Annotated in this window: 224 protein-coding genes, 2 tRNA genes, 7 pseudogenes and 2 riboswitches (2 of these 235 cut by a window edge); of the genes and pseudogenes, 99 read left to right on the top strand and 134 right to left on the bottom strand. The window is 71.6% G+C overall.

All coding sequences use genetic code 11. The features are described from left to right. Window positions 1-607, bottom strand: the 5' portion of a protein-coding gene (ssd, locus tag DEJ46_RS21580) for a septum site-determining protein Ssd (protein ID WP_150268785.1). 491 nt of this gene lie to the left of the window's left edge; only the first 607 of its 1098 coding nucleotides appear in the window; it begins with the start codon at window positions 605-607; the stop codon falls past the left edge of the window. Window positions 608-1118: 511 nt separating this feature from the next. Here ssd and DEJ46_RS21575 point away from each other — a divergent pair. Continuing rightward, a complete protein-coding gene (locus tag DEJ46_RS21575) occupies window positions 1119-1982 on the top strand; it encodes an HAD family hydrolase (RefSeq protein WP_150268783.1) in 864 nt (287 codons plus the stop codon). 342 nt (window positions 1983-2324) lie between these two features. On the opposite strand, the gene DEJ46_RS21570 is transcribed toward DEJ46_RS21575, so the two are convergent. Next, on the bottom strand, window positions 2325-3194 hold the full coding sequence (locus tag DEJ46_RS21570; RefSeq protein ID WP_150268781.1) for an oxidoreductase: 870 nt from the start codon (window positions 3192-3194) through the stop codon (window positions 2325-2327). A gap of 102 nt (window positions 3195-3296) precedes the next feature. On the opposite strand from DEJ46_RS21570, the gene DEJ46_RS21565 reads away from it, so the two are divergent. Further along, on the top strand, window positions 3297-4283 hold the full coding sequence (locus DEJ46_RS21565) for an ATP-binding protein (protein WP_150268779.1): 987 nt from the start codon (window positions 3297-3299) through the stop codon (window positions 4281-4283). Window positions 4284-4457: 174 nt separating this feature from the next. Here the strand turns inward: DEJ46_RS21565 and DEJ46_RS21560 are convergent, their stop codons facing one another. After that, entirely contained in the window at window positions 4458-5834 is a 1377-nt protein-coding gene (locus DEJ46_RS21560; protein ID WP_223834888.1) for a hypothetical protein, read from the bottom strand. A gap of 325 nt (window positions 5835-6159) precedes the next feature. On the opposite strand from DEJ46_RS21560, the gene DEJ46_RS21555 reads away from it, so the two are divergent. From DEJ46_RS21555 to DEJ46_RS40020, 6 genes are all read left to right on the top strand, one after another. Beyond that, the gene (locus DEJ46_RS21555) at window positions 6160-8601 is read left to right on the top strand and encodes a bifunctional SulP family inorganic anion transporter/carbonic anhydrase (RefSeq protein WP_150268778.1); all 2442 of its coding nucleotides are present in this window, start codon (window positions 6160-6162) and stop codon (window positions 8599-8601) included. A 193-nt stretch (window positions 8602-8794) separates the two neighbouring features. Beyond that, the gene (gene acs / locus DEJ46_RS21550; RefSeq protein WP_150268777.1) at window positions 8795-10750 is read left to right on the top strand and encodes an acetate--CoA ligase; all 1956 of its coding nucleotides are present in this window, start codon (window positions 8795-8797) and stop codon (window positions 10748-10750) included. 247 nt (window positions 10751-10997) lie between these two features. Beyond that, window positions 10998-12389: a Na+/H+ antiporter NhaA gene (gene nhaA, locus DEJ46_RS21545; RefSeq protein ID WP_150268776.1), complete on the top strand. Its 1392-nt coding sequence runs from the start codon at window positions 10998-11000 to the stop codon at window positions 12387-12389. An 89-nt stretch (window positions 12390-12478) separates the two neighbouring features. Then, entirely contained in the window at window positions 12479-12964 is a 486-nt protein-coding gene (locus DEJ46_RS21540; RefSeq protein WP_150268775.1) for a phage holin family protein, read from the top strand. Continuing rightward, the gene (locus DEJ46_RS21535) at window positions 12961-13896 is read left to right on the top strand and encodes an alpha/beta fold hydrolase (RefSeq protein ID WP_150268773.1); all 936 of its coding nucleotides are present in this window, start codon (window positions 12961-12963) and stop codon (window positions 13894-13896) included. The genes DEJ46_RS21540 and DEJ46_RS21535 overlap by 4 nt, the downstream gene beginning before the upstream one ends. A gap of 135 nt (window positions 13897-14031) precedes the next feature. After that, window positions 14032-14226: a hypothetical protein gene (locus tag DEJ46_RS40020; protein WP_150268771.1), complete on the top strand. Its 195-nt coding sequence runs from the start codon at window positions 14032-14034 to the stop codon at window positions 14224-14226. A 47-nt stretch (window positions 14227-14273) separates the two neighbouring features. Here the strand turns inward: DEJ46_RS40020 and DEJ46_RS21525 are convergent, their stop codons facing one another. From DEJ46_RS21525 to nth, 3 genes are all read right to left on the bottom strand, one after another. Next, window positions 14274-15473, bottom strand: a complete 1200-nt coding sequence (locus DEJ46_RS21525; RefSeq protein ID WP_150268770.1) for a MarP family serine protease — start codon at window positions 15471-15473, stop codon at window positions 14274-14276. Window positions 15474-15519: 46 nt separating this feature from the next. Further along, window positions 15520-16263, bottom strand: a complete 744-nt coding sequence (locus DEJ46_RS21520; RefSeq protein WP_150268768.1) for an NUDIX hydrolase — start codon at window positions 16261-16263, stop codon at window positions 15520-15522. 94 nt (window positions 16264-16357) lie between these two features. Next, the gene (nth, locus tag DEJ46_RS21515; RefSeq protein ID WP_411757772.1) at window positions 16358-17218 is read right to left on the bottom strand and encodes an endonuclease III; all 861 of its coding nucleotides are present in this window, start codon (window positions 17216-17218) and stop codon (window positions 16358-16360) included. A 282-nt stretch (window positions 17219-17500) separates the two neighbouring features. On the opposite strand from nth, the gene DEJ46_RS21510 reads away from it, so the two are divergent. Further along, entirely contained in the window at window positions 17501-18175 is a 675-nt protein-coding gene (locus DEJ46_RS21510) for a Crp/Fnr family transcriptional regulator (RefSeq protein ID WP_015034542.1), read from the top strand. Between the two features lie 69 nt (window positions 18176-18244). On the opposite strand, the gene DEJ46_RS21505 is transcribed toward DEJ46_RS21510, so the two are convergent. From DEJ46_RS21505 to DEJ46_RS21485, 5 genes are all read right to left on the bottom strand, one after another. Next, the gene (locus tag DEJ46_RS21505; protein WP_150268765.1) at window positions 18245-19129 is read right to left on the bottom strand and encodes a prohibitin family protein; all 885 of its coding nucleotides are present in this window, start codon (window positions 19127-19129) and stop codon (window positions 18245-18247) included. Between the two features lie 171 nt (window positions 19130-19300). Further along, window positions 19301-20131, bottom strand: coding sequence for an MBL fold metallo-hydrolase (locus tag DEJ46_RS21500; protein WP_150268763.1), 831 nt, complete (start codon window positions 20129-20131; stop codon window positions 19301-19303). After that, complete coding sequence (locus tag DEJ46_RS21495) at window positions 20128-21006, bottom strand: NUDIX hydrolase (protein ID WP_150268761.1); 879 nt, start codon at window positions 21004-21006, stop codon at window positions 20128-20130. The genes DEJ46_RS21500 and DEJ46_RS21495 overlap by 4 nt, the downstream gene beginning before the upstream one ends. Window positions 21007-21145: 139 nt before the next feature. Beyond that, window positions 21146-21616, bottom strand: coding sequence for a RidA family protein (locus DEJ46_RS21490; RefSeq protein WP_150268759.1), 471 nt, complete (start codon window positions 21614-21616; stop codon window positions 21146-21148). Beyond that, on the bottom strand, window positions 21613-21771 hold the full coding sequence (locus tag DEJ46_RS21485) for a DUF4177 domain-containing protein (protein WP_015034547.1): 159 nt from the start codon (window positions 21769-21771) through the stop codon (window positions 21613-21615). The genes DEJ46_RS21490 and DEJ46_RS21485 overlap by 4 nt, the downstream gene beginning before the upstream one ends. 73 nt (window positions 21772-21844) lie before the next feature. Between DEJ46_RS21485 and DEJ46_RS21480 the strand changes: the two genes are divergently transcribed. Both DEJ46_RS21480 and DEJ46_RS21475 read left to right on the top strand, forming a co-directional pair. Beyond that, window positions 21845-22807: an ArsA family ATPase gene (locus DEJ46_RS21480; RefSeq protein ID WP_190622794.1), complete on the top strand. Its 963-nt coding sequence runs from the start codon at window positions 21845-21847 to the stop codon at window positions 22805-22807. Between the two features lie 125 nt (window positions 22808-22932). Beyond that, window positions 22933-24246 carry an ArsA family ATPase gene (locus DEJ46_RS21475; protein WP_150274633.1) on the top strand — a complete coding sequence of 438 codons (1314 nt, stop codon included), beginning with the start codon at window positions 22933-22935 and terminating at the stop codon, window positions 24244-24246. Window positions 24247-24282: 36 nt separating this feature from the next. Here DEJ46_RS21475 and DEJ46_RS21470 read toward each other — a convergent pair whose 3' ends face one another. After that, window positions 24283-24627: a WhiB family transcriptional regulator gene (locus tag DEJ46_RS21470; RefSeq protein WP_015034550.1), complete on the bottom strand. Its 345-nt coding sequence runs from the start codon at window positions 24625-24627 to the stop codon at window positions 24283-24285. A 417-nt stretch (window positions 24628-25044) separates the two neighbouring features. On the opposite strand from DEJ46_RS21470, the gene DEJ46_RS21465 reads away from it, so the two are divergent. Continuing rightward, window positions 25045-27288 (top strand): transglycosylase domain-containing protein, encoded by a 2244-nt coding sequence (locus DEJ46_RS21465; RefSeq protein ID WP_150268756.1) that lies wholly within the window; start codon window positions 25045-25047, stop codon window positions 27286-27288. A 77-nt stretch (window positions 27289-27365) separates the two neighbouring features. Here the strand turns inward: DEJ46_RS21465 and DEJ46_RS21460 are convergent, their stop codons facing one another. Continuing rightward, window positions 27366-27830 (bottom strand): GatB/YqeY domain-containing protein, encoded by a 465-nt coding sequence (locus tag DEJ46_RS21460; protein WP_150268754.1) that lies wholly within the window; start codon window positions 27828-27830, stop codon window positions 27366-27368. Between the two features lie 74 nt (window positions 27831-27904). Here DEJ46_RS21460 and DEJ46_RS21455 point away from each other — a divergent pair, with 74 nt between their 5' ends. The 7 genes and pseudogenes from DEJ46_RS21455 to DEJ46_RS21425 all read left to right on the top strand — a co-directional run bounded on the left by DEJ46_RS21455 (window position 27905) and on the right by DEJ46_RS21425 (window position 33094). After that, window positions 27905-28843 carry a metallophosphoesterase gene (locus tag DEJ46_RS21455; protein ID WP_150268752.1) on the top strand — a complete coding sequence of 313 codons (939 nt, stop codon included), beginning with the start codon at window positions 27905-27907 and terminating at the stop codon, window positions 28841-28843. A gap of 17 nt (window positions 28844-28860) precedes the next feature. Further along, complete coding sequence (locus tag DEJ46_RS21450; RefSeq protein WP_150268750.1) at window positions 28861-29607, top strand: Pr6Pr family membrane protein; 747 nt, start codon at window positions 28861-28863, stop codon at window positions 29605-29607. 38 nt (window positions 29608-29645) lie between these two features. Further along, window positions 29646-29719 (top strand) — tRNA-Pro (locus DEJ46_RS21445). A gap of 544 nt (window positions 29720-30263) precedes the next feature. Next, window positions 30264-30467: a cold-shock protein gene (locus tag DEJ46_RS21440; protein WP_020133169.1), complete on the top strand. Its 204-nt coding sequence runs from the start codon at window positions 30264-30266 to the stop codon at window positions 30465-30467. 352 nt (window positions 30468-30819) lie between these two features. After that, window positions 30820-32319 (top strand): DEAD/DEAH box helicase, encoded by a 1500-nt coding sequence (locus DEJ46_RS21435; RefSeq protein ID WP_150268748.1) that lies wholly within the window; start codon window positions 30820-30822, stop codon window positions 32317-32319. Between the two features lie 96 nt (window positions 32320-32415). Further along, a pseudogene (locus tag DEJ46_RS21430) lies at window positions 32416-32730 on the top strand (hypothetical protein); the annotation flags it as partial. Between the two features lie 52 nt (window positions 32731-32782). Beyond that, entirely contained in the window at window positions 32783-33094 is a 312-nt protein-coding gene (locus tag DEJ46_RS21425) for an SCO5918 family protein (RefSeq protein WP_150268746.1), read from the top strand. 91 nt (window positions 33095-33185) lie between these two features. Here the strand turns inward: DEJ46_RS21425 and DEJ46_RS21420 are convergent, their stop codons facing one another. After that, window positions 33186-33545, bottom strand: a complete 360-nt coding sequence (locus DEJ46_RS21420) for a hypothetical protein (protein WP_150268554.1) — start codon at window positions 33543-33545, stop codon at window positions 33186-33188. Between the two features lie 734 nt (window positions 33546-34279). On the opposite strand from DEJ46_RS21420, the gene DEJ46_RS21415 reads away from it, so the two are divergent. Continuing rightward, entirely contained in the window at window positions 34280-34618 is a 339-nt protein-coding gene (locus tag DEJ46_RS21415) for a MerR family transcriptional regulator (protein ID WP_150268744.1), read from the top strand. A 96-nt stretch (window positions 34619-34714) separates the two neighbouring features. Here DEJ46_RS21415 and DEJ46_RS21410 read toward each other — a convergent pair whose 3' ends face one another. Beyond that, a complete protein-coding gene (locus DEJ46_RS21410) occupies window positions 34715-35593 on the bottom strand; it encodes a glycosyltransferase family 2 protein (protein WP_223834884.1) in 879 nt (292 codons plus the stop codon). 75 nt (window positions 35594-35668) lie between these two features. Continuing rightward, window positions 35669-36277 carry a gamma carbonic anhydrase family protein gene (locus DEJ46_RS21405; RefSeq protein ID WP_150268742.1) on the bottom strand — a complete coding sequence of 203 codons (609 nt, stop codon included), beginning with the start codon at window positions 36275-36277 and terminating at the stop codon, window positions 35669-35671. A gap of 116 nt (window positions 36278-36393) precedes the next feature. Here DEJ46_RS21405 and DEJ46_RS21400 point away from each other — a divergent pair, with 116 nt between their 5' ends. After that, a complete protein-coding gene (locus tag DEJ46_RS21400; protein WP_150268740.1) occupies window positions 36394-37539 on the top strand; it encodes a serine/threonine-protein kinase in 1146 nt (381 codons plus the stop codon). 50 nt (window positions 37540-37589) lie between these two features. Here DEJ46_RS21400 and DEJ46_RS21395 read toward each other — a convergent pair whose 3' ends face one another. Beyond that, window positions 37590-37871: a hypothetical protein gene (locus tag DEJ46_RS21395; RefSeq protein WP_150268738.1), complete on the bottom strand. Its 282-nt coding sequence runs from the start codon at window positions 37869-37871 to the stop codon at window positions 37590-37592. Window positions 37872-38022: 151 nt separating this feature from the next. Here DEJ46_RS21395 and DEJ46_RS21390 point away from each other — a divergent pair, with 151 nt between their 5' ends. After that, the gene (locus tag DEJ46_RS21390; RefSeq protein WP_150268736.1) at window positions 38023-39864 is read left to right on the top strand and encodes an alkyl/aryl-sulfatase; all 1842 of its coding nucleotides are present in this window, start codon (window positions 38023-38025) and stop codon (window positions 39862-39864) included. Window positions 39865-39904: 40 nt separating this feature from the next. Here DEJ46_RS21390 and DEJ46_RS21385 read toward each other — a convergent pair whose 3' ends face one another. Both DEJ46_RS21385 and DEJ46_RS21380 read right to left on the bottom strand, forming a co-directional pair. Next, a complete protein-coding gene (locus DEJ46_RS21385; protein WP_150268734.1) occupies window positions 39905-40912 on the bottom strand; it encodes a YdcF family protein in 1008 nt (335 codons plus the stop codon). Window positions 40913-40958: 46 nt separating this feature from the next. After that, window positions 40959-42425 (bottom strand): tetratricopeptide repeat protein, encoded by a 1467-nt coding sequence (locus tag DEJ46_RS21380; protein ID WP_223834882.1) that lies wholly within the window; start codon window positions 42423-42425, stop codon window positions 40959-40961. Between the two features lie 195 nt (window positions 42426-42620). Here DEJ46_RS21380 and DEJ46_RS21375 point away from each other — a divergent pair, with 195 nt between their 5' ends. Together DEJ46_RS21375 and DEJ46_RS21365 are read left to right on the top strand one after the other, a co-directional pair. Further along, on the top strand, window positions 42621-43652 hold the full coding sequence (locus DEJ46_RS21375; RefSeq protein ID WP_150268732.1) for an Lrp/AsnC family transcriptional regulator: 1032 nt from the start codon (window positions 42621-42623) through the stop codon (window positions 43650-43652). Between the two features lie 149 nt (window positions 43653-43801). Then, a complete protein-coding gene (locus DEJ46_RS21365; protein WP_150268730.1) occupies window positions 43802-44107 on the top strand; it encodes a DUF6191 domain-containing protein in 306 nt (101 codons plus the stop codon). On the opposite strand, the gene DEJ46_RS21360 is transcribed toward DEJ46_RS21365, so the two are convergent. After that, window positions 44085-44915 carry a class I SAM-dependent methyltransferase gene (locus DEJ46_RS21360; RefSeq protein ID WP_150268728.1) on the bottom strand — a complete coding sequence of 277 codons (831 nt, stop codon included), beginning with the start codon at window positions 44913-44915 and terminating at the stop codon, window positions 44085-44087. The genes DEJ46_RS21365 and DEJ46_RS21360 overlap by 23 nt on opposite strands. Window positions 44916-44977: 62 nt before the next feature. Between DEJ46_RS21360 and DEJ46_RS21355 the strand changes: the two genes are divergently transcribed. Together DEJ46_RS21355 and DEJ46_RS21350 are read left to right on the top strand one after the other, a co-directional pair. Continuing rightward, window positions 44978-46810 carry a prolyl oligopeptidase family serine peptidase gene (locus DEJ46_RS21355; protein WP_411757771.1) on the top strand — a complete coding sequence of 611 codons (1833 nt, stop codon included), beginning with the start codon at window positions 44978-44980 and terminating at the stop codon, window positions 46808-46810. A gap of 91 nt (window positions 46811-46901) precedes the next feature. After that, window positions 46902-47642, top strand: coding sequence for an SURF1 family protein (locus DEJ46_RS21350; RefSeq protein ID WP_150268724.1), 741 nt, complete (start codon window positions 46902-46904; stop codon window positions 47640-47642). A 98-nt stretch (window positions 47643-47740) separates the two neighbouring features. Here DEJ46_RS21350 and DEJ46_RS21345 read toward each other — a convergent pair whose 3' ends face one another. The 10 genes from DEJ46_RS21345 to DEJ46_RS21300 all read right to left on the bottom strand — a co-directional run bounded on the left by DEJ46_RS21345 (window position 47741) and on the right by DEJ46_RS21300 (window position 58663). Then, window positions 47741-49090, bottom strand: coding sequence for a hypothetical protein (locus DEJ46_RS21345; protein ID WP_190622792.1), 1350 nt, complete (start codon window positions 49088-49090; stop codon window positions 47741-47743). Further along, the gene (locus tag DEJ46_RS21340) at window positions 49087-49815 is read right to left on the bottom strand and encodes a SigE family RNA polymerase sigma factor (protein WP_150268723.1); all 729 of its coding nucleotides are present in this window, start codon (window positions 49813-49815) and stop codon (window positions 49087-49089) included. The genes DEJ46_RS21345 and DEJ46_RS21340 overlap by 4 nt, the downstream gene beginning before the upstream one ends. Window positions 49816-50079: 264 nt before the next feature. Next, a complete protein-coding gene (locus DEJ46_RS21335; RefSeq protein ID WP_150268722.1) occupies window positions 50080-51147 on the bottom strand; it encodes an aspartate-semialdehyde dehydrogenase in 1068 nt (355 codons plus the stop codon). Next, a complete protein-coding gene (locus tag DEJ46_RS21330) occupies window positions 51144-52415 on the bottom strand; it encodes an aspartate kinase (protein WP_150268720.1) in 1272 nt (423 codons plus the stop codon). Before DEJ46_RS21330 ends, DEJ46_RS21335 begins: the two co-directional genes overlap by 4 nt. A 115-nt stretch (window positions 52416-52530) precedes the next feature. Next, window positions 52531-54423 carry a tetratricopeptide repeat protein gene (locus tag DEJ46_RS21325; protein WP_150268718.1) on the bottom strand — a complete coding sequence of 631 codons (1893 nt, stop codon included), beginning with the start codon at window positions 54421-54423 and terminating at the stop codon, window positions 52531-52533. Continuing rightward, complete coding sequence (locus DEJ46_RS21320) at window positions 54420-54869, bottom strand: hypothetical protein (protein WP_223834880.1); 450 nt, start codon at window positions 54867-54869, stop codon at window positions 54420-54422. The genes DEJ46_RS21325 and DEJ46_RS21320 overlap by 4 nt, the downstream gene beginning before the upstream one ends. Window positions 54870-54907: 38 nt before the next feature. Further along, entirely contained in the window at window positions 54908-56896 is a 1989-nt protein-coding gene (locus tag DEJ46_RS21315) for a tetratricopeptide repeat protein (protein WP_150268717.1), read from the bottom strand. 36 nt (window positions 56897-56932) lie between these two features. Then, complete coding sequence (locus DEJ46_RS21310; protein ID WP_150268715.1) at window positions 56933-57592, bottom strand: DUF5063 domain-containing protein; 660 nt, start codon at window positions 57590-57592, stop codon at window positions 56933-56935. A 44-nt stretch (window positions 57593-57636) separates the two neighbouring features. Then, window positions 57637-58236 carry a recombination mediator RecR gene (gene recR, locus DEJ46_RS21305; RefSeq protein ID WP_017240166.1) on the bottom strand — a complete coding sequence of 200 codons (600 nt, stop codon included), beginning with the start codon at window positions 58234-58236 and terminating at the stop codon, window positions 57637-57639. Window positions 58237-58327: 91 nt separating this feature from the next. After that, window positions 58328-58663, bottom strand: coding sequence for a YbaB/EbfC family nucleoid-associated protein (locus DEJ46_RS21300; RefSeq protein WP_150268713.1), 336 nt, complete (start codon window positions 58661-58663; stop codon window positions 58328-58330). A 252-nt stretch (window positions 58664-58915) separates the two neighbouring features. Between DEJ46_RS21300 and DEJ46_RS21295 the strand changes: the two genes are divergently transcribed. After that, entirely contained in the window at window positions 58916-59659 is a 744-nt protein-coding gene (locus tag DEJ46_RS21295) for an SLATT domain-containing protein (RefSeq protein ID WP_150268711.1), read from the top strand. Window positions 59660-59764: 105 nt separating this feature from the next. Here DEJ46_RS21295 and DEJ46_RS21290 read toward each other — a convergent pair whose 3' ends face one another. From DEJ46_RS21290 to DEJ46_RS21280, 3 genes are all read right to left on the bottom strand, one after another. Next, window positions 59765-60415, bottom strand: a complete 651-nt coding sequence (locus tag DEJ46_RS21290; protein ID WP_150268709.1) for a hypothetical protein — start codon at window positions 60413-60415, stop codon at window positions 59765-59767. 125 nt (window positions 60416-60540) lie between these two features. Beyond that, window positions 60541-61248 carry a GntR family transcriptional regulator gene (locus DEJ46_RS21285; protein WP_150268707.1) on the bottom strand — a complete coding sequence of 236 codons (708 nt, stop codon included), beginning with the start codon at window positions 61246-61248 and terminating at the stop codon, window positions 60541-60543. 84 nt (window positions 61249-61332) lie between these two features. Next, window positions 61333-62697, bottom strand: coding sequence for an aspartate aminotransferase family protein (locus DEJ46_RS21280; RefSeq protein WP_150268705.1), 1365 nt, complete (start codon window positions 62695-62697; stop codon window positions 61333-61335). 166 nt (window positions 62698-62863) lie between these two features. Between DEJ46_RS21280 and DEJ46_RS21275 the strand changes: the two genes are divergently transcribed. After that, window positions 62864-63469, top strand: coding sequence for a DJ-1/PfpI family protein (locus DEJ46_RS21275; protein WP_150268702.1), 606 nt, complete (start codon window positions 62864-62866; stop codon window positions 63467-63469). Continuing rightward, window positions 63466-63924 carry a MarR family winged helix-turn-helix transcriptional regulator gene (locus DEJ46_RS21270; protein WP_150268700.1) on the top strand — a complete coding sequence of 153 codons (459 nt, stop codon included), beginning with the start codon at window positions 63466-63468 and terminating at the stop codon, window positions 63922-63924. Before DEJ46_RS21275 ends, DEJ46_RS21270 begins: the two co-directional genes overlap by 4 nt. Here DEJ46_RS21270 and DEJ46_RS21265 read toward each other — a convergent pair. The 3 genes from DEJ46_RS21265 to DEJ46_RS21255 all read right to left on the bottom strand — a co-directional run bounded on the left by DEJ46_RS21265 (window position 63915) and on the right by DEJ46_RS21255 (window position 65079). Beyond that, the gene (locus DEJ46_RS21265) at window positions 63915-64166 is read right to left on the bottom strand and encodes a hypothetical protein (RefSeq protein ID WP_150268698.1); all 252 of its coding nucleotides are present in this window, start codon (window positions 64164-64166) and stop codon (window positions 63915-63917) included. The genes DEJ46_RS21270 and DEJ46_RS21265 overlap by 10 nt on opposite strands. Beyond that, entirely contained in the window at window positions 64163-64519 is a 357-nt protein-coding gene (locus DEJ46_RS21260) for a hypothetical protein (protein ID WP_190622790.1), read from the bottom strand. The genes DEJ46_RS21265 and DEJ46_RS21260 overlap by 4 nt, the downstream gene beginning before the upstream one ends. 140 nt (window positions 64520-64659) lie before the next feature. After that, the gene (locus DEJ46_RS21255; protein WP_150268694.1) at window positions 64660-65079 is read right to left on the bottom strand and encodes a hypothetical protein; all 420 of its coding nucleotides are present in this window, start codon (window positions 65077-65079) and stop codon (window positions 64660-64662) included. Between the two features lie 156 nt (window positions 65080-65235). Between DEJ46_RS21255 and DEJ46_RS21250 the strand changes: the two genes are divergently transcribed. From DEJ46_RS21250 to DEJ46_RS21240, 3 genes are all read left to right on the top strand, one after another. Beyond that, window positions 65236-66072 (top strand): helix-turn-helix transcriptional regulator, encoded by an 837-nt coding sequence (locus tag DEJ46_RS21250; RefSeq protein ID WP_150268692.1) that lies wholly within the window; start codon window positions 65236-65238, stop codon window positions 66070-66072. Next, window positions 66069-66305, top strand: a complete 237-nt coding sequence (locus DEJ46_RS21245; RefSeq protein WP_150268690.1) for a DUF397 domain-containing protein — start codon at window positions 66069-66071, stop codon at window positions 66303-66305. Before DEJ46_RS21250 ends, DEJ46_RS21245 begins: the two co-directional genes overlap by 4 nt. 118 nt (window positions 66306-66423) lie before the next feature. Then, the gene (locus tag DEJ46_RS21240) at window positions 66424-67257 is read left to right on the top strand and encodes an NAD(P)H-binding protein (protein ID WP_150268688.1); all 834 of its coding nucleotides are present in this window, start codon (window positions 66424-66426) and stop codon (window positions 67255-67257) included. A 69-nt stretch (window positions 67258-67326) separates the two neighbouring features. Here the strand turns inward: DEJ46_RS21240 and DEJ46_RS21235 are convergent, their stop codons facing one another. The 5 genes from DEJ46_RS21235 to DEJ46_RS21215 form a co-directional block, all read right to left on the bottom strand. Continuing rightward, window positions 67327-68241, bottom strand: a complete 915-nt coding sequence (locus DEJ46_RS21235) for a glycoside hydrolase family 19 protein (RefSeq protein ID WP_411757770.1) — start codon at window positions 68239-68241, stop codon at window positions 67327-67329. A 176-nt stretch (window positions 68242-68417) separates the two neighbouring features. Beyond that, window positions 68418-69269 (bottom strand): FG-GAP repeat domain-containing protein, encoded by an 852-nt coding sequence (locus DEJ46_RS21230; protein ID WP_150268686.1) that lies wholly within the window; start codon window positions 69267-69269, stop codon window positions 68418-68420. Between the two features lie 267 nt (window positions 69270-69536). Continuing rightward, entirely contained in the window at window positions 69537-70382 is an 846-nt protein-coding gene (locus DEJ46_RS21225) for an FG-GAP repeat domain-containing protein (protein ID WP_150268685.1), read from the bottom strand. Window positions 70383-70557: 175 nt separating this feature from the next. After that, on the bottom strand, window positions 70558-70776 hold the full coding sequence (locus tag DEJ46_RS21220; RefSeq protein ID WP_150268683.1) for a hypothetical protein: 219 nt from the start codon (window positions 70774-70776) through the stop codon (window positions 70558-70560). Between the two features lie 110 nt (window positions 70777-70886). Then, window positions 70887-71828 carry an NADP-dependent oxidoreductase gene (locus DEJ46_RS21215; protein ID WP_150268681.1) on the bottom strand — a complete coding sequence of 314 codons (942 nt, stop codon included), beginning with the start codon at window positions 71826-71828 and terminating at the stop codon, window positions 70887-70889. A gap of 158 nt (window positions 71829-71986) precedes the next feature. Between DEJ46_RS21215 and DEJ46_RS21210 the strand changes: the two genes are divergently transcribed. After that, window positions 71987-73528, top strand: a complete 1542-nt coding sequence (locus DEJ46_RS21210) for a substrate-binding domain-containing protein (RefSeq protein WP_150268679.1) — start codon at window positions 71987-71989, stop codon at window positions 73526-73528. Between the two features lie 38 nt (window positions 73529-73566). Continuing rightward, a complete protein-coding gene (locus DEJ46_RS21205; protein WP_150268677.1) occupies window positions 73567-75444 on the top strand; it encodes a serine/threonine-protein kinase in 1878 nt (625 codons plus the stop codon). A gap of 11 nt (window positions 75445-75455) precedes the next feature. Here DEJ46_RS21205 and DEJ46_RS21200 read toward each other — a convergent pair whose 3' ends face one another. From DEJ46_RS21200 to DEJ46_RS21180, 5 genes and pseudogenes are all read right to left on the bottom strand, one after another. Next, complete coding sequence (locus tag DEJ46_RS21200; RefSeq protein WP_150268676.1) at window positions 75456-76745, bottom strand: hypothetical protein; 1290 nt, start codon at window positions 76743-76745, stop codon at window positions 75456-75458. A gap of 196 nt (window positions 76746-76941) precedes the next feature. Then, complete coding sequence (locus DEJ46_RS21195) at window positions 76942-77319, bottom strand: hypothetical protein (protein ID WP_150268674.1); 378 nt, start codon at window positions 77317-77319, stop codon at window positions 76942-76944. Next, the gene (locus DEJ46_RS21190; protein ID WP_150268672.1) at window positions 77316-77870 is read right to left on the bottom strand and encodes a DUF6232 family protein; all 555 of its coding nucleotides are present in this window, start codon (window positions 77868-77870) and stop codon (window positions 77316-77318) included. The genes DEJ46_RS21195 and DEJ46_RS21190 overlap by 4 nt, the downstream gene beginning before the upstream one ends. Window positions 77871-78020: 150 nt before the next feature. Then, window positions 78021-78308, bottom strand: a pseudogene (locus DEJ46_RS21185) (LysR substrate-binding domain-containing protein); the annotation flags it as partial. Window positions 78309-78370: 62 nt separating this feature from the next. Further along, window positions 78371-79654: an adenylosuccinate synthase gene (locus DEJ46_RS21180; protein ID WP_056653106.1), complete on the bottom strand. Its 1284-nt coding sequence runs from the start codon at window positions 79652-79654 to the stop codon at window positions 78371-78373. A gap of 143 nt (window positions 79655-79797) precedes the next feature. On the opposite strand from DEJ46_RS21180, the gene DEJ46_RS21175 reads away from it, so the two are divergent. Then, entirely contained in the window at window positions 79798-80628 is an 831-nt protein-coding gene (locus DEJ46_RS21175; RefSeq protein WP_223834878.1) for a diacylglycerol kinase, read from the top strand. Window positions 80629-80739: 111 nt separating this feature from the next. Continuing rightward, on the top strand, window positions 80740-82233 hold the full coding sequence (locus DEJ46_RS21170) for a hypothetical protein (protein ID WP_150268668.1): 1494 nt from the start codon (window positions 80740-80742) through the stop codon (window positions 82231-82233). On the opposite strand, the gene DEJ46_RS21165 is transcribed toward DEJ46_RS21170, so the two are convergent. The 8 genes and pseudogenes from DEJ46_RS21165 to DEJ46_RS21130 form a co-directional block, all read right to left on the bottom strand. Beyond that, on the bottom strand, window positions 82191-83393 hold the full coding sequence (locus DEJ46_RS21165) for a cytochrome P450 (protein ID WP_150268666.1): 1203 nt from the start codon (window positions 83391-83393) through the stop codon (window positions 82191-82193). The two genes, DEJ46_RS21170 and DEJ46_RS21165, sit on opposite strands and share 43 nt — an antisense overlap. An 89-nt stretch (window positions 83394-83482) precedes the next feature. Then, window positions 83483-84148: a response regulator gene (locus DEJ46_RS21160; protein WP_150268664.1), complete on the bottom strand. Its 666-nt coding sequence runs from the start codon at window positions 84146-84148 to the stop codon at window positions 83483-83485. Beyond that, a complete protein-coding gene (locus tag DEJ46_RS21155; RefSeq protein WP_150268662.1) occupies window positions 84145-85479 on the bottom strand; it encodes a sensor histidine kinase in 1335 nt (444 codons plus the stop codon). The genes DEJ46_RS21160 and DEJ46_RS21155 overlap by 4 nt, the downstream gene beginning before the upstream one ends. A 97-nt stretch (window positions 85480-85576) precedes the next feature. Next, window positions 85577-86446 (bottom strand): alpha/beta hydrolase, encoded by an 870-nt coding sequence (locus DEJ46_RS21150; RefSeq protein ID WP_150268660.1) that lies wholly within the window; start codon window positions 86444-86446, stop codon window positions 85577-85579. A gap of 103 nt (window positions 86447-86549) precedes the next feature. Beyond that, a complete protein-coding gene (gene kynU / locus DEJ46_RS21145) occupies window positions 86550-87752 on the bottom strand; it encodes a kynureninase (RefSeq protein WP_150268658.1) in 1203 nt (400 codons plus the stop codon). After that, window positions 87745-88587, bottom strand: a complete 843-nt coding sequence (locus DEJ46_RS21140; RefSeq protein ID WP_056653149.1) for a tryptophan 2,3-dioxygenase family protein — start codon at window positions 88585-88587, stop codon at window positions 87745-87747. Before DEJ46_RS21140 ends, kynU begins: the two co-directional genes overlap by 8 nt. A 124-nt stretch (window positions 88588-88711) precedes the next feature. After that, the gene (locus tag DEJ46_RS21135; RefSeq protein ID WP_150268656.1) at window positions 88712-89602 is read right to left on the bottom strand and encodes a DUF3152 domain-containing protein; all 891 of its coding nucleotides are present in this window, start codon (window positions 89600-89602) and stop codon (window positions 88712-88714) included. A gap of 253 nt (window positions 89603-89855) precedes the next feature. Then, window positions 89856-90011, bottom strand: a pseudogene (locus tag DEJ46_RS21130) (DUF3151 family protein); the annotation flags it as partial. A 36-nt stretch (window positions 90012-90047) separates the two neighbouring features. On the opposite strand from DEJ46_RS21130, the gene DEJ46_RS39225 reads away from it, so the two are divergent. From DEJ46_RS39225 to DEJ46_RS21115, 4 genes are all read left to right on the top strand, one after another. Then, window positions 90048-90212 (top strand): hypothetical protein, encoded by a 165-nt coding sequence (locus DEJ46_RS39225; RefSeq protein ID WP_190623350.1) that lies wholly within the window; start codon window positions 90048-90050, stop codon window positions 90210-90212. 666 nt (window positions 90213-90878) lie between these two features. Beyond that, a complete protein-coding gene (locus DEJ46_RS21125) occupies window positions 90879-91223 on the top strand; it encodes a hypothetical protein (RefSeq protein WP_150268655.1) in 345 nt (114 codons plus the stop codon). Between the two features lie 120 nt (window positions 91224-91343). Continuing rightward, window positions 91344-92021, top strand: a complete 678-nt coding sequence (locus DEJ46_RS21120) for an ABC transporter ATP-binding protein (protein WP_150268653.1) — start codon at window positions 91344-91346, stop codon at window positions 92019-92021. Then, a complete protein-coding gene (locus DEJ46_RS21115; protein WP_150268651.1) occupies window positions 92018-94222 on the top strand; it encodes an ABC transporter permease in 2205 nt (734 codons plus the stop codon). The genes DEJ46_RS21120 and DEJ46_RS21115 overlap by 4 nt, the downstream gene beginning before the upstream one ends. Window positions 94223-94600: 378 nt before the next feature. Here the strand turns inward: DEJ46_RS21115 and DEJ46_RS21110 are convergent, their stop codons facing one another. The 3 genes from DEJ46_RS21110 to DEJ46_RS21100 all read right to left on the bottom strand — a co-directional run bounded on the left by DEJ46_RS21110 (window position 94601) and on the right by DEJ46_RS21100 (window position 96442). Beyond that, window positions 94601-94942, bottom strand: coding sequence for a hypothetical protein (locus DEJ46_RS21110; RefSeq protein ID WP_150268649.1), 342 nt, complete (start codon window positions 94940-94942; stop codon window positions 94601-94603). Between the two features lie 58 nt (window positions 94943-95000). Continuing rightward, the gene (locus DEJ46_RS21105; protein ID WP_150268647.1) at window positions 95001-95414 is read right to left on the bottom strand and encodes a hypothetical protein; all 414 of its coding nucleotides are present in this window, start codon (window positions 95412-95414) and stop codon (window positions 95001-95003) included. Between the two features lie 164 nt (window positions 95415-95578). Then, window positions 95579-96442 (bottom strand): DUF6192 family protein, encoded by an 864-nt coding sequence (locus DEJ46_RS21100; protein ID WP_150268645.1) that lies wholly within the window; start codon window positions 96440-96442, stop codon window positions 95579-95581. Window positions 96443-96566: 124 nt separating this feature from the next. Between DEJ46_RS21100 and DEJ46_RS21095 the strand changes: the two genes are divergently transcribed. After that, window positions 96567-97088 carry a GNAT family N-acetyltransferase gene (locus tag DEJ46_RS21095; protein ID WP_190622788.1) on the top strand — a complete coding sequence of 174 codons (522 nt, stop codon included), beginning with the start codon at window positions 96567-96569 and terminating at the stop codon, window positions 97086-97088. Window positions 97089-97132: 44 nt separating this feature from the next. Here the strand turns inward: DEJ46_RS21095 and alaS are convergent, their stop codons facing one another. The 13 genes from alaS to DEJ46_RS21030 form a co-directional block, all read right to left on the bottom strand. Beyond that, window positions 97133-99787 carry an alanine--tRNA ligase gene (alaS, locus tag DEJ46_RS21090; RefSeq protein WP_150268641.1) on the bottom strand — a complete coding sequence of 885 codons (2655 nt, stop codon included), beginning with the start codon at window positions 99785-99787 and terminating at the stop codon, window positions 97133-97135. Between the two features lie 242 nt (window positions 99788-100029). Then, a complete protein-coding gene (locus DEJ46_RS21085; RefSeq protein ID WP_223834876.1) occupies window positions 100030-100683 on the bottom strand; it encodes an HAD family hydrolase in 654 nt (217 codons plus the stop codon). After that, entirely contained in the window at window positions 100680-101231 is a 552-nt protein-coding gene (locus DEJ46_RS21080; protein ID WP_223834874.1) for an orotate phosphoribosyltransferase, read from the bottom strand. The genes DEJ46_RS21085 and DEJ46_RS21080 overlap by 4 nt, the downstream gene beginning before the upstream one ends. Next, complete coding sequence (locus DEJ46_RS21075; protein ID WP_150268639.1) at window positions 101228-101836, bottom strand: LOG family protein; 609 nt, start codon at window positions 101834-101836, stop codon at window positions 101228-101230. Before DEJ46_RS21075 ends, DEJ46_RS21080 begins: the two co-directional genes overlap by 4 nt. Then, a complete protein-coding gene (locus DEJ46_RS21070) occupies window positions 101833-102705 on the bottom strand; it encodes a hypothetical protein (RefSeq protein ID WP_150268637.1) in 873 nt (290 codons plus the stop codon). Before DEJ46_RS21070 ends, DEJ46_RS21075 begins: the two co-directional genes overlap by 4 nt. A 41-nt stretch (window positions 102706-102746) precedes the next feature. Further along, on the bottom strand, window positions 102747-103577 hold the full coding sequence (locus DEJ46_RS21065; RefSeq protein WP_150268635.1) for an aspartyl/asparaginyl beta-hydroxylase domain-containing protein: 831 nt from the start codon (window positions 103575-103577) through the stop codon (window positions 102747-102749). Between the two features lie 328 nt (window positions 103578-103905). Further along, window positions 103906-104286 (bottom strand): hypothetical protein, encoded by a 381-nt coding sequence (locus tag DEJ46_RS40015; protein ID WP_150268633.1) that lies wholly within the window; start codon window positions 104284-104286, stop codon window positions 103906-103908. Window positions 104287-104407: 121 nt separating this feature from the next. Then, the gene (locus DEJ46_RS21055) at window positions 104408-105637 is read right to left on the bottom strand and encodes a helix-turn-helix domain-containing protein (protein WP_150268631.1); all 1230 of its coding nucleotides are present in this window, start codon (window positions 105635-105637) and stop codon (window positions 104408-104410) included. Between the two features lie 310 nt (window positions 105638-105947). After that, a complete protein-coding gene (locus tag DEJ46_RS21050; protein WP_150268629.1) occupies window positions 105948-106826 on the bottom strand; it encodes a ParB/RepB/Spo0J family partition protein in 879 nt (292 codons plus the stop codon). A gap of 56 nt (window positions 106827-106882) precedes the next feature. Beyond that, window positions 106883-108532 carry a relaxase/mobilization nuclease domain-containing protein gene (locus DEJ46_RS21045; protein WP_150268628.1) on the bottom strand — a complete coding sequence of 550 codons (1650 nt, stop codon included), beginning with the start codon at window positions 108530-108532 and terminating at the stop codon, window positions 106883-106885. Further along, on the bottom strand, window positions 108533-109156 hold the full coding sequence (gene mobC / locus DEJ46_RS21040; RefSeq protein ID WP_150268626.1) for a plasmid mobilization relaxosome protein MobC: 624 nt from the start codon (window positions 109154-109156) through the stop codon (window positions 108533-108535). It lies immediately after the preceding gene. A 107-nt stretch (window positions 109157-109263) separates the two neighbouring features. Next, window positions 109264-110208: a DUF2637 domain-containing protein gene (locus tag DEJ46_RS21035; RefSeq protein WP_150268624.1), complete on the bottom strand. Its 945-nt coding sequence runs from the start codon at window positions 110206-110208 to the stop codon at window positions 109264-109266. Between the two features lie 343 nt (window positions 110209-110551). Further along, complete coding sequence (locus tag DEJ46_RS21030) at window positions 110552-111754, bottom strand: DUF3631 domain-containing protein (RefSeq protein WP_150268622.1); 1203 nt, start codon at window positions 111752-111754, stop codon at window positions 110552-110554. A gap of 297 nt (window positions 111755-112051) precedes the next feature. On the opposite strand from DEJ46_RS21030, the gene DEJ46_RS21025 reads away from it, so the two are divergent. Continuing rightward, a complete protein-coding gene (locus DEJ46_RS21025) occupies window positions 112052-112546 on the top strand; it encodes a helix-turn-helix domain-containing protein (protein WP_150268621.1) in 495 nt (164 codons plus the stop codon). 427 nt (window positions 112547-112973) lie between these two features. Here the strand turns inward: DEJ46_RS21025 and DEJ46_RS21020 are convergent, their stop codons facing one another. Further along, window positions 112974-114422 carry a recombinase family protein gene (locus tag DEJ46_RS21020; protein WP_150268619.1) on the bottom strand — a complete coding sequence of 483 codons (1449 nt, stop codon included), beginning with the start codon at window positions 114420-114422 and terminating at the stop codon, window positions 112974-112976. Window positions 114423-114543: 121 nt separating this feature from the next. Here DEJ46_RS21020 and DEJ46_RS21015 point away from each other — a divergent pair, with 121 nt between their 5' ends. Continuing rightward, on the top strand, window positions 114544-114963 hold the full coding sequence (locus tag DEJ46_RS21015; RefSeq protein WP_150268617.1) for a DUF3151 domain-containing protein: 420 nt from the start codon (window positions 114544-114546) through the stop codon (window positions 114961-114963). Between the two features lie 82 nt (window positions 114964-115045). Here DEJ46_RS21015 and DEJ46_RS21010 read toward each other — a convergent pair. The 11 genes and pseudogenes from DEJ46_RS21010 to DEJ46_RS20960 form a co-directional block, all read right to left on the bottom strand. Next, window positions 115046-115321: pseudogene (locus DEJ46_RS21010) on the bottom strand (DUF3151 domain-containing protein); the annotation flags it as partial. A gap of 28 nt (window positions 115322-115349) precedes the next feature. Then, the gene (locus DEJ46_RS21005; RefSeq protein ID WP_150268615.1) at window positions 115350-116804 is read right to left on the bottom strand and encodes an MFS transporter; all 1455 of its coding nucleotides are present in this window, start codon (window positions 116802-116804) and stop codon (window positions 115350-115352) included. Between the two features lie 72 nt (window positions 116805-116876). Beyond that, window positions 116877-118037, bottom strand: coding sequence for a MalY/PatB family protein (locus tag DEJ46_RS21000; protein WP_150268613.1), 1161 nt, complete (start codon window positions 118035-118037; stop codon window positions 116877-116879). Between the two features lie 78 nt (window positions 118038-118115). Further along, a complete protein-coding gene (gene fbaA / locus DEJ46_RS20995) occupies window positions 118116-119138 on the bottom strand; it encodes a class II fructose-bisphosphate aldolase (RefSeq protein ID WP_150268611.1) in 1023 nt (340 codons plus the stop codon). 221 nt (window positions 119139-119359) lie between these two features. Then, the gene (gene pyrE / locus DEJ46_RS20990; protein WP_150268609.1) at window positions 119360-119899 is read right to left on the bottom strand and encodes an orotate phosphoribosyltransferase; all 540 of its coding nucleotides are present in this window, start codon (window positions 119897-119899) and stop codon (window positions 119360-119362) included. Between the two features lie 35 nt (window positions 119900-119934). Then, on the bottom strand, window positions 119935-120720 hold the full coding sequence (locus DEJ46_RS20985) for an aldose 1-epimerase (protein ID WP_150274619.1): 786 nt from the start codon (window positions 120718-120720) through the stop codon (window positions 119935-119937). 35 nt (window positions 120721-120755) lie between these two features. Next, a complete protein-coding gene (locus tag DEJ46_RS20980) occupies window positions 120756-121679 on the bottom strand; it encodes an SRPBCC family protein (protein ID WP_150268608.1) in 924 nt (307 codons plus the stop codon). 88 nt (window positions 121680-121767) lie between these two features. Further along, the gene (locus DEJ46_RS20975) at window positions 121768-123531 is read right to left on the bottom strand and encodes a spermidine synthase (RefSeq protein WP_223835485.1); all 1764 of its coding nucleotides are present in this window, start codon (window positions 123529-123531) and stop codon (window positions 121768-121770) included. A gap of 96 nt (window positions 123532-123627) precedes the next feature. Then, on the bottom strand, window positions 123628-124146 hold the full coding sequence (locus tag DEJ46_RS20970; protein WP_055642633.1) for a DUF2617 family protein: 519 nt from the start codon (window positions 124144-124146) through the stop codon (window positions 123628-123630). A gap of 279 nt (window positions 124147-124425) precedes the next feature. After that, a complete protein-coding gene (locus tag DEJ46_RS20965) occupies window positions 124426-124635 on the bottom strand; it encodes a hypothetical protein (RefSeq protein WP_150268604.1) in 210 nt (69 codons plus the stop codon). 52 nt (window positions 124636-124687) lie between these two features. Further along, on the bottom strand, window positions 124688-124885 hold the full coding sequence (locus DEJ46_RS20960; protein WP_190622786.1) for a hypothetical protein: 198 nt from the start codon (window positions 124883-124885) through the stop codon (window positions 124688-124690). Window positions 124886-125075: 190 nt separating this feature from the next. On the opposite strand from DEJ46_RS20960, the gene DEJ46_RS20955 reads away from it, so the two are divergent. Then, entirely contained in the window at window positions 125076-126254 is a 1179-nt protein-coding gene (locus DEJ46_RS20955; RefSeq protein ID WP_150268602.1) for a pyridoxal phosphate-dependent aminotransferase, read from the top strand. A gap of 78 nt (window positions 126255-126332) precedes the next feature. On the opposite strand, the gene DEJ46_RS20950 is transcribed toward DEJ46_RS20955, so the two are convergent. The 4 genes from DEJ46_RS20950 to clpB all read right to left on the bottom strand — a co-directional run bounded on the left by DEJ46_RS20950 (window position 126333) and on the right by clpB (window position 130111). Further along, complete coding sequence (locus tag DEJ46_RS20950; protein WP_055646184.1) at window positions 126333-126866, bottom strand: YbjN domain-containing protein; 534 nt, start codon at window positions 126864-126866, stop codon at window positions 126333-126335. A gap of 72 nt (window positions 126867-126938) precedes the next feature. Then, window positions 126939-127262 (bottom strand): type II toxin-antitoxin system PemK/MazF family toxin, encoded by a 324-nt coding sequence (locus tag DEJ46_RS20945; RefSeq protein ID WP_150268598.1) that lies wholly within the window; start codon window positions 127260-127262, stop codon window positions 126939-126941. Next, the gene (locus DEJ46_RS20940) at window positions 127259-127483 is read right to left on the bottom strand and encodes a hypothetical protein (RefSeq protein ID WP_223834870.1); all 225 of its coding nucleotides are present in this window, start codon (window positions 127481-127483) and stop codon (window positions 127259-127261) included. The genes DEJ46_RS20945 and DEJ46_RS20940 overlap by 4 nt, the downstream gene beginning before the upstream one ends. A gap of 24 nt (window positions 127484-127507) precedes the next feature. Next, window positions 127508-130111 carry an ATP-dependent chaperone ClpB gene (gene clpB / locus DEJ46_RS20935; RefSeq protein WP_150268596.1) on the bottom strand — a complete coding sequence of 868 codons (2604 nt, stop codon included), beginning with the start codon at window positions 130109-130111 and terminating at the stop codon, window positions 127508-127510. A 123-nt stretch (window positions 130112-130234) separates the two neighbouring features. Here clpB and DEJ46_RS20930 point away from each other — a divergent pair, with 123 nt between their 5' ends. Continuing rightward, entirely contained in the window at window positions 130235-130639 is a 405-nt protein-coding gene (locus DEJ46_RS20930; protein ID WP_150268594.1) for a pyridoxamine 5'-phosphate oxidase family protein, read from the top strand. Between the two features lie 140 nt (window positions 130640-130779). On the opposite strand, the gene DEJ46_RS20925 is transcribed toward DEJ46_RS20930, so the two are convergent. Together DEJ46_RS20925 and DEJ46_RS20920 are read right to left on the bottom strand one after the other, a co-directional pair. Next, window positions 130780-131097 carry a hypothetical protein gene (locus DEJ46_RS20925; protein WP_056653193.1) on the bottom strand — a complete coding sequence of 106 codons (318 nt, stop codon included), beginning with the start codon at window positions 131095-131097 and terminating at the stop codon, window positions 130780-130782. Window positions 131098-131105: 8 nt separating this feature from the next. Then, window positions 131106-131318 carry a hypothetical protein gene (locus DEJ46_RS20920; protein WP_150268592.1) on the bottom strand — a complete coding sequence of 71 codons (213 nt, stop codon included), beginning with the start codon at window positions 131316-131318 and terminating at the stop codon, window positions 131106-131108. A 133-nt stretch (window positions 131319-131451) separates the two neighbouring features. Between DEJ46_RS20920 and DEJ46_RS20915 the strand changes: the two genes are divergently transcribed. Continuing rightward, complete coding sequence (locus tag DEJ46_RS20915; RefSeq protein ID WP_150268590.1) at window positions 131452-132432, top strand: helix-turn-helix transcriptional regulator; 981 nt, start codon at window positions 131452-131454, stop codon at window positions 132430-132432. Window positions 132433-132437: 5 nt separating this feature from the next. Next, on the top strand, window positions 132438-132905 hold the full coding sequence (locus tag DEJ46_RS20910) for a hypothetical protein (protein WP_150268588.1): 468 nt from the start codon (window positions 132438-132440) through the stop codon (window positions 132903-132905). A 60-nt stretch (window positions 132906-132965) separates the two neighbouring features. On the opposite strand, the gene DEJ46_RS20905 is transcribed toward DEJ46_RS20910, so the two are convergent. The 4 genes from DEJ46_RS20905 to dnaK are packed head-to-tail and all read right to left on the bottom strand — an operon-like array spanning window position 132966 to window position 137117. After that, entirely contained in the window at window positions 132966-133409 is a 444-nt protein-coding gene (locus DEJ46_RS20905; protein ID WP_150268587.1) for a heat shock protein transcriptional repressor HspR, read from the bottom strand. 4 nt (window positions 133410-133413) lie between these two features. Continuing rightward, complete coding sequence (gene dnaJ / locus DEJ46_RS20900) at window positions 133414-134592, bottom strand: molecular chaperone DnaJ (RefSeq protein ID WP_150268585.1); 1179 nt, start codon at window positions 134590-134592, stop codon at window positions 133414-133416. Between the two features lie 30 nt (window positions 134593-134622). Beyond that, entirely contained in the window at window positions 134623-135279 is a 657-nt protein-coding gene (gene grpE / locus DEJ46_RS20895) for a nucleotide exchange factor GrpE (RefSeq protein WP_150268583.1), read from the bottom strand. Continuing rightward, window positions 135276-137117 carry a molecular chaperone DnaK gene (gene dnaK / locus DEJ46_RS20890; RefSeq protein WP_150268581.1) on the bottom strand — a complete coding sequence of 614 codons (1842 nt, stop codon included), beginning with the start codon at window positions 137115-137117 and terminating at the stop codon, window positions 135276-135278. The genes grpE and dnaK overlap by 4 nt, the downstream gene beginning before the upstream one ends. A gap of 266 nt (window positions 137118-137383) precedes the next feature. Between dnaK and DEJ46_RS20885 the strand changes: the two genes are divergently transcribed. Further along, window positions 137384-137872 (top strand): sugar transferase, encoded by a 489-nt coding sequence (locus DEJ46_RS20885; protein WP_150268579.1) that lies wholly within the window; start codon window positions 137384-137386, stop codon window positions 137870-137872. Between the two features lie 107 nt (window positions 137873-137979). Further along, complete coding sequence (locus DEJ46_RS20880) at window positions 137980-140241, top strand: (Fe-S)-binding protein (RefSeq protein WP_150268577.1); 2262 nt, start codon at window positions 137980-137982, stop codon at window positions 140239-140241. A 75-nt stretch (window positions 140242-140316) separates the two neighbouring features. Here DEJ46_RS20880 and DEJ46_RS40520 read toward each other — a convergent pair whose 3' ends face one another. Then, on the bottom strand, window positions 140317-141099 hold the full coding sequence (locus DEJ46_RS40520) for a hypothetical protein (RefSeq protein WP_150268575.1): 783 nt from the start codon (window positions 141097-141099) through the stop codon (window positions 140317-140319). Window positions 141100-141324: 225 nt separating this feature from the next. Between DEJ46_RS40520 and DEJ46_RS20870 the strand changes: the two genes are divergently transcribed. Continuing rightward, window positions 141325-142239 carry a Yip1 family protein gene (locus DEJ46_RS20870; RefSeq protein WP_150268573.1) on the top strand — a complete coding sequence of 305 codons (915 nt, stop codon included), beginning with the start codon at window positions 141325-141327 and terminating at the stop codon, window positions 142237-142239. 137 nt (window positions 142240-142376) lie between these two features. On the opposite strand, the gene DEJ46_RS20865 is transcribed toward DEJ46_RS20870, so the two are convergent. The 3 genes from DEJ46_RS20865 to DEJ46_RS20855 all read right to left on the bottom strand — a co-directional run bounded on the left by DEJ46_RS20865 (window position 142377) and on the right by DEJ46_RS20855 (window position 145627). After that, a complete protein-coding gene (locus DEJ46_RS20865; protein ID WP_150268571.1) occupies window positions 142377-143102 on the bottom strand; it encodes a LuxR C-terminal-related transcriptional regulator in 726 nt (241 codons plus the stop codon). Then, window positions 143099-144346, bottom strand: coding sequence for a sensor histidine kinase (locus DEJ46_RS20860; RefSeq protein WP_223834868.1), 1248 nt, complete (start codon window positions 144344-144346; stop codon window positions 143099-143101). The genes DEJ46_RS20865 and DEJ46_RS20860 overlap by 4 nt, the downstream gene beginning before the upstream one ends. A 162-nt stretch (window positions 144347-144508) precedes the next feature. Further along, the gene (locus tag DEJ46_RS20855; RefSeq protein ID WP_223834866.1) at window positions 144509-145627 is read right to left on the bottom strand and encodes a peptidoglycan DD-metalloendopeptidase family protein; all 1119 of its coding nucleotides are present in this window, start codon (window positions 145625-145627) and stop codon (window positions 144509-144511) included. Window positions 145628-145826: 199 nt separating this feature from the next. Here DEJ46_RS20855 and DEJ46_RS20850 point away from each other — a divergent pair, with 199 nt between their 5' ends. From DEJ46_RS20850 to DEJ46_RS20840, 3 genes are all read left to right on the top strand, one after another. Beyond that, window positions 145827-146372: a hypothetical protein gene (locus tag DEJ46_RS20850; protein ID WP_150268567.1), complete on the top strand. Its 546-nt coding sequence runs from the start codon at window positions 145827-145829 to the stop codon at window positions 146370-146372. Beyond that, a complete protein-coding gene (locus DEJ46_RS20845; RefSeq protein WP_150268565.1) occupies window positions 146369-148687 on the top strand; it encodes a GH25 family lysozyme in 2319 nt (772 codons plus the stop codon). Before DEJ46_RS20850 ends, DEJ46_RS20845 begins: the two co-directional genes overlap by 4 nt. Window positions 148688-148863: 176 nt before the next feature. Then, a complete protein-coding gene (locus DEJ46_RS20840) occupies window positions 148864-149106 on the top strand; it encodes a hypothetical protein (protein ID WP_150268563.1) in 243 nt (80 codons plus the stop codon). Between the two features lie 134 nt (window positions 149107-149240). On the opposite strand, the gene DEJ46_RS20835 is transcribed toward DEJ46_RS20840, so the two are convergent. Together DEJ46_RS20835 and dcd are read right to left on the bottom strand one after the other, a co-directional pair. Next, window positions 149241-149738 (bottom strand): phosphoribosyltransferase, encoded by a 498-nt coding sequence (locus tag DEJ46_RS20835; RefSeq protein ID WP_055642614.1) that lies wholly within the window; start codon window positions 149736-149738, stop codon window positions 149241-149243. Window positions 149739-149751: 13 nt separating this feature from the next. Continuing rightward, window positions 149752-150327, bottom strand: a complete 576-nt coding sequence (gene dcd / locus DEJ46_RS20830) for a dCTP deaminase (RefSeq protein WP_150268561.1) — start codon at window positions 150325-150327, stop codon at window positions 149752-149754. Window positions 150328-150755: 428 nt separating this feature from the next. Between dcd and DEJ46_RS20825 the strand changes: the two genes are divergently transcribed. The 5 genes and pseudogenes from DEJ46_RS20825 to DEJ46_RS20805 all read left to right on the top strand — a co-directional run. Beyond that, window positions 150756-150826: transfer RNA gene (locus tag DEJ46_RS20825), tRNA-Gly, on the top strand. 582 nt (window positions 150827-151408) lie between these two features. After that, window positions 151409-151612: a cold-shock protein gene (locus tag DEJ46_RS20820; RefSeq protein WP_150268560.1), complete on the top strand. Its 204-nt coding sequence runs from the start codon at window positions 151409-151411 to the stop codon at window positions 151610-151612. Window positions 151613-151922: 310 nt separating this feature from the next. After that, entirely contained in the window at window positions 151923-153437 is a 1515-nt protein-coding gene (locus tag DEJ46_RS20815; RefSeq protein WP_150268558.1) for a DEAD/DEAH box helicase, read from the top strand. A gap of 46 nt (window positions 153438-153483) precedes the next feature. After that, window positions 153484-153888: a CBS domain-containing protein gene (locus DEJ46_RS20810; RefSeq protein WP_150268556.1), complete on the top strand. Its 405-nt coding sequence runs from the start codon at window positions 153484-153486 to the stop codon at window positions 153886-153888. Window positions 153889-153939: 51 nt separating this feature from the next. Beyond that, window positions 153940-154137 (top strand): annotated as a pseudogene (locus DEJ46_RS20805) (SCO5918 family protein); the annotation flags it as partial. 122 nt (window positions 154138-154259) lie between these two features. Here the strand turns inward: DEJ46_RS20805 and DEJ46_RS20800 are convergent. Beyond that, a complete protein-coding gene (locus DEJ46_RS20800; protein WP_150268554.1) occupies window positions 154260-154619 on the bottom strand; it encodes a hypothetical protein in 360 nt (119 codons plus the stop codon). Window positions 154620-154667: 48 nt separating this feature from the next. Beyond that, window positions 154668-154869 (bottom strand): annotated as a pseudogene (locus DEJ46_RS40005) (ATP-binding protein); the annotation flags it as partial. 744 nt (window positions 154870-155613) lie between these two features. Here DEJ46_RS40005 and DEJ46_RS20790 point away from each other — a divergent pair. Both DEJ46_RS20790 and DEJ46_RS40000 read left to right on the top strand, forming a co-directional pair. Then, window positions 155614-155952: a helix-turn-helix domain-containing protein gene (locus DEJ46_RS20790; RefSeq protein ID WP_150268553.1), complete on the top strand. Its 339-nt coding sequence runs from the start codon at window positions 155614-155616 to the stop codon at window positions 155950-155952. A gap of 158 nt (window positions 155953-156110) precedes the next feature. Continuing rightward, window positions 156111-156203, top strand: a pseudogene (locus DEJ46_RS40000) (PRC-barrel domain containing protein); the annotation flags it as partial. A 109-nt stretch (window positions 156204-156312) separates the two neighbouring features. On the opposite strand, the gene trhA reads toward DEJ46_RS40000, so the two are convergent. After that, entirely contained in the window at window positions 156313-156969 is a 657-nt protein-coding gene (gene trhA / locus DEJ46_RS20780; RefSeq protein WP_411757829.1) for a PAQR family membrane homeostasis protein TrhA, read from the bottom strand. A gap of 703 nt (window positions 156970-157672) precedes the next feature. Here trhA and DEJ46_RS20775 point away from each other — a divergent pair. Continuing rightward, window positions 157673-158872: a PP2C family protein-serine/threonine phosphatase gene (locus DEJ46_RS20775; protein ID WP_150268549.1), complete on the top strand. Its 1200-nt coding sequence runs from the start codon at window positions 157673-157675 to the stop codon at window positions 158870-158872. A 33-nt stretch (window positions 158873-158905) separates the two neighbouring features. Here the strand turns inward: DEJ46_RS20775 and DEJ46_RS39215 are convergent, their stop codons facing one another. Continuing rightward, complete coding sequence (locus tag DEJ46_RS39215) at window positions 158906-159076, bottom strand: hypothetical protein (RefSeq protein ID WP_190622784.1); 171 nt, start codon at window positions 159074-159076, stop codon at window positions 158906-158908. A gap of 30 nt (window positions 159077-159106) precedes the next feature. Further along, window positions 159107-159463: a PRC-barrel domain-containing protein gene (locus DEJ46_RS20770; protein ID WP_150268547.1), complete on the bottom strand. Its 357-nt coding sequence runs from the start codon at window positions 159461-159463 to the stop codon at window positions 159107-159109. Window positions 159464-159802: 339 nt separating this feature from the next. On the opposite strand from DEJ46_RS20770, the gene DEJ46_RS20765 reads away from it, so the two are divergent. The 5 genes from DEJ46_RS20765 (at window position 159803) to DEJ46_RS40925 (ending at window position 161727) form a co-directional block, all read left to right on the top strand. Next, window positions 159803-160357, top strand: a complete 555-nt coding sequence (locus tag DEJ46_RS20765; protein WP_150268545.1) for a DUF5994 family protein — start codon at window positions 159803-159805, stop codon at window positions 160355-160357. Between the two features lie 4 nt (window positions 160358-160361). Then, window positions 160362-160571, top strand: a complete 210-nt coding sequence (locus DEJ46_RS20760) for a hypothetical protein (protein ID WP_150268544.1) — start codon at window positions 160362-160364, stop codon at window positions 160569-160571. A gap of 105 nt (window positions 160572-160676) precedes the next feature. Next, a complete protein-coding gene (locus tag DEJ46_RS20755) occupies window positions 160677-160967 on the top strand; it encodes a hypothetical protein (protein WP_223834864.1) in 291 nt (96 codons plus the stop codon). A gap of 41 nt (window positions 160968-161008) precedes the next feature. Then, window positions 161009-161281 (top strand): hypothetical protein, encoded by a 273-nt coding sequence (locus tag DEJ46_RS20750; RefSeq protein WP_150268542.1) that lies wholly within the window; start codon window positions 161009-161011, stop codon window positions 161279-161281. A gap of 230 nt (window positions 161282-161511) precedes the next feature. Further along, on the top strand, window positions 161512-161727 hold the full coding sequence (locus DEJ46_RS40925; RefSeq protein ID WP_411757769.1) for a hypothetical protein: 216 nt from the start codon (window positions 161512-161514) through the stop codon (window positions 161725-161727). A 135-nt stretch (window positions 161728-161862) separates the two neighbouring features. Here the strand turns inward: DEJ46_RS40925 and DEJ46_RS20740 are convergent, their stop codons facing one another. The 3 genes from DEJ46_RS20740 to DEJ46_RS20730 form a co-directional block, all read right to left on the bottom strand. Then, complete coding sequence (locus DEJ46_RS20740) at window positions 161863-162519, bottom strand: DUF998 domain-containing protein (RefSeq protein WP_150268541.1); 657 nt, start codon at window positions 162517-162519, stop codon at window positions 161863-161865. Between the two features lie 179 nt (window positions 162520-162698). Further along, entirely contained in the window at window positions 162699-162953 is a 255-nt protein-coding gene (locus DEJ46_RS20735) for a histidine kinase dimerization/phosphoacceptor domain-containing protein (RefSeq protein WP_150268539.1), read from the bottom strand. 12 nt (window positions 162954-162965) lie between these two features. Then, complete coding sequence (locus DEJ46_RS20730; protein WP_223834862.1) at window positions 162966-163718, bottom strand: GNAT family N-acetyltransferase; 753 nt, start codon at window positions 163716-163718, stop codon at window positions 162966-162968. Window positions 163719-164110: 392 nt separating this feature from the next. Between DEJ46_RS20730 and sigJ the strand changes: the two genes are divergently transcribed. The 4 genes from sigJ (at window position 164111) to DEJ46_RS20710 (ending at window position 168240) form a co-directional block, all read left to right on the top strand. After that, window positions 164111-165055, top strand: a complete 945-nt coding sequence (sigJ, locus tag DEJ46_RS20725; RefSeq protein WP_150268535.1) for an RNA polymerase sigma factor SigJ — start codon at window positions 164111-164113, stop codon at window positions 165053-165055. Window positions 165056-165177: 122 nt separating this feature from the next. Beyond that, on the top strand, window positions 165178-166380 hold the full coding sequence (locus tag DEJ46_RS20720; RefSeq protein ID WP_150268533.1) for an NAD(P)/FAD-dependent oxidoreductase: 1203 nt from the start codon (window positions 165178-165180) through the stop codon (window positions 166378-166380). Between the two features lie 178 nt (window positions 166381-166558). After that, window positions 166559-167950, top strand: a complete 1392-nt coding sequence (locus tag DEJ46_RS20715; RefSeq protein WP_150268531.1) for a serine hydrolase domain-containing protein — start codon at window positions 166559-166561, stop codon at window positions 167948-167950. 89 nt (window positions 167951-168039) lie between these two features. Then, on the top strand, window positions 168040-168240 hold the full coding sequence (locus DEJ46_RS20710; protein ID WP_150268529.1) for an antitoxin: 201 nt from the start codon (window positions 168040-168042) through the stop codon (window positions 168238-168240). A gap of 75 nt (window positions 168241-168315) precedes the next feature. On the opposite strand, the gene DEJ46_RS20705 is transcribed toward DEJ46_RS20710, so the two are convergent. Then, window positions 168316-168918, bottom strand: coding sequence for an MBL fold metallo-hydrolase (locus DEJ46_RS20705; RefSeq protein ID WP_150268527.1), 603 nt, complete (start codon window positions 168916-168918; stop codon window positions 168316-168318). Window positions 168919-169071: 153 nt separating this feature from the next. Between DEJ46_RS20705 and DEJ46_RS20700 the strand changes: the two genes are divergently transcribed. Next, the gene (locus DEJ46_RS20700; RefSeq protein WP_190623240.1) at window positions 169072-169983 is read left to right on the top strand and encodes a GlxA family transcriptional regulator; all 912 of its coding nucleotides are present in this window, start codon (window positions 169072-169074) and stop codon (window positions 169981-169983) included. Between the two features lie 139 nt (window positions 169984-170122). On the opposite strand, the gene DEJ46_RS20695 is transcribed toward DEJ46_RS20700, so the two are convergent. Next, entirely contained in the window at window positions 170123-170650 is a 528-nt protein-coding gene (locus tag DEJ46_RS20695; RefSeq protein ID WP_150268523.1) for a hypothetical protein, read from the bottom strand. A 131-nt stretch (window positions 170651-170781) separates the two neighbouring features. Here DEJ46_RS20695 and DEJ46_RS20690 point away from each other — a divergent pair, with 131 nt between their 5' ends. From DEJ46_RS20690 to DEJ46_RS20670, 5 genes are all read left to right on the top strand, one after another. Then, a complete protein-coding gene (locus DEJ46_RS20690; RefSeq protein WP_150268521.1) occupies window positions 170782-171462 on the top strand; it encodes a TetR/AcrR family transcriptional regulator in 681 nt (226 codons plus the stop codon). A gap of 176 nt (window positions 171463-171638) precedes the next feature. Further along, a complete protein-coding gene (locus tag DEJ46_RS20685; protein ID WP_150268519.1) occupies window positions 171639-173105 on the top strand; it encodes an APC family permease in 1467 nt (488 codons plus the stop codon). Beyond that, window positions 173102-173539: a hypothetical protein gene (locus DEJ46_RS20680; protein WP_150268518.1), complete on the top strand. Its 438-nt coding sequence runs from the start codon at window positions 173102-173104 to the stop codon at window positions 173537-173539. Before DEJ46_RS20685 ends, DEJ46_RS20680 begins: the two co-directional genes overlap by 4 nt. Window positions 173540-173549: 10 nt before the next feature. After that, window positions 173550-174818: a threonine/serine exporter ThrE family protein gene (locus DEJ46_RS20675; RefSeq protein WP_150268516.1), complete on the top strand. Its 1269-nt coding sequence runs from the start codon at window positions 173550-173552 to the stop codon at window positions 174816-174818. A 67-nt stretch (window positions 174819-174885) separates the two neighbouring features. Further along, window positions 174886-175848 (top strand): D-2-hydroxyacid dehydrogenase family protein, encoded by a 963-nt coding sequence (locus DEJ46_RS20670; RefSeq protein ID WP_150268514.1) that lies wholly within the window; start codon window positions 174886-174888, stop codon window positions 175846-175848. A 62-nt stretch (window positions 175849-175910) separates the two neighbouring features. Here the strand turns inward: DEJ46_RS20670 and DEJ46_RS20665 are convergent, their stop codons facing one another. Then, window positions 175911-176714 carry a CbtA family protein gene (locus DEJ46_RS20665; protein ID WP_150268513.1) on the bottom strand — a complete coding sequence of 268 codons (804 nt, stop codon included), beginning with the start codon at window positions 176712-176714 and terminating at the stop codon, window positions 175911-175913. 23 nt (window positions 176715-176737) lie between these two features. Continuing rightward, window positions 176738-176965 carry a CbtB domain-containing protein gene (locus tag DEJ46_RS20660; RefSeq protein WP_150268511.1) on the bottom strand — a complete coding sequence of 76 codons (228 nt, stop codon included), beginning with the start codon at window positions 176963-176965 and terminating at the stop codon, window positions 176738-176740. 59 nt (window positions 176966-177024) lie between these two features. Continuing rightward, window positions 177025-177099: riboswitch (cobalamin riboswitch) on the bottom strand. A 107-nt stretch (window positions 177100-177206) separates the two neighbouring features. Between DEJ46_RS20660 and DEJ46_RS20655 the strand changes: the two genes are divergently transcribed. Continuing rightward, window positions 177207-177785, top strand: coding sequence for a histidine phosphatase family protein (locus tag DEJ46_RS20655; protein ID WP_150268508.1), 579 nt, complete (start codon window positions 177207-177209; stop codon window positions 177783-177785). Between the two features lie 58 nt (window positions 177786-177843). On the opposite strand, the gene DEJ46_RS20650 is transcribed toward DEJ46_RS20655, so the two are convergent. Both DEJ46_RS20650 and DEJ46_RS20645 read right to left on the bottom strand, forming a co-directional pair. Next, complete coding sequence (locus tag DEJ46_RS20650) at window positions 177844-178200, bottom strand: GntR family transcriptional regulator (protein WP_150268506.1); 357 nt, start codon at window positions 178198-178200, stop codon at window positions 177844-177846. Between the two features lie 2 nt (window positions 178201-178202). Then, on the bottom strand, window positions 178203-179153 hold the full coding sequence (locus tag DEJ46_RS20645; protein ID WP_150268505.1) for a DUF1648 domain-containing protein: 951 nt from the start codon (window positions 179151-179153) through the stop codon (window positions 178203-178205). Window positions 179154-179282: 129 nt separating this feature from the next. Here DEJ46_RS20645 and DEJ46_RS20640 point away from each other — a divergent pair, with 129 nt between their 5' ends. After that, window positions 179283-180443 (top strand): nucleoside hydrolase, encoded by a 1161-nt coding sequence (locus tag DEJ46_RS20640; protein WP_317852186.1) that lies wholly within the window; start codon window positions 179283-179285, stop codon window positions 180441-180443. Window positions 180444-180461: 18 nt separating this feature from the next. On the opposite strand, the gene DEJ46_RS20635 is transcribed toward DEJ46_RS20640, so the two are convergent. After that, window positions 180462-180905: a MarR family winged helix-turn-helix transcriptional regulator gene (locus DEJ46_RS20635; RefSeq protein WP_223834860.1), complete on the bottom strand. Its 444-nt coding sequence runs from the start codon at window positions 180903-180905 to the stop codon at window positions 180462-180464. Window positions 180906-180997: 92 nt separating this feature from the next. On the opposite strand from DEJ46_RS20635, the gene DEJ46_RS20630 reads away from it, so the two are divergent. After that, window positions 180998-181345 (top strand): DoxX family protein, encoded by a 348-nt coding sequence (locus tag DEJ46_RS20630; protein WP_150268501.1) that lies wholly within the window; start codon window positions 180998-181000, stop codon window positions 181343-181345. A 162-nt stretch (window positions 181346-181507) separates the two neighbouring features. Here DEJ46_RS20630 and cobN read toward each other — a convergent pair whose 3' ends face one another. Continuing rightward, complete coding sequence (gene cobN, locus DEJ46_RS20625) at window positions 181508-185197, bottom strand: cobaltochelatase subunit CobN (RefSeq protein ID WP_150268499.1); 3690 nt, start codon at window positions 185195-185197, stop codon at window positions 181508-181510. Window positions 185198-185237: 40 nt separating this feature from the next. Then, window positions 185238-185371: riboswitch (cobalamin riboswitch) on the bottom strand. A 79-nt stretch (window positions 185372-185450) separates the two neighbouring features. On the opposite strand from cobN, the gene DEJ46_RS20620 reads away from it, so the two are divergent. The 3 genes from DEJ46_RS20620 to cobJ are packed head-to-tail and all read left to right on the top strand — an operon-like array spanning window position 185451 to window position 188853. Next, complete coding sequence (locus tag DEJ46_RS20620) at window positions 185451-186707, top strand: cobalamin biosynthesis protein CobG (protein ID WP_150274608.1); 1257 nt, start codon at window positions 185451-185453, stop codon at window positions 186705-186707. After that, window positions 186704-187357, top strand: a complete 654-nt coding sequence (locus DEJ46_RS20615) for a precorrin-8X methylmutase (RefSeq protein ID WP_150268497.1) — start codon at window positions 186704-186706, stop codon at window positions 187355-187357. Before DEJ46_RS20620 ends, DEJ46_RS20615 begins: the two co-directional genes overlap by 4 nt. Then, on the top strand, window positions 187354-188853 hold the full coding sequence (gene cobJ, locus DEJ46_RS20610; protein ID WP_150268495.1) for a precorrin-3B C(17)-methyltransferase: 1500 nt from the start codon (window positions 187354-187356) through the stop codon (window positions 188851-188853). The genes DEJ46_RS20615 and cobJ overlap by 4 nt, the downstream gene beginning before the upstream one ends. A 22-nt stretch (window positions 188854-188875) precedes the next feature. Here the strand turns inward: cobJ and DEJ46_RS20605 are convergent, their stop codons facing one another. From DEJ46_RS20605 to DEJ46_RS20590, 4 genes are all read right to left on the bottom strand, one after another. Next, entirely contained in the window at window positions 188876-189409 is a 534-nt protein-coding gene (locus DEJ46_RS20605) for a hypothetical protein (protein WP_150268493.1), read from the bottom strand. Window positions 189410-189429: 20 nt separating this feature from the next. Continuing rightward, entirely contained in the window at window positions 189430-191025 is a 1596-nt protein-coding gene (locus tag DEJ46_RS20600; RefSeq protein WP_223834858.1) for an alpha/beta hydrolase, read from the bottom strand. Window positions 191026-191032: 7 nt separating this feature from the next. Next, the gene (locus DEJ46_RS20595; RefSeq protein WP_223834856.1) at window positions 191033-191263 is read right to left on the bottom strand and encodes a hypothetical protein; all 231 of its coding nucleotides are present in this window, start codon (window positions 191261-191263) and stop codon (window positions 191033-191035) included. A gap of 235 nt (window positions 191264-191498) precedes the next feature. Continuing rightward, on the bottom strand, window positions 191499-193046 hold the full coding sequence (locus tag DEJ46_RS20590) for a serine hydrolase (RefSeq protein WP_150268489.1): 1548 nt from the start codon (window positions 193044-193046) through the stop codon (window positions 191499-191501). A gap of 168 nt (window positions 193047-193214) precedes the next feature. Between DEJ46_RS20590 and DEJ46_RS20585 the strand changes: the two genes are divergently transcribed. Next, entirely contained in the window at window positions 193215-194627 is a 1413-nt protein-coding gene (locus DEJ46_RS20585; protein WP_190622780.1) for a fibronectin type III domain-containing protein, read from the top strand. Here the strand turns inward: DEJ46_RS20585 and DEJ46_RS20580 are convergent. Beyond that, window positions 194624-195349, bottom strand: a complete 726-nt coding sequence (locus tag DEJ46_RS20580) for a cobalt-precorrin-6A reductase (RefSeq protein ID WP_150268484.1) — start codon at window positions 195347-195349, stop codon at window positions 194624-194626. The genes DEJ46_RS20585 and DEJ46_RS20580 overlap by 4 nt on opposite strands. 12 nt (window positions 195350-195361) lie before the next feature. Here DEJ46_RS20580 and DEJ46_RS20575 point away from each other — a divergent pair, with 12 nt between their 5' ends. Together DEJ46_RS20575 and DEJ46_RS20570 are read left to right on the top strand one after the other, a co-directional pair. Continuing rightward, window positions 195362-196513 carry a cobalt-precorrin-5B (C(1))-methyltransferase gene (locus tag DEJ46_RS20575; protein WP_150274604.1) on the top strand — a complete coding sequence of 384 codons (1152 nt, stop codon included), beginning with the start codon at window positions 195362-195364 and terminating at the stop codon, window positions 196511-196513. A 61-nt stretch (window positions 196514-196574) separates the two neighbouring features. Next, window positions 196575-197135 (top strand): GNAT family N-acetyltransferase, encoded by a 561-nt coding sequence (locus tag DEJ46_RS20570; RefSeq protein ID WP_150268482.1) that lies wholly within the window; start codon window positions 196575-196577, stop codon window positions 197133-197135. On the opposite strand, the gene DEJ46_RS20565 is transcribed toward DEJ46_RS20570, so the two are convergent. Beyond that, complete coding sequence (locus DEJ46_RS20565) at window positions 197123-197800, bottom strand: hypothetical protein (protein WP_223834854.1); 678 nt, start codon at window positions 197798-197800, stop codon at window positions 197123-197125. The genes DEJ46_RS20570 and DEJ46_RS20565 overlap by 13 nt on opposite strands. Before the next feature lie 95 nt (window positions 197801-197895). Here DEJ46_RS20565 and DEJ46_RS40920 point away from each other — a divergent pair, with 95 nt between their 5' ends. Then, window positions 197896-197970 carry a 50S ribosomal protein bL37 gene (locus DEJ46_RS40920; RefSeq protein WP_099895366.1) on the top strand — a complete coding sequence of 25 codons (75 nt, stop codon included), beginning with the start codon at window positions 197896-197898 and terminating at the stop codon, window positions 197968-197970. A gap of 78 nt (window positions 197971-198048) precedes the next feature. Here the strand turns inward: DEJ46_RS40920 and cobM are convergent, their stop codons facing one another. The 3 genes from cobM to DEJ46_RS39210 form a co-directional block, all read right to left on the bottom strand. Further along, window positions 198049-198798 (bottom strand): precorrin-4 C(11)-methyltransferase, encoded by a 750-nt coding sequence (gene cobM, locus DEJ46_RS20555; protein WP_150268478.1) that lies wholly within the window; start codon window positions 198796-198798, stop codon window positions 198049-198051. Further along, window positions 198795-200021: a precorrin-6y C5,15-methyltransferase (decarboxylating) subunit CbiE gene (gene cbiE / locus DEJ46_RS20550; protein WP_150268476.1), complete on the bottom strand. Its 1227-nt coding sequence runs from the start codon at window positions 200019-200021 to the stop codon at window positions 198795-198797. Before cbiE ends, cobM begins: the two co-directional genes overlap by 4 nt. Window positions 200022-200085: 64 nt before the next feature. Then, window positions 200086-200229 carry a DUF6126 family protein gene (locus DEJ46_RS39210; RefSeq protein ID WP_189508452.1) on the bottom strand — a complete coding sequence of 48 codons (144 nt, stop codon included), beginning with the start codon at window positions 200227-200229 and terminating at the stop codon, window positions 200086-200088. 130 nt (window positions 200230-200359) lie between these two features. On the opposite strand from DEJ46_RS39210, the gene DEJ46_RS20545 reads away from it, so the two are divergent. The 3 genes from DEJ46_RS20545 (at window position 200360) to DEJ46_RS20535 (ending at window position 202532) form a co-directional block, all read left to right on the top strand. After that, entirely contained in the window at window positions 200360-201439 is a 1080-nt protein-coding gene (locus tag DEJ46_RS20545) for an LLM class flavin-dependent oxidoreductase (protein WP_150274602.1), read from the top strand. Window positions 201440-201443: 4 nt separating this feature from the next. Beyond that, window positions 201444-202067, top strand: a complete 624-nt coding sequence (locus tag DEJ46_RS20540) for an FMN reductase (RefSeq protein WP_150268474.1) — start codon at window positions 201444-201446, stop codon at window positions 202065-202067. A 93-nt stretch (window positions 202068-202160) separates the two neighbouring features. Beyond that, a complete protein-coding gene (locus tag DEJ46_RS20535; protein ID WP_150268472.1) occupies window positions 202161-202532 on the top strand; it encodes a VOC family protein in 372 nt (123 codons plus the stop codon). Between the two features lie 11 nt (window positions 202533-202543). On the opposite strand, the gene DEJ46_RS20530 is transcribed toward DEJ46_RS20535, so the two are convergent. The 6 genes from DEJ46_RS20530 to DEJ46_RS20505 all read right to left on the bottom strand — a co-directional run bounded on the left by DEJ46_RS20530 (window position 202544) and on the right by DEJ46_RS20505 (window position 208128). Next, window positions 202544-202963, bottom strand: coding sequence for a PP2C family protein-serine/threonine phosphatase (locus DEJ46_RS20530; RefSeq protein WP_223834852.1), 420 nt, complete (start codon window positions 202961-202963; stop codon window positions 202544-202546). Between the two features lie 62 nt (window positions 202964-203025). Next, window positions 203026-203892, bottom strand: a complete 867-nt coding sequence (locus tag DEJ46_RS20525; protein ID WP_150268470.1) for an ABC transporter permease — start codon at window positions 203890-203892, stop codon at window positions 203026-203028. After that, on the bottom strand, window positions 203889-204857 hold the full coding sequence (locus DEJ46_RS20520) for an ATP-binding cassette domain-containing protein (RefSeq protein ID WP_150268467.1): 969 nt from the start codon (window positions 204855-204857) through the stop codon (window positions 203889-203891). Before DEJ46_RS20520 ends, DEJ46_RS20525 begins: the two co-directional genes overlap by 4 nt. Window positions 204858-205021: 164 nt before the next feature. Further along, window positions 205022-205639, bottom strand: coding sequence for a DUF6879 family protein (locus DEJ46_RS20515; RefSeq protein WP_150268465.1), 618 nt, complete (start codon window positions 205637-205639; stop codon window positions 205022-205024). Continuing rightward, a complete protein-coding gene (locus DEJ46_RS20510) occupies window positions 205632-206945 on the bottom strand; it encodes a hypothetical protein (protein WP_223834850.1) in 1314 nt (437 codons plus the stop codon). The genes DEJ46_RS20515 and DEJ46_RS20510 overlap by 8 nt, the downstream gene beginning before the upstream one ends. A 1-nt stretch (window position 206946) precedes the next feature. Further along, on the bottom strand, window positions 206947-208128 hold the full coding sequence (locus tag DEJ46_RS20505) for a ThiF family adenylyltransferase (protein ID WP_150268463.1): 1182 nt from the start codon (window positions 208126-208128) through the stop codon (window positions 206947-206949). A gap of 409 nt (window positions 208129-208537) precedes the next feature. On the opposite strand from DEJ46_RS20505, the gene DEJ46_RS20500 reads away from it, so the two are divergent. Continuing rightward, a complete protein-coding gene (locus tag DEJ46_RS20500) occupies window positions 208538-209101 on the top strand; it encodes a hypothetical protein (protein WP_190622777.1) in 564 nt (187 codons plus the stop codon). On the opposite strand, the gene DEJ46_RS20495 is transcribed toward DEJ46_RS20500, so the two are convergent. The 5 genes from DEJ46_RS20495 to DEJ46_RS20475 form a co-directional block, all read right to left on the bottom strand. Beyond that, window positions 209059-209478, bottom strand: a complete 420-nt coding sequence (locus tag DEJ46_RS20495) for a hypothetical protein (RefSeq protein ID WP_150268461.1) — start codon at window positions 209476-209478, stop codon at window positions 209059-209061. The genes DEJ46_RS20500 and DEJ46_RS20495 overlap by 43 nt on opposite strands. Window positions 209479-209568: 90 nt before the next feature. After that, complete coding sequence (locus DEJ46_RS20490) at window positions 209569-209988, bottom strand: RidA family protein (protein ID WP_150268459.1); 420 nt, start codon at window positions 209986-209988, stop codon at window positions 209569-209571. After that, window positions 209985-211208 carry an MFS transporter gene (locus tag DEJ46_RS20485; RefSeq protein WP_150268457.1) on the bottom strand — a complete coding sequence of 408 codons (1224 nt, stop codon included), beginning with the start codon at window positions 211206-211208 and terminating at the stop codon, window positions 209985-209987. Before DEJ46_RS20485 ends, DEJ46_RS20490 begins: the two co-directional genes overlap by 4 nt. A 64-nt stretch (window positions 211209-211272) precedes the next feature. After that, window positions 211273-211746: an RrF2 family transcriptional regulator gene (locus DEJ46_RS20480; RefSeq protein ID WP_150274597.1), complete on the bottom strand. Its 474-nt coding sequence runs from the start codon at window positions 211744-211746 to the stop codon at window positions 211273-211275. Between the two features lie 69 nt (window positions 211747-211815). After that, window positions 211816-213216, bottom strand: a complete 1401-nt coding sequence (locus DEJ46_RS20475) for a PLP-dependent aminotransferase family protein (RefSeq protein WP_150268455.1) — start codon at window positions 213214-213216, stop codon at window positions 211816-211818. A 74-nt stretch (window positions 213217-213290) separates the two neighbouring features. On the opposite strand from DEJ46_RS20475, the gene DEJ46_RS20470 reads away from it, so the two are divergent. The 9 genes from DEJ46_RS20470 to DEJ46_RS20430 all read left to right on the top strand — a co-directional run. Next, complete coding sequence (locus tag DEJ46_RS20470; protein ID WP_150268453.1) at window positions 213291-214094, top strand: alpha/beta fold hydrolase; 804 nt, start codon at window positions 213291-213293, stop codon at window positions 214092-214094. A 37-nt stretch (window positions 214095-214131) separates the two neighbouring features. Beyond that, window positions 214132-214557 (top strand): hypothetical protein, encoded by a 426-nt coding sequence (locus tag DEJ46_RS20465; protein ID WP_150268451.1) that lies wholly within the window; start codon window positions 214132-214134, stop codon window positions 214555-214557. Between the two features lie 11 nt (window positions 214558-214568). Then, window positions 214569-215087 (top strand): hypothetical protein, encoded by a 519-nt coding sequence (locus DEJ46_RS20460; protein WP_223834848.1) that lies wholly within the window; start codon window positions 214569-214571, stop codon window positions 215085-215087. Window positions 215088-215092: 5 nt separating this feature from the next. Further along, complete coding sequence (locus DEJ46_RS20455) at window positions 215093-216124, top strand: endonuclease/exonuclease/phosphatase family protein (RefSeq protein WP_150268449.1); 1032 nt, start codon at window positions 215093-215095, stop codon at window positions 216122-216124. A gap of 17 nt (window positions 216125-216141) precedes the next feature. Further along, a complete protein-coding gene (locus tag DEJ46_RS20450; RefSeq protein ID WP_150268447.1) occupies window positions 216142-216378 on the top strand; it encodes a DUF2630 family protein in 237 nt (78 codons plus the stop codon). 302 nt (window positions 216379-216680) lie between these two features. Further along, window positions 216681-217250 (top strand): GtrA family protein, encoded by a 570-nt coding sequence (locus DEJ46_RS20445; RefSeq protein ID WP_150268445.1) that lies wholly within the window; start codon window positions 216681-216683, stop codon window positions 217248-217250. A gap of 117 nt (window positions 217251-217367) precedes the next feature. After that, window positions 217368-219332 carry an FUSC family protein gene (locus tag DEJ46_RS20440; protein WP_150268443.1) on the top strand — a complete coding sequence of 655 codons (1965 nt, stop codon included), beginning with the start codon at window positions 217368-217370 and terminating at the stop codon, window positions 219330-219332. A gap of 340 nt (window positions 219333-219672) precedes the next feature. Continuing rightward, window positions 219673-221157 carry an APC family permease gene (locus DEJ46_RS20435; RefSeq protein WP_150268441.1) on the top strand — a complete coding sequence of 495 codons (1485 nt, stop codon included), beginning with the start codon at window positions 219673-219675 and terminating at the stop codon, window positions 221155-221157. A 92-nt stretch (window positions 221158-221249) separates the two neighbouring features. Continuing rightward, window positions 221250-221921, top strand: the 5' portion of a protein-coding gene (locus DEJ46_RS20430) for a hypothetical protein (protein ID WP_150268439.1). The gene runs 330 nt beyond the window's last position; 672 of the gene's 1002 nt are visible here — the first part of the coding sequence; its start codon is at window positions 221250-221252; the stop codon falls past the right edge of the window.

Genomic DNA, 221921 nt, shown 5'->3' with positions numbered 1-221921 from the left:
CCAGGGCGCCGCCGGCCAGCCGTCCCTTCGAGGCGGCGAAGTCGGGCCAGCGTCTGCCGTCCTCGCGCTCGCCGCCGAGCAACACGTCGAGGCCCCCGCCCAGCGGGTCACCGTCCACGAGCAGGGTCCGCCGGCCGGTGCGCGCGGCGGCCAGCGCGAGGCCGCAGGCCAGGGTGGAGGCGCCCGCGCCGCCCCGGCCACCGACGACCCCTACGGTCAGGGCCTGCCGCCCCACGCCCTCGGCCGCGTCGGCGATGCGGTCGACGAGGACGCTCTCCGCCTCCGGCAGCCGCAGCACGCACTCCGCGCCGACCTCGACGGCCAGCCGCCAGACCGTCGGATCGTCCTGCTCACGGCCGACGAGGACGACCCCCGGGCGGCGCACCGCCGCCCGGCAGCGGGCGGCAACGTCGTCGCCGACCAGGACGAGCGGCGGGTCGGTCCAACTCGCCCGCCGCTCCGGCACGCGGTGGTGCACCTCGGGCTCCACCCCGGCCGCCGCGCACAGCCGGAGGAGGTCGTCGAGGAGCGCGAGGTCCTCGGTGACGATCAGCGGCCCGGCACGGCGCGGCTCTCCCGCCACTCCTCTGGGGGCCGCGGCACCCACGGCAGCCCTCCCCGCCGCCCTCGCCGCGCTCCCGGCCCCGGAAGTCCTTGTTCCCTCCACGGCGCACACCCCTCTCGTGATTCCTGTCGTCCGCGAACTTCGCGTCAGGAATCACCGTGGGGCCGTACCGGAAATCTTGGGGATCTCACCGAAAAACTGTGGATAACCGAGGGTCTGTGAATATCTACGCCACTCCTACGGGGACTCCCCGGAGCGCAGTCCACCGGTTACTGTGAGTGACGAATCGAGTGCTCGACAGCAGAGCGGCCGGAACACGGCCGAGGATCGAGGAGAGAGGAGTCCGCGATGACACGGAGGGCCAAAACGGCTCCGGACATGCGACGACCCCCGCCGGGGGGGAGAGCGGGGGTCGTCTTTCCGGCCGACTCGGGGGGGGGAGGAGCCGGACCGGGTTAGCACGGTCGCGAACGATCCGTGACTTCCATGGTGTACCCGAGAGCCTTCTCAGGCAAACCCACGCGCCCCAGCGTACGCCGAATGGCGGGCACCTATGCTCAGGCTTGTGGAAAACCACTCCTTGCCGCGCACAGCCGCCTTCTTTGACCTGGACAAGACGGTCATTGCGAAGTCCTCGACGCTGACCTTCAGCAAGTCCTTCTACCGGGGCGGGCTGATCAGCCGCCGCGCCGCCCTGCGGACTGCCTACATCCAGTTCGTGTTCCTGGTGGGCGGAGCCGATCACGACCAGATGGAGCGGATGCGCGAATATCTTTCCGCGCTCTGCAAAGGCTGGAACGTCGCCCAGGTCAAGGAACTCGTCGCCGAGACCCTGCACGACCTGATCGACCCGATCATCTACGACGAGGCCGCCTCGCTCATCGAGGAGCACCACGCCGCCGGCCGCGACGTCGTGATCGTCTCCACGTCCGGCGCCGAGGTCGTCGAGCCCATCGGCGAGATGCTCGGAGCCGACCGTGTCGTCGCCACCCGGATGGTGGTCGGCGAGGACGGCTGCTTCACCGGCGAGGTGGAGTACTACGCCTACGGGCCGACGAAGGCCGAGGCCGTCCGGGAGCTCGCGGAGTCGGAGGGGTACGACCTGTCCCGCTGCTACGCCTACAGCGACTCCGCGACCGACATCCCCATGCTGGAGGCGGTCGGCCACCCGTTCGCCGTCAACCCCGACCGGACGCTGCGCCGCGAGGCCGTCGCCCGCGAATGGCCGGTGCTCGCCTTCCACAAGCCGGTACGGCTCAAGCAGCGGCTGCCGGAATTCCGGATGCCGCCCCGTCCCGCCCTCGTCGCCGCCGCTGCCGTGGGCGCGGCGGCTGCGGCCGGACTCGTCTGGTACGCCTCCAGGCGCCGCCAGGCCGCGCTCACCCATCGCCTCGCCGGTGACTTTGCCCGAATTTGAGCAATGAGCAAAGAAGCGGAGCCAGCACTTTCGCTATCCCGCCGACAGGAGTAGAAAGGAATCAGGCCCGCGAGACCGAGGACATCCGAGAGGATCACCTGTTGAGCATGAAGGCCCCACGGACCTAGCACAGAAACCGAGCACCCACGCGACGTCGACCCGTCGATTACGGGCCAGCCGCACCAGGCCAAGGGCAAAGTTCCCGGCCTGATGGGCACTTATCGAGGACGCATGGTAACTGGGTAGACGTGCCAGCGGCGGTACCAGACCTGGTGCCGCCGCAACCCGTTTCCGGCCCGGTTCTGGATCGCAACCGGATCCGGTGCCGGAAACGGGCCCTCGTCAGGCCGCGCCGCGCTGAAGCGCCTCGCAGACGGCCGTCGACTCCCGGACCCCCAGCTCGACCGAGCGGCCGCAGTGCGCGATCCAGCCGCCCACACCCTCCGGGGTGCCCGACAGGTACCCCTCGAACGCGGCGAGGTACGCCGCCGTCCCCTGCTCGGCGTGGCCGACCTCGGCCGGGCAGATCGCCTTGGGGTCGAGGCCGCTGCCGACCAGCACGATCCGCTCCGCCGCCCGCGCGACCAGGCCGTTGTACGAGGTGAAGGGGCGCAGGGCGAGGAGCTCGCCGTGCACGATCGCGGCCGTCACGAGCGCCGGGGCCTCGCCGCCCGCGACGATCAGCTCCGCGAGCCCGTCGAGACGGCCGGCCACCTCGGAGGGCGTCGGGAGCGGGGCGTCGACGAGGGGTTCGTCGACGGTCTCGCCGTCCAGCCGGGGCCGCCCGACCGAATCACCGACGGCGTCGGCCGCGGTACCGGCCGCACCCGCGGAACCTCCCGGAATGCCCGCGTCGCCCGAGGCGACCAGATGGAGGCGGGCGAGCACCCGCATGGGTGACTGGCGCCAGATGGAGAGGAGCTGCCCGGCCTCCGCACCCAGACGCAGGGCGGCACCGACCGTGCGGGCCTCGGCGTCGGCACTGAAGTCGGTGCGCCGCCGGACCTCCTCCAGGGCCCAGTCGGCACCGGACAGGGCGGCCGAGCCGCGCGCGCCGCGCAGCGCCGCCTCGGAGGAGATCTCGTTGCTGCGGCGGCGCATCACACGGTGGCCGTAGACCCGGTCGACGGCCTTGCGTACGGAGTCCACCGCGTCGGCGACGCCCGGCAGGGAGCCGAGGGCGGCCAAGGGGTCAGAGGCGTGCGTACTCATAAGTAGGGAGGCTACGCGCCCCGGCGGCCCGCCCCACGATGGAGTGGTCTTCTTCACGCACCTTGACCACGGCGCGCATCCATGCCACTACGCTAGGTGAACATGAAGATCGCTTTCGTAGGGAAGGGCGGCAGCGGCAAGACCACGCTGTCCTCGCTCTTCATCCGCCACCTCGCCGCCACCGAGTCCCCGGTCGTCGCCGTCGACGCCGACATCAACCAGCACCTGGGCGCCGCGCTCGGACTGCCCGAGCCCGAGGCCGCCGCGATGCCCGCGATGGGCGCGCACCTGCCGCTCATCAAGGAGTACCTGCGGGGCTCGAACCCGCGGATCGTCTCCGCCGACACGATGATCAAGACGACGCCGCCCGGGGAGGGTTCGCGGCTGCTGCGGGTCCGCGAGGACAACCCGGTCTACGAGGCCTGCGCGCGGACGGTCGGGCTGGACGACGGCGACATCCGGCTGATGGCGACCGGCCCCTTCACGGAGTCGGACCTCGGGGTGTCCTGCTACCACTCGAAGGTCGGCGCGGTGGAGCTCTGCCTCAACCACCTGGTCGACGGGGCCGACGAGTACGTGGTCGTCGACATGACGGCGGGCTCGGACTCCTTCGCGTCCGGCCTCTTCACCCGCTTCGACATGACCTTCCTGGTCGCCGAGCCGACCCGCAAGGGTGTCTCGGTCTACCGCCAGTACAAGGAGTACGCGCGGGACTTCGGCGTCGCGCTGAAGGTCGTCGGGAACAAGGTGCAGGGCCAGGACGACCTGGACTTCCTGCGCGCGGAGGTCGGCGACGACCTGCTCGTGACGGTGGGCCACTCGGACTGGGTCCGCGCGATGGAGAAGGGCCGCCCGCCCCGCTTCGAGCTCCTGGAGGCGGAGAACCGCATGTCGCTCCAGGCCCTCCAGGACGCGGCCGACGACTCTTACGCCCACCGCGACTGGGACCGCTACACGCGCCAGATGGTCCACTTCCACCTCCGCAACGCGGAGAGCTGGGGCAACGCCAAGACCGGGTCCGACCTGGCCGCGCAGGTCGACCCCGGGTTCGTGCTCGGCGAACCCCTGGCCGTCGCGCAGCTCGGCTGACGCACCCCGGGCCGGACGGCCGCCGGACGGAGTCCGGCGCAGCGCCCCGAAGCCCGCGAGGCGCCCCCGGCGCCGACCGGCGCGAGCGGTGCAAGGACAGAGGGACCGGGGCCGACCTGGCCGCGCAGGTCGACCCCGGGTTCGTGCTCGGCGAACCCCGGTCGTGCGAAGGGCTCAGCGTCGTTCAGCCTGCTTGACGCCGGTTGCCGGGGCGCCCGCCGGGGCGGGGGGCTGGGCGGCCAGGAAGGTCTGCCAGCCTCCCTGCGGGGCCTCGCCCACCTTCAGGGTGCGCATCTTGGCGATGACGTCGGGGTCCTGGGCGTCGAGCCAGTCGGCGAGCTGGCGGAAGGACACGCACTTGACGTCCTTCTGCACGCAGACCGTCGCGATGGTCTCCTCGATGGCGCGCATGTACGTGCCGCCGTTCCAGGACTCGAAGTGGTTGCCGATGACCAGCGGCGCGCGGTTGCCCCGGTAGGAGCGCTCGAAGGCCTGCACCAGGCCGTCCCGCATCTGGTCGCCCCAGTACGCGTGCTGCGAGGGATCACCCTGGGTCGTACCGGGGGACTGGTTGACCAGGAAGTTGTAGTCCATGGCGAGCGTCTGGAAGGCGCGGCCGGGGACCGGCACCAGATGCATCGACAGGTCCCAGAGGCCCAGGTCCTTCTTGGGCCAGATCTGGTCGTTGACACCGCTCGTGTCGTAGCGGAAGCCCATCTGCGACGCGGCCTGGACGAAGTTCTTCCGCCCCTCCAGGCACGGCGTGCGGGCGCCGACGAGCTCCTTGTCGTAGTCGAAGGGGAGCGGCTGCTCCGCGCTCAGCCCGGCGTTCGTCTTCCAGTTCTTGACGAAGGACTTGGCCTGGTTGATCTCGCTCTTCCACTCCTCCGGCGACCAGTTGCCGACGCCCGACTCCTTCCCGCAGAAGTGGCCGTTGAAGTGGGTGCCGATCTCGTTGCCCTCCTGCCACGCCGCACGCAGCTCGCGGACGGTGGCACGGATCCCCTCGACGTCGTTGAAGCCGATGTCGGAGCGCCCCGCGTTGTGCTGCGGCGGGTTGTAGAGCTTCCGCTTCTCCTCGGGCAGCAGGTACACGCCGCTCAGGAAGTACGTCATGGTCGCGTTGTACTTCTTGCCGACCGAGCGGAAGTGGGAGAACAGCTTCTGACTGTCCTCGCCCGCGCCGTCCCACGAGAAGACCACGAACTGCGGCGGGGTCTCCCCCGGCTTGAGCCGCTCCCAGACCGGCTGGTGGGGCTGGGCTCCGGTGAAGGCCGTGGAACCGTCGCCGATCAGGCGTACCGCGTTCGGCGGAGCCGCGGCCGGGCCCTTCTTGGCGCCCGCGCCACCCGGCGTGCCCTTCGTGGCGGCTTCGTCGGAGCCCGAGCAGCCGGCGAGGCCGGTGATCAGGGCGACCGCGAGGGCACCGGCGGCTAGCGCCCTCTTGCGGACGGCCTTGCGAGCACCCTCGTGGACACCTTCGTGGACTGCCTCGTGGACTGCCTCGCGCGCTGCCTTGTCGACTGCGGTCCTTCTCCCGGCGTCGGGCATCCGCCCACCTCTCCTCAGAGCACATTTCCGTACGAGCGGCATCCCGTACGAGCGGCGTCAACGTCGCACCACACCTGCCGGAGAGATGAAACGACAAGCGGCATTCCGTTCGCCTATCACCGGAACCGGTGAATCATTGCCCTGTTTGCCCCGAAAATAATGCCGGAGACTTTACTCTCCATTACGATCCGTTTACCGAGCGTTGATCCTCCCCATCCCGAGGATCCAGCCGGAATCCCGCCGCTGCACGCCGTGACCCACGGCCGCGACCCCCACGTTCGTCCCGCACGAGCCGCGACCGCGCCGCCCCGGAGGAGACGGGAACATGACCCTCTGCACCCCTGCCCGCAAGTCCACCCACCACAAGACCACCCGGCCCCGAGTCCAGCGGCCCCACAGCCCCCCGGGCGGTCCGCGCCGCTTCCGCATCGCGGGCGCGGACCTGTCCGCCTCGGTCGCCGTCTTCCTGATCGCCCTGCCGCTCTCGCTCGGCATCGCGCTCGCCACCGGAGCGCCGCTCCAGTCCGGCCTGGTCGCCGCCGCCGTCGGCGGCATCGTCGCCGGCCGGTTCGGCGGCTCCCCGCTCCAGGTGAGCGGGCCCGCCGCCGGCCTCACCGTGGTGACCGCCGAGCTCATCCAGCGGTACGGCTGGCGCACCACCTGCGCCATCACCGTCCTCGCCGGACTCGCCCAACTCGGCCTGTCCGCCCTGCGCGTGGCCCGCTCCGCGCTCGCCGTCTCGCCCGCGATCGTGCACGGCATGGTGGCCGGCATCGGCGTCACCATCGCCCTCGCCCAGCTCCACATCGTGCTCGGCGGCACCCCGCAGAGCTCCGCCGTGGACAACGTCCTCGGCCTGCCCGCCCAGTTGGGGGACATCCACCCGTCCGCGCTCGCCATCAGCGCCCTCACCGTGACCGTCCTGCTGTCCTGGCCGAAGCTTCCGGGCCGGGCCGGCCGGCTCGTACGGAGAGTTCCCGCCGCGCTCGTCGCGGTGGCCGGTGCGACGGCGGCGGCCGTCGTCGCCGGGCTCTCCGTGCCCCGCGTCGACCTGCCCTCCTGGAGCAGTCACGCGCTGCCCGGTCTGCCCGAGGGGCCGGTCCTCGGCATCGCCGCCGGGGTGCTCACGATCACGCTGGTGACGAGCGTGCAGTCGCTGCTCTCCGCCGTCGCCGTCGACAAGCTGGTCGCCGCCCGCGGGGACCGCAGCCGGAGCGTCCCGCGCTCCCACCTCGACCGCGAGCTCGCCGGACAGGGCGCGGCCAACATGGTCTCCGGGGCGCTCGGCGGACTGCCGGTCGCGGGAGTCGCGGTCCGCTCCGTCGCCAACGTCTCGGCGGGAGCGGTGAGCCGGGCGTCCACGATGCTCCACGGCCTGTGGATCGTGCTGGCGGCCCTGCTGCTCGTCCCCGCGCTCGACCTGATCCCGCTGGCCGCGCTCGCCGCGCTCGTCATGGTGGTCGGCATCCAGATGGTCAGCATCACCCACATCCGTACGGTCACCCGGCACCGCGAGGTCGTCGTGTACGCGGTGACGACGGCCGGTGTCGTCCTCGTCGGCATCCTCGAAGGCGTCGCTCTCGGCATCGCCGTGGCCATCGCCGTCGCGCTGCACCGGCTGGCCCGCACACGGATCAGCCGCGAGGAGCGCGACGGGAACCAGCTGCTGCGCGTACGGGGCCAGCTGACCTTCCTCGCCGTCCCCCGGCTGAGCCGAGCCCTGCACCAACTGCCCCAGGGATCCCACGTGGTGGTCGAGCTGGACGGGTCCTTCATGGACCACGCCGCCTACGAGACGCTGAGCGAGTGGACGACCGGGCACATCGCCCACGGCGGGACGGTCGAGACGACCGGTCCGTCCGGCGCCCGGATCGCCGAACCCTCCGCCGCCGCGGCCTCCGACGCGACCGCGGCCACCTGTTGCCGCCCCTGGACCCCGTGGCACAACCACCAGTGCGGGGAGCTGCCGGCCGGGGGACCCGCCGCCTCCCGGGACGGGTCCGAGGGGCCGGACGCACCCGCCGAGCCCGCCGAGCCCCGGCGGACGTCGGGGCTGCATCTGGCCAGCGGCATCGGCAAGTTCCAGCGGAACACCGCCCCGCTCGTACGGGACGAGCTCGCCCGGCTCGCCCGCGAGGGCCAGCGCCCGTCGCAGCTCTTCCTGACCTGCGCGGACTCCCGCCTGGTCACAAGCATGATCACCTCCAGCGGCCCGGGTGACCTCTTCACCGTGCGCAACGTCGGCAACCTCGTCCCGCTCCCCGGCGAGGAGAGCGGGGACGACTCGGTGGCGGCGGCGATCGAGTACGCGGTGGACGTGCTCCAGGTCGAGTCGATCACCGTCTGCGGCCACTCCGGCTGCGGCGCGATGCAGGCCCTGCTGGGCAGCGCCCCGGACGGCCCGGCGGTGCCGCAGACCCCGCTGCGGCGCTGGCTGCGGCACGGCCGGCCGAGCCTGGAGCGGATGACGAGCCGCCGGCACGCCTGGGCCCGGATCTCCGGACGGCTGCCGGCCGACGCGGTCGAGCAGCTCTGCCTGACCAACGTGGTGCAGCAGCTGGAGCACCTCAGGGCGTACGAGTCGGTGGCGCGCCGGCTGGCCGAGGGCAGCCTCACGCTGCACGGCATGTACTTCCACGTGGGCGAGGCGCAGGCGTACCTGCTCTCCGGCACGGACGAGGTGCACAGCTACGACGACGTCTTCACCCAGGTCATGCCGACGGACCCCAGAGAGGCCGACGTCAGGGAGGCGGCGCGCGCGTCCTGAACCATCCGGAGTTCTCGTCCGTGAGACTGTGTGGCCCCTTCTCCCACCGCTCGGGAGCAAGGGGCCACACCACGTCAAGTCACTCACAGGTCTAAACCAATTCCCTGGAGACTCTTGTCACCCGGGCATCTGACTGATGAGGTATGACGCGGGACACATACGCACAGAGGACGCCCTGGGAAAGGGAGATGTCGTGAGCAACGAATCCTTGGCCAACCTGCTCAAGGAAGAGCGGCGGTTCGCGCCGCCCGCCGAGCTGGCCGCGGACGCCAATGTGACGGCGGAGGCGTACGAGCAGGCCAAGGCGGACAGGCTGGGCTTCTGGGCCGAGCAGGCCAAGCGCCTGACCTGGGCCACCGAGCCGACCGAGACGCTCGACTGGTCGAACCCGCCGTTCGCCAAGTGGTTCGCGGACGGCGAGCTGAACGTGGCGTACAACTGCGTCGACCGTCACGTCGAGGCCGGCCACGGCGACCGGGTCGCCATCCACTTCGAGGGCGAGCCGGGCGACAGCCGCGCCATCACCTACGCCGAGCTCAAGGACGAGGTCTCCAAGGCGGCCAACGCCCTGACCGAGCTGGGCGTCCGCAAGGGCGACCGGGTCGCCGTCTACCTGCCGATGATCCCCGAGGCCGCCATCACGATGCTGGCCTGCGCCCGCGTCGGCGCCGCCCACTCGGTGGTCTTCGGCGGCTTCTCGGCCGACGCCGTGGCCTCCCGCATCCAGGACGCCGACGCCAAGCTGGTCGTCACCGCCGACGGCGGCTACCGCCGCGGCAAGCCGAGCGCCCTCAAGCCGGCCATCGACGAGGCCGTCGCCAAGTGCCCGCAGGTCGAGCACGTCCTCGTGGTCCGCCGTACGGGCCAGGACACCGCGTTCACCGAGGGCCGCGACGTGTGGTGGGACGACATCGTCGCCCGCCAGTCCGCGGAGCACACCCCGGAGGCCTTCGACGCGGAGCACCCGCTCTTCATCCTCTACACCTCCGGCACCACGGGTAAGCCGAAGGGCATCCTGCACACCTCCGGCGGCTACCTCACCCAGGCCGCGTACACGCACCACGCGGTCTTCGACCTGAAGCCGGAGACCGACGTCTACTGGTGCACCGCCGACATCGGCTGGGTCACCGGGCACTCGTACATCGTCTACGGCCCGCTGGCCAACGGCGCGACGCAGGTCATGTACGAGGGCACCCCGGACACCCCGCACCAGGGCCGGTTCTGGGAGATCGTGCAGAAGTACGGCGTCACGATCCTCTACACGGCGCCCACCGCGATCCGCACGTTCATGAAGTGGGGCGACGACATCCCCGCGAAGTTCGACCTGTCCAGCCTCCGCGTGCTCGGCTCGGTCGGCGAGCCGATCAACCCCGAGGCCTGGGTCTGGTACCGCGAGCACATCGGCGCGAACAAGACCCCGATCGTGGACACCTGGTGGCAGACCGAGACCGGCGCGATGATGATCTCGCCGCTGCCGGGCGTCACCGAGACCAAGCCGGGCTCCGCCCAGCGCCCGCTGCCCGGCATCGCCGCGACCGTCGTCGACGACGAGGCGAACGAGGTGCCGAACGGCGGTGGCGGCTACCTGGTCCTCACCGAGCCGTGGCCGTCGATGCTCCGCACGATCTGGGGCGACGACCAGCGCTACATCGACACGTACTGGTCCCGCTTCGAGGGCAAGTACTTCGCCGGTGACGGTGCCAAGAAGGACGAGGACGGCGACATCTGGCTGCTCGGCCGGGTCGACGACGTCATGCTCGTCTCGGGCCACAACATCTCGACCACCGAGGTCGAGTCGGCGCTCGTCTCGCACCCGGCCGTGGCCGAGGCGGCCGTCGTCGGCGCCGCCGACGAGACCACCGGCCAGGCCATCGTCGCCTTCGTCATCCTGCGCGGCTCGGCCAACCAGGACGAAAACCTCGTCGCCGACCTGCGCAACCACGTCGGTGCGACCCTCGGCCCGATCGCCAAGCCGAAGCGGGTCCGCCCGGTCGCGGAGCTGCCGAAGACCCGCTCGGGCAAGATCATGCGCCGCCTGCTGCGCGACGTCGCGGAGAACCGGGAGCTGGGCGACGTCACGACGCTCACCGACTCCTCGGTCATGTCGCTCATCCAGACCCAGCTGCCGGCCTCCTCCAGCGAGGACTGACCGGCCGGCGGCCGTCGCCGCGTACGACACGAAACGCCCGTCCCGAGCCTTCGGGGCGGGCGTTCCGCATGCCGGGCCCGAAGGGACGAAACGCCTCAATATCCATAAAGTGAATCCCGCCGGACAACACCCCTCGCTCGTTAGGTAAAGTAAGGAACGCGTCAGGAACGCGTCAGAAAGACCTAGGTGAGCCGGGAAGTCTGGTCGGCATGTGCTTCGCCCTGCCTGCCCGACGGAGGATTCCCACGTGTCTGCGCCCACCGACCGCAAGTTCCTCGGCCTGCTCTCCCTGCCCGAGCGGCGGTACCTCGCCGACGCCCTGCGCACCGAGACCGTCGGCGGTGTGCTCCTCCTCCTCGCCGCCGTCGCCGCCCTCATCTGGGCCAACACCCCCGCGGCGGACAGCTACAAGGCCGTACAGAACTTCCACATAGGCCCCGCCGCCCTCGGCCTCGACCTGTCGATCCAGCACTGGGCGGCCGACGGCCTCCTCGCCGTCTTCTTCTTCGTCGCCGGCATCGAACTCAAGCGCGAGCTCGTCGCGGGCGAGCTGCGCGACCCCAAGGCCGCCGCGCTCCCCGTCATCGCCGCGATCTGCGGCATGGCCGCGCCCGCCCTCGTCTACGCCCTGGTCAACACCCTCGGCAACGGCTCGATGGACGGCTGGGCCGTACCCACCGCGACCGACATCGCCTTCGCGCTCGCCGTCCTCGCCGTCATCGGCACCTCGCTGCCGTCCGCGCTGCGCGCGTTCCTGCTGACCCTCGCCGTCGTCGACGACCTCTTCGCGATCCTGATCATCGCGATCTTCTTCACCAGCGACCTGGACTTCGCCGCCCTCGGCGGCGCGATCGCCGGACTCGTCGTCTTCTGGCTGCTCCTCCGCAAGGACGTCCGCGGCTGGTACGTGTACGTCCCGCTGGCCCTCGTCATCTGGGCCCTCATGTACAACAGCGGCGTCCACGCCACCATCGCCGGCGTCGCGATGGGCCTGATGCTGCGCTGCACCACCCGCGAGGGCGAGGAGCACTCCCCCGGCGAGCACATCGAGCACCTCGTACGACCGCTCTCCGCCGGCCTCGCCGTCCCGCTGTTCGCGCTCTTCTCCGCCGGCGTCAGCGTCTCCGGCGGGGCGATCGGGGACGTCTTCACCCAGCCGGTCACCCTCGGCGTCGTCCTCGGCCTCGTCGTCGGCAAGGCCATCGGCATCTTCGGCGGCACCTGGCTCGCCGCCCGCTTCACCCGGGCCGAGCTCAACCCCGACCTGAACTGGCCGGACGTCTTCGCCGTCGCCTCCCTCGCCGGCATCGGCTTCACCGTCTCGCTGCTCATCGGCGAACTCGCCTTCGCCGGCGACGCCGCCCTCACCGACGAGGTGAAGGCCGCCGTCCTCATCGGCTCCCTCATCGCGGCCGTCTTCGCCTCCGTCCTCCTGAAGCTCCGGGTCCGCACCTACCAGTCGCTCATCGCCGACGAGGAGCGCGACGACGACCAGGACGGCATCCCCGACATCTACGAGCAGGACAACCCCGCGTACCACCTGCGCATGGCGGAGATCTACGAGAGGAAGGCCGCCGAGCACCGCGAGCGCGCCCGAGCGGCGGGGGCATCGCGCGACGACGCCGACCGTCCGGCATGATCTGAGTCGGACCGTAGAAGTCGGACCGCAGAAGAGGACTCGCACCCGTGTGGAGAGCCTCGGACCGCAGAAGAGAAGAGGGAGCAGCGATGAGCGACCCGTTCGACGGCACCGAGCGCAGCCTCGGCCAGCTGGTCGCCTCGGCGACCGCCGAGATGTCCGCGCTGGTGCACGACGAGATCGCCCTGGCCAAGGCCGAGGTCAAGCAGGACGTCAAGCGCGGCGCGATCGGCAGTGCCGCGGGCATCGCAGCCGGCGTCGTGCTGCTGTTCTCGCTGCCGATGCTGAGCTTCGCGCTCGCGTACGCCATCAACACCTGGACCGGCGGGCACAACGGCAACGGGGGCTGGAACCTCGTCTGGTGCTTCCTCCTCTCCTTCACGGCGAACGTGTTGCTCGCGTGCCTCCTCGGCTTCGTGGCGTACGCCAAGTTCCGCAAGGTGAAGCCGCCGGAGAAGTCCATCGCCTCCGCCAAGCAGACCGCGGCGATCATGCAGAACGTGAAGCCGCACCCCCGTCCGGAGCAGCGCCCGGCACTGGACAAGGCCTCCGCTGTGGCACGCTCGTCCGTATGACCCTCCCCGAGAGCAGCAGCGGCAACGGCGGGCCCGTCCGGCTCGACGGGCCGTGGACCCATCGCGACGTGGCCGCCAACGGCGCCCGCTTCCACATCGCCGAGATGGGCGACGGCCCGCTGGTGCTGCTCCTGCACGGCTTCCCGCAGTTCTGGTGGACCTGGCGCCACCAGCTGCCGGCCCTCGCCGAGGCGGGGTTCCGGGCCGTCGCGATGGACCTGCGCGGGGTCGGCGGCAGCGACCGCACACCCCGCGGTTACGACCCCGCCAACCTGGCCCTCGACATCACCGGCGTCATCCGCTCCCTCGGGGAACCGGACGCGGCGCTCGTCGGGCACGACCTGGGCGGCTACCTCGCCTGGACGGCGGCCGTGATGCGGCCCAAGCTGGTGCGCCGCCTGGCCGTCTCCTCGATGCCGCACCCGCGCCGCTGGCGCTCGGCGATGCTCTCGGACTTCGCGCAGTCGCGGGCCGGCTCGCACATCTGGGGCTTCCAGCGGCCGTGGCTGCCGGAGCGCCGGCTCGTCGCGGACGACGCGGCGCTCGTCGGGGAGCTGATCCACGAATGGTCGGGGCCGCGCCCCGCCGACGAGGACGCCGTCGAGGTGTACCGGCGGGCGATGCTGGTCCCGTCGACGGCGCACTGCTCGATCGAGCCGTACCGCTGGATGGTGCGGTCCCTGGCCCGCCCGGACGGCATCCAGTTCAACCGGCGCATGAAGCGGCCCGTGCGGGTGCCGACGCTGCACCTCCACGGCTCCCTGGACCCGGTGATGCGGACCCGCAGCGCGGCCGGCTCGGGCGAGTACGTGGAGGCGCCGTACCGCTGGCGGCTCTTCGACGGTCTCGGCCATTTCCCGCACGAGGAGGACCCGGTGGCCTTCTCCACGGAGCTCGTCAACTGGCTGAAGGACCCCGAGCCGGATCGCTGACGCTCCGTCCGCACCGCTTTCCGGCCAGGCTTCTGACGCACAGGCATCCGTCGAACGGCCATGTGCCCGGCGCATACTCCAATTGGCGGGCCCCCGGGCGGTTACCGACCTTGGGGCACGGGCAGACGTCGGGGTATGGGCTGGACGCACGACTACAGTGACACAGCACGCAACCGCCGCTCGGCCGCTGGGCCGGGCTCCCGAGAGAGGGGTGGCCCGCAGGACCAGGGCCACGCGCGCACCGTGCCAGAGGTAGGGATCTCGCGCATTCTGCGCCGCCGGGCGCGGTGGGTCTCGGCCCGGCTCCGGCATCCACGCGACACCCCCTAGGGGGTACGACCGCCCGGGGGGTACGGCCCCCGGGGCGGCGCCGCTGGCTACAGCGCGCAGCCCTGGGTGTCGACCTGCTGGACGGCGGTCTTCCCGCGCTCGATGTCCTCGCGGATCTCGTCGACCGTCAGGGCGTAACCGGTGTTCACGTCGTCGAGGGAGCGGGCGAAGATCACGCCGTTCACCTCGCCGTCCTCGGTGAGGAGGGGGCCGCCGGAGTTGCCCTGGCGCACCGTCGCGTACAGCGAGTACACGTCCCTGCGCACCTCGTCCCGCTGGTAGATGTCGGGTCCCTTGGCGCTGATGCGGCCCCGCACGCGTGCCGAGCGCACGTCGTACGAGCCGTTCTCCGGGAAGCCGGCGATGATCGCGTCGTCGCCGCTGCGGGCGTCCTGCTCGGTGAAGTTCAGCGGCTGCGCCTTGAGGTCCGGCACGTCCAGGACGGCGATGTCGCGCTGCCAGTCGTAGAGCACGACCTTGGCGTCGTAGAGCTTGCCCTCACCGCCTATCTGGACGGTCGGCTCGTCGACTCCGCCGACGACGTGGGCGTTGGTCATGACCCGGCGGTCGGCGAAGACGAAGCCGGTGCCCTCGAAGACCTTGCCGCAGCTCTGCGCGGTGCCGACGACCTTCACGATGGAGCGCTGGGCGCGGGCGGCGACCGGGCTGTCGGCGAGCTCCGGGTCGGGCGGGGTGACCGGGGTGATCGGCTCGTTGGCGAAGGGGCTGAAGACCGGGGGGAAGCCGCTGCGGGCCAGCATGGAGCTGAAGTCGTCGAACCAGCGGGACGCCTGATCCGGCATCACCTGCTCCACCCCGAGCAGGACCTTGGAGTTCCGCACCTCCTTGCCCACGGTGGGCAGCGAGGTCCGGGCCAGGGCCGAGCCGATCAGCCAGGCCACCAGCAGCATCGCGACGACGTTGACCAGCGCGCCGCCGGTGGCGTCCAGGGCACGCACCGGCGACCAGGTGATGTGCCGGCGGAGCTTGTTGCCGAGGTGGGTGGTGAACGCCTGGCCGACCGAGGCGCAGACGATGACCACCATCACGAAGACGACCGTCGCCGTGGTCGAGACCTCGCTGTTGTCCGTCAGCTGGTCCCAGAGGATCGGGAGCAGCAGAACGGCGACGAGACCGCCGCCGAGGAACCCGACCACCGACAGGATGCCGACCACGAATCCCTGGCGATATCCGATGACGGCGAACCACACGGCGGCGAGCAGCAACAAGATGTCCAGCACGTTCACCGTCGATAGCCTCGCAAATTCGTTTCGGTCGCCCGGGGTCAGCCTGTCATGAGCGCCAGTCGAGCGGGACCTGCTTGGACCGGTCCCAGGGGCGCTCCCAGCCCGAGAAGTGCAGTAGCCGGTCGATCACTCCGGCCGTAAAACCCCAGACCAGAGCGGACTCGACCAGGAAGCCGGGGCCCTGGTGGCCGCTCGGGTGGACGGTCGTCGCGCGGTTCGCGGGATCCGTGAGATCCGCCACGGGCACGGTGAAGACGCGGGCGGTCTCGCCCGGGTCGACGACCCCGACCGGGCTCGGGACGCGCCACCAGCCGAGGACGGGGGTGACGACGAAGCCGCTGACCGGGATGTAGAGCTGCGGCAGCACGCCGAAGATCTGGACGCCCGCAGGGTCGAGTCCGGTCTCCTCCTGGGCCTCCCGCAGGGCGGCACGCAGCAGCCCGCCGTCCGCCGGGTCACCGTCCTCGGGGTCGAGGGCGCCGCCGGGGAAGGAGGGCTGCCCGGCGTGCGAGCGGAGGCTGCCGGCGCGCTCCATGAGCAGCAGCTCGGGTCCCCGCTCGCCCTCGCCGAAGAGGACGAGGACGGCGGACTGGCGGCCCGCGCCGCTCTCGGGCGGCAGGAAGCGGCTCAGCTGCTCGGGCGCGACCGTGCGGGCGGCCCGGTCGACGGGGCCGAGCCAGCCCGGCAGCCCGCTCCTGTCGAGCAGACCGCCGGTACCGGGGGCGCGGGCCCCTTCGCCGTGCACGTGCTCGTCGTGGACGTCTTCGATGTCTTCGTCAGTGCGCGTCATAGGCACCCCGTGTTTCACAACGCGATCGATGGACGTGTTCGTTCCCTGCGGGCCCTCTCCGCGGGCCCAGGGGCTCGGGCTCAGCCGCTGGGGCTCAGCCGCTCGCTCCCAGCGGGGGCGCGGGGCGGCCCGGGTAGCCGGGCGGCGGGTCGAGCCGCTGGCCGGGGAAGCCGCCCATCTCGTACTTGAGCAGCTTTCTCGCCTTCTCCGGGTCCGTCTCGCCCTCGCCGTACGAGGGGCAGAGGTGGGTGATCGGGCAGGCGCCGCACGCGGGCTTGCGGGCGTGGCAGATCCGGCGGCCGTGGAAGATCACCCGGTGCGAGAGCATGGTCCACTCGCTCTTCGGGAAGATCTCGGCGATCTCCGCCTCGATCTTGACCGGGTCCTCCTGCTCGGTCCACCTCCAGCGCCGGACGAGGCGCATGAAGTGGGTGTCGACGGTGATCCCGGGGACCCCGAAGGCGTTGCCGAGGACGACGAACGCGGTCTTGCGGCCGACGCCGGGGAGCTTGACGAGGTCCTCCAGGCGGCCGGGGACCTCTCCGCCGAAGTCGTCCCTCAGGGCGGCGGCCAGGCCCATGATCGACCTGGTCTTGGCCCGGAAGAAGCCGGTCGGGCGGATCAGCTCCTCGACCTCCTCCGGCACGGCGGCGGCGAGGTCCTCGGGCGTGGGGTACTTCGCGAAGAGCGCGGGGGTGGTCTGGTTGACCCGCAGGTCGGTGGTCTGCGCGGAGAGGACCGTGGCGACGAGCAGCTCGAAGGGGTTCCGGAAGTCGAGCTCCGGATGGGCGTACGGGAAGACCTCGGCCAGCTCGCGGTTGATCTTCCGTGCCCGCCGGACCATGGCGAGCCGCGACTCCGGCTTGGCGGCGGTCTTGGCGGCGGACTTCGCGACGGGCCTGGCGGCGGACTTGGCTGGCTTGGGGCCCTCAGCCTTCCGATTCGAGGGTTTCACCCGTTTCGACACGCCGTGTTCGCCCACAGCGGAATTACCTTCGGCCGACACTCTTTCAGCCCCCTTGGCCTGCGCTCTCACCGGCGAGTTGGACACCCGGCCAGCCTAGGGGCCACCACCGACATCCGCCCTGGGCATGGCCGATCGGAGCCCAATCGGGCCCCTGCCGTACGCACGGGTAGCCAAGTGCGTCAAACTTGTTGTGATTGATCGCACTGTTTTGTGCGTCCGGCATCATGGGACCCAGGTCCTTTGAGCAGGTCGACAGTATGGAGAGAACTCGTGGACGACGTTCTGCGGCGCGCCCCGCTCTTCGCGGCGCTCGATGACGAGCAGGCCGCCGAGCTGCGCGCCTCGATGAGTGAGGCGACGCTCGCCCGTGGCGACGCGCTGTTCCACGAAGGCGACCCCGGTGACCGCCTGTACGTGGTCACCGAAGGCAAGGTCAAGCTGCACCGCACCTCCCCCGACGGCCGCGAGAACATGCTGGCGGTCCTCGGCCCCGGCGAGCTCATCGGCGAGCTGTCCCTCTTCGACCCGGGTCCGCGCACCGCGACCGCCACGGCGCTGACCGAGGTCAAGCTGCTCGGTCTCGGCCACGGCGACCTCCAGCCCTGGCTGAACGCCCGCCCGGAGGTGGCCACCGCGCTGCTCCGCGCGGTCGCCCGCCGACTGCGCAAGACGAACGACCAGATGTCCGACCTGGTCTTCTCCGACGTGCCGGGCCGTGTCGCCCGCGCGCTCCTCGACCTGTCGCGCCGCTTCGGCGTGCAGTCGGAGGAGGGCATCCACGTCGTCCACGACCTCACCCAGGAGGAGCTGGCCCAGCTGGTCGGCGCCTCCCGCGAGACGGTCAACAAGGCGCTCGCCGACTTCGCCCAGCGCGGCTGGCTGCGCCTTGAGGCCCGCGCCGTGATCCTGCTGGACGTGGAGCGCCTCGCGAAGCGCTCGCGCTAGCACCGAGCCGTACGCGTGAGGCCGCCCCGGTCGTCGGACCGGGGCGGCCTCACGTGTGCACGGGGGCGGTCAGCGCTTCGAACCGTCCACGATCACCGGCGCCGAGGAGCCGTTCGCGCAGGGCACGGTGTAGATCGCGTTCTTGGCCGCGGCCTCCTTGAAGGCGTCGATGCACTGGTTCATCAGGACCTTGTCCGTCAGCGAGTCGTTGAGGATCTTGTTGGCGCGGGCGATGCCCTCCGCCTCGATCCGGCGCCGGTCGGACTCGGCCTTGGCCGTACGGGCGGCCTCGGTGGCCCGCTCGGTGGCCTGCTGCTGCTGGATCTTGCGGTCGATCTGGGCCTGGAGCGAGTCCGAGGGCTTCACGTTGCGCAGGTTGACCGTGGTCACGTCGATCCCGCGCGGGACCAGGCGCTCCTTGATCAGGGTGCCGATCTCGGCGTTGATCTTCTCGCGGTCGGAGGCGTACCCCTGCTCGCTGGTGTAGCGGGCGAAGACGTTACGGACGATCTCCCGGCTGTCCGGGTAGACGAGGCGCTGCTGGATGGAGTCCTCGCTGCCCGCGAGCTTGTAGAGCTCCACGGCCTTGGACGGGACGACGGCCCACTTCACCGTCACCTCGACGTACATGACACCGCCCTGCGAGGAGCGGACCTCGACCACATCCTTGTCGGAGAGGTTGAGGTCGACGGGGCGGGTGGAGAAGGTCGTGACGTCGGTGAACGGCGACTTCACGTGCATGCCCGAGGTCATGGGCGAGCCCACCTTGCCGAAGGCGACCGGCACACCGACCTCGTACGCGCTGATCACGTACGTCATGCTCACGATCAGCGAGAAGACGCCTGCCAGGACCGCGCCGAGGGCGCCGAACTTCAGCCCCGCCGAGTCGTTGGCGCGGCCGACGAAAAAGAGCACCACTGCGGCGATGACCAGCAGGATGGCAATGACGAACACGGGCGTTCCCCCCGAAAGCTACGGCCAGAAGTAAACGGAGCGTAAAACACGGGGTCGGCGGGCCGCAGCGCCGGGGCCCACCTCGGAACAGGATCGTGACGACCGCGCCAAACCCGTCCGCGTCGACCGGTCCGCGCCGAATCGGACCGGTACGCGCCGCACCGGGCCGCGCTAGACCAGTCCGCGCTCCCGCAGGTACTCCAACTGCGCCCGTACGGACAGCTCCGCCGCCGGCCACAGCGAGCGGTCCACGTCCGCGTACACGTGCGCCACGACCTCCGCCGCCGTCCGCCGGCCGCTCTCGACCGCCGTCTCGACCTGGGCGAGCCGGTTCGCGCGGTGCGCCAGATAGAACTCCACGGCCCCCTGCGCGTCCTCCAGGACCGGCCCGTGCCCCGGCAGGACCGTGTGCACGCCGTCGTCGACGGTGAGCGAGCGCAGCCGCCGCAGCGAGTCCAGGTAGTCGCCGAGCCGCCCGTCCGGATGCGCGACCATCGTCGTGCCGCGCCCCAGGATCGTGTCCCCCGTCAGGACCGCCCGGTCGGCGGGCAGATGGAAGGAGAGCGAGTCCGAGGTGTGCCCGGGCGTCGGGACGACCCGCAGCTCCAGGCCGTCGACGTCCAGCACGTCCCCCGCGCCGAGCCCCTCGTCACCGAGCCGCAGCGCCGGGTCCAGGGCCCGTACGGCGGTCCGGGTCAGCTCGGCGAACCGGCCGGCGCCCTCCGCGTGGTCCGGATGGCCGTGGGTGAGCAGGGTGAGCGCGATCCGCTTGCCGAGCTTCTCGGCGGTCTCCACGACATGGCGCAGATGACCCTCGTCGAGCGGGCCCGGGTCGACGACGACGGCGAGGTCGGAGCCGGGCTCGGAAAGCAGCCAGGTGTTCGTGCCGTCGAGGGTCATCGCGGACGGGTTCGGCGCCAGCACGTTCACCGCGCGGGCGGTCGCGGGTCCGGAGACGACGAACCCGCGCGGCTGCCCGGGCAGGGCGGCGGCGTCACTCATCGCGCGCCCCCGGCCGGGATGATCTTGGTGAACTCCTCGTGGCCCGGCCAGCTCAGGACCAGCTCGTCGCCCTCCAGGCGCGCCTGGGCGAGTACGGGGGTCAGATCCTGCTCCCCGGCCGCGTCCAGCGCCTCGGCGGCCGTGCCGTACGCCTCCAGGGCACGCAGGGTCGAGATCGTCGGCGGCATCATCATCAGCTCACCCCGGTCGTAACCGGCGGCGGCCTCCGCGGGGCGGATCCAGACCGTGCGGTCGGCCTCCCCCGAGACGTCCCGGGTGCGCTGGCCGGCCGGGAGCGCGGCCACGAAGAACCACGTGTCGAACCGGCGCTGCTCGAACTCCGGGGTGATCCAGCGGGCCCACGCGCCGAGCAGGTCCGAGCGCAGGACGAGCCCGCGCCGGTCGAGGAAGTCGGCGAAGTGCAGCTCCCGGGCGACGAGCGCCTCCCGGTCCCGCTCCCAGTCCTCGCCGGTGGTGTCGCCGACCACGGTGTCCGCGGTCTCCCCGGCGAGCAGGACGCCCGCCTCCTCGAAGGTCTCGCGTACGGCCGCGCAGACCACGGCCTGCGCCTGCGCGGGGTCGTCGAGGCCGAGGCGGCCGGCCCACTCGGCGAGGGAGGGCCCCGCCCAGCGCACCGGCTGCTCGTCGCGCGGGTCGACCCCGCCGCCGGGGTAGGCGTACGCGCCGCCCGCGAAGGCCATCGAGGCGCGGCGGCGCAGCATGTGCACGTCGGGTCCCGCGGCCCCGTCCCGCAGGAGGAGCACGGTGGCGGCGCGCCGGGGGCTCACCGGGGTGAGCTCGCCCGCGGCGAGGGCCCGGATGCGGTCGGGCCATTCCGGCGGGTACCACTGACCGTTCGGCTGAGCATTCGACATGGGCGGATGCTATGCGCAAGCACCGAAATGCACGAGGGCCGGACGGGGTGGGCCCGGCCGCGAACATGCGAGAGCCGGCTCCCCCACGTACGGGGAACCGGCTCTTCAGGAACGGACGAACCGCACACCCGACGGGCGGTCAGGCCTCGACGAGCTCCACCTGGACCTCGACCTCGACCGGCGCGTCGAGCGGCAGCACGGCCACGCCGACGGCGCTGCGCGCGTGCACGCCCTTGTCGCCGAGGACCGCGCCGAGCAGCTCGCTGGCGCCGTTGATGACGCCGGGCTGCCCGGTGAAGTCGGAGGCGGAGGCGACGAAGCCCACGACCTTGACGACCCGCTTGATCCGGTCCAGGTCACCGGCGACCGACTTCACGGCCGCGAGGGCGTTCAGCGCGCAGGTGGCCGCGAGCTGCTTGGCCTCCTCGGCGGTGACCTCGTCGCCGACCTTGCCGGTCACCGAGAGCTTGCCGCCCACCATCGGGAGCTGGCCCGAGGTGTAGACGTAGACGCCCGACTGCACGGCCGGCTGGTACGCGGCCAGCGGCGGCACGACCTCCGGCAGGGTCAGGCCGAGCTCGGCGAGCTTCGCCTCCACGGCCCCGCTCACGACTTGGCCCGCTTCAGGTAGGCCACGAGCTGCTCGGGGTTGTTCGGCCCGGGCACGACCTGGACGAGCTCCCAGCCGTCCTCGCCCCAGGTGTCCAGAATCTGCTTCGTCGCGTGCACCAGAAGCGGCACCGTGACGTACTCCCACTTGGTCATGGAGCCGACTGTATCCGCTGCAGTGGGGCGGCCTCCTGATTGGGCGGCGCCGCCAGTGGTTAGGCTCGACAGCGTGAGCAGGCTCCAGGTCGTCAGCGGAAAGGGCGGTACCGGTAAGACGACGGTCGCCGCCGCCCTCGCGCTCGCCCTCGCGACGGAGGGCAAACGCACCCTCCTCGTCGAGGTCGAAGGCAGACAGGGCATCGCACAGCTCTTCGAGACGGAAGCGCTTCCGTACGAGGAACGCAAGATCGCCGTCGCGCCGGGCGGCGGCGAGGTGTACGCGCTGGCGATCGACGCCGAGCGCGCGCTCCTCGACTACCTCCAGATGTTCTACAAACTCGGCGGCGCGGGGCGGGCCCTGAAGAAGCTCGGCGCGATCGACTTCGCGACGACGATAGCGCCGGGCGTACGGGACGTCCTGCTGACCGGCAAGGCGTGCGAGGCGGTCAAGCGGCGCGAGAAGCACGGCGGCCACACCTACGACCATGTGGTCATGGACGCGCCGCCCACCGGCCGCATCACCCGCTTCCTCAACGTCAACGACGAGGTCGCGGGCCTGGCCAGGATCGGCCCGATACACAATCAGGCGCAGGCCGTCATGCGGGTCCTCAAGTCTCCCGAGACCGCGGTCCACCTGGTGACGCTGCTTGAGGAGATGCCCGTCCAGGAGACGGCGGACGGCATCGCGGAGCTCCGCGCGGCCGAACTGCCGGTGGGCCGGGTCGTGGTGAACATGGTCCGCCCGCACGTCCTCGACGAGGCGGCGGTACGGGCCGCCTCCGGCGACCACCGGGACGCGATCGCGCGGAGCCTGGCCTCCGTCGGCGTCCCGGGCGGCACACGTCTCGTCGAGCCGCTTCTCGACCAGGCGGCCGAGCACGCCCGGCGGGTGGAGCTGGAGCGGGAGCAGCGCGCCGTCCTGGACGGCATCGGCGTGCCCGCGTACGAGCTGCCCTTCCTCGGGGACGGCGGGGACATCGCGGGGCTCTACCGGCTGGCGAAGGAACTGCGGAAGCAAGGGGTGGGTGCGTGACGGACAAGCCGACCGCCGGAACCGGCGCCGACGCGACGGGGCTCGACACGACCGATCCGGCCTCGACCGGGCACGACGCGTCCGGTCTCGGCACGGGCGCGCTCGACTCGACCGGGCTCGACGCCGTGCCCGTTCTGGAGCTCGACCCGCTCATCGACGACCGGGGCACCCGCATCATCGTCTGCTGCGGCGCGGGCGGGGTCGGCAAGACGACCACGGCGGCGGCCCTCGGCGTACGGGCGGCGGAGCGCGGCCGTCGGGTCGTCGTCCTCACCATCGACCCGGCGCGACGGCTCGCGCAGTCGATGGGCATCGACTCGCTCGACAACACCCCCCGCAAGGTCGACGGGATCAAGGGGTCCGACGGCGGCGAACTGCACGCCATGATGCTCGACATGAAGCGGACCTTCGACGAGATCGTCGAGGCGCACGCGGAGCCCGAGCGGGCCCGGGCGATCCTGGAGAACCCCTTCTACCAGTCCCTGTCGGCCGGTTTCGCCGGTACGCAGGAGTACATGGCGATGGAGAAGCTGGGCCAGCTCCGGGGGCGCGACGAGTGGGACCTGATCGTGGTCGACACGCCGCCGTCCCGCTCCGCGCTGGACTTCCTGGACGCGCCGAAGCGGCTGGGGTCGTTCCTCGACGGGAAGTTCATCAAGCTGCTCATGGCCCCGGCGAAGGTGGGCGGCCGGGCCGGCATGAAGTTCCTCAACGTCGGCATGTCGATGATGACGGGGACGCTCGGGAAGCTGCTCGGCGGTCAGTTCCTCAAGGACGTGCAGACCTTCGTGGCGGCGATGGACACGATGTTCGGCGGCTTCCGGACCCGCGCCGACGCCACGTACAAGCTGCTCCAGGCCCCGGGCACGGCGTTCCTCGTCGTCGCCACGCCGGAGCGGGACGCGCTGCGCGAGGCCGCGTACTTCGTGGAGCGGCTGGCGGCCGAGGAGATGCCGCTGGCCGGTCTCGTCCTCAACCGCGTCCACGGCAGTGGCGCGGCCGGCCTCTCGGCCGAGCGGGCGCGGGCCGCCGCGGAAAATCTTGACGAGGAGCGCATGACGGATCGGGGGGACGGGAAGGCTGGTTTGAGTGGCTCCCCGGCCACGTCGCCCGAGCTGTCAGATCTCGCCACCGCCGCCGTTTCTTCCGTACCCGAGGCTGCCCCCACAGCCGAACCGGCCGCACAGCACCCAGACGTAGACGACGCAAGCACCGCCACAGACGCGGACGTACAACATCTCACCGCGGGACTTCTGCGCCTGCATGCCGAGCGCATGCGGGTGCTCGCGCGTGAGCAGCGCACACGCGACCGCTTCACCGCGCTCCACCCCGAGGTGGCCGTGGCCGAAGTGGCCGCCCTGCCCGGCGATGTGCACGACCTCGCCGGGCTGCGGGCCATCGGTGACCGGCTCACGGCCGGGCGCATGCCCTCGGCCTGAGCCACCGCTCTTGCCCCTTGACCCCTGTCGGGGGGGCTAGCCCACCGCGGCGTACGCCTCGTACGTCGCGTCGTCCTCGATCGCCACGGGCAGCAGGCCCGCACCCCGCTCGTACTCCGTCCGCGCGGTCTCCAGGAGCCGGCGCCACGAGGTGACGGTCGGTCGTCGGCGCAGCAGAGCACGGCGCTCGCGCTCCGTCATGCCGCCCCACACACCGAACTCCACCCGGTTGTCGAGGGCGTCGGCGAGGCACTCGGTCCGCACCGGACATCCGGTGCACACCGCCTTTGCCCTGTTCTGTGCCGCTCCCTGCACGAAAAGTTCATCCGGATCGGTAGTGCGGCAGGCCGCCTGCGCACTCCAGTCAGCTACCCAGCCCATACCGGCGCCGTCCTCTCCCGAATCGAGGCTCCCCCACGGCGGCAGCGGCATATTCACCGCTGCCAGTTGGGACGTTACGGAAGGTGGGCACAGCGCAACACCCCCTTCGGGCCCAATCTTGAATGGCCCGAACGGACTATGCGTACGCGTCAGATCACCCAGGGGAGTGACCGAAGGACATGCGTGTCATAGCGGACATATCCCTACGGATACGCCCTTCTTGGCCGACGCCACTTCGGGCACCGGGTGACGCATGATCCGGAAACGGACACGAGCTTCCCGTGTTTCGGGGTCACGGAAATTCATGCCGATGTCACGCACGGGTCTTGATGCGAGACCGCACTGCTGTGACAGTTGTGAGCAGCTTAGGCCAAGGCATATACGCGTGTCCGGCGAATGAGAACGTAGGCTGCCCCCATGGCAAAGAAGCGCTCGGGCGGTGGTCTGACCGGGACCCAGCAGGCCGCCAAGTTCCTCGGTGTCAGTGTGCTCTCCGGAGCCGTGCTGGCAGGCATCGCCCTGCCCGCGGCCGGGGCACTCGGCTTGGCCGCGAAGGGCACGGTCGAGGGATTCGACGAGATCCCCTCCAACCTGAAGACCCCGCCGCTGAGTCAGCGCACCACCATTCTCGACGCCGAGGGCGGGCTCCTCGCCACGGTGTACTCGCGGGACCGGAAGGTCGTCCCGCTGGAAAAAATCTCCCCGTACATGCAGAAGGCGATCGTCGCGATCGAGGACGGCCGCTTCTACGAGCACGGGGCGATCGACCTCAAGGGCGTGCTGCGCGCGATCAACCGCAACGCGCAGTCGGGCGGGGTCGCGCAGGGCGCGTCCACGCTCACCCAGCAGTACGTGAAGAACGTCTTCGTCGAGGAGGCCGGTGACGACCCCGAGAAGGTCGCGCAGGCCACCCAGCAGACCATCGGCCGCAAGGTCCGCGAGCTGAAGTTCGCGATCCAGGTCGAGGAGGAGCTGGGCAAGAAGAAGATCCTGGAGAACTACCTCAACATCACGTTCTTCGGTCAGCAGGCGTACGGCATCGAGGCCGCCTCCCAGCGGTACTTCTCCAAGCCGGCCGCAAAGCTGGAGCTGGGCGAGGCGGCGATGATGGCCGGGCTCGTCCAGTCGCCGAGCCGCTACGACCCGATCAACGACATCCAGGAAGCCACCAAGCGCCGCAACGTGGTCCTCCAGCGGATGGCCGACGTGAAGGACATCAGCCAGGCGGAGGCGGACAAGGCGAAGGCCGCGCCGCTCAAGCTGAAGGTCAAGACGCCGAAGAACGGCTGCATCACCGCCGTCGACGGCGCCGGCTTCTTCTGCGACTACGTCCGCAAGACGATCCTGACCAACCCGGTCTTCGGCAAGACGGCCGAGGAGCGGCAGAAGTTGTGGAACCTGGGCGGGCTCACCGTCAAGACCACGCTCTCGCCGAAGGCGCAGGCGGCCGCCAACGAGGCCGCGGTGGCCAAGGTCAACAAGGACGACGGGGTCGCGACCGCCGTCGTCCAGATCCAGCCCGGCACCGGCAAGATCCTGTCGATGGGCCAGTCCCGCCCGTACGGCCTGGACCAGAAGCAGCACCAGACGACGCTCAACCTCGCCGTCGGCAGCAAGATGGGCGGCACCACGTACGGCTTCCCGGTCGGCTCGACCTTCAAGCCGATCACGGCCGCCGCCGCCCTGGAGAAGGGGCTGAGCCCGGCGCAGAGCTTCGACACGCCGTGGAAGATCTCCATGAAGGAGAACGACTTCACGCGCTGCGACGGCAAGCCCGCCGGCTACGCCGACTGGTCCGTCCAGAACGAGCTCAAGTCGGAGAAGGGGGCGTACGACATGACGAGCGCCCTCGGCAAGTCCATCAACACGTACTTCGCCAAGCTGGAGCAGATGGCCGGCCTGTGCGAGACGCTGACGATGGCGAAGAAGGTCGGCTACGAGCGCGAGCTGGGCAAGTCCATCGCGCAGAGCCCGTCGGCCACGCTCGGCAGCCTCGAGAGCACCCCGCTCGACATGGCCTCCGTCTACGCCACCTTCGCCAACCGCGGCCTCTACTGCACCCCGGTCGCCATCGAGTCCATCAAGGCCGCCAACGGCGACAAGCTGAACGTGCCGCAGACCAAGTGCACGCGCGCGATGTCCGACCGCACCGCCGACATGATCAACCAGATGCTGAAGGGTGTGGTCGAGGACGGCACCGGTACGCGGGCCGGTCTGACCGACCGGGACAACGCGGGCAAGACCGGTACCACCGAGGGCCGCAAGGACGCCTGGTTCGTCGGCTACACGCCGAACCTGTCCACCGCCGTCTGGGTCGGCGACGACGTCGGCAAGCGCGACGAGATGTTCGACATCACCATCGGCGGCGTCTACTACGACAAGGTCTGCGGTGGCTGCCTCCCCGGTCCCATCTGGAGGATCGCGATGACGGGCGCCCTGGACGACGACCGGCCGCAGTTCACCCCCATCTCCGTGCCGCGGGCCGAGAAGCCCAAGGACAAGGAGAAGGAGGGCGAGGAGGGCCCGAACAAGCCGCGGAAGCCGCGCGACAGCAAGCCGGGCGACACGGAGCCGCCGACGAACCCGTTCCCCGGGATCACGATCCCGCCGGACATGTTCGGCGACGACAACAACGGCAACCGCCGAGGCGGAAACCGCTGACGCACACGCAGGTACGAGGAAGGGCGCCCCACAGAAGTGGGGCGCCCTTCCTCGTACTCCGTGCGGTTCTTCTCTTCTCAGCCCGCGAGCAGCTTCTTCACGGAGGCGGCGACCCGGCCGCCGTCGGCCTGGCCGGCCACCTTCGGGTTCACGATCTTCATGACGGCGCCCATGGCACGCGGCCCCTCGGCGCCCGCCGCCTTCGCCTCCTCGACCGCCGCCGCGACGATCCCGTCGAGCTCCTCGTCGCTGAGCTGCTTCGGCAGGTACGCGTCGAGCAGGACGCCCTCCGCGCGCTCCCGCTCGGCGGACTCGGCCCGGCCGCCCTGGGCGAAGGCCTCCGCGGCCTCGCGGCGCTTCTTCGCCTCCTTGGCGATCACCTTCTGCACCTCGTCGTCGGAGAGTTCGCGCTTGGTCTTGCCCGCGACCTCCTCCTTGGTGATCGCGGTGATGGTCAGCCGCAGGGTCGAGGAACGCAGTTCGTCGCGCTCCCTGATCGCGGCGTTGAGGTCGGCCTTGAGCTTCTCCTTGAGCGTGGTCATGGGGTCAAGTGTGGCAGGTGCCCCACCCCACCCGCCCGCACATTTCCACCCGCCGGGTCTGCGACGATGGTGCGATGCGCGCACGGTACGGGATTCCCCTGAAGATCACGGCAGGTCTCACGGCGACGGCCGCGGCCGGAATCGTCTACGCGGCCGGCTTCGAGGCCCGCTCCTTCCGGCTCCGCCGCGTGACCGTCCCCGTACTCCCGCGCGGCATGCGCGACCTGCGGGTCCTTCAGGTCTCCGACATCCACATGGTGACCGGCCAGCGCAAGAAGCGGGCCTGGCTCCAGTCGCTCGCGGGGCTCCGCCCGGACTTCGTCGTCAACACCGGCGACAACCTCTCCGACACCGAAGCGGTGCCGGAGGTCCTGGACGCACTCGGGCCCCTGATGGAGTTCCCCGGCGTGTACGTCTTCGGCTCCAACGACTACTACGGGCCGATGCTGCGCAACCCCGGTCGCTACCTGATGGAGAAGGTGCAGGGCCGCCACGGCCTCAACGGCAACAAGCCGGTCGTCGGCGCCGTCCACAACCCGTGGGAGGGCCTGCGGGACGCCTTCGACGCGGCGGGCTGGGTGAACCTCACCAACACCCGCGGCACGCTCAAGCTGCCCGAGGCCGAGGTGGCCTTCACCGGCCTGGACGACCCGCACATCAAGCGCGACCGGTACGAGCGCGTGGCCGGCGGCCCCGACACCTCGGCCGACTTCACGATGGGCGTCGTCCACGCCCCGTACCTGCGCTCGCTCGACGCCTTCACGGCGGACGGGTACGAGCTGATCCTCGCCGGGCACACCCACGGCGGCCAGCTGTGCATCCCCTTCTACGGGGCGCTCGTCACCAACTGCGACCTCGACACCGACCGGGTGAAGGGGCTCTCGACCCACACCGTCGCCGACCGCACCTCGTACCTCCACGTCTCGGCCGGCTGCGGCACCAACCGCTTCACCCCGGTCCGCTTCGCCTGCCCGCCCGAGGTCACCCTGCTCACCCTGACGGCGCGCGCCTGACCGCCTACGGTGGGGTGATGCTCACGCCTCGCTCCGCCGGCTCCGCGGCCGTGCCGGCCTCCGCCGTCGTCCCCCCCGCCGAGCGCCGCCCCTTCGCGGCGGCGTTCCGGGGCCTGATCGCCCTGTGCGCGGCGACGGGCATCGTCATCGAGTGCGTCCACGGGAGCGTGCTCGTCGTCCTGAGCTTCTTCACGATCTGGTCGAACATCCTGGTCGCCGTGGTCTTCGGCTGGGGCGCCGCCCGCGCCTGGAACCGGCGCCCGCCGCTGCCCGCCCGCTGGACCGGCGGCGCCCTGCTCTGCATCTCGGTGGTCGGCCTCGTCTTCCACCTGGTCCTCGACAACCCGTCGAGCCCGTTCAACCAGGCGGCCGAGATCGCCCGCCTCACCGGCGCGAAAGCCGTCGCGAACCAGCTGCTCCACACCGCCACCCCGATCGGCGCGGCGCTCGACTTCCTCCTCCTCACCCTCCCCGGCGCCCTCCGGTGGCGCCACGCCGCCCAGTGGCTCGCGGCCCCGGGCCTCTACCTCGCCTTCGCCCTGGTCCGCGGCGAACTGATCTCCCCGGACGCCCCCACCCGCTACACGTACCCGTTCCTCGACGTCACCGTCCACGGCTACACCGGCGTCCTCACGAACACGCTCGTCCTGGGCGCGGCCTTCTTCGTCCTGGGCCTCGCGATCGTCGGCCTCGACCGCGTCCGACCTGCGGCGCGCCTCTCCGAAAACCGGATTTCGCCTCAGCGCGCGCGTGGGCTAAAGTAAGCGATGTCGCCGCGACGTGAAGCACAGAGCAGCGACATCGGGGTGTAGCGCAGCTTGGCAGCGCGCTTCGTTCGGGACGAAGAGGTCGTGGGTTCAAATCCCGCCACCCCGACAGCTGAAACACCAGATCAGGGGCCTGATCCGCGAAAGCGGGTCGGGCCCCTGAGTGGTTTCCGGGCGCTCTCGGGAGCCGTTCGGGACACCACCTTGCCTCGGCGGTCGCGTCCGCCATCTCCTTCCAGGCCGTGCCGGGTCGGCAGCAGAGACCGGTCACCGGCTCATCCCTGCCGGCCCACATGCTCCAGGCCGCTGCGAGTGCCGCGCACAGCGGCTGACGCGCTCCACGCTTCCGAAACACTGTGCCCGGGGTGAATCAATATCTATGCCCGCGGTCCCAGACTTTACCGGGCCCCGCTGGGAGAGTTTTTACCCCAACGCGCAGAGAGGGAATGCTTTACCCGCAGAGGCCGGCTCGGCATGCTACTGTCGATATCAGTTGCAGTTTTGGTACCCAAAGACTTCAAGCGCCTCCAGGCGGTTCTCCGCCACATAGGAGCGCTTTTTATTTCCGGTCATTTTCCGGGCAGGGCATCATCGCGGCGACACGGCGTCCGTAAAGTGCGGGCGCCGGTGTACTGCCCCAAAGGAGATATGACATGGCTGCTGGCACCGTGAAGTGGTTCAACGCGGAAAAGGGATTCGGCTTCATCGAGCAGGACGGTGGCGGCCCCGACGTGTTCGCCCACTACTCGAACATCGCCGCCCAGGGCTTCCGCGAGCTGCAGGAGGGCCAGAAGGTCACCTTCGACATCGCGCAGGGCCAGAAGGGCCCGACGGCCGAGAACATCGTTCCCGCCTGAAGCTGACGCGTAGTTCGTAGCTGGGGCCCGCATCCCTCGGGGTGCGGGCCCCAGCTGCACGCATTTTCCGGCAGCGGTCCCATCCGCAGGACGACCCCAGATGACCGCAGATGACCGCCGCCCACGGCCCCTCCAGGGACGCCTGCCGCTTTGATCCCGTGTCCCACAGTCGTCCAGGATCCCGACGTTCGCCCGACGTCACTCAATTTCAGATCCCAGCGCCTGCGCCGATACAGATTCCATGCGGGCGAGATTCGCTTTCGCATTCTCTTCGGCCCGCTCTCGTGGTCCCCGCGCCGCTCCATCACGGCGGGAATTCCTTGATGACGTGCCGTATCAAGGAAGGTTCCGAATGAACCCCACACGTACGAATGGCCGTTCTTCCCACAGCCGTCGCCGCGCCGGCGCCTCCGCTTTCGGCTCCACCGCTCCGGTCCGGGCCGGTCGCTTCGGTTCGTCCGCCCCCAGCCGTGCGGGAGACCCCAGCCGCTCGGGCGGCCACGGCCGCCGGCCTGTCACGGTGCAGGGAGAGTTCGCCCTCCCGAAGACGATCACCCCCTCGCTGCCCGCCGTCGAGGCGTTCGGCGAACTCGACATGCCCAGGGAGCTCCTGGCCGCCCTCACCGCGCAGGGCGTGTCCGTGCCGTTCCCGATCCAGGGCGCGACCCTGCCGAACTCCCTCGCAGGTCGTGACGTTCTGGGCCGCGGCCGGACCGGCTCCGGCAAGACCCTCGCCTTCGGCCTGGCCCTCCTGGCCCGCACCGCCGGGCAGCGCGCCGAGCCACGCCGACCGCTCGCCCTCGTCCTCGTCCCCACCCGTGAGCTGGCCCAGCAGGTGACGGACGCACTCACGCCTTACGCACGCGCCGTCAAACTGCGTCTGGCGACCGTGGTCGGCGGCATGCCCATCGGACGCCAGGCCGCCGCCCTGCGCGGTGGCGCCGAAGTCGTCGTCGCCACCCCCGGCCGCCTCAAGGACCTCATCGACCGAGGCGACTGCGGGCTGAGCCAGGTCGCGGTCTCCGTCCTGGACGAGGCCGACCAGATGGCCGACATGGGCTTCATGCCTCAGGTCACCGCCCTCCTGGACCAGGTGCGTCCCGAGGGGCAGCGGATGCTGTTCTCGGCCACTCTGGACCGCAACGTCGACCTCCTTGTCCGCCGCTACCTCACCGACCCGGTCGTCCACTCCGTCGACCCCTCCCAGGGTGCGGTCACGACGATGGAGCACCACCTCCTGCACGTGCACGGCGCCGACAAGCACCGGGTGACGACGGAGATCGCGGCGCGCGAGGGCCGGGTGATCATGTTCCTGGACACCAAGCACGCCGTGGACCGGCTCACCCAGGACCTCCTCGACAGCGGAGTCCGCGCCGCGGCACTCCACGGCGGCAAGTCCCAGCCCCAGCGCACCCGCACCCTCGCCCGGTTCAAGACCGGCCACGTGACCGTCCTGGTCGCGACGAACGTGGCGGCGCGCGGCATCCACGTCGACAACCTCGACCTCGTCGTCAACGTGGACCCGCCGACCGACCACAAGGACTACCTCCACCGCGGCGGCCGCACCGCCCGCGCGGGCGAGTCCGGCAGCGTCGTCACCCTCGTCACCTCCAACCAGCGCCGAGGCCTGACCCGCCTCATGGCCGCCGCCGGCATCGTGCCCCAGACCACCCAGGTCCGCTCCGGCGAGGAAGCGCTCCACCGGATCACCGGCGCCCGGACCCCCTCCGGCATCCCGGTCACCATCACCGCACCGGCGGCCGAGCAGCGTAAGCGCGGCCCGGTGTCCCGCGGTCGCCGCAGTACCGCTTCGGCAGCTCGGCGCGCGAGCGCGCGACAGTCCGGCGCGTGAGCGCGCGGTGGTCCGCCGTCGGCCCGGTGGCGTGGACGCCCCGGCGGCCGCCCGCCATGTGAACAGGAAACCGACCCATCTCCGCAGGAGGCACTTTTGACGCTGGTCCAGACGCAGCCCCGCTCGGCGAGCGCCACCCCCGTGGACAGGACGGCGGCCGACACCATGGACACGGCCGCACCGAGGGTGTGTGACGACATGACCGTGGAAGTTGCCCTGTCCGTCGTGATCAGCGCCCGCGCGAGGCATCTGCTCATCTGTGACGACGACGGTCTGTGTACCCGACTGGTCACCCGGGCCCAGCTCACCGCCGTCCGTGCGGGCAACGCGTACACGGACCGCATCCGGCTGCGCGACGTCCCCGGAGACCGCGGGCCGTTCGTCCCGCCCCGCACCCCGATGCCCCCCGCCTGAACCGACTCACCGCAGCCGGTCCCTTCTCCCCTTCTCCCTGTGAGGCACCATGCGTTGCGTCATCGCCCGGTTCCCGTTCGATCTGACCAGGAGCGGCGTCCTGGAATCCATGAAGGGCGTCAAGCCCGAGCTGGTCACCGGCGAATCCGTGATCATCGGCCGCCGCACCTACCCCGCCAAGCAGGTCGGCCAGGTCATCACCCGCCAGGACCGCCGTGACTTCAGCGCCGGCGAGGTCCTGAGAGCCATGACCCGGCTCGGCTTCACCTGCCGCGGGCTTCCCGGCACCGAGGCCCCTGCGCAGGGCCTCACCCCGGTCCAGCACGCATCCGCGCTGCTCGGCGCCCCGGTGGCCGTCTGACCGGCGCGAGCGGAACAGCCGGGAGGGCCCGACCAGCACGTGTGCCGGTCGGGCCCTCCCGCGTACCCCGGGTTTCCCCAGCGGCGCTGTGTCAGTGGTCGGAGTAGCTGAAGTCGCCCATGGTCCAGGCACTGACGTCCGCGATCGCGACGCGGTACATCCCACCCGTCTCCGGGATCCCCACCGTGCCCTGAAGAATGCGGGCCACATGGAAGTGCAGATGGGCGGGCGGCCCCTCTTGGGGTGTCGTGGTGGTGAAGACGGCGGAGAACTCGCCCAAACGGGCCGAGTCCGTCAGGACCTCCGACACCCGCTGCCTCCACACGGCTTCGGGAGCCAGCCGACCGGTGATGACCGCACCACCGGTGACCACGGTCAGGGACATCTGATTGCTCTGCCCGGACTCCACCAAGGCGGCGACGTCCACGAGCAGCTCGTCAGGCTTCGACATGAGAGCCGATTCTATCCACTCGCCGCCTCGCCGCCGAGGGCGCGACGGGATGAGGCGAGCTCGGACACGGCCAGGAGCACGGTGTCCGCGGCACCGTCCTGCGCCTGACCTGCAGTGCAGGCGACTCTCCCCATCCTGGGCCGGTCATGATGCTTTACCTCTCCTCGGAGAGCGCGAAAATCTATCTCGGCCAGAGTAGACATTGGGTGGTGACGGAGTTACGGTTTCTCTCGTAGCCCAGCGAGACAAGAGGGCCTGGCAGAGATGAACTGCCGGGCGGCAGTACCCGCAGGTGCAGTTGGCAGGACGGTGCGGTGGTGGAGTTCCGAAGCCACGGTTGTCGTAGGACGGCGACGGGACTGACGACCGGACCGGGGGGCCCGCAGTGATCAGGGGCCGCCGTGAGCAGTACGCAGTACCAGCAGGAGCAAGTGCCGCCAGCAGACACTCCCCTGTTGGGTATGCAGTTGATCACCGAGGGAAGAACGGAGGAGCCGAGCGCCATCAGGATCGCCCGGGCGGGATGCCGAGCCCGGGTACCGCAGGACATCGACAGTGAGGTGGTCTCCGGTCAAGCAACCGCGATCCCCGCGCGCCCGACAGCGTCTCGGTCGGGCCGGCGGAAACAGAAGGCCGGTGCAGTATCGGGGCCGGCAGATGGTGTAGTAGTTCCTTCGGGGCCCTGGTGCCAGACGGCACCAGGGCCCCTCAACGCGTTCACCAGAGAGGTGCAAGTGACAGCAGACAACTCCTTCGACCGTCTCGACGACGACGACTACCCCGCCTACACGATGGGCCGGGCCGCCGAGATGGTCGGTACCACCCAGGGATTCCTGCGCGCCCTCGGTGAAGCGCGCCTCATCACCCCGCTCCGCTCCGGCGGCGGCCACCGCCGGTACTCCCGCTACCAGCTGCGCATCGCCGCCCGCGCCCGGGAGCTGGTCGACCAGGGCACGCCCATCGAGGCCGCCTGCCGCATCATCATCCTCGAAGACCAGCTCGAGGAAGCCCAGCGCATCAACGCCGAGTACCGCCGCGCCGCCGAGTCATCCCGTCCGCCGGCCTCGGACTGAGGCTCCGCGGAGGCGCGACGACCATGGGGCGAGGATCCGGATGTGCACGGAGCGGAGGCCGAGTCAGGCCGTCGGACCAGGCCCGCTCCTCACCCGCTAGATGATCGGCGGGCGGCCCAGGCGGGTCATGCGGGCGACTGTGGACCAGCGCATGGGGCGGCGGGGGCCGCAGGGGCGGCGGATGCCTTCTGCGAAGCCGGCGAACCAGGCGGCCAGGCCCGGGACGGAGCGGGTGCGGGCCAGGGTCAGGAGGGTCCAGACGCCGAGGTAGACCGGGACCAGGAGGACCGGCAGGTTGCGCTTGGCCAGCCAGACGCGGTTGCGGGCGGTCATCCGGTAGTAGACGGAGTGCCGGGCGGGGCTGGTCCTCGGGTGCTGGAGCAGGAGTTCCGGCGCGTACACGACCTTCCAGTCCGCGTCGAGGGCCCGCCACGCGAGGTCGGTCTCCTCGTGGGTGAAGAAGAAGTCCTCCGGCCAGTCGCCGACCTGGTCGAGCATCGGCATCGACAGGCCGTGGCCGCCGCCGAGGAACGTCGTCACCTCGCCGCCGACCAGCGGGTCCTTCGCCCCGAGGCGGGGGACGTGGCGGCGCTGCGTCTCGCCCGTCTCGTCGGCGATCCGGAACGAGACGATCCCGAGGGCCGGGTCGGCCTCGTACAGGTCGCCGAGGCGGCGCAGGACGTCCGTGTCGACGAGCAGGCCGTCGTCGTCGAGGTCCACCACCACATCGACGTCGCCGAACGCGCGCAGCGTGTCGATCGCGACGTTCCGGCCGCCCGACACGCCCCTGTTCTCGGGGAGTTCGACCCCCGTCACGCCCTCGGGGAGCTCCGGGAGCGAGCCGGTGCCGTTGCCGACCACGACGATCCGGGCGGCCGGTTCGTCCTGCCGTGCCACGGCGTCGAGCAGGGCCCGCAGCTCGTCGGGGCGCGTGCCCATCGTCAGTACCGCCACACCCATACGCGGTCGTGTCACGACCCACTCCGTCCCACGCTGACCGACACTCGATCCGGATGCTAACGGGCGGGCGTCACCTTCCGTTCACCCGCGTCACGTCTCCAGGACACGGTCCTCGCTGTGGCGGGCGAGCGCGCGGCCGTAGCGTTCGGAGACGGCCGGCATCAGGCTCTCCCCCTCCGCCGGGCGGTCCAGGCCGAAGACGTAGCCGGGGAAGTCCAGAGCCTTCTGCGTCTTCCAGATCTCGCCGTGGTCGTTCGGCGGGAGGATCCGCGCCGGGTCGCCGACCGCGACCCAGCCGATCGGGACGGTCGCGTCGGCGGGGAGGACCGTCCGCAGGTGCACGATTCCGTTGATACGTACCTCCGAACGCGCGCCGATCCGCGCCCCGTTGAACACCCGGCTGCCCGTCGCGAGGAAGACCTCGTCCTCCACCGTGCAGCCGGCGAGGGAGGACGTCGGGCCGACCAGGACGTGCCGGCCGAGCGTCAGGGGGTCGCGGGTGGTGCCGCGCAGGACCGCGTTCTCCATGACGATGCAGCCCTCGCCGAGCTCCACCGGGCCGCCCTCGGAGGTCAGTACGGCTCCGAAGAGGATCCGGCAGCCCGCGCCGACGCGCACGTCGCCGGAGAGCGTCGCCGTCGGGGCCACGTAAGCGGTCGGGTGGACGGTCGGCGCCTGGCCGTCGTGTTCGATCAGCATCCCGTCATCATGCCGGGGCCGGCCCTGAGGGGACGCGCGGCGAGGAGCGTGTCCGGGCGGCTCTACGCTGGTTCCCTTCCGTCAAGTTGATCGATCGTCGAAAGGGTGGTGTCCAGGTGCTGGTCGCGGACCGATATCGGCTTCATGTGTGTATCGGCCGGGGCGGCATGGGCGAGGTGTGGCAGGCCACGGACGAGGTTCTCGGCCGGCCCGTCGCCGTGAAGCTGATGCTGGGTCACGGCACCGATCCGTCCGCCGGCGACCGCTTCCGGCTGGAGGCGCAGACCGCCGCCCGGCTGAGCCACCCGCACGTCGTGGGCGTCTTCGACTTCGGCACGTGGGACGGAAAGCTCTTCCTCGTCATGGAGCTGGTCGAGGGCGACAGCCTCGCCGGCAGCCCCTCCGACCCGCTGGTCCTGCCCGCCGAACGGGTCGCCGTCGTCGCCGCCCACGCCGCCGCCGGACTCGCGGCCGCCCACCGGCAGGGGGTCGTGCACCGCGACATCAAGCCGGGGAACCTGCTGGTCGACGCCGAGGGCACGGTGAAGCTGGCCGACTTCGGCATCGCGCGGTTCGTCGACGACCCCTCGGCGGCGCTCACGACGACCGGGCAGATCGTGGGCACAGGGCTCTATCTGGCCCCCGAGCGCGCCCTGGGGCAGCCCGCCTCCTCCGCCTCCGACGTCTACTCACTGGGGTGCGTGCTCTACCAACTGCTCACCGGGCAGCCGCCGTTCCGCGCGGACACGGCCACGGCCCTGCTCTACCAGCACATCGACACCCCACCCGTACCGCCCGGCCGGCTGGGGGTGGCGCTGCCGCCCGTCTTCGAGACGTACCTGCTGAGCCTGCTGGCCAAGCAGCCCGAGCAGCGGCCCCCGGCGCAGGCGATCGCGGACTGGTTCTCGTCGGGTGCCTGGCGTGGTTATCCGCAGCAGCAGCCGCAGCCTGTGCATCAGGTCCCCCATGGGCAGCCCCAGCACGGGATGCCCCACGCGCAGCCCGTGCACCCTGGTTCTCAGCCCGTCCATCAGGCCCCCCGGCCCGTCCATCAGGCCCCGCCGGCCGCACGTCCCATGCAGCCGCCCGCCCAGCACGTGTCCGCCGCACCGTCCGCCTCGCGGCGGCGCGAGCGGCCGGCGGCGCCCGGTGGTGGCGGGCTCGCCGAGCTGTCCCGGCGCCGGCCCCGTAAGACGGCCGCCGTCGCCGGAGCCATCGCCTTCGTCGTCTTCCTGATCATCGGGATGGCCTGGCTCTCCTGAGCCAGGCCCGGCAGTACTCCCCAGTAGGCGTCGGTACGCGCCGGGACTCGTCAGTACAGTCTCGGCGCCATCACGTGCGGCTCGCCGTCCGCCGTCGCGAGCAGCAGGCAGCGCGGTACGCCGGGCCCGGTGGTCGCCCGTACGAACACTTCGGTCGGCGGCTCGGTCGGCAGCTCGATCGGGACGGTGACCGGCCGGTCGTCCGTCACCGTGGCGTGCCCCGTCTCCTTGCCGTCGACGAGCACCTCGACGACGGGCCTGTGCCCGGTCTGGACGGTCACGGAGACCGAGTGCCCGAGGTAGTCGGTGTGGAAGTGGTGGCGTCGACGCATGGGTCACCTCCGTTCCTTCCAGAGTAGGTACGGAGCGGCCATCCCGCCGCTTCCCGCCGCTCCGCTCCGCTCCGAAGTGCGGTCGTAGTGACCCGGTGTTCAGATGGACCGGAACGCCGATCACCGCCCTCGCGGAACGGAGCCCCCGCACATGAGCGACGCCCTGCCCTCGTTCGAGGACACCACCGACTTCGACGACGCGGACAGGGGCTTCATCGGCGCCCTGGTCCCCGGCAAGGTCACGGCCGCCGACGGCCGGACCGTCTGGGACGGGGACGTCTACGGCTTCCTCAAGGCGGACTGCCCCGACACCGCGCACCCCAGTCTGTGGCGCCAGGCCCAGCTCTGCTCGCGTCAGGGCCTGTACAAGGTCACCGAGGGCGTCTACCAGGTGCGGGGGCTCGACCTGTCGAACATGACGGTCGTCGAGGGCGAGCGCGGGATCGTCGTCATCGACCCGCTGATCTCCACGGAGACCGCCGCCGCCGCGCTCAAGCTCTACAAGGAGCACCGCGGCGACCGGCCCGTCACGGGCCTGATCTACACCCATTCGCACGCCGACCACTTCGGCGGCGCCCGCGGGATCCTCCCGCACGGCACCGAGGAGGGCGTGCCGATCATCGCCCCGGCCGGCTTCCTGGAGCACGCGGTCAGCGAGAACGTGTACGCGGGCAACGCGATGACCCGCCGCGCGGCCTTCATGTACGGGGCGAACCTGCCGAAGGCCCCGGACGCGCAGATCGGCACCGGGCTCGGCCAGACCACCTCCCTCGGCACCGTCAGCCTCATCGAGCCGACCGTGGACATCACCGAGACCGGTCAGGAGGTGAGGGTCGACGGCGTACGGATCGTCTTCCAGCTGACGCCGGGCACCGAGGCGCCGGCCGAGATGAACTTCCTCTTCCCGGACCTGCGGGCGCTGTGCCTGGCCGAGAACGCCACGCACAACATGCACAACGTCCTGACCCTGCGCGGGGCGGTCGTCCGCGACTCGCGCGTCTGGGCCGCGTACCTCGACGAGGCGGTCGAGCTCTTCCACGGGCAGTACGACGTCGGCTTCGCCTCCCACCACTGGCCCACCTGGGGCCACGACAACGTGGTGCGGTTCCTGACCGAGCAGCGGGACCTCTACGCGTACCTGCACGACCAGACGCTGCGGCTGCTCAACGAAGGCCTCACCGGCCCGGAGGTCGCCGAGCAGATCCAGCTGCCGCCCGCCCTGGCCACGTCCTGGCACGCGCGCGGCTACTACGGCTCGCTGAGCCACAACAGCAAGGCGGTCTACCAGCGCTATCTGGGCTGGTTCGACGGCAACGTGGCCCACCTCTGGGAGCACCCGCCGGTCGAGACCGCGAAGCGGTACGTGGCCCTGGCCGGCGGCCCCGCCGAGATGCTCGTCAAGGCCCGCGAGTACGTCGACGCGCACGACCTGCGGTTCGCGGCGACCCTGCTCAACCACCTGGTCTTCGCGGAGCCCGGGAGCATCGAGGCGAAGGAGGCCCTGGCCTCGGTCTACGACCGTCTGGGGTACGGCGCCGAGAACGGCCCCTGGCGCAACTTCTACCTGACGTCGGCGCTGGAGCTCCGCGAGGGCATCGTGAAGACGGACCTCGACACGTCGAACCCCGAGATGGCGATGGCCCTCACCGTCCCCATGCTCGTCGACTCGATCGCGGTACGGATCGACGGGCCGCGCGCCTGGCACGACGACCTGACCGTCGACCTGCTCGTGCTGGACGGCCCCACGGGCGCGGGGACCCGCCACCGGCTCACCCTGCACAACGGCGCCCTCACCCAGCGGGTGGTCACGGGCCCGCCCCGGACGCCCGCCGGACTGACGCTCACGCTGGCCAAGGCCCAGCTCCTCGGCCTGCTGGACGGCCAGAGCCTCCAGGAGCTCGGGGTCGGTGCGGAGGGCGACCCGGCGCTGCTCGCGCGGCTCCTGTCGTACGTGACGACGCCCGACCCGCAGTTCCCGATCGTCACGCCGTGAGCGGCCGCGCGGCCCACGGGGCCCGTCCCGCTCCGCTCGGTCAGCGGACGAACCACGCCAGTACGCCGAGCAGGATCAGCGCCGCGCAGATCCCGAGGTTCACCACCTTGTACTGGAGGAAGACGGCGACGAACTCGCGCATGGTCGCCGACGGCCAGAAGTAGGCGGCGGTGGGCGAGCCGACGACCTGGCCGTCCACCCCCGCCCGACGGGCCATCAGCGCGGCCCGGAAGGCGTGGAAGTTGTTGGTGACGATCACGCAGGAGGAGCCGGGCCGGTCCCGCTCCATCAGCTCCTTGCTGAAGATCATGTTCTCCTCGGTCGTGCGCGAGCGGTCCTCGCGCACGACCGCGCCGGCCGGGAACCCCCGCTCGACGAGGTAGTCGGCCATCGCGTGGGACTCGGGCAGCTCCTCGTCGGGGCCCTGCCCGCCCGAGGTGATGAGGACCGGTGCGTCCCCGCCGCGCGCGGCCAGCGTCTCGTACACCTCCCGGCCCCGGTCCAGCCGGCTCGCGAGGAGCGGCGGCACCCGGCGACCGCCGATCAGCCCGGAGCCGAGGACCACGACGTAGTCGGCGTCGCGGCGGAGCCTCATCCGCCCGTACAGGAACGCGTAACCGACGAAGCAGAGGAACAGGAACGAGACGTAGCCGAGGACGAGCAGCGTGGTGACGGCGATCAGGCCCACGGCCCGCGAGTGCGTGGCGACCGCCGCCGCCATCAGGCCCATCACCCCGAAGATGCCGAGGCCCGCGAGGAGCGAGAGCAGGTTCGCCGGGCGTCTGCCCTCCTTGCGGACCATCTTCACGCCGTTCGCGCAGAGCAGCACGGCCAGCACGAAGGGGCCGAGGCCCAGTACGAGCAGCACCAGGATCATCACGGTCTCGGCGACGCCGGGCGGGGCGGCGTCGATCTCCGCGAGGAGGCCGAGCCCGAAGAACGTGACGGCCAGGCCGAGGTACACGGCATTGCCGAAGCGGCGCCGGTCGCGCAGCACGCCGGCCCCGAAGAGCAGCAGGAAGACGGCGGCCACGACGAAGGCGATCATTCCGACATCGTAGGCATCGGGACCGACACGCGGCCGTTTTCCGCGCCTACTCCTCTCCCGCCAGGGCGAACAGGCCCAGACGCGCGCCCTCTTCGTACGCGCGGCGCAGCTCCCGGTCGTCGAGCAGCCCCCGCAGGAGCGCTTCGCTGCGGTCGCGTGAGGTCGCGCAGTACTCCGCCGGGCGGTACGCCTCCTCGAAGACCGAGGCCCTCAACAGGTCGGCCGCGCCGAGGAGATGGGCGGCGGAGGTCATCCGTCCGACCATGACCCGCATCTGGGCGAGGAGTTCGGCCGCGCAGGCCGCCCCGACGGCCGTCCCGAGGTGCAAGTGGGCGCGGAGCGCGCGCCGGGCGTGCTCGGCGGCCCGCTCGCGCTCCCCGTCCCAGGAGAGGAGTTCGGCCCGCGCGTGGTGCGCCCAGGCGTCTGCCCACAGGTCGCGCCCCGTCCAGGCCTGCCGGGCCGGCGTGTCGAGAACCGCCTGGTCCAGGGCCTCCTGCGCGGCCTCCGGGTCGGTCCGGCTGAGGGTCAGGGCGAGCGCGACCCAGCACAGCTCCCGGCTCGGCCCGAACTCAGGGTGCTCCTCCATGAGGGCGAGCGCCTCGCGGAACTCGGCCGCCGCCTCCCGTGTGCGCCCCTGGAAGAGGGCGGTCGCGCCGCGCAGATGGGCCAGCATCCCGAGGCACCGGTCGTCCCCGTCCCGTACGGCCGCCGCCCAGGCCTGGACGAGCAGTGGGTCGGCGTCCTCGGGGCGGCCCGATTCCAGCTCCAGGTAGGCGGCGAGCCACAGGGCGCGGGCGGGGTGCGGGCCGGAGTGCAGGGAGAGGGCGTGGCGCAGCCGGGTGTGGCCCTCGGCGACCCGCCCGCAGGCCACCCACAGGAACCACAGGGAGACCGCGATCTCGACGGAGGTGTCGGCCTCGGCGTTCGGCGAGAGCGGGGCGGTCGTCGGGTCCATCGCGGCGGCCAGGTCGGGGAGTTCACGCAGGGCGAGGTTCCTGGCGTCGATCTGGCGGCCGCTCTGCCACCAGTCGGCGGCCTGCCGGGCCAGTTTCACGCACCACCTCCGGTGGTGCAGGACGACGACCCAGCGGTCGCCGCGTGCGGTGAGGCGGCGGGCGCCGACGGCCCGCATCGGGTGCGGCATCCAGTAGCGGGGGGCGCCGTCCTCGCCGTCGAACAGGTCGTCGACGGGGAGGAGCGCGAGGGGGGCGAGCCGGTCGAGGACCGCCTGGATCTCCTCCGAGGGCAGCGTCCCGGAGGCGCAGACCTCGCGGACGGCCTCCCTGCCGAAGGCGCCCTCGAAGACGGAGAGCCGTTCCCACAGCAGGCGTTCGGCGGGGCCGCAGCGCGCGTAGCCCTGCTCGGCGGCGGTCAGTTGGTCGGGACTGACCGGCTCACCCCACAGCAGCTCCGCCTCCTGGGACGGAGCCTCCGGAGGCTCCGTCCCAGGAGACTCCCCAGGGATACTGCCAGGGAAGCTCCTTGTGTTCCGCGGGCTCTTCGGATTCCCCATGTGCCCCATGGATTCCATCCCCCGTACCACCCTGTCCTGTTCTATGCCGACCTGTCCCTGTCCACATCTGTGACTTATGCCAGCCTTGATGGCGAACAATCGCCACGACGGCTTGAATGCATATGCCCCAGTCCACATCCTGGGGCGCCCTGGTGCCCACACCCACGGTTTCCCAGAGATCGGCCAAGGAGGCACATGCATACCGGGGAATCCGTCCTGGGGGAACCGGATCTGGCATTGATTCACGCACTGCAGCTCGCTCCGCGCGCCAGCTGGACGCAGCTCTCGGCCGTCCTGGGGCCGAGCCCCGACACGCTCGCCCGGCGCTGGGACCACCTCACCGCGGGCGGCTGGGCATGGAGTTCGCTGCTCGTCGCCCGCGGCGGGGACACCACGCTGTACGCCTGGGCCGAGCTGGAATGCGTCGCGGGCAGCGCCGAGGCGACCGCGATCGAGCTCGCGGACGATCCGTACACCCTCGGCGTCCACCAGGTGACCGGCGACGCCGATCTGGTGCTGCTCGTGATCTGCCCGGACCTCTACGCCCTCGACGTCTACCTCGCGGGCCGGGTGCGACGCCTGCCCGGAGTGCTCCGCTCCCGTACGCAGGTCGTCACCCGGCTGCACAACCGCCCGTACCGGTCGCGGATCGAACAGCTCGCCCCGGGGCAGGTCCGGCTCCTCTCGGACGTCACGGGCGGCGAGAAGCGGCCGCGCCCGCTCACCCGTCCACGGACACCCCTCACGGACCTCGACCGCGAACTGGTCGCCGAACTGGCCGGGGACGCCCGCCGCAGCGCCGCCGAGCTGGCCCGCCAGTGCGACACGAGCGAGTCGACGGTACGGCGCAGGCTCGACGCCCTCATGGCGGCCGGCGCGCTGCACCAGCACTGCCTGCCGGCCCCGAGGTTCTCCGGGCGCCCGGTGTGGGCGCTGGTCACGGCCGACGTCCCGCCCCTTGAGGTGGCCTCGACGGTGGCGGCGCTGACCCGGCTGCGCCACACCATGGTGATCACCTCGGTGACCGGGCCGCACAACCTGGCGCTCGCGATGTGGCTCCGTACGGTCGAGGAACTGCACGAAGTGACGGCAAGGCTCGTACGGGCCGCCCCCACACTGCGGATCACGGGCACCCAGGTCTCGCTGCGCACCCACAAGATCGGGGCGCAGGTCCTCGGCCCGGACGGGCGGCGCACGCACCACATACGGCCCGACGTGACGATCTGACGAGACCTGAGGGGACCAGAGGGTCCTGAGGGGCGTGAGGGTCCTGAGGGGCGTGAGGGTCCTGAGGGGCGTGAGGGTCCTGAGGGGCGTGACGATCCGGGGCCGCGCGGCCCGTTCCGGCCCACGGGCCCGCGTGGTCTCATGGGGGCATGGAGTTCGCCGTGTTCGTGACGCTGCCCGGCCTCGTCATCCTGCTGACGGTGGTCGCCTTCGCCGACCAGCTGCTGCGGGCGACCGGGCGCGGCAAGCGCACCGGCCAGGTCTCCTCGACGGGCTTCGAGCAGCTGCACGCGACGTTCTCGCAGGGCAAGCAGAACGAGCTCAAGGAACGGCAGAGCGCCCTCGTGATGCGCGACGACGAGGAGGACGGCGCCCCGCCGCACCACTCGACGGTGGATCTGAAGGGCGGGCGCGCCGTCATCCGGATCGCTTCTAGGCCGGCCGGGACGCCTTGATCGAGTACATCAGCGGGATCCGGGGGCGGTCCGCCGGGAAGCGGTAGTAGCCGTCCTCGTGCCGCTGGAGCGCGCCGTAGCGGGGGTACAGCGAGGCGTCGTGCTCGTGCAGGAACTCGATCCTCAGGCCCGCCTTCGCGATCGCCGTGACGACCTCGCCGATCGGGTGCACCCACTCCACGCTGCGGTTGTGGACGGTGTCGGCGTCGAGGTCCGCGTACGTGCCCGGGGCGGAGTCCACCCACGGCTCGCGGATGAAGTAGTCGTTCACGATCCGGGTGCCGGTCTCGTCGTCGAGCGAGTCGGTCAGCGGATGGAACTCGGCCACGTAGAGGAAGCCTCCCGGGGCGACGAGGGAGGCGGCGGTCTCCGCCCAGCGCTCGATGTCGGGCAGCCAGTTCAGCGCCCCGCCACCGGTGTAGACGATGTCGTACGCGTTGTCCGGGACGGCCCCGGCGGCCTCGTACACGTCGGCGGCGACGAAGGCGGCCCGGTCCTGCGGGAGCCCGAGGTCGGCGGCGAGGGACCGGGCGGTCTCGACGGCCGGCTCGGAGAAGTCCAGGCCGACGACGTGCGCGGCGCCGTGCCGCGCCCAGGAGAGCGTGTCCAGGCCGATGTGGCACTGGAGGTGGAGCAGGGAGCGACCGGTGACGTCACCGACCTCGGCGAGCTCGAAGTCCCGCAGGGCGTCCTTGCCGGCGCGGAAGGAGTCGAGGCCGTAGAACGCGCTGGAGGCGTGGATCGGGACGCGCTCGTCCCAGCGTGCGCGATTCGCCTCGCGCCAGTCCTCGGGGGTCGGAGAGTACATGTCGGCGAGGTTATCCACAGGTTGCGGACGACGCGACCGGATTGTCGGCCGCGCGGAGCATCATGGGTGTCATGACTGAGAGCAAGGACTTCACCCAGATCCCGGCGTGGGAGCAGACCCCTGTGTGGGAGCAGCGGTTCCGCGCACCACGCGTCTCCCTGCCCGAATGGGCCGAGGAGGCCCCGGACCGCTCGCTGTTCGTCTCCAATGCCACGGGGACGTACGAGCTGTACGCCTGGGACCGGGCCACCGGCGAGCAGCGGCAGGTCACGGACCGGCCGAACGGCACGACGGACGGCACGCTCTCCCCCGACGGCGCGTGGATCTGGTGGTTCGCGGACACCGACGGGGACGAGTTCGGGGTGTGGATGCGCCAGCCGTTCGCGGGCGGCGCGGACGAGCCCGCCGTGCCGGGGCTCGACGCCTCGTACCCGGGCGGCCTCGCCATCGGACGGGAGGGCACGCTGGTGATCGGCCGCTCCACGGACGAGGACGGATCGACGGTCCATCTCGTCCGCCCGGGGGCCGCCGCCCCGGTCGAGATCTACCGGCACCGGGAGTCGGCCGGGGTCGGCGACCTCTCGCACGACGGCTCGCTGATCGCGATCGAGCACACCGAGCACGGGGACGCGATGCATTCGGCGCTGCGCGTGCTGCGCGCGGCCGACGCGAGCGTGCTGGCCGAGCTCGACGACACCAAGGGCGGCACGGAGGAGCTGGGGCTCGCGGTCCTCGGCTTCGCGCCGCTGGCGGGCGACTCCCGGCTGCTCGTCGCGCACCAGCGGCGCGGCCGCTGGGAGCCGATGCTCTGGGACGTGGCGGCGGGCACGGAGACCGATCTGCGGCTCGACCTGCCGGGCGACGTGTCGGCCGAGTGGTATCCGGACGGCTCCGGGCTGCTGATCGTGCACAGCTTCGAGGCCCGCAGCGAGCTGTTCCGGTACGAGATCGCGACGCGCGCCCTGGTGCGGGTGGAGACCCCGGCCGGTTCGGTGTCGGAAGCGACGGCCCGGCCCGACGGGACCGTCGAGTACCTGTGGTCGTCGGCGGCCCAGCCGCCGGTGGTGCGCTCCACGGACGGCTCGATCGTCCTCGACCCGCCCGGCCCCAAGGCGCCGCCCTCGGTGCCGGTGGAGGACGTGTGGGTGGACGGGCCCGGCGGCCGGGTCCACGCGCTCGTGCAGCGTCCGGCGGAGGGCGAGGGGCCGTTCCCCACGGTCTTCGAGGTGCACGGCGGTCCCGCCTGGCACGACAGCGACGCCTTCGCCTCGGGCCCGGCGGCCTGGGTGGACCACGGGTACGCGGTGGTGCGGGTCAACTACCGGGGCTCGACGGGGTACGGCCGGGAGTGGACGGACGCGCTCAAGCACCGGGTCGGTCTGATCGAGCTGGAGGACGTCGGGGCGGTCCGTGAGTGGGCGGTGGCGAGCGGCCTCGCCGACCCGGCGCGCCTGGTCCTCTCCGGCGGCTCTTGGGGCGGTTACCTCACGCTCCTCGGCCTCGGGACGCAGCCGGACGCCTGGGCGGTCGGTCTCGCGGCAGTCCCGGTCGCGGACTACGTCACGGCGTACGAGGACGAGATGGAGGCCCTGAAGGCACTGGACCGGACGCTGCTGGGCGGCTCGCCCGAGGAGGTGCCCGAGCGGTACGCGGCCTCGTCGCCGCTGACGTACGTGGACGCGGTGAAGGCGCCGGTCCACATCTCGGCCGGCGTCAACGACCCGCGCTGCCCGATCCGGCAGATCGACAACTACGTGGACCGGCTCGCGGCCCGGGACGCGGTCCACGAGGTGTACCGGTACGACGCGGGCCACGGCTCGCTCGTCGTGGAGGAGCGGATCAAGCAGGCCGCCCTGGACCTGGCCTTCGCCGCGAAGCACCTGGGGACGTCCTAGGGACCCGACCGCCGGGGACCCGACCGCCGTGGACCCGGCCGTCGGGGACCCGGCCGTCGGGGAAGCGCGCCCGCTTGCGTACCGTGGGGGTGTGTACCGGTTCCTGAGAACGCCCCGCTGGTGGGGGATCAACGTCTTCGTCCTGCTGGCGATCCCGTTCTGCGTGTTCATGGGGACCTGGCAGCTGGGCAAGTTCGAGGATCGCGTCGACTCCCATCAGGAGGCCGAGCAGCGGCCCGCCGCGAGCTCGCTGAAGGCCGCCCCGCTGGCCACGCTCCTGCCGGTCGACAAGGAGACGTCGGGGCGGTCCGCCGAGGCGCGCGGCCGCTTCGGGGAGCAGTTCCTCGTCCCGCAGCGCGAGCTGGACGGCCGGACCGGTTCGTACGTCCTGACGCTGCTGAAGACGGACGGCGGCCGGTCGCTGCCGGTGGTCCGGGGCTGGCTCCCCGCGGGCGGGAAGGCCCCGGCCCCGCCGGCCGGCGAGGTCACGGTGGTGGGCGCGCTCCAGGCCTCGGAGAACCCGGGGACCAAGGGCGCCCACGCGGCGGGCGGCCTGCCCGAGGGTCAGCTCGGCATGATCAGCGCGGCGGCCCTGGTGAACGTGGTCACCGACGACGTCTACGACGCCTGGATCACCCTCGCCGACTCTCCCGCCGGTCTCACTCCGGTACCGGCGGAGGCTGCCGCGGGGACGAGCCTGGACGTGAAGGCCTTCCAGAACCTCGGCTACACGGCGGAGTGGTTCGTCTTCGCCGGCTTCGTTCTCTTCATGTGGTTCCGCCTGGTGCGCCGTGAGGCGGAGGCCTCCCGGGACGAGGCGCTGGGCCTCTAGCGCGCCGGCGCAACGAAGTACGGGAAAGGGCCTGGAGGGCCGATCGACGGCTTCCAGGCCCTTTCCCGTACTTCCGTAATCCTTGGGGCCGGCTCCGCTCAGGGGCCGGCGAGGATGCCGGTGCGGTAGATCGTGCCCGCGCAGGCGTTCGGGACGGTCGCCACGGCGACGGGGCCGCCCGGCTCCGCCGTGTGGCTGACCGAGACGCTGCCTTCCGCCGGCCCGTCCGCCCGGAGCATCTGCGGCGCGGCGCCGCCCTCCGCTTCCGTACCGGTTCCGGTGTCCGTGCCGCCCGTCCCCCCACCGGGGTCCTGGGTGGCCGGTTCCGTCGTCGGGGGCGTCGTCGTCGGCGGAGGGGTCGTCGGCGGGACCGTCGGCGGCGGCTCGGTCGGGGTCGGCTGGGTCGTCGGCGCCGTCGGGGTCGGCTCCGCCGTCGGGGTGCCCCCGGTCGTCGGGCAGGTCTCGCTCGGCAGCCAGGCGAACCGCACCTCGTAGGAGCCGCTGGGCTTCAGGAGGAGCACGGTGGCCTCCTGCGCGGGATCGGGCAGCCCGCTGCCGTCCCCGGCGGTGTGCCGGACGACCGAGATCCGGCCCGGGTCGGCGGCGCCCCTGGCCTCGAAGCTGACGATGCCGCTGCCGTCGACGACGCAGCTCTCCCCGGAGACGTTGGCGACGCGGAACGTGCCGTACACGCTCCCCGACCCGTCGGGGCCGCTCGTCTGGGTCGAGCTGACTCCGAGCTGACCGGGCTCGCACTTCGGCGAGTCGCCGGGCACCGGGTTCAGCGTGGCCTGCGGTCCCGTGGTGCCCGTGCCGCTCGCGGTCTGCTGCGGCTTGCCCGTGGCCCCGTCGACCGCGCCCTGGCTGGGGGACACATGGGACGCCGGGGACTGGGAGGTCTTCCCGCCCTCGATGCCCGTCTCGGCTCCGGTGCCGCCCTGGGCGTCCTGGCCGTGGCCCGCGTTCACGGGGTTGGCGGCGGTGATCCCGCCCGAGCTCGCGACGTGGACGAAGGCCGGCACGGCCGTCCCGATGAGGACGGCGGCAGCGGCGGCGCCGACGACGGCCTGCCGCTTGCGGGCGCGCCGCGCGGGCACGGCACGGCGCAGGTGGTCAAGCGAGCCGGCGGTGGGCTCCAGGCCCGCGACCGCGCCGTGGAGCAGCCGCCGCAGCGCGAGCTCGTCACCGAGGTCGCCGTCGGCATCCGCGCCCGCCCGTGGGCCGGACTCCGCGCCGGACTGCGCGTCGGAGTTCGCGCCGGACTGCGCGCCGGACTCAGCATCGGGCTCCGAATCAGGCTCGGGATCGGGCTCGATGTTCAGCATCCGTCGTCCACTCAGATCGTCACGTTCATCACGGGCGTCGCGGGCATCGCGCTCGGCACGGGCATCGCGCTCGGCGTCGCGGGCATCGCGCTCGGCACCGGGCTCGTCCTTCTCGTGGCTCATGCGTTCGCCTCCATCGCGACGCGCAGCGCCGCGATGCCCCGCGAACCGTACGCCTTCACCGATCCCAGCGATATCCCGAGCGTCTCGGCGACCTGGGCCTCCGTCATGTCGGCGAAGTAGCGCAGCACGAGCACCTCGCGCTGCCGCCGCTGCAGGCCCTTCATCGCCTTGATGAGGTCGTCCCGCTCCAGCTGGTCGTACGCCCCCTCCTCCGCGCTGGCCATGTCCGGCATCGGCTTGGACAGCAGCTTGAGGCCGAGGATGCGGCGGCGCAGCGCGGACCGGGAGAGGTTCACGACGGTCTGGCGCAGATAGGCGAGCGTCTTCTCGGGCTCGCGGACGCGCTTGCGGGCCGAGTGGACGCGGATGAACGCCTCCTGGACGACGTCCTCGCAGGAGGCCGTGTCGTCGAGGAGGAGCGCCGCGAGGCCGAGCAGCGACCGGTAGTGGGCACGGTAGGTCTCGGTCAGGTGGTCGACGGTGGTGCCGGCGGCCATGTCCCCTTCAGCGCTCGTGCGGGGAGACGGGATGCCGTCCACCGCTCTCATGCGGGATCCCGTGGGCACGGGGGCGATCACCGGCATCCCGCCGAGCCCGCGCGGACGTCCGAACGGACGGACCGCGGAGCCGCGTACGGGGATGACGGCGGCGCTCCGCACGGGGAGCACCGCTGTGCCCGCGCCGCGCAGCGGAGCGATGGTCGCGATGTCGAGTACCTCTGCCACGCCTGTTGGACACGCCTCCCCCCGCCAGGGTTGTACGCGTTCGCCACCGAAATCGACGGTGACCCGTTTGTCCTCATGCGTAACCGTTCTCCCCCGATGCCCCGCTTTCGCAGCGTGCTCCGCGCCACACGATGGTGAGTGAACGCAGAGACGCGCCCCGCCCAACTCGTGGTTGCAACGCGGGGGAAGAGCATCGTCGAACACGGAATCACCGCAGTTCAAGAGATATCTGACGCCTTTTTGCTCACAGCGCCTTCACAGATCCTACAAATCCGTGACAACCGATTCCGCGATCTGCAGTGCGTTGAGCGCGGCGCCCTTGCGGAGGTTGTCGGCGCAGACGAAGAAGTCGAGGGCGCGCTCGTCGTCCATCGACCGCCGCACCCGCCCGACCCACGCGGGATCGGTGCCGACGACGTCGGCCGGGGTGGGGAAGCCGCCCGCCGCGGGATCGTCGTACAGCACGACCCCCGGCGAGGTCGCCAGGACCTCGTGCGCGCGCCCGACCGTGACGGGGTGTTCGAAACGCGCGTGGACGGAGACGGAGTGGCCGCTCACGACGGGGACGCGCAGACAGGTCGCGGCGATCCGCAGCCCCGGCAGCCCGAGGATCCTGCGGGTCTCGTCCCGGACGCGCTCCTCCTCCGAGGAGGCGCCGTCCTCGCCGGCCGTGCCGGACCAGGGCAGGACGTTGAGCGCGAGAGGCCCGGGGAACGGTCCGGCGTTCTCGCCGACGGCCCGGCGGACGTCGCCGGGCTGCGTACCGAGCTCGCCGCCGCCGGCCACCAGGCCGATCTGCGCGCGGAGCGCGTCGACGCCCGCCTGCCCGGCACCGGCGCCGCTCGCCGCCTGCTGGGCGGTGACGACCAGCTCGGCGACCCCGAACTCGGCGTGCAGGGCGCCCACGGCGGCGATCAGCGCGAGCGTGGTGCAGCCGGGGCTCGCGACGATGCCCCGGGGGCGCACACGCGCCGCGTGCGCGTTGACCTCGGGGACGACGAGCGGCACGTCCGGGTCGCCCCGGAAGGCCGCGGAGGTGTCCACGACGACCGCTCCCTTGGCGACGGCGACGGGCGCCCACCGGGCGGCCACCTCCTCGGGCACGAGGAAGAGCGCCAGGTCGACGCCGTCCAGCGACTCCTCGGAGTCCTCGTCGAGCGCGAGGACCTCGCACTCCACCCCGCGGACGGCGGCCTTGGAGCCGGCCGCCCCCGGGGTGTCGAGCAGGCGAATCTCGCCCCAGACGTCCGCGTGGTGCGTGAGCATCTGGAGCATCACCGAGCCGACGGCTCCGGTCGCACCGACGACCGCGAGCGTCGGCTTCGGCGTCATCGGCCGGTGCCTCCATAGACGACGGCCTCGTCCGAGTCGCTGTCCAGACCGAAGGCGGTGTGGACGGCGCGCACGGCCTCGTTGACGTCGTCGGCGCGGGTGACGACCGAGATGCGGATCTCGGAGGTCGAGATGAGCTCGATGTTCACGCCCGCGTCGGAGAGCGCCTTGAAGAAGTCCGCGGTGACGCCCGGGTTCGTCTTCATACCGGCGCCGACCAGGGAGATCTTGCCGATCTGGTCGTCGTAGCGGAGCGAGTCGAAGCCGATCGCGCTCTTCGCCTTCTCCAGCTCTTCGAGAGCCTTGCGGCCCTCGGCCTTGGGGAGGGTGAAGGAGATGTCCGTGAGGCCGGTGGAAGCGGCGGACACGTTCTGCACGATCATGTCGATGTTGATCTCGGCGTCCGCGACGGCGCGGAAGATGGCCGCGGCCTCACCCGGCTTGTCCGGCACGCCGACAACGGTGATCTTCGCCTCGGAGGTGTCGTGGGCGACACCCGAGATGATGGCCTGCTCCACCTTCTGGGCTCCTTGCGGTTCGTTGCTGACCCACGTGCCCTGCAGTCCCGAGAAGGACGAGCGGACGTGGATCGGGATGTTGTAGCGGCGCGCGTACTCGACGCACCGGTGCAGCAGCACCTTGGAGCCGGAGGCGGCGAGCTCCAGCATGTCCTCGAAGGAGATCCAGTCGATCTTCTTCGCCTTCTTCACGACGCGCGGGTCGGCCGTGAAGACACCGTCGACGTCGGTGTAGATCTCGCAGACCTCGGCGTCGAGCGCGGCGGCGAGCGCCACGGCGGTCGTGTCGGAACCGCCACGACCCAGGGTCGTGATGTCCTTCTTGTCCTGGGACACACCCTGGAAGCCGGCGACGATGGCGATGTTGCCCTCGTCGAGGGCGGTACGGATCCGGCCCGGCGTGACATCGATGATGCGCGCTTTGTTGTGGACCGAGTCGGTGATGACACCTGCCTGGCTGCCCGTGAACGACTGGGCCTCGTGGCCCAGGTTTTTGATCGCCATGGCCAGCAGGGCCATGGAGATCCGCTCTCCGGCGGTCAGCAGCATGTCGAACTCTCGCCCGGCAGGGATCGGGGATACCTGCTCGGCGAGATCGATCAGCTCGTCCGTCGTGTCGCCCATCGCGGAAACCACGACGACGACCTGATGGCCGTCCTTCTTGGTGTCCACGATCCGCTTGGCGACGCGCTTGATGCCTTCGGCATCGGCAACGGAGGAGCCTCCGTACTTCTGCACGACAAGGCCCACGTGCGCTCCTCGCTCAGTGTGTGCCGCAGCCGGCGCTGCGATCGGCTCAGTCTAACGAGGGACATGGAAACGCCGGGGGGATATCACATCGTGAGATGGGGTGCTCAGTGGGTGATCACGGGGAGAGCTTTGTGAGGACCGCCGTCACGTGAACCGTGATCGGGTGGCCCTCGCCGAGAACCCGTACACAGTCGGGCAGCAGGCCGCGGAAATCGGCCAGGGCCTGGTTCGTCGCCCCGGCACGCCCGCGCAGGTCGGCCAGGTAGACCCGCGCCTCCAGGGCGTCCACACTGCCCCCGCCGAGGAGGGCTGACAGCCCTGCCGCCGCGCGCGAGCACAACGCGATGGCCTCGGAGAGCCGGTCCGCAACCCCATAGATACTGGAGAGGTCGGCCAACGCCCCCAAGGTCTCCCGGCTGTCCGCGCCCGCGATACGCGTCAGGTCCGCCACCACACCCTCCAGTAGCGCGATCGCCTCGTCGACCCGCCCGGCCCTCCTGCAGGCCAGCGCGAGGCCCCTCCGAGCCAGGATCGTGGATTTGTCATCGTCCCCGAGCGCCTCGGTCATGTCACGCACCACCGCGGCCGCCTGCTCGACCGCCCCATCCGAGCCTCTCACCATGCCGAGAAGCATGGCGCGCACCCCGAGGGTGTACGGATGCCCCGGCCCGTAATACCGCTCGGCGCCTGACAACACCCGCTCGGTCACGCCGACCCCAGCCTCTGGCAACCCACTGATCGCGACATACGCGCCGACCGAGACCAACGCCCTGACCCACCGCTCGCTGTCCTCCGCCGGATCGGCGTACCGCAGATACGCCTCGATGTGCGGCATCAGCCCACGCCACGTCTCCCAGTGGGCCGGATCTGCGGCGCCTCCGGGCGGCATGGCCTCCACGAGCGCCGCCTCCGCAGCCCCCCGCGCCCCCTCGATCAGGTCCGGCTCCCGATGCGGATCCTCCGGATCCGCCCTCCGCACGGCCGCCTGCACCAGCCGGTGCACCGAGACCGACCCGTCCTCGTGGAGCGTGACCATGCTGTGCGCGGCCAGCTCCCCGAGGGCCTGGCGCATCCCGGGCAGCGGTGGCAGCAGCAGCGGCGGAATCAGGTCCGGCCCGAACCAGGCGAGCAGCCTCAAAACAGCTCCCGCGTACGGGTCGGAGGCGGCGAGCCGGTCGAGCGTGACGCGCAGCGTCCGGGCGACGGCGTCCTCGGCGTTCCCCGGCCAGCCGCTGCGGCCCAGCTCCGTCAGGTACGCGAGCGGGGGCGTGGCCGTGCGGCCGCAGTACGCGGCGGCGATCTCGACGGCCAGCGGCAGCTGCCCGAGTGCGGCGCACAGCACATCGGCACCGGTCGTGTCGCGGGGTCCTGAGTGGGTGGCGACCCGGGTGAACATCTCGACGGCGTCGGCGGCCGGCAGGACGGGCAGCGTGAGCACCCGACCGATCCCGTACCAGGCGTCCGTCGTCCGGCTCGTCACGACGATCCTCCCCCGGCCGCCGGTCCGGGCCAACAGGCCCTCCACATCAGCCGGATCGGTGACGTTGTCGAGGACGACCAGCCAGCCGTCGTGCGCCGACAGCCACTGCAACGCCCGCTCACGCAGGGCCTCCTGCGGGAGTACGTCGATCAGCGCGGGCTGCATCGCGACGGCGAGGGCCGCGAGGCCGGCGTCCACGTCGGCCCGGCTCTCGGCGGTGATCCACCAGACCGGGTCGCGGTGCGCCGCCTGCCGGAGGGCCCAGCGGGCGGCGAGCGAGGACTTGCCCACCCCGCCGAGGCCGCAGATCACGACGGTCTCGGCCTCCCGGTCGAGCAGCTCGCCCTCCTGGCCGCGCCCCACGAAGTGGGCGGCCTTGCGGGGCACGCTGACGAGTCCGGGCGGGCAGACCACCGGCCCGAGGGCCTCCGGCGGCAGCGCGGTCACCCGGTCTCCGGTGTGCACCCACCCGACGTCCCCGCCGGCCGCGACGGACCGGTCCCCCGAGGCGGATGTGCCCCCGCTCACGCGTCGCCCGTGGACACCGTCCCGATGTCCCCACCCGCCGCGACGGACCGGTCACCGGAGGCGGTGACGGAACCGGGAGCGGGGCGCGCGGGGGCGGATGCGGGTGCGGGTGCCGCGGGGGCGGGTGCCGGGCTCGTGCCGGTGCCGATCGCCACGGACCCGATGTTCCCGCCTGCGGCGACGGATCCGGTGCCCGAGGCGGTCACGACCGGGGCGGGCACGGGAGGAGCCGGAGCGGGTACGGGTGTCGCACCTCTCCCGAACTGGCCCCAGAGGGTGAGCCCGACGCCGACGACCGCCAGGACGGCGCCGACGACGCTCGCGAGCTGATCGGCCTTCCCCAGGTCGACGACCGCGACGGCGACCAGCGCGCCGATCCCGACGACACCGACGCCGGCACCGCTCCACAGCAATGCATTTGACCGTCCCTGCGTCTGCGCTGCCATGTGTCCATGATGCAGCGCTGAACACGCGTCGCGAGGGCTTATGCCTGCATCTTCCGGATCGCCTGCGTCAGTTCCGACTCCCCGAGCACGCTCAGGCAGTCCTCCAACAACACGGCCCCGAGGGCACGGGCACGTTCTGTCTGCCCGGTCTGTTCGAGAAACGAGACGGTGAACAGGCGCGACGCGAGAGTGCGCGGGTCCCTGGCGCCGTAGCGGCGCAGGACGTCCTCGGCGGCTTCCTCCGCGAGAACGAATGCACGCTCCCTCTCTCCGGCGTGCACGAGTGCCAGGATCAGGTCACGCTTGATTTCGTCGCACAGGATGGGATCCTCCGGCACCGCGCGCGCGGCATCGGCTACGAGCTCCTCCAGCGCCGCCACCGAGCCGTTCGTACCGGAACGGGCTCTGAAGAGCTCATACCGGGTCCCGATCGTCTGCGGATGCGTCGCCCCCAGGACACGGTGGCAGTGCGCGGCGTTCTCCTGAAGCAGCTCATTCGCCCTCTCCGGTTCACTACTCCGCAGCACCCGGGCAAGGTGTTTACCCGCCTCCAGCGTCCGTGGATCGTCAGGGCCGAACACCCGCAGCCAGTCGCCGAGGCCGTCCGTCAGCAAGTCGACGGCGCGCCCCTCGTCCACGATGGACACGGTCAGGGCGAGGGTCTGCGCCGCACTGAGTGTGTACAGGTGATCCGGTCCGTGGACCTTGCGGAAAGAGCGCAACGCCCGCTCGCCGAGCGGCAGGGCCCGTCGCACAGCCGTGTTCATGCCGAGAAATCCTCCGGCCATCTGGAACAGCTCGGCCGCCGTCCCCGTGTCATCCGCCGGATCCGTGCATCCGGCCAGTGCCTCCACGTTCACCACGACGCGCTGGTCCGGGTCGAGCTCCGGGCGGGAGATGGCCATGTGCAGCAAGTGCGTGGCGACCTGGCGTGCCAACCCCGTCATCTCCGACGGATCCGCTCTGACCACTGCCTGCACCAGCCGATGGACGGTCAGCTCCCCGCCCTGAAGCGTGATCATGCTGTGGGCGGCCAAGCGCCGCACGGCCTCCGTGACCTGCGGTGGTGTCCCCAAGGGCTCCAGGAGCGACCGCGGAATCCCTTCGGGCGCCCACCAGGCGATGATCCGGAGCACCATGACGGCTCGTGGGGTGTCCGAGAGCCGGTCCAGCGTCACCTGCCAGACCCGCGCCAGCGTCCGGGCCGCCTCGCCGCCCTCCGCCGTCGCCGCGAACATCTCGCCCGGGTACTTCGCCAGCAGCCCCAGGTACGTACGCGGGGTGATGCCGGCCTCCGCGCAGTAGGCGGCGGCCTGCTTCAGCGCGAGAGGCAGATAGCCCAACTCCTCGCAGAGCGGGTCCAGTCCGTCGCCGGACGCGCACACCCCCGCGAAGAGCTCCGCCGCCTCCCCCGGCCCCAGGACGTCCAGGACCACCGTCCGCGCGATGTCCTGCCAGCCGCTCGCCCGCCGTGAGGTGACGACGATCCGGCCGTTCCCCACGCGCGCCAGCAACGGGCGGAGATCGGCGGGGGCGGAGACGTTGTCCAGGACGAGGAGCCAGTCGTCGTGGGTGGCCAGCCACTGCAACGCCCGTTCGCGCAGGGCGTCTTCGGGCAGGACGCCCACGACCTCCGGCTGCATGGCCCGTGCCAGGTCGGCGAGGCCCGCGTCGAGTTCGGCGGGCGTCTCGGCCGTGATCCACCAGACGACGGTGTGGTCGGCCACCCGGTCCGCCGCCCAGCGCGCCGCCAGCGTCGACTTCCCGATGCCGCCGAGCCCGCAGAGGACCTGGACGCCCACACCCTCGTCCAGCAGGGCCAGTTCACGGGCACGGCCCACGAACAGCTGCGTGCGCTCGGGGAGATGGACCAGTCCGGCCGGGGAGAGCGTGAGGGCCTCAGGTGGCAGCAGCGTCGCGTTCTGCACCTGGGTGACGAAGTCGCCCGTATTGACGCTTCCGATCGTCCCGCCCGCCGCGACGGACCGGTCGCCGGACGCTTCGGCACTGCCCACTCCCCCAGTCATCGGCCCATGATGACAGGGGGCAGCGGGAGCGGTCCGCTACTTCTTGGCCCGCAGGCCCAGCGGCGCCGCGATCTCCTCCAGCATCACGCGGCCCGCCTCCTCCGCGAGGTCGTCCTCCGTCAGGTCCTCGTCCGTGTCGAGGCCGTCCAGCTCGGCCAGGGGCTGGTCGAGGCGGACGTGCGCGACCAGGGACTGGAGCGCGCGGAGGGTCGCCGAGGCCGTGGGGCCCCAGTTGGAGAAGTAGGAGAACTGCCACCACCACAGCGCCTCGCTGGTGCGGCCCGCGCGGTAGTGGGCGAGGCCGTGCCGGAGGTCGGTGACGATGTCGGCGATGTTGTCGGAGATCCGCGCCGGCACCGGGGCCTTGCGCGGCTCGTACGGGTCGAAGACCTCGGAGAAGACGTCGACCGGGTCCAGCATGGCCGCGAACCGCTCGCGGAGGTCGTCCACGTCCGGCTCCGGACCCGTGTCCGGCTCGTACCGCTCGTCGGGGACGATGTCCTCGTGCGCGCCGAGCCGCCCGCCGGCGAGCAGCAGCTGCGAGATCTCCAGGAGCATGAACGGGACCGCGCTGTCGGGCTCGTCGCCCTTCGCGACCTCGGTGGTCGCGACGATGAAGCTCTCGATCGAGTCGGCGATCTGGACCGCGAAGTCGTCGGGGTCCTGCGTGACGGAGTGAAGCGTGGCGTCAGACATCGAGAAGCCTTCCTCGGGGCGCACCTGCGTGGGCTCGGTCCTCGTCATACATCTAGCAGTCGCCGCCCCTCGAAGGCACGGCCGAGGGTCACCTCGTCGGCGTACTCCAGGTCGCCGCCGACCGGGAGCCCGCTCGCGAGACGGGTCACCTTCAGCCCCATGGGCTTGATCATCCGCGCCAGGTACGTCGCGGTGGCCTCGCCCTCCAGGTTCGGGTCGGTGGCGAGGATCAGCTCGGTGACCGCGCCGTCCGCGAGCCGTGCGAGGAGCTCCCGGATGCGCAGGTCGTCCGGGCCGACGCCCTCGATCGGGCTGATCGCGCCGCCGAGGACGTGGTACCGCCCCCGGAACTCGCGCGTCCGCTCGATCGCCACGACGTCCTTCGGCTCCTCGACCACGCAGATGACCGTCAGGTCGCGCCGCGGGTCCCGGCAGATGTTGCACTGCTCCTGCTGTGCCACGTTGCCGCAGACCGCGCAGAACCTGACCTTCTCCTTGACCTCCAGGAGCGCGTGCGCCAGCCGCCGGACATCCGTGGGCTCCGCCTGGAGGATGTGGAAGGCGATCCGCTGCGCGCTCTTGGGACCGACGCCGGGCAGCCTGCCCAGTTCGTCGATGAGGTCCTGAACCACGCCTTCGTACAACGGAACGCCCTTCTCGGGGGTGCTTGATTCTTACGGTAGTGGCTGGAAGTGCACCTTTGAAGGTGTACGGGGATACGGGTGGGGACGCGGGTCAGAAGCCCAGGCCCGGCATGCCGCCCATGCCCTGTGCCAGCGGGCCCAGCTTCGCCTGCTGGAGCTGCGCCGCGTTCTCGTTCGCCGCGTGCACGGCGGCCACGATCAGGTCGGCCAGCGTCTCCGTGTCCTCCGGGTCGACCGCCTTGGGGTCGATCACCAGGGCGCGCAGCTCGCCGGAGCCGGTGACGGTCGCCTTGACCAGGCCACCGCCCGCCTGCCCGTCCACCTCGGTCGCGGCCAGTTCCGCCTGCGCGCGCGCGAGGTCCTGCTGCATCTTCTGGGCCTGCTGGAGAAGCTGCTGCATATTGGGCTGGCCACCACCGGGAATCACGGGCACTCCTGAGGTTCGTTACGTCCGAATGTCGGGTACGCCCGAGCCTACGTGTTCGCCGCCCGGCCTGCCTCCATCACTCTTTCGAGTGAGAAACTGCGGGCTTCTCTACCTGATCAACACCCTCTTGCGGGCGGAAATCCCGGGATTCCGGGCCCATCGCCCACCATTCGGCGGTAGGAAGGGCAGGCACCACGTGCACCGCACGTCACAGAAGGACACGCGCGCTGAGCTGAACAGAGGAGTCCCCCGGTGAGCCAGCAGCCGGACATGCAGCCACCGGGTCAGTCCGGGGAGAACGGGGAAGTCACCGAGCGGCCGGACCGCGATCTCACCGGCACGCCCTTCCCGCTGGGCGACTGGGGCGAGCCCGCCGAGCGGCTCGACGAGCTCTACCGCTGGGTCGAGTCCAATGCCCTGCGCACGGCGGAGTGGTATCTCTCCGACCGCGTCTGGAAGCGCCGCGGCGCCCGGATCCTGCGGCTCGGCACCGCCGCCGGCGTGATCGCGGGCGCCGCGCTGCCGCTGCTCGACCTGACCGGGGCGGCCGAGGGCGCGGCCGGCTGGGGCTATCTGTCGCTGCTGATCGGCGCGGCCTGCCTGGCCTGCGACCGGTACTTCGGCCTGACGTCCGGCTGGATAAGGGACGTGGCGACGGCACAGGCCGTGCAGCGCCGTCTCCAGGCCCTGCAGTTCGACTGGGCCTCGGAGAGCGTCCGCGAGGTCCTGGGCCCCACGGAGGGCACGGCGAGCGAGGCGGCCGAGCGATGTCTCGGCGTGCTGCGCCGCTTCTCGGAGGACGTGACGGAGCTGGTCCGGGCGGAGACGGCGGACTGGATGGTCGAGTTCCGCTCGGGCCCGGCGCCGCTGATGCTGCAGTCGGTGGGCGTGGTGCCCCCGCGCCAGGAGAGCTTCTCCCACCCGTCGAGCCGCTTCCCGCTGCCGCCCGGCACCCGGCCGAACATGCCGCGCCAGCGGCCCCCGGAGGCCCGCTGAGCCTCCGGGGGGACCTCGGGGAGGCCTTCGGGGGCCCAGGGGGTCAGGGGCCGCCAGGGCCCCCTGGAGGACCCCCGGCAGGCCCGCAGAGGGGCCTCGCGATCCTCAGCTCAGGATGATCATCGATCCCTGGGCGAGGCTCCTGGTCGCCGCCGCGTGCAGCCCCAGCCACACATGACGCTCCCGCGCGAAGGGACTGTCGTCGTACGGAAACGGGCCGGCCGGTTCCTCCAGGGAGGTCGGCCGCTCCGGCGGCACCGGAAGCGCCGGCGGGTTCATCGGGTCGATGCCGATCGAGGGCGCCACGAACTCGAGCTCGCGCAGCAGCCCGTACGAGGAGCCGAGCGGGCCGCCGCCTTCCAGGAGCTCGTCGCTGGAGAGCGGCGCCGGGAAGTCGACGGGCACGTACGAGCCGGCGTGGTCGTAGTGCCAGACGAGGTGCGACTGCTGGGCCGTCGCCTCGAACATCTCCAGGAGCTGTTCGTAGTCCCCGCCGAGCTCGCCGACCGGCTCGACCGGCAGCCCGCACACCTGGAGCAGGTACGCGCGGCGCAGGAAGTGCAGGGCCTCGTAGTCGAAGCCCGCGATCGGGGCGACGTCACCGGAGAGCCCCGGCATGTAGGCGTAGACGGGCACGGTGGGCAGGCCGGACGCGCTCAGCACGGCGTCGTAGGCCGCTATCTCTTCGGCGAAGGGGTTGTCGGGGCTGTGGCACAGCAGGTCGACCAGGGGGACCAGCCACAGGTCACAGGCCAAGGGAGGCTCGCTCTCCGTCGGTTGCAGGGACGGCCAGGGTAGTCGGCGGCGCCGACGACGCCCACCCGCTCAGGAACTGCCCCCGGATCAGCCGCCTCAACCCGGCCGCCACCCGGTGGTTGCCCTCAGCGCGCGCGGTTCTCCAGGCGGTCAGCCCAGTCAAGGGAGTGCGTGTTGTAGTCCCGTACGACCGCGACGGCCCCCTCGGCGTCGCCGCGCGTGATGGCGTCCACCAGGTCGACGTGGCCGCTCCACAGCCAGCCGTTCATGTCCCGCTCGGAGCGCAGGTAGGGCACGGAGAAGACCCAGGCCTGGACGCGGAGCCGGTGCAGGAACTCGGCGATGTAGTCGTTGGCGGCGACCAGGCGGGCCAGCTCGCGCCAGTAGCGGATGTCGTAGCCGATGAGGACGTCCAGGTCGCCGGCACGGGCGGCGCGGGCCGCGGCCTCACCCCTGCGGCGTACGGAGACGAGCGCGACCCCGACCCCGAGGTCGGGTTCCGTGGTCGCGGAGCGGGGCGGCACCATGGCGGCGTCGCGGCGGAAGATGCCGTCGACGACGAGCATCCGGGCCTCGACCATCCGCCGGTAGTCGTCGACCGAGTACTGGTGGACGCGGAAGCCGCGGTGCTGGTCGGAGTCGAGGAGCCCCTGTGCGCAGAGGTCGACGAGGGCTTCGCGCACGGGCGTCGCGGACACCCCGTACTGCTCGGCGATCTGCTTGACCGTGAACTCCTGGCCCGGCTGGAGACGGCCGGCGAGCACCTCGTCACGCAGCGCGTCCGCGATCTGCTGTCGCAAGGTGTTGCGGGTGACAGCTCCGCTCGCGGGCATGTGGTCGGCCCCCTCCGTCCGGCTTCGGACACCCTAGTCCAAACGGAGGGAACCTCCCCGAATCACCTGTACGCGACGATTCGATTACGCGGTGTACTCGTCGGCCACCGACAGCGCGGCGTCCAGGGCCGCCAGGCCCTCCTTGACCTCGGCCTCGGAGGCGTTGCAGGCGGGCACGGCGTGCGTGCGGTTCATGTTGATGAAGGGCCACAGGCCGTTCTTCTTCGCGGCGGCGCCCAGGGCGGCCATCGGCGCGGCGGCCTCGCCGGCGGCGTTGTACGGGACGAGCGGCTCGCGCGTCTCGCGGTTCTTCACCAGCTCCAGCGCCCAGAAGACGCCCAGGCCGCGGACCTCGCCGACGGACGGGTGGCGCTCGGCGAGCTCGCGCAGGCCGGGGCCGAGGACGTTCTCGCCGAGGTGGGCGGCGTGCTCGACGACCTTCTCGTCCTCCATCACCTGGATGGTGGCGACGGCGGCGGCGCAGGCCAGCGGGTGACCGGAGTACGTCAGGCCGCCGGGGTAGGGCCGCTTGTCGAAGGTCGCGGCGATCTCGGCGTTGATGGCGACGCCGCCGAGGGGCACGTAACCGGAGTTCACGCCCTTCGCGAAGGTCATCAGGTCGGGCACGACGTCGAAGTGCTCGGCGGCGAACCACTTGCCCGTGCGGCCGAAGCCGGCCATGACCTCGTCGAGGACGAAGACGATGCCGTACTTGTCGCAGATCTCGCGGACGCCGGCGAGGTAGCCGGGCGGCGGGGTCATGATGCCGGCGGTGCCGGGCACGGTCTCCAGGATGATCGCGGCGATCGTCGCCGGACCCTCGAAGGCGATCGTGTCCTCCAGGTGCGCGAGGGCGCGCTCGCACTCCTGCTGCTCGGTCTCGGAGTAGAACGGCGAGCGGTAGAGGAAGGGCGCCCAGAAGCGCACGACGCCGGCGGAACCGGTGTCGGAGGCCCAGCGGCGCGGGTCGCCGGTGAGGTTGATCGCGGTGGAGGTGGCGCCGTGGTACGAGCGGAAGGCGGAGAGCACCTTGTGGCGGCCCGTGTGCAGACGGGCCATCCGGACGGCGTTCTCGACGGCCTCGGCGCCGCCGTTGGTGAAGAAGATCTTGTCCAGGTCGCCCGGGGTGCGCTCGGCGATGAGGCGTGCGGCCTCGGAGCGGACGTCCACGGCGAAGGCGGGCGCGAAGGTCGCGAGCTTTCCGGCCTGCTCCTGGATCGCGGCGACGACCTTGGGGTGCTGGTAGCCGATGTTCGTGTAGACGAGACCGCTGGTGAAGTCGAGGTAGCGGTTTCCGTCGTAGTCCCAGAAGTACGAACCCTCGGCGCCGGCGACGGCGAGCGGGTCGATCAGACCCTGGGCGGACCAGGAGTGGAAGACGTGCGCGCGGTCGGCGGCCTTGACGGCCGCGCCGGCCTGGGGATCGGGTGCGGCGACATGAGGGGTCATGCGGTCGAGGGTAAGGAATCGCAGGTGGGGCGGGCCATGGCCATCTTGTCCACCGAGACCGGGCCCGACGCGACACCTTGCTCCGTCCCGATTCGCACGCGGGCGGAACCTCGGAGGAAGCCACATTCCCATTGACAGCAAGCTGTCATCATGACAGTCTTCTGTCATGGGAACCGAGAGCGACACCAAGACCGTCCACCTCGCCGTCTACGACACCCTCGCCGACTGGGAGACGGGCCACGCCACGGCCTGGCTCGCCCGGGCCGGATACACCGTCCGGACCGTCGGCCCGGTCGCCGGAGAGCCCGTCACGACGATCGCCGGCATCCGGATCGTCCCCGACCTCGCGCTCGACGACCTCCGCCCCGAGGACAGCGCCCTGTTGATCCTTCCGGGCGCCGAGAAGTACGACGAGGGCGACGAGCTCGCCCCCTTCACGGCCAAGGCCAGGACCTTCCTCGACGCCGGCGTGCCGGTCGCCGCGATCTGCGGCGCCACGGCGGGCCTGGCGAAGGAGGGCCTGCTCGACGACCGCCCGCACACCAGCGCCGTCTCCTTCTACCTCGCCGCCACCGGCTACAAGGGCGGTGAGCACTACGTCGACGCGGACGCGGTGACGGCCGGGGACCTGATCACCGCGGGCCCGACGGAGCCGGTCGCGTTCGCGCGGGAGATCTTCGCCCGGCTGGGCGCGTACGAGGGCAAGCGGGACGCCTGGTTCCGCCTCTTCCACGACTCGGACCCGGCGGCCTTCGTCGAGCTGAACTCATGAGCCGCAGGGAACAGCAGGACGCCCTGTCCCGTACGGCCCTGGGCGTCTTCCGCCTCAACGGCCAGTTCCTCGCCGTCTCGGAGAAGCTGGCCGAACCGGCAGGCCTGACCGCCGCCTGGTGGCAGGTCCTCGGCGCCGTCCTTCCCGAACCGCTGCCGGTCTCCGGGATCGCCCGCCTCATGGGCATCACCCGGCAGAGCGTCCAGCGGATCGCGGACCTGCTCGTCCGGGAGGGCCTCGCGGCCTACGAGCCGAACCCGGCCCACCGCCGCGCCAAGCTCCTCACGCCCACGGCGGCGGGCCGGGCGGCGATCGACCGCATCGGCCCGGGCCACGCGGAGCTGGCCGCCCTGCTCGCACGGGAGCTGGGCGGCCAGGAGGCCTTCGACGAGACGGTACGGGTGCTGGAGCGGCTGTCGACGGCACTGGAGGCCGTCGAGACGGATCACCAGTAGGTGACCTGCCGCAGGTATGCGCACTCGTGCCGGGGCAGAACGAGGTAGCTGAACATGCCGCCGGGAACGAACGCGTCGTTGCCCTTCGGGCCGTCGCCCTGGTACGCCGAGCCGTCCAGGTAGAAGGCCTCGGCGGCCCGCACCAGCTCGTCGGCCCGCTTCTCCACCTCGGCGACGAACGCGGGTGGCGCGCCCCCGACGACATACTCCTCGTCCGGGTCGTACTCCCAGCGCCAGCTCACTCGGAGACCGCCCGCGTGGCCTCGTCCTCGACCGCACGCAGCTCGTCCATCGCCGCGCGGAAGGCCGGGTCGGCCTTGTCGCCGGTGTGGTGGAGCACGTCCAGCGCGGAACGGCGACGCGTGGAGAGGTCGTACCGCCGCTCGACCTCCACCTCACGGGCCCAGACGCTCAGCCAACCGTGCAGGGGCCCGAGCGTGTCGTGCTCGGCGGCCAGGGAGAAGGCCTCGTTCTTCTGCTGCTCCATCTCCGCCAGCCGATGAGGGGCGATGCGGGCGAGCGCGACACGCAGCGCGTCGGGGGTGCGCTGAGGACGCGGGATCAGCTCTCCGCCGCGCTCGGGCTCTGTGCTCACGGTGTCCTCCCAGGGGTCCCTCGCCAGCCTAGGGGGTCCAGCGGATCAGGGTCGGGAGATCGTGCCGGATGATCTCGGCCTCGCACGTTCCGCAACGGGACGGGCTACGTATACCGCGGCCTCGCGCCGAGAATGAAATTTCACCGGTACGGGTCGGCGAAGAGCTCGGTGACGGCGCTCCGCAGGAGCAGCGGGTGCACGAAGCGGTCCGGCCCCGACGGCTGACACCGCCACGACAGCGGCCAGGTTCGCCCCGTCAGCGCCGGCACCGGTACGTAACTCACATGGGCGGGACCGGCGTTGAAGCGGGCCACCCCGCGCGGCCACGACCGGTGCGCCGTCGACCCCGGCGGCACGAGGAAGTAGACCGCGCGCCGCGCGTTCGCCTCGATGACGACCGGACCGGGGTCGCCCCCGGTGAGCACCTCTATCCAGTCGGCGAGCCGTCGCCCTTCCTCGCCGTCGACTCGAACGGCGTCGAATTGCACTCCCGCCTTGCGGAGTCGGAATCCGGAGCTGGGAATCCAATCCGCGTCTACTTCCCGGTTCTCTGCATTCACGAGGACATGTTCCCGCGCCGGCGCTAGCGTTTTCCACGACTGCGGAGGGCGCGTCGGCAACCCCTTGACCTGCACCAACGCACCTTGTGGGCAGTCGAATTCGGCGGGGAGCAGTTGAGACCGGTTGAGACCGGTTGAGTCCGGATGGGGATCGCGATGGCGCGAGAAGAGACCAAGGAATCCGTGGGACCCGCGGCGAGGATGGCCGCGACGGTGGCGAAGAGAATGCGGGTGAAGAAGGGCCTGACACAGGAGCAGTTGGGCTCGCAGATGGGCTACACGGGCGCGGCGATCAGCGCGATGGAGCGGCAGCTCCACTCGGTGAGCGACGAGATGCTCGTCCTGATCGAGCGCGAACTGGGCAGCGGGACGGGCATCTTCGAGGAGATGCGGGAGCTCGTACGGCTGGAGAAGCTGCCGGAGCAGTTCCGCGGATACGCCCCGATCGAGCAGAAGGCGGTGGCGCTGTGGCTGTACGCGAACCACGTCGTCCATGGGCTGTTCCAGACGGAGGCGTACGCGCGGGCGCTGATCGCGGGCGGCCACCCGGAGCCGACGGCGGAACGGACCGAGGAGCTGGTCGTCGGAAGAATGGCGCGGAAGGCGCTCTTCGACCGGAAGCAGGTGTGCGAGATCGAGCTCGTACTCGACGAGTCTGTCCTGCGGAGGCCGATCGGGAGCGAGGAGATCATGCGGGAGCAGCTGGCGTACTTGGCCGAGTGCGCCCGGAGGAGGAACGTGAACCTTCAGGTGCTGCCGCTGGATGCGGGGTTGGGGGGTGAGTACGCGGGCGACCGGGGGATGATGAACATCGTCGAGACCGCGTCCCACGACCGCGTGACCTTCCTGGAGATCCAGGGCGAGAGCCTGCTGATCACCGACCGGGCGAAGGTCAGTACGCACATCCAGCGGTATGCGAAGATCCGGGCACACGCCCTGGATCCGCGCAGGTCGCTGGGGCTCATCGAGGAGTTGGCGGGAGCACGGAGATGAACGACACCCTGCACTGGTTCAAGTCCAGCTACAGCGACAGTGGTGGCGGGGACTGCGTCGAGGTCGCCTTCGACTGGCACAGGTCCTCCTACAGCGACGGCGGTGGCGGCAACTGCGTAGAGGTGGCCAGCTGCGCCCACGCCGTCCACCTCCGGGACTCCAAGGTCCCCGCCGGGCCCACGTTCGTCGTGGAGCCCGCCGCCTGGACCGCGTTCCTGGCCTGGCAGGACTGACTGTCCTGCGCTGTCCGGTCGGCCGTCCCCCGCGGGCGGCCGATCAGACCTTGACCTGAAGTTCGCTTGAGGTTCTAACGTGTTGCCCACTCGATCATCTGACGACGGGAAACACGCCATGATCCTCGTGACCGGAGCCACCGGAAACATAGGCCGTGCCCTGCTGCAGGAACTGCACGCGCACGGGGCCGGGCCCCTGCGAGGACTCACCCGTGACGCCTCACGGGCCGTCTTCCCCGAAGGAGTCGAGGCCGTCGAGGGCGACTTCGCGGAGACCGCGTCGCTGAAGCCCGCGCTGGAGGGGGTCCGCTCCCTGTTCCTCGTGTCGCGGCTGGGCTCGGACGCCGAGATCCTCGAAGCCGCCCGGCAGGCGGGCGTGGAGCACGTCGTCCTGGTGTCGTCCATCACCGTCCAGACCCACCCGCACCTCGGCCCCGCCGCCGAGAACCTGGCGGTGGAGGAGCTGCTCAAGGCGAGCGGCATGGCCTGGACGATCCTGCGGCCGACGCAGTTCGCCTCGAACTCCCTGATGTGGGCCGCGTCCGTCCGCGGCCGCGAGACCGTCCACGCTCCGTACGCCGAGACCGCGCTGCCGACCATCCACCCCGCCGACATCGCCGCGGTGGCGCGCGTGGCCCTGACCGAGCCCGGTCACCAGGGACGCACGTACGCGCTGACCGGTCCTGAGCCGGTGACCGCCCGGCAGCAGGTCGAGGCCGTCGCCGCGGTGCTGGGGCGGGAGGTTCCCTTCGCCGAGATCAGCCGCGAGCAGGCTCACGCGCAGATGGCCGCGGCCTTCGGGCCCGAGGCCGCGGACGCGGTGCTCGACGTCACCGGCGGGGACGTGAACCACGAGCTCCTGATGGTGCGCGACACGGTTGCGCAGGTCACCGGAGTGCCGGCCCGCCCGTTCCGGCAGTGGGCAGCGGAGAACGCCGACGCCTTCCGCTGAATCGGCCGGGGCCGGATGCGCCTCGCCCCGCACCGGGATCCACACGGTGCGGGGCGAGGCGCGGAGCGGTCAGCAGTACAGGTTCGCACCGGCGGGGACGCCCAGGATCTGGGTGAACTGCTGGTACTTGGTGACCCGGCTCTGCACCTGGGCCGGGTTGCCGCCGTTGCACTCCAGGCTGCCGTTGATCGCCCAGATGGTCTGGCCGAAGCCGGCGCCGTTGACCATCGCGTTGTGGGCGGTCATCGTGCCCGGGCCGTTCTGGGTGTTCCAGTACCAGAGGCCCGTCATCATGGCGACGGCCGGATCCTGCTCGACCCGCCAGGGGTTGTTGAGCAGGTCGATGCCGAGGGCGTCACCGGCCGCCTTGTAGTTGAAGTTCCAGGAGAGCTGGATCGGGCCGCGGCCGTAGTACGCCGCCTGGCCGGCGGGGCAGCCGTAGGGCTGGTTCCGGTCGCAGTAGTGCGGGTAGTTGGCGGTGTTCTGCTCGACGATGTGGACGAGGCCGCCCGTCTCGTGGGAGACGTTCGCGAGGAAGGCCGCGGCCTCCTGCCTCTTCACCGTGTCGCTGCCGGTGTTGGCGAAGCCGGGGTACGACTTGAGGGCCGCGGTGAGGCCCGCGTACGTGTAGAAGGGGTTCCTGTTCGGGAACATCTGGTTGAACTGGGCCTCGGAGACGACGAATCCGGAGCTCGGCGGCGGCGTGGTGGGCGGGGTGGTGGGTCCGCTGCCGCAGGCGCCCTGGTCGGCCCAGACGCCCCACTCACCGGTCGTACCGGGGGTCTCGTTCTGGGTCCACCACTTGGCCTGCCAGTTGTGGCCGTTGTGCGAGGCCGTCATCCCGCCCGTGTAGACGCTGGAGGAGTTCCAGGCGGCCGCGCAGGCGGCTGCCGCTCCTGCCGAGGCGGCGGGGAGGAGGAGGACGGCGAGTCCGACGGCCGTACAGAGCGCGGCCAGCGAGGTGACCAACTTACGCAGCAGCATGCGTGCTTCCTTCCGGGTGGGGCCGGGTCGGGGAAGCACAGCGAAGCGCTATTGGTCTGGACCTGTCAAGGTCTAGACCAGAACTTGTGACAGTTGGGGTTCCGGTTGCATACAAAGCGGCCCCGGGCTCGGAGATCCGAGCCCGGGGCCGCCGTCAGTCGCGTGAAGCGGTACGACTAGAGCAGGTTGAAGTTCTGCATACCGGTGTTGATCTGGACCGCCGGCTTGAACGGGGCCGCGGCGTTGCCCGTGCCCGAGTAGCGGAAGAGCTTGCCGTCCGCCTTGCGGGCGATCAGGTCCGCCTTGCCGTCGAAGTTGATGTCACCGGTCGACAGGATGCGGTTGAACGCGTTCCAGCCGCTGCCGACCTTCGTGCGGGGGGCGAACGGGGCCCGGTAGTTGCCCGTGCCCTTGTAGAGCCACAGGACACCCGCCGTGTCACGGGCGACGATGTCGGCCTTGCCGTCACCGGTCAGGTCGCCCTGGCCCGCGATCTGGTTGTAGATGTTCCAGCCGCCGCCGACCTTCGTGCGGGCGGTGAGGCGGCCGTCCGGGTAGGACAGGTAGCTCCACAGCACACCGGCCGTGTCGACACCGAGCAGGTCGGCCTGCTGGGCACCGCCGAAGTTACCGGGCGAGATGACCGTCTTGTAGATGTTCCAGCCGCGGCCGACGGTGTTCGCGTCCTCGGCCTGCCCCTCGAACGAGAAGAAGTCCAGACGCCCGTTCTTGTAGAGCGTCCACTCGGCCTCGCCGAAACCGTCGTTGTTGTTGTCGGCGACGATGATGTCGGCGATGTCGCCGGCGTCGCTCGCCAGGGGAACCCCGGCGCTGAAGCCACCGGTGGTGTTGGGGTTCCACACGTAGAGGTCGTTGGTCGTCTTGTGGACGCCGTACATCTCGAACACGGGCGTCTCCGCCGCGGCGGGCGCGGCGGAGGCCGTACCGGCGACGGTGGCCGTCGCGACGGCGACGGCGGTGGCGACGAGCGCGCCCTTGAGCACACGCTGACGACGATTGATCTTCATCAAGATCCCCCCCTGGGATTCTCGGTCCTCGACGGCGCACTAGACGCGTCGTCGATCATGGAAATCTTGCCACATCGACTCGAACGCGTGCGCCACCGGGTTCGGTCACGAAGAACGGCTCCGGGGCGGCGAGTTGGCGCCCCGGAGCCGACCGGGAAGGCCTGGATCAGAACGTGCGACCGTTGGGGTTCCGGTGGCAGACAAAGCGGCCCCGGGCTCGGAGATCCGAGGCCCGGGGCCGCCGTGAGGCGAGTAACGCCCGTACCACTACAGCAGGTTGTACGCCTGGTAGCCGGTGCCGATCTGGGTGGGCGCCTTGAACGGGGTCGCGGCGAGGCCCGTGCCGTAGTAGCGCATCAGCTGGCCGGCGGGCTTGCGGGCGAGCAGGTCCGCCTTGCCGTCCTCGTTGAGATCGCCGACCGAGATCAGCCGGTCGTAGGCGTTCCAGCCCTGGCCGATCTTCGTACGGCCACTGAAGGGGGCCTTCCAGTTGCCCGTGCCCTTGTAGAGGTACAGGTAGCCGGTGGACTTCTCCTTGGCGACGATGTCGGGCTTGCCGTCACCGGTCAGGTCGCCCTGGCCGGCGATCTGGTCGTACACGTTCCAGCCGCCACCGACGCGCACGCGGGTGGTGGTGGTGCCGTTCGGGTACGCGAGGTAGCTGTACAGCACGCCGGTCTTGTCGACACCGATCAGGTCGGCTTCCTTGGCCCCGCCGATGTTGCCGGGCGAGAGAACCGTCTTGTAGATGTTCCAACCCGAGCCGACGCGGTTCGCGTCCTGATCGGGGCCGCCGGCCGCGAAGAAGTCCAGCTGACCGCTCTTCCAGAGCGTCCATTCAGCCTCGGGGTAACCGTCGTTGTTGTTGTCGGCACCGATGATGTCGGCGACGTCGGAGAAGTCGTAATCGAACGTCTCCCCGTCGAGACCGCCGACGTAGTTCGGGAACCACACCCGAAGGTCCTGCGTCGTCTTGTGGACGCCGTACATCGGGAAGGTCGGCTGCACCGGCAGCTCCGCCGCGGTGGCGGTGCCGGCCACGGTCGCCGTCGCGACCGCGACGGCGGTGGCGACGAGCGCGCCCTTGAGCGCACGACGACGAATGATGTTCATCGAAAATCCCCCCCTGGGGCTCTTCAGCGGCCCACTTCGCGCGCCGCCAGTGATCCGAATCCTGCCACAGCGTTCGAACAATTTCGGACACACCAAGCCCGAGCACGGAAGACGGCTCCGGGGCGGCGGATCGCCGCCCCGGAGCCGACCGGGAGGGGAGTGAAAAGCGGGCGTCCTAGAGGGGCAGGGCCTTGGTGACGTCGCCGAGCGCGGCGGGGTTCGCGGCGTCCGTGACGGCGCCCAGGGGGGAGTCGGACTGGCTGGCGGCGCCGGCGACCGGGCCGAGCAGGCCGGTCGCGCCCGCCAGGGGGTCCGCGGCGGCGGCACCGGCGCCGAGACCGATGGCGGAGGCGGCGAGGGCGAGGGCGGTGAGGACACGCTGGGAAGAGTTCATGCCCCGGCTAACGATCCCCCGCGCGCCAGGTACCGGTGCATCCGACATCCACCCCGAGCGGGGGCACCCGGGGCGGACGAGGTTGACCGATCGGAACCCGTCGGAACCGGTCAGATCATCAGGATGATGCGGCCCGGGCGGTGGCCCGACTCCGCACGGCGGTGGGCCTCGGCGGCCTCCTCCAGGGGGAGGACGTCGGCCACCCGGGTGATCACCTCGCGGGCCGCGACCTTCTCCAGCGTCTCCTTCAGGCGGGAGGCGTCCGGCCTGGCCCGGACGGTCTCGACGCGGATGTTCCGCTCCGGGGTCGGGACACGGTCGGGGGCGAGCGCGAGGAAGACGCCGCCGTCCTTCAGGACCGGGAGCAGGCCCTCGCCGATCAGAGCCCCGTCGAAGACCGCGTCCACCCGGTACGGGTCGCCCTCGATGACCCGGGCGACCACGTCCTCCGCCGTACCGCGCGTGACGACTCGGTCCGCGCCGAGGACCCTCAGTTCACTCTCGTCGCCCTCGTAGGCCACCGCCACCACCCGCAGCCCGGCCGCCGAGGCGTACTGCACCGCCAGCCGGCCCACCACCGCGCTCGCGCCGGTCACCAGCAGTGTCGCCCCCTCGCGGAGCCTGAGCTTGTCGAGGCCCAGCTGGGCCGTGGCCGAGGCCAGCGGGACGGACGCGGCCACGGTGAACTCCACGTCGTCAGGGATCGGGGCCAGCCACTCCGGGGCGACCCGTACGACCTCCGCGTACGTGCCCTCGCCGGTCAGCTCCTCGTACCAGGGCACGAAACCGGCCACACGGGTCCCCGGGGCCATCCCGGGCACGGGATCGAGCAGCTTTCCCGCGAAGTCCGTCCCCAGGACGAACGGGGGCTTGAGCGCACCGACCGCGTCCGCGTACCTGCCTGCCCGGATCCGCACGTCCGCCTGGTTCACACCGGCGGCCTTGAGCCGCACACGCACTCTTCCCGGGACGTCCCCGGCCTCCGGCTCGGGCCGGCGGGCCATTCTGAGGACCTCGGGTCCGCCGTAGGCGGTCACTTCGACGACACGCATGGGGTACTCCTCAGACGGAAGGCCCCCTCGTCGCCATTACACCCACGCCCGCGAGCCTCGGGCAACCCCTGATCGGCCGCCTGAAGGAAGGGCGAACTCCGGGTGACGAGGGGCTACGCACCCCACGGAACCGCACACACGTCCGTACCGTCGCGCGGGTGGACTGGCTCACCGCTGAGAACCTCATCGCCCTGGTCACCGCCCTCCTCGGCGTCCTCGTCTCCACCGGAGCCGTCTGGTACGAGCGGCGGGTGCCGCACCAACGGCGGATCGGCTACCGCGTGCAGCTCGACACGGCCATCGGGAACGCCGCCGCGGACGGGGCGGTGACCGGCCCCGGCGCGGCCGTGCGGCGCGGCTTCTTCAACGCGAGCCCGGAACTGCGCGACGCCACCCTCGTCCTCCTCCGGATCGAGAACGACGGGGCCCTGTCGATCGGCGCCGACCACTACACGGACGGTGACGACCACGGACTCACCGTCGAGTTCCGGAACCGGCGGGTGAAGGCGGTCGTCGTCACCGCGCCCGACCACCCCCGGCTCCTCAGCCACTTCCCCGACAGCTGGCAGGGCCCGGCGGAGGGCGCCGCCACGATCCTGCTGCCCAAGGTCCCGCTCAACCGCGGCGCCCACTACAAGCTGCTCGTCCTGCTGACCGGCGGCCCCATCGGCGACCCGGTCTCGGTCGACGGCAACATCGCGGAAGGCCACGTCCACCTCAACCACAGCACGACCCCCGACGACAAGCCGCCCGTCTTCAGCCGGGTCGCGCGGACGGTCACGATCGCCCTCACCGTCTGTGTCGTCGCGCTCGCCGCGATCATCGTCCGCGAGCGGACCCCACCGCCGATCGGCTGCGCCACGGGCACCCTCACCGTCACCGGCTCGACGGCCTTCGCGCCGGTCGTGCGGGAGCTGGCGAAGAAGTACGAGAAGGACTGCGCGGGCGCGACCGTGAACGTGACCGCGCACGGCTCGACCGCCGGGATACGGGAGCTGGAGGCGTCCGGGGCGAAGGCCGGCAAGGGCTCGCCCGCCGTCGTCGCCCTCTCCGACGGGCGCAAGCCGGGCGGCTATCCGCAGCTGCGGGAGAGCATGGTCGCGGTCTCCCTCTTCACGCTCGTCGTCAACGACGGGATACCCCTGGAGAACCTCACCCTGGACCAGATCCGCCGCCTCTACCGGGGCGAGATCACCGACTGGAACGAGCTGGTCCCCGGCATGCACCAGCCGGTCCGGCTCATCAGCAGGGATGCCAGCTCCGGTACGCGGGAGGTGTTCCAGCGACGGGTACTCGGCCGCAACGAGCTGGCCAACTCCTCCCTGAACTGCGAGAGCCTCGACGACCCCGCCTCGAAGGTCGTCCGCTGCGAACTCGACTCGACCGAGCAGGTCCTGTCGACCGTCGCCCGGCTCCCCGGCGCCATCGGCTACACCGAACTCCGCAGCGGCAGCGGTCTGAAGGGCCTGCACCGGGTGGCAATCGACGGGCGCAGGCCGGTCGTCGAGGAGATCGGCGCGTCCAGCTACCCGTACCGGGAGATCGAGTACGCCTACACCTGGGGCCGGCCACCGGCGGACTCCCTGACCTCCAGCTTCCTCGACTACCTGATCCGGGGAAGCGGCCAGGACGTCGTCCTCACCCACGGCCACCTGCCCTGCTCCACCCCGAAGGGTCTGCGGGTCTGCGGGGACGGATGACGGAGACGGTTGAGGCGCGGTCTGGCATGCTCGTCGCCGTGGAGCCATTGAACGCGGAAGACCCGGTCAGCATCGGTCCGTTCCGTCTGATCGGCCGTCTCGGGGTCGGTGGGATGGGCCGGGTGTTCCTCGCGCGCTCGGCCGGCGGCCGGACGGTCGCGGTGAAGGTGGTGCACGCCGAGCTGGCCGCCCAGGAGGAGTTCCGGCGGCGGTTCGCCCGCGAGGTCGAGGCCCTGGAGCGGGTCGGCGGGACGGGCACGGCGCCCGTGCTCGGCTCGGACACCTCCGCCGAGGCCCCGTGGGTGGCCATCGGGTACGTCCCCGGGCCGTCGCTGCGGACCGTCGTCGGCGACGAGTACGGGCCGCTGCCGCCCGCGACCGTACGGGCCCTGGCCTCCGGGCTGGCCCGCGCCCTCGTCCACATCCACGACGCCGGGCTCGTCCACCGCGACCTCAAGCCGTCCAACGTGCTGCTGACCGTCGACGGGCCCCGGCTCATCGACTTCGGCATCGCCCGCGCCGTCGACACCGTCGCCGACGGCGGCGGACTGACCTCCACCGGCGCGGTCGTCGGCTCCCCCGGCTTCATGTCGCCCGAGCAGGTCCGCGGCGACCGGGTCACCCCCGCGTCGGACGTCTTCTGCCTCGGCTCCGTCCTCGCGTACGCGGCGACCGGCCGCTCGCCCTTCGGGACGGCCGACAGCGGCGTCCACGCCACGATGTTCCGCATCGCCCACGACGAGCCCGACCTGACGGACCTCGCGCCCGAACTCTCCGGCCTCATCCGGGCCTGCCTCGCCAAGGAGCCGGAGGCGCGCCCCTCGGCGACCGAGATCGTCGAGACGCTGCCGGTCGCCGACCCGTGGCTCCCGGCGGACGTCCTGGCCCGGCTGGGCCGCCACGCGGCCCGGCTCCTGGAGGCCGAGGCGGGGCCGGAGTCAGGGGGAGCAAGGATGGTCGCCTCCGACGGTGACCCGACGCCCGCCACCCCGCTGCCGCCCACCGCCCGCACCACACCCCGCCCCCGGCGCCGTACGGCCCTGGCCGCCGCCGTCGCGGCCCTGGCGGTGGCCGCCGCGGCCACCGTCACGTACACCTTCTGGCCCGACCCGGACACCGGCGGCGACGAGCAGAAGAACCGCGGCAAGGGCCAGACCGACGGCGTCTCCGCCCGGCCCGCCGGAATCGTCCCGGGCAGCTTCCTCGGCGCCTGGGAGGGCGTCATCCAGGGCTCGGCCGACCATCCCCGGGAGACCGCCCGGATCGAGATCACCCAGGGCGCGGCGGGCGCCAAGAGCGCGGTCTACGTCCAGGTCTCCGAGAGCCGGCTCTGCATGGGCCGCTCCCGGCTCGTATCGGCCGACGAGGACAAGGTCGTGTTCGGCGAGTCCGACGTCACGACGAGTGTGCCCGCCCAGCGCTGCACCCCCGCCGCGCACCAGACCCTCGCCCTGCGCTCCCCCGACGTCCTGGAGTGGACCTCGGGCGCCGCGAAGGCCACCTTCCGCAAGGCGCCCACCGGGACCGCCGTCGTCCCCGACCGCTACCTCGGCCGCTGGCGCAGCAAGCCCATGCGGGAGGTCTACGGCGACAACGACGACCGCTACCGCACGGAGGTGACGGTCACCCAGGGCCCGATCGGCACGCCGGTCGTCCGCATCACCGACGTCTTCCCGCGCACGAACGACGCCGGCGAGGTCACCACCGACGTCGTCAGCTGCGCCTCCACGTCCGTCCTCGCGGGCGTCGGCGACCTCCTCGTCATCGGCCCGCAGGTCAAGGATCCGGACAACACGGACTCCGAGTGCCCGGAGAACGGCTCCAGTTACGTGGCCGTGGACACGTGGGAGGGCAAGGACCGGCTCCTCGTCTACCCGATGGTGGACGCGGAGCCGGGGGAGTTCCTGCGGTTGTAGGACTGTTCGCGCTATTCGGGGATCCGGGCGGTGCAGCTGCTGAACGGCTGGTCCAGCACGCACTCGAAGAGGGCGTTCCAGTCGCTGTCGGTGTCCGCCGCGCCGGCCTGCACGGTGTCCTTGCAGGCCTTGTCGGTCAGACCCCAGAGGGATCCGTCGGGCCAGCCGGCCTGCTGCGTACGGTTCTGCACGACGTCCAGGCAGGACTGCGGCGCCTTCAGGCGCTTGAGCTCCGCGACGAGCTCCTGGTACTTGGCGTTGTTCACCGCACCGGCCTGCTCGTCGAGCGTCGCCTTGGCGGCGGCCCGCTGCTCGGGGGAGGAGTCCGCGCTCTGGTAGACCTTGAGCGCCGCGGCGCTCTTCGCCAGCTTCTCCTGGACCTTCTTCTTGTCCTCCGGCTTCGTCGGCGCGGTACCCGGCTGCTGGGCGGCCAGCACACCGCCGAGGAGCACGTCCGCGTACTTGGAGTAGAGCACCTTCTCCTGCACGGTCAGGTTCTTGTCCGTGAGTTTCGTGAGGACCAGGTTGAGGTCGTTGAGGACCTTGAAGTAGACGAGCCGCTCGGCTACGGAACCGTTCCCGTTGACCTTCTCCAGCGCTGTGGTGACTCCGAGGACGAGCTTCGCGTACCTCTCCCGGTCCTCCTTCGGGAAGTCCGTGTCCTTGCTGAGCCTCAGCGCTTCGGCCAGCCCCTTGGCGAGGGCCTTGGCCTCGTCCTTCTGCTGCTGCGTCCCGTTCCCGTTGATGATGGCCTGGAGGTCGTCCAGCTGCTTCTTGACCTTCGCCTTCTCCGCGGCGGAGAGGTTGGTACCCGCGAGGTCGGCCTGCGCCTGCTTGAGCTCGTCGGCGGTCAGGGTCTGAATCGCGACGTTCTGGGCGGGAGGCGCTTCCTCGCCCTCGGCGGGCAACTCTCCGGGCTGCTCAGCGGGGTTCGCCTCCTCCTCCGCCGGGTTCTGTTCTTCCTCCACGTCGGGGTTGTTCTGCTGCTCCTCGCCGGGAGGCACTTCCTCCTCAGGAGCCACTTCCTCCTCGGCCGGAGGCGGCTCGACGGGCTCGGCGGGCTCCTCGGCCGGAGGCGGCTCGACGGGCTCGGCGGGCTCCTCGACCGGAGGCGGCTCGACGGGCTCCTCCTCTGCGGGCGGTGGCGGCGTCGGCTGAGCCCTTCCCGTTTCAACGGCCTGGACCTGCGTCGGCGCGGAAGATGCCGCCATGGCGCTCATGCCTGACGACAGCGCCAGGCCCGCTGCCAGAAGGGACGCGCTCGCGGCCCGGACGACTCGTCGCTGGGCGGTTGTGGTCATGGTGAATCCAGGTGGCTGTCAGGGTGCTGCTTCGTCCGCGGGGGCCGGCCTCTGAAGGCGGCCCGACGTGACCGGAGTTCCACGACTCAACGGTTCACAGGAATCACACGAACCACTCTTCTCCCGTGGCCCCGAGTTGGCAACTCGGGGCCGGGGAACCCGAACACACTGAGTGAGCAAGGGCCTTGGAGAGCCCTTAACCGCCTACACCGAGTAGTTCCAGGGCCGCGCGGGCCGCGTCCAGGAGCGGTGTGCCGACCGTCCCGAGCAGCGTGGCGATGCCCACGACGGTGAGCAGTGCCCGGCGCCGTCCCGGCACCTCGACCGCCGTGCCGGCGGCGTCCGTGGCGTCGGCGGCGAGCACGGGCAGCGCGTCGTCGAAGGACCGCTGGTCCTCGGGCCCGACCTCGGCCCGCAGCTCCCGCATGAGCGCGACGACGGTCCGCAGGGCCTCGTCCAGGGTGGGAGGCTTCGGCGGGGCGGCGTAGTTGTGGACGATCCCCTGATGACCGGTGCCGTCATGGATGATCACCGCGTCGCCGTGGAAGTAGTTGTTGCCACCGTCCCCGCTCATGAGACCACCTTGCCCGTGTTGCCGGTGCCGCCGTAGATGTTCACGGCGTCGCCGAAGTAGTAGTTGCTGGGGTTGCTGATCGAGAGCGCTCCGACGACGACGTTGAGGTGCGCGTCCGGCTCGTCGATCGCGGCCGCGATCTGCGCCACGAGATCGTCCAGGTGGCGGGGGTCGCCGGAGACCATCGCGGTCGACTGGCCGTTCGTCTCGATGGCCAGGACGTAGTGGCTGGAGGCGGTCACCACGATGAGCATGTCGACCACGGCCCAGATCAGTCCGCCCACGACGGAGAGGAAGGCGAGCTGGAGCAGGAATCCGAGGAAGGCACCCGGATCCTCACCCCGGCTGAAGAACTCGGCGAGAAACGCGAAGAACAGGACTCCGAGCGTGGCGAGCAGCAGGAGTCCGGCCCGCTTCAGGAACGTGCGGACGGCCTCTGCCCGGCGCGGCCGGAGGACGAAGGTGTAGACACGGACGATGTTCTCCAGCGGGTAGGCGGCTCGGCCCACCCAGAGCAGTCTCTTGCTGATGACCAGCGGCAGGTGCCCCATCGCACCGGCACCGGCACCCGGCCGGTACGGCGGTGGTGGCGGCGCCGTGGGTTGTGGAGGTGTTGCCATCGTTCCCCCGGTTCTCCCTGAGAAGGGCGTTGCAACGTGGCACTCATTACGCACTCCAACTGACCACAGAACAAGGCGGGTTCAGGCCTCATGAGGGCTGAACCCGGCCGCCGCGCGGGCGTAGCCGCGCACCAGGGGGCGGGTGTCGTCGGCGCGCCGGGCCAGGACGAGGTGGCTGGGGGCGAGGCCCTGGACGGGGCGGACGACGACGCCCTCGCGGGCGGGCAGCGGTGCGTTGCCCGCCGCGACCAGGCAGACGCCGAGGCCGCCGACGAGCGCCTCGTACGTCTCGTCCACCCCGCCGATCTCGGCGCCGATCACCGGCGGGCGTCCACCCCGTGCGTCCAACGCCAGCCAGTGGTCGCGTAGTTCGGGGGGGGGAAGGGCCCGCACCCCGGTCTCCCGGGGTGCGGGCCCTTCTCCCGTACCGCTTACAGGAACGAGTTGATCTCGATCGTCTCGGTCCGGCCGGGGCCGACGCCGATCGCGGAGATCGGGGCGCCCGACATCTCCTCCAGGGCCTTCACGTACGCCTGCGCGTTCTTCGGCAGGTCCGCGAAGGTCTTGGCCTTGGTGATGTCCTCGGACCAGCCCGGCAGCATTTCGTAGATCGGCTTCGCGTGGTGGAAGTCGGTCTGCGAGTACGGCAGCTCCTCGACGCGCTTGCCGTCGATCTCGTACGCGACACAGACCGGGATCTGCTCCCAGCCCGTCAGCACGTCGAGCTTGGTGAGGAAGAAGTCCGTCAGGCCGTTGACGCGGGTCGCGTAGCGGGCGATGACCGCGTCGAACCAGCCGCAGCGACGGTCACGGCCGGTGGTGACACCGCGCTCGCCACCGATGCGGCGCAGCGCCTCGCCGTCCGCGTCGAAGAGCTCCGTCGGGAACGGGCCGGCGCCGACACGGGTCGTGTACGCCTTGAGGATGCCGATGACCCGGCTGATCTTCGTCGGGCCCACGCCGGCGCCGGTGCAGGCGCCGCCCGCGGTCGGGTTCGAGGAGGTGACGAAGGGGTACGTGCCGTGGTCCACGTCCAGGAGGGTGCCCTGGCCGCCCTCGAAGAGGACGACCTTGTCCTCGTCGAGCGCGTTGTTGAGGATCAGCGTGGTGTCCGCGACGAACGGCTTGATCTGCTCCGCGTACTGGAGCATCTCCTCGACGATCTGGGCGGCGTCGATCGCGCGGCGGTTGTACAGCTTGGCGAGGAGCTGGTTCTTGCCCTCCAGCGCCGCCTCGACCTTCTGCGTGAGGATCGACTCGTCGTACAGGTCCTGGACCCGGATGCCGACGCGGTTGATCTTGTCGGCGTAGGTCGGCCCGATGCCGCGACCGGTGGTACCGATCTTGCGCTTGCCGAGGAACCGTTCCGTCACCTTGTCGAGGGTGACGTTGTACGGGGTGATCAGGTGAGCGTTACCGCTGATCAAGAGCTTCGACGTGTCCACGCCACGCTCGTTCAGTCCGCTCAGCTCGGAGAGCAGGACCGCCGGGTCGACGACGACACCGTTTCCGATCACCGGGGTGCACCCCGGCGAGAGGATTCCGGAAGGGAGAAGATGCAGCGCGTACTTCTGGTCGCCTACGACGACGGTGTGGCCGGCGTTGTTGCCGCCCTGGTAACGCACTACATAGTCAACGGATCCACCGAGGAGGTCGGTGGCCTTTCCCTTGCCCTCGTCACCCCACTGAGCACCGAGCAGCACAAGTGCGGGCACAGGCGTACACCCCTTCCGGGTGGGGCATGTCCAAGGTCAGGGGGCATACGCCGCCTCACCGGTGTGCCCCGGAATAGACGAAGCCCCTGGCGCAATAGCGCAAGGGGCTCTTGCACAAAGATGCTACCCGAGGAAGGACCGAGGTGTCGGATCACGACCAGCTGCTGGTCATCGTCGACCCGGTCGCCCGCCGAAGTGACGGCGAGTCCGTACGGATCGCGAAGGATGTCCTGTCCGCGCGCGCGGAAGCGAAGATCTGCCTGCCGGACAGTCCGGAAGAATTCACCCGGGCCCTGGCCCGGCGCGGCTCCCGGCACCCCGTGGTGCTCGGCGACGACCGCGCGCTGCTCCGCACGGTGACGCTGCTGCACCGGGAGCGGGACCTCGCCGAGGGGTCGCTCTCCCTCGTCCCGATCGGCCCGCCGGACGCCCTGGAAATCGCCCATGCGCTCGGCGTGCCGCACTCCACCCCGGCGGCGGCCCGGGCGGTCCTCGACGGGGTCGTACGCCGCCTGGACCTGCTGGTCGACGACAGCGACGGGGTCGTCCTCGGCGACCTCTGCATCCCCGGCGTGTCGGCCGTCCGCGCCCTGGGCCCGACCTCGTCCGTCTGGGGCACCTGCCGCTCCCTGGTCCGCACGCTGGTCCGCCCGGCCCCCACGGCCCTCGCGGTCCGCACCCACCGGCTGCGGGTCGAGGCGGACGGGGTGCTCCTCGCGGACGTGGACACACCGGTGGAGGGCGTCTCGGTCCGCTCGGTCGCCGGGACGGCGGAGGTGACCGTCCACCCGTCGGCCGCCCCGGCCCGTCACGGGACCGCCCGCACCCTCACGGTCTCGGGCCCGGACTTCCGCTACCGCGCGGACGGCCGCGTCACGGGCCCGGTCCGGCGGCGGACGTGGACGGCCCGGGCGGGCGCGTGGGGACTGATGCTGCCCCGGGAGGCGGCCCAGGAGCTCCGTACCGCGACCTGACCCGGAGCGCCGTCCGGTCACGCCGGTTCGACTACTGTCGGATCACGGCCTGGCGCGCATGCCGGGTGGGGCCTCGCGCCAGTGGACATTCACCGGGCGGGGGGACGTGCGATGACGTGTGCGCTGGACGTCGAGGAGACGGCGAGGGCGCTGGAGCGGTACCGGCGAAGAGCCGTCGGGCTGATCGTCGCGGGGCTCGTGACGGTCGCCCTGGCCGGCGGCCTCGGGGCGGTCTTCGCGGACTCGTGGCCCCGCGGCGCGGTCAACCTGCCCCTCGCGCTCGGGATCGTCACGCTGATCGGTGGGGCCGCCTCGCTGTTCGGCGCCCGGCGGATGCGGCGGACGCTCGGCGCCGGCATCTGGTCGGCGCACCCCGCCGCGACGGTCGGCGGCAAGGGGCACGCGACGAGCCTCGTGCTGCGCGCGCCGGACGGCCCCGAGACCTGGCCGCTGGCCGCGGTCGCGACCCGGCAGCGGTACGAGCAGGTGCGGCCGGGTCCGGACGGCGTGCTCTGGTGGTGCGGCGACCCGCGCGTGGGCGGGGTGCTCGCACCGCCCGGCGGCGGGCCGCTGATCTGGGCGAAGCCGCTCCGGGGCGAGCACGTGCGCCGCCGGATCGTCGCGCGCGCGGAGGCCCAGGGGCTCCTGCACCGGCCGGCCCCGAGGCAGCCGCAGGGGCCGGGGGTTCCCGAGGCCTTCGACAACCCCGAGACCTCCCAGGCCTTCGACACCCCCGACGTCTCCGAGTCCCTCGTCTCCCCCGACTCCTATGACGTCTACGACGCCCCTGAGTTCGTCGACGGCCCCGACGGCCCGGTCTTCCTTCCCCCCGAGGGCCTGGTTCACCTCGCCCCCGAGGGTCCGCCCGAGCGGCTCGACGGAGCGCGGCCCGTGTCCGGGCCGACGTACCGCGTGCTCGCCGCCCACGCCCAGCGGCAGGCCGAGCCGCCGGGCAAGGCGCCGCGCCCCGAGGCGGACGTGCGCGAGGTGCCGTGGTGGCGGGTGCGGAGCCTGCGGCGCATCGCCGGGGTGCAGGCTGTGCTGATCGCGCTGGTGTTCTGCGCGGTCGTGGGCGCGGTCGCGCTGACCGGGCCGTCGGAGCGGGACCTCCCGAAGCTTTTCTTCGCGGGGGCGGTGTCCCTGGCCGGCCTCGCGTTCTCCGGCTACCGGATGCTGACCGCCGGCAGGCCCATGGTGCGGGTGCTGACCCGGGCCGCGACCTCCTTCACCCCCGTCCCGCGCCGGTACGTCCTGCTGTACGACCCGCACGGCGGCGCCCCCGTCCTGGTGTTCTTCCCGATGCACGGCGGCCTGGACGACGTACCCGAAGGGGTCCTCCCGCTCGTTCCGCCGGGTCCGCCGAAGCACCCGCGCCGCGGGCTGCCGGCCCTGCCCGTCGGCCCCGCCGGGCTGCACGGCTGGCGGGACCACACCCGGGACGGTGACGCGTTCGTCGTGCCCTGGATCGACGGGCGCCCCCTGTGGCCCGCGGGGCCGTACCAGGAGGCGGGCGGGAAGGGCTTTCCGGCGCTGCTCGACCGGCTCGCCCCGCCCGTGGAGGCTCACACCTCGACGAGCAGCTCGTCGAAGCCCCGGATCACGTAGCCCGGCTTCCACACCGGCTCCGCCGCGAGCCGCAGGTTCGGCGCCTGGCGCAGCAACTCACCGAAGACCGCCTCCAGTTCGAGGCGGGCGAGCGGGGCGCCCAGGCAGTAGTGGATGCCCGCGCCGAAGGTGATGTGCGGGTTGTCGGCGCGGGTGAGGTCGAGCTCGTCGGCCGTCGGGCCGAAGCGGGCCGGGTCGCGGTTGGCGGAGCCGAAGAGGAGGGCGACCTCGGAGCCGCGCGGGATGACCTGGCCGCCGACCTCGATGTCGTCGAGGACCCAGCGCTCGAACATCTGGAGCGGGGTGTCGTACCGCAGAAGTTCTTCCACAGCTGTGGACAACTTTTCGGGATCCGGCCGGACGCCGTGCTTGAGCAGCGTCCACCAGCCGTTGACCGTGGTGTTCACGGTGGCCTCGTGGCCCGCGTTCAGGAGCAGGACGCAGGTGGAGATCATCTCCTGCTCCGTCAGCCCCTCCACCCCGACGAGACCCGAGATCAGGTCGCCCCCCGGGCTCTTCCGGCGCCGCGCGATCAGCTCCCGCAGGTAGTCCGAGAACTCGATCGCGGCCGCGACCGCCCGCCGGGCCGTCTCCTCCGAGGGGTTCAGCTCGAACATCCCGCAGATCGCCGCCGACCAGGGCCGCAGCCGCCCCCGCTCCTCGTCGTCCTCCGGGACGCCCAGCATCTCGGCGATCACCGCGACGGGGAGGGGTTCGGCGACCGAGGCGAGCAGATCGCCGCCGCCCGCCGCCACCAGATCCCCGACGAGCCCGGTGGCCAGCCGCCGTACCGTCGGCGCCAGGTTCTCCACCGTCCTCGGCGTGAACGCCTTCGACACGAGCCGCCGGATCCGGGTGTGGTCGGCGGCCTCCAGGTCGAGCAGCCCGTGGTCGTTGAGCGTGTGGAAGGGCTCGTGCGCGGCGTCCGGTGCCTCCCGCCCGAACTCCTCGTGGGTGAAGCGGTGCGTGTACGTCCGGCCGAGCCGCCGGTCCCGGAGGAGCGCCGACACGTCCTCGTAGTGCGGGATCAGCCACTGCCGGGTGGGGCCGTGCCAGTGCGCGCGGCCGGCGGCGCGCAGCCGGGCGTAGGCGGGGTACGGATCGGCGACGAACTCGGGGGACCAGGGGTCGTACAGGGCATCGACGTCAACAGCTTCCATGAGCGGACGCTACCCCCGGCCCCCGAGCGGATCCAGGGGCCTGTCCGGTGGATCACGCCACGGCCCGGCCATGATCCGCCGGACAGGCCCTAGCCGCCGACGCGCACCAGACCCGCCTCGTACGCGAAGACCGCCGCCTGCGTCCGGTCGCGCAGGCCCAGCTTCACCAGGATGCGGCTCACATGCGTCTTGATGGTCGACTCGGCGACGACGAGGTGCTCGGCGATCTCCACGTTCGACAGGCCCTGCGCGATGAGCACGAGCACCTCCGTCTCCCGCTCCGTGAGCTCCCCGATCTGCGCCATCGCCGGCGGCTTCGGGGAGCTGCCCGGCGCCTTCGCGAACTCGGTGATCAGCCGCTTGGTGACGGTCGGCGCGAGCAGCGCCTCGCCGGACGCGACGACCCGCACGCCCTCCGCGAGCTGCCGGGCCGAGGCGTCCTTGAGGAGGAAGCCGGAGGCTCCGGCGCGCAGCGCCTGGTACACGTACTCGTCCAGGTCGAAAGTGGTCAGGACGAGGACCTTCGCGTCCGCGTCGGCGGCGACGATCTCCCGCGTGGCGTCGATGCCGTTCAGCTCGGGCATGCGGATGTCCATGAGGACGACGTCGGGGCGGAGGGCGGCGACCTGGGAGATCGCCTCCCGGCCGTTGACGGCCTCGCCGACGACCTCGATGTCGGGCATCGCTCCGAGCAGCACCGAGAAGCCCTCCCGGACCATCATCTGGTCGTCGACGATCAGCACCTTGATGCTCATTCCCCGGCCTCCTCGCGGACCTCTTCACGGCTGACGGGGATGAAGGCCGCCACCTCGTAGCCGCCGTCCGCCGTCACCTCGGCGGTCATCTCCCCGCCGAGCATCGTCACACGCTCCCGCATGCCGGTGATGCCGTGCCCGGCGCCCGGCGAGGGCTTCACGAGGCCCCGTGCGGGCCCGTTGGCGACGCGCAGCCCGAGGCCCCCGAGGACGTACGACACCTCGACCTTGGCCGCCGCGCCCGGCGCGTGCCGCAGCACGTTCGACAGGGCCTCCTGAACGATCCGGTACGCGGAGAGCTCCACGCCCTGCGGCAGCTCCCGCACCGAGCCGGTCACCGTCTTCTCGACGACGAGCCCGGCCTCCGCGACGTTGCGGACGAGCGAGTCGAGGTCGCCGAGGGTCGGCTGCGGGGCGTCGGGGGCCTCGTAGTCCTCGGCGCGGACGACCCCGAGGATGCGGCGCAGCTCGGTCAGCGCGGCGACCGCGTTCTCGCGGATGGTGAGGAAGGCCTGCTCCAGCTCCGGCGGCGGGTTCTCGACCCGGTAGGGCGCGGCCTCGGCCTGGATGGCGACCACCGACATGTGGTGGGCGACGACGTCGTGGAGCTCACGGGCGATGGTGGTGCGCTCCTCCAGGACGGTCCGCTTGGAGATCTCCTGGGCGGTCACGGTCTGCTGGGCGGTGACCTCGCGGGTGGCCTGGCGGCGGACCTGCACCATGGAGACGGTGAGCAGCGCGAGAGCCGCGACGAACAGCAGCGGGACCGAGTCGGAGCTGCGCCCCCTGCCGAGGAACATCTCGGTGAGGAGGCAGTAGCCGGCCGTCACCAGCCACATCCACACGGCGGTACGGGGCCGGGTGCGCGCGGCGACCACGGCGAGGACCACCAGATGGGCGACGAGGCAGGCCGCCGACCAGGGCCAGCCGCCGCCGAATCCGACCATGTACCCGATGAAGGGGGCCGCGCCGAGCGAGGCCCAGAAGGCGAGGACCGGCCGGACCAGGGTGAGCATCACGATCGCGGCCGGCACGCAGGTGGCCACGAGCGCCGCCGCGCCGAAGCCGTAGTAGATCCGGTCGTACCCCAGGGCGAAGACGATCACGGCCCAGAACGCGACGAAGGCGTGCGGGAGAAACCCGGTGTAGACCCGTATCCGCCTCGGCAGGAAGCGGGTCGGCCCGCCGTCCACGTCCATGCGCGGCAGCGGGCGGTAGGCGAAGGCGTCGTGGAAGAGTTCCTGGCGCAGCCCGCCGAGGGCTTCCTGCACCAGGTGGAGCTCAGGACTGCGGCTCGTCTCGGAGGTCTGTGTCTGGGTCACGCAAACCACGGTACGGGCGGCGGGGGACCCGGTCGTCCCGCTGGATACGGATCCTCGGCCGTCCCCCCTGAGGACTACGCGTCGCCCCGCGCGTCCGTCGCCGGCGTCACCAGGCGAGCTGGGCGATCTCCTCCGAGACCACCGCGCAGGCGTCTGCCGCCGGGTCGATCAGGGGGAAGTGGCCGACGCCTTCGAGGAGGGTGAGGCCGACCTCCTCGCCGGCCTTCGCCGCCGCCTCCGCGTATGCCTCGGCGACCGTGTGCGGGACGTCGGTGTCCTCACGGCCCTGGACGATCGTGGTCGCGATGCCCGTCGGGAGGAGGACGGCCGGGTCCGTGAAGGGCGCCCGGCGCTCGTACTCCGCCTCGCCGCCGAGGAGTTCGGTGACCGCGCCGCCGCAGACGCCGAGCTCCACCGACCGCTCGAAGTGGGCGATCGGGGCGAGGGCGACGACCCCGCGCAGTGCGGGCGGGGCGGGCAGCCGCCAGGGGGCGTCCGCGGGCAGGACGTGCCGGGCGGCGGCCCAGAGGGCGAGGTGCCCGCCTGCCGAGTGGCCGGTGAGGACGATCCGGTTCGTGTCCGCCTGCGGCAGGTGTGCGGCGGCCAGGCCGGGTACGGCGTCGAGTGCGGCCGCCACGTCGTCGAAGGTCTCGGGCCAGCGCCCGGCGACCGGGGCCGTACCGCCCTGCCGGGGGATGTCGCTGCCGCGCCGGTACTCGACGCTGGCCACGGCGAAGCCGCGGCGGGCCAGGAAGTCCACGAACGGAGTCAGGTGCTGCCGGTCGTACGGCGCCCGCCACGCGCCGCCGTGCAGGGCGACGACGAGCGGGGCCCGGGTGCGGCCGTCGCGCGGGACGTAGAAGTCGACAACCTGGTCCGGGTGGTCGCCGTACGCTGCGGAGGCGTCCGGGGGGACGGCCGGGTGCGAGAAGGCCGACGCTTCTTCGGCGGCATCGCGCGCGGCGGGGTCCGGCATGCTGTTCCAACCTCTCGGTGACGCGGCCGAATTGGCCTGACCTGCGGGGACGGTACCAGCACCGGAGCCCCCGCAGATCAGGCGATCATCGGACGGTCATTCCTCAGGCAGGGAGGTCGGCCAGGACCTCCGCGAGGACCCGCGCCGCCTTCTCCGCATCCGCGAAGCCGACGTACAGCGGGGTGAAGCCGAACCGCAGGACGTCCGGGCGGCGCAGGTCGCCGACGATCCCGCGCTTGATCAGCTCGGCCATGACGGCCGGCGCGTTCTCGCAGCTCAGCGCGGCCTGGCTGCCCCGCTCGCCGTGCGCGTCCGGCGTCACGGAGACGACGCGGCCCTCCGGCACGTACGCCCGCACGCACCGCAGGAAGAAGTCCGTGAGCGCGAGGGACTTGGCGCGCACGTCCTCGATCGCGACCCCGTCCCACACGTCGAGCGCCGCTTCCAGCGCCAGCATGGAGAGGATGTCGGGCGTGCCGACCCGGCCCTTCAGCGCGCCCTCGGCCGCCTCGTAGCCGGGGGTCATCGCGAACGGGTCCGTGTGCGAGTTCCAGCCGGGCAGCGGCGAGTCGAAGGCCGCCTGGTGGCGCTCGGCGACGTACAGGTACGCAGGCGAACCGGGGCCGCCGTTCAGGTACTTGTAGGTGCAGCCGACGGCCAGGTCGACCCCGTGGGCGTCCAGACCGACGGGCAGGGCGCCCGCGCTGTGGCACAGGTCCCAGACGGCGAGCGCGCCCGCCGCGTGGAGCGCGGCGGTGAGGCCGGGCAGGTCCTGGAGCCGGCCCGTCCGGTAGTCGACGTGGTTGACGAGCGCGAGCGCCGTGCGGTCGCTCACCGCGTCCGCCATGCCGGCCGGGTCGCACGCCACGATCTCGTGCCCCGTCATCCGCGCCGCGGACTGCGCGATGTACCCGTCCGTGGGAAAGGTCGTCGCGTCGACGAGGATCTCGTCGCGGTCGTCGCCGTTGATCCGGGCCGCCGCGACGACCGCCTTGAAGACGTTCACGCTCGTCGAGTCGCCGACCACGATCTGCCCGGGGGCGGCGCCGACGATCGGGGCGATCCGGTCGCCGATCCGCTCCGGCGCGGTCCACCAGCCCGACTCGTCCCAGGAGCGGATGCGCAGCTCGCCCCACTCGCGGGCGATCACGTCGGCCATGCGGGCCGGGACGTGCGCGGGGAGCGCGCCGAGGGAGTTGCCGTCGAGGTAGACGGTCCCGGCGTCGAGGGCGAACTTCTCGCGGTGCCTGGCCAGCTCGTCGGCCGCGTCGAGACCGAGGGCTATCTGTCGCAGGTCGTCAGACATGGCTGCGGGCCGTCCAGAGCTCCGGGAACACGTTCTTCTGGGCCCGCTTCTCCAGCCAGGCCACGCCGGCCGAACCGCCGGTGCCGGTCTTCGCGCCCATCGCGCGCCTGGTCGCGACCAGGTGGTCGTTGCGCCATCGCCAGACGAGCTCGGCGACGTCGCTGAGGGCCTCGCCGAGCCGGACCAGCTCGGTGTTCTGGTCGGCGTCCGCGTAGATCCCGGCCCAGACGGCCTCGACCTCGGGGGACGGCTCGTACCGCTGCGCGAGGTCACGGCCGAGGACCGACTGCGGCACGGGCAGGCCGCGCCGGGCCAGCAGGCCGAGGACCTCGTCGTACAGGCTCGGCTCCTGGAGGGCCTTCTCCAGCTCGGCGTGCACGCGGGGCGCGCCCCGGTGCGGGACGAGCATGGACGCGGACTTCTCGCCGAGCAGGAACTCCATGCGGCGGTACATCGCCGACTGGAAGCCGGAGCCCTCGCCGAGCGCGGCCCGGTAGGCGTTGAACTGGCCCGGGGTGAGCTGGGCGAGCGGCCGCCACGAGTGGTTCAGGGCCTCCAGCTCGCGGACCGAGCGCTTGAGCGCGTCCATCGCGACGGGGACGCGGTCCTCGCGCAGGGCGCGGCTCGCGGTCTCCCACTCGTGGACGATGACCGTGAACCACAGCTCCATGACCTGGGTGGTGACCAGGAAGACCATCTCGCCGGGGTCGTCCGAGCGGAGGTGCTGGAGGTGGGTGAGGACGTCCGCCTGGACGTAGTCCTCGTACGGCGTGGTACCCGCGAAGTCGAGGTTCGGGTCGACCGAACCGGCTCCGGCATCGGGGAAGGTGGACATTGCTGTCTCCTCGATACGAACTACCGGGTAGCGGTCTGCTCCACCGTGCGCGCCTTCGTTCCTGCGGCACGGGAGCCCCGGTCCCCTCGGGAGACGCGCTTCGTCGCGCGCCGTCCCAACCGCATCATGACACGATCGGCCCCGTGATGTAGCTACCGTCTTCGTCATACGGAAATGCGTTCGACCGGCAGCCGTTCAGGCCCTTGATCTGCTGCATCATCGCGGGCGCGAGCTTGCCCGGACCCGGGCAGCCCATGTGCTGCCGGATGCCGATCTCGTGCCCGACCTCGTGGTTGATGATCAGGTGCCGGTACTCGGCCGCCTCCCCCGCGAAGGTCGGCGAGCCGGTCATCCACCGCTTGAGGTTCACCACGACGCCGTCCGTGGTCTCGCAGTTCAGCTCGCCGTGGGTGTTCAGGCCCTGCCGGGCACAGAGGGCGTCCGCCGTGTCCGGGGTCGCGATCCGGATGACGAAGTCGGCGTTCTGCGAGACCAGCTGGAAGCGGCCCCGGCCGTGCGCCGCCCAGCTGCGCGGATGGTCCAGGATCTGCTGGATCTCGGCCGCCGCCGAGCGCGCCGACAGCTCGATGCCGTCCTCGACCTGGACGCGGTAGCGGCGCAGCGAGCCGCCGGTGCCGACGGCGTCGCCGGAGGCCTGCGCGGTGGTGAAGGTCCCGGCGCCGGACTGCGGCACGGTCGTCTTCTTCGGGGTCGGCTTGGGGGTGGGCTTCGGCTTCGCCGTCGTGGCCTTCGGCTTCGGCTTCGCCGTCGTGGGCCGGGGCGTGGGCGCGTCCGTCGTGGGCGCCGCCGTCGCGGTCGTCGCCTCCGGCGCGGGGGCGGCCGCATCGTCGGCCACCTGGCCGTTGAAGTGCGCGAGGGCGGCTCCGCCGCCGAGCGCGAGGGCTGCCAGGACCAGGACCGGCAGCGCGAGCCGGCGCACGGGGCCGCGTCTGCCTCTGCCCCGCCGGCGGCTCTGTTTTCCTCGCCGTCCTGCGGGTGCGGCACGCTTGCCCACGACAGACTTCTCCCCTGCGTCGGCCGGTGTGGGGGAAGAGGAGGCGGGGCCTCGGAACCGGCGTCTTCGGTCCTGCGGTCCCGGGGATCGTACCGGCCCCGCCGCTCCGTCCTCGAACGCGCTCGAACACGTCGAGAGGTCTGTCCCGATTTCCCCCTGCCCCGCAAGACGGGGGAAACCGGGACGGATCAGGTCGTCCGGAGGGCCGAATCGAAGGCCTTCCGGAGGGTCCTCCGGAAGACCGTTCGGAAGGTCAGCCGAGCGTCTCGGCCGCGGTCTCCGAGGAGTCCCGCAGGAAGGTCGTGCAGCGCTCGAACTCCTCCTTCTCGCCGATCGCGCCGGCCGCCCGGGCCAGGGCGTGCAGCGCGCGCAGGAAGCCGCGGTTCGGCTCGTGCTCCCAGGAGAATGGTGGAAGATGTACCCGATCAGGGGAGGGAATGACGACATGACTGAGCAGGAGTGGCTGGACAGCCTCGCGGCCCAGTTGCCGGAGCGGAACCTGGAATGGGTGGTGGACCTCGCCAGAATCTGCTCCACGGAGTGGACGGGCGACAAGCCCCCGACAGGGGGAAACCTGCCCGCCCACCGTGGCGACGGTCCCCCTTCTTGACGGCGACGCTTCGGCGCCGACCGACGAGCCGACGGAATCCCAAACTCCCCCGCAAACGGACGAGAGCTGACCCGCCCGACCTCTTCGCCCGAGGTTCGGTCCGGATCGACACCTGCATGCCTGATGTTTGTACAGGCCAGGGTGGAGCGAACTCCATGCGCTGCGGGTGGGATCGAACGCGCGCTATGAGTCACGGTGCTCTGCGGAGCATCGGAGAACGGCAGCGCCAAGAACCGTGCCGCGCAGGGTTTGGCTCCGGAGGCATCATGCCGCTTGATGCCCAGCCATATGACGTACTTCCAGCCCGGGGCGTCCGCTTTCAGCCTCGCGCTGGTTGAAGGTGGCACATTCCATTGAACTCGCGGAGATCTGGAAGGTGACGCCTCCGCTTGTCCGTCGGATCAGGAGCCTTCTCCGGCATGCGTGGGACATGCGTTGTTCCGGTTGACCGAAGCCACCCCGCCTTGGCCGCCGCGCATATGCGATTTGTGACGTCGTTGCTTTCGCGCCATGTAATGGCAGCCCCCTAGATCCACAAGATTCCGGCTGTCACGGTTACACCGCGGTTGCCCACCTGCTGGCTCTGGACGTTGAGCGATCAGGCCAGAAGGCGCGGCCGCACACCATACGGACCCAGCCAGGGTTCGCGAACAGGGGAGGACAAGCATGAACCTCAAGCAGAAGATTGCGGTGCTGGCTGTCACAGGCGCTGCCCTTTTCGCCGCCACGCCGGCGATGGCCGGTGACATGTACGGCGAGAAGGAGGGCGCGAAGGCGTGGAGCTACGGCACCAACGCCTCGATCGCAGTCAGCGACACCAAGGCGGACGGCGACGAGACCTATGCCACCTACCACCGTCGCACGACCGACAACCACGAGCTGCGCAACAAGAGCGGCTCCGGTACGACCGTGTACAGCGGGGCTGACGCGACCAACTACGTGCGCGCACTGAAGGCGTGCCAGGAGAAGGACTTCCAGCCGGACCCGTGCTCCGCCTGGTCCTACCGGTAGCGGAACCGCGGCTGCTTAGGTCGCGATGCAACGGGGTGGCGCGCTCTGTGTGCCACCCCGTCCCGCGCGTGAACGAGTACGAACGGCAAGACATGTCGGAAGCGGAGCACAGTGGTTGAGATGGTGTTGTCCATCAGAGGACTCACATACGAGGTTCCCGGGCGGTCCTTGTTCAGTGCGCTGGACCTGGACGTCCGAGCGGGAGAGTCCGTCGCGGTGATGGGACCGAGCGGCTCCGGCAAGTCCACCCTGCTGTCGTGCGCTCTGGGACTGGTCCGGCCCTCGGGGGGAACGGTCGAGGTGGGCGGCGTGGACATGGCTGCCCTGCGGGGCAAGGTCCTGGCCCAGCACCGCGCCCGCCACATCGGCATGGTCTTCCAGTTCGGCGAACTCCTGCCCGAACTCTCCCCCACCGACAACGTCGCCCTGGCGGCGCTTCTGGCGGGAGCGGCCCGCAAGGACGCGTACCGGAGGGCGGGGGAGCTGCTGACGCAGCTGGGGGTGCCGCTCTCGGAGACCAGCGAAGAACTGTCCGGCGGGGAGCGGCAGCGCGCTGCGGTGGCGCGGGCGGTGATCAACTCCCCGACGCTGCTTCTCGCGGACGAGCCGACCGGCGCCCTCGACGAGGAAGCCAAGGAGAAGGTGGCGGACACCTTGTTCGACATGCCTCGGCGGTACGACTGCGGTCTGCTCCTGGTGACCCATGACCCCGCGGTGGCCGGCCGCGCCGACCGCACCCTCACCCTGACCGGAGGCGTCCTCACCCCAGTGCAGGAAGGGTGGGCGGCGGAGCGATGAGTCGGCACGGTCTTATCCGCAGGCTGCTCGCCGTCGGGGCGACGGCCGGAGGCCGCGCCGAGGCGGGGCGCGTCAGGTTCGTGGCCCTCCTTCTGGCTACCTCGATGCTCGCCCTGTCCCTGGCGTCGGTGATCGCCACGCACGCCACGTACGAGGGCCAGGCATCGCGCGGCGAGGCCCGCGCGCCCGTGTTCCAGCAAGACGTGCCGGGCAGTACGGCCCGCGCCACCTGGAGTGTCACCGGCGACTCGGTCCCCGGCAGCAGCCTCTACCGGGTCGTCTTCCTCACTCGGCTCTCCGCGGACGCTCCACTGCCCCCGGGTGTGTCGAGCTGGCCTCGCCCGGGCGAGGCCGTACTCTCCCCGGCGCTGCGCGATCACCCGGGCGCCGAGGACATCACCACCCGGTACGGCCGGACGGTGGGCCTGATCGGCACCGAGGGCCTGCAGTCGCCCGACGAACTCTTCGCCTACGTCGTGCCGCACACCGCGGCGAAGGACGACAGCGTGAGGCCGATCATCGGCTACGGGCCCTCCGCCGGCCCCACGTTCTACACGGTGGGACAGTCGGACGACGCCAAGCCCGAGTGGACGTTCCTGGTCCTGATCGCCCTGCTCCTCGTGCTGCCGGCCGCGGTGCTGCTGGCGGTCGCCGCCCGGACCGGCTCGTACGTACGGGACCGGCGCACCGCCCTGGTCACGGTGCTGGGTGCCACCCCGCGCGACCGGGCCCTGATCGTCCTGGGCGAGGTCCTGCGTCCCGTCACCGCAGGGACCCTGCTCGCACTGGCCGTCGCGGGCGTCGCCTCGACCGTGGACCTCCGCCTCCCCTGGACCGGACACGTCCTGGTCGCCTCCGACCTGCGCGGCTGGTGGTGGGCGTTCCTGGCCGTGAGCCTCGCGGCGGCCGCGGCGGTGCTGGCGGTCGTGGTGCTGACGGACGCGATCGGCCGGAAGAACACGGGCGGCACCCGGATCAGGGGAGCCCGCCGGTCTCCGGTGAAGTGGGCCGTGGCATGCCCCATCCTCCTCCTGACCGCCGTCCGCGGGCCGGACCTCTTCCCTCCCGGTACCACCGCCTTCGTCATGACCAACTGGGTCGGCGCCGCCGGCACCCTCGCCACACTCCCCGCCGCGATCGCCGTCATCATCGGCGTCCTGGGAAAGAAGCTGGCCGGTCTGGGGCGCCGCTACGGCAGGCCGGGGCTCCTCATCGCCGGCCGTCGTGCCGCTGTTCATCCCGGGCCGCTGGCGCGCATGATCGCCGGAGTCGTGGTCGCCATCGGGATTCTCCTCCAGGCGGTCGCCTGGCAGGGGCAGCTCGGCGCGGATGCCCTGGCGGCGCAGGCCACGGTCGAGCGCATCGGGTCGTCCGCCCTGGTCATCGAGCCCCGTGCCGCCACGGCCGGGCAGCTGGCGGCCTTCCGCCGCTCCCTCCCCGACGACATGGCGGAGCTGTCCCTGACGAAGGACCCTGAAGCGGACCGCTTGACGATCCGAGGCAGGTGCCCTGCACTCCAGGCCCTCGAACTGCGCTGCTCCCGCGAGCCGTCGAGTCTGACCGGACCGCCCCAGGATCCACGTATGAGGGAACTGATCGGTTGGAACAGCGGAGTTCAGGGCAAGGTGAGCGTGGTCCAGGCGGATCCGGTGACATCGCTGAACGACGGGAGGGGATTCACCCAGTCGGTTCTCGTGTCCCGGGATGCGACGGACCTGCCGGTGGCGTTGATCAAGCAACAGGCGTACCGGACGTTCCCCCTGGGAGCGGAGGTCGGCACCATCGGCGAGAACTGGCTCGCGGGCGCCAAGGTGAACCAGCTTCAAGGAAACTGGCTCACCTTGTTCGGCCTGGCAGGCATCACCCTGCTCGCCGCGGCCTCGGCCATCGCCGGCCTGGCGGAATTCCTCCGCAATGGCCGCGCCCTCGCCCCAGTGACCACGCTCACCGGCAATACCCGCGTCTACTGGTCCACCGCCGCCCACGGCATCCTCGTGCCCCTGACCCTGGCCGGCCTCGTGGGCTCCGTCGTGGGCAAGTGGCTGGCCTTCCCCACCACCGACTCCGGCGCCTCGTACATCTCCGGTGGACTCCTCGCCGCGTGCGCCGCCGCGGCCACGTTCGTGGGCGTCGCGGGCTGGGTGTGGGGTGCGCTCGTGTCCGTCCGCCAGGCCGCGGTCTGGCGCCCCCGAGGCGAGTAGCCCAGGCTCGCAAGAACAAGGGAAAGCAAGCGAGAACAACGAAGCCCCAGGCCGCTGACCTGGGGCTTCGTTCACGAACGGATGACGGGAATCGAACCCGCGCTATAAGCTTGGGAATCACCGCCGCTTAGGCAGATCATTTGGCGTCTGACCTGGGAAAACATCCTCCGGCGTGGCGGCACCGAAGGGTGCAGGGATACCCGCGCTGACCGCTGTTCGCCGCTCCGAAGGGCACGGATGGGGCACGGCCCGGCGTCGTGGGGCATCGACGGGATTGCGGGCGCTGCCGCAGGTGGAGCGGCTCCAGTCCCGCTGCGGTGTCGCCGGGCGGGATCGGCGTCGATTCGGTTCGTGGGTACCCGCCAGTCAAGAAGTGGATCACCTCGCGGGACCCGAGGTCCGCTCCCCTGCCTGCTTCAGCAAGACCATCAGCTTCTCGTGCCACGAGAACGACATCTCCGGGCGACGGCTCTTGGGCGGGAAGAATGCGGCAACCTCGGTGTACCTGGCAAGGACGGCGGGAGTCATGCCGATCGCTGCGGCGAACTCCTTGAACTCGGGATCACGGGCATTGCGGCCCGAGAAGTCATGGTTGATGAGGTCACCCAGCAGGAGCAGGGCTTCGCACTCCTCCGCCGCCAGGGCACGGCCCCGGCGGATGAACTCTTGCGCCTCCGCCGGGGCGGTGTCGGCGCTGCGTCTTCCTGGGCTGCCGGTCACTGGTGGGCCTCCTGATGACGTGGAATCGTCGCGACGAGTCGCACCAGCTGCTTCTTGATCAGACTGGTGCAAGGAGGTCCTTGGCGTCCTCGACTACGACCTCCAGGTGGCGGCGCATCAGACGTACCGCCTTTGTGCGCGCCAGTTTGGAGTGGGGGATTACCGTGCCTGCCAGCATCCGAAGAGTTCGCGTGGCCTCCCCCTGCAGCCTGAAGACCTCGTAGAGTTCCGCGACCTCGGGGATGTACACGATGCGGTACACGTGCTCCCGGGGGTCGTACGTGAACACGGCGTCTGAGTCCTTCAGGTCCGCGAGGCTCTCCCGGAGGAAGGAAATCCCGTACCTGACCTGGTAGTAAGTGAGTCCCGTATCCTCGACCAGCTCGTCAAAGGTCAAGCCTCGCGTGCCGGCCCTGTCCAGGGCGTCTTTCACCATCTGTGCTGACAGCTCAGCAGGCTGGTGGGCGGTCATCGCTATTCATCCTTCGAGAACTGGACGAGCATCCTCCGCGCTTGGTCTCGTCGGCTCCTCCAGTCGATCTTTCGATCTTGTTCTGTCTGCGTCGCCCCGCGCGCGGAGGGCAGACCTGATTCGGCCCCTCCTCGTTCTGTTCGGTATCGACCTTCTTTCACCCGCTACTCGGCGAGCAGCCGTTCCAGGGCCGCGTCCATGTCGGTGCTTCCTGTGTCCAGGGCGTGCTCTGTCCACGAGACGGCTGCGGTGACTCGTTGGAGCCCTTCCCGGATCGATTCCTTCGCGTCCTCGGAAAGCTCGGCAACGTGAAGGGTGGGCAGAGCGCGGCCTATGCCGTGGGTGAAGTCGGAGCAGAGGCGTAGGACGGAGAGGGCCTCCGCTTGCTCGTTGATGCGTCGGATCTCGGGGCGCTTCCTCGTCTGCTCTCGCGCCTCGACTATCCGCTCCGTCTGAGCCCGGTTGAAAGACTCGCGAACAGCGGGCTTCTCGACCACTTGCCGTGCCACCGTCTCCCGGCGCATGACGCGCTCGACTGCCGCCGCCGCCACTTGCTCGTCATCAAGTAGATCCTCGACTATCCGGAGGCGCTCCTCTTCGGTTTCCGGAACGTCGGTCTTCCAGCCCACGGCGCGCTGGGCCCCAGCACAGGTCCACTCACGACGGCCGGTCTTACGGTGGACCGGCGGGTCGAGGATCAGCTCGAAGCGGTCATGCCGGTGGGAGAGGATGGAGTGGACCGTCCAGCACACGTCCTTCTGTCGCTGCTTCCTGGGCCACGCGCCGGCGACGAGCCGGTACCCCTCGAACGTCTCTCGCGTCAGTCCGACCTCGTCGGCGTAGTCCGCCAGCATGTTGTACGCCTTCATGGGCAGCCGCTTGCCCTTCGGCGGGAGAGGGACCATCTCAAGGCCGATGTCGCCCAGCTGGAACTGGACCGTGCTCTCGGTACCGACGAGCCGCTGCCCGCGATGGACTATGTCCTTCCACTGCTTCGGTCCGTATTCGGTCACCAGGCTCGTAGCCATCTGACCTCCCCGGTCAATGACCCCCTTTGTTCCACTTTATTCCAATATGGGTCTAGGGGGTCGCAGCGCAACCGCGATCAAGGAACACGGCGGGTGGTAGGTCATGGAGGAAGGGACAGGGGTCTTGACCAGGGGCTTCGGGCTGCGCCGTCTTGCTGCCGACGACTCCATGGAAGAACTGACCGCCTTGCTTCACCGCTCGTATGCCGATCATGCTACGGCGGGCCGGGTCTTCTTCGCCTCGTATCAGACAGTGCATGACACCGAGTACCGAGCGGGCGGCGGGGAGTGCTGGCTCGCCGTCCGGGGTGCGGAACTGGTGGGGTCGGTGACGGTGGCGGCTCCGTATTCCGTACCAGAGGGGTATCCCGCTCCGGTGGGTGCGGGATCGTTCTGGCAGCTGGCGGTGGATCCGGCGTACCGGGGGACGGGGCTCGGGCAGCGGCTGCTGGCCCTGGCAGAGGAACGTATCGCCGCGCTCGGGTCCGCGCATGTGGTGATCGATACGTCTGCGCAGGCAGCTGACCTGGTCGGCTGGTACCGCAGGCGCGGTTACGCGCCCGTCGGGTCTTGGCGGTGGGGCGTGACGAATTACGAGAGCGTCGTGCTCCTGAAGGAGCTGGCGTCGGGCAGACGCGGCGGGTGAAGTGGCGTGCCGGTGCCGCTTACGGCGGCACCGGCAACCGGGCGCTACTGGCCGAGCGCGCGGGCGGCGTCCTGGGCGGCGATCGTGAGGGCTTCGTCGAGGGCTTCGGTGCGGCGGCCGCCGGCGCTGGCGACCGCGCCCTTGCCGCCAGCCCCGCCGCCGACCGTACGCGCGGCCGGGATGAGGATGCGGCTGGCCTCGGTGCCGGTGTCGTGGAGGCTGCGGGTGACCGCGGCGGCCAGGAGGGCCTTGCCGTCGTGCTCGGTGCCGAGGACGACGACGGCGTGGCCGGCGTCGAGGAGGCCGGCGGTGTTGTGGGCCAGAGTGCGGAGTTCGTCCGGGCCGAGGCCGGTCACCTTCTCGGTGACGACCCGGCCGCCGGCGACCGTTCGGGCGGAGGCGGCGAGCTGCTGGGCGCGGTCTCGCAGCTCGGCTTCGCGGAGGCGGCTGAGTTCCCGCTCGGCGGAGGCGAGGGAGTCGAGGCGCTTGCGGAGGGCGTCGGGGGCCTCCTGCGGGCGGGTACCGAGGAGACCGGAGAGTTCTTCGAGGAGGCGGCGCTCGGTGTCGTAGTAGTCGAGGGCGTCTCGGCCGGTGAGGGCTTCGATGCGGCGGAGGTTGGAGCCGATGGAGGCTTCGCCGACGATGCGGACGGGGCCGGCGTTGGAGCCGTGGCCGATGTGGGTGCCGCCGCAGAGTTCGCGGGAGAAGTCGCCGATGTCGACGATGCGGACGTGGTCGCCGTACTTCTCTCCGAAGAGGGCGGTCGCTCCGGCGGCCTCGGCCTCGGCGCGCGTGGCGTGCCAGACGCGTACCTCGGGGTCGGCGAGGAGGCCGTCGTTGACGAGGGTCTCGATGGCGGCGAGCTGGGGGCGTTCGACGGCGGAGAAGTGGGCGAAGTCGAAGCGGAGGCGACCGGCGTCGACGAGGGAGCCCTGCTGCCGGGCGTGGTCGCCGAGCGTGCGGCAGAGCATGGCGTGCAGCACGTGGGTGGCGGAGTGGGAGCGGGCGACGGCCTCGCGGCGGGCGCCGTTCACGCGGGCTTCGGCCTGATCGCCAGTACGGATCTCGCCTTCGGCGACGCGGACGGTGTGGACGTGGAAGCCCTCCAAGCCGGGCTTGGTGTCCAGGACCTCAAGGAGGGCGCCGTCGGCGGTCCGGATGGTGCCGGTGTCGCCGACCTGGCCGCCGGACTCGGCGTAGAACGGGCTGCGGTCCAGGACCAGTTCGACGGTGCTGCCCTGGAAGGCGCCGGGCACGACGGTGCCGTCGGTGATGAGGCCGAGGACGGTGGCCTCGGCGTCGAGGCGGTCGTAGCCGACGAAGTCGGTACGACCGTGGCGGGCGGAAAGCTCGCGGTAGGCGTCCTGACGGCGCAGCGCCTCGGTGGTCCTTGCTTTGCCGCCGGCCTTGGCGCGGCGCTGCTGCTCGGCGAGCAGGCCGGCGAAGCGGTCCTCGTTGACGGTCAGGCCGGCGTCGCGGGCGGCTTCGACGGTCAGCTCGACGGGGAAGCCGAACGTGTCGTGGAGTTCGAAGGCGGTCTCCCCGGCGAGAGTCGTGGACCGGCTCTCGCGGCTGCGGCTGATAGCGGAGTTCAGGAGTCGGGTGCCCTGGGCGAGGGTGCGGGTGAAGGACTCCTCTTCGGCGGTGACGACCTGCTCGATGAGGGCGGCCTGGGCGGTCAGCTCGGGCCAGACGTCGCCGAGGTTGGCGATGACGCTGGCGGTCGCCGGGGCGAGGACGGCCTGGTCGATGCCGAGGAGACGGGCGTGGCGAATCGCGCGGCGCATCAGGCGGCGCAGGACGTAGCCGCGGCCGTCCTTGGCGGGCAGGACTCCGTCGGCGATCAGGTAGGCGATGGAGCGGGCGTGCTCCGTGACGACCTGGAAGGAGACTTTCTCCTCGCCGCTGCCGGGGTAGTCGCGGCCTGCGAGTTCCTGGACGGTCCTGAGGGTGGGCCGCAGGAGGTCGGTGCCGCAGACGTTCTCGACGTTCTGGAGGATCGCGGCGAGTCGGTCGAGGCCGAGGCCGGTGTCGATGCTCTGCTGGGCGAGGTCGCCGAGGATCGGGAAGTCGCCCTTCTTGTCGCCCTCGCCGCGCTGGTACTGCATGAAGACGAGGTTCCAGATCTCCACGTACCGCTCGCCGTCGACGGCCGGTCCGCCTTCGCTGCCGAAGGTCGGCCCCCGGTCGTAGTTGACCTCCGAGCAGGGGCCGCAGGGGCCGGGGACGCCCATGGACCAGAAGTTGTCCTCCATGCCCAGGCGCTGGATGCGCTCGGCGGGGACGCCGATCTTGCGCCAGAGCTGCTCGGCCTCGTCGTCGTCCTGGTAGACGGTGATCCAGAGGCGGTCCTTCTCCAGATTGAAGCCCTGGGTGAGGAGTTCCCAGGCGAAGGCGATGGCGTCGGCCTTGAAGTAGTCGCCGAAGGAGAAGTTGCCCATCATCTCGAAGAACGTGGCGTGCCGGTTCGTACGGCCGACGTTGTCGATGTCGGAGGTGCGGGCGCACTTCTGGATGGTGGTGGCGCGCGAGAAGTCCGGGGCGACCTCGCCCAGGAAGTACGGCTTGAACTGGTTCATGCCGGCGTTGGCGAGGAGCAGAGTCGGATCGGAGGGGATGAGCGGGCTGGACGGGACGTGGCGGTGGCCGCGTGAGGTGAAGAAGTCCAGGAAGGTGGAGCGGATCTGCGTCGAGCGCATGGTGGTGTGGCCCTCACGGAAGAGTCGTGGAGAGATGGGGGTCGATCACACGCCGAGCCGGGCCGAGAACAGGGACTGAGGGGTTCTCAGTTCTCCAGCTCGACGCAGATAGCTCGCGCCCCCACGGTGTAGACCATGACTCCAGATCCGTCGCTTGAGGTGGCGCAGCCGACACCGGACGCAACGGTCCGCTGTGACTGCGCCACCCAGCGTAGCGGGTCCGGAGTCAAGATCGCCTGGATTTATGTGCCCCGAGGCCCGGTGCCTGTCAGGGACAGGAGCGTCCCGGCGAGGTCGTCGGCGTGGGGGAGTACGGCGACGGCGCCGGCCCGGGTGAGTGTCGACGGGCCGGAGAAGCCCCAGCCGGAGCCGATCGGGGTCACGCCGGCGGCCCGTGCCGCGTGCATGTCGGACTCCATGTCGCCGACGAACACGGCGTCGCCGGGCGTCACGCCGAGCTTGTCGAGGGCGAGCAGGAGACCGTCGGCCGCGGGCTTCGGCGTCGCGTCCTCGTAGCAGATGACGACGTCGATCAGGTCGAGGATGCCGGGTGGCAGCAGCCAGTTGACCCGCTGACGGTTTCGCAGGGTCACGATGCCGGTGCCGACGTCGGCGGCGCGGAGCGCGGCGAGCGTGTCGGCCACGAACGGGAACACCTCGGCGGTGAGGGTGGCGGTGGCCGTCGCCGCGTCCCAGCTGTCCTGGTTGATCGCTCCGGCGTATCCGAGTTCGGCGAGGACGTGCTCGCGCGGGGTGGTCGCGGCCTCGGCCGGCAGGTCGGCGACGGTGATGCGCCGGCCGAGTGCGGAGGTGGCGAAGCCCGCCAGGGTGGCGAGTTGGGCGTGACGGCTGTCGACGAGGACGCCGTCGAGGTCGAACAGCACGGCCCGCTTCACTCGGCCTCATCCTTTCGGGGTGTAGGCAGGTCGGCCTCGGAGAGCAGGGAGCGGAGCGCTACGCGGTGTTCGGCCAGCAGCGTTCGGCCGCCGAGCGGGCGCTCAAGCACGCACAGCGCGTCGCTGACCGGCGCACCGGCGATCCGCAGGATGCTGGCCATGGCGAGCAGCTGTCCGCCGGAACGGACCACGTCGTCGACGAGGACGGCCCGGCGGCCGGCGAAGGGCGCGCCTTCGATCTGCCGGCGGGAGCCGTATCCCTTCGGACGGCGGCGCAGGAAGACGGCGGGCAGGCCGGTGGCGGCGGACAGCGCGACGGCCAGGGGGACGCCGCCGAGTTCGATGCCGGCGAGGAGCTGGGCGTCGGTGGGGACGAGGGCGGCCATGGCGGCGGCGGTGTCACGCAGGAGCTCGGGGTCGGCGGCCAGACGGTACTCGTCGAAGTAGCTGTCGAGCCTCGTGCCGTCGGCGAGGTGGAAGGGGGCGGTGACGAGGGCGGTTTCGGCGAGCCGGACGGTGAGGTCGGGCAGCCGCATGCTGGTGGTCATGCTCCTCCGATCGGTGCGGTGTCGAACACGCCGGGAGCGGCGAGGTGGTCGCGGAAGGCGTCGGCGGACTCGGCGGTGCTGAGGAAGCCGAGGGGCCGGGTCGAGGTCTCGTACAGCCACTTCTCCTCGCGCAGGAAGGCGAGCAGGCGCAGCGCGGCGGCCCCTGCAAGGAAGATCGGTATGGGCCGGATGGTGGTCGCGTAGTACATGGCGGCGGTCAGCTCGTGGAGGGTGCCGACTCCTCCGCCCATGGCGACGACGAGGTCGGCGTGGTCCAGGTAGTGGTTGAGCCGGGCGCCGAGGTCGGGCAGGTGGACGGACGTGGTGGCGTACGGGTTGAACGCGCCCCACTCGTCGCGCTTGTCGATGAGGGTCACCGCGGTTACCGGGACTCCTTCGGAGGAAGCCCCGCGCGCGGCGGCTTCCATCAGGCCGTTGTAGCCGCCGTGTAGGAGCTGGTATCCCGCCTGGGCCAGGGCCTGGCCGATCTCCTCGGCCAGCTTCTCCTCCTCGGCGGAGGTGGGGCGGACCCCGCCGAAGAAGACGGCGGTCCGGCCCTCGCGGGCCCGGCCGGTGGCCGAACCCGCGAGGTGGAGCCCGTTCACATCTGCTCCAGGTACGTGCGGTACGCCAGGACGGCGTCCTCCAGCCCCCTCAGGGCCTCGGGGCAGACCCGCTCGACCAGGGCGAGCGTCCGCTCGACAGCCGCGTCGACGTCGGTGGCGAGGGGGACGGCCGGTCCACCGATCGCCGCCTCCAGGTCGCCGAGGCAGGCCCGGCCGATCGGGGTGAGGGCGATCTCCTCGCGCAGCTGGTACCAGCCCCAGAACCGCGAGGTGGGGACCAGCGCGGTCTTGATCAGGTCCTTCGTGGCCGTGTGGAGGCGGTGCCACTCGGAGTACGCGACGAACCGCTGGCCGCGCTTGATGCGCTTGTGCAGCAGGACGGCCAGCACCAGGTGCTCGATGAGCAGCTCGGCGCACGTACGGGGCCGGGCGAGAAACTCGGCCGCGAACCGCTCGGCGACCGCCGTCCCCTCGGCCGGGACGAGTGCCGGCTCCCGGTCGAGGAGTACGGCAGTGGCGACCGTGGCCCGCAGGCGCGGGACGCGAGACGCGGGCGCCACGTAGAGGTCGATCTGGTGCAGGTACCCCTCGTCCGGGACTAGGAAGACCATGCCGACGCCGCCGAGGTCGGCGACGATCGTGTCGCGCCAGCCGGGCAGCAGGGCGCCGGCCTCGACGGACATCAGGTCGTCCAGGGCCTCGACGAAAGCGGGCAGGTCGGCGTCCTGGACTCCGACGACGAAGTCGACGTCAGAGAGACGGTCGGCCGTTCCGTGGGCCAGCGACCCACGCACCATCAGGTGCGTGACGGCCGGGGAGGTGGCCAGGGTGTCGGCGAGCCGGGACAGCAGCGGGAGCTGAGCGGGGCGGTTGGCGAAGGTGAGTTCCGCCAGGTGCAGGGTGGGCACGTGCGTCCTCCGATCGGATTCCGGCGTGTGGGGCGTGGCGGTCAGGCCGTGAGGGCGAGGAGGCGGCGCTTGGCGGTCGTCCAGCGCGTGGTGGCCTCCTCGTCGCCGAGCGAGGTATGCAGCTCCGCGATCAGGTCGTAGACCGCGCCCTCGGGCAATGCGTACGTGTAGAAGAGCCGCAGCAGCATCCGCTCGGCCGCGTCCGTGTAGCCGAGGCCAGCCATGCCACGGGCGGCCTGGAGCCGCTCGGCGAGCACCGCCGCGTCGGCCGAGGGCAGCGGCTCGGCGGAGCCGGGGTGCAGCGAAGGCCGGCGGGCCAGGCGCCGATAGGCGTCGTCGACGTACACGTCGGCGATCAGGTGGATCCGGTCCGGCCCGAGCAGGTTGCACACCCCGTGGGCGTACGTCGGCGTCAGCCGCCAGATCCGCCCGCCGGTCATGTGGACCTTGGTGCCGCCGGCGACGAGGAACGCCGACTTGTTGGTGTGCAGGGGGATGTGCAGCCGGTGCCGCTCGACCTGGTCGAGCTCGTCGTAGTCGCGGTGTTCCCACAGGAAGGCGTTGGGCTCCAGCCGGGCGAGCCGCACCCACATGTAGTTCAGGCCGAGTTCGGTCAGCAGGGCGGCGGTGGCCGGCATCCGCGTCAGCAGGTCGGTCGGCCTGGCCGCGCAGTCGCCGATCGTCACGTCGGCGGCGTCGCCGGACGCGTTCATCAGCGACGTCGTCCACCAGCCTCCCGACTGGTAGGCGCTGTACTCGGCCTTCCAGGGCGCCTGGGCCGTCAGGGCCTCGTGGCGCAGCCGCTCCAGCTGAGCGGGGTCGACGGCGTCGAGCTGGGCGATCTGCCCGGCAAGGGCGGTCAAGGTGTCCATCGGATTCACCTTTCGCGTGTCGGAAGGTACGTGGCTGGTCGCCCTCCGCCGAGGGGTGCGGGAGCGGTACGGGGAAGCTCCGGGTCTCCTCGGCGGAGGGCCGTTCAGCGGTCGGTGGCGTGAGGGAGCGGAAGCGCGTCCGGCACAGCCACGGCAGCCCTGTGGCCTGCGGAGGCGAGGAGCTGGTCGGCGTGGGACCGCAGGGCCCAGGCGGGCCCGGCCAGGCCGGCGAGAGCGAGGAACGTCAGGGCGCACCGGCTGCTGCGATCAGCCCGTACGCGGGAGGTAGCGAGAGCGCGAGCGGTGGGCCGGCGGTGGCGGGACCTGCTCATTCGAGGTCACCGGTGGCCTTCTCGTGGCTGACGAGGAGGCGGCCGATCTGGGCGTACAGCCGTTCCAGCTCCATCGAGGTGAGGACGAGAGCGCCCTCACTGATCGATCCGTCCGTGAAGTGGAACACGACGGGCACCGAGCCCTGGTGGGTGCGCGGGTCGTAGACCGCGCCCCCGCTGGGCAGCAGGGTGGTGTGCGTGATCTGCGCGGGCACCGGGAGCAGAGTGGAGCCGTCCGCCGGGGCGGACCAGGTGGGTCCGCCGTCGGGCAGGCGCAGGTGGTAGGTGGTGGCGGAGTCCTCGCCGGGGAGGGTGACCACGACGCCGACACGACCGCTGTGGGCGGTGTCGGCGGCGAGGTCACCGAGCCGGGGCACGAAGGGAGCCGCCGTGCGTAACTCCGCTCCCTGTGAAGGTAGATGAGGTGTGCGTCGTCCGGTCATGCCCCGAAGTTAGGGACGGTCGGGGCCCCGAATATGAGCCGGAGGAATACGACCCCTATCCGTCCAGGTGAAAGCGGTCGGACATGCGCCGCAACTTCTCACGCGTGGCTGCCCGTTCGGTGTAGACGATGCTCCGGAGCGTGGAGCGGGCGATGGGGTGGTTCCGTACGAGCTGGGGTGCGATCCGCTCGGCGGTCTCCAGCTCGACGAGGGCCTTGTCCCGGTTGCCGTCCCACAGCCAGGCCCGTGCGATGTCCATGTGGTGGTGCCCCTGACGGGAGTTGGGGAGCGCGCCCACCAGCTCCGGGCTGGTGCGGCGGTTTATCTCCAGGGCCTTGCCCTGCTCGCCCATCTCCAGGGCCACGCTGATCGCGTGGATCTGTACGTTCCCGGCGGAGAACGTCAGCGAGTGCCGGTCGTACACCGGCACTCCGGCGTACGAGTCCAACCGCTCGGCTGCGTCCTTCGCGTACCCGATCCGGGCCTCGGCCTCCGACGCGCGACCGGCGCGGGCGGCCGAGACCGCCGCCCGGAGCTGGAGGGTACCCCAGGCCCGTACGGCCAGCGGGTCGCCGTGCTCGTACGCCCGCTGCACTGACCCGATCGCCTTGTCCGAGAGCGTCAGCGCGTCCGCCCAGTCGGCCGTCGCCCACATGTCCCAGACCCGCATCCAGTCCGCGACCGCGGGCAGTACAGGGTCCCCGGAGAGGCGGGCCGACCACGCGGCCCGCTCGCAGGCCATCGCGACCAGTTCGGGGTGGCCGAGGGAGTGGGCGGCGGTGTGGGCGAACTTGCAGCACACCGCGTAGATCGCGTACGCCTCCTCCCGCTCGTACCCCTCCGACGCCTCGGCCAGGGCGCGGGCCTCGCGGAACAGGTCGGGCAGGACGCGGAGGATCGCCACGTTGGAGGCGGTGTCCCGGAGCCGGTGGAGCCGCGTCACCTCCCGCCACAGCTGCGGCGCCGGCCTCGGCGTCCCGTCGAAGACGGGGGCGAGGTCGTAGCGGCGCAGCTCGCGCAGGATCGACGAGGCCGCGATCTGCCACTGGTTGTCGTCGGGCGAGCTGCTGTACGGGCGTCCGATCAGGTCGTTCGGGTGGACGTGCAGCTCGGCGGCCACCTGGTTGAGCAGCCCGACCCGGTCCAGCTCGATCAGGCCCCGCTCCATCTTCGACACCCAGCCCTGCGACTTCCCCAGGGCCGTGGCGAGATCGGCCTGCGGCATCCCGAGCCGCAGCCTCGCCCTGCGGACGCGCCGGCCGATCTCCTCGGCTTCCTCCAGCATCAGGACACCTCCCCAACCGCCGGACGGCCGTGCGGGGTGCGCCGGGCCGTCCGTACAGAGTTCGTCACCAGCACGGTACCCAGGACGCCGTCTGCGCGTGGGGAAGTTGGCAGGCAGGGGGCTCCGGGCTGCGCTTTCTGCGCACAGGGGCCGCCTTGTTCTGTCGGGGCACGAGGCGGATGTCCCGAGAGTGAACGCCTTCGCTGTTCCGTTTCGGGACACGACGTGCGGCGGAACCCTTCTCGGCCTGTTGATGACTACGCGCCTCGGGCCCGGACCTTCTGGACCTGGGCCCGAGGCGCGCTTCGTGTCAGGTGAGCGGAGTGAGGTGGGCGGTCAGCTCCCGGGCTTCGGCTGAGAGGCCGGCGTGGACTTCGCGGGCGAAGGCGGTGTCGGGGCGGGGTATGAGGGTCCGGATCGTGGTCCAGCGCTGGGCGGCCTGTTCGATGGCCTGCTGGGTGTGGTGGATGACGGTCTGACGCTGGGTGATGTACTGCTCGGCCTGCTGGTGGGCCTGGTTCCAGGTGATGTCTCCCTGCTCGGCGAGTTGGGCCAGGGGCGGGGACGTGTGTCCGTCGGCGATACGGAGCGCGTCGGCCTCGGCGATCTGGTTCCGGACGCGGGTCTGCTTCTGTCGTTCCTCCAGGGTGGCGATGGCGTTGTCGAGGGTGAGGTGGCCTTCGGCGACCTGCTTGGCGAGGTCCGGGGCGTGCTCGGTGACGCGGTCGTGCTTCTCCTGGATGGCTTCGGCCTTTGCCTTGTTTTCACGGGCGGCTTCGTAGGCGGTGTCGAGGGGGAAGGCACCGATGCGGACCTGTTCGGCGAGGCCGGGGGAGTACTTGAGGACGACGTTGGCGGCGGAGAGGCGGGTGCGGCTGAGGCCGTGGGTCTTGGCCAGGTCGCGCAGGGAGTGTCCCGACACTGAACAGGCCATGGCTGTGATCATGGCCTCCTGGCCCTTGCTGATGTGCCGGCGGAACACGTTGCTGGAGAGGATCAGCGCCGTGGGGTCGCTGCCGGTGTAGGTGGTGAAGTGGGGTTCGACGCCGGCGATCTCGCAGGCGGCGAGGCGGTTGCGGCCGTCGAGGAGGACGCCGTCGGCGTCAAGGACGATCGGCCTGTGCTGGCCCTCGGCCTTGATGGACTCGGCGAGGTCGAGCAGCTCGTCCTGGCTGAGCATCGGGAACATGTCGGCGGTGGGGTGGATCTTCAGGGTGTGATCCTTGTCGGAAGGCGGGATGAGGTTCAGCGCGTGCGGCGCTGCTGGCTGGTTTTGGACGGGCGGTAGGCGGCCGACGGCGCTGCCGGGGCACTGCTGGTGGCGTCGGCGGTCAGGTCGGCGAGGCGGTGGAGCCGCCAGGTGAGGACTTCGCTGACGCTGGTGGCGGAGGCGGTTTCCCGTCGGGCGGTGGCCTCGGTGAGGAGGGCGGCGGGGTTGTGGCCCGCCGCTTCGGCTCGGTCGAGGGTGGCGGCGAGAGCGGGCCAGCCGGGCTCCGCGAGGATCTGTTCGGCCAGGTCGGGAAGGGCTCGGCGCAGGGCGAACTCCTGCCTCCGGCGCAGTGACTCGGCCAGGCGTGTTCCTCGCTGCCGGAGCACGGCCAGCGGCTCGGTGGCCGCGACCTGATAGGCCATGCGGAGGTGGTCGGCGGTCTGACGGGCGGCTTCGGCCTGCTGGCGGTGGTTGCGGGCGCGGTGCCAGTGCTGCGCGGCGATGACCGCCAGAAGCAGGGCGTCGAGGACGATCGCGAGGAGAGTGCCGTCCTTGGGGGCGGGCTCACGCAGGATCGTTTTCACTGCCCGGCGGGTGGCCTGGGCCTGCTGGTGTTGGGCGCGGATGCGGGACCGGCCGGCGCGCTCGAAGACGATGGCGGCCTGTACGAGCTGGGGCCGGAGGCTGGCGGGAGCGAGCAGGGGGAGTGCGTCGAGGGCTTCGGCGAGGACGGTGATGTGGGCCTGTCCGGCCTCGTCCTCGCCGTGGGCGAGGTAGTCGGGTGTCCGGTCGATGGCGTGGGAGAGTCGCCGCCAGGCCGGGGCCTCGCTCCGCTCCGCCGGCGTTGACGCGCTGGCCGTGAGACGTTCGGCGATCTTGGGGTAGGAGAGGTCGGGAGCGAGGGTGGAGCCGGAGAACCACACCGGCTCGCCCTGGACGTTGGTGTCGCCGTCGAGGGCCACCTTGTAACCGCGGACATCCCCGGACGGGAAGTACTGCACGTCGACAAGGGCTCCGGTCCCTTCGATGAGCCGGAAGAACTCCTCGGTGGTCGTGGCCGCCGCGACGGCGGTGCGGACGACGGTGCGCAGGTGCTCGCGAGAGGTCCGCGCGTTTCCGGTGCGCTGAGCCTTCTCCTGCTCGGCACGGGTCGGCCGCTTGGCGGCGGTACGGTCTCCGCGCGGCACCTGGCGCAGGCCGTACTCCTTCTCGATGGCGACGAGTTCCTTGTCGGCGCGCAGAAAGTCGTTCCAGTTCCTCGGCGGGCGGAGGTCGCCTCGGACCTTGGTGGCGACGATGTGGATGTGGTCGTCGGCGTGGCGGACGGCGACCCAGCGGCAGGCGTCGGGGTCGCCGGCCGGGGCGATGCCGGTGGCGTCGAGGACGCGGCGGGCGATGGTGGCCCACTCGTCGTCGGTCAGGTGACGGTCTTCGGGGGCGGCGCGGATCGAGCAGTGCCAGACGTGGTTCTTCGGCGCCTTGTGGCCGGCCTGCTTGACCCGCAGGTCGAGGACATCGGCGAGCTGGGCGATTGTGGCGGCGGGGTTGCGGCCGGGGTCGGGGACAAAGTCGTCCCACGCGGCGACGAGGTGGGGGTCGGTGTGTTCGTTGGCGCGGCCGGGCCCGTAGAGGTAGTTGAGGACGCCCCGTGTTTTGTGGCCGGGCTTGACGATGTTCGCGATCAATCAGGCCGCCCAACGGTTCGTGGCGGCCACATGGGCGGCGGCGTCGACCGCCGTGACCGTCTCCTGGACCAGGGTCAAGAGCCGTCCGGCCTCGGCGAGGACGGCGGCGTCCACAGGGTGTGCCTCGTCACCGGAGTTGAGGCGTTTGGCGATCTGGTTCACGTTCCGGCCGATCCTGGAGACCTGCTTGCGCAGGGCTGCGTACTCGTCGATCAGGTCGTCGGTGGCGGTGCGCTGGTCGGGCAGGGCGAGGTCGCCGTTGAGGTGGGCCATGACGATGGCGCCGACGAAGTGCGCGCCAGCCAGACCGAGGCGACAGGCTTCGGCGAGGATCGCCTGCTTCTCGCCGACGCTGTAGCGGACGTCGACACGCTCCTTGCGCTGAACGTCCTGGCGGGTGCGGCGGCGGGCGACACGACGCAGCGCGGCTTCGTCGGCCGCCGCCGCACCCCCTGTCCCCGGTGCGCCCTCGCGCCGGGGACCCGCTGCCTCCGCCACCCCCGGGGCGGAGGCTTCCGCGTGGGACCGGCCCTTGGACGGTCCAACGCCATACCTTGCTGCGCGGTTGAGGTCGGTGCTCATCTGCTGCTGAGTGGTGGGGAGTTCGTGGTTCGGGGCGTGCATGGGGCGGCTCTCCGATGGGTGCTTGGTTGTGCGCGGTCTCCGGGTCCCTGTGCGCTCGGCTGCACAGGGACCCGGGATGCGACGGAAGGGCGGGGTCGGTGCGAGGGTCAGGCGATCCCGACTGGGGCGGTGGCGCCGTCGAGTCCGTCGAGTGACCCGATCTCGGAGCCGTCGTACAGAGCGGGCTGGTCCTGGCTGGTCCGTTCGGCCTGCAGTCGGTCGCGCAGGGTGCGGGCGCGTTTCTGGCCGATCCGTAGTTCGGTCCGCAAGCGTTCGGCGGTCAGCTGGTCGTCGGTCCAGTCGGTGGTCAGGCGTCGGGCGTTGTCGAGGACTTCGGCGTCGGTGCGGGTGCGGTCGGCGGTCGACTTGGCCGCGGCGGGGACCCGACCGGTCGCTCGACGCGGGGCGGCTCCGGTCGACTCCGTCGCTGTGACCGACCGGGGCGGTCGGGTGGCCGGGGCCGCTTCGGCTCCCTCGGCCGGTTCCGTCATGGGTGCCTCGGTGACCTTCACCAGGGTCGACTCGGTCAACTGCTCGGGGACCGATTCGGCCCGGTCAGGCGACGACTCCGGGGCCTGCTCGCCTGCCGACTGGCCGGAGGCCGTTTCGGGCGGGTCGGCCGACTCGGGGGTGTGGTGCAGCACCTTGGCCACGAGGTCCGATCCGAAGTAGATCGACCCGACCGGGAGTGAGGTAGCCAGCAGTACGAGGGCCCAGTTCGCGTAGTCCAGATCGGTCAGGCGGCCCCACTGGATCGAGTCGGTGTGCAGGGCCGGTACGAGGCCGTGCACGTAGTTCAGCAGGAGGCTGGCGATCGTGTAAGTCGCCAGGACCCGCAGCGCGAACTTCCGGTCGGCACCGCTCAGCACGAGCGTGGCAATCAGGGCGAGGGCCATGAGCCCGTCGACGACGATCGGGTAGAGCAGGGCGGCTGTGGGGTCGGCGCCGATGGCGCGGGCCACGTCGGACAGTGCGTTCCACGAGACCCGGAAGGCCATGAGGACGACGGCCACCAGGCCGATGACGAGGACGACGCGTCCCGTGCGGTTCACGCGACGACTCCCAGCCGGTGTGGGGGCTCGGCGGGCGTCGCCAGAACCACCACGCTGTTTGAGGTCCTTCTTCTTGGCGCCGGAGGTGAGGTGCGCGATGCCGGCGCGGATGGCTGCCGGGGCGCTTGGGGCAGGGAAGTGCAAGGGGGCCGGTCTCCAGGGTGGGGAAGGGCGTGGCCGCCGGGGTGTGGGCGGCTGTGGGCGGTCGGAACTCGTCCCACTCGTCCCGTGGCTGGTCAGGGCAGGTACGGGTGGGGTGGTGATGTCGGGTCGACTCGTTGCGGGTCGGTGACTCGTCCCCGCGCTGACCTGCGCGGGGACGAGTGGGACGAGTCGGGGAGGGTCAGGCGCCGGGCTGGTCCGCCGGTGCGGCGGCTGCCTCGGGCGGGCAGTAGCGGGTCCAGGCGTCGGTGAACTGGGCGCGGGTGAAGCCCTTGGCCTGGTGGCCGCCGGGGAAGCGGCGGTTGGCCGACTTGATGCCGTAGTCCTGGAGCAGGATCTGCAGGCCGCGTGGGGTGAGCCCGTTGGGGCTGTGCTCGGCCCAGGGCGCTTCCTGGTCCTGGTTGAGGATGTCCAGGAGGCGGCCGGTGCGGATCGTCGGCTGGTCGCCTTCGGTGGCGAAGGCGCGGCGGATGTCGGCGAGGATGCGGATCTTCAGTCCGCCGTCCTCGTCGCGCCCGGACTCGTAGTCCGTCATCGCTGTGCATGCGGTGCGGGCCAGGACGGGCCAGTGTCCGCCCGCGAGGTCGGCGACGCTGATCAGCGGCGCCCAGGTGTCGGCGGCACGGTCCTCGACCGGCAGCTTCGGCTCCATGGCGAGGGCCTTCTCGCGTACGGAGGCCAGCCAGGCCGCCAGCCGGGTGCGGAGCTCGCGTACCGCCAGGTCGTCGCGGCCGTAGCGCCAGAAGCTGACTTTCTCGGTCTCGGCTCGGCGGCGCATGCGGATGACGACCGACCGGTCCATGATCGTGTCGGGGAGGTCGCCGATGCCGGCGAGGGCAGCCATGGCGAAGGTGGGGAACTTGACCACCTCGTGGTTGGGGCCGGAGACGCGCAGGGTGGGCCGGTTGCGCTGGTGGCCGGCGTTGAGCAGGCCGCGCATCTCCTCGTTCTTCTCCGCGACCTTCGCTGAGCCGAAGATCGTGTCGACCTCGTCGACCAGGAGCGTGGGCGGGTCGGCGTCGCCGATCGACCGGAAGATCGCGGCGGCGGAGGCGTTGACCGTGATCAGCGGCTCGTGGACGGCCTCGATCAGGACCTCAAGCAGCCGCGACTTCCCGCACCGCTTGGCCGGCCCGACCACCGCGAGGCGCGGCGCGTGCTGCCACACCGTCTGCAGGTGGGTCGCCGCCGCCCACAGTGTGGTCGCGGTCAGCGCTTCGTCGCTCGGCATCACGACGTAGCGCCGGATCGCCTCCCGGAGCTGGTCGAGGACCTCTACGCCCTCGGGGTCCGGGGTGGGCGCGGGGGCGGCCGGCTGGCCGGGGATCGCCGTCGGCGGCCACTCGACGGGAAGCGATGGCGTGTTCGGGGTGTCTTCGTCCATACTGGACATCGAGCTCCTCAATCTGCGGGCTATACGGGACGGCAATCCCGGCCATGCAGCTAGTCGTTCAGGGATGGGCGGCGTGAGGTTTGCGCTTCGAGCCCCTCGGTGTCTTCAGCACCGGGGGGCTTTTTGCATGCCGGGCCGGGGTCACCCGGTCGGCGCGGGATCTCAGGGATCCGGCACATCTACTACTCTGCCATACGCATAGCTGCTTTGCAAGTAGCAGAGCATGCTGTACTCTTTTAACTGGCCCTGCGGACTGCAGCGGCATGCTGCGACAGGAAGGAGGAATCGATGTCCGACGACGATCACCAGGAAGCGCCGGAGGGTGTCCTGCTCAAGGGCGAGGAGAATGCCGCCAAGCGGATCAAGGTGGAGCGGGACAAGCGCGGCTGGAGCACCACCACGCTCTCCGAACGCCTCAATGAGGCGGGCTACGAGATGAACCCGTCGGGGGTGTGGCGCATCGAGAACGGCAAGCGCCGCATCAACCTCGACGAGGCGATCGGCTTCGCCGAGGTCTTCGGGGTGTCGCTGTCCAACCTCGTCGGCCCGCCGGCCCTGGCCGCCGCCGGCCGCGCCATGGAGCTGATCGACACCGTCGTGGCCGCCAGCGCGGCCGCCCAGCGCGCTCAGCACGTGTACCGCCGGGTCAACGCCGAACTGGCCGCCTACCTCGACGAGCACCCGGACATCCGCAGGGAGGCGGAGGTGATGGTCAGCAACGCCATCGCCGAGAGCACCATGAAGATCAATCAGGAGGAGTTCGGCCTGCCGCCCAAGCCGTAGCCCGCTCCTCCGGCCGCCCTGGACCGCAAACCCCAGGACCCTGCCGCGCCACCTGCCCATCCCATCCCTGAACGACACCGGCCCGGCCGGGGTTGCCGCCCCACCAGCCGAGCCAGAAGAGGACTCACCCCTTGCATCGACCCGCATCGACTACGGACTCCGCGCCGATTCCGCACTCGGACGCCGCTCTCCCGCGCCTCCCTCGCCGTGTCCCGCAACCCTGTTCCCGCCCAATCGGCGGCCACGGCGGCGCGGCGCGGGAGGCCGGGCTCTTTGACTGAGGACGAATGGCTGCGCCGCGTGGAAGCTCAGCTCCCTGACCGGGACGAGGAGTGGGTCGAGGATCTGCTCCGCATCTTCGGCATAGACCGGTCTTGAACGAACGAAGCCGGGCCTCCAACTGTCGTGGGGGCCCGGCTTCTGTTCGTCACCTGAGCACCGGCTCGATGTCCACCGGGTCGAAGATCGGCCCGTTGGACGAGGGCTTGATGATCACCGCACGGAAGACCTTGAGGACAGCGGCGCGCTGCTGCTCGATCGTCAGCTTCTCCCACCGCTCCCGGATGTCGACGGGGCCGGCCGCGAACGTCGCGGCCTCGGCGCGGTGCAGGGCCCGCTCCCGCTGCAGCTCCGCAATCTGCTTCTCCAGGTCCTCGGTGAGAGCGATATAGCGGGCGGCCGACATGCGCTTCTCCTGCCACGCCTGCTTGAACTCGGCCATGTCCCGCTCCAGAGAGGCCAACTGCTCCTCCTTGGTCCATTCCGGCGCGCGCTCACGGACGTTCGCGAGCGCCTTGTCCGAGCTGAGGAACACGGCCTTCCTGATGAGGCGGTCGACCGGTTCGCCCGCCCTGGCCACTCCCCCGCATCCGCCGTCGTTCTTGCCGGGGCACGCGTACCTGAACTGCGACGACGTCTTCGACTTCCGGTACGACGGGAAGGCCCGCATCTTCGCGCCGCACCTTCCGCACCGGGCGATGCCGGAGAGGAGGTACTTGGTGGCGTAGTCCCGTACCTCCCGCCCCTCCGACTCCCGCCGGACCTTCTCCGTGAGCAGGTACCAGTCGTCAGGGGTGATGATCGGCTCCCAGTCGCCGACGACGGGCTCACCGCGTTCGTCCAGGAACAGCTCGCCCTGGTGCATGCGGTAGCCGCAGATCCGCGGGTTCATCAGCATCCGCTTGATCTTGGAGTCGTCGAAGAAGCCACCGCTGTGCGACCTGACGCCCTTGTCCCGCCAGTCACGCGCGATCGACGCCCACCGGATGCCGCCCAGGAAGTCCTTCACCGCCTTGCGGAGGTGCTCGGCTTCTTCCGGGACCAGCGTCCTGCGGTCCTCGCGGTTCCATCCGTACGGTGCCCGGCCACCGGGGAGCCTGCCCTGTGTCGCCAGCTCCAGGTGCTTGCGCTTCGTGCGCCGCGAGGTGTCCGCCGAGGACTTGTTGGCGATGGTCACCTTGATCCGCGCGATGAACCGGCCGTTCTCCGTGGAGAGGTCGATGTCCGACGCGGAAACCGAGTCGAAGACGAGGTGGCGCTTCCCGCGCTCGGCATCCTCGTACTCGTCGATCCACGCCTCCAGCTCGCGCGGCTGACGCGTGAAGCGGTCGATGTCCCAGGCGACGACCCCGTCGATCCGCCCGGCCTTCAGGTCTTCCAGCATCTGCCGGAACTCGGGGCGTACCGTCTTGCGCTTGTACGCGGAGAGGTCGTTGTCCTCGTAGACCTTGGCGACCTCCCAGCCCCGGGCGGCGCAGTGCAGGCGGCAGTCCTCCTCCTGCCGTGCGACTCCCAGCCCCTCAGCCTCGTCGTCCTTGCTGATCCGGGTGTAGATGCCCACTTGTATGGCCCCGGAGGACCCCCGTCGTGCCGCCATGCGCCGGATCGTCGCATATCGCCATCGGATACATCAAGCGCCATTCTCATCTCTGCTTGAGCCACGGCCGAATTTCTCGTGGGCATCCCTGAGCACCGTCCCCGAGTGGCAGACTGCTCCCATGACGACGCACAAGAACCTGCTCGGCGGCCCGGAGCCGACGTACCTGCCCGAGAACGAAGAGGCGTACCGCCTCCTGGGCGAGGAGTCCCTCGCGCCGGCCGAAGTCGTGGCCAAGCACCCCACGTTCTCCCTCGCGTGGGCACAGCTCGCCGACGATGCCTACGAGGCGGGGCGCGTGGTCGAGTCGTACGCGTACGCGCGCACCGGCTACCACCGCGGACTCGACCAGCTCCGGCGGGCCGGCTGGAAGGGGCATGGCCCCATCCCCTGGAGCCACCAGGCCAATCGCGGCTTCCTGCGCTGCCTCGCCGCCCTGGCGCGCGCCGCCGGCGACATCAACGAGAAGGACGAGACGGAGCGGTGCTGGCAGTTCCTTCAGGACAGCAGCGCGGAGGCGTACACCGCGCTGAAGCGGTAGCCGTCACCGCAGCCGGAAACAGCTGTGCCTCCGCTGCTCAGGCAGCGGAGGCACAGAAACTCGAACGATCACATGTACCGCCGTTCTCCCACGGCACCGGGCCGTGGCCCTTCCAGCCGCTGCGGCGCAGGGCGTCCAGGCCGCGGTGGTAGCCCGTACGGGCGTAGGCGTACGACTCGACGACCCGGCCGCCCTCGAAGGCGTCGTCGGCGAGCTGGGCCCAGGCGAGCGAAGAGGTCGGGTACTGCGCGGCGACCTCGGCCGGCGCCGTGCCGTTCGCGAGCAGCTCGCGCGGACCCGGGTCGTCGGGCAGGTGGGTGGGGGCCGGTCCCCCCAGGAGGTTCTCGTGGATGGCCATGGCCACAGCCTAGGGGGTGCCTTGTCGATCAGGCCGAAGCGTTCGCCCCCGGGTCCAGCGGCGGGGACGTCACGCCGCAGTGGACCCGGCACTCCGGGTGGCACCCGGCGCCCTCGGCCGGGGTGCGCATCGTCGTCCAGGCGAGCACCGCCCCGGCCACCAGGAGCCCCGCGCACATCGGCATCGCGCGCCGGAAGGTCTCGTCGAACTCCTCCGCCGAGCGGTACGCCTCCGGGCCCATCCCGGCGAGCAGCGGCAGCGCGGCCACCGCGAGCAGCCCGGCCGCCCGCGCCGCCGCGTTGTTGATCCCGCTCGCCAGGCCCGCCCTGGACACGTCCACCGAGGCCAGGACGGTCGCGGTCAGCGGCGCGACCAGGGCCGTCATACCGAGGCCGAGCACCAGCATGGCCGGCAGCACGTCCCGTACGTACGAGGCGTCCTCCCCGACCCGCAGCATCAGGAGCATCCCCGCCGCGCACAGCAGCGGCCCCACCGTGAGCGGGATCCGGGGACCGATCCGCTCCCCCAGCTCCCCCGACTTCGCCGACAGCAGCAGCATGAGCACGGTCGTCGGCAGCAGGGCCGTACCGGCGCCGAGCGCCGAGTAGCCGGAGACCACCTGGAGCTGGAGCGCGGCCAGGAAGAAGAACCCGCCGAAGGCCGCGTACACGCACAGGGTGACCAGGTTGACCGCCGTGAACAGCCGGGACGCGAAGATCGACGGCGGTGTCATCGCGCGCTCGCCGCGCCGCCGCTCCACCACCACGAACACCGCCCCGAGCACCAGCCCGGCCGCCCCCGCCCACCAGGCCGCGCCGATCAGCGCGTACGTCACGAGGCCGAGCGCCGCCGCGCCCAGGAAGGCGCCGAGCACGTCGAAGCGGCCGTGCGCGGTCTCGTCCCGGGACTCGGGCACATATCGCAGCGCCACGGGCACGCAGACGGCGGCGAGCGGCACGTTCAGCAGGAACACCCACCGCCAGCCGGGCCCGTCCACCAGCCAGCCGCCGACGAACGGCCCGATCGCCGCGCCCACGCCGCCGAAGCCGGACCACAGGCCGACCGCTCTGGCCCGGTCGTCCTCGTGGAAGCTGGCCTGGATCAGCGCGAGCGAGCCGGGGGTGAGCAGCGCCCCGCCCACGCCCTGGAGCGCGCGGGCCGCGATCAGCACCTCGGTGGTCGGCGCGAGCCCGCACAGCAGCGAGGCGAGCGCGAACCACACCACCCCGATCACGAAGACCCGGCGCCGGCCGTACCGGTCGCCGAGCGCCCCGCCGAGCAGGATCAGCCCGGCGAGGGTCAGCATGTAGGCGTTGACGGTCCACTGGAGGGCACCGAGGTCGGCGTCCAGGTCCTCGCCGATGTGCGGCAGGGCGACATTGACGACGGTGGAGTCGAGCAGCGCCATCCCGGAGCCGAGGACGGTCGCGAACAGGATCCACCGGCCTGTCCGCGAGGCCATCCGCACATCCCGCTCACCCATGCCTGCATGGTCCCGCGAAGCCGCGGGCGCCGCTCGCCGACACCGCTGCCGGGCGGACGCCGGCCGGCGCCGTCAGCTCGTGCGCAGCCGGGTCGCCGCCCTGATCAGCGCGTCCACGCCCCGCTCGGCCTTCTTCCGCGGGCAGCCCACGTTCAGCCGGACGAAGCCGGGCGTCCCGTACACCCCGCCGGGCATGATCGCGACCTTCTCCACGGACACGAGCTCCTCCTGGAGCCGGGTCTCCTCGATCCCGAGCGGCCGCAGGTCGATCCAGGCCAGGTAGCCGGCCTGCGGGGGCTCCCAGACGACGCCGGGCAGCCCCGCGGCCAGCCGCTCCCGGATCAGCTCCATCGTGCCCGCGACATAGCCGCGCAGCTCGTCCAGCCACGGCGCGCCCTGCCGGTACGCGGCGATGTGGGCGGTCAGCGAGAGGACCGCGGGCGAGGCGAGGCCCTCGCCGGTCTCCATGCGCCGGACGAACTCCGTGCGCGCGTCCGGGTCGCCGACGATTCCGTACGAGCCGGAGAGCGCGGGGAAGTTGAAGGCCTTTGTACCGGAGGTGACGAGCGCCCAGCGGCGGCCCCGGCCCGGCTCGGCCACCCGGGTCCACGGGACGTGCCGGCGGCCGTCGGTGGTGAGGTCGGCGTGGATCTCGTCGCTGACGACGGCCGCACCGTGCCGTTCGGCCAGCTCGGCGAAGGCGGCGAGCTCCTCCTCCGTCCACACCCGGCCCGTCGGGTTGTGCGGGGAGCAGAGCAGCAGCATCCGGCTGTCGGGGCGGGCGAGCACCCGCTCCAGGGCGTCGAGGTCTCCGAGCGGCACGCCCCGCAGTTCGCGCCCGAGCCCGGTGACCGCCTTGCGGAAGCCGTCGTAGGTGGGGGTGTGCACGACGACGCCGTCGCCGGGCTCCGTCCACATCTGCAGGAGCTGCGAGAGCTGGTTGAGCACGGACGGCGCGTACACGAGCGCCTCCGGGTCGATCTCGGTCGCGTACCGGCTCGCGTACCAGTGCCGGATCGCCTCGCGGAACTCCCCGAGCCGCCAGTCGGTGTAGCCGAAGACGCCGTGGTCGACGCGGTCGCGCAGGGCTGCGAGGACCTCCGGCGGGGAGGCGAAGTCCATGTCGGAGATGGTGAAGGGGAGCAGGTCGGGGACGCCGAAGCGGTCCGCGATCCCGTCCCACTGGACCGACCAGGTCCCGTGCCGGTCTATCTCACGGTCGAAGTCGTACATCGTGCCCTCCCCTGGGAAGTCTCCTGGACGCACGAGGGCCCGGCACCTCGGGAGGTACCGGGCCCGTCGCTCACGGACTTACTTCAGCTTCGTGCCGGTCGAGCGCAGCGCCGCGCACGCCTCGGTCACGCGGACGGCCATGCCGGCCTCGGCCAGCTTGCCCCAGGTGCGCGGGTCGTAGGTGGACTTCTTGCCGACCTCGCCGTCGACCTTCAGGACACCGTCGTAGTTGCGGAACATGTGGTCCGCGACCGGGCGGGTGAAGGCGTACTGGGTGTCGGTGTCGAGGTTCATCTTCACGACGCCGTTCTCCAGCGCGGTGGCGATCTCCTCGGCGGTCGAGCCCGAGCCGCCGTGGAAGACGAAGTCGAACGGGTTGACCTTGCCGAACTTCTCGGCGACGCCCGCCTGGAGGTCCTTGAGGAGCTCGGGGCGGAGCACGACGTTGCCCGGCTTGTAGACGCCGTGGACGTTGCCGAAGGACGCGGCCAGCAGGTAGCGGCCCTTCTCGCCCAGGCCGAGGGCCTCGGCGGTGCGGATGGCGTCGTCGACGGTGGTGTACAGCTCGTCGTTGATCTCGTGGGTGACGCCGTCCTCCTCGCCACCGGTCGGGGTGATCTCGACCTCAAGGATGATCTTGGCGGCGGCGGCCTTCGCCAGCAGCTCCTGGCCGATGGCCAGGTTGTCGGCGAGGGTCTCGGCGGAGCCGTCCCACATGTGCGACTGGAACAGCGGGTTCTCACCACGGGCGACACGCTCGGCGGAGACGTCGAGCAGCGGACGGACGTAGCCGTCCAGCTTGTCCTTCGGGCAGTGGTCGGTGTGCAGAGCGACCGTGATGTCGTACTTCGCGGCGACGATGTGCGCGAACTCGGCCAGGGCAACGGCGCCCGTGACCATGTCCTTGTTGTACTGACCGCCCAGGAACTCGGCTCCGCCGGTCGAGATCTGGATGATGCCGTCGCTCTCGGCCTCCGCGAAGCCTCGCAGCGCCGCGTGCAGAGTCTGGGTCGAGGTCACATTGATGGCCGGGTAGGCGAACTTGCCTGCCTTCGCCCGGTCGAGCATCTCGTTGTAGACCTCGGGGGTTGCGATGGGCATTCGTCCGCTCCTTGTGATGTGCGGGGTGTGTGCGTTGCTGTCCCTGACCTGGGGGCGACGTCATCGTCGCCCCCATCCTTTCAGACTCTCGTCCTGGCTCCCACGGGCGCGGCACACCAAGGGGCGGGGTGTTTCACGTGAAACACCCCGCCCCTGGAGGAAAACGCAGGTCAGGACCGGTATCGCCGGGGTCCGGGACCTAAGTCACGACTTCGCGGCGGTTACGCCAGGTCCAGATCCGTGAGCTGGTAGCCCGTGAGGTACGGCAGACCGGCCTCGGCGATCGCGCCTGCCGCGCCACGGTCCACGATCGTGGCCACGGCCACGACCTCGCCGCCCGCCTCGCGGACGGCCTCGACGGCGGTCAGCGGGGAGCCGCCGGTGGTCGAGGTGTCCTCGACCACGAGGCAGCGGCGGCCCTTCACGTCCGTCCCCTCGATACGGCGCTGCATGCCGTGCGCCTTCTGCGCCTTGCGCACGACGAAGGCGTCGAGGCGCTGTCCGCGCGCGGCGGAGGCGTGCAGCATCGAGGTGGCGACCGGGTCGGCGCCGAGCGTCAGACCGCCGACGCAGTCGAAGTCCAGCTCCGCGGTGAGGTCGAGCATGACCTGACCGACCAGCGGCGCGGCCTCGCCGTCCAGCGTGATGCGGCGCAGGTCGATGTAGTAGTCGGCTTCCAGACCCGAGGAGAGGGTCACCTTGCCGTGCACCACGGCCTTGTCCTTGATCTGCTGGAGCAGGTCAGCGCGTACGTCAGTCATGGTCAGCAGCTTAAGGGGCCTCCCCTCACGATCGCTTACAGCCGCCGCCAGCTCCAGACGCTCTCGACCTCCAGGGGGTCGATCGGGGTGACGTACCGCGGGTGGGTGTTGAGGCCGTTCGGCGGGCCGGACTGCGGCTCGACGCAGACCGCCTCGGCCTGCTCGTCGTAGATCACGACCCACTCGGCGCGGCTGGCCACCTTCAGCTCCAGCTCCTCCGGCCAGGTGAGGGTGACGTCGACGCCGCCGGGCATCCCGAAGCAGTCGTCCCGGGGGCCGGGGAGGGGGTCGATCCGGCGGCCGGTGGGGAGGTGGTTCTCGCCGCGCTCCTCCTGCCAGCCGGGGGCGAAGTCGAGCTCCACGTCCCGGCCGCCCTTGCCGAGGTTGCGCAGGAACCAGGGGTGCCAGCCGGCCTGCGCCGGGAAGGAGGCGTCGTACGTCTCGACCCCGAAGCGGAGGGTCAGGGAGTCCTCGGCCAGCTCGAAGACCTGCGTCACCCTGCCCTTGTACGGCCACGGGTCCCCGAGCTCGCAGGTGAAGACCGCCTCCGTCCCGGAGACGCGGGCGGTGTTCCAGGCGAGGTCGCGGACGGTGCCGTGGATGGCGTGCGGCGGTGCGTTGACCGGCAGCTGGTGCGTGGTCGCCCCGTCGCGGAAGCGGCCGTTCTCGGTCCGCCCGCACCAGGGCACCATCGGGAAGCTTCCGAACCGCTCGCCCTGGCGCAGCACTTCGGTGCCGCCGATGCGCAGGCTCTCGATCCGGCAGCCGTGCTCGGGGCTGATGGTCAACTCGGCGTCGCCCGCCGTCAGTCGCGTCTGCATCGTCACAGCCCGACCCTAGCCCCGATTGGACCGTTTCAACGACGGCGGCGCAGGGCCCTCCCGACGACGACCGCGGAGGCGATGGCGAGGGCGGCGGCGGGGGCGATCCAGCGCAGGGTGGCGGTCGCGCTGGTGGCCTCGGGCGCGGGGACGGGGGCGTAACGGCCGCGCGGCGGGGCGTGGTCGACCTCCTCGGCACTGCGCCCGATCATGGTCCGCCGCGCGTGGGCGGCCTCGACGGGAGGCTGCGGGGAGGGGAACTCGACGGGGGTGACGCCGAAGTCCTGGTCGAGGAGGGGGTCGAGCGAGGAGGGCGGGACGGAAGAGTCGACGCCGGTGGAGCGCGCGGGCTCCTCGACCCCGTCGTCCACACCGTCGTGGTCGGAGTCGGAGTCGGAGTCGGGGTCAGGATCGGAGTCGGAGTCGGAGTCGGGGCCAGGGGCGGAGTCGGGGTCCGAGTCCGGGGCCGGGTCGCCGTCCTCCGGCACTTCCCCGCGGACCGCACTCTCGCCCTCCTCCGGCTGCTCCGGCTCTTCCGCCAGCGCGGCCAGCGCCTCCGCGAACTTGTCGAGCAGCTTGGCGCCGGCCGTGGCCCGCGCCTCGTCCGTCGCCTCGGCGAGCCGGCCGGCCGCCGTCAGCGCGCCGGTGAAGGTCAGGCTGGTGCCCTCGTCCACAGGGGTGAGGACGACGGTCAGGGAGAGTTCGGCCGTGCCCTTGCCCCGGGCCTCGGCACCCTGCCCCTCGTAGGTGATGGCGCCGTCCCGCTCGACGACCCGCAGGGCGCCCCGGTAGGTGATGGTGTGGCTGCCGACCCGGATCTTGAGCCGGCCCGCGAGGGGGTCCGCCTGCGCGTCGGCGTCGCGCTGGAGGCCGGGCACGCAGCGCATCACCCGGGCCGGGTCCGTGAGCGTCGCGCGCAGGGCCTCGGCCGGGACCGGAACGAACACCTCATGCTCCATGGAAGCCGAGCCTACTCAGGCCGGGGCGCGGCGTCGCCTCTTTGCGCCGGGGCCCGCGCGCCCCGGGGAGAGCGGCTACGCCGTCCTCTCAGTCGCGGTACCTCGGGTGCACGAGGGTCGAGGGCGGCAGCTCGGGGCCCCTGGCCCGCTCGGCGCGGCGCGCGGCGGCCTCCAGGGTGTCCCGGCCGAGGGAGCGCAGGCGGGGCGCGTCGGGCGCGAGGCCGAGAGCGGGCGGACGGGCGCCCGGGACCGCGAGGAGGAAGCCCCAGTCTCCCGGCCCCCGCTCCGTACCGCTGGTGCGGTCGGCGCGGTCGGGGCCCGCCGCGAAGCCGGGGGTACGGCCGCTCGCGCTGTACGCGCGGGTCGCGAACCCGGCGGCGCGCAGGGTGGCGTCCACCGTCCAGTAGGTGTGCGGCCGGTCGGTGACCGATCCGGCGTGGACGGCGAACCGCCCCGAACCGGTGAGGACGCGGGCCACGAGTCCGTGGAACTCCTCCGAGTAGAGCTTGGTGCTGGGGGTGATGCCCGGGTCCGGGAGGTCGGAGATCACCACGTCGTACCGTTCCTGCACACGATCGACGGTGCCCCGGAGCCAGTTGAAGGCGTCCGCGTAGACCACCCGGACGCGCGGGTCCCGGAACGCCTGCGCGTTGAGCGTGGCGAGGGCCGGATCGGTGCGGGCGAGGCGGACGACGCCGGGGTCGAGCTCGACGACGGTGACGGAGGAGACCCCGGGGTAGCGCAGCACCTCGCGGGCGGCGAGCCCGTCGCCGCCGCCGACGATCAGCACGCGCTCGTGCGGGCCGTTCATCGCGGGGTGGACGAGCGCCTCGTGGTAGCGGTACTCGTCCTGTCCCGCCACCCGCAGCCGGCCGTCGAGGAACAGGTCGGGCGGCCCCTCGCGGCCCCCCGTCACCACCACTTCCTGGAGCTCGGTGTGGACGGCGACCCGCACCCGCTCCCCGTACACGGCCCGGCGTGCGGCCTCCTCGAAGTCGTCGACGAGCACGGTCGCCGTGGCCAGGACGGCCAGCACCGACAGGTTCACCGCGATCAGCAGGGCGCGGGAGCGGGAGGTCAGGTCGCGCCGGAACACCCACAGCACGAGGCCGCCGCCCGCGATCACGTTGACCGCGCCGGTGACGAGCGCGCCGGTGAGCTGGCCGAGCCAGGGCAGCAGGAGGAAGGGGAAGGCGAGGCCGCCGACGAGCGCGCCGACGTAATCGGCGGCGAAGAGGTCGGCGACCGTCCCCGCGGCGTCGTCCTGCTCGGCGGCCGGGGCCTGCCGCCTGGCCCGCTTCGCGGCCCCTGCCCCGGCGGCCGCCCCGACGCCGGTGCCGGATCCGGCCCCCGGCGCGGGCGCGGTTCCGCCCCGGGGCCCGGCGGCCCGCTGTATGAGGGACATGAGGAGCGGGATCTCCGCCCCGATGAGCACGCCGATGGCGAGCGAGAACGCCACGACGACGTACCGCGACTCGCCCAGCCAGGCGAAGGCCGCGTACAGCGCGAGGGCCGAGCAGCCGCCGATGAGCGCGAGCCCGGCCTCGACCAGGCCGAAGCCGACGGCGGCACGGCAGCGCAGCCGCTTGGCGAGGAGCGAGCCCACTCCCATCGCGAAGACCATCACGGAGAGCACGACGGAGGCCTGGGTGACCGAGTCGCCGATCAAGTAGGAGGCGAGCGCGACCAGTTCGAGTTCGTACACCAGCCCGCAGGCGGCGCAGACGAAGACCACGGCGAGGACCGGGAACCGCACCCCGTCGGCCGACCTCGGCGGCCGGGGCGACCTGGACGGTCTGGGCGGCCGCCCGCGCCGCCGCACGGGCGGTTGTCGCACCCTTGTGGGTGGCATGGTCACGGTCGGCTCGATCATGAACGTAACGCTACGTCACGACTTACGCACTCCTTGTCACCCACACGAGTGCATCTGGAGCTCTGAAGGGGCGTATCAGAGCGTTGCGGGCATACGTGCGCCGATTCGGGTCCTGGTCACCACGAGCTGCCCTTCCTGCGGGTAGGCGTGCCAGGTGCGCCAGCGCACCTGGCCCTCGTGGCGCTGCGCCAGCATCGCCGTGAAGGCGTGCGGGGAGCCGGGGAAGGTCCCCGCGAGGCCGTTGGGATGGTCGGCGACGAGCGCGAGCAGCTCCTGCGCGCGGCCCGCGAAGGAGCCGTGCGAGAGCGTCTCGACGCGCGCCGCGAATTCGTACTCCCATTCGCCGACGCGCTTGGAGACGCCGAGCGGGAGGGGGGTGCTGCTGCCGGGCATGCAGGCGACGGTCTCCGAGCAGCTGCGCCCCTCCTCCTCAAGGAGTACCTGGTGAGAGGCGCCGAGCAGCCTCAACTGGAGTCTGGCGCCGGAGAGTTCGAGGTCGAGTACGGCGAGGGCGGGCAGCGGCTCGCGCCCGAGGGCCCAGGCCAGGTCGGCCGCGCGGGTATCGGTGTAGGAGGTCTTCAGGGTGGTGAGCATGGGTCGGCTCCGCAAACACGGTTTGACGGGTGGGCCGGGGGCGCCCCGGAGAGGGTCCAACGGGAGTGGGGGATCGCCGGCTCGGTTCCACACACGGTCCGAGGGCTGTCTATGTCAGGAGCGAGAGAACCACGGACGCCGGGCGACTCGCAGCGTTTTTACCCAACTTGCCGCGGTTTCCAACCCCTTCGGGGACCCCACAGTTCAATTGTTCAATCAGAATCGATCGACAAGATCCGCCGAAATGCCAACGTCACGTGCCTCCGGGGCCGTTACGCCTCAGCTGCCGCCGCAGCCGCCACCCCCACAGCTGGACCCGCAGGAACTCGAGCCCCCTCCGCAGCCACCGGAGCCGCTGCCGCCACCGTCGGCCCAGCTGCGGCCCTTCTTCCGGCCGCCTCGCCGCCCGCCGGAGCCGGTGACGCCGCGGACGACAGAGATCAGCGTGATGAGGACGATCGCCCCCATGAAGATGATGAAGAGATCCATTTGTACTACCCCCGTTCTTCTGTGCGAGGGAGATGCCCTCCGGGGCCCTCCCTCAAAGACGACTTGAGCGATTCCAGAGCTTCAGCTGCACGAGGACGAGGAGCTGGAGCAGGAGGAGGACGAACACGAGGAGCTCGAACACGACGAGCTGGAGCCGGAGCAGGAGGACGACGAGGAGGACGAGGAGGACGAGGACGACGACGAACAGGAGGACGACGAAGACCCGTCCGAGGAGGACGATCCGGCCCACCAGCTGTCGGAGCCGCCGGAACGGCCACCGGAACGCACCGTGCCGCGCAGGGACAGCGCGACGACCCACACCACGATCGCGATCACGACCGCGATCCCGAGGATGAAGAATGCGATGTTCATGCCAGGGCGATCCCCTCGGCACGCCATCGCCAAAGCGCACTTGAGCAAGTCCAGAGCTTCCCCCCAGGATGGCCGTCATGACACGACCGCTGCTCAACCGCCGGCTCGCCGAATTCGGGACGACGATCTTCGCCGAGATGTCCGCGCTGGCCGCCAGGACCGGGTCGATCAACCTCGGTCAGGGCTTCCCCGACACCGATGGCCCCGAGGAGATCCGCGAGGCCGCGGTCCGCGCGCTGCGCGACGGCCTCGGCAACCAGTACCCGCCCGGCCCCGGCGTCCCCGAGCTGCGCCGGGCCGTCGCCGACCACCAGCGGGAGTGGTACGGCCTCACCTACGACCCCGACGCGGAGGTGCTGGTCACCGCCGGTGCGACCGAGGCGATCGCGGCGGCCCTGCTCGCGCTCGTCGAGCCGGGCGACGAGGTGATCGCCCTGGAGCCGTACTACGACTCGTACGCGGCCTGTGTCGCGATGGCCGGCGGCACCCGCGTCCCCGTCACGCTCCGCCCGCACGAGGGCGCCTACGTCCTCGACCTGGACGAACTGCGGGCCGCCGTCACCGACCGGACCCGGCTGATCCTGCTCAACACCCCGCACAACCCCACCGGCACCGTCCTCACCCGGGCGGAACTGACCGCCGTGGCCGAGCTGGCGATCGAGCGGGACCTGCTCGTCGTCACCGACGAGGTGTACGAGCACCTGGTGTTCGACGACGCCGAGCACGTGCCCCTCGCGAGCCTCCCCGGCATGCGGGAGCGGACGGTCACCATCGGCTCGGCCGGCAAGACGTTCTCCTTCACCGGCTGGAAGGTCGGCTGGATCACCGCGAGCCCCGAGCTCGTCTCCGCCGTCCGCTCGGCCAAGCAGTTCCTCACGTATGTCTCCGCCGGCCCCTTCCAGTACGCGGTCGCCGAGGCGCTCCGCCTCCCGGCCGCCTACTTCGACGGCCTCCGCGCCGATCTGCGCGCCAAGCGGGACCTGCTGAGCGAGGGCCTCGCGCAGGCGGGCTTCGAGGTCTACCGCCCGGCGGGCACCTACTTCGTCACGACCGACATCCGCCCGCTCGGCGCCGAGGACGGCTTCGCCTTCTGCCGCTCGCTCCCCGAGCGCGCGGGCGTCGTCGCCATCCCGAACGCCGTCTTCTACGACCACCGCGAGGCCGGCGCCCCCTTCGTCCGCTTCGCCTTCTGCAAGAGGACGGAGGTCCTGGAGGAGGCGGTCGCCCGCCTCAAGCAGCTCGCCTGAGGACCCCCTCCGGGACGCACGGGAGCCCGGCCCCCTCGGAAGGGGAGCCGGGCTCTCGTGGCCGTGCGGCGAGGAGGCTCAGGCCTCCTCGTCGCCGGCCTTCTGCTCGGGGGTCTCCAGGCCGAACTGCTCCACGACCCACTTGTCGAACTCGATGGAGGCGCGGACCCAGCTGACCGTGGAGGACACGAAGTGCTCCAGGGCGACGCCGGTGCCGATCAGCATCTGCGCCTCACCGATGAGGCGGAGGGTGGCGGAGCCGTCCTCCTCCTCGTGCAGGTGGGTGTAGACCTTGGGCCACAGGGTGCGGCGGTTCCAGTCGTCGATCGCGTCGAGAACCTTGGCGCGGTCGTCGGCCGAGTGCGGGCGGTCGTAGAACGTCCGGACCGAGAAGACCTGCTGCTCGTCCTCGCCGCGGAACATGAAGTACGTGCGGAATTCCTCCCACGGCGCCGCGAGGTCACCCTCGTCGTCGACGACGTACTTCAGCTCCATCTGCTCGAGCAGCTGCTTGACGAGGTCCTGGTCGGGGACGACGGGGCCCGCCGGTCCTGCGGCCTGAGGCTGGGGCTGGCCCCCGAAATTCGGAATCGAGGACGGGTCGATGCTCACCGTGTATTTCCCTTCGTACGGATGCTCGCCATCCTCCCCCATGTCGGACCGGTTGTGGCAACCCCAGGCCCGTCAGAAGAGGCCGAGCTTGAGCATGAGAGCCCGGTCGAGGTCCCTCAGCTCGTCGGCGTCCAGCGCGCCCTTGAAGGCGCCGAAGCGTGCAGCCGGGTCCACGGAGTAGATCTGGTCCGTGAGGATCCGTGTCACCCTGCCGTCGAACTCGATCTCCGGCCGGTAGACCGTCGGCGCGGCGCTGGTCGACGTCATCGCGACCGTCACCATCGAGGTCGCGAACTGGTCCGACTGGATCACGACGGCGTAGCGATTCCCCTGCTGCTCGTGGCCTCGGGCGCCGGGCAGCTGTCGGATCTCGACGATCGCACCCCGGAAGATCACTCGGCGACACCCATGAAGCGCTGGATCGCCAGCATCTCGGCCTGGTCGTCAGGGTCGGCCGCCACACGAGCCGCATCGGCCTTCGCCTGCTCGATCAGCCGCTCTTTGTAGGTGCGCAGGAGCGCGTAGCGCACGGCCTCGCTCCGCGAGCCGAACTCCTCCGCGAGCGCCCTTATGGCTGCCTCCATGGACTCGTCCGTCCGGACGTTGAGAGTTCCCATGGAGGCAGCGTATCGCAAAATGTATTACAGGGTCTTGCCGGCGCCGGGGCCCACGATCAGGCCGTCCTCGAATCGATCGACGCGGACCGTGTCGCCGTCCACGACCTCGCCGGCGAGGATCTCCTTCGCCAGGCGGTCGCCGATCGCCGTCTGGATCAGGCGGCGCAGCGGCCGCGCGCCGTAGGCCGGGTCGTTGCCCTCCTCGGCGAGCCACTCCAGGGCCTCCGGGGTGACGTCCAGGGTGAGCTGCCGGTCGGCGAGGCGCTTCGCGAGGCGGTCGATCTGGAGGCGGGCGATCCGGCCCAACTCGGCCCGGTCGAGCGCCGAGAAGACCACGAGGTCGTCGAGGCGGTTGAGGAACTCGGGCTTGAAGCTCGCCCGCACCACGTCCAGGACCTGCTGCTTCTTCACGTCCTCCGAGGTCGACGGGTCGACCAGGTAATGGCTGCCCAGGTTCGACGTCAGGATCAGGATGGTGTTGCGGAAGTCCACCGTCCGGCCCTGCCCGTCGGTCAGCCGGCCGTCGTCAAGGACCTGGAGCAGGACGTCGAAGACCTCCGGGTGCGCCTTCTCCACCTCGTCGAGCAGGACCACGCTGTACGGGCGGCGGCGGGCCGCCTCCGTGAGCTGGCCGCCCTCCTCGTAGCCGACGTAGCCGGGAGGCGCGCCGACCAGGCGGGCGACGGAGTGCTTCTCGCCGTACTCCGACATGTCGATGCGGATCATGGCCCGCTCGTCGTCGAAGAGGAAGTCCGCGAGCGCCTTCGCCAGCTCCGTCTTGCCGACGCCCGTGGGGCCGAGGAAGAGGAAGGAGCCGGTGGGACGGTCCGGGTCGGCGATGCCGGCGCGCGTGCGGCGCACGGCGTCGGAGACGGCCTGCACGGCCTCGGACTGGCCGATCAGCCGCCGCCCGAGCTCGTCCTCCATGCGCAGCAGCTTCTGCGTCTCGCCCTCCAGGAGGCGGCCGGCGGGGATGCCGGTCCAGGCGCCGACGACGTCCGCGATGTCGTCGGGGCCGACCTCGTCCTTGACCATGCTGTCCTTGGACGACTCCTGCTGGGCCTCGGCCTCGCTCGCCTCCGCCAGCTCCCGCTCCAGGGCCGGGATCTCCCCGTACAGCAGCTTGGAGGCGGCGTCGAAGTCGCCGTCGCGCTGCGCGCGCTCGGCCCGTCCCCGGGTCTCGTCGAGGCGCTCCTTGAGCTCGCCGACGCGGTTGAGGGACTGCTTCTCCTTCTCCCAGCGGGCGGTGAGGCCGCGCAGCTCCTCCTCGCGGTCGGCGAGGTCGCGGCGCAGCTTCTCCAGGCGCTGCCTGCTCGCCGGGTCCGTCTCGTTCTTGAGGGCCAGCTCCTCCATGCGGAGCCGGTCAACGGAGCGCTGGAGCTCGTCGATCTCGACGGGCGAGGAGTCGATCTCCATACGGAGCCGGGAGGCGGCCTCGTCGACGAGGTCGATGGCCTTGTCGGGGAGGAAGCGCGAGGTGATGTACCGGTCGGAGAGGGTGGCCGCGGCGACCAGCGCGGAGTCGTTGATCTGCACCTTGTGGTGCGCCTCGTACCGGCCCTTGAGGCCGCGGAGGATCGCGATGGTGTCCTCGACGGTCGGCTCGGCGACCAGGACCTGCTGGAAGCGGCGCTCCAGGGCGGGGTCCTTCTCGATCCGCTCGCGGTACTCGTCGAGGGTGGTCGCGCCGACCATCCGCAGCTCGCCGCGGGCCAGCATGGGCTTGAGCATGTTGCCCGCGTCCATGGCGGAGTCGCCGCCGGCGCCCGCGCCGACGACCGTGTGCAGCTCGTCGATGAAGGTGATGATCTGGCCGTCGCTCGCCTTGATCTCGGCGAGGACGGTCTTCAGCCGCTCCTCGAACTCGCCGCGGTACTTCGCCCCGGCGACCATCGCGCCGAGGTCGAGCGAGACCAGCCGCTTGTTCTTCAGCGACTCCGGTACGTCGCCCTTCACGATCCGCTGGGCGAGCCCCTCGACGACGGCGGTCTTGCCGACGCCGGGCTCACCGATGAGGACCGGGTTGTTCTTGGTGCGGCGGGACAGCACCTGCACCACGCGCCGGATCTCGTGGTCCCGGCCGATGACCGGGTCCAGCTTGCCCTCGCGCGCGGCGGCCGTGAAGTCCGTGCCGAACTTCTCCAGCGCCTTGTACTGCCCTTCCGGGTCGGGTGTGGTCACCCGGCGTCCTCCCCTGCTCTTCTCGAAGGCGTCGAGCAGCTTCGCCGCGCTCGCACCCTGCCGGTCGAGGATCTCACCGGCCTGCCCGCCCTTGGCGGCGAGCCCGATGAGCAGGTGCTCGGTGGAGAGGAAGTCGTCGCCGAGCTCCTTGGCGCGCTTGTCGGCGTCGGCGATGACCGCGAGGAACTCGCGGTTGGGCTGCGGGGGCGCGACCGTGGACCCCGTGATGCTCGGCTGGGCGGCGATGAGCCGCTCCGCGCCGGAGCGCACGACCGCCTGGTCGGCCTCGACGGCGGCGAGCAGGTCGGTGATGTTCTCGTTGTCCTGACCCGCCAGCAGGGCCAGGAGCAGGTGCGCGGGGATGAGATCCGGGTTCCCCTCGGACACGGCGCGGCTCGTGGCCGCGTTGAGCGCGTCCCGGCTCCGGTTGGTCAGTTCGACGTCCACGTGCGGTGTTCCTCCTCGGTACCTACGGCTACTTTCCCTCTATGACCCTTCTAACGTACACAAAGTTGAGTCCATTCCGCTCAATGTTTCGGCGGGACTCCTGCCACGGGTAGTTTCCGGGGCATGGCCACAGACCCGAGGAACCCTTCCGACTCGTACCTCAGCTTCTGGCGCGAGTACCACATGTGCACCCTGACGACCCCGCGCGCGGACGGCACCCCGCACGTCGTGGCGGTCGGCGTCACGTACGACCCCGAGGGCGGGTACGCGCGAGTGATCACGAACAAGAACAGCCGGAAGGTCGCCAACGTGCTGGCGGCGGGCGCGGACGGCGCGCGCGTGGCGGTCTGCCAGGTCGACAAGGGGCGCTGGGCCACCCTGGAGGGCATCGCCCACATCCGTACGGAGGCGGAGGTCGTCGCGGACGCCGTCGGCCGCTACGCGGAGCGGTACGGCCGGACGCCGGCCCCGAACCCGGACCGGGTCGTCATCGAGATCGCCCTCACGCGGGCGATGGGCCGGGCCTGACATCCGTCCGGGCCTGACATCCGCCCGGGCGCCTGACATCCGCCCGGGCGCAGCACAGCGGCGCCATCGCGTTTCAGGTCCGCGATGGCGCCGCTGTGTGGGGGAAGTGCCGGAGCGATCTACAACGACGGGGGAATCGCTCAGGCACTGCGGGGGGTGGCGGTGATGGTCTCGGGTTCGATCAGCTGGTGGTCGCGCTGATCAAGGTTGACGAAGATCATGCCGTACCGGATGGCGCAGCGGATGGGCTGCGGCGCACCACGGGGGCGACGGAGACAACGGTAGGCACGGACGTCCTCGTCCTGCTCGCGTGCCACGACGATCGGTTCTCCGAAGAGGGTGACCTTCAGCGCGTCGCCACGGTGGGGGATGGCCGTGGCGAGGTCGACGAAGTGCCAGCCGGATCGATAGGCCGAAGCCATCTCCCGGCGGAACCTGGGGTCATCGGGAACGTTCATGCGCCCGTCTAGCTCCAGCCGGGATCCTGTGCGGGGGCCACGTGCCAGCCCGGGTCACCGACCAGCGCGGGGGCCGCGTGCCAGCCCGGGTCGAGCGGAGCGGCCTGCACCTCCGCCGGCGTCGTGTGCCAACCGGGGTCCTGGGTCACTCCCACGGCGCCCACTGCGGCCGCCGCGATGAAGGCGACTCCGGCCACCGTGCGTATGAGCTTCTTCATCATCACCGAGCAACCTCACTTGAAGGCAACGTCTCTTTACCAACCCCCGCGAGTAAGACGATGGCTTACTCTCTGCACCTGCACCACCAAACCCAGGCATCATGTTCCTGAGATGCAGGAGCCTGGGGGTGTACATATGCGGAAAGAAGCGGACGAAACAGGTCACCCGCATTCGTATGCCGAGCTCTGCAAAGCCGGCTCCGAGCTGTACGCGGCCGCCCTGCGGACGGGACGAATACCCCGGTCAGAGACCCTCGAGGCCCCCTGCCTCCTCGATCTGTCCCTGCTCCACCCCGACCCGGACGACGCCCGATGGCTCCGACCGGTTCCCCCCTCGGCCGCCCTCGCCCAGCTCCTCCAGCCGATCGAGCGGGAGATACTCGACCGGCGCCGGCGCACCGTCGCCCTCTCGGACGCCTTCGAGCCATTCATGGCGATCAGCGCCCACGACTCCCCCACCACACACGCCATCACCGTGCTCGAGGGCATCGACCGCATCAACTCGACCCTCGACCGCGTCGTCGCCAACTGCCGCCACGAGCTGCTCACCGTGCAGCCCGGCGGCGGGCGCCCCGCACAGGCGCTCACCGAGGCCCTCGACCGCGTCTCGCCCCTCCTCGGCCGGGGCATCAGCATGCGCACGCTCTACCAGCACACGGCCCGCCACACCGAGCTCACCCTGACGTACCTGGAGCACGTCGGCCCCGAGGTCCAGGTGCGCACGCTGGAAGAGATCATCGACCGGCTGATCATCGTCGACCGGGAGGTCGCCTTCATCCCGGCCCGCAGCGACCGCCAGGTCGCCCTGGAACTGCGCCATCCCGGGCTCGTCGCCTACCTCGGCGGCGTCTTCGACCAGTTCTGGCAGCTCGCGGTGCCGATCCGGGAGGAGATCCCGTACGACATCAAGACGGACGGCGTCAGCGGCATCCAGCGGTCCATCGCCAAGCTCCTCGTCGAAGGCCACGTCGACGAGGCCATCGCCCGGCGGCTCGGCATGAACGTCCGTACCTGCCGTGCCCACATCGCCAAGCTCGCCTCCGCACTCGGCAGCGGCAGCCGGGCCCAGCTCGGCTATCTCATCGCCCGGTCCGGCATTCTCGAACGGGACAACTGACCAGCGTGTACGTACAGATCGACCTCGACGGACCCGCGGGGACGCTCCGGGTCTCCGGCCACGGGCTGCCCACCGTGGAGCTCGTACGGGCCCCCGGGACCGACCCCGACGCCCACACCCCCATCGGGAGCCGCAAGCCCGCCCTGCTCGCGCTCAGCGTCGACGGGGAGGCGGCCGTCATCCGGCCCGCACGCGGACGGCTCCTGCGGCGCTCCTACCGCGTGGACGTCCGGACCGACGGCGTCCGCTACCGGCTCGTGCCCTGCGGGTACGCGGACAGCCGCTTCACCCGCGACGGGCGCCGGATCGGCACCCTCACCTCCTCGGGCGACGGCACGGTCATCGACGAGTGGGACGGCGACCCCACTCCCCGCGACCGCGCCCTCGGCACCGCCCTCGCCGCCGCGTTCGGCACCGGGGCCGCGCCCTGGTGGGAGACCCTCGGCGACATCGTGGGCGAGCTGATCCCCTGACGTACGACGAGGCCCCCTCCATCACGGTGGAGGGGGCCTCGTCGTACGTGCTGTGCGGGGCTATTCGCCGCGCTTGGGGCGCCAGACCACCAGCGCGCTCGCCTGCTGCACGTCGGTGTACGGCACCAGGTCGCGCCGGTACGAGGCGTGCACCTGGGCCTCGCGCTGGCGCATCGCCGCCGCCGCGCCGTCGACCGCCGCCGACAGCTCGGCGATCCGGCTCTGCAGCGCCGCGACCTGGTTCTCCAGCTCGATGATGCGCTTGATGCCGGCGAGGTTGATGCCCTCGTCCTGCGACAGCGCCTGCACCTGGCGGAGCAGCTCGATGTCACGGGCCGAGTAGCGTCGGCCACGGCCCGCCGTGCGGTCCGGGGAGACCAGGCCGAGACGGTCGTACTGCCGCAGGGTCTGCGGGTGGAGACCGGAGAGCTGGGCCGCCACCGAGATGACGTACACCGGCGACTCGTCGGTCAGTTCGTACGGATTGCGTCGGCGCCCGTCCACGGGGTCACGCTCCCTTCGCGGCCTGGAACAGCTCCGCCCGGGGGTCCTCGGAGGCGGTCGCCTCGCGGAAGGTCTCCAGGGCCTCACGTGCCTTGTCGTCCAGCTCCTTCGGCACCGCGACCTCGACCGTGACGAGCAGGTCGCCGCGGGTGCCGTCCTTGCGGACCGCGCCCTTGCCACGGGCGCGCATGGTCCGGCCGTTCGGAGTGCCCGCCGGCAGCTTGAGCGTCACCGCGGGGCCGCCGAGCGTCGGGACCTTGATCTCGCCGCCGAGCGCCGCCTCCGTGAAGGTGACCGGCACCGTGACGGTGAGGTTGTCGTCCTTGCGGCCGAAGACCGCGTGGTCGTCGACGTGCACGACGACGTACAGGTCGCCGTGCTGCCCGCCGCGCTCACCCGGCGCACCCTTGCCGCGCAGCCGGATCCGCTGCCCGTCGGTGACGCCCGCCGGGATGCGGACCTGCATGGTGCGGGAGGACTTGGCCCGACCGCTGCCCTTGCAGACCTCGCAGGGGTTCTCGGCGATGAGGCCGCGGCCCTTGCAGTCCACGCACGGGTCGGTGAGCGAGAAGCCGCCGCCGCTGCCGCGCGAGACCTGGCCGGTGCCGACGCAGGTCGGGCACACCCGGGGCGTGCCGTTCTTGTCGCCGGTGCCGGAGCACGCCGTGCACGGCTGCTGGCTGGACATCCGCAGCGGTACGGTCGCGCCCTCGACGGCCTCGATGAAGCTGAGCGTCACCTCGGACTCGATGTCCTGGCCGCGGCGCGGCTGGGTGCGCGCACCCGTGCCGGCCCCGCGGTTGAAAAGGCCGCCGAAGACGTCCCCGATGCCGCCACCGCCGCCGAAGCCGCCACCGCCGCCCGCCCCGCCCTGGGCGCCTCCGAAGAGGTCGCCCAGGTCGAAGTTGAACGAACCGCCGCCCGGGCCGGCCCGGAAGCCGCCGTTCCCGAAGAGCGCGCGCGCCTCGTCGTACTCCTTGCGCTTCTTGGCGTCACCGAGGATGTCGTTGGCCTCGGAGATCTCCTTGAAGCGCTCCTCGGCCTTGGTGTCACCCTTGTTGGCGTCCGGATGGTTCTCGCGGGCGAGCTTCCGGTACGCCTTCTTGATCTCGGCGTCGGTGGCGTCCTTGGGGACGCCGAGAACCTTGTAGTAGTCCTTCTCGACGAAGTCCTTCGTGCTCATCGACGTCCCTCCTTCCGGACGATCGTTGCGTCACCCCTCGTCGGGGGCACCGCTCTCCTCGTCGGCCTTCTCTTCCTTGGAACCGGGCGTGGCGCCCGGCTGGGGCTCGGCCACCGCGACCCGCGCGGGCCGGATGGTCCGCTCGCCGATCCGGTACCCCGGCTGCAGGATCGCCACGCAGGTCGTCTCGGTGACGTCCGGCGCGTACGAGTGCATCAGGGCCTCGTGGATCGTCGGGTCGAAGGGCTCGCCCTCCTTGCCGAACTGCTGCAGGCCCATCTTGGCGACGACGGTCTCCAGCGATTCCGCCACCGACTTGAAGCCGCCAACGAGCTCGCCGTGGTCCCGGGCCCGGCCGACGTCGTCGAGGACGGGCAGGAGGTCGGACAGGAGCGTCGCGACGGCGATCTCCTTGACCGTGACCCGGTCCCGCTCCACGCGGCGGCGGTAGTTCTGGTATTCGGCCTGGAGCCGCTGGAGGTCCGCGGTGCGCTCGTCGAGCGCGGAGCGCACCTGGTCCAGCTGGGCGGTGAGGCCCGCGGTACCGGCCGACTTCTGGCTGCTTGCGTCCCCGGCCGGGGCCGCCGACTCCTTCTCGGAGGAGTCGGCGGCCTCGGCGGCGTCGTCAGGGGTGGCGCCGGAGGGGACGTCGGACTTCTCCTCGAAGCCCGGGGTCTCCTCGGTCACGCCTGGCCGCCCTTCTTGGGCTCGTCGTCGATGATCTCGGCGTCGACGACGTCGTCGTCGGCCTGGGCCTGCTGGGCACCCTCGGCACCCGCGGCCTGCGCGCCCTGGGCGTCGGCGTACAGCGCCTGGCCGAGCTTCTGGGAGACGGCCGCGACCTTCTCGGTGGCGGTGCGGATCTCGGCGGTGTCCTCGCCCTTGAGCTTCTCCTTCAGCTCGACGAGCGCGGCCTCGACCTCGGCCTTGACGTCACCGGGGACCTTGTCCTCGTTGTCCTTGAGGAACTTCTCCGTCTGGTAGACGAGCTGCTCGCCCTGGTTGCGGGACTCGGCGGCCTCGCGGCGACGGTGGTCCTCGTCCGCGTACTGCTCGGCCTCCTGGCGCATCCGGTCGACCTCGTCCTTCGGCAGCGAGGAGCCGCCGGTGACGGTCATCTTCTGCTCCTTGCCCGTGCCCAGGTCCTTCGCGGTCACGTGCATGATGCCGTTGGCGTCGATGTCGAAGGCGACCTCGATCTGCGGGACGCCACGCGGGGCCGGCGGCAGACCGGTCAGCTCGAACATGCCGAGCTTCTTGTTGTACGCCGCGATCTCGCGCTCGCCCTGGTAGACCTGGATCTGCACGGACGGCTGGTTGTCCTCGGCCGTCGTGAAGATCTCGGACCGCTTGGTCGGGATCGTGGTGTTGCGCTCGATGAGCTTGGTCATGATGCCGCCCTTGGTCTCGATACCGAGGGACAGCGGGGTCACGTCGAGGAGCAGGACGTCCTTGACCTCACCCTTGAGGACACCGGCCTGGAGCGCGGCGCCGATGGCGACGACCTCGTCCGGGTTGACGCCCTTGTTGGCGTCCTGACCGCCGGTCAGCTCCTTGACGAGCTCGGCGACGGCCGGCATACGGGTGGAGCCACCGACGAGAACGACGTGGTCGATCTCGCGGAGCTCGATGCCCGCGTCCTTGATGACGTTGTGGAACGGCACCTTGCAGCGGTCGAGCAGGTCCGAGGTCAGCTGCTGGAACTGGGCGCGCGTGAGCTTCTCGTCCAGGTGCAGCGGGCCCTCGGCGGAGGCCGTGATGTACGGCAGGTTGATGGAGGTCTCGGTCGAGGACGAGAGCTCGATCTTCGCCTTCTCCGCGGCCTCGCGGAGACGCTGGAGAGCCATCTTGTCCTTGGCGAGGTCCACGCCGTGGCCGTTCTGGAACTGCGTCACCAGGTAGTCGACGACGCGCTGGTCCCAGTCGTCACCACCGAGGTGGTTGTCACCGTTGGTGGCCTTCACCTCGACGACGCCGTCGCCGATCTCCAGGAGGGACACGTCGAAGGTGCCGCCACCGAGGTCGAAGACGAGGATCGTCTGGTCGTCCTTGTCGAGGCCGTAGGCCAGGGCGGCCGCGGTCGGCTCGTTGACGATGCGCAGGACGTTGAGGCCCGCGATCTCACCGGCCTCCTTGGTGGCCTGGCGCTCGGAGTCGTTGAAGTACGCGGGGACGGTGATGACCGCGTCGACGACCTTCTCGCCCAGGTACGCCTCGGCGTCACGCTTGAGCTTCTGCAGGATGAAGGCGCTCATCTGCTGCGGGTTGAAGTTCTTGCCGTCGATCTCGATCTTCCAGTCGGTGCCCATGTGGCGCTTGACCGACCGGATGGTCCTGTCGACGTTGGTGACAGCCTGACGCTTGGCCACCTCGCCGACGAGCACCTCGCCGTTCTTCGCGAAGGCGACGACGGACGGCGTGGTCCTGGCACCCTCGGCGTTGGTGATGACGGTGGGCTCGCCGCCTTCCAGAACGCTGACGACGGAGTTAGTCGTGCCCAGGTCGATGCCGACCGCACGTGCCATTTCAATTCCTCCAGCTGACTGACTTGAGTGGATCTGACTCAAGGATGCACGACGCCCCGCGCCCCGTCAACAGACCTGAGTGGGGGTGACTCAACTCTTCGCTCGCCCGGGCGCTCAACGAGGGCGGGAAGGAGGGGTTGAGCGCGTCGATCCCGCCCCGGACCGGGGCACTCGTGAGAGAGTCCGGACACCCCTTGTCGGGCAAAGCAGGCATATCCCACGAATATCCCATGATTCTCATCGGCTCACTCGGAAGGGTGTGGGGAATGACGGCCAAGCGCACGTTCGACATCCTGGGCGGGCTCGCCCTGCTGGTCGCGCTCTCCCCTCTTCTCGCCGCCGTCGCCCTCTCGGTCGCGCTCGGCGACTCGGCCCCGGGGCGCGGCGTGCTGCGCCGCCGGACGGTGGCCGGCCTGGACGGCCGCGCCTTCACGATGCTGACCTTCCGCACGAAGAGCCCACTGGCCGCGCTGCCCCTGCTCCTGCACGTCGTCGCGGGCCGGATGTCGCTGGTCGGACCGTGTCCGCTGGCCCCGGGTCACCGCGAGTGCGCGGGCGAGGGCCGGCGCCGGCTCTCCGTACGCCCCGGACTCACCGGGCCGTGGCAGATCAGCGGGCGCTCGGAACTACCGTGGGAGGAGCGCGACCTGCTCGATCTCCACTATGTGGACCACCACTGGCTGGGGATGGACCTCGCCATCCTGGCGCGTACGCTTCCAGCAGTCCGCAGGCGTCGCGCGGCAAGGTTTGCCTGAGCGACACATATCACCGCGAGCGCCGCTACAGCGCGGCGCCGTGACCGGGTAATCTCAGCGGGAACTCAATAAGTTACCGCTTAGTAGGCCCGCCCGAGGAGCCCGTCATGCAACTCGCCGCGATCATCGTGTCGATCGCCATCACGGTGGTGGCCGTCGCGCTGTTCGGCCGCGCCACCGTGCAGATCTACCGCTTCGTGCGGCTCGGTCAGCCGGTGCCCGCCGGCACACGCACCGGTGACCCCAAGCAGCGCACCATCACGCTGGTCAAGGAGTTCCTCGGCCACACCAGGATGAACCGCTGGGGCATCGTCGGCTTCGCGCACTGGTTCGTCGCGGTGGGCTTCTTCTCGCTGCTCCTGACGATCGTCAACGCCTTCGGCCAGCTCTTCCAGGCCGACTGGCTGATCCCGATCATCGGCGACTGGCTGCCGTACGAGATCTTCACCGAGTTCCTCGGTCTGATGACGGTCCTCGGCATCGTGACCCTCATCGTGATCCGTCAGCTCAGCAAGCCGACCAGGGCGGGCCGCAAGTCGCGCTTCGCCGGCTCCAAGACGGGCCAGGCGTACTTCGTCGAGGCCGTCATCCTGATCGTCGGCCTCTGCATCATGACGCTCCGCGCGCTCGAGGGCGTCCAGCACCACGTGACCGGCTGGGAGCCGGGCTTCTTCGCCTCGTACCCGCTGATCGCCCTGCTCGACGGCCTGAGCCTGAGCACGATCCAGTACCTCACGTACTTCTTCGCGGCGCTCAAGATCGTCACGTCCTTCACCTGGATGATCACGGTCTCGCTCAACACCAACATGGGTGTCGCCTGGCACCGCTTCCTCGGCTTCCCGAACATCTGGTTCAAGCGCAACGCCGACGGCTCCACCGCCCTGGGCGCGCTCCAGCCGATGACGACCGCCGGCAAGGAGATCGACTGGGAGGACCCGGCCGAGGACGCCGTCTTCGGTGTCTCCCAGGTCGAGCAGTTCTCCTGGAAGGGCATTCTCGACTTCTCCACCTGCACCGAGTGCGGCCGCTGCCAGTCGCAGTGCCCCGCCTGGAACACCGGCAAGCCGCTCTCCCCGAAGCTCCTCATCATGTCGCTGCGCGACCACGCGCACGCCAAGGCGCCGTACCTGCTCGCGGGCGGCGGCAAGGACATGGAGGGCAACGAGAAGGCGACCGAGGAGCAGCTGAAGGACGTCCCCGCCTCCGCGATCGCCGAGGCCGAGCGCCCCCTCATCGGCACCGCCGAGGAGAACGGCGTCATCGACCCGGACGTCCTGTGGTCCTGCACCACCTGCGGCGCCTGCGTCGAGCAGTGCCCGGTCGACATCGAGCACATCGACCACATCGTCGACATGCGCCGCTACCAGGTGATGATCGAGTCCGCGTTCCCGTCCGAGGCGGGCACGATGCTCAAGAACCTGGAGAAGAAGGGCAACCCCTGGGGTCTCGCCAAGAAGCAGCGCGTCGAGTGGACCAAGGAGGTCGACTTCGAGGTCCCGATCGTCGGGAAGGACGTCGAGGACCTCTCCGAGTTCGACTACCTGTACTGGGTCGGCTGCGCCGGCGCCCTGGAGGACCGGGCCAAGAAGACCACCAAGGCCTTCGCCGAGCTGCTCAACATCGCGGGCGTCAAGTTCGCGATCATGGGCGGCGACGAGAAGTGCACCGGTGACTCCCCCCGCCGCCTCGGCAACGAGCCGCTGTTCCAGCAGCTCGCGCAGGAGAACGTCGCGATGCTGAACATGGCGTTCGGCGAGGACGACGAGGACGAGACGACCAGGAAGCCGAAGTCGGCGAAGAAGATCGTCTCCACCTGCCCGCACTGCTTCAACACCATCGCCAACGAGTACCCGCAGCTCGGCGGCGAGTACGAGGTCATCCACCACACCCAGCTGCTCCAGCACCTCATCGACGAGGGCAAGCTGATCCCGGTGACCCCGGTCGAGGGCCTCATCACCTACCACGACCCGTGCTACCTGGGCCGTCACAACAAGGTCTACACGCCGCCGCGCGAGATCATGTCCGCCGTCCCCGGCCTGCGCCAGCAGGAGATGCACCGCCACAAGGAGCGCGGCTTCTGCTGCGGCGCCGGTGGTGCCCGGATGTGGATGGAGGAGCGGATCGGCAAGCGCATCAACAACGAGCGCGTCGAGGAGGCCCTGTCCCTCAACCCGGACATCGTCTCCACCGCCTGCCCGTTCTGCCTCGTCATGCTGACCGACTCGGTCAACGGCAAGAAGAACGAGGGCAGGGCCAAGGAGTCCGTCACGGTCGTGGACGTGGCCCAGCTGCTCCTCGAATCGGTGAAGGCCCCGGTCGACCCGGAGCCGGAGCCGGCCGAGGAGCCGGAGCCGGAGCCGGCGAAGTAGTCGGCGAAGCAGTCGGTACGTGAGAGAGGGCCGCCCCGCGGATCGCGGGGCGGCCCTCTTCGTCGTGCCGTCGTCTCAGCCGGCCTTCTGGGCGGTGTACTTCTCGATCAGCCGGCCCTGGAAGTCGTAGACCCAGCTGCTCGCGCCCTGCTTCGGGGTGTCGATCGCGGCGAGCTTGTAGCGGTGCTTGCCCGCGTCGACGAGCTTGTAGGTCCAGCCGTGGTGGCCGGAGGCGGAGTGCTTCAGGTCGAGGGTGCCGACGGCGTGCCCGTTCGACCGGGTGATCTCGACGCGGGGCCGGTCCTTGCCGGGGTGGAACCGGGCGATGTTCCCGTCGGGCAGCGTGACCTTGGCGGAGGCCTGGCGCGGGGCGGGCTTCGGGACGGGCTTGGGGGCGGGCTTCGGCTTCGGGGTGGGCTTGGGGTCCGGCTTCGGGGTGGGCTTGGGGTCCGGCTTCGGGGTGGGGGTGCCGTCGAGCCAGGAGGAGACGGTGCCGTCCGGCCGGAGGACGACATGGAGGCCGTTGTTCTGGCCGTACGCGGGCTTCCCGTCGGTGCTGACGAGGGTGTCGATCAGGGAACCGTTCGCGTAGATCTCGGCGGAGAAGCGGCCCGGGCCGTCCTGGTAGACCTTGGCGAGCGAGCCGTCGGCAAGGTCGACGTTCCGCCACAGGACCGACTGGTCGCTCGCGTCGTCGGTGCCGCTGGTGCCACTCCTGTCGCTCGCCTCGCTCCCGGTGGGGGCCGGGTCCCGGTCCGGCCCGTCGGCGGCGAAGGCCCCGGCGGCGGGCAGGAGGAGTGCGGCGACGGCCCCGGTGGCGACGGCGGCGGTACGGGCGGAACGACGGGTGACACGCATCGGAAGAGCTCCTTGCTCGGATCGCTGACTCCTCCGAAGCTACGAGCACCACATTGAGGCGATACGTCGGATTTGTAACAGGGCACCCGCGCTTCCCCCACGACCGCGTCACGGCCCCGCCGCCCCCGAGCGCCCCCGCGGACATCCCCTAGGGGATGTCACAGCTCAGTGGCAAGGAGCGGCCGAAGGAGCGCCTCCACAGCCGGAGCGGGTACGTTCAAGGGCGTGGCTGGATTCAGGAACGGACGCGGCCGGGACAACCGCCCCCCGCAGCAACAGCAGCAGCAACCGCAGCAGGCGCCCTACGGGTACAACGCGGCTCCGCCGTCGTACCCGCAGCAGCAGTGGCCCCCGCAGGGCGGCGGCCCCCAGTACGGCGGTCAGCGCGGGGGTCAGTACGGCGGTCAGCAGGGCGGCCCCCAGGGGCAGCAGCAGCCCTACGGCGAGCCGGAGTACTTCGGCGAGCCCTACGGCCAGCAGCAGCCGCCGCAGGCGCACCCCGGCACGGCGAACAACCCGGGCCACACGCAGATGTTCAGCGTCGACGACCCGTACCGCGACGGTGGCGGCGGCTACCAGCCCGCCCCCGTCCCCGTCGGCCCCCGGCTCCCCTGGAAGCCCCTCCTGAGCGGCATCGTGCTGCGCCCGGCGGACACCTTCCTCCGGATGCGGGACCACGCCGTCTGGGGCCCCGCCCTGATCGTCACCTTCCTCTACGGCCTGCTGGCGATCTTCGGCTTCGACAAGGCCCGCGACGAGGCGATCAACGCGACCCTGTCGACGGCGATCCCGTACGTCCTGATGACGGCCCTCGGCTTCGTCGTCGGCGGACTGATCCTCGGCGCGGTCACGCACACGCTCGCCCGCCAGCTCGGCGGCGACGGCTCCTGGCAGCCGACCGTGGGCCTGTCGATGCTGATCATGTCGATCACGGACGCGCCCCGGCTCGTCTTCGCGCTCTTCCTGGGCGGCGAGAACGGCTTCGTCCAGGTCGTCGGCTGGCTGACCTGGCTCGCACTCGGCGCCCTGCTCACCATGATGGTGAGCCGCTCGCACGACCTGCCGTGGCCGAAGGCCCTGGGCGCGTCGGCGATCCAGCTGGTGGCGCTGCTGAGCCTGACCAAGCTGGGCATGCTGTAGCGACGACGTACGAAGACAGACGACGTACGAAGACATCGGGAAGCCCCCCATCGCACGGCGGTGAGGGGCTTCCCGCTTCCCGCTTCACGCTTCCCGCTGTCCGCGTCCGCCGCGTCCGCCGCGCCCGCCGCGTCCCCTCAGCGGCCGCGGCCGATGCGCCACCAGTCCTTGCGGGCCGCCGGGCCGGCCGCATCCGCCCCGTCCGTCGCCCCGTCGGCCCAGAACTCCAGAAGGTCGCCCGGCGCGAGCCCGAGGGCGTGCTCGATCTCGCCCGGGGTGAGGCCGCGCAGGGAGTCCGTCAGCGACCTGGTGAGGTCGAACCAGTAGCCGCGCAGCGTCGACTCGCTCACGAACAGCTCCCGCGCGACCTGCGCGTAGCTCAGGCCGCGGGCCCGGCCGTGCAGGATCTGGCGCTGGCGCTCGCTCAGCAGGGTGATGCAGTCGCGCCGGACGAGCACTTCGAGGATGCCGACGACCTGCTGCGGCACGACGGTGCCGCCGTGGGCGACGTCGAGGAACAGCTCCTCGGCCCGGGCGCGCGGCAGGGCCTTGGAGACGATGCCGCTCGCCCCGGCCGCGACGCACGCCGCGAGGACGAACCGGCGTTCCTCCTGGCTGTAGACGCAGACGCGGTAACCGCGGCGGGTCAGCGTACGGATCGCGGCGACGCCCTGGCGCACGTCGGGCTGCTGTTCCAGGTTGGCCAGGTGCAGGTCGAGCAGGACGACGTCCACCGCCGGGCTGCGGCGCACCAGCTCCTCCACGGTCGCGACCGCCGCGACCACGTCGAGACCGGGCATGAGCGGGCCGATCGACTCGCGGATCAGCGAGGCGTCGTCGACGACCGCCACCGCGGGCCTCACGGCGCGTCCGCGAAGGCCGACCCTACGGACGGCCGAGCGGGCCCCGGCGGACCCGCCTCCGGTCCGGGGCGCGAGCGGACCGTCACGGTCGTGCCCTCTCCCACGGCGGACACGATCCCGACGCCGAGCCCCCGCCGCCGCAGCTCGCCCACCACCACCTCGCGCAGCCCGACCCCGGCGGTCACCGAAGCCGGGTCAAAGCCGACGCCGTCGTCGTGCACGGTCAGCGTCCAGGCCCCCTCCGGCTCCGTCGCGTCGAGGTGGACGACGACCTCGTGCGCGCGGGCGTGCACGCGGACGTTGAGCAGCAGGCTCCCGAGCGCGCGCTCCAGCGCCTCCGCCTGCGCGGCGGGGATCCGCAGGCCGGTGGCGAGGTCGAGCGACGTGACGACGTTCAGGTCGGCGAACCGCTCGCACACCCGCCCGACCGTCGGGACGAGCCCGGCCGAGGGCCCCTCGCCGTCGGAGGCGCACCCCTCCGTGCCCCGCAGGTAGGAGCGCATCCGCCGCAGCTCCACCTCGGCCTGGCCGACGAGCCGGGCCCGCGAGACGTCGTCGCCCTGCTCGGTCAGCAGGCGCATGACGGCGACGCCGTTGTGCATCATCACCTGCGCCCGCCGCTCCTCCTCGCGCCGCGCCAGCTCTGCGGCACGCGCGCGTGAGGCGTCGGCGTCGCGCGCGATGCGGCGGGTGTACCCGAAGAACATGCGGGCGACCAGCGCGTACACGACATAGGTCAGGACGTTGCCGACGGCGGTCGAGGTCATCTCGCTCCCGACGTCGCCGCCGAGGTAGACCACGTAACAGACGGAGACGGCGAGCAGGCTGAGCGCCCAGACGGCGAGGCCGCGTACGCCGCCGGCGGTGATGATGACGGACAGCGCGTACCCCGGCTGGAAGGCGGTCCAGGTGCCGAAGCGGTCCCAGGGCGCGAGCACCAGGGGGCCCAGGACGAGCAGGGCGCAGGCAAGGCCGAAGTCGAGCACCGCCACGGCGGTGCCCAGCGGCCGGCGGCGTACGAGCGTCACCACGCTCACCGCGACGGCGGCGAGGGCGGCGGCGCCCCAGCAGGCGAGGTAGCCGGCCTCGTGCGGCGACCGCGCCGCGCCGAGCTGCACCGCGGGCACCATCTGCGCGACGGTCCCGAGCCGGACCCCGGCGGTGAAGTACGAGAAGGCCCGCTCGACGCCGGCCCTCGTCGTGGGCAGCTCCGCGACCCGCCACAGCCCGCTACGGCTCCTCATCGTCCTCCTCGGCTCCGGAACGGCCCCGCTGACACGCAACGATGAAGATAGTTGAGCGGCATGGCGAAGGGCAGGGCCTCGCGAAGAGGCCCTGCGCTTTGCGGAGTTCGAAGAGTTCGGAGCGTTCGGAGAGTGGGGAGCGTTCGAGGTACCGAGGGCGCGTCAGACGAGCTTGGCGAGCGCCGCCCAGGTGTTGGTACCCGGGACGCCGTCGACCGGGCCCGTGTAGCCGCCGAGCTGGGCCATGCGCTGGAGCCCCTTGTACGTGTTCGTGCCGGGCGCTCCGTCGAGCGGGCCGGTGTAGCCGAAGCCGGTGAAGAGGCGCTGCAGGCCCTTCCACGAGTTGGCGCCGAGGACGCCGTCGGCCGGGCCGGTGTAGCCGCCGAGCTTGGCGATCCGCTGCATCGCCGCGTAGGTGTTCGTTCCCGGGGCGCCGTCGATCGGGCCCGTGTAGCCGAAGCGACGGCAGACGGTCTGCACGCCCTTCCAGGAGTTGGTGCCCATCACTCCGTCGATCGGACCGCCGTAGCCGCCCTTCTGGGCCAGCCGCTGGAGTGCCGAGTACGTGCCGTTGCCGGGGGCGCCGTCGATCGGGCCCGTGTAGCCGTAGCCGGTGACGACCCTCTGCACGCCGAGCCAGGTGTTCGTGCCCGGCACGCCGTCGAGGGCCCCGGTGTAGCCGCCGGCGCCGGCGATCTTCTGGAGCGTCAGTCCCTCGCCCTGGACGGGGGGCGTGCCGCCGCCGACGACGGAGAGCGGGTTGACCCGGACGCCGCTCGCGTTGATGACGTGCCAGTGCAGGTGCGGGCCGGTCGAGTTGCCCGCGCCGTCGGCGCCCGCCGCTCCGCCGGAGAGCCCGACGACCGTCCCGGAGGACACGTTCGCGCCGTTGGCCAGCAGGAACCTCGACAGGTGCATGTACTGGCTGCGATACCCGTCGGCGTGGTGGATGGTGACGGTGTGGCCGCCGGTGCCGTTGTAGGGGATGTTCTCGATCGTTCCGGCACCGCAGGCCGGGAGCGAAGTCCCCACGGCCATGCCGTAGTCGATGCCGTTGTGGTTCGGCGGGTCCCACGGTCCGGTGACGGCGTACGCGGCGAACGGGTTGTAGAGCGCGGGGACGGCGTACGCGCTCGTGGGCAGGACGAGCCCACCGGCGGCCAGCGCGCCGCCTCCCACCACGGCGCCGCGCAGCAGCGTGCGACGGCTGACGCCCGCCGGGACGTGAGGGGCGTCCTGGCCGCCGCCACAACGGTGCTGCCGTGCCTCGTTCTCGGTCAACGCTTCTCCCTGAGCTAGCGGGTTGTTCGGGAAGATCACGAGCCCGCTCATCCCATCGGTCCGCCCCGCGACCGACAACCCAACGAAAGCGCGGAACCGGGGCCTCGACTCCGCGCTTTCGTTGGGTTGCCGGCGCCCGGCCCCTGCGGTGGTCTTGTCCGGTCCGGCACATCCGGTCCAGGGGATTCCAGGAGGTCAGGTGCCCGAGTGGGTTGATGGCGAAGGGCGGGTGCCGTCCCGGCGGTCCGTCCTGCGGACGGCCGGCGCGCTGCTGCCGGGGCTGGTCCTGGGGGTGGGCGCGGGCGGCACGGCCGGCGCCGCCTCCGCGGCCGGCGGGGGTCTCCGGGGGACGTCGGGGACGTTCTCGGCGCCCGGCTACGACTGGCCGGCCGCGAGGGCGTCGGCTCCCTCCGGAGCCCCGGCCGCCGGGGTGGTGTTCGCGCTGGCCGGACCGGACGGCGGGCCGCTGCCGGGCCGACGCGTCCGGTTCTCCCTCAGTTCGTTCCACACGGCCCGCCCGAGCCTCTGGTTCGAGGTGTCCGAGGGCCGCAAGTCCCCCGGCCGGTACGGATATCTGGACCTCGACACGGATGCGGGAGGCACCGTCGCCCTCACCCCCTGGCTGCGGCACGGCGCCGTACCGACCGGCGCGGCGGATCCCGTGCTCCGGGCCCAGCTGGTGGGCACGGAGACGATCCTCGCCATCTCCCACCTGTCCGTCTCCGGGTCGAGGAGCACACGATGACGAGAACGGTCGCCGGGGCGGAACAGTGGGCCCGCCAGCACACGACCGACGGTGGTGCCGCCGGCTTCGACAACGGCTACAACTGGTCCGACATGTGCCAGTCCCTGATGTTCCGGGCCTGCGATCTGAGCAGCTCGCGGGGGACGGCGTACGACGCGTGGGAGGCCTCGGGCGAGGGGCACCCGGACTGGTCGGCGGCGCCCCGCGGGGCCTTCCACTGGTGGGCCAACGCGGTCCGGCTCACACCCGGCCACGTGGCCCTGGACCTCGACGGCGGCGGCACCCGCTGCCTGATGGCCACGGGCCATCTGTCGGGCGGCGAGGACTTCGCCCCCGGCGGCTACCGCATCGGCACCCAGTCCGTCGCGCGGTACAACTCCCTCGCCGGTCTCGTCTACCTGGGCTGGACGCTGGACAACGTCGGTGCGCGGATGGCCGACGTGGGCACCCCGGGCCCCGGCGGCGCCACGTACCCCCTGACCACGGCCGACCAGAAGGTCCTGCAGACACTCGCGCAGCGCGGCGGCTACACGGGCCCCGTCGACGGCGCGATCGGCGTCAACGGCTGGAAGGGCGTGCAGACCGCCGTCCGCGGCTACGGCTACACGGGCCCGATCGACGGTGTACCCGGCCCCGCCACGTACAAGGCCGTGCAGGCCCTCGCCAGGGACGGCGGCTACACCGGACCGATCGACGGCGTCCTCGGCCCGAACACGATCCTCGGCGTCTCGGGCTGGCTGTCCGCCCACCCGCCGACCACGCCACCGGCCCCCGGCCCGGCGCCCACGCCGTCGCCGACGGACGCGGTGTACGGAATCGACGTCGGCACCAGCCAGGCGAACCTGGACTTCCTGGCCGCGCGCAGCGCCGGATTCCGCTTCTGCGTGGTGAAGTCGGGCGGCTCCAACGACGGCACCCACCAGCCCTACACCTCGCCGCACTACGTCCGGCAGGTCGACGAGGCGCGGGCTGCCGGGTTCCTGGTCGGCCACTACTGGATGACCGGCTGGGGAGCGGCGGCCACCGACGCCGAGTACTTCCTCGCCCATCTGCGCGGCTACCGCCCCGGCGAGCCGCTGATGGTCGACGTCGAGGGCGTCGACCAGAGCCCGGTGTGGACGGACGCGCAGACGGCGCAGTTCATCGACATCGTGAAGGCCCGCCTGGGCACGACCCCGTTCCTCTACACGTACTCCTCGCTGCTCCAGTCCCGGTCCTGGCCGCTGACGCGGGCGACGGGAGCGAAGCTCTGGATCGCGGACTACGGCGCCCCGGCGGGCAGCCCGCGGATCGGCACCGCGTATCCGGACTGGGCGATCCACCAGTTCAGTGACACGGGCTCCGTCAAGGGCGTCGCCGTCGACCTGAACCAGGCGAAGCCGGACGCCTTCGGGACGGCGGTCCTGCCGCCCCCGGGCGCGAACCCGGTCCCCGACCCGGCGCCGGACATCCCGCTCGCCGACGGGGTGACCCTCCAGCGGATCGCGCAGCTCGGCGGGTACACGGGTCCTCTCGACGGCGTCCTCGGCCCGAACAGCTGGAAGGGCGTCCAGACCCTGCTCACCCAGCTGGGGCTCTACGGCGGCCCGATCGACGGCGCGCCCGGAGTGAACACGTACAAGGGCCTCCAGCAGCTGGCCCAGCGCGGCGGCTACACGGGCCCCGTCGACGGGATCATGGGCCCGAACACGTACGCCGGGCTGCGCGGTTATCTCGCGCAGGCGGGCGGCACCGGGAGCGTGACGATCGCGACGGCGGACGCCAAGACGCTCCAGCAGCTGGCCCAGCGGGGCGGCTACACGGGCCCGGTCGACGGCGTCCTCGGCACGAACAGCTGGAAGGGCGTCCAGACGGTCCTGCGCGGCCACGGCTACACCGGCCCGCTCGACGGCGCCCCGGGCACGGCGACGTACAAGGGGCTGCAGACCCTGGCGACGGCGGGCGGCTACACGGGCCCGATCGACGGCGTCATGGGAACGAACTCGTGGAAGGGCGTCCAGACGGTCCTGCGCCGCTTCGGCTACACGGGCCCGATCGACGGCGCCCCCGGCACGGCGACGTACGCGGCGATGCAGCGGATGGCCGCGCTCGGCGGCTACTCGGGCCCGGCCGACGGGGTGCTCGGCCCGTACAGCTGGGCCGGGATCCAGGCGTGCCTGCGCGGCTGGGGCTACTCGGGCCTGATCGACGGCGCTCCGGGCACGGCGACGTACGTGTCACTCCAGCGCCTGGCCCAGACGGGCGGCTACACGGGCCCGCTGGACGGGGTCCCGGGCCCGAACACGTACAAGGCCCTGAACAACCTGGTCACCTGAGGGGGTTGGGTCGACCGTTCGTGAATTCCAGTTCACGAACGGCGTCGACAATTCCGTTTGGCCGCCAAGATCGCTTTTCCGCCACCCTCAGAAACTTCGTTGACATGTCGCAGACAGATGAGAGGATCACCCGGGACTCACCGCATGGAATCATTTTCCAACAATCGAGGAGTTTTATGTCCGGGAAGCTTGCCCGCATAGCAATATTCTCGGCCGCACTCGCCGCCTTCGGAATGACGGGGGCCGTGACGAGCACCGCCTCCGCCGCACCCGCTGCCCCCACGGCGATGCACTTCATCACCCACTACAGCTCCGAGTCGCAGTGTCACGGCGGCGGCAGTTACTACGTCCGCCACGGATACTCGTCCTACTACTGCCTCCGCGAGTCCGCCGGCTGGGGCCTCTACGTCTGGGACTGACCTTTCCCCGGACCGCTCGGCGAATAGCACGACGTACGTGAGGTAAAGAGAAAGGGCCCTCGTCGACCGAAGTCGACGAGGGCCCTTTCGTTCACGTACAGATCGCGTCACCGGATCGCGTCGGATCGGTCCGCTCAGGCGTCGAGGACCTGGCCCTCGCGCTTCACGACGGGCGGCTCGACCGACCAGGGGAAGTTGATCCACTCGTCGGTCTTCTTCCACACGTACTCGCACTTCACGAGCGAGTGCGACTTCTCGTAGATGACGGCCGAGCGGACCTCGGCGACGTGGTCGACGCAGAAGTCGTGGACGAGCTTGAGCGTCTTGCCGGTGTCGGCGACGTCGTCCGTGATCAGGACCTTCTTGTCGGAGAAGTCGATCGCGTCGGGCACGGGCGCCAGCATGACCGGCATCTCCAGGGTGGTCCCGACGCCGGTGTAGAACTCCACGTTCACGAGGTGGATGTTCTTGCAGTCCAGGGCGTAGGCCAGACCGCCGGCGACGAAGACGCCGCCGCGGGCGATGGAGAGGACGACGTCCGGCTCGTAGCCGTCGTCGGCGATGGTCTGCGCCAGCTCGCGGACGGCCTTGCCGAAGCCCTCGTACGTCAGGTTCTCGCGTACTTCACTCATGCCGGCTACCGCCTCACACCTGGGTCCGATGGAAGTTCATGAACGAGCGGGAGGCCGTCGGCCCCCGCTGCCCCTGATACCGCGAGCCGTACCGCTCGCTCCCGTACGGGAACTCGGCGGGCGTGCTCAGCCGGAACATGCACAGCTGGCCGATCTTCATGCCCGGCCACAGCTTGATCGGCAGGGTGGCGAGGTTCGACAGCTCCAGGGTCACGTGCCCCGAGAAACCGGGGTCGATGAACCCGGCGGTCGAGTGCGTGACGAGCCCCAGCCGCCCCAGAGAGCTCTTCCCCTCCAGGCGCGACGCGATGTCGTCCGGCAGGGTGATGACCTCGTAGGTCGAGGCGAGCACGAACTCGCCCGGGTGCAGGATGAACGCCTCGTCGCCCTCCGGCTCGACCTCGCGCGTCAGGTCGAGCTGCTCGATGGCGGGGTCGATGTGGGGGTAACGGTGGTTCTCGAACACCCGGAAGAAGCGGTCAAGCCTCACGTCGATGCTCGAGGGCTGCACCATGGATTCGTCGTACGGGTCGATGCGCACCCGTCCGGCATCGATCTCGGCCCGGATGTCCTTGTCTGAGAGAAGCACGCCCCCACGATACGCAGAGGGCGCGGACCTGCCCCAATCGGCAGGGCCCCGCGCCCACCGGCACCGCCGGGCGTCTACCGGCTCAGCGCTGTCCGAGCACCACGGGCACCGCGTGGCGCAAGCGCGCACACCGCGGACACCGGATGAGCCGCCCGGGCCCGATCCGCCCGGCCCCGAGCTGCTGAAGCGGGAACGAGGCGGTACTGAACACGTGCCCCTCGGCACAGCGGACGACGGTGCGCTCCATGGAACCCATCAAGTCCCTTCCCCTACACATGCGGTGGACGAGACAGCCACATTAGGGGATCAACAGGACACCCTCCAGGCGCCGCTCCGCACACACTCGCACACGCGGAGGCGGAGCTTCGCCTCAAGTGGCGCATGGGGTACAGTGTGCAACGATGCGGCACGGATCACCCGGCCGCTGCGCGGATGTAGTTTAATGGTAGAACATGAGCTTCCCAAGCTTATAGCGCGGGTTCGATTCCCGTCATCCGCTCTTGAAAGAAGGCCCAGGTCAACGACCTGGGCCTTCTTCGTCGCCTAGGCCTCTCGGCCCTCGCCGGTCTCGCGTCGCAAGACGGGTTCTCGACGCCCTGCGTCACACCGCTGCCTCCGTCGCGTGAATTCGCTTCCAAAAAGCGGCGGTTCGCCTGAGGGGTTGACTCCGGTCCTCGGGGCCGCCTAGCCGTCCTTCCCCGCCAACGGTGCTCGCGACGAGAATGCCACGCCCCCAGTGGGACAGGCTTCACACGAGCCGGCGGACGCCTTGATCCCGAAACGCTGCTCTCGGGGGGAATCAATATCTGTCCCCGCGGTCAGAGAGTTTAATAGACCCCGCAGGGAGAGTTTTTCCGCGCTGCACACGATGGAGATATTCAACGCACGCAAACCGCTGCAGCGTGCTACTGTCGATCTCGGTTGCAGTTTTGGTACCCAAAAACTTCAGGCGCTCCAGTCGGCCTCCGCGCCACATTCGAGCGCTTCATGCTTCCGGGCCATTTTCCGGCGGGGCATCATCGCGGCGACACGGTGTCCGTACAGTGCGGATGCCGGTGTACTGCCCCAAAGGAGATACGGCATGGCATCTGGCACCGTGAAGTGGTTCAACGCGGCAAAGGGTTTCGGCTTCATCGAGCAGGACAGTGGCGGCGACGACGTCTTCGCCCACTTCTCCAACATCGCCGCCCAGGGCTTCCGCGAGCTGCTGGAAGGCCAGAAGGTCACCTTCGACATCGCGCAGGGCCAGAAGGGCCCGACGGCCGAGAACATCGTTCCCGCCTGACGCTGACGCGCATTTCGTAGCTGGGACCCGCATCCCTTGGGGTGCGGGTCCCAGCTGCACGCATTTCCCGCAGTGGTGTCACCTGCGGGACGAAGTATTCAGGATTACGGCCTGCTCGGCGCTCCACCTCCCTCGATTTCCCTTGGTTCGCGTACGCATGGCGCCCCCCATCTCAGCGCATGCGCCCGTACAGAATCTCTGTAGGCCAGAGTCGCTTTCTCATTCCATTCGGCCCGTTCTTGTGATTCCCCGCGCTGCGTTTCTGCTGCCGGAATTCCTTGATATGTGCCGCATCAAGGAAGGTTCTGAAATGAACCGCACACGCACGAACGACCGTTCCTCTCGCACCCGCAGCCGCACCGGCGGCCCCGCTTTCGGCACTGCCACCGGTTCGGAGCGGGGCAGCCGCCTCGGCTCGTCGGCCCCGAGCCGTTCCGGAGGTCCGAGCCGCTCCGGACGCTACGGCCGCCGGCCCGCCGCGATCCAAGGCGAGTTCGCCCTGCCGAAGACGATCACTCCCGCTCTGCCCGCCGTCGAGGCTTTCGCCGATCTCGACATGCCGGCCGAGCTGCTGGCGGCCCTCGGCGCGCAGGGCGTGACCGTGCCCTTCCCCATCCAGGGCGCCACCCTGCCCAACACCCTCGCGGGCCGCGACGTGCTCGGCCGCGGGCGCACCGGCTCCGGCAAGACCCTGGCCTTCGGCCTCGCGCTGCTGGCCCGTACCGCCGGACTGCGCGCGGAGCCGCGCCAGCCGCTGGCGCTGGTCCTCGTCCCCACCCGCGAGCTGGCCCAGCAGGTGACCGACGCCCTCACCCCGTACGCCCGCGCCGTGAGGCTGCGCCTGACCACGGTCGTCGGCGGCGTGTCGATCGGCAAGCAGGCCGGAGCGCTGCGCGGAGGCGTGGAGGTGGTCGTGGCCACGCCCGGCCGGCTGAAGGACCTCATCGACCGTGGTGAATGCCGGCTGAACCAGGTCGCGATCACCGTCCTCGACGAAGCCGACCAGATGGCCGACATGGGCTTCATGCCTCAGGTCACCGCCCTCCTGGACCAGGTGCGTCCCGAGGGGCAGCGGATGCTGTTCTCGGCCACCCTGGACCGCAATGTCGACCTGCTGGTACGCCGCTACCTGACCGACCCCGTCGTGCATTCGGTGGACCCCTCGGCCGGTGCGGTGACGACGATGGAGCACCACGTGCTGCACGTCCACGGCGCCGACAAGCACCGGACGACGACGGAGATCGCGGCGCGCGACGGCCGGGTGATGATGTTCCTGGACACCAAGCACGCCGTGGACCGGCTGACCCAGGACCTGCTGAACACCGGTGTACGGGCCGCCGCCCTGCACGGCGGGAAGTCGCAGCCGCAGCGCACCCGCACCCTTGCCCAGTTCAAGACCGGCCACGTGACCGTCCTGGTCGCGACGAACGTGGCGGCGCGCGGCATCCACGTCGACAACCTCGACCTCGTCGTCAACGTCGACCCGCCCACCGACCCCAAGGACTACCTCCACCGCGGCGGCCGCACCGCCCGCGCGGGCGAGTCCGGCAGCGTCGTCACCCTCGTCACCCCGAACCAGCGCCGCGACATGACCCGCCTCATGCAGGCCGCCGGCATCACCCCGCAGACCGCCCAGGTCCGCTCGGGTGAAGAGGCCCTGAACCGGATCACCGGCGCCCAGGCCCCCTCCGGCATCCCCGTCGTCATCACCGCACCGGTCGTCGAACGCGCCAAGCGCAGCGCGGCCTCCCGGGGGAGGCGCCGGCCTGCTTCGACCGTCCGGCGCGGGAGCGTGCGGCAGTCCGCCTTCGATGCGGCGGCCTGAGAAGCACGTGATCAGGAAACTGACCCATCTCTGCAGGAGGCACGTCTTGACGCTGGTCCAGATGCAGCCCCGCTCGGCGAACACCAAGTCTGTGCACCGGACGGTGGGCGACGCGACGGAGGCGGCCGGTCCGCAGGTCTGTGACGACATGACGGTCGAGGTGGCCCTGGCCGTCATGGCCGGCGCCCGCGCGGGCCATCTGCTCGTCTGCGACGAGGAGGGCATGTGCACCGGGCTGGTCACGCAGGCCCAGCTCACCGCCATCCGCGACAGCGCGGCGTACACCGACCGGGTCCGTCTCCGCGACCTGCTGGGGGACCGCGGGCCGGCCGCCTCACCCGTGACCACGATGGCCGAAGCCGAACACGCCATGCGCTACCGCCGGCTCGATGCCCCGCCGGGCGTCGATGACCAGGGCAGTGCTCTGGGCGTCCTCGCCCTTGCCCACTGAACAGCCTCACCACGGCACAACCGTCCCCCTTTCTTCTCCCTGTGAGGCAACATGCGCTGTGTCGTCGCCCGTTTCCCGTTCGACCTGACCAAGAGCGGTGTCCTGGAGTCGATGAAGGGCATCAAGCCCGAGCAGGTCGTCGGCGAGTCAGTGATCATCGGGCGCCGTACCTACCCCGCCAAGCAGGTCGGCCAGGTCATCACCCGCCGGGACCGCCGTGCCTTCGGCGCCGGTGAAGTCCTCCGGGCGTCCCGGTGACCGTCTGACGGACAGAACCGGCGCGAGCCGACACCCGGACAACGAGGAGGGCCCGACCGGCACGTGCCGGTCGGGCCCTCCCGCATGCCGGGGGTTCCTACGCGAATGTCGGGTCAGTGGTCGGAGTAGCTGAAGTCGCCCATGGTCCAGGCACTGACGTCCGCGATCGCGACGCGGTACATCCCACCCGTCTCCGGGATCCCCACCGTGCCCTGAAGAATGCGGGCCACATGGAAGTGCAGATGGGCGGGCGGCCCCTCTTGGGGTGTCGTGGTGGTGAAGACGGCGGAGAACTCGCCCAAACGGGCCGAGTCCGTCAGGACCTCCGACACCCGCTGCCTCCACACGGCTTCGGGAGCCAGCCGACCGGTGATGACCGCACCACCGGTGACCACGGTCAGGGACATCTGATTGCTCTGCCCGGACTCCACCAAGGCGGCGACGTCCACGAGCAGCTCGTCAGGCTTCGACATGGGAGCCGATTTTATGCACCGGTCGTCCCGTTCTCTCGACCGGGAGGACTACCGGTCGAGAAGAGCACTCACCGTCTTCCCGCCGGGGGCCCGACAGGTGACAGCGGTCGCTCGGGCGAGGCGGTTGACCATGGGCCAGGCCGGATCCACCGGTACCGCCGTAAAGGTCAGGGGTGCGCATACGCGGCGCGTACGAGCTGGAGTCGTGAACGGCCACTTCGATGCTCTCCGCGCGGGCCGTCAGTTCCAAGAGCTCTCCTCGGCGGGCATAAAAATCTATGACGGCCAGAGTAGACATTGCATGGTGGCGTGGTTATGGTTTCTCTCGTAGCCCAGAGAGACCGCAGGGCCTGGCAGAGACGAACTGCCGGGCAGCAGTACCCGCAGGTGCAGTTCGCAGGACGGTGCGGTGGTGGAGTTCCGAAGCCAGGGTTGTTGCAGGACGGCGACGGGGCTGATGACCGGACCGGGGGGCCCGCAGTGATCAGGGGCCGCCGTCGGCAGTACCGCAGTGGCAGTACTCGTAAGTGCAGTTCGCAGTACCCAGCAGTGAAGTAGTGAGCAGCACCTCGGTGAAGGCGTCGGCTGCGGACGCGCGCACCGGGAAGTTCGGCAGTGGGGTTCTAAGCCAGAGCAGACGCAGGACGGGCAACGGGGCTGGCTGCCGAAGAGTGGCGCTGACGCAGGCCACCAGCAGTACGCAGTAGAGCAGTACCAGCAGTACCAGCAGTTGATCACCGAGGAAGGAACGGAGGAGCCGAGCACCATCAGGATCGCCCGGGCGGAAGCCTTGAGCCCGGGTACCGCAGGACATCGATAGCGAGGTGGTCTCCGGTCAAGCAACCGCGATCCCCGCACTCCCGGCAGCATCTCGGTCGGGTCGGCGGAAACACAGGGTCGGCGCAGTAGGCCGACAGATGGTGTAGTAGTTCCTTCGGGGCCCTGGTGCCGTACGGCACCAGGGCCCCTCCACGCGTTGCATGAGAGAGGTTCAATGACAGCAGACGACTCGTTCGGCCGTCTCGACGACGACGATTACCCCGCCTACACGATGGGCCGGGCCGCCGAGATGATCGGCACCACCCAGGGCTTCCTCCGCGCCCTCGGAGAGGCCCGCCTGATCACCCCGCTCCGCTCCGAGGGCGGCCACCGCCGGTACTCCCGCTACCAGCTGCGCATCGCCGCCCGCGCCCGGGAGCTGGTCGACCAGGGCACGCCCATCGAGGCCGCCTGCCGCATCATCATCCTCGAAGACCAGCTCGAGGAAGCCCAGCGCATCAACGCCGAGTACCGCCGCGCCGCCGAGTCGTCCCCGCCGCCGCCCTCGGCCTGAACCAAGCGTGCCCGTCGGGATCGGCGGGCCTCGGCCGTCGAAAGAGTGCTATTCGGGCACAGACGCCTCCGCCAGGTCCGCCCCGGCGTCAGCGCTGCGTGTGACCTGGTGGGTACCGTGCCAGTCCAGGCACATGACCGTCACGTCGTCCCGGCAGACAGGTGTCAGAGACCCGGGAAGAGATCAAAGCCGCTCCCCGGTTCACCACCGACAGCGAAACGGCTGACCACCGCTACCTGTCCGCCGTCGGCACTGCTGCCTCTCCCTCCGCCGCCCCCTCGCACCCTGACCCGAAGCAGCAAGGCAACTCGCCCGCCCCAAGGCGGCGACAGCAGCCCCCCGGGCAGAACATGGCCGTGCTCAGTAGACGGTGAAGGAGATGGCGATGTAATGCGCGGTGAAGGCTGCCACTGTCAGTGCGTGGAAGACCTCGTGGAAGCCGAACCAGCGGGGTGAGGGGTTGGGGCGCTGGAGGGCGTAGACGACCGCGCCCGCGCTGTAGAGAAGCCCGCCGGTCACGATCAAGGAGACTACGGCCGCCCCGCCGTTGTGAAGGAAGTCGGGCAGGTATCGCACGGGCGCCCAGCCCAGGGCCAGGTAGCAGGGGGTGTACAGCCAGCGGGGAGCTCCGACCCACAGGACACGGAAGGCGATGCCGACCAGCGCGCCCGTCCACACGATCCACAGCAGGATGGACCACTGGTCCGGGGAGAGCAGGAGTACGGCGAGCGGGGTGCACGTGCCGGCGATGATCAGGAAGATGTTGGCGTGGTCGAGGCGGCGCAGAACCGCCTCACCGAGTGATCCCCAGGTGCCGAGGTGGTAGACGGCGCTCGTCCCGAACAGCAGCCAGGCCGTCACGGAGTACACGGTGCAGGCCAGCACGGCCTGGGGCGTCCCCGCCAGGCAGATGAGGACGATGCCCGCTGCCAGCGATGCGGGGACCATGCCGGCGTGAAGCCAGCCGCGTAGTTTCGGCTTGACGGGTTCCACCAGATCGGCCGCCCGCTCGACCACGTCGGCCACCGGGCGGGAGTTCTCGGCGGCCCCGTCGCGTTGCGATCCCGAAGACAGGCCGGTCGAGTCGCGTCCCTTGATCGTCGGTGGGGAAGAAACACTGCGGGCTTCGGCGTCCTCTCGGGACACTGCTTCCCCTCCCGCACCGGACTGCTGGGTATCACGGGCAACCATGCCCACATGCTAGGAACCTGCCCGCAACGAAATCCCAGAGGCCCACCTCATCGCTCGTAGTACCTCCGGGTCCCTGTCCCCAGGGCGGGTCCGCATCTGGATGTGACTTCCGGGATGGGCCAGCCCTACCGTGGCGAGACAGGGAACCACCGCCGCCGCCCGGGAAATCGACGCCGCGGCCGGGCGCGTCCACAAAGGCACCTCGGCTCTGCGGCCGTGCCCCCCCTGGCACCGTGCCCCATCCGTGCCCTTCGGAACGGTGAACAGCGGTCGACACGGGTATCGGCGGACCACCGAAACGAGCCGCGAGAAGGCGCGTTTCCGCAGGTCGGACACCTTATGACCGGCGTCAGCAACGGTGATTCCCAAGCTTATGGCGCGGGTGCGGTTCCCGTCATCCGCTCTTGAACGAAGGCCCTGGTCTGACCAGGGCCTTCGTCGTCGTATGGCGTGCCCTGCCGCCGAGGCGCATCCTGAGGGCGAGACCGCCGCCAACGGGCCCGTCCGTCGCCCTGTGGGAGGGAGCGGGATGACAGTCCGACCGGCCGGGGATCCTGATCGCTCGGAGAGCTTCGGGGAGGGGCTGCTGGGCGGGCTCCTGGACCGGGCCCATGAGCTGCCGCCCCATCTGGTCGGGGCGGTCCTCGCCGACACCGTGGCACGGCTGGGGGGACGGGATCCGCAGATCCTGCTCCAGGACTACGGGCAACAGAGGCTGGTCCCCCTGCCTGGCGAAGGGCTGGCGGGCGGCGAACCGCAGGCCATCGACAGCTCCGACGCCGGCCGGTGCTTCCTCACCTCGCGCCCGGTCGAACTCGTCCTGCCCGACGGCGTACGGGTCCTGCTGCCCTTGCTGGACGGGGGCGACCAGGCGGGCGTTCTGGCAGTCACGCTGGACGCCGTCGACGACGACGACCGCCGCCTGCTGCGCAGGATCGCCGGGCTGATCGCCGACATGATGCAGACCAAGAACGGCCACACCGACCTCTTCTTCCGCACCCGTCGCAGCGAACCGATGAGCGTCGCCGCGGAGATCCAGTGGTCCCTGCTGCCCCCGCTGTCGATGGTGATGCCGCGCGTCGCGGTCGCCGGAGTCCTGGAGCCCGCCTACGCCGTGGCGGGGGACAGCTTCGACTACGCCTTGAACGGCGACGTCCTGCACCTCGCCATGATCGACGCCATGGGGCACGGCCTGGACGCGGCCACGATGGCCACGGTGGCCATCGGCGCGTACCGCCACGCCCGCCGGATCAGCATCGAACTGTCCGAGATCTACCTCTTCATGGACCGGGCCATCGCCGAACAGTTCGACCTGGACCACTTCGTGACCGCCCAGATGATGCGCCTGGACACGGACACGGGGCACCTCCAGTGGGTCAACGCGGGGCATCCCGCGCCGATGCTGATCCGCGGGCACCGAGTCGTACGCCGCCTGGACAGCCCCACGACCCTCCCCGTCGGCTTCGGAGGTGCCCAGCCGCAGATCAGCACGGCGGCGCTGGAGCCGGGCGATCGCATCCTCTGCTTCACCGACGGGCTGATCGAAGAACACGAAAGCGGACAGGAGCAGTTCGGCGAGGAGCAGCTGATCGACTGGGTGAACCAGCTGGAGCAGGCTGACCACGGGATCCGCGCGGTGGCCCGGGACCTGTCCCACACCCTCAAGCGGGCACGCGGCGAAACCACCTCGGACGACGCGACGCTCGTCCTGTTCGAGTGGCGCGGATGAGGGCTTCCGGACGAGCGCGCCCCGTGCCTCGGGTCACCGGAGCGGGCGGTGGCGGGCGGAGCGGCGTGTGCGCATGGAGAGGTAGACGATGTCTGCCACGAGCAGCACGATGCCGATGAACAGGAGGAAGAGCAGTCCGTCGGCCACGACGCCGATGATGCCCAGCACGATCGCCACGATGATCAGGGCCAGGAAGAGCGACACGAGGGCCACCTCCTCGGTCGGTCGGGGGGCTCAGCGGCGGGCCAGCTGCCGTTCACCGTTCGCCCCGGGCTCGTAGGGAAGGTCGTAGTGCCGGAAGACCGCTTCCTCGTCCTCGGCGGGAAGGACGTCGTCGGTGCCGATCGAAGGGCCTTGCCTCACCAGCGCCTTGTCGTGGACGACCTTCACATAGCCCGGCCCCACCGTCGCCCCTTCCAGGGGGACGAACACCAGACGGTGCCGGGTGGGCAGGCCGACCCGGATCGTGGCCATGGCCGGCTCGTCGGTGCTGGTGTCGACGTAGATCGCCTCCAGCTCTCCGATCCTGTGGCCCCGCGCGTCCACCACGTCGTGGGTCCGCCACTCACGGATGTCCGCCATCTGGATCATGCCGACTCCTCTCGTCCGGAAGGGGCTTCGGAGGGGTGGGGCGTCCGACTCGACCATGGGGGGCTCGCCTGACTGCGCGGCGCCGCCGACACTTCACGGCGGACGAGATACCGCCGTGGTTCTCACGGTACCCGCGTGCCCGCGGTGACGCCCGCGACCACCGGCCGTCGGGCGTTCCCGGTCGAGATCGGTCGGGCGGAAACCGCCCGTCCGGCCCCGGCGCGGAGTACGCTGAAGATACCGGGAGTAACTCGAACACCCGCTCCCACGCGGACGTCGTTTCCGGCGATCAAGACACTGGGCCGCCCTGCAGGGCGGCCCGGAGACGGGTCCGCGATCATGACCACCACGTTCGCACCCACGCTTTCGGCACGCCTGTCACTGACACCGAAGACCACACTCGCCGGCCTCTTGGACGGCGCCTGGTGGCCTCGTTCGCATGACCTGGCCGTCGAACTTCCGCCTCTGGTCGACGCGCTGGAGGAGCACTTCGGACGCATCACGCGCGTCGCGGTGAACCCCACCCACTGGCCCGTCGTCCCGCACAAGGTTCCCGCCACCGGGCACGTGGTGCACGTCGGCTGGTTCACCGAACAGGATCCCGACAAGATGATCCTGCTCTCCTACACCGTCGGCCGCTGCGACCTCCTGGTGATCCCGCCGGAGACCGAACCCTCCGCAGCCGCCCGCCTCATGACCGCCGCTGCCATCCCCGGCAGCGTCCTGGCCGCCGGGGCCCTGATGTCCGACGAGGCCGCGACCGGCCGCCGGATGCGGGACGCCCGAAGCGGCACGGACGCCTGGGAGACCGACGGCGGGGCCGCCCCGGCACACCTGCGACACCCGGTCGTCGGCGCGCGGATGATTCCCGTGCCGGGAATCCCGCGGAGGTGACGCCATGGAAACCCTGATCACGGTCGCCGCGATCCTCCTGCTGGTCGCGCTCGGCACGCGCCTGATCCACCGGCTCAACGCCCAGCACGACGAACGCATCGCGGCCCACCACTTCAGCGACCCCTACCCGGCCGTCTTCCGGCCACCCGGCCACAGCCACCCCACGCCGAAGGAACAGGCCGCCCGCCGCAAGGTGACGGGCACGTGGCCCTGACCACCCCGGACCATTCCTCCGGCCGAAGGCGGCGGGTGGGGCACCCGACACCCGGGACAACCCACCCGCCGGCCTCTCACTCGGCCCCCGAAGGGACCACGCACCTTGTACCCCACCGAGTACCCCACCGAGTGCCGCACCGACACCGCGGCCCTGCCCTCGGCCGGACACGCCGAGATCCGTATCGTCGCCGCCACCCCCGAAGCAGCCCGCGCGGTCGCCGAGGTGATCCGCCGCTCCTTCGCCGGGGCGGAACAGCGCAGCTACCCCGTGCCCGAAGGCGGCACACGGCTCCACCTCACCGTCGACACCGGATCCGGCGCGGAACCCGCCCACTCCTGGCTCGCCACCAGCAGACCGTCCTCTCGCGCCGGCACTCACGTCGACGAGGTGTGAGGGGCGTCGGCCGTTCCTCACGTGCATGAAAGGACTCGGTCATGGCGACACTCCGCGAACGCCAGGTCTACCGCGAACGGGTCCTGACCGCCCTCTACGAAGCCACCGAAGGCAACCGTCTCCTCGGAGTCCCGGGGCGGACACTGCGGAACGACCTGCGCATCCCGGAGGAGGACCTGGCCGCCGCCTGCACCTACCTCGCCGGCGAGAACCTGATCACCGTCGACTGGGAACCGGGCAACACCCCCGCGATGGTCTCCCTCACCCACCAGGGAATCCTCCGCATGGAGGCCGAAGAGGAAGAACGCGGCTGAGCAGGACTGCCCGTCGGCCCGCTCCTCCCGACGTCAGGTCGCCGCCCGGTGCGATCGGCCCCCTCCGGGGAGCCATCTGCTCTTCTACGAATCCCCAGGTCAGCGGCCTGGGGATTCGTCGTCGTATCGCACCACCACCTGCCCCCGGGCACATGACCTGCGCATATCGTTGCGCCAGCCGGACCGGTGCCTTCCCTGTGCGCTGGGGCTCAGGGCCGGAGGAGTACGCCATGGAGGAGCTGAACCTGCTGCTCCACGTCGACGCCGCCCTGTCCCTGCCGCCGTACGCGAAGTGGATGCGCGGGGTGACCGACATCGGGTCGTGGCCGGCCGGCCCGGCCGTCGGCTGCCTCGGGTCGCGGCTCGTCCCGACCGTGGCGAACGGCTCGCCCGCCTTCGGTCAGTACCGTCCCTGTACGGACCGGGCCGACTATGAGCCCTGGTAGCCCTGGGCACTCCAGGTCGTCGAGTTCTCCGGCGACCGCATCGCGAGCATCACGGCCTTTCGCGATACCCCGCGCCTCTTCCCGCTGTTCGGCCTGCCGGACCGCCTGAGTTGAGAAGCCGGATCGGGCGTCCCTCTAGCGGTCGGCCTGGGTGCCGGCCAGGCGGGCCGTCACCGCGCTCAGCCACAGCAGGCCGAGGCCGGCGCCGGCGGTGAACGCCAGGACCGAGGCGGCCGAGGCCATGAAACCGGCGAGCACAGCCACGGGGACGGCGCAGGAGGCGACGGCCCAGGGGCGGAGGCCCCGGGCGGCGAGCGGGCGGGCCAGCACGAGGAACGCGGCGCACAGGGCGAGGTAGCCGATCATTCCGCCGAGCATGTGGACGGCGCCGTGTCCGCTCATCGCGGTCGCCTCGGGCGCCCCGACGGGAAAGCCCGCCCCGGCGTCGGCCGGGAAGGCCGCCGCAATCCAGAAGGAGGCGCCGAAGACGCCGACCAGAGCCGGGCCCCACGTCCCGCCGGGGCCACCGCGCAGCGCCCGCCGCAGTCCGGTCGCACCGGCGATCAGCAGCGCGCCGGTGAGCAGGAAGCTCGCCGTCTGGATCCAGCCCGCCTCGCCGAGGGCGAGCTGGCTGATCGCGTTCCGCGTGAAGTCGAAGCCGTCGCGCGCGAAGCCCTGGGCGAGTCCGGCCGCAAGGAACAGCGGACCCGCGACCATTCCACCGACCGCGGCCCGTCGCGACGCGGGCGCTGGGGAAAGGACGTGGCGGGGTGCGGTGAGCATGTCGGTCATGGCGGGCCTTCCTCGCTTCGATGGTGTCGCCCGTATGACCGACGGCAGGGAGCAGAGTCATCGCGTCCGCCGATGTGCGTCGGATCACACGGCGGCGGGACGGCTTCCCGCTCGCGTGCGACGCCCGAAGACGCCCAGAGGGGCGTGCCCCGACGATTCAGGCCGGGTGACGGCCGGCGTCACGACGTGTGGGTCTTGAGGCCGTCGAGGATGAGACCGAGACCGAGACCGAAGTCGAGGGCGGGTCTGACGACGGCGGCGGGATTCCCGTCGGCGACGAAGCGGGCGGCCTGCGCCTGGGCGACGATCCCGCTGATGTCACGGGCGACGACGTCGTGCAGGTCGTGCGCAACCGGGTGGGGATCGCCGCATGGGCCTGGCGCTCGGGCCTGGCGTGACCGGCTCCGGCGGGCCGAGCGAAAACCCCGGCCCACGGGGTCGCGGCTCTACCGCGACAATGTCCCAGGAGCAGCGGCCCACCAGGTCGAGGGCGCCGCGGCGGTGTAGCCCAGCGACTCGTACAACGGCCTGCCCAGCTTCGACGAGGTGAGCGTGAGCGGCAGGTCCGCCAGGTGGGCGAAGGAGCCGAGCATGACGGCCCGTCCCACGCCGCGCGAACGGAACGCCGGCGACGTGGCGACCCAGTAGTGGCTGCCGACGCCGTCGTGCACGACGCTGACGCAGGCTCCCGCGGACACGCCGTCGCGCAGGGCGACGAACACGTCCACGCCCGGCTGCTCGATCAGCGCCGCCGGGAACAGTTCGCCGGGGCGGTAGGGCTCGAATCCGCTCAGCTCGAAGCCGTCGATCACGATCCGCTCGGCCGCCTGGAGGTCCTCGGGCCGTCGCACCCTGATCACGTCCGGCACCGGTTCGCCGCCGGGGCCCGGCGGGCGCAGCATGACCGGCATCTGCCAGCTGCGCATGCCCAGGTGGCCCAGTTCGGTCGAGCTGAACGGATCCTCGACGTTCACCGGACCCGCGGCTCGGCGTACGAGCTCGCTCGCCTCGGCCAGTTCGCCCGGGTCGAGGTCCGGCTCCTGGATCAGGATCCGCAGGCCGGCGCGCTCGCCGCCGTCGACCGCGACGAAGCCGCGGCGCCGGACGACCTCGTGCCCCCGGGACCGGCCGGTCGCGGTCCAGAAGGCGGCGGAGTTGCGGGCCTGACGCATCGGCGCCTCGGCCAAGGACGCGGACAAGGCCTCGGGCAAGGGCTGATCGGCCGAAGTGGATCTTGTTGTCATTCCGCCTACGGTACTGATCAATTCAGATGTCATGTAGGCCAATTGGCCGCGCGCGGACTGGGCCACCTGCGTCCCGATCACCCCTACGGAGTCGTACGGGCACCCTGGGCGTCGCAGGGCAGGGGGCGGCCCGGGTGGGGTGGGTTGGCGGGTTGGCAGGTTGGTGGGTTGGCAGGTTGGTGGGTCGGTCGGCTGTCGGTCCGTCTGCCGGCCCTTGGCCGGTCTGTCGGCCGGTCGTCCGTCGGGCCCCCGCCCTCCCTCAGACGACCATGCCGCGCCCCCGGGCGAGGCGGACCGTGCTTCCCCCGGCCTGCCGTTCCGCCGCCCGGCCGCCTAGGATCGCGGGCATGGCGCTGATCATGAGTGACGTGGACCGGTTCGAGGCCGCGCGGCCCCGGCTGGAGGCCATCGCCTACCGGCTGCTCGGTTCGGCGAGCGAGGCGGAGGACGCCGCGCAGGAGACGTTCCTGCGCTGGCAGGCGGCCGACGTCGAGCGGATCGAGGTGCCCGAGGCCTGGCTCACCAAGGTCCTCACCAACTACTGCCTCAACCAGCTGACTTCGGCGCGCGCCCGGCGCGAGACGTACGTGGGGCGGTGGCTTCCCGAGCCGCTGCTCGCCGGGGACCCGATGCTCGGCCCCGCCGACACCGCCGAGCAGCGCGATTCGGTGTCGTACGCCGTCCTCGTCCTGCTGGAGCGCCTGTCGTCCAACGAGCGGGCGGTGTACGTGCTGCGGGAGGCCTTCGACTACCCGCACCGGGAGATCGCCGAGATCCTGGACATCACCGAGGCCGCCAGCCAGCAGATCTACCACCGGGCCAAGAAGCACGTCGCGGACGGCAAGGCCCGCACCGAGATCGACGAGGCCTCGGCACAGCGCATCGTCGAGGAGTTCCTGGCCGCGGCGACCAGTGGCCGTACCGAACCCCTCGTACGCCTCCTCACCCAGGACGCCGTCTCGGTCGGCGACGGCGGCGGCAAGGTCCCGGCCCGCGCGAAGGCCTTCGAGGGCGCGCTCGCGGTGGCCACGTTCATGCGCGGGCTGTTCAAGCCCAGCAAGGCCAAGCAGACGATTCTCGGCGGCACCGCCGAGATCTACGCCACGACCGCCAACGGCGGGCCGGCGATCGTCGCGGTCGTCGGCGGCCGGGTCGTCGGCATCACCTGCCTGGAGGTCGGCCCGGACGGCATCGTGGCGCTCCGCAACCAGGTCAACCCCGACAAGCTCGTCCGCGCGACCGAGCTGTGGGCCGCCACGGACCACAAGGAGAGCCCGCTCCTCACCCTCTGACACCCCCCATCGAGGTGTGACCCAGGTCACATCTCGATCCTGTCAGGAATCGCGGGGCTGTCCGGTTCAAGGTGCGAAACCACGCCGGACAGCGGCGGAACCGCCCAGACAGGAGCACGGACATGGAGCACCGCATCGTCGTCCTCGGAGCCGGCTACACCGGTGCCGCCGCCGCCGGCCGTATCGCCAAGCGACTGCGCCGCGAGGACGTCACCATCACCCTCGTGAACGCCGAGCCCGACTTCGTCGAGCGCGTCCGGCTGCACCAGATCGCGGCCGGCCAGGAGCTGAAGCCCCGGCCGTTCGCCGAGATGTTCGCCGGTACGGGCGTGGAGCTGAAGCTCGCGAAGGTCACCGCCGTGGACGTGGACCGCAGGACGGTCACGGTCTCCGCCACGGACGGTCCCGGACGGGAGGAACTGGCGTACGACACCCTGGTCTACGCCCTCGGCAGCAGCTGGAACGACGGGGGCGTCCCCGGTACCGCCGAGCACGCCCACGAGATCTCCAGCCGCCCCGGCGCCCTGCGCCTCCGCGACCGCCTGGCCGCCCTGGACGCCGGCCGCCCGGTCGTCGTGGTCGGCGGCGGGCTCACCGGCCTGGAGGGCGCGACGGAGATCGCCGAGGCCCGCCCGGACCTCGACGTCTCCCTGGCCACCCGCGGCGCACTCGGCGACTGGCTCTCGGAGAAGGGCCGCGCCCACCTGCGGAAGGTGGTGGACAAGCTCGGCATCACGGTCCACGAACACGCCGCGGTCGACGCCGTGGAGGCGGACCGCGTCACGACCGCCGACGGCCGGACCATCCCCGCCGAGGTCACCGTCTGGACCACCGGTTTCGCCGTCCATCCGATCGCCGGCGCCACCACCCTGGAGCTCACCGACGGCGGCCAGATCGTGGTCGACAGCACGATGCGCTCGGTCTCCCACCCGGACGTGTACGCCGTGGGCGACGCGGCGATGGCGCTCGGCCCGGGCGACAAGCCGCTGCGCATGTCCTGCGCCTCTGGTGTCCCCATGGCCTGGCAGGCCGCCGACGCCATCGCCGCCCGGCTGGCCGACACCAAGGTCCCCCACATCGCCATCCGCTACTCGCAGCAGTGCGTCTCGCTCGGCCGCAGCGACGGCCTGATCCAGTTCGTCACCGCCGAGGACCAGGCGGTCGAGAAGGCCCTGACGGGCCGTATCGCGGCCCGCTACAAGGAAATGATCTGCAAGGGCGCGGCCTGGGGCACCGCCAACCCGACCCTGGGCCTCCCGACCCGCCGCCACCGCGTCGCACGGCAGGAGCCCGCGGGCCTCGCGCGGGTGGAGGCGGCGGCCTGAGTCCGCACGTCATCCGCTCTTCCACGAAGGCCCGGGTCGGCGACCCGGGCCTTCTGCGAGCTCGGAGGCAGACCGCTTGCACTTAGTTCAAGTTCCCTCTTGCACGCTGTTCAAGTCAGGGGGTAGCGTCCCACTTGAACACAGTGCAAGTCCGTGCACGGAAACCGAGGAGACGTTCATGTCGAAGGACGAGCTGGCCCGTTTCATCGAGGCCAAGGCCACCGAGCTGGGCGTACCGGGGGTGTCCGTCGGGATCTGGACGGGCAACCGGGAGACCTTCGCCTCACACGGCGTCACGAGCATCGACACCCCGGTGCCCGTCGGCGAGGACACGCTCTTCCTGGTGGGCTCGGTCTCCAAGTCGTTCACCGCGACCGCGCTGATGCGGCTCGTCGCCGACGGACAGGTCGAACTGGACGCGCCCGTACGGCGATACGTCCCCGAGCTCAGGCTCGCCGACGAGCGGACCGCCGCGGAGATCACCGTGCTCCAGCTGCTCAACCACACCGCCGGACTCGACTGGCGGTTCGGCGCCGAGACCGGTGAGGGCGACGACGCCCTGGCCGCCTACGTGGCGCGGCTGGAGGAGTCGGAGCTGATCGGCCCGCCCGGCGGCCGGTCCTCCTACAGTCAGACCGGATACAACCTGGCCGGCCGGATCATCGAGAACGTCACCCGCCTCCCCTTCGAAGAGGCCGTCTCCAGGCTCCTGTTCGAGCCGCTGGGGATGTCGCGCACCACCTACTCGCTCGACGAGGCCCTCGCCCTGGGCTGCTCCGCCTCCCACCACCGCGAGGAGGACGGCACCCTGTCGACCCTCGCGCCGTGGAAGGAGAGCCGCGCCAACAACGCCGGCGGCGGGGCCCTGGCCTCGATGGACGACTTGATGCGCTGGGCCCGGTTCCACCTCTGGCTCGGCCGCTCCGACTCCGGCGCCCGCGTGATGCCTCCCCAGGTGATGCACCGGATGCAGCAGCCGACGGTCGAGCTGCGGGGCACCTCGCTCGGCGACGCCATGGGCGTCGGCTGGTTCCTGCGCGACTCCGACGGCGTCCGCGTCGTCGAGCACGGCGGCTCGGCCAGTGGCCAGTTCGCCGAGCTGGTCCTCGTCCCCGAGCGCGACTTCGCCGTCGTCGTCGCCTCCAACGAGGGCCCGGACAGCGGCCTCGCGCTCAACCGGGCCGTCGTCCGCTGGGCCCTGGAGCACTACCTGGGCGTCATCGACCGCGACCCGGAGCCGCTGCCCCACGACCCGGCGCGCGCCCGCGAACTCGTCGGGGAGTACGCGAACGAGATGATGACGATCACCGTGGATGCCGAGACCTCCGGGCTGACCATCGCCTGCGCGATCAAGCCCGAGCTCCGTGCGGCCTCCGACGCCGAGATGCCCGCCGACCTCCCGGCGGCCGGTCTCGGCCTCCTGCCCGGCGACGGCGACGAGTACATCGTCACCGGCGGCGGCCTCCAGGGTCAGCGCGGCTTCTTCACCCGCGACGACAGCGGGGCCATCACCGGAGCCGACCTCGGCGGCCGCCTGTTCACCCGGGTCGCGGCGGCGCCGGCCGCGTAGTGCTCGAACCGTCCTGAAGCGGCCAGGATGCGGAAGTTCCGGTTCACCGGGATGCTGGGTGCGTCGGCTTTTCGTGAGGAGGACAAGTAATGTCCATGCTCGACAAGCTCAAGGGCATGCTCAAGGGCCATGAGGACGTCGCACGTCAGGGTGTCGAGAAGGCGGGCGACACCTTCGACGCCAAGACGGGCAACAAGTACCAGAGCCAGGTCGATACGGCCCAGCAGAAGCTCCACGAGCAGCTGGGCACGCAGCAGCAGCAACAGCAGCCGCCGCCTGCCAAGGAGTAGCCCTCCCATAGGAGCCGGAACGAACGACCGAGGCGCCGGGGTGTCCACCCCGGGGCCTCGGTCGTAGCCGGTTCGCTAGCGCGGCGCCGTGTCGTCCGCCGGGAAGGCCGGGCCGTGGCCCGGGACGATCACGTCGGCGGCGCCGAGGACACGGAGCCGGGAGTCGCGCAGGACCGTGTGGTCCGGGGCGACCGGGTCGTCCACCGGGCCGTTCGGCCGCCACCAGAGGTCGCCCACGAAGGCGACGACCTCGGTCTCGGTGCCCGCGAGGAGCGTGATGTCCTCGCGGCTGTGGCCGGGGGTCCGGATCAGGCGGAGCGACGGGGTGAGTTCGTGGCCCTCGGCGTCCCGGTCGGTCCACTGGTCGTTCTCGTAGATCGCCTTGTGGTCGTGGACGCGCGCCCGGCCGAAGAGGCCGACGTTCATCGTGTTGTCGGGGTGGTGGTGGCTGAGGACGACATCGGTGATGTCGTCGGGGCCGAGGCCCAGTTCGGCGAGCGGGCCGAGGATCCGGTCGCGGCCGGCGACCATGCCGGGGTCGACGATCACGTGCCGGTCGCCGTCGTGCACGTAGGAGACGGTGGCGGCGACCCCGGGGCCGGTGGAGAGGGTGTAGCCGGTGGTCAGGACCGTGTAGCGGGCGGTGCAGCCGAGGGGCGCGTCGTCGTTGGTGTTCATGGACCCAAGTCTTCGCGTGCGGCGGCCCCTTCACGAGTGGCCGTGCTGCCAGCGATCGCGTGAATCGTGCCAGTCGCGAAGCGGGCCGCATGGCAGACTCCCTCCGTGCCGCCCTTCGTGACCGTCGCCGCCTATGCCCCGTCCGGCGTCGGCATGCTCGGCGCCGGCATCGTCTCCGAGGTGTTCGACGCCCGCGGACAGGGCCTGCCGGTCTTCGACTTCGCCCTGTGCACCGACCGGCCCGGCCGGGTCCGCACCGATGTCGGCCTGCCGCTCGTCGTCGAGCACGGCCTGGACCGGCTCGCCTCGGCCGACCTCGTCATCGCCCTTCCCTGGGCCGACTTCCGTACGCCCCCGGCCCCCGCCGTGCTCGACGCGCTGACCGCCGCCCACCGGCGCGGCGCCCTGGTCGCGGCCCACTGCGTCGGCGCCTTCGCGCTCGCCGCGGCCGGGCTCCTCGACGGCCGGCGGGCCACCACCCACTGGCGGTTCGCCGGGCTCCTGGCCGAGCGCCACCCGGCCGTCACCGTCGACCCCGACGCCCTGTACGTGGACGAGGGCAGCGTCGCCACGGGCGCGGGCGCCGCCGCGGGCTTCGACCTCTGCCTGCACCTCCTGCGGCGCGAGTACGGCGCCACCACGGCCAACGCCATCGCCCGGGACCTGGTGCTCCCCTCCCACCGGGACGGCGGCCAGGCCCAGTACCTGGCCACTCCCGTACCGGAGGACAGCCAGGACGAGCGGCTCTCCGAGGTCCTCGCCTGGGCCCGCGAGCATCTCCACGAGCCGCTCCCCGTCGCCGAGCTGGCCCGCCGGGCCCTGATGAGCCGGCGTTCCTTCGCCCGCCGCTTCGCCGCCTCCACGGGCACGACCCCGCACGCCTGGCTGCTCGGGCTGCGCCTCAGCCGCGCCGAGGAGCTCCTGGAGACCACGGATCTGCCGGTCGAGGAGATCGCCCGCGCGGTCGGCTTCGGCAGCGCGGCCGTGCTCCGCGCCCAGTTCGTCCGCCGCCGAGGCGTCCCGCCCCGCTCCTACAGACGCGCCTTCGCCCGCACCGTCGGCTGACGGGCGGGCGAGAAGAAGGCGGGGAGGGCGGAGTTCGCGGCGGCTGTCAGGGCGGGCGCGCCGACCGTACGGACGGCGGGCTCGGCCGAGCGGGCGAAGGCGGCCCGGGTGTAGACGGTGGCGAAGACCTGGGTGGGTGTCAGACCAGGGCAGCGAAGGTCAGGGCCAGCGCGGAGCCGGCGAAGACCACGGTGTGGCGGACGTTCTGGAGGACGCGGGTCCAGGCGGGGAAGGCGCCCTCGGCGGCCGCGAGGAAGGCCGGGACGTCGACCCGCAGGAGCTCCGGGTCCCCCTTGCGCCGGAAGGCGGCCCGGACGGACTTCACTGCGCCGAGCTGGCTCTGCAGGATCGCGATGTTGGCGAGGAAGGCGATCGAGGAGAAGACCCAGGTCAGGGTGGTCCCCCAGGAGCTGCCGGTGAGGTTGAGCACGGCGGCGGCGAGCGAGCCGGCGGCGAAGGCCCCGGGCGCCCACCATTCGTGGCCGCTCGCGTCGAAGCGGAGCTTGTTCTCCTCCAGGACCTCGGGGCGGACGTCCTGGCGGCGGAGCTCGGCGACGGCGGCGGCCTTGGCGACGGCGCCGAAGCGGTGGCGGAGGACCGGGATGCTGACGAAGGCGGCGGCGACGAGGATCTGGGCGGCTGCGGCGAGGACGGTGAGGGTGTTCACGGAAGGTCTCCCTGGTGACTTTTACTTAGTTCAAGTGGCGACGTCGAGAACTGTAGGCCGACACTTGAACTAAGTGCAAGTGGTCTCTTGAACTTTGTGCAACTCCGTTCGCGGTGACCTATCGTGAAGCCATGCCGCGCCCCACGCTCACCCGCGAACAGATCGTCAGGACCGCCGTCGAGCTCCTCGACGAGGACGGCCTCGAAGGCCTCAACATGCGCAGCCTCGGCCAGCGCCTGAACTCGGCCGCCACCGCCGTCTACTGGCACGTCAAGAACAAGGACAACCTCGTCACGCTCGCCGGCGACCAGGTCTGGGACGAGATCCGGCTGCCCGACCTCGACGCCGTCGACTGGCGCACGGCCGCCGTCAGCATGGCCGAGGACCTGTACGCGATGTTCACCCGCCACCCCTGGCTGGTGCAGGCCTTCGCGACCCACCTGTTCCACGGCGAGGGCAAGGCCCGCCACGACGACCACAACCTCGCGGTCTACGAGGCCGCCGGCTTCGCCGGACCCGCCGCCGACCGGGCCGCCGCCGCCGTCTTCACGTACGTCCTGGGCAACGCCTCCTCCGCCGCCGCCACGACCTCGCTGACCCGCCGCATCGAGCGCGAGGGCGGCGACGCCGAGGAGGTGTTCGCCGCCACCATGAAGGAGGCCGCCGAGACCGCCGGCCGGTTCCCGCGGCTGCGGAGCCGTATCGAGGCGGCCACCGCGGAGACCACCGCGTACGCCGACGCCCCCGACGACACCTTCGCGTACGGGCTCGGCTCCCTGCTCGACGGCCTGACGGCCCGCCTGCCGGGCTGACGCCGCCCGCCGGACGGACGGGCGGTCACTCCGCCGCACCAGGTCCCCGTCCGGCCGCCGACGGGACCCGCCGCGCCCGCGCGCCGGGGTCCCCCGTCCGGACGCACTCCGCTTGTGGGAGCCCCTCGCACGACCGAGCTTGAGGTCAGCGTGCGATCACAGGGAGGGCTCGACACATGAGCAGCATCGACACACCGGCCGACGTACCCAGGCCACGAGCGGCGGCGACCCGACCGGCGCCGACCACTCTCACCTGGGTCACCCTCGCCCTGATGACCACCGCGTCGGTGGCGAGTCTGCGGGCCGCGCCCACCATGGCCGTCTACGGCCTGGCCTGCGTGTTCCTCTATCTCGTCCCGGCGATCGTGTTCCTGCTGCCGACCGCTCTGGTCTCCGCGGAGCTCGCCTCCGGCTGGAACGGCGGCGTGTACCGGTGGGTCTCGGAGGGCCTGTCGAAGCCGCTCGGATTCCTGGCCGTGTGGTGCCAGTTCGCGATGACGATCTTCTACTATCCGAGCCTGCTCGGCTTCGTCGCCTCCACCATCGCGTACATCATCGATCCGGCGCTCGCCTCCAGCGGCCCGTACACCGCGATCGTCATCGTGGTCCTCTACTGGACGGGCGTGTGGGTCTCCTCGCGCGGCACGAAGGCGCTGGCGGGGCTGGCCAGTTGGGGTCTGATCATCGGGACACTGATCCCCGGCACCCTGCTCGTGGTCCTCGGCATGGTCTTCCTCGGCCAGGGCAACCCCTCGGCGGCCCCGATGGACTCCTCGCACCTGCTCCCGCAGTGGACGGGTCTGGCGAGCCTCGTCCTGATCGTCAACAACTTCCTGTCGTACTCCGGCATGGAGATGAACGCGGTCCACGTCTCCTCGCTGAAGGACCCGGCGAAGGAGTACCCGAAGTCGATGTTCCTGGCCATGGGCCTGGTGCTGCTGATCTTCATCCTGCCCGCGCTGGCCATCAGCTGGGTCGTCCCCGCGGACCAGCTCAGCCTCACGGCGGGCGTGATGCAGGCGTTCGACGCCTTCTTCTCGTACTTCGGCATCGGCTGGCTCACCCCGATCGCCGCCGTCGCACTGATCTCGGCGTCCCTCGGCGGCATGCTGACCTGGCTGGCGGGGCCGTCGAAGGGCCTGCTGGAGATCTCCCGCCAGGAGGGCTACCTGCCGCCTTTCCTGCAGAAGCTGAACAAGTTCGGCATCCAGCAGAACATCCTGGTCACCCAGGGCGTCGTCACCACGGTCATCGCCCTGGGATACGCGCTGATCCCGAACGTCTCCAGCGTGTACTGGATCTTCTCGGTCATCACCACGCAGGTGTACCTGATCGTCTACCTGCTGATGTTCGCCGCGGCGATGCGCCTGCGGAGGACCCAGCCCGACCACCCCCGCGGCTACCGCGCACCCGCGCTGGGCGTCCTGTGCGTCGTCGGCCTGCTCGCCTCGCTCGCCGCGCTGTGCATCGGCTTCGTCCCGAGCTCCCAGTTCGGCAGCGGAAGCGTCTGGTCGTACGTCGCCATCGTCGGCGGCGGCCTCGTGATCCTCGGCTTCGTCATCCCGTGGGCCTTCCTGAAGTTCCGCAAGCCGAGCTGGAAGACGGCCCCCGCCACCACTCCGAGCGAGGGAGAGCAGGCATGAGTCCCACCCGCTTCGCCTCCGAGCACAAATGGGTCTACTGGGGCGCGATCGTGATCCTCGTCGGCCTCCTCATCACCGGCCTCATCCGGTATTCGAGCGTGAAGAGGAACAACGAGACGCTCACCAAGGCCAACCAGCTCCAGGAGGAGCTGGAGAAGGCGGGCTACCCCTCCCCCGACACCGACACCCTCGAGCGGCTCCTCGGCACCGACGGCGGCCAGGTCTGCGAGGACCCGGGCAGCGCCCTGAAGACGGCGCTGTGGAAGATCCAGCAGGCGAACGGCGCCGCCGGCCCCGGGATGCGGCCCGTCATCACCGACACCAAGGCAGTCGAGGTCGAGCGGATCGTCCTCCAGGTCTACTGCCCCGACGAGCTCGACGACTTCGAGGACTCCCTGGACGACCTCAAGACCGACGACACCGTCCGCCGATGAGGGGCGGGGCGTGACGGCTCCGCCGCCCCGGCCGGAGCAGGAACAGGACGAGCAGCACCACGATCCCGACGCCCTCCACGACTTCCTCCGTGAACTCACCCGGTTCATGCTGCGGTTCAGCGGGGAAGGCGCGGAGGGCGTCGACCGGGTCGTCCGGGGGATCGCCCGGACGTACGGCGGGCGCGCCGAGACCGTGCTCGTCGCCGACGGGGCCGTCCTCTCGGTGACCGCCGGCGACCGCACCCTCACCTCGACCGTGACGGCCTTCCCCGACGTCTCCCGGCTCGACCGGGTGGTCGCCCTCAAGGAGTTCGTCGAGCGCGTACGGGACACCCGGCCGGACCTGCCCGCTGCGGCGGCCGGGCTCCGGCGGATCGAGACGCTGCCCGCGACGGTGCCGCGCTGGGCCCGGGGCGTCGGCATCGTGCTGTTCTCCCTCGGGTTCGCGCCCGCCGTCCAGCCCACCTGGTACGAGATCGGCAGCACCGCCCTGCTCGCCACCCTGGTCGCGGCACTGACCGTCCTGTCGGACCGTCGCCCGCGCCTCGCCCGCGTCCTGCCACTCGTCGCCGCCGCCCTGGTGTCCCTGGTGACCCTGGGGCTGCTCCAGCCCGGCCACGGCCACGGCGGCACCGTGCTGATCATGCTTCCGGCGCTGTTCTTCTTCGTGCCCGGCGACCTGCTCAGCGCGGCCACCGCCGAGCTCGTCGGCGGCTTCCTGACGACCGGCGCCGTCCGGCTCGTCTACGCCGTCGTCCTGCTCCTCCAGCTGTACGTGGGCGTGCTCATCGGGGTGGCCGCCACCGGCACCCGGACAGGCGCGCTCTTCGGCACCGCGCAGGACGCGGACCTGTCGCGGTGGGTCATGGTGGCGAGCTGGGCGGTCTTCACGCTGGGCCTGGTCCTCGCCTTCGGGGTGCCCTGGCGGGTCTCGGGGTGGGTCGTCGGCCTGGTCTATCTGTCGCTCGGCGTGCAGGCGGCGGGCACGGCCCTGGCCGGGGAGGTCGTGGGGACCTTCGTCGCCGCCATGGCCCTCGCCGTCACGGCCGACCTGCTCGCCCGGCCGCCGGGGCGGCCGCCCCGGCTCGTCCTCCTCCTGGGCGGCTTCTTCACCCTCACCGTCGGCTCGCTCGGCCTGCGGGCGCTCACGTCCCTCGCCGGCGGTCACGTCCTGCACGGCTTCCACGACCTCATGGACTTCGTCACGATCGTCACGACGATCGCGGTCGGCCTCCTCGCGGGCGCGGCGCTCGTACCGGCCCGGGGGTATCAGCGCTGAGAGGTAGGCGGGCAGGCTCAGGACCGGCACCTGTCCGGCGTGCGGCCCGATCCGCGATCATGCGGTCATGAATCTGCCGCGCTGCGCCGTACTCGACGACTACCAGGGCGTCGCCCTCTCCTCCGCCGACTGGAGCCCGCTCGCCGGGCGGGTCGAGGTCCGTGTACTGCGCGAGCACCTCACCGACCGGGACGCGCTCGTCGCGGCCGTCGAGGACTGCGAGATCCTCGTCGTCATGCGCGAGCGCACCCCCGTCGACGCCGCGCTCCTCGACCGGCTCCCCCGGCTCCGGCTGATCGTCACCTCGGGCCTGCGCAACGCCTCCGTCGACGTCGCCGCCGCCCGCGCGCGGGGCATCACCGTCTGCGGCACCGCCAGCAGCTCCGAGCCGCCCACCGAGCTGACCTGGGCCCTGCTCCTGGGCCTCGCCCGGCACGTACGGACCGAGGCGCAGGCGCTGCGCGAGGGCGGGCCCTGGCAGTCCACCGTCGGCGCCGACCTGGCAGGCCGGACGCTCGGCCTCGTCGGACTCGGCAAGATCGGCGGCCGGGTCGCGCGGATCGGTCTCGCCTTCGGCATGGACGTCCGGGCCTGGAGCCCGAACCTGACGGAGGAGCGGGCCGCCGAGCACGGCGTACGGCTCGCGAAGGACCGGCTGGAGCTGCTCGGGAGCAGCGACTTCGTCTCCCTGCACCTGGTGCTCTCCGACCGCACCCGCGGCCTGATCGGGGAGCCCGAGCTGCGGGCGATGCGCCCGTCCGCGTACCTCGTCAACACCTCACGGGCGGGGCTCGTCGACGGCGGGGCGCTGCTGCGGGCGCTGCGCGAGGGGTGGATCGCGGGGGCCGGGCTCGACGTCTTCGAGACGGAGCCGCTGCCGGCCGACGACCCCCTGCGGATCCTGCCGAACGTCCTGGCCCTCCCTCACCTGGGATACGTGACGGAGGGCAACTACGGCCGCTACTTCGGGCAGGCGGTCGAGGACATCGAGGCGTTCCTGGCGGGCACTCCGGTGCGCGAGCTGAGCTGAACCGGGGCTGAGCCGGGCCGGGAACCGAGCCCAGGCATGGCTCGGGCCCCGGCCGAGGGCCCTCAGGCCGCCGGGACCGTCTCCCTGGTCGCGGCGGCGGTGCGCACGGCCTCCGGGGCGAGCAGCCGCTGCGCCAGGGCACCGAAGGCGACCGCGAAGACCGCCCACAGGACCGCCTGGATCCCGAGGGTGGCGAGCCGGAACTCCCACAGCACGGCCGCCGGGAAGCCGGCCTGCACCGCGTCGTCGTTGCCCGGCAGGAACGCGCAGGCCACGGCGACGGCGGCGACGAAGCCCGCGCCGGCGACGAGGGTCGCGTTCCAGTTCCCGAGGCGCGGGGCGAGACGGCGGCCGAGGACGACCGCGGCGACGCCGAGCAGCACACTCAGCAGGATCATCAGGAAGAAGAGCGTGGTGCGCTTCCCGATGGTGTCCGGGTTGCCGACGGCCGGCGGGGTCGCCGGGTACTTCAGGAACGGCACGAGGTACACGGTCGTGAAGGCGGCCGCCGCGACGAGCGCGGCGGTGGCCTTCGGCGTGAACCGGCCGACGCGCCCGAGGACGAAGGCGAACGCGAGCGAGGCGATGCCGCCGAGCGCGACGCCGTAGACGAGGACCCCGGTGGCCAGTCCGGCCGTGGACTGGACGGCCCGGCTGACGAGTTCCTCCTCCTCGGGCTCCGCGGCGGCCGCTCCGTGGCCCGCGTGCTCGGCCGCCGCGGCGGCCTCCTCGACGGCGATCGAGGCGTCGACGGACGGCTCGCCGGCGACGTACGCGAGGGCGAAGGCGAACAGCCCGGCGATCAGGCCCGCGAGCATGCCGCGGACCAGCAGTCTCCCCACGACGGAGGAGTTGGTGTCGTTCATGTGCGTGAGCTCCTCTACCGCGGTCAGTGGCAGGGGAAGCCGAGCAGATGACGGCCGTCGTGGACCCACTCGTGGACATCGCTGCCCGCGAAGACGGAGAGGGCGCCCTGCTCGGCGCCGACGAAGTAGAGCGCGACCAGCGCCAGGAGCCCGGCGAACAGGGCCCAGGGCAGCACGGTGCGGACCGGCAGGGAAACCGGCAGCGCGACAGGGGTGGTGGGGGTGACGGACGGGGCGACGGCCTCGGCCATGGCGGTACCTCCTCGGGAACTCGCGTCCCAGTACGGTGGTGCGCGACGACGGTCGTCGGGTCTGACTCGCCGGGTCCGGGGGTGCCGGGTCGGCTCACAGTGGCGCGACCGTGCCGGTTTTGCACCGGACTTCCGTGTCGCCGTCGTCGGTTGTGGAATTGTCGCCGTGACCGTACCGCGCAGGCCTCATCGCGCCAAGGGCGTACGGGTGGCCGACCGAGCACTGAGGGATGTATCACCTATGAACGCGCCCCCGAGCACGCCCCCGCCGGAGCGGACCGTGCGGCTCGTGCTGGTCGCCCCGGCCATGAGCGCCGCCCAGCGGGAGGCCCGGTTCGACGACGGCTCGGCCCTGGAGCCGGCGTCGGCGTCCAGGGTCTGCCTCAGGTCGGTACGGGTGCTCAGCGCGCCGTCCCCGCGCTGCCGGGGCACGGCCGAACTCCTCGGCCTGACGGTGGCCGAGGAGCCGGCGGCGCTCGCGGGGTGCGCGATGGGCCGGTGGCGGGGCCGACGGTTGAACGAACTCGCCGCCGAGGAACCGGAATCCGTGGCCGCCTGGCTCTCGGACCCGGACGCGGCCCCGCACGGCGGCGAGTCCCTGCGGGCCCTGCGCGCCCGGGTCGCCGGCTGGCTGGACAACCTGGAGCCGGGCACGGTCTGGGCCGTCGCCGAGCCGGACGTGATCCGGGCGGCCGTCGCGCACGCCCTCGGCGCGCCGGAGGCCGCTCTCTGGCGCCTGGACGTGCGCCCCCTGTCGTCGGTGGAGCTCACGGGCCGCGCGGGCCGCTGGAACGTCGGCATCGGCTCCGTACTGACCTGAGCCACTGAGACGAGCCACTGAGCCGAGCTGCTGAGCCGAGACCGGCCGACGGGGACGGTCAGCCGAGGCTGGTACGGGCGAGCTCCAGGAACTCCGCCTCCGTGAGGCCCAGTTCGCGGGCCTCCGCCGCCGCCTCGCGCAGCCGGGAGACCAGCCGGGCGCGGTCGGGGGCGGCGGCGCCGGGGACGATCACGGCGCCGCGGCCCCGGCGGAGCTCGATGAGGCCCTCCTCGCGGAGCCGCTGGTAGCCGCGGAGGACGGTGTGGACGTTGACGCCCAGGGAGTCGGCGAGCTCCCGGGCGGCCGGGAGGCGTTCGCCGGGCTCGGCGGAGCCGTCGGCGAGCGCCCCGCGGACGCAGGCGGCGATCTGGTCGCCGAGGGGGACGGAGGAGGCCGGGTCGACGCGGAAGAGCACGGTCAGACCTTCCCATGCCGTTCGGCCAGCGTGTTGAGGAGGGCGGCGGCGGTGTGCGCGTCGGGCACGGTCACCGCGAACTCGCGACCGCCGTCCCGCCGCACGACGAGGGCCTCTCCGGAGCGCAGCACCACACCGCTGCGGTGGGCCCGGACCCGGTAGCCCCAGCCGCCGAAGTCCGCGACGGCGTCGATCTCGCGGACGCTCGCGCCCTCGACGCCGTCGAGCGGGACCCGGACTCGGGGGCGGGAGGCGAGGGCGGACCGGACGGTGAGGCCGTGCCGGTCGACGGTGACCCGGACCCGGGCGAGGGCGAGGCCCGGCACGCCGATGACGAGGCCGAGCAGGCCGAGCAGGGCGTCGGGCCAGGTGGCGACGAGGAGGGTGACGGGAGCGGCGGCGAGGGCGAGCACCGAGAGGACGGTCAGCGTCCGGGAGCCGGTGTCCTTCGACCAGCGGGCGGTCTCGCCGGAGGCGAGCGGGAGCCGGGGGCCGTCCGCCGCCGAGCCTCGGCCGGGGACCGGCGACTCCTCGGGGACGAGCGAGGTGAGAGCCCAGCCGGCGCCGGCGGCCACGGCGGCGACCACCAGGGCCACCCCGAGGTCCATGCCGGGCGAGAAGACCTGCGCTTCGAACTCCTCGACGCGGTTGGCGCGGAGGAGCTGGACGAGGAGCCCGCCGGCGAAGCCCGCGGTGGCCCAGGCCGCCCACAGGTACCGGCGCCGCACGAGAGCGGTCCAGCCGGCGGCGAGGCCGAGGAGCAGGGCCGTACTGACGAGGACGTAGGCGGTCGGGCCGGTCCAGCCGTCGGCCTCTCCCCCGGCGGAGAAGTGGGTGGCGAGTTCGGCGGGCAGCTCGTCCCGCCAGCGGGCGAAGAGCAGCAGGTGGACGGCGAGGGCGAGGACGAAGGGGAGCGCGGCGAGCGCGCGGAGACGAGGTGTGGCACGGTTCATGGAAACCTCCCTTGTTTGCACTCTACTAGAACAATGCGGTTTGTGACCGGGGCGTCTTCTCACGACCCGGGCGATCTTCGAGATGCGAGGGCTCCGTGCGGGCGGGTCGACTGGGCCGAACGCAGACAAATGGGAAGAATCCATGCGCCGGCGGCGGTGACGGCGGCGCAGGAGGCGAAGAACAAGGAGGCACGGGCCGGGCCCCGGCACGGACACCCGGCGTGGCACGGGCACCAGGCCCGGCACGGCCACCCGGCCCGACACCCGCCCGGCACCCGTGACGGCGGCCCGCTCCTGTGGGACGGTGGAGGCATGCCCGTACCCGTGATCCTCGACTGCGATCCCGGTCACGACGACGCCTTCAACATCCTGCTGGCCGCGGCCCACCCCTCCGTCGACCTGCTCGCGATCACCACCGTCGCGGGCAACCAGTCGCTGGAGAAGACCACCCTCAACGCCCGCCGGGTGTGCGAGGCCGCCGGGATCCGGGGCGTGCCGATCGCGGCGGGCGCGGCGGGCCCGCTGCTCGCGCGGCCGCAGGGCGCGCTCATCGCCGAGCACATCCACGGCGGCTCGGGGCTGGACGGCACGAGCTGGGAGTCCGGCCCGGGTGCGGGCTTCGGCCACGGCGAGCCGACGGTCCCGCAGGACCCGCGCGACGCGCTGACGCTGCTGCGGGAGACCCTGACCGGCCACCCCGCGCCCGTCACCCTCGTCCCGACGGGCCCGCTGACGAACATCGCGACGCTGCTCCTCGCCCATCCGCGGCTGACGGACCGCATCGAGCGGATCGTCCTGATGGGCGGCTCGGTGGAGCGCGGAAACACCACGCCCGCGGCCGAGTTCAACATCCTCTCCGACCCGGAGGCGGCGGACATCGTCTTCGGCTGCGGAGTGCCGGTGACGATGTTCGGCCTCAACGCCACCCATCAGGTACGAGCCACCCCCGAGGTTCTCGGGCGGCTCACGGCCCTCGGCACCCCGCTGAGCCGGCTCTGCGTGGAGCTGCTCACCTACTTCGCGTCGACCTACCGCGAGGTGTACGGCTTCGACGCGCCGCCGCTGCACGACCCGCTGACCGTGGCGCACCTCATCGACCCGTCGCTGGTCAGCCTGGTGCGGGCGGCGGTGCGGGTGGAGCTGACGGGGACGTGGACGCGGGGCGCGACGGTCGTCGACCTGGACGGGGTGACGGGCCTCCCGCCGAACGCGGAGGTGGGGATGGAGGTCGACGCCGACGGCTTCTGGGACCTGATCGTGGAGGCGGTCAGAGTCCTGGGCGCGCCCTGACCGCTCGTCCGGCGCGCCTCAGTCGGCGTCGCAGTCGTGATCGGCCGGATCGACGACGACCCGGTCCAACAAGCCGCGCAGCAGGGCCTGTTCGGCGACGCTGAGGTCCCCGAACAGCTCGCGCTCCGCCGCGCTCACCGCCGAGTCGACCCGCTCCAGGGCCTCGGCTCCCGCCGGTGTGATCTCCACGATGTGACGCCGCCGGTCGGCCGGATCGCGCCGCCGCTCGGCCAGCCCTTCGGACTCCAACTCGTTGAGGATCGCCACGAGTTGACTGGGGTCGATCTCCATCACGGCGGCCAGTTCACGCTGACTCATGGCCCCGGGGGCGAGCTGCATCAGCGTCATCGCGTTCCGCGGGTGCAGCCCCGCGACGCCCAGGGCGGCGCGGATGCGCGCACCGGTGAGCTCCCCCCGGAAGGAGAGGAGGAAGCCGAGGCGGTCGGTCGGGTGAGCTGCCATGCCGTCCACGGTAACAGCGGCCCTATTGTGGAGCCGGATAAATCGTTGATACCGTTCAATGATTCCCGGTCTCGCATCATTGGAGCTCCCCCATGTTCATCGGCTACGCCGTGGTCGCCGCGCTGCTCGCCTTCGCGCTCTCCGCCTCCGCCTTCCTGACCTTCACCCGGAACCCGCAGATCACCGGCAACATGACCAAGCTGGGCGTGCCGGAATCCTGGCTGCCGTGGCTCGCGACGGCGAAGGCGGCAGGCGCGATCGGCCTGCTCGCGGGCCTCGCCGTGGCCCCGCTCGGCGTGGCGGCGGCGATCGGCGTGACCCTCTACTTCGCGGGCGCCGTGATCACCCACGTCCGCGCGAAGGACTACGAGATGGCCCCGGCGGTGGTCCTCACCCTGATATCGGCGGCCGCCCTGCTCCTGCGCATCGCCTCCGCCTGACGCGGGCGGCACGAGCGTGTCCGGGCATGCCGAAGGCCCCGCCCACCGACCCCCGTGCGGTGAGCGAGGCCTTCGGAGACCACGCGGACTTGGGGAGGGACGCTCCCTTCCGGAGAAGGGTTGCTCCCTTCCGGAGAATGGTCGCTTCCCTCCCGAGGAGGTCTACTCCTCCTCGTCGGAGCCCTCGCCCTCGAGGTCGCCTTCCGTCTCCAGGAAGACCTGCCGCAGGGCGGCCAGGGTCTCCGGGTCCGGCTTCTCCCACATGCCGCGGGACTCGGCTTCGAGGAGGCGCTCCGCGATGCCGTGCAGGGCCCAGGGGTTGGCTTCCTTCAGGAAGGCCTGGTTGTCCGCGTCGAGGACGTACTCCTGGGTGAGCTTGTCGTACATCCAGTCGGCGACCACGCCCGTCGTGGCGTCGTAGCCGAAGAGGTAGTCGACGGTCGCCGCCAGTTCGAACGCGCCCTTGTAGCCGTGGCGGCGCATCGCCTCGATCCAGCGCGGGTTGACCACGCGGGCGCGGAAGACCCGGGAGGTCTCCTCGACCAGCGTGCGGGTGCGGACCGTCTCCGGGCGGGTGGAGTCGCCGATGTACGCCTCGGGGGCCGTGCCCTTCAGCGCGCGGACGGTCGCCACCATGCCGCCGTGGTACTGGAAGTAGTCGTCGGAGTCCGCGATGTCGTGCTCGCGGGTGTCCGTGTTCTTCGCCGCGACCGCGATCCGCTTGTAGGCGGTCTCCATCTCCTCGCGGGCCGGGCGGCCTTCGAGGCCGCGGCCGTAGGCGTAGCCGCCCCAGACCGTGTAGACCTCCGCGAGGTCGGCGTCCGTGCGCCAGTCGCGGCTGTCGATCAGCTGGAGGATGCCCGCGCCGTACGTGCCGGGACGGGAGCCGAAGATACGGGTCGTGGCACGGCGCTCGTCGCCGTGCTCGGCGAGGTCGGCCTGGGCGTGTGCCCTGACGTAGTTGTCGGAGTCGGGCTCGTCCAGGCCCGCGACCAGCCGGACCGCGTCGTCGAGGAGGCCGATGACGTGCGGGAACGCGTCGCGGAAGAAGCCCGAGATGCGGAGGGTGACGTCCACGCGCGGGCGGCCGAGCTCGGCGAGCGGGATCGGCTCCAGGCCGTTCACGCGGCGCGAGGCGTCGTCCCAGAGCGGGCGGACGCCGAGCAGGGCGAGCGCCTCGGCCACGTCGTCGCCGGCGGTCCGCATGGCGCTCGTGCCCCAGAGGGAAAGCCCGACGGAGGTCGGCCAGGAGCCCTTGTCCGTGCGGTAGCGCTCCAGGAGCGAGTCGGCGAGCGCCTGGCCCGTCTCCCACGCGAGGCGGGACGGCACGGCCTTCGGGTCGACCGAGTAGAAGTTCCGGCCCGTCGGCAGGACGTTGACCAGGCCGCGGAGCGGGGAGCCGGACGGGCCCGCCGGGACGAAGCCGCCGTTCAGGGCGTGCACGGCGTGGGTCAGCTCGTCGGTGGTCGCGGCGAGGCGCGGCACGACCTGCTCGCAGGCGAAGCGGAGGACGGCCTCGACGTCCGGGCCGTACGCGGCCGCCACCGTCGGGACCGCGTCCACCGACCAGCCCGCGGCCTCCATCGCCTCGACCAGCTCGCGCGCCTTCGCCTCCGCCTCGTCGGCGGTCGTGCGGGTCGCGGCCGACTCGTCGAGGCCCAGGGCCTCCCGCAGGCCGAGGAGTGCCTGCGTACCGCCCCAGATCTGGCGGGCGCGGAGGATCGAGAGGACCAGGTTGACCCGGGCCTCGCCCTCCGGCGCGCCGCCGAGGACGTGCAGGCCGTCGCGGATCTGGGCGTCCTTGACCTCGCACAGCCAACCGTCGACGTGCAGCAGGAAGTCGTCGAAGCCGTCGTCCTCCGGACGGTCCTCCAGTCCCAGGTCGTGGTCGAGCCTGGCCGCCTGGATCAGCGTCCAGATCTGCGCGCGGATCGCGGGCAGCTTGGACGGGTCCATGGACGAGATCTGCGCGTACTCGTCGAGGAGCTGCTCCAGGCGCGCGATGTCGCCGTAGGACTCGGCGCGCGCCATCGGCGGCACCAGGTGGTCGACGAGGGTCGCGTGGACGCGCCGCTTGGCCTGCGTGCCCTCGCCCGGGTCGTTGACGAGGAAGGGGTAGACCAGCGGGATGTCGCCGAGGGCCGCGTCCGGGCCGCAGGCGGCGGACAGGCCGGCGTTCTTGCCGGGCAGCCACTCCAGGTTGCCGTGCTTGCCCAGGTGGACCATGGCGTCGGCGCCGAAGCCGCCGTCCTCGGCGCGGGCGGCGATCCAGCGGTAGGCGGCCAGGTAGTGGTGGGACGGCGGCAGATCGGGGTCGTGGTAGATCGCGATCGGGTTCTCGCCGAAGCCGCGCGGCGGCTGGATGAGGATCAGCAGGTTCCCGCGCCGCAGGGCGGCGAGGACGATGTCGCCCTCCGGGTTGCGGGAGCGGTCCAGGAACATCTCGCCCGGCGCCGGGCCCCAGTGTTCCTCGACGTGCGTGCGGAGCTCCTCGGGCAGGGTCGCGTACCAGCGCTTGTAGTCCGCGGCCGGGATGCGGACGGGGTTGCGCGCGAGCTGCTCCTCCGTCAGCCAGTCCTGGTCGTGGCCGCCGGCCTCGATGAGGGCGTAGATCAGCTCGTCGCCGTCGCCGGAGACCAGGCCGGGGAGCTCCTCGGCCGGGCCGAAGTCGTACCCCTCGGCGATCAGCCGGCGCAGGAGGGAGACGGCGGAGGCCGGCGTGTCCAGGCCCACCGCGTTGCCGATGCGGGAGTGCTTCGTCGGGTACGCGGAGAGGACGAGCGCCAGCTTCTTCTCGGCGTTCGGGATGTGCCGCAGGCGCGCGTGGCGGACCGCGATCCCGGCGACGCGGGCGGCGCGCTCGGCGTCCGCGACGTACGCGGGCAGGCCGTCCGCGTCGATCTCCTTGAAGGAGAACGGGACGGTGATGAGCCGGCCGTCGAACTCGGGCACGGCGACCTGGCTGGCCGCGTCCAGCGGCGACAGGCCCTCGTCGTTCTCCTCCCAGTTCTCGCGCGAACCGGTCAGGCACAGCGCCTGGAGGATCGGCACGTCGAGCGCGGCGAGCGCGCCCGCGTCCCAGGCCTCCTCGCCCGCCCGTCGTCCACCACCACCCTCAAAGGAGGCGCCTTGCGCGATCCCCATATCGGCGGCCTGCGCCTCGGCGGGCTTGGTGCCGCCCGCCGCGAGGACGGTGGTGACGATCGCGTCGGCGGTACGGAGCCGGTCGAGCAGCTCCGGCTCCGGGGCCCGCAGGGACGCCACGTACAGCGGGAGCGCCTGCGCCCCCGCGTCCTCGACCGCCGAGCAGAGGGTGTCGACGAAGGCGGTGTTCCCGCTCATGTGGTGGGCGCGGTAGTAGAGCACCGCGATCGTCGGGCCGTCCTCACGGCGGGCCGTGCGCTCCAGCGGGCCCCAGGTGGGGGCGGCGGCCGGGGCCTCGAAGCCGTGGCCGGTGAGGAGGACGGTGTCGGAGAGGAAGCGGGCCAGCTGCTCCAGGTTGGCGGGGCCGCCGTGCGCGAGGTAGGCGTGCGCCTCGGTGGCGACGCCGACGGGGACGGTCGAGGTCTCCATCAGCTGGGCGTCGGGGGCCTGTTCGCCGCTGAGCACGACGACCGGCTTCCCGGTGGCGCGGATCGCGTCGATGCCCTCCTCCCAGGATCGGATGCCGCCCAGGAGACGGACGACGACCAGCTCGACGCCGTCGAGGAGGCCGGGGAGGTCGGCGAGGGGCAGCCGGGAGGGGTTGGCGAAGCGGTACTCCACCGGGCCGCCGGATCCGGCGGCGGAGGCGGCGTTCGCCGCGCGGGCGCTGAGCAGGTCGGTGTCGGAGTGCGACAGCAGCAGAAGCATGGCGAGCGCAGGCCCTTCCTCGGGGTTGTCCGCGCCCCGGGTGGTCGTATGGACGGCGGGAGTTCCTGACTCACCCGTACCGTCGCCGGTACGGGCTCACAGTGGCGGGACCGCGCCGGATTCTCACCGGGCTTCCTCCCCGGGGTCCTGGGACCCCATGCCGATCTGCATCCTAGATCGTGGCGTCGGCGGGGCGGGGCGGGCCGTGGAGTCGGCCGGATCACACTCGGTGGCGGCCCGGTTCCCCGTGGGTATGCTCGCCGCCATGCCGCCCACCCCACCCTCGACGCCGCCGCGGGACGAAGCTCGCATTCGGGACCGTGGCGACGCCTGCCCCGGGGCGCTGCGCCTGCACGCCGCCGACGACGGCCGGCTGGCCCGACTGCGGCTGCCCGCAGGGCGCTTGACGGCCCATCAGGTCGAGACGCTGGCGGTCGCGGCGGAGACCCTCGGCGACGGGCGGATCAGCCTCACCTCCCGGGGGAACGCTGAGCTGCGCGGCCTCGCGGAGGAGTGCGGGGCGGAGCTGGCCGCGCTGCTCACGGCGGCGGGCCTGCTGCCCTCCCCCACCCACGAGCGCGTCCGCAACATCGTGGCCTCCCCGGCCGCCGGCCTCGACGGACTCGGCGGCCCCGAGGTCCAGTTGTGGGCCCGGGAGCTCGACGCCCTGCTCTGCGCCGAGCCCTGGGCGGCGGCGCTTTCCGGCCGTTTCCTCTTCGTCCTCGACGACGGGCGCGCCGACGTGGCGGGCCTGGGCGGCGATGTGACCTTGGTCGCACCGGCTCCAGGCGCCCCAGCCGGGCCCGGCGCCGCCCGCCTGTACGTCGGTGGGCGGGCCTGGCGGGTCGCCGGTGCCGACGCGCCCCGCGCCGCGCTCGCCGCCGCCGGTGCCTTCCTCGACGCCGCCCGCGCGGCCGGAAACGGCGCCTGGCGGGTGCGGGAGCTGCCCGAGGGGTGCGCCCCGGACGTGGCCGGCGCTCTCGATCGCGCGGGCATCTCGGCGGAGCCCGTACCGGCGGCGCAGTCGCTGCTCGTGCACGCGCCGCCCCTCGCCCCCGGGCCCCTCGGCGCCGCCTCCCTCCATGTCCTCGCGCCCCTCGGCCGCCTCACCGCCGCCCAGCTGCGCGCCCTGCTGCCCGCCGACGAGGTGCGGCTGACGCCGTGGCGCGGCGTGGTCGTCGCCGGAGCGGGGCCGTCCGAGGACCGGCTCGCCGCCCTCGGCTCCCACGGACTGATCACCCGCCCCGACTCCCCCTGGGCCGGCGTCAGCGCCTGCACCGGGCGCCCGGGCTGCGCGAAGTCCCTCGCGGACGTCCGCGCGGACGCGGCCCCGGGTTCCGCACGGGGCCTCCCCGTCCACTACTCCGGGTGCGAGCGCCGCTGCGGGCACCCGCACGGCACCTGGGTCGACGTCGTCGCCACCGCCGACGGCGCCTATCTGGTGGACGGCGCCCCCACCCCCCGTACCGCCCTGCCCGACGCAGTGACCACGGCCCGCACGACGAGATGAGCGAGAGCACCAGGATGTTCGACTACGAGAAGGACGGGGCGGAGATCTACCGCCGGTCCTTTGCCACGATCCGCGCCGAGGCGGACCTCGCGGGCCTGCCCGCCGACGTCGCCCAGGTGGCGGTCCGGATGATCCACGCCTGCGGCATGACCGACCTCGTCCAGGACATCGCGTACTCCCCCCAGGTCGTCGCGAACGCCCGCGAGGCCCTGCGCGCCGGCGCCCCGATCCTCTGCGACGCGCAGATGGTCGCCAGCGGCGTCACCCGCAAGCGGCTGCCCGCCGACAACGAGGTGCTCTGCGCGCTCTCCGACCCGGCCGTCCCGGGCCTCGCCGCCGAGCTCGGCACCACCCGCTCCGCCGCCGCGCTCGAACTGTGGCGGGACCGCCTCGAAGGCTCCGTCGTCGCCATCGGCAACGCCCCCACCGCCCTCTTCCACCTCCTGGAGATGATCGCGAAGGGCGCCCCGCGGCCCGCCGCCGTCCTCGGCATACCGGTCGGCTTCATCGGCGCCGCCGAGTCCAAGGACGCGCTCGCCGAGAACGCCCTCGGCCTCGACTACCTGGTCGTACGGGGCCGGCGCGGCGGCAGCGCCATGACGGCCGCCGCGATCAACGCGATCGCTCACGAAGCGGAGATCCAGGCATGAGCACCCCGAAGACGACCGGCAGGCTGTACGGCGTCGGGCTCGGCCCCGGCGACCCGGACCTCATGACGGTCGCGGCGGTCAAGGCCATCGCCGCCGCCGACGTCGTCGCCTACCACTCGGCCCGCCACGGCCGCTCGATCGCGCGCTCCATCGCCGCCGAGCACATCCGCGAGGACCACGTCGAGGAGCGGCTGATGTACCCGCTCACCGTCGAGACCACGGACCACCCCGGCGGCTACCGGGGCGCGTTGAACGACTTCTACGAGGAGGCCGCGGCCCGCCTCGCCGCCCACCTCGACGCCGGCCGCACGGTCGCCGTCCTCGCCGAGGGCGACCCGCTCTTCTACGGCTCGTACCAGCACATGCACAAGCGGCTCGCGGACCGCTACGACACGACCGTCATCCCCGGCGTCACCTCGGTGAGCGCTGCCGCCGCCCGGCTCGGCGAGCCGCTGTGCGAGGCGGAGGAGGTCCTCACGATCATCCCCGGCACCCTGCCGGAGGACGAGCTGACGGCCCGCCTCGCGGGCACCGACTCGGCGGTCGTCATGAAGCTCGGCCGCACCTTCCCCACCGTGAAGCGCGCCCTGGACCGGGCCGGCCGCCTCGACGACGCCCGGTACGTGGAGCGGGCGTTCATGGCGGGCGAGCGGACGGGCACCCTGTCCGAGATCGATCCCGAGTCGGTCCCGTACTTCTCCGTCGCCGTCCTGCCCTCCCGGATCGACCAGGAGCCCCCCGTACGGGAGCGGGGCGAGGTCGTCGTCGTCGGCACCGGACCGGCCGGCGCGCCCTGGCTGACGCCCGAGTCGCGCGGCGCGCTCGTCAACGCAGACGTCCTCGTCGGCTACACCACCTACCTGGACCGGGTGCCCGAGCTGCGCCCGGGGCAGATCCGGCACGGCTCCGACAACAAGGTCGAGTCGGAGCGCGCCGAGTTCGCCCTCGACCTGGCCCGGCGCGGCCGGAAGGTCGCGGTCGTCTCCGGCGGCGACCCGGGGGTCTTCGCCATGGCCACCGCCGTCCTGGAGGTCGCCTGCGAACCGGAGTACGCGGACGTGCCCGTACGGGTCCTCCCCGGCGTGACCGCCGCCAACGCGGCCGCCGCCGCCGCGGGCGCCCCTCTCGGCCACGACTACGCCACGATCTCCCTCTCGGACCGCCTCAAGCCCTGGGACGTCATCGAGGCCCGGCTGCGCGCCGCCGCCGGCGCCGACCTGGTCATCGCCCTCTACAACCCGGGCTCCAAGTCCCGTACGCACCAGGTCGCCGCGGCCCGTGACCTCCTCCTGGAGCTCCGGTCCCCGGAGACGCCGGTGGTGGTCGCCCGTGACGTGGGCGGCCCCGAGCAGTCGGTGCGGGTGGTGACCCTCAAGACCCTGGAGCCCTCCGAGGTCGACATGCGCACCCTGCTCCTCGTCGGCTCCTCGCAGACCCGCGTGGCCGAGCGGGGCGACGGCCGGACGATCACCTGGACGCCGCGCCGCTACGGCTGACGCCCAGGAGACGGCAACGACGTCAGAACTCCTGCTGCTCGGCGCCGGGCGGCAGGAGGCAGGGGGTGCGGACGATGAGCGTGATCAGCTCGTCGGACACATCCCCCGCGCTCACGTAGTGACGGTCCTTCGGATGCTCGGCCTGCACGAGGTGGCCGCCGCGCTCAGCCGAGGTGTCGGAGCGTGACCCGACGATCCGGAAGCCCTGCGCCTTGAGCTCGGCGGTGATCGCCTGGATGCCCTTGGCGTGCTCCGCCTTGGGCAGCTTGGCCTTCGCGTTGTACGCGAGCGTGAAGCGGCCGTCGTCGGGCGACTCGCCCCCCTTGCCGAGGCAGTTGCCGAAGCTCGCCTGCTGGGTCGACGGCACGATCTCGGCCTTCGCGGTCCGTGCCATGGACTCGGTCCAGTGCTTGGCCCATGCCTCGGCCTTCTCCTGGCTCATCCGGGGCAGCGGATCGTTCTTTCCGTTCTTCGTCGTGTCGTCGGACACACAGCCTCCCAGCGCGAGGACCAGCATCGGTACGAGGGCGAGCGACGCCCTCCGGAACGCGGACATGGATCCGGGACTCCTTCCCGTCACGAGCGGGGCGTGTTGTTCGGCGGCAGACCGGCGATGATGCGCCCCTGGTTGTCCAGGCTCTGGCTGCCATCGTCCCAGTAGTCGCTGTGCTCGCTGGTGTCGACGTACATGTGCTCGGCTCCGAAGCCGGAATCCGCCGGGTTGGGACCGAGGGTCTTGTCGGCGGCCCAGTCGACGACCCCGTCGTCGGAGCCGATCCCGACCCAGAGCCGCGAGGGTGAGACGTGGAGCTGGTCGGCTCGGTCCACGTTCATGCCCGGACTTCCGACGACGATCATGTCGTCGGTGTCCAGTCCCCGACCGCCGGAATCGGCCGTGCCCACCATGGTGGAGCCGTAGCTGTGTCCGATGACCGTCATATGGGACCGCTCGCCCTCGTGCGAGACGCGCAGTCCGTGCGTGAAGTCCCGGAGGGTCTCGGCGTCGTTCTCGGCCCGGGCCGGCGTGGCGACGCTGGCGTCCAGCTCGGGGGCGTCGTAGTCGAGCCAGGCGATGACGGCGACGTCCTCGCTGCCGCCCTCGCTCCACGCACCGGCCGAGTCCTGCAGCTTCTCCGCCCGGTCGATCGAGTCGGTGAAGTTGTCGAGCTGGTTGTCCGTCCCCGGCACCGACACCGCCGTGTGCGCCGCCTTGTCCGGGTTGCCGACCGCGACGATCGCCCTGCCGTCCCCCTCCGTGCTGAAGCCCAGCAGGTGGAGCCGCTTGTGTTCCGGGGCCGAGTCCGACGCGTCCAGCCGGTCCTTCATCGCCTGCAGGCCGCGGTAGCTGGAGCGGTCGTGGTAGCCGAGATCGCCCTCGCGCTGCGCGTAGTCGTTGAGGCGCATGTCGAGCACGGTCCGGTTGGCCCCGTCACGAGTGGTCGTGGGCAGACCGTCGAGCCCGCCGATCTGCTCCGGGTACGCCGCCAGGTAGAGGCGCTTGTCCTCCTCGTCCAGGCCCTTCCACCAGTCGGCCGAGCGCTGCGGGTCCGTACCGTCGGGGATGTCCTTCTTGTCGATGCCCGCGAAGGCGGCGACCCGGGCCGCGTCCTCCTGGGCGTGGGCGCCGCCGTAGCGCTTGTCGAGGTCGAAGGGATCGATCTGGCGCAGCACTTCGGCGCCCTCGTTGCTCGCGGCCTCGGCCTCCGCCACGGCCGCGTCGATGCGGGCGCGGAAGCCGCCGAGGCCGGAGTTGGCGTCGCGCTGGATGTCCGCGTAGTCCGGGTCGTTGTGGTACTTCGGGTCCACGGCCTGCTTGGGCTCGACCCAGCCGTCGTCGCGGACGGTGTGGCCCGCCGCCTCCGCGTCGGCGACGGCGGCGCGCAGCTTGCGCTGGGCCGCCTGCATCTTCGTGTTGAGGGTGTCCAGGGTGGTGGCGATCAGCTGGGCGTTGGTGCGGCCCGTCCCGAGCTTGCTCTCCGTGGCCTCCATGGCGTCGAAGCCGTACGAGGCGCTGACGCCCGTCCAGCCCGCCCGGTGCAGCGGTCCTGTCACCCGCCTGCCGCTGCCCGTCTGCGTGTTCGTCAGGGCGTCGGCGAGCTTCTTCCACGAGCCCACGGCGCTGTCCAGGTCCGCGAAGTCCTGCTTCATCAACTGGGCGAAGTGCTCCGTCACTGCGCCGTCACCAGCCCTGGAAGCAGGAGATGACGTCCTGCTCCATGACGTCGCGCCCGTCGGCGAGATGACGCATGCCCTGGGCGTGCTCGGAGAGCCTGCCCCGCAGGGTCTCCAGGGCCGTGCCCCAGCCCTCGCCCGTCTGCGACATGCGCGGGCCCACGCTCCACGGCCCGAAGGCCGCGGCGGCCGACGCCAGATCGGCGCCCGCCTTGCGCAGCGGCTCCTGCAGGTCCACCGCCAGAGCGTCCGCGGCGCCAGCCGAAGCCCGCAGTTCCCCCGCCGAGACGTTGAGATCCCAACCCACGTGTGTCCCCCGATGCGCACGCCGTGCTTCCGATACCCGGGCGAGACTAGCCGACCCCACCCGGCCGTGATCAAGAGCAAAGACGAAACTGTGATCTGCCCGCTCACCGCATGGGGCAGTGCGGTGAAAACGTTCGCAACTGCACCCGAACCGCCGTCTCTTGGGGTCAGTCGCGGGTGAAGGTGCCGAGGCCCTCCTGGTCCAGGTACTCGACGCGGACGGTCTTCCCGTCCGGGGAGAACGTGACGGCGGTCGGGCCGACGGCGTTCTCCCCGCGCGTCGGGAAGCTGAACGTGTCGCCGTCGTAGTGCGTGAGCCGGTACGTCTGGGGTTCCGGCCCCAGCCGCAGGACCAGGCCGCCGTCCTCCTCGGCCACCGTCAGCCTGCCGTAGTAGTCGTTGGCGTACGTGCCGGTGTAGGCGCCGGCGGCCTTCGCGGGGGCGGGGTCGGCGGGCGGCTTCGCGAAGTCCGTCGTGGACTTCCCGGCGTCCGCCTCCTGTTCGTAGAGCGCGTCGACGAGCGGCAGCCAGTCCCGGCTGGGCTCGCCGGTCTGCGCGACGTCGAAGAAGTCGAGGGCGACGGTGTCCGCGACACCGGCCGGCGCCCCGTTGGTGAGGACGACGATCCCGAGCTGCTCGCCCGGCAGCATCGTGACGTTGGTGTGCGCGCCGAGCGCGAACGCGCCGGTGTGCGAGAGGCGCAGCCGGCCCTCGTCGTCGTACGACACGTTCCAGCCGAGGCCGTAGAAGCCGGTGCGGCCGGCCGGGGCGCGGGGCGGGGAGGCGACGGCCTCGGGGTGGTGGGTGAGGGTCAGGGCGTCCTCGGCGATGATCCGGCGGCCGTCGAGCTCGCCGTTCGCCAGCTGGAGCCGCAGCCAGACCGCCATGTCGCGGGCGGAGGAGCTGACGCCGCCGGCCGGTGACTGGGCGTCGGGGTCGCGGACGTACCGCGGCTTCCAGGTCCCGTCGGGCATCTCGACGTGGCCGTGGGCCCGGTCGGGGTTGGAGGCGAAGTCCTCGAAGCGGGAGCTGGTGTCGTTCATCCCGGCGGGCTTGTAGAGGGTGTCCTCGGCGAGCTTCTCCCACGGCACGTTCTTCTCGGCGGCGACGGCCTCGGCGGCCGCCGTCAGACCGAAGTTGGTGTACGCGTAGCTCGCGCGGAACGGAGCGAGGGGCTCGTACCGCAGGTGGGAGAGGATGTACGCCTGGTCGTAGCCGAGGTCCTCCAGGAGGTCGCCCGCGTGGTCGGGCAGGCCGCTGCGGTGCGAGAACAGGTCGGCGACGGTCGCATGGGAGCTCACCCACGGGTCCTTCAGCCGGAACTCGGGCAGTTCGGGGGAGACGGCCCGCTGCCATCCCTCGACACCGACGGCCCCGGCGACGACGGTCGAGGCGATCGGCTTGGAGACGGAGGCCAGCTGGAAGACGGTGTCGGCGTCGATCCGGGCGTCCTTGCCGACCTCGCGCACCCCGTACCCCTTGAGGTGGACGACCTTGTCCTCGTACACGACGGCGACGGACACCCCCGGCACTCCGGTCCGCTTCATCAGCTCGGCCACGGTGGCGTCGAGCCTGCCGACCGCCCGGTCCACGTCCGCCCGGTCGAGCACGGGAGGCGGTTGCGGAGGCGGCGGGTCAGGGGTGGGCGAGGGGCTCGGAGCGGCGCCCAGGAGCGCCACGAGCCCCGCTGTGACCAGCCAGCGGACCGTACTCACCCCTCCATTGAACGCCGGGCCGAATCCCCTGTCGCGCGGAAGGGACCCGCCGGTAGAGTGCGCCTCCGGCGGAACACCGGCCCCACCCGCACCGCCCTTCCCCCCACGCATCGTCTTACCCCCGTGTTTCCCGCGTTCCCCGCAGGTCCGGAAAGGGCCCCACACTTCGTGATCACTCGTACCCGACTGAGCGCGCTGGTCACCACGGCCGCCCTCGTCGCATCCGGCGGCCTCCTGACCGCCACCCCGGCCGCAGCGGCCGTCACCTGCGCGTCCCCTCTGTGGAAGGCGGACTACTACGCCAACACCACCCTCACGGGCACGCCCAAGCTGACCACCTGCGACAGCGTCATCGCCGAGAACTACGGCCTCGGCGACCCGGCCGTCACCACGCTGCCCAAGGACAACTTCGGCGTCCGCTGGACCCTCACCCGCGACTTCGGCTCCGGCGGCCCCTTCACGTTCACCGCGGAAGCGCAGGACGGCGTCCGCGTCAGCCTCGACGGCGTCCGCAAGATCGACCTCTGGAAGAACAACGCCACCACCCAGAAGAAGACGCTCGACCTGACCGTCCCGTCCGGCCGCCACACGATCGTCGTGCACTACGCGACCTGGACGGGCGCGGCGAACGTCAAGTTCGCCTACACGCCCCGCACTTCGGCGACGGTCGACAAGGTGCGGCCGCTCGCACCGGCCGGCTTCACGGTCGCGTACGACAAGACCCTCAACAAGGTCACCGCGCGCTGGACGGCCAACAAGGAGATGGACCTCGCCGGTTACCGCGTCTACCGGCGCCTCACCGGCACCACGTCCTGGTCCCGCGTCGGCGGCACGACGACCCCGCTCACCACGACCACCTTCACCAACAGCCCCCCGCCGACCGGCCAGGCGTACGCCTACGAGATCCGCGCCGTGGACAAGGCGGGCAACGAGTCCGTCGGCACCGTCGACCTGCCGATCACGTCCGTGGACCGTACGGCTCCGGGCGCGCCGACCGGGCTGAAGGCCGTCCCGGACTACACCGGGGACGCCGTCCTCACCTGGACCGCGCCCTCCGCGACGGACGTGGCCGCGTACCGCGTCTACGTCGACGGCGTCCTCGCCGACACGGTCACCGACACGCGGTACGTCCACCCCTGGGGCGACTACGGCACGACGTACCACTTCACGGTCAGGGCCGTGGACCGCGCGGGCAACGCCTCCGCCGCAGCGGCGGCCTCGTTCACGACGTCCGGCGACCGCGTCGCCCCGGCGCCGGTCACCGGCCTGAAGGCGACCCCGCGCGAGGACGGTGTGTTCCTGGAGTGGACACCGAGCCCCGAGCCGGACGTCAAGTACTACCGGGTCTACAAGGCCGAGTGGTACGACAACGGCGAGGGCGAGACGGGGTGGATCGCCTACAAGCTGGGCGAGTATCTCGGCCCCGAGGACTCGTCCTACCTCCACGAAAGCACGCCCGACGGCGAGAACGTGCTCTACGGCGTGGTCGCGGTGGACACGTGGAACAACGAGATGGGCGCGATGGACCCGGCCATGAACTGGGTCGAGGTCACCGAACTCGGCACTCCCGAGGCCGGCTAACCCCGCAGCGCCCAGGCGGCGGCCTCCTCCGGGGTCACCGCCACCGGGACGCCCTCCGGGACCGGGGGGCGGTGGACCACCACGACCGGGATACCCGCCTCGCGGGCCGCGGTCAGTTTCGGGGCGGTCGCCGCGGCGCCGCTGTCCTTCGTCACCAGGACGTCGATCCGGTGGCGGGCGAGGAGCTCGCGTTCGTCGTCCAGCGTGAACGGGCCCCGGGCCAGGAGGAGTTCGGTGCGGGCCGGCATCGGCGCGTCGGGGGCGTCGACCGAGCGGACCAGGAACCACTCCGGGCGGTCCGCGAAGGTGGCGAGGCCCAGGCGGCCCGTCGTCAGGAAGACCCGGCCGCCGAGGCCGTCCAGGGCTCCGGCCGCCGCGTCGAGGGACGGCACGGACACCCAGCGGTCGCCGTCCACCGGGACCCAGCCGGGGCGGCGCAGGGCCAGCAGGGGAACATGGGCGGTGGCGGCCGCCCCGGCCGCGTTGAAGCTGATCCGCTCGGCGAAAGGATGGGTGGCGTCGATGACCGCGTCCACGGCGTGCTCCCGCAGCCACTCCGCGAGCCCCTCCGCCCCGCCGAAGCCGCCGATCCGGACCTCGCCGGCCGGCAGCCGGGGGCTCGCCACCCGCCCCGCGAGGGAGCTGGTCACGCGGACCGTCCCGTGGAGCAGACCCGCGAGCGCGCGGGCCTCGGTGGTCCCGCCGAGAATGAGTATGTGCACAGGAGCCTCTTCGTGACGTCGGGCGGCGGGCGCGAGGCCCAACTCAAGCACACCGGTCTGCGCCCCGGGTGGACGACCGGTGCCTGCGCGACGGCGGCGACGACCGCCGCGTACACCGCGCTCCTCACCGGCGACTTCCCGGACCCCGTGACGATCACGCTGCCGAAGGGGCAGACCCCGGCGTTCGCGCTGACGGCCGAGTCGCTGGAGGGCGCCACCGCCATGGCCGCCGTGGTCAAGGACGCCGGCGACGACCCCGACGTCACCCACGGCGCCGTGATCCGCTCGACGGTACGGCTCCTGCCGCCCGGCTCCGGCGTCGTCTTCCGCGCCGGCGACGGCGTCGGCACGGTCACCCTCCCGGGCCTCCCGCTGGAGGTCGGCGAGCCGGCGATCAACCCCGTGCCCCGGAAGCTCATGCGGGAGCACGTCGCGGCGGTCGCCGCCGCGCACGGCGCCCCCGGCGACGTCGAGATCACCGTCTCCGTCGACAACGGCGCCGAGATCGCCCGCTCCACCTGGAACCCCCGGATCGGCATCCTCGGCGGCCTGTCGATCCTCGGCACGACCGGTGTCGTCGTCCCGTACTCCTGCTCGGCCTGGATCGACTCCATCCGCCGCGGCGTGGACGTGGCCCGCGCGGGCGGCCTCACGCACGTCGCCGGGTGCACGGGCTCCACCTCCGAGCGGACGGTCGGGGAGATCTACGACCTGCCGGAGATCGCCCTCCTCGACATGGGCGACTTCGCCGGTGCGGTCCTCAAGTACATCCGCCGCCACCCCGTGGACCGGCTGACGGTCTGCGGCGGCTTCGCCAAGCTCTCCAAGCTGGCCGCGGGCCATCTCGACCTGCACTCGGCCCGCTCCCAGGTCGACAAGGGCTTCCTCGCGGACCTGGCCCGCACGGGAGGCGCGTCCGAGGCCCTCGCGGAGGAGATCGCCGCCGCGAACACGGGCCTCGCCGCCCTCCGCCTCTGCGAGGCCGCCGACGTCCCCCTGGGCGACCTCGTCGCCGCCCGCGCCCGCGACGAGGCCCTCGCGGTGCTGCGCGGCGCGCCGGTCGCGGTCGACGTGATCTGCATCGACCGCGCGGGCACGGTCGTGGGGCGGTCGGAGGCACGCGGCCCCTCGGCAGGCGGCGCGGGCGGCGCAGGGAGCACGTAACGGCGCGGGCAGCACGTAAATCGCCGCGACAGGGCCGCGTACCGCCACCGAGAATCCGGGGATGACCGTCTTCTCGCACAAGCCCACCCTCACCGGTGACCTGGTGATCCTCCGTCCCCTCACCGAGGACGACGTACCCGCGCTGCTGCCGCTCTTCGACGACGCGGAGATCTCCCGGCTGACCGGGAACCACACGCGCTTCGACGAACCGGCGCTGCGCAAGTGGTACGGCTCCCGGGGCGCCCAGGACGACCGGCTCGACCTCGCCGTCGTCGAGCGGGCGACGGGCCGGGTCGTCGGCGAGGTCGTGCTCAACGAGTGGGACGAGCAGAACGAGAGCTGCTCCTTCCGCATCGTCTTCGTCCCGGACGCGGTCGGCCGGGGCCTCGGCACGGAGGCGACCCGCCTGATCGTCGGCCACGGCTTCAAGGCGCTCGGCCTCTACCGCATCCACCTGGAGGTGTACGCCTTCAACGCCCGCGCCCGCCGCGCCTACGAGAAGGCCGGCTTCACGGCGGAGGGCGTCCTGCGGGGCGCCCTGCTCTGGGAGGGCGAGCGGGTGGACGCGACGGTGATGTCGGTGCTGGCGCCGGAGTGGCCGGCCGCGGCTCAGGCCGGGTAGCCGGTCTCCGCGACGTCCTCGGCCAGGGCGGCGAGCGTCACGCCCGGGTTGAGGGCCGCCACGACCTCCGCCGTCAGCGGGCGCAGCGCCAGGACGTGCCGTACGGCCTCCAGGTCGACCTCGGTCTCGTAGTAGTCCGAGGCGAACTCCGCGTACGCCTCCGCCGAGCGGTCCACGAGCAGGTGGAGCAGGCGGCCGGAGCCGTCCGGGTCGTCGCGGTCGTCGCCCGCGTCGGGGAACTCGACCCGGCCGGTGTGCCAGGTGCCGTCCGCGGTCTCGCGCCACAGGCAGGCGGTGGTCACGTGCACCCCGTCCTCGTCCGTGAAGGCGGGCTCCGTCAGGTACTCCCGGAAGGCCTCCGGGACGCCGTCGAGCACCCCGGGCCAGGTCTGCCCGTCCGCGAGCTCCCCGAACGGGCTCAGCATCGACTCGTGCGCGAAGACGCGGACGAACGCCCCCGCCGGCGAGAGGACGATCGTGTACTCGTCGCCCTGGCCGTCCTTCATCGACGCCAGCTGCTCGCTCTCCGACCAGTGCGCGTCGAAGGAGTAGTACCGGCTCTCCCACTCCGGGCAGAGCACGGCCTCCAGCATCGCGAGCCCTCGGCTGTGGTCGCGCAGTTCCTCGATGCCCGGCAGCGCCCGGGCGACGTCGTAGACGGTCACGGGTCCATTCAAGACCGTGGCACCGACATGCGGGCCCCCGGCCCCGAACCTAGGCTCGACAGCGCAGGAACCCCCACCGAAAGGGAGGCATCCCCATGGCGAAGCGCGGCAACAAGAAGCGGGCCCGCAAGAAGAAGAAGGCGAACCACGGCAAGCGGCCGAACGCCTGAGCACAGCACGACATGCGGCGGGGCCCCGGGGATCGGACTCCCCCGGGGCCCCGCCGCATGTCGTGTGACGCGGACGGCTCAGCAGACGTGCCGCTCCCGCGCCGGGTCGTACAGGTGGCTGTCGCGGAACTCCGAGGCCGCGAGCGTGCGGCCCACGATGATGACGGCCGTCTTCGTGATCCCCGCCGTCTTCACCTGGTCCGCGATGTCGTCGAGGGTGCCCCGCAGGACGAGCTCGTCCGGGCGGCTGGCCATCGCGACGACGGCGGCCGGGCAGTCCGCGCCGTAGTGGGGGACCAGCTCGGAGACGATCCGGTCGACGTAGCGGGCGCCCAGGTGGAGGACGAGCAGGGCGCCGCTGCGGCCGAGCGTCGCGAGGTCCTCGCCCTCGGGCATCGGGGTGGCCTGCTGGGCGATCCGGGTGAGGATGACCGTCTGGCCGACGGTCGGCACGGTCAGTTCCCGCTTGAGCGCGGCCGCCGCCGCCGCGAACGCCGGAACGCCCGGCACGACCTCGTACGGGATGTCCAGCGCGTCGAGCCGCCGCATCTGCTCCGCCACCGCGCTGAAGACCGACGGGTCGCCGGAGTGGAGGCGGGCCACGTCCTGGCCGGCCTCGTGGGCGGCGGCGATCTCGGCGACGATCCGGTCCAGGTCGAGCTGGGCCGTGTCGATCAGCGTCGCGTCCGGCGGGCACTCGGCGAGCAGCTCGGTGGGGACGAGGGAGCCGGCGTAGAGGCAGACCCCGCACTTCGCGAGGGTCCGGGCGCCGCGCACGGTGATCAGGTCGGCCGCGCCCGGGCCCGCGCCGATGAAGTAGACGGTCATGCTCGTTCTCCTGACTTGGTGACGGACCACTGGGTGACGGGCATCGCCTGGCGCCAGCCGGTGAAGCCGCCGACGGGGACGGCGGCGGAGACCGCGAGCCGGATCAGTTCGCCGCCGTGGCGGCGGTAGCGGTCGGCGAGCAGCGCCTCGGACTCCAGCGTCACGGTGTTGGCGACGAGCCGGCCGCCGGCGGGGAGCGCGTCCCAGCAGGCGTCGAGGAGGCCGGGGGCGGTGAGGCCGCCGCCGATGAAGATCGCGTGGGGTGTCGGGAGCCCGGCGAGGGAGGCCGGGGCCGGGCCCGTGACGACGCGGAGGGCGGGGACGCCGAGGGCGTCGGCGTTGCGGGTGATGCGGGCGGCCCGCTCCGGGGACTTCTCCACGGCGACGGCCCGGCAGTCGCGGTGGGTCCGCATCCATTCGATGCCGATGGAGCCGGAGCCGCCGCCGATGTCCCAGAGGAGTTCGCCCGGGGCGGGGGCGAGCGCGGCGAGGGTGGCGGCGCGGACGTACCGCTTGGTGAGCTGCCCGTCGTGCTCGTAGGCCTCGTCCGGGAGGCCGGGCGCGGCGCCGAGCCGCAGCGTGCCCGGGTCGCGTACGCAGTCGAGGGCGAGGACGTGGAGGGCATCGGTCCGCTCGTACGGCCAGTCGGCGGCGGTCGCGTCGAGGAGCCGCTCGGCGGGCCCGCCGAGCTGTTCGAGGACGCGGACGCGGGTGCCGCCCCAGCCGGTCGTACGGAGGTGGGCGGCGACCTCGGCGGGGGTGCCGGGGCCCTCGCCGAGGACGAGGAGCCGGCGGCCGGGGTGGAGGGCGGCGGAGAGCGCGGCGAGCGGCCTGGCGACGAGGGAGACGGTCTCGACGGCCTCCAGGGGCCAGCCGAGGCGGGCGCAGGCGTACGAGACGGAGGAGGGGTGCGGGTGGACGCGCAGGCGGTCGGCCCCGGCGGTCTCCGCGAGCGTGCGGGCGATGCCGTAGAAGGACGGGTCGCCGCTGGCGAGGACGGCGACCGCGCGCCCCTCGTGGGCGGCGAGCAGCCCGGGCACGGCGGGCCGGAGGGGGGAGGGCCAGGCGATCCGCTCGCCGGGGCACTCGTCGGCGGAGAGGAGGCCGAGCTGGCGCGGGGCGCCGATCAGCACCTCGGCGGTGCGCAGGACGCGTCGGGAGCTCTCGGGGAGCCCGTCCCAGCCGTCCGCGCCGATTCCGACGACCGATATCGCAGCGTTCACGTCGGCGACTCTACGTGAGCCCCCGGGAGGGCTACCGCTGGGTCACTTCCGGGTCGCCACCGGGTCACTTCTGGGCGTTCTGCCCGACGTAGAAGAGGAGCCAGACGAAGCCGGCGAAGGCGTGGGTCGCGAAGACGTAGACGAAGACGCGGAGCATGACGCCCCGCTCCTTCCAGCGCTCGTTGTCGTACGTCTTCTCCTCGGCCATGTGCTCCAGGGTACGGGCAGGGGCGGGCCGGAATACCTCGGACGGTGGCACCGTTGGACAGGATGGTTTAAGGTTCAACTAACACATCGAGACACATCGAGACAGATCAGGAACGCGAGAGGTGAGCACGATGCAGTTCGGGATCTTCACCGTCGGCGACGTGACGGCCGACCCCACCACCGGCCGCACCCCCACCGAACACGAGCGGATCAAGGACACCGTCGCCATCGCGCTCAAGGCCGAGGAGGTCGGTCTCGACGTCTTCGCCACGGGCGAGCACCACAACCCTCCCTTCGTCCCCTCCTCCCCCACCACCCTCCTCGGGCACATCGCCGGCCGCACCGAGAACCTGATCCTCTCCACCTCCACGACCCTCATCACCACGAACGACCCGGTGAAGATCGCCGAGGACTACGCGACCCTCCAGCACCTCGCCGAGGGCCGGGTGGACCTGATGATGGGGCGGGGCAACACCGGGCCGGTCTACCCGTGGTTCGGGCAGGACATCCGCCAGGGCATCCCGCTCGCCATCGAGAACTACGCGCTCCTCCACAAGCTGTGGAGGGAGGACGTCGTCGACTGGGAGGGCAAGTTCCGCACGGCCCTCCAGGGCTTCACGTCCACCCCGCGCCCGCTCGACGGCGTCCCGCCCTTCGTCTGGCACGGCTCCATCCGCTCCCCGGAGATCGCCGAGCAGGCCGCCTACTACGGCGACGGCTTCTTCGCGAACCACATCTTCTGGCCCAAGCAGCACACCGAGAAGATGGTCCGGCTCTACCGGCAGCGGTACGCGCACTACGGCCACGGCACCCCCGAGCAGGCGATCGTCGGTCTCGGCGGCCAGATCTTCATGCGCAAGAACTCCCAGGACGCGGTACGGGAGTTCCGTCCGTACTTCGACAACGCGCCCGTCTACGGCCACGGCCCGTCCCTGGAGGAGTTCTCCCGGGAGACCCCGCTGACCGTCGGCTCGCCGCAGGAGGTCATCGAGCGCACCCTGTCCTTCCGCGACTACGTGGGCGACTACCAGCGCCAGCTGTTCCTCGTCGACCACGCCGGACTGCCCCTCAAGACGGTCCTGGAGCAGCTCGACATCCTCGGCGAGGAGGTCGTCCCGGTGCTGCGCAAGGAGTTCGCGAGCCTGCGCCCGGCCGGCGTACCGGAGACGGCCCCGCTCCACCCGTCCGTACAGAAGAAGCAGGAGATCTGACGCCATGCAGACGTTGAAGCTGGTCGCCGTGTCCGCCGGACTCAGCGCACCCTCCTCCACCCGGCTGCTCGCCGACCGGCTGCTCCAGGCCGCCCGCTACCGGCTCGCCGAGCAGGAGTACGCGGTCGACGTCCAGGTCGTCGAACTGCGCGACCTGGCCGTCGACATCGCGAAGAACTTCGTGACGGGCTTCCCGTCGGCCGCGCTCCAGGAGGCGATCGACACGGTCACGGGCGCGGACGGCGTCATCGCGGTCACTCCGGTCTTCACGGCTTCCTACAGCGGCCTGTTCAAGTCGTTCTTCGACCTGATCGACCCGTCGGCGCTGAGCGGCACCCCCGTCCTCATCGGGGCGACCGGCGGCACCGCCCGCCACTCGCTCGTCCTCGACCACGCCCTGCGGCCGCTCTTCGCCTACCTGCGGGCCCTCACCGTCCCCACCGCCGTCTACGCGGCCTCGGAGGACTGGGGCACGGGCGGCGACGCGTACACGGAAGGGCTGCCGTCCCGGATCACCCGGGCCGGGAACGAGTTCGCCGACACGGTCGCGGCCCGGCCGTCCCGGGGGACGGACGAGGACGAGATCGTCCCCTTCGAGAAGCAGTTGGCCGACCTGCGCCTGGATTGACCGCCGTACGCACGGTGACCACCCGCATGGACGTTCCCCCATCGCGTCGCGGGTCGATGAGCGCGGGGCGCCGGACGAGCGCATGATGCCCTCATGGACATCAAGCTGGAACTGATCGGCGTCCCCGTCAGCGACGTCGACCGTGCCAAGGCCTTCTACGAGCAGGTCGGCTTCCACGCCGACCACGACGTCCCCGTCAGCGACACCATCCGCTTCGTCCAGATGACCCCGCCCGGCTCGGCCTGCTCGATCGCCTTCGGCAAGGGCATCACGGAGATGGCCCCGGGCTCCCTCGACAACATGCAGGTCGTCGTCACCGACATCGAGGAGGCCCACGCCGACCTCACCGCCCGCGGCATCGAGGTCAGCCCGATCGACGACCAGCCCTGGGGCTCCTTCGTCTACTTCGCCGACCCCGACGGCAACCGCTGGGCCGTCCAGCAGACCAAGCCCCGCGGGCAGTGACCCGGCCCCGCTCAGGAGCGCGCGGGCACCACGTCCGCCACCACGCACGACACGTCGTCCGGGCCACCCCGCTCTTCCGCCAGCGCGGCGAGCACGCGGACCGTGTCGCCGGGCCCTGAACCCGCCACGAGCGCGCTGCGGATCTCCGCCTCCGGCACCACCGCGTGAGCCGCCGCCTCCGCCGGATCGAGCTCGCCGGCCTCCACCCGTGCCTGGACGACCGTGTGGTCCCGGGTCAGCCGTACGAGCTCCCCGTCCCGCAGCAGGTACGCCCGCCCGTCCCCGACATGGGCGAGCGCGAGCCGGTCGCCCGTCCACACCCCCGCCGTCAGGGTCGTCCCCGAGCCGGGCGCCGCCGCCCCGACCGCCGTGTCCGCGCGTCGGACGCCGTCCTCCAGGGCGTTGAGCAGGTCGCCGGGCCGGTCGGGCACCGGGAGCAACGCCTCGATCTCCGTGAGAGCGGCCGTCGCGGCAACCGGCCGGTACCCGCCCCCTACTTGCGGTTGTACAGCCGCATCGTGACCCAGCCGAAGACCAGGACGAAGAACGCCGACCAGCCCAGCGTCCAGGCGATGTCGGCGCCCGGCCAGTGGCCCGCCATCAGCTCGCGGACCGCGCTCGCGAGATGGGTCACCGGGTTGTTGTTCACGAAGGCCTGGAGCCAGCCCGGCATCGTCCTCGGGTCGACGAAGACGTTCGAGAGGAAGGTGAGCGGGAAGATCACCATCATCGAGACGCCCATGACGGACTTCTCGCTGCGCAGCAGCAGGCCGAACATCGTCCAGATCCACGAGAACGCGAACGAGAAGACCAGCAGCAGCGCGACGCCGAGCAGGATGCCGACGATGCCGCCGTCCGGGCGGTAGCCGATGATCACACCGACCGTGAGCATGACCGCCGAGGCGATCAGATAGCGGACGACGTCGCCGAGGAGGTAGCCGACCATCGGCGCGGGCCGCCAGATCGGCAGGGTCCGGAAGCGGTCGAAGACGCCCTTCTCGATGTCGGTGTTGACCGAGACGCCCGTGTACATCGTGATCATCACGACGCTCATCACGAGGATGCCCGGCAGCAGGAACTGGATGTACTCGTCGACCGAGCCGGCCAGCGCACCCCCGAAGAGGTACGTGTACATCAGCACCATCATGATCGGGAAGGCCGTCACGTCGAACAGCTGCTCCGGCACGTGCTTGATCTTGAGCATCGCCCGCCAGCCGAACGTCAGCGACGCGGAGAGCGCGCTGGGCCGCGGCGGCCGGGACCGGCCCGTGAACAGCGCCGCGAGTTCGTCCGCCTTCGGGGCGACGAAGTCGAGGGCGTCGGTCGTCTGCGGGTCCTTGCCGGTGGTGACGGTGGTCATGCCGTCGTTCCCTTCCGGTCGGTGAGGGCCAGGAAGACCTCGTCGAGGCTCGGCTGCCCCAGGGCGAAGTTGTCGACCGTGATCCCGGCCCGTGACAGCTCGGCCAGGGCGCGGGCCGCCTGCTCGGCGGCGCCCAGGTCCGTCCCGTGGCCGTCTACGGTGGCGGTGAGCGCGACCGGGTCCGCGTCGAGCTGGACGGTGGCCTTCAGGGCGCTTCGCAGCACCCGCTCGGCCTCCGGCCGCTGCCCGGGGTCCCGGAGCCGTACGTGCACCGAACCCGAGCCGACGGAGGCCTTCAGCTCGCCCTTGGTGCCCTCGGCGATCACCTTGCCGTGGTCGATGACGGCGATACGGGACGCCAGCTGGTCCGCCTCGTCCAGGTACTGGGTGGTGAGGAGGACCGTGGTGCCCTGGGCCACGACCGCGCGGACGATGTCCCAGACCTGGTTGCGGCTGCGCGGGTCGAGCCCGGTCGTCGGTTCGTCGAGGAACAGCAGGTCGGGGGTGTTGAGGATGGACGCGGCGATGTCGATACGGCGCCGCATGCCGCCCGAGTAGTTCTTGACCTGCTTGTCCGCCGCCTCGGCGAGCCCGAACGCGGCGAGCAGCTGCCCCGAGCGCTCCCGGGCGTCGGGGCGGGTGTGGCCGAGGAGCCTGCCCAGCAGGACCAGGTTCTCGGTGCCGGTCAGGTCCTCGTCGACGGAGGCGTACTGGCCGGTGAGGCTGACCCGGCCGCGCACCGCGTCGGCCTCCTTGACGACGTCCTTGCCGAAGACACGGGCCCGGCCGCCGTCGGGGCGCAGGAGCGTGGCGAGAACCTTGACGGCGGTGGTCTTGCCCGCACCGTTGGGCCCGAGGACGCCGTAGACGGTTCCGGCGGGGACGCGCAGGTCGATGCCGTCGACGGCACGGTTGGTACCGAAGACCTTGACCAGGCCCTCGGTCTCGATGGCGAGGTCGGTCATACCGTGATTCCTCCGGGAGAAGACGGCGCTTCCCCCAGTCTCCGTCGCCCGGCGCGGTATCGCCAGGGCGCGGAGCCGGTCCTTCCGCGCCCGCCGGCGTCACCGCGGTGGTGTCCGGGCGCGGAGACGGGGTGCGGGCCTCGCAGGCCCGGCCGCTGGGCCTCTCACTCCGCGGCGGCCCTGGGCGGCTCCAGGCCGGCGATCTCCCGCGGGAAGTAGCTGCCCAGCTCCTCCCCCGCCGTGTACAACTCGCGCACGAAGGCGCGGGCCTTCGCCACGACGTCGGGCCGGGTGAACACCAGGGCCCCGTCGGGTACGCCCTCCGGCGTGTACTCGACGATGTACACGGCCTCGTCCCCCAGCACGCACAGCTCGGGAAGCAGCCCCTGCCCCTCGTACGGGGCGACCCGCTCCGCGTCGAGGACGGCGACGTCCTCCCCGTACCCGTTCTTGACGTGCAGGATGTTCAGCTCCCACTGGATGTACGGGTCGAGGGGCCGCTCGACGATCCGCACCCGCCGGAGCCGGAACCCCGCCTCGGCGATCTTCCCGTAGTAGTCCGCGTACTCCGGCCGCGACTCCTCGATCAGCCGCAGCGACGCGTCCCAGTCACCGCGGCGGAAGGCCAGCCAGCTCGGGAAGTCGCCCTCGTCGTAGGACTGCATCCGCTCCAGCTTCCAGAACCCCTCCGGGCCGATGCGCCAGAAACGCTCGTTGAAGTCGGACTGGTAGGCGTCCTGCCCGATCCGTACCCCGTCGGCGTCTTCGAACAGCTCACGCATGTGCAGATCTCCTCCTGTGCGCACGGGCCCGCCGGGCCCGGCGGTGCTTCCACCGGGTGACGAGCCAGATGATGTGGACGGCAGCGATGGCGGCAAGGGTCAGGACGGCGTCGGACACGTCGAGCGCGGAGCCCGGCGAGGCGAGCCGGGCAGCGGCCTCGCTCACCAGGCGGACCTCCGCCGGGAGGGTCAGGGCGGCGAACCCGGCCAGGCACAGCGCCGTTCCGGTCACCAGCACGAAGCTGTAGAGCCGCACCGCGCGCCGCTCGGCGGCGGGCAGCGCGCGGCTCGGGTCCTCGGCCGCCGACTCCCTGCGCCGCAGCCTTCGGACCAGGTGCCGGGCGTAGGCCCCGCCGTCCCCGTAGAGGTCGCGGCAGCCGGTGAGGTCCTGGAGGACGAAGTACACGTCGGTCCGCATGAAGACCATGAGCTGGAAGGTGAGGGGCAGCGCCGCCCACAGGACCGTCGCCGCGAGCAGACGGTGCGCCGTCGTGCCCGGAGCGGTGAGGCCGAGCAGCAGGACCGCCGAGGACGCGACGGAGAGATTGACCCCGATGCCGGCGAGATAGGCGGTGAGACGGTGGCGGCGCGGAGCGAGCTCGATCCCGCTGATGTCGGTCTGCAGGACGAGGAACTGGAGCCGGGTGCCGAAGCTGATCCTGCCGGGGACGCCCGCGGCCCTCGCCACGGCGAGGTGCGCGAGCTCGTGCAGGAGGACGATCGACCAGCCGACCACCGCCCCGCCCAAGACGACGAGGGTTCCGTACGGGCTCCACACCAGGTCCCGGTAGGTCGGGACGAGCCCGGGGCGCAGGAGGAGCAGCACCGCGGCGGCGGCGACCAGCAGCGCGGGGACCAGAGGGACCCAGGGGTTCAGCAGGAAGGCGACATGCCGCCGCCGAAGCCCCGGGAGGCTCTCGGGAACCACCGGGCCGGACGAGATCCTCCGTCCGTCGACCTCGGCCACGAAGTCGAGCGCGAGGAGGTCCCGCACGAACTCCGCGATGTCGGGTTCCTCTCCCGTCGCCGCCAGCAGTCGCGCCTGTACGGAGGCGACGCTCGCTCCCTGCTCCAGGAGGTCGAGCGCCTCCACGCCCTGGGAGGGAAGGGCCACGAAGACACGGGTCTCGCCGCGGCCCACGATCCACTCGGCTCCGTCCGCCCGCCTGCTCAGCGGATGGAGCAGCACCCGGGAGGCCGGCCCGACGGGGACCGGCCCGACGGGGACCGGCCCGACGGGGACGGTCGCGACGTCCTCGTCCGGCCCTCCCTCCGCCTCTTCTCCCGGCGTCTCTCCTCCCGCCACCTCACGCCCCACCGCAGGCGGGGCAGTCGGCTCGCCGGAGGACCGGCTCGAACCCCGGCTCGCCCGGCCGCACCAGGTTGAGTTCGAGGCGGAATCCGGCGGGGAGCGCGGGCACGCCGGTGAGCGCCGCGATCGCCGCGTACACGAAGAGGGCACCGGCCAGGGACGCCGTGACGGCGTTCACCGGGCTCCAGGGCATCCGGGGCGAGACCGTCGCCTCGTCCTCGCCGGCCGGGAGCCTGAGGTCGCGGGAGTCGGCCTGGGTGGCCCTGTGGCACTCCAGGCAGCCGCTCCTGCCGGGCGCGTACACGCTGGTCGTGACGAGGGGGCCGCGGTACCCGCCGTCCGTCCACGGCGTGTCCGCCTCCAGGCAGGCCCGGTTGACCCAGGAGCGCAGGGCGGCCGGCTGGTCGGCGCACAGCACCAGGAGGTCGTACCGCCTGCCGCCCGCCGCCGCCCCGGTCCCGGTACCGGTCGCGGTCGCGGTACCGAGCAGCCGCGCGAGGTCCTCGGGGCCCCGGACCTCGGCGTCCTCGCCGGTCACCACGACGTCGGAGTTCAGCGCCCGGAGCGACTCCAGGGCCGCCTCCACCTTGGGCCGGCCGATGTCCCTCTCGCGGTACAGGACCTGGCGGTTGAGGTTGGAGAGTTCGACGACGTCCGGGTCGACGCAGTGCAGGAACCCCACCCCGGAGGCCACGAGCCCCTGGGCCGCGACGCCTCCGGCGCCGCCGAGTCCGATCAGCAGGACCCGGGCGCGGGACAGGGTGCGTTGTGCGTCCCAGCTGTCGGTCCGGGACGAGGTGTCCATCCAGCGCAGCAGCGGGACCCCGCGCCCGTACCGGATCCTGTCCCGCTCGGTGAGTTCCTCGGGAACGCCCGCGGCGGCGTCCTCCAGGAATCCGGCCTCGCGCAGGTCGGCGATGGCACGGAGGACGTCGTCCTCGTCGGGGGCCGGGTGCGCGGCGGCGACGGCGGCGGCGATCCGGCCGGGGTCACGGGTCCCGTCCAGGGCCCTGACCAGCGTCCAGACCCAGCCGTCGGTGTCCTCTATCTCGGCGCCGAGGCCGTGGATCACGCTGCCTATGCGCACATGGCCGTCGGCCGTCCGGTACGGGCGGTGCTCGGGTTTGACACGCGGCAGCGCCAGACCGCCGAGCACGGCACTGACATTCCGCCCCATGGTCAACTCCCGTACGCCGAGACACTCTTGATCACACGCGCTACTGTCACGACGTTGGCATGCTAGCGCCAGAAGCGAGCCCGGGGAGGGAAGAATGGCGATCAAGATCACGATCCGTCCGCTCGACAAGAAGGAGACCACGAGCGACAGTCAGGGATCCAGCAACTGAAGAACCGCCGGAAGGGCGGCCACCGCCCTCCCGGCGCACCCGGCGCACCCGCCGGCACGGCTTGCGCGCCCGCCGGCACGGCCTGCGCGCCCGCCGGCACGGCCTGCGCGCCCGCCGGCACGGCCTGCGCGCGACCGGTCCTCCCTGCCGACGGGGGATGACGCCGCCTCCGCCGCCCGGCGGAGGCGGACGGTCCCCGGGGGCGACGCCCCGCACCGGCCCCGGCGGGACGCTGGACGCATGCTGAAGATCAAGGCCCTGCCCGAGGTGCCCCGTTGGGCCGTCCTCGCCGCCCATGCCGTCCCCCTCGTCACCCTCCCGTCCGGGCTGTGGCGCCTCGCGCTCGTCGCGGGGCTCCCGGTCACACAGGACGCCGAGCTCGGCGCGATGGGCTTCTGGGGGTCCGCGTACGTCGTCTCCCTCAGCGTCGTCTCCGAGCTGCTGGCCTTCCTCACCCTGGGGCTCGTCCGCTCCTGGGGCGAGGTCTTCCCCCGGTGGATGCCCTTCCTCGGCGGGCGCCGGGTGAACCCGGCCGCCGCGACGGGCGCCGCCTTCGCCGGGGTGGCGGGGCTGTGCGCGATCGCCGCGTGGGGCGCGTACGCCTCGTACGCGGATCTCGGACCCGGCGTCCCCGCCTCCCCGGCACAGGAGGCCCTGCTGATCGTCTGCTACGCGCCCCTGGCGGCCTGGCCGCTGCTGGTCGCCGCCGTCGCGGCCTCGTACTACCGGCGCCGGACCGTTTCGGGCTCCGGTTCGGGACGTCAGTACGGTGCCGGGCGGCCCTCGGCGTCCTCGTGGGTGTAGTAGAGGTAGAAGGCACCGGCGGTGACGCCCGCCCCGACGATCAGGCCGAGGATCGTCGCCGACAGGATGCTCACGTCGGACAGGCTGTAGAGGAAGCCGATCGCGATGCCCGCGAGGCCGCCCCAGGCCGCCGCGTGGAGCTCGCGGGGCAGCGAGCGGCCGTAGCGGTGGATCGCGTACACCGCCCCGCCGAGCACGACCGCCGAGACCAGTCCGAGCCAGAACAGCCCCCAGGTGACCGGGGCGCCGGACTTCTGGATGAACGCCGCGTAGAAACCGTAGATCACGCCGAGCGCGACGGGCATGGCCCAGGCGGGCATCCCGCGGCTGGTGCTGCTCGCCCGGCGCCGGGCCGGTACCGCTGCGTGTGCGGCCATGGCTTGAGCTCCTTCGTCTCGCCCCCAGGCTCTGCCCCCTGGGTCCCGCACCCTCCAGGGCACACCCGCGCCCGGCGCCCCGCAAGTGGATCAGCCGGCCGGCCGCACCGCCACGGCGTCGATCTCGAAGAGCATGCCCGGCAGGGCGAGCGCCGCGACCCCGCTGAGGGTCTGCGCGGGCAGCCGCTCGCCGAAGTGCGCGTGCAGGGCCTTGCCGAGGACCTCCAGCTTGGCGAGGTCGTGCTCGACGATGTACGAGCCGAGGCGGACGACGTGGCCGAGGCCGAGGCCGACGCCCTCCAGGGCGAGCCGCAGGTTGGTGAGGGAGAGCTCGACCTGGGCGGCGAAGTCCCCGGGGACGGGGGCTCCGGTGGCGTCGGAGGCGTACTGGCCGCCGATGAAGACGAGCTCGCCCGGCGCGGAGACGGCGTGGCTGTAGCCGAAGGGGGTGGGGTCGTGGAGCGTGCCGGGGTTGGTGATGACGCGCTGGTCGGAGGTGTGGGCGCTCATGAGTGGTGGTTCCTTCCGGAGAGGGCGGCCACCGGGACGGCGGCCAGGGAGAGCGCGGCGCCGACGAGGAGCACCGCGGTGAGGTCGTACGCGTCGGCCAGCAGCCCGCCGAGGAGGGCGCCGAGGGCGATGGCGAGGCAGAAGACGCTGACGTTGAGGCCGGTGGCGGCCTCGGCGTCGTCGGGGGCGGCGGCCATGAACCAGGACTGGAGCGCGACCGAGAGCCCGCCGTAGGCGAGCCCCCACAGGAGCAGCAGCCCGGCGCCGGCGGCCGGAGCCGTGGTGGCGAGAAGGAGGAAGAGGAGGAGGACGGTGCCGAGCGCGGCGGCGATGACCGCGAGCGTGCGGCGGGGGGAGCGGGCCGCGCGGGAGCCGGTGAGGAAGTTCCCCGCGACGCCCGCGAGGCCGTAGCCGATGAGCAGGGCGCCGAGGAGCGCCTCGGGGACCCGGGCGTGGCCGGTGAGCAGCGGGCGGACGAAGGAGTACGCGAGGAAGTGGCCGGTCACGAGGGCGAGGGTGAGCTGCAGCCCGGCCCGGACGCGGCGGTTGCGCCGGGGCAGCGCGGCGAGCTCGGCGAGCCCCGTGGCGCGGGACTCCGGCATTCCCGCGCCCCGTCCCGGGAGGCGGGGCAGCAGGGCCAGGAGGGCCGCCGCGGCGAGCAGGGAGAGCAGCCCGGTGGCGGCGAACGCCCAGCGCCAGCCGATCCGTTCGGCGACGACGGTGGCGACGGGGACGCCGAGCACCGAGGCGGCCGAGACCCCGCCGAAGACCACGGCGGTGGCCCGTCCCACGGCGGCGGGGGCCACGAGCCGGGGCGCGAGGCCGCCGGCGAGCGCCCAGAACCCGCCGATGGCGAGGCCGAGGAGGACGCGGGCGGCGAGGACGACCGCGAGGTGGCCCGCGACCGCCGACACGAGGTTGGCGGCGGCGGCGAGGAGCATGAGCGCGACGAGGAGCGTCCGGCGGTCGGCGTCGGCCGCGCGGACCGTGACGAGGGGCGCGGCGACGGCGGCGACGAGGCCGGGCACGGTCACCATGAGGGCGGCGGTGCCCTCGCTGACGGACAGGTCGGCGGCGGCCGGGGTGAGCAGTCCGACCGGCAGGAGTTCGGCGGTCATGACGGTGAAGATGCCGAGCGTGACGGCGGCGACGGCGGGCCGCCCGGAGGGCCGGTGCGTGATGCCGCCGGTCCCATGTTTTTCAATCTGGATATCTAACATCCAGAATCACCCTCTTCACACGCCCTCCCCGGAGGGAGGGCGGTCGTTGTGGATACGGGTCGCGTCAGACGTTGGCGAACCAGTGACGGATCCGGTCGGGCGCGGCCGGCGCCTGGAGCTCCGCCCGCTCACGGACGTCGTCCAGGGTCTGGGCCATGAGCTCGCGCCGCCAGGCCAGTTCGGCCCGCCCCATGGCACCGGCGATGGCGCATTCGGCGGCGTACGACCCGGGCGGCCCCGCCCCCGGCCCCTGCTGCCGGATCTCGGCACAGCGGAAGGCCTCTTCAGGGCCTTCGACGGCGGCGACGACGTCCATGAGCGTGATCCGGTCCAGGCCGCGCGCCAGCCGGAAGCCGCCCTTCGGCCCGGAGACCGAGGTGACGATCCCGGCCCGGGCGAGCGCCTGGAGCTGCTTGGTGAGGTACGGGGCCGGCAGCTCGTGATAGGCCGCGAGGCGCGCGGCGGTGACCGCCCGCTCCGGCCCGATCCAGGCCAGGTTCAGGCAGCTGTGCAGTGCCCATTCCACGCCTTCGCTCATCCTCATGATTCAGGACTCTACATGTCCTGAATAACGGAGGCAAGGAAGGCGCGCGGAAGGCACCCGCTCTCACGCGCCTTCGGCGGCCAGCGCCGCGAGCCGGGCCAGCGCCCCGTCCAGGACCGCGTGGGGCGGTGACGCGAGACCCACCCGGATCGCGTCCGGGGCCGAGCCCCGGCCGACCGCGAAGGCGCTCCCGGGCGTGACCGCGACGCCCGCGCGCGCGGCGGCCGCCGCGGTGAAGGTCTCCGCCCGCCAGGGCGCGGGCAGCTCCCACCAGCAGTAGTAGGCGTGCGGGGAGGTCCGGACCGCGTACCCGTCGAACCGCCGCCGGACCAGGGCGTGCCGGGCCGCCGTGTCCGCACGCTTGGCGGCGACGGCCTCGGCGACCGTGCCGTCCCCGGCCCAGCGGGTGGCCGCCGCGAGCGCGAGACCGCCCGCCGTCCAGGCTCCGGACCGCAGCGCCTCCGCCACCGCCGGACGCAGCCGCCCGGGGACCACGAGATAGCCGACGGTCAGCCCGGGGGCGAGCCGCTTGGAGAGGCTGTCCACGAGCAGGACCCGCTCGGGGGCGAAGGCGGCGAGCGGCGGGGGCGCGACACCCGGTCCGGCGCCCGGTGCGAGGAACGCCCAGGTCGTGTCCTCGACCGCCGTCAGGTCCAGGCTGCGCAGCAGCTCGGCCAGTTCGGCCCGCCGGGGCCCGCTCATGGTCGTGGCGAGCGGATTGTGCAGGGTCGGCTGGAGGTAGACCGCGGCCAGCGGCGTGGCCCGGTGGGCCGCCGCGAGCGCCTCCGGCCGTATCCCACCCCCGCGCCCCTCGCTGTCCCTGTGGCCCCCGCCGCCGCCGTCGCCATCGCCGTCGCCGTCGAGAGCGAGCGGCACCAGCTGTATGCCGAGCCGTTCGGCCACCGCCTTGACCAGCGGATACGTCAGTGCCTCGACGCCCAGCCGGCCACCGGGCGGGACGAGCGCGGCGAGCGCGGCGGCGATGGCCTGGCGGCCGTTCCCCGCGAAGAGGACGCTCTCGGGGTCCGGCGCCCAGCCGGGCCTGGCGAGGACGGACACCGCCGCCTCCCGGGCCTCCGGCGTCCCCGTCGCGGCGGCCGGACCCGAGACGGCCTCGGCCAGCACGTCGGGCCGGGCGAGCGCCGCGAGCGCGCGGGCCATCAGCTCCGACTGCCCCTCCACGACCGGGTAGTTGAGCTGGAGGTCGACGGGGGCCGTCCCGGTCGCCTCGGCGAGCGCGGGCCCCGGCAGCGGCGGCGCGGCCCGTACGAAGGTGCCGCGCCCGACCTCCCCGACCACCAGGCCCCGGCGTGCCAGCTCGCCGTAGACCCGGATGGCCGTCGAGTTCGCGATCCGGTGGCGGCGGTCGAACACCCGCTGCGGCGGCAGCCGGTCACCGGGCGTCAGCCGCCCGTCCCGTACGGCCGCCTCGACCCGGTCCGCGATCCTCCGGTACTCCTCCACCCCGAACCCCCTTCATTGCACCGAGAGCAAAGATCTCATTGCACCGAGCAATCGCCGCTGCCTAGCCTGCCGTCATGCGCTTCACCGACAACCTCGCCACCCGGCTCTACTTCGAGGACCGGGGCAGCGGCCCCGCGCTCCTCCTCGTCCACGGCCACCCCTTCGACCACACCATGTGGCAGCCCCAGATCGACCGCTTCTCGCTCACGCACCGGGTGATCGCCCCCGACCTGCGCGGCTACGGCATCACCCCGCTCGGCGCGACGGCCTCGACCGAGATCACCGGCCTCGGCGACTTCGCCGAGGACCTCGTCGACCTCCTCGACGACCTGGGGATCGAGGAGGCCGTCGTCGCCGGCCTCTCCATGGGCGGCCAGATCGCCATGGAGCTCCACCGCCGCCACCCCGGGCGCGTCCGGGGCCTCGTCCTCGCCGACACCTTCCCCGCCGCCGAGACCGAGGAGGGCAAGGCCGCGCGGAACGCCATGGCCGACCGGCTGCTCAGGGAGGGGATGCGCGGGTACGCCGACGAGGTCCTGGACCGGATGGTCGCCCCGTACAACACCCATGCCGCCCCGCACGTCCACCGCATGATGTGCGCGACCGACCCCGCAGGTGCCGCCGCCGCGCTGCGCGGCCGGGCCGAGCGGCCCGACTACCTCGAGTCGCTCACCACCGTCGCCGTCCCGGCGCTCGTCGTGGTCGGCCGGGACGACACGTACACGCCCGTCGAGGACGCGGAGGAGATGCACGCGCTGCTGCCCCACTCCACGCTCGCCGTGATCGAACGGGCCGCGCACCTGCCCAACCTGGAACAGCCCGAGGAGTTCGACTCCGTACTCGACTCCTACCTCCGCTCACTCGTTCGGCTCAGCTGAAAGTTCGGAATCGTACGAACGCTCCCACGATGGGGTCATGAGCCAGAACACCGCACCCCGCAAGCCGAGCACCTCCGGCGCCTGGGCCTCCGGCGGCACCCTGTTCGCCGGTGTCCTCATGCTGGTCACCGGATTCATGGACGTCTTCCAGGGCATCGCCGGGATCGCCGAGGACGACATCTACACCCGCGTCGGCGACTACGTCTTCAAGTTCAACCTCACCACCTGGGGCTGGATCCACCTGATCCTCGGCGTCGTCCTCGCCATCGCCGGCTACGGCATCCTCAAGGGCGCCGAGTGGGGACGGATCGCCGGTATCGCACTGGCCTCCCTCAACGTCCTCTTCCAGTTCCTCTTCCTGCCGTACCAGCCGTGGTGGGCGCTCTTCTCCATGGCCATCTCGATCTTCGTGATCTGGGCGCTGGCCACGGACGAGGCCTACGGCACGGACGAGAAGTTCTGAGGCGGCCGCCCATGAGCCGCACCGGACGCCCCACGAGATCCACGGGATCCACGGGATCCACGAGATCGAAGGCACCGAAGGCATCGAGGACATCGACGCGATCCGGCGGAGTCGCGCTCGCCCTCGCCGCCACGACCGCCCTCGCCCTCACCGTCACCGGCTGCGACACCGTCGCGGACACGGCCGGCGACATCGTCTCCTCCGCCACCGCGGCCGTCGCCTCGGCGGCAGAGGAGAAGATGAACGAGGTCAAGGACGGGGTGAACGCCACCGCCGACGTGAAGGCCGGAGAGACGAGCGCCGACGGGGACCGTACGGTCGCCGAGATCACCGCGACCAACCCCAAGGAGCAGAACGCCGACTACACGATCATGGTCAACTTCCGTGACGACAGCGGGAATCTGCTCGACGCGGTCGTCCTGAACATCAACGGCGTCGAGCCCGGAGCCTCCAAGTCGGGTACGGCACGCAGCAATCGGACGCTCTCGGGCGCCACGACGGCGGAGATCGCACAGGCTTTGCGACACTGAAGGGCGTGGACCGAGCCCTTGCCGCCATCGCCGAACCCGTGACGAACGGCGCCGCCCCTGCGGCCCCCGAACCGCCGCCCCTGCGGCCCAGGCACCGCCTCACCGCCTGGGCCGCCGGGCTGCTCCTGCCCGTGCCCGCGCTGATCAGTGCCTGCCGCTTCCTCGACACGGACGGGATCACCCCCGTACCGCAGCTGCTCTCCCTGCTGCCCTGGCTCGCCGTGCCCGCCGGACTCGGCGTGCTCCTGGCCGCCGTCGCCGGGCGCCGGGTGCTCACCTTCGTCGCCGTCCTCGTCGTCGTCGCGGTCGGCTGGAGCTCCCTGCCCTACATGCCGCAGCTCGTCACCTCGTACGGGCTGCCGCTGGCCCGGGTCCGGGTCCTCGCCGCCAACGTCGAGTTCGGCCAGGGCACCGGGGCGCTGATCGAGACGGTCCGGCGCGAGCGCCCCCAGCTGGTGTTCGTCTCCGAGTGCGACCAGAAGTGCGGACGCGCCCTGACCACGACCTTCGCCGCCGAACTCCCCCACCACGCCTCGGTCGACGGCGAGGGCTCCGTCGGCTCCGTCCTCCTCAGCGCCTACCCGCTCACCGACAAGCAGGTCATTCCGGCGGCGATGGGCATGCCGGGCGCCACGACGAGGATCGCCGGGAAGTCCGTACGCCTCCAACTCGCCCACCCGCTGCCGCCGCTGCCGGGGCAGATCGGCCCGTGGCAGCAGGAGCTCGGCCGGATCGAGGACGAGGCCGCCCGGCGCTCCACCGGGCCGCTGCTCCTGGCCGGGGACTTCAACGCCTCCCAGGACCACGCCGCCTTCCGCGCGATCCTCGCCGCCGGCCACCTCCAGGACGCCGCCCGGCGCACGCACGCGAGCCGCACCCCCACCTGGCCCGCCGAAGGCCCCCTGCCGCTGTTCGTCCAGATCGATCACGTCCTGACCAGCGAGGACTTCAGCGTCCGGAGCATCCGTTTCCTCGACATCGACGGCTCCGACCACCGGGCCGTCCTCACCGATCTCGACCTGCGCGGAGAGCGCTGATCGGCCACGCTGAAGGCATGGACAACGAGGAGATCCTGGACGACATCGGCGCCCTCGTCGAGGAGGAACGCGCGCTGCGGCAGCGCACGGGCGGCCTCCTCCCGGAGGAGCGCGCCCGCCTCGCGGACCTGGAGGTCAGGCTCGACCAGTGCTGGGACCTGCTGCGCCAGCGCCGCGCGAAGAGCGAGTTCGGCGAGGACCCGGACACGGCCACCCTCCGCCCGGCCTCGGAGGTCGAGTCCTACCGCAACTGACCGCGCCGCTCCCCCTCATCCACGCTGCGGTCGAGCACGAATCGTGCGTCACTCCAGCCGCCGACCCCAGGATGAGGAACTCCGCCACGCCCTGGCACCACGGGAACCACTGGCGCCACCGGCACCACCGACACCACCCATGGCACCACTGACGCCAGTAATGGCGCCATCGATGCCACATATGGCTCGCCATGGCGCCATACATGTGCCATGATGGCGCCACAGGTGATGCGCGCCTCGCTCCCCACGGGCGGGCGGGTGCGTTTCGCGGAGTGAGCCAGCGGAGGGGTCGGGGTCGGATCATGGAGACAGCACAGAGCCGACGGGACGCGACACCCGGCGCCTTCACCGCGTTCGCCCGCTTCGTCCTCTGCGGCGGCGGAGTCGGGGTCGCCTCCAGCTTCGCCGTGGCGGGCCTCGCCTCATGGATCCCGTGGTTACTGGCCAACGCCCTGACAGCCGTGGCCTCCACGCTCCTCTCCACCGAGCTGCACGCCCGCTTCACCTTCGGCGCGGGCGGGCGCGCCACCTGGCGCCAGCACACGCAGTCGGCCGGTTCCGCGGCCGCCGCGTACGTGGTGACCTGCGGCGCGATGCTGCTCCTCCAGCAACTGGTGGCGGCGCCGAGCGCGACGCTCGAACAGGTCGTCTACCTGACCGCCTCAGCCCTGGCCGGCGCCGCGCGGTTCGCGGTGCTGCGCCTGGTCGTCTTCGCGAGGAACCGCTCGCGGACCACGGCGACGGCGACGGCCACGATCACGGCGCCGACCCGCACCGCCGAAACGACCCGCACCGCCGCCACGCCCCGTACAGCCCGCATCCCCCGCCCCGCACCCCCGGCCGACCGCACCGAGCTCTGCCGCGCGGCCTGAGACCGCACCACCGTCCGCCAACGCAGCCGGAGACCCACCGCACCGGCCCCACCGACTCGGCTCCACCCACCCCACCAAGGCCCCGTCCCGCGCCCGGCCCGACGTAAGTTGGGGGACATGGCACGCCCAGCTCGGCCCGTACGGCTCTCCCCGCCCGCCTGGCTCACGGCCGGGCTCCGGCCCGCACCCACCCCCATCCCCTGGGCCGCCGCCGTCCGCGCGTCCATCGCGCTCTCCGCGCCGCTCGCCGCCGGACTCGCCGCCGGGCAGCCCGCCTACGGCGCCCTCGTCTCCATGGGCGCCCTCTCCGGAGTCATCGGCGACACCGCCGACGCCTACCGGATGCGGATCTTCAACATCGCCGTGCCGCAGCTCTTCGGCGCCCTCGGCGTCACCCTCGGCACCCTCGTCTTCGGCCACGGCTGGCTCGCCGTCGCCGTCCTCACCCTGGTCGCGCTCGTCTCCGGGATGATCTCGTCGATCGGCGCCGTCGCCTCCGTGTCGGGCCTCCTGCTGCTCCTCAACTGCGTGGTCGGCGCGGGCCTCCCCATGCCGGACCCCTGGTGGAAGGCGCCCCTCCTCCTCGGCCTCGGCGGCCTCTTCGTCCTCCTCCTCACCCTCCTCGGCTGGCCCCTGCGCCGCGCCGCCCCCGAGCGCGCCGCCGTCGCCGCCACCTACCGGGCCGTCGCCGAGCTGTACGAGGCCACCGGGACCACCACCGCCTACGACGAGCAACGCCAGGCCGTCACCGCCTCCCTCAACCAGTCCTACGACCTGGTCCTCGCCCGCCGCGCCCGCCAGCACGGCCGCGCACCCCACCAGGTCCGGCTGCTCTCCCAGCTCAACGTCCTCGTCCCCCTCCTCGAAGCCGCCCCCGCCGCCCACCTCCGCGCCCGGCTCGTCGGCCCGCTGTCCCCCGCGATCCCCGCCGCCGTACGCGAACTCGCCGACGCCGTCGAGGAAGGCCGCACCGGGACACCCGTACTCGATCTGCCGGCCCCCGAACGGCCCGCCGAGAAGGCCGTCGACCACGCCCTGCGGCACGCGGCGGCCGTCGTCCACAAGGCCGATCCCGACCCCTACAACGTCGACGACCGCCTCGGCCGCCCCGCCGCGCTCCGCGTCCGGGTCCGCCGGGCCTCCCGTGACGTGATGCTCTCCGAGGCGTCCTGGCGGTACGGGCTGCGCCTCGCGCTCTGCATCGGCCTCGCCCAGGCGCTCGTCTCGCTGATCGCCGTCCCCCGCTCGTACTGGGTCGCGCTCACCGTCACCTTCGTCATGAAGCCCGACTTCGGCTCGGTCTTCTCCCGGGCCGTGCTCCGCGCCTTCGGCACCGCCGCCGGCCTCGTCCTCGCCGCCCTCGTCCTCGCCGAGGTCCCGAGGGGGTGGTGGGACGTGCCCGTGATGATGGTGCTCGCGGCCCTCATCCCGGCCTTCTCGGCGAAGGGGTACGCCTTCCAGACCGCGGCCATCACCCCCGTCATCCTGCTGCTCTCCGACACCCTCAACCAGCAGGGCTTCGACCTCGTCCTGCCCCGCCTCTACGACTCGCTCATCGGCTGCGCGATCGCCCTGGTCGCCGGCTACCTCCTCTGGCCCGAGTCCTGGCACACCCGCATCGGCGACCGCCTCGCGGACGCGGTCGCCGACACCGCCGCGTACGTGGAGCGCGCCTTCGCCCCCACCCGCACGCAGCACCACGCGAGCGAGCGGCACCGGGCCCGGCGGAAGCTCTACCGGGACCTGTCGACCGTCCGCTCCGAGTTCCAGCGCGCACTGACCGAACCGCCGCCCACGGGCCCTCTGGCCGCCGCCTGGTGGCCGCTCGTCGTCGCCGTCGAGCGGATCATCGACGCGACGACCGCGGCCCGGATCCGCGTCGACCACGGCGCCCCCGCCCCGGACGCCTCCGAGGTCGCCGCGGTGGAGCGGGAGCTGCGCGAACTGTCCGAAGGGCTGCGGTCGTCGAAGACGCTCGTGGAGGTCCGCACCGAACTCCCCGGCGACGAGAACGGAGTCCTCGCGCCCCTCCGCCAGGAGGTCCGCGCGGCCCGCGCCATCGCCGGTCCCGACCTGCGGTAAACCTCTCCCGGAGGGCGTACGGGAGAACTTACCGGCGGTCACGGAGCGGAACCCTCCCCACTGCCGTTACCGAACCCCATCCGGGCGACTACGATGCGCTCGATTCCCCGAGATCCGGGGAGCGGCAAAGACCCCCGAGGTTCCACAGCCGTCCACAGCGATCCCCTCAACTCCCCACGATCCACCCGGATCGACCGAGAACGACCGAGAACAACCGAGACCCACCCAGCTCCACGCAGCTCCACCCAGGCTCCACCCCGCGTCCCGCCGAGTCGCGCAACCGGCCCGGCGGGCGGGCCACTTCGCCCTGCCTCACCCCCCGCGCCCCGAGGACTCCGCCATGCGCACCACCCCCCACAGCAGAGGGCTCCAGCCCAATGTCCTCGGCACGTTCGACACGATCGTGATGGCCGTGGCGGGCAGCGCGCCCGCCTATTCGCTCGCCGCGACCACCGCCGTCCTCTTCGGCGCGGTCGGCTTCGCCGGACCCGCCGCCCTGCTCTACTGCGCGATACCGATGCTCGGCATCGTCCTCGCCTACGCCCGCCTCGGCCGCATCGACGTCAACGCCGGCGCCGGCTACTCCTGGGTGGGCCGCACCCTCCACCCCTTCCTCGGCTTCCTCTCCGGCTGGGCGCTCGTCTTCGCCGCCACCGTCTTCATGGTGGCCGGCTCACTGCCCGCCGGCGCCCTCACGCTCTCCCTGATCGACCCGGACCTCGCGAACCACACCCCGCTCGCGGCGGCCGTCGGCGCCGGCTGGTTCCTGATGATGCTGCTCGTCGTCCTGGGCGGCGCCCGGCTGACCGTGCGGGCCCAACTCGTCATGTCGGGCGTCGAGATGCTGATCCTCGTCGGCTTCGTCCTCGCCGCCGTCCTGCACCGCGGGCACGCGACCGCCTTCGACTGGTCCTGGTTCGGCCTCGGCCAGTTCGACGGACCCCAGGGCTTCGCGGCCGGCGCCCTCATCGCCGCCTTCTACTACTGGGGCTGGGACGTCACCAGCAACCTCAGCGAGGAGACCCGGAACAGCCGCCGCACGGCGGGGCTCGCCGCGCTCGTCGGCGTCGGATTCGTCTTCGTCCTCTTCGAGGCGTTCACCGTCGCCGTGAACGTCCTGCTGACCGCCGACGAGATCCGCACGGCGGGACCCAACGTCCTCGCCGTCCTCGGACAGGAGATCTGGCCGGGCGTCGGCGGGAAACTCCTCGTCGTGGCCGTCGTCCTGTCGACCGTCGCCACCCTGGAGACCACCCTCCTCCAGGTCACCCGCTCCCTCTTCGCGATGGGCCGCGACCGCACCCTGCCCGCCGCGCTCGGCACCGTGCACCGCCGCTGGAACACCCCGTGGGTCGCGATCGCCGCGGTCGGCGGCGCCGCGCTCCTCATGTTCGCCGCCGCCGCGGCCGCCGGCTCCGTCCAGCGGATCCTCAGCGACGCCGTCTCCGCGATCGGCCTCCAGATCGCCTTCTACTACGGCCTCGCGGGCATCGCCGCCGCCGTCGCGTACAAGTCGCTCCTGCTGCGCTCCGTACGGAACCTGCTCCTCGGCGGAGTGTGGCCGCTGCTCGGCTCCGGCTTCATGCTCTGGTGCTTCGTCGAGTCGCTCGGCGAGCTCTCGACCACGGCTCTCACCATCGGCCTCGGCGGACTGCTCGTCGGCGTCGTCCCGCTGATCGTGTACTGGCGCAAGGGCAGCGACTACTACCGCCGCCCGGCCCGCCTGGACGCCGTCCGCGCACTCGCCGCCACGAAGGACGCGGGCCCGTCGACACCGCAGGCCCGCGGGAGCGCACGGGACAAGAGCTACGCCACCGACTTCTGAACCGATCTCCGGACGAACGCCCCCTGATGACGTACGAGATGTGACAGCAACACCCGGCAACACCCATCGGCAGCCGAACCGAAGGAGGCCCCATGGCCGTCGTACGCCGCCGCTCCGCGCGCTCGGCGCGCCTGGCGCGGACGGAGCGCTTCGCGCCCGACTTCGACCCGGACTTCGGCGACCGCGCGCTCACGGAGGCGCGGCACGACATCGTCATCGGCCGCTGGCAGGGGGTCCGTGACCTGCTCGCCGCCACGGGCGACGACTGGGCGCGCCGCACGCACCGGCTGCGGCTCCTCTCGCACGCCGCCGCCGGCAGCTCCACGGTCGAGACCTGGCGCGCGGCCGAGCCCGGCAACCCGGACGCGGCCGTGCTGCGGGCGGCGACGGAGGTCGTGCGGGTCTTCGACGCGGCGATCGCGGCCGGCCGGGGCGCCGCGATCGAGCGGGGCCGGATCGACGCCGCGGTCGACGCCTGCCGGGGCGCGGCGGAGGCCGCGCCGGCCGACCCGATGCCGTGGGTGTCGCTGCTGTCGGTGGCGAGGCTGTACGAGGGCGGGGTGACGCGTCGAGAACTACGGCACTGGTTCGACGAGTTGCGGCGCCGGGACCCGTACAACACCGAGGGGCACATCCAGGTGCTGCGCTACTGGTCGGCGCGGTGGCACGGCACGCACGGGAGCATGTACGACTTCGCACGGGACGCGGCGGGCGTGGCGCCGCCCGGTTCGCCGCTGCCCGTCCTCGTCCAGGTGGCGAGGGTG

It is taken from the genome of Streptomyces venezuelae (genome assembly GCF_008642375.1).
Lineage (GTDB): Bacteria > Actinomycetota > Actinomycetes > Streptomycetales > Streptomycetaceae > Streptomyces > Streptomyces venezuelae_G.
The sequence above is the reverse complement of the archived record's forward strand: the minus strand, read 5'-3'. Positions and strand labels throughout refer to the sequence as shown.

Excerpts from the sequence above, each read along its gene's own strand:
- DEJ46_RS20955 (WP_150268602.1), top strand. The coding sequence starts at position 125,076 with ATGGCCGTCATGACACGACCGCTGCTCAACCGCCGGCTCGCCGAATTC.
- DEJ46_RS21365 (WP_150268730.1), top strand. The coding sequence starts at position 43,802 with ATGGAGTTCGCCGTGTTCGTGACGCTGCCCGGCCTCGTCATCCTGCTG.
- DEJ46_RS20775 (WP_150268549.1), top strand. The coding sequence starts at position 157,673 with ATGACAGTCCGACCGGCCGGGGATCCTGATCGCTCGGAGAGCTTCGGG.
- DEJ46_RS21125 (WP_150268655.1), top strand. The coding sequence starts at position 90,879 with ATGAACCTCAAGCAGAAGATTGCGGTGCTGGCTGTCACAGGCGCTGCC.
- cobJ (WP_150268495.1), top strand. The coding sequence starts at position 187,354 with ATGAGCACCCCGAAGACGACCGGCAGGCTGTACGGCGTCGGGCTCGGC.
- DEJ46_RS20535 (WP_150268472.1), top strand. The coding sequence starts at position 202,161 with ATGGACATCAAGCTGGAACTGATCGGCGTCCCCGTCAGCGACGTCGAC.
- DEJ46_RS21050 (WP_150268629.1), bottom strand. The coding sequence starts at position 106,826 with ATGTTCCCGATGCTCAGCCAGGACGAGCTGCTCGACCTCGCCGAGTCC.
- DEJ46_RS21570 (WP_150268781.1), bottom strand. The coding sequence starts at position 3,194 with ATGAGTACGCACGCCTCTGACCCCTTGGCCGCCCTCGGCTCCCTGCCG.
- DEJ46_RS21310 (WP_150268715.1), bottom strand. The coding sequence starts at position 57,592 with ATGTCTGACGCCACGCTTCACTCCGTCACGCAGGACCCCGACGACTTC.
- DEJ46_RS21435 (WP_150268748.1), top strand. The coding sequence starts at position 30,820 with ATGAACCCCACACGTACGAATGGCCGTTCTTCCCACAGCCGTCGCCGC.
- dnaJ (WP_150268585.1), bottom strand. The coding sequence starts at position 134,592 with ATGAGCACGAAGGACTTCGTCGAGAAGGACTACTACAAGGTTCTCGGC.
- DEJ46_RS20505 (WP_150268463.1), bottom strand. The coding sequence starts at position 208,128 with ATGGGGCGGAATGTCAGTGCCGTGCTCGGCGGTCTGGCGCTGCCGCGT.
- DEJ46_RS21225 (WP_150268685.1), bottom strand. The coding sequence starts at position 70,382 with ATGAACATCATTCGTCGTCGTGCGCTCAAGGGCGCGCTCGTCGCCACC.
- DEJ46_RS21270 (WP_150268700.1), top strand. The coding sequence starts at position 63,466 with ATGAGCCGCAGGGAACAGCAGGACGCCCTGTCCCGTACGGCCCTGGGC.
- DEJ46_RS20620 (WP_150274608.1), top strand. The coding sequence starts at position 185,451 with ATGCTCGCCGCCATGCCGCCCACCCCACCCTCGACGCCGCCGCGGGAC.
- DEJ46_RS21160 (WP_150268664.1), bottom strand. The coding sequence starts at position 84,148 with ATGAGCATCAAGGTGCTGATCGTCGACGACCAGATGATGGTCCGGGAG.
- DEJ46_RS20885 (WP_150268579.1), top strand. The coding sequence starts at position 137,384 with ATGACGGCCAAGCGCACGTTCGACATCCTGGGCGGGCTCGCCCTGCTG.
- DEJ46_RS21250 (WP_150268692.1), top strand. The coding sequence starts at position 65,236 with ATGGCGCGAGAAGAGACCAAGGAATCCGTGGGACCCGCGGCGAGGATG.
- alaS (WP_150268641.1), bottom strand. The coding sequence starts at position 99,787 with ATGCGCTCGACGCAGATCCGCTCCACCTTCCTGGACTTCTTCACCTCA.
- DEJ46_RS20835 (WP_055642614.1), bottom strand. The coding sequence starts at position 149,738 with ATGAGTGAAGTACGCGAGAACCTGACGTACGAGGGCTTCGGCAAGGCC.
- DEJ46_RS21465 (WP_150268756.1), top strand. The coding sequence starts at position 25,045 with ATGGCAAAGAAGCGCTCGGGCGGTGGTCTGACCGGGACCCAGCAGGCC.
- DEJ46_RS20660 (WP_150268511.1), bottom strand. The coding sequence starts at position 176,965 with ATGGCCGAGGCCGTCGCCCCGTCCGTCACCCCCACCACCCCTGTCGCG.
- DEJ46_RS21195 (WP_150268674.1), bottom strand. The coding sequence starts at position 77,319 with ATGAGCGGGGACGGTGGCAACAACTACTTCCACGGCGACGCGGTGATC.
- DEJ46_RS21335 (WP_150268722.1), bottom strand. The coding sequence starts at position 51,147 with ATGACGCCGAAGCCGACGCTCGCGGTCGTCGGTGCGACCGGAGCCGTC.
- DEJ46_RS20490 (WP_150268459.1), bottom strand. The coding sequence starts at position 209,988 with ATGAGCGCCCACACCTCCGACCAGCGCGTCATCACCAACCCCGGCACG.
- DEJ46_RS21500 (WP_150268763.1), bottom strand. The coding sequence starts at position 20,131 with ATGAGTGACGCCGCCGCCCTGCCCGGGCAGCCGCGCGGGTTCGTCGTC.
- DEJ46_RS21390 (WP_150268736.1), top strand. The coding sequence starts at position 38,023 with ATGAGCGACGCCCTGCCCTCGTTCGAGGACACCACCGACTTCGACGAC.
- cobN (WP_150268499.1), bottom strand. The coding sequence starts at position 185,197 with ATGCTTCTGCTGCTGTCGCACTCCGACACCGACCTGCTCAGCGCCCGC.
- DEJ46_RS21535 (WP_150268773.1), top strand. The coding sequence starts at position 12,961 with ATGACCCTCCCCGAGAGCAGCAGCGGCAACGGCGGGCCCGTCCGGCTC.
- DEJ46_RS20985 (WP_150274619.1), bottom strand. The coding sequence starts at position 120,720 with ATGCAGACGCGACTGACGGCGGGCGACGCCGAGTTGACCATCAGCCCC.
- DEJ46_RS20460 (WP_223834848.1), top strand. The coding sequence starts at position 214,569 with ATGAGCCGCACCGGACGCCCCACGAGATCCACGGGATCCACGGGATCC.
- DEJ46_RS20670 (WP_150268514.1), top strand. The coding sequence starts at position 174,886 with ATGAATCTGCCGCGCTGCGCCGTACTCGACGACTACCAGGGCGTCGCC.
- DEJ46_RS20940 (WP_223834870.1), bottom strand. The coding sequence starts at position 127,483 with ATGGGAACTCTCAACGTCCGGACGGACGAGTCCATGGAGGCAGCCATA.
- DEJ46_RS21345 (WP_190622792.1), bottom strand. The coding sequence starts at position 49,090 with ATGAGCCACGAGAAGGACGAGCCCGGTGCCGAGCGCGATGCCCGCGAC.
- DEJ46_RS21560 (WP_223834888.1), bottom strand. The coding sequence starts at position 5,834 with ATGCCCGACGCCGGGAGAAGGACCGCAGTCGACAAGGCAGCGCGCGAG.
- DEJ46_RS21190 (WP_150268672.1), bottom strand. The coding sequence starts at position 77,870 with ATGGGGCACCTGCCGCTGGTCATCAGCAAGAGACTGCTCTGGGTGGGC.
- DEJ46_RS20880 (WP_150268577.1), top strand. The coding sequence starts at position 137,980 with ATGCAACTCGCCGCGATCATCGTGTCGATCGCCATCACGGTGGTGGCC.
- DEJ46_RS21360 (WP_150268728.1), bottom strand. The coding sequence starts at position 44,915 with ATGTACTCTCCGACCCCCGAGGACTGGCGCGAGGCGAATCGCGCACGC.
- DEJ46_RS21440 (WP_020133169.1), top strand. The coding sequence starts at position 30,264 with ATGGCTGCTGGCACCGTGAAGTGGTTCAACGCGGAAAAGGGATTCGGC.
- DEJ46_RS20645 (WP_150268505.1), bottom strand. The coding sequence starts at position 179,153 with ATGAACCGTGCCACACCTCGTCTCCGCGCGCTCGCCGCGCTCCCCTTC.
- DEJ46_RS20965 (WP_150268604.1), bottom strand. The coding sequence starts at position 124,635 with ATGGATCTCTTCATCATCTTCATGGGGGCGATCGTCCTCATCACGCTG.
- DEJ46_RS21220 (WP_150268683.1), bottom strand. The coding sequence starts at position 70,776 with ATGAACTCTTCCCAGCGTGTCCTCACCGCCCTCGCCCTCGCCGCCTCC.
- DEJ46_RS21230 (WP_150268686.1), bottom strand. The coding sequence starts at position 69,269 with ATGAAGATCAATCGTCGTCAGCGTGTGCTCAAGGGCGCGCTCGTCGCC.
- DEJ46_RS21385 (WP_150268734.1), bottom strand. The coding sequence starts at position 40,912 with ATGATCGCCTTCGTCGTGGCCGCCGTCTTCCTGCTGCTCTTCGGGGCC.
- DEJ46_RS20915 (WP_150268590.1), top strand. The coding sequence starts at position 131,452 with ATGCGGAAAGAAGCGGACGAAACAGGTCACCCGCATTCGTATGCCGAG.
- DEJ46_RS20465 (WP_150268451.1), top strand. The coding sequence starts at position 214,132 with ATGAGCCAGAACACCGCACCCCGCAAGCCGAGCACCTCCGGCGCCTGG.
- DEJ46_RS21565 (WP_150268779.1), top strand. The coding sequence starts at position 3,297 with ATGAAGATCGCTTTCGTAGGGAAGGGCGGCAGCGGCAAGACCACGCTG.
- DEJ46_RS20720 (WP_150268533.1), top strand. The coding sequence starts at position 165,178 with ATGGAGCACCGCATCGTCGTCCTCGGAGCCGGCTACACCGGTGCCGCC.
- DEJ46_RS21215 (WP_150268681.1), bottom strand. The coding sequence starts at position 71,828 with ATGCGTGTCGTCGAAGTGACCGCCTACGGCGGACCCGAGGTCCTCAGA.
- DEJ46_RS20800 (WP_150268554.1), bottom strand. The coding sequence starts at position 154,619 with ATGTCGAAGCCTGACGAGCTGCTCGTGGACGTCGCCGCCTTGGTGGAG.
- DEJ46_RS21380 (WP_223834882.1), bottom strand. The coding sequence starts at position 42,425 with ATGGGGAATCCGAAGAGCCCGCGGAACACAAGGAGCTTCCCTGGCAGT.
- DEJ46_RS21020 (WP_150268619.1), bottom strand. The coding sequence starts at position 114,422 with ATGGCGGCACGACGGGGGTCCTCCGGGGCCATACAAGTGGGCATCTAC.
- DEJ46_RS20540 (WP_150268474.1), top strand. The coding sequence starts at position 201,444 with ATGCAGACGTTGAAGCTGGTCGCCGTGTCCGCCGGACTCAGCGCACCC.
- DEJ46_RS20635 (WP_223834860.1), bottom strand. The coding sequence starts at position 180,905 with ATGGCAGCTCACCCGACCGACCGCCTCGGCTTCCTCCTCTCCTTCCGG.
- DEJ46_RS21005 (WP_150268615.1), bottom strand. The coding sequence starts at position 116,804 with ATGGGTGAGCGGGATGTGCGGATGGCCTCGCGGACAGGCCGGTGGATC.
- DEJ46_RS21460 (WP_150268754.1), bottom strand. The coding sequence starts at position 27,830 with ATGACCACGCTCAAGGAGAAGCTCAAGGCCGACCTCAACGCCGCGATC.
- fbaA (WP_150268611.1), bottom strand. The coding sequence starts at position 119,138 with ATGCCCATCGCAACCCCCGAGGTCTACAACGAGATGCTCGACCGGGCG.
- DEJ46_RS21165 (WP_150268666.1), bottom strand. The coding sequence starts at position 83,393 with ATGGAAGCTGTTGACGTCGATGCCCTGTACGACCCCTGGTCCCCCGAG.
- DEJ46_RS21200 (WP_150268676.1), bottom strand. The coding sequence starts at position 76,745 with ATGACCACAACCGCCCAGCGACGAGTCGTCCGGGCCGCGAGCGCGTCC.
- DEJ46_RS20570 (WP_150268482.1), top strand. The coding sequence starts at position 196,575 with ATGACCGTCTTCTCGCACAAGCCCACCCTCACCGGTGACCTGGTGATC.
- DEJ46_RS20750 (WP_150268542.1), top strand. The coding sequence starts at position 161,009 with ATGGCGACACTCCGCGAACGCCAGGTCTACCGCGAACGGGTCCTGACC.
- DEJ46_RS20520 (WP_150268467.1), bottom strand. The coding sequence starts at position 204,857 with ATGACCGACCTCGCCATCGAGACCGAGGGCCTGGTCAAGGTCTTCGGT.
- DEJ46_RS21405 (WP_150268742.1), bottom strand. The coding sequence starts at position 36,277 with ATGCTGATCGAACACGACGGCCAGGCGCCGACCGTCCACCCGACCGCT.
- DEJ46_RS21470 (WP_015034550.1), bottom strand. The coding sequence starts at position 24,627 with ATGGGCTGGGTAGCTGACTGGAGTGCGCAGGCGGCCTGCCGCACTACC.
- DEJ46_RS21285 (WP_150268707.1), bottom strand. The coding sequence starts at position 61,248 with ATGCCCGCGAGCGGAGCTGTCACCCGCAACACCTTGCGACAGCAGATC.
- sigJ (WP_150268535.1), top strand. The coding sequence starts at position 164,111 with ATGGCGCTGATCATGAGTGACGTGGACCGGTTCGAGGCCGCGCGGCCC.
- DEJ46_RS20515 (WP_150268465.1), bottom strand. The coding sequence starts at position 205,639 with ATGCGTGAGCTGTTCGAAGACGCCGACGGGGTACGGATCGGGCAGGAC.
- DEJ46_RS21015 (WP_150268617.1), top strand. The coding sequence starts at position 114,544 with ATGACGACGCACAAGAACCTGCTCGGCGGCCCGGAGCCGACGTACCTG.
- DEJ46_RS21115 (WP_150268651.1), top strand. The coding sequence starts at position 92,018 with ATGAGTCGGCACGGTCTTATCCGCAGGCTGCTCGCCGTCGGGGCGACG.
- DEJ46_RS21240 (WP_150268688.1), top strand. The coding sequence starts at position 66,424 with ATGATCCTCGTGACCGGAGCCACCGGAAACATAGGCCGTGCCCTGCTG.
- DEJ46_RS20700 (WP_190623240.1), top strand. The coding sequence starts at position 169,072 with ATGCTCGGCGCCGGCATCGTCTCCGAGGTGTTCGACGCCCGCGGACAG.
- DEJ46_RS21245 (WP_150268690.1), top strand. The coding sequence starts at position 66,069 with ATGAACGACACCCTGCACTGGTTCAAGTCCAGCTACAGCGACAGTGGT.
- DEJ46_RS21520 (WP_150268768.1), bottom strand. The coding sequence starts at position 16,263 with ATGACGCGCACTGACGAAGACATCGAAGACGTCCACGACGAGCACGTG.
- DEJ46_RS20770 (WP_150268547.1), bottom strand. The coding sequence starts at position 159,463 with ATGATCCAGATGGCGGACATCCGTGAGTGGCGGACCCACGACGTGGTG.
- DEJ46_RS40020 (WP_150268771.1), top strand. The coding sequence starts at position 14,032 with ATGGGCTGGACGCACGACTACAGTGACACAGCACGCAACCGCCGCTCG.
- DEJ46_RS21575 (WP_150268783.1), top strand. The coding sequence starts at position 1,119 with ATGCTCAGGCTTGTGGAAAACCACTCCTTGCCGCGCACAGCCGCCTTC.
- cobM (WP_150268478.1), bottom strand. The coding sequence starts at position 198,798 with ATGACCGTCTACTTCATCGGCGCGGGCCCGGGCGCGGCCGACCTGATC.
- DEJ46_RS20615 (WP_150268497.1), top strand. The coding sequence starts at position 186,704 with ATGAGCGAGAGCACCAGGATGTTCGACTACGAGAAGGACGGGGCGGAG.
- DEJ46_RS20710 (WP_150268529.1), top strand. The coding sequence starts at position 168,040 with ATGTCCATGCTCGACAAGCTCAAGGGCATGCTCAAGGGCCATGAGGAC.
- DEJ46_RS20480 (WP_150274597.1), bottom strand. The coding sequence starts at position 211,746 with ATGAGCGAAGGCGTGGAATGGGCACTGCACAGCTGCCTGAACCTGGCC.
- DEJ46_RS20680 (WP_150268518.1), top strand. The coding sequence starts at position 173,102 with ATGAGTCCCACCCGCTTCGCCTCCGAGCACAAATGGGTCTACTGGGGC.
- DEJ46_RS20450 (WP_150268447.1), top strand. The coding sequence starts at position 216,142 with ATGGACAACGAGGAGATCCTGGACGACATCGGCGCCCTCGTCGAGGAG.
- DEJ46_RS20845 (WP_150268565.1), top strand. The coding sequence starts at position 146,369 with ATGACGAGAACGGTCGCCGGGGCGGAACAGTGGGCCCGCCAGCACACG.
- DEJ46_RS21140 (WP_056653149.1), bottom strand. The coding sequence starts at position 88,587 with ATGTCCACCTTCCCCGATGCCGGAGCCGGTTCGGTCGACCCGAACCTC.
- DEJ46_RS20980 (WP_150268608.1), bottom strand. The coding sequence starts at position 121,679 with ATGGAGCATGAGGTGTTCGTTCCGGTCCCGGCCGAGGCCCTGCGCGCG.
- DEJ46_RS21170 (WP_150268668.1), top strand. The coding sequence starts at position 80,740 with ATGACGTGTGCGCTGGACGTCGAGGAGACGGCGAGGGCGCTGGAGCGG.
- DEJ46_RS20545 (WP_150274602.1), top strand. The coding sequence starts at position 200,360 with ATGCAGTTCGGGATCTTCACCGTCGGCGACGTGACGGCCGACCCCACC.
- DEJ46_RS21120 (WP_150268653.1), top strand. The coding sequence starts at position 91,344 with ATGGTGTTGTCCATCAGAGGACTCACATACGAGGTTCCCGGGCGGTCC.
- DEJ46_RS20495 (WP_150268461.1), bottom strand. The coding sequence starts at position 209,478 with ATGGCCGCACACGCAGCGGTACCGGCCCGGCGCCGGGCGAGCAGCACC.
- DEJ46_RS20705 (WP_150268527.1), bottom strand. The coding sequence starts at position 168,918 with ATGAACACCAACGACGACGCGCCCCTCGGCTGCACCGCCCGCTACACG.
- DEJ46_RS21065 (WP_150268635.1), bottom strand. The coding sequence starts at position 103,577 with ATGGACACCTTGACCGCCCTTGCCGGGCAGATCGCCCAGCTCGACGCC.
- DEJ46_RS20790 (WP_150268553.1), top strand. The coding sequence starts at position 155,614 with ATGACAGCAGACGACTCGTTCGGCCGTCTCGACGACGACGATTACCCC.
- DEJ46_RS20445 (WP_150268445.1), top strand. The coding sequence starts at position 216,681 with ATGGAGACAGCACAGAGCCGACGGGACGCGACACCCGGCGCCTTCACC.
- DEJ46_RS20485 (WP_150268457.1), bottom strand. The coding sequence starts at position 211,208 with ATGTTAGATATCCAGATTGAAAAACATGGGACCGGCGGCATCACGCAC.
- DEJ46_RS40520 (WP_150268575.1), bottom strand. The coding sequence starts at position 141,099 with ATGCGTGTCACCCGTCGTTCCGCCCGTACCGCCGCCGTCGCCACCGGG.
- DEJ46_RS20470 (WP_150268453.1), top strand. The coding sequence starts at position 213,291 with ATGCGCTTCACCGACAACCTCGCCACCCGGCTCTACTTCGAGGACCGG.
- DEJ46_RS20440 (WP_150268443.1), top strand. The coding sequence starts at position 217,368 with ATGGCACGCCCAGCTCGGCCCGTACGGCTCTCCCCGCCCGCCTGGCTC.
- DEJ46_RS20685 (WP_150268519.1), top strand. The coding sequence starts at position 171,639 with ATGAGCAGCATCGACACACCGGCCGACGTACCCAGGCCACGAGCGGCG.
- DEJ46_RS20655 (WP_150268508.1), top strand. The coding sequence starts at position 177,207 with ATGAACGCGCCCCCGAGCACGCCCCCGCCGGAGCGGACCGTGCGGCTC.
- DEJ46_RS21235 (WP_411757770.1), bottom strand. The coding sequence starts at position 68,241 with ATGCTGCTGCGTAAGTTGGTCACCTCGCTGGCCGCGCTCTGTACGGCC.
- DEJ46_RS20815 (WP_150268558.1), top strand. The coding sequence starts at position 151,923 with ATGAACCGCACACGCACGAACGACCGTTCCTCTCGCACCCGCAGCCGC.
- DEJ46_RS20605 (WP_150268493.1), bottom strand. The coding sequence starts at position 189,409 with ATGTCCGCGTTCCGGAGGGCGTCGCTCGCCCTCGTACCGATGCTGGTC.
- DEJ46_RS20630 (WP_150268501.1), top strand. The coding sequence starts at position 180,998 with ATGTTCATCGGCTACGCCGTGGTCGCCGCGCTGCTCGCCTTCGCGCTC.
- DEJ46_RS20765 (WP_150268545.1), top strand. The coding sequence starts at position 159,803 with ATGACCACCACGTTCGCACCCACGCTTTCGGCACGCCTGTCACTGACA.
- DEJ46_RS21280 (WP_150268705.1), bottom strand. The coding sequence starts at position 62,697 with ATGACCCCTCATGTCGCCGCACCCGATCCCCAGGCCGGCGCGGCCGTC.
- DEJ46_RS20920 (WP_150268592.1), bottom strand. The coding sequence starts at position 131,318 with ATGATGAAGAAGCTCATACGCACGGTGGCCGGAGTCGCCTTCATCGCG.
- DEJ46_RS20975 (WP_223835485.1), bottom strand. The coding sequence starts at position 123,531 with ATGCCACCCACAAGGGTGCGACAACCGCCCGTGCGGCGGCGCGGGCGG.
- DEJ46_RS39210 (WP_189508452.1), bottom strand. The coding sequence starts at position 200,229 with ATGGCCGAGGAGAAGACGTACGACAACGAGCGCTGGAAGGAGCGGGGC.
- DEJ46_RS20970 (WP_055642633.1), bottom strand. The coding sequence starts at position 124,146 with ATGCTCACCACCCTGAAGACCTCCTACACCGATACCCGCGCGGCCGAC.
- DEJ46_RS21275 (WP_150268702.1), top strand. The coding sequence starts at position 62,864 with ATGGGAACCGAGAGCGACACCAAGACCGTCCACCTCGCCGTCTACGAC.
- DEJ46_RS20840 (WP_150268563.1), top strand. The coding sequence starts at position 148,864 with ATGTCCGGGAAGCTTGCCCGCATAGCAATATTCTCGGCCGCACTCGCC.
- DEJ46_RS21100 (WP_150268645.1), bottom strand. The coding sequence starts at position 96,442 with ATGGCTACGAGCCTGGTGACCGAATACGGACCGAAGCAGTGGAAGGAC.
- DEJ46_RS20820 (WP_150268560.1), top strand. The coding sequence starts at position 151,409 with ATGGCATCTGGCACCGTGAAGTGGTTCAACGCGGCAAAGGGTTTCGGC.
- DEJ46_RS20500 (WP_190622777.1), top strand. The coding sequence starts at position 208,538 with ATGCTGAAGATCAAGGCCCTGCCCGAGGTGCCCCGTTGGGCCGTCCTC.
- DEJ46_RS40925 (WP_411757769.1), top strand. The coding sequence starts at position 161,512 with ATGGAGGAGCTGAACCTGCTGCTCCACGTCGACGCCGCCCTGTCCCTG.
- DEJ46_RS21000 (WP_150268613.1), bottom strand. The coding sequence starts at position 118,037 with ATGTACGACTTCGACCGTGAGATAGACCGGCACGGGACCTGGTCGGTC.
- mobC (WP_150268626.1), bottom strand. The coding sequence starts at position 109,156 with ATGCACGCCCCGAACCACGAACTCCCCACCACTCAGCAGCAGATGAGC.
- DEJ46_RS21455 (WP_150268752.1), top strand. The coding sequence starts at position 27,905 with ATGCGCGCACGGTACGGGATTCCCCTGAAGATCACGGCAGGTCTCACG.
- DEJ46_RS21355 (WP_411757771.1), top strand. The coding sequence starts at position 44,978 with ATGGGTGTCATGACTGAGAGCAAGGACTTCACCCAGATCCCGGCGTGG.
- DEJ46_RS21485 (WP_015034547.1), bottom strand. The coding sequence starts at position 21,771 with ATGACCAAGTGGGAGTACGTCACGGTGCCGCTTCTGGTGCACGCGACG.
- dnaK (WP_150268581.1), bottom strand. The coding sequence starts at position 137,117 with ATGGCACGTGCGGTCGGCATCGACCTGGGCACGACTAACTCCGTCGTC.
- DEJ46_RS21080 (WP_223834874.1), bottom strand. The coding sequence starts at position 101,231 with ATGACCACCAGCATGCGGCTGCCCGACCTCACCGTCCGGCTCGCCGAA.
- DEJ46_RS21105 (WP_150268647.1), bottom strand. The coding sequence starts at position 95,414 with ATGACCGCCCACCAGCCTGCTGAGCTGTCAGCACAGATGGTGAAAGAC.
- DEJ46_RS21450 (WP_150268750.1), top strand. The coding sequence starts at position 28,861 with ATGCTCACGCCTCGCTCCGCCGGCTCCGCGGCCGTGCCGGCCTCCGCC.
- DEJ46_RS21395 (WP_150268738.1), bottom strand. The coding sequence starts at position 37,871 with ATGCGTCGACGCCACCACTTCCACACCGACTACCTCGGGCACTCGGTC.
- DEJ46_RS21375 (WP_150268732.1), top strand. The coding sequence starts at position 42,621 with ATGCATACCGGGGAATCCGTCCTGGGGGAACCGGATCTGGCATTGATT.
- DEJ46_RS39225 (WP_190623350.1), top strand. The coding sequence starts at position 90,048 with ATGACTGAGCAGGAGTGGCTGGACAGCCTCGCGGCCCAGTTGCCGGAG.
- DEJ46_RS21555 (WP_150268778.1), top strand. The coding sequence starts at position 6,160 with ATGACCCTCTGCACCCCTGCCCGCAAGTCCACCCACCACAAGACCACC.
- DEJ46_RS21420 (WP_150268554.1), bottom strand. The coding sequence starts at position 33,545 with ATGTCGAAGCCTGACGAGCTGCTCGTGGACGTCGCCGCCTTGGTGGAG.
- DEJ46_RS20640 (WP_317852186.1), top strand. The coding sequence starts at position 179,283 with ATGGGAAGAATCCATGCGCCGGCGGCGGTGACGGCGGCGCAGGAGGCG.
- kynU (WP_150268658.1), bottom strand. The coding sequence starts at position 87,752 with ATGTCTGACGACCTGCGACAGATAGCCCTCGGTCTCGACGCGGCCGAC.
- DEJ46_RS20665 (WP_150268513.1), bottom strand. The coding sequence starts at position 176,714 with ATGAACGACACCAACTCCTCCGTCGTGGGGAGACTGCTGGTCCGCGGC.
- DEJ46_RS21055 (WP_150268631.1), bottom strand. The coding sequence starts at position 105,637 with ATGCTGGAGGAAGCCGAGGAGATCGGCCGGCGCGTCCGCAGGGCGAGG.
- DEJ46_RS21030 (WP_150268622.1), bottom strand. The coding sequence starts at position 111,754 with ATGGACGAAGACACCCCGAACACGCCATCGCTTCCCGTCGAGTGGCCG.
- DEJ46_RS21025 (WP_150268621.1), top strand. The coding sequence starts at position 112,052 with ATGTCCGACGACGATCACCAGGAAGCGCCGGAGGGTGTCCTGCTCAAG.
- DEJ46_RS20760 (WP_150268544.1), top strand. The coding sequence starts at position 160,362 with ATGGAAACCCTGATCACGGTCGCCGCGATCCTCCTGCTGGTCGCGCTC.
- DEJ46_RS20435 (WP_150268441.1), top strand. The coding sequence starts at position 219,673 with ATGCGCACCACCCCCCACAGCAGAGGGCTCCAGCCCAATGTCCTCGGC.
- DEJ46_RS21150 (WP_150268660.1), bottom strand. The coding sequence starts at position 86,446 with ATGCCGGACCCCGCCGCGCGCGATGCCGCCGAAGAAGCGTCGGCCTTC.
- DEJ46_RS21425 (WP_150268746.1), top strand. The coding sequence starts at position 32,783 with ATGCGTTGCGTCATCGCCCGGTTCCCGTTCGATCTGACCAGGAGCGGC.
- DEJ46_RS20690 (WP_150268521.1), top strand. The coding sequence starts at position 170,782 with ATGCCGCGCCCCACGCTCACCCGCGAACAGATCGTCAGGACCGCCGTC.
- DEJ46_RS21315 (WP_150268717.1), bottom strand. The coding sequence starts at position 56,896 with ATGACTGGGGGAGTGGGCAGTGCCGAAGCGTCCGGCGACCGGTCCGTC.
- DEJ46_RS20860 (WP_223834868.1), bottom strand. The coding sequence starts at position 144,346 with ATGAGGAGCCGTAGCGGGCTGTGGCGGGTCGCGGAGCTGCCCACGACG.
- DEJ46_RS20740 (WP_150268541.1), bottom strand. The coding sequence starts at position 162,519 with ATGACCGACATGCTCACCGCACCCCGCCACGTCCTTTCCCCAGCGCCC.
- DEJ46_RS20930 (WP_150268594.1), top strand. The coding sequence starts at position 130,235 with ATGGCCACAGACCCGAGGAACCCTTCCGACTCGTACCTCAGCTTCTGG.
- pyrE (WP_150268609.1), bottom strand. The coding sequence starts at position 119,899 with ATGACTGACGTACGCGCTGACCTGCTCCAGCAGATCAAGGACAAGGCC.
- DEJ46_RS21540 (WP_150268775.1), top strand. The coding sequence starts at position 12,479 with ATGAGCGACCCGTTCGACGGCACCGAGCGCAGCCTCGGCCAGCTGGTC.
- DEJ46_RS20715 (WP_150268531.1), top strand. The coding sequence starts at position 166,559 with ATGTCGAAGGACGAGCTGGCCCGTTTCATCGAGGCCAAGGCCACCGAG.
- DEJ46_RS20925 (WP_056653193.1), bottom strand. The coding sequence starts at position 131,097 with ATGAACGTTCCCGATGACCCCAGGTTCCGCCGGGAGATGGCTTCGGCC.
- DEJ46_RS21495 (WP_150268761.1), bottom strand. The coding sequence starts at position 21,006 with ATGTCGAATGCTCAGCCGAACGGTCAGTGGTACCCGCCGGAATGGCCC.
- DEJ46_RS20525 (WP_150268470.1), bottom strand. The coding sequence starts at position 203,892 with ATGACCACCGTCACCACCGGCAAGGACCCGCAGACGACCGACGCCCTC.
- DEJ46_RS21320 (WP_223834880.1), bottom strand. The coding sequence starts at position 54,869 with ATGGCAGCGCAGACGCAGGGACGGTCAAATGCATTGCTGTGGAGCGGT.